Source organism: Pseudoalteromonas ruthenica (genome assembly GCF_008808095.1).
Classification (GTDB): domain Bacteria; phylum Pseudomonadota; class Gammaproteobacteria; order Enterobacterales; family Alteromonadaceae; genus Pseudoalteromonas; species Pseudoalteromonas ruthenica.
Genome location: NZ_CP023396.1, coordinates 3,071,719 through 3,269,379 on the forward strand (window position 1 = coordinate 3,071,719; position 197,661 = coordinate 3,269,379).

The 197,661-nt window shown below is 47.4% G+C and carries 175 protein-coding genes, 6 tRNA genes and 1 pseudogene (1 of these 182 only partly in view); 73 read left to right on the forward strand and 109 right to left on the reverse strand.

Going from position 1 to position 197,661, the window contains the following annotated elements:
- A protein-coding gene (locus PRUTH_RS14480) for a S41 family peptidase (RefSeq protein ID WP_151173571.1) crosses the window boundary here: on the forward strand, positions 1-41 show its end. It extends 1,369 nt beyond the left edge of the window; the window shows 41 of its 1,410 coding nt (coding positions 1,370-1,410); its start codon lies beyond the left edge, outside the window; it ends in the stop codon at positions 39-41.
- A 189-nt stretch (positions 42-230) separates the two neighbouring features.
- Here PRUTH_RS14480 and tesB read toward each other — a convergent pair whose 3' ends face one another.
- Positions 231-1,088, reverse strand: a complete 858-nt coding sequence (gene tesB / locus PRUTH_RS14485; protein ID WP_022944321.1) for an acyl-CoA thioesterase II — start codon at positions 1,086-1,088, stop codon at positions 231-233.
- Between the two features lie 84 nt (positions 1,089-1,172).
- Here tesB and PRUTH_RS14490 point away from each other — a divergent pair, with 84 nt between their 5' ends.
- A complete protein-coding gene (locus tag PRUTH_RS14490; protein WP_151173572.1) occupies positions 1,173-1,634 on the forward strand; it encodes an EVE domain-containing protein in 462 nt (153 codons plus the stop codon).
- A 13-nt stretch (positions 1,635-1,647) separates the two neighbouring features.
- Here PRUTH_RS14490 and PRUTH_RS14495 read toward each other — a convergent pair whose 3' ends face one another.
- From PRUTH_RS14495 to PRUTH_RS14520, 6 genes are all read right to left on the reverse strand, one after another.
- A complete protein-coding gene (locus tag PRUTH_RS14495) occupies positions 1,648-2,436 on the reverse strand; it encodes a TIGR00266 family protein (protein WP_045979791.1) in 789 nt (262 codons plus the stop codon).
- 79 nt (positions 2,437-2,515) lie between these two features.
- Positions 2,516-3,175, reverse strand: a complete 660-nt coding sequence (locus PRUTH_RS14500) for a CoA transferase subunit B (protein ID WP_151173573.1) — start codon at positions 3,173-3,175, stop codon at positions 2,516-2,518.
- 4 nt (positions 3,176-3,179) lie between these two features.
- On the reverse strand, positions 3,180-3,878 hold the full coding sequence (locus PRUTH_RS14505; RefSeq protein WP_151173574.1) for a CoA transferase subunit A: 699 nt from the start codon (positions 3,876-3,878) through the stop codon (positions 3,180-3,182).
- Positions 3,879-3,886: 8 nt separating this feature from the next.
- Positions 3,887-4,645 (reverse strand): 3-hydroxybutyrate dehydrogenase, encoded by a 759-nt coding sequence (locus PRUTH_RS14510; protein WP_045979789.1) that lies wholly within the window; start codon positions 4,643-4,645, stop codon positions 3,887-3,889.
- 2 nt (positions 4,646-4,647) lie between these two features.
- Positions 4,648-5,820 carry an E22 family MetX-like putative esterase gene (locus PRUTH_RS14515; protein ID WP_151173762.1) on the reverse strand — a complete coding sequence of 391 codons (1,173 nt, stop codon included), beginning with the start codon at positions 5,818-5,820 and terminating at the stop codon, positions 4,648-4,650.
- A gap of 18 nt (positions 5,821-5,838) precedes the next feature.
- On the reverse strand, positions 5,839-7,143 hold the full coding sequence (locus PRUTH_RS14520) for a GntP family permease (RefSeq protein ID WP_151173575.1): 1,305 nt from the start codon (positions 7,141-7,143) through the stop codon (positions 5,839-5,841).
- A 285-nt stretch (positions 7,144-7,428) separates the two neighbouring features.
- On the opposite strand from PRUTH_RS14520, the gene PRUTH_RS14525 reads away from it, so the two are divergent.
- Complete coding sequence (locus PRUTH_RS14525; RefSeq protein ID WP_151173576.1) at positions 7,429-9,708, forward strand: TonB-dependent receptor; 2,280 nt, start codon at positions 7,429-7,431, stop codon at positions 9,706-9,708.
- 130 nt (positions 9,709-9,838) lie between these two features.
- Positions 9,839-10,495, forward strand: a complete 657-nt coding sequence (locus PRUTH_RS14530; protein WP_151173577.1) for a response regulator — start codon at positions 9,839-9,841, stop codon at positions 10,493-10,495.
- 193 nt (positions 10,496-10,688) lie between these two features.
- On the opposite strand, the gene PRUTH_RS14535 is transcribed toward PRUTH_RS14530, so the two are convergent.
- Positions 10,689-14,135 (reverse strand): PAS domain-containing hybrid sensor histidine kinase/response regulator, encoded by a 3,447-nt coding sequence (locus PRUTH_RS14535; protein ID WP_151173578.1) that lies wholly within the window; start codon positions 14,133-14,135, stop codon positions 10,689-10,691.
- A 128-nt stretch (positions 14,136-14,263) separates the two neighbouring features.
- Between PRUTH_RS14535 and PRUTH_RS14540 the strand changes: the two genes are divergently transcribed.
- The gene (locus PRUTH_RS14540) at positions 14,264-17,227 is read left to right on the forward strand and encodes a DUF3857 domain-containing transglutaminase family protein (RefSeq protein ID WP_151173579.1); all 2,964 of its coding nucleotides are present in this window, start codon (positions 14,264-14,266) and stop codon (positions 17,225-17,227) included.
- Here PRUTH_RS14540 and PRUTH_RS14545 read toward each other — a convergent pair.
- The 12 genes from PRUTH_RS14545 to murB all read right to left on the reverse strand — a co-directional run bounded on the left by PRUTH_RS14545 (position 17,221) and on the right by murB (position 26,216).
- On the reverse strand, positions 17,221-17,832 hold the full coding sequence (locus PRUTH_RS14545) for a 1-acyl-sn-glycerol-3-phosphate acyltransferase (protein ID WP_138548875.1): 612 nt from the start codon (positions 17,830-17,832) through the stop codon (positions 17,221-17,223). The genes PRUTH_RS14540 and PRUTH_RS14545 overlap by 7 nt on opposite strands.
- A 627-nt stretch (positions 17,833-18,459) precedes the next feature.
- A complete protein-coding gene (locus PRUTH_RS14550; RefSeq protein ID WP_151173580.1) occupies positions 18,460-18,978 on the reverse strand; it encodes a hypothetical protein in 519 nt (172 codons plus the stop codon).
- A 327-nt stretch (positions 18,979-19,305) separates the two neighbouring features.
- The gene (locus PRUTH_RS14555) at positions 19,306-20,391 is read right to left on the reverse strand and encodes a hypothetical protein (protein WP_151173581.1); all 1,086 of its coding nucleotides are present in this window, start codon (positions 20,389-20,391) and stop codon (positions 19,306-19,308) included.
- Complete coding sequence (locus PRUTH_RS14560; RefSeq protein ID WP_151173582.1) at positions 20,388-21,263, reverse strand: hypothetical protein; 876 nt, start codon at positions 21,261-21,263, stop codon at positions 20,388-20,390. Before PRUTH_RS14560 ends, PRUTH_RS14555 begins: the two co-directional genes overlap by 4 nt.
- A 402-nt stretch (positions 21,264-21,665) precedes the next feature.
- On the reverse strand, positions 21,666-22,850 hold the full coding sequence (gene tuf, locus PRUTH_RS14565) for an elongation factor Tu (protein WP_022946954.1): 1,185 nt from the start codon (positions 22,848-22,850) through the stop codon (positions 21,666-21,668).
- A 134-nt stretch (positions 22,851-22,984) separates the two neighbouring features.
- Positions 22,985-23,060 (reverse strand) — tRNA-Thr (locus PRUTH_RS14570).
- 13 nt (positions 23,061-23,073) lie between these two features.
- Positions 23,074-23,148, reverse strand: a tRNA-Gly gene (locus tag PRUTH_RS14575).
- 46 nt (positions 23,149-23,194) lie between these two features.
- Positions 23,195-23,279 (reverse strand) — tRNA-Tyr (locus PRUTH_RS14580).
- 41 nt (positions 23,280-23,320) lie between these two features.
- A tRNA-Thr gene (locus tag PRUTH_RS14585) sits at positions 23,321-23,396 on the reverse strand.
- Between the two features lie 117 nt (positions 23,397-23,513).
- Entirely contained in the window at positions 23,514-24,218 is a 705-nt protein-coding gene (locus tag PRUTH_RS14590) for a type III pantothenate kinase (protein ID WP_045979360.1), read from the reverse strand.
- Complete coding sequence (birA, locus tag PRUTH_RS14595; RefSeq protein WP_151173583.1) at positions 24,215-25,201, reverse strand: bifunctional biotin--[acetyl-CoA-carboxylase] ligase/biotin operon repressor BirA; 987 nt, start codon at positions 25,199-25,201, stop codon at positions 24,215-24,217. The genes PRUTH_RS14590 and birA overlap by 4 nt, the downstream gene beginning before the upstream one ends.
- Entirely contained in the window at positions 25,188-26,216 is a 1,029-nt protein-coding gene (murB, locus tag PRUTH_RS14600; RefSeq protein ID WP_151173584.1) for a UDP-N-acetylmuramate dehydrogenase, read from the reverse strand. The genes birA and murB overlap by 14 nt, the downstream gene beginning before the upstream one ends.
- A gap of 118 nt (positions 26,217-26,334) precedes the next feature.
- Between murB and PRUTH_RS14605 the strand changes: the two genes are divergently transcribed.
- Entirely contained in the window at positions 26,335-28,173 is a 1,839-nt protein-coding gene (locus tag PRUTH_RS14605) for a M1 family metallopeptidase (RefSeq protein ID WP_138510047.1), read from the forward strand.
- Positions 28,174-28,255: 82 nt separating this feature from the next.
- Here the strand turns inward: PRUTH_RS14605 and PRUTH_RS14610 are convergent, their stop codons facing one another.
- Positions 28,256-28,846 (reverse strand): DUF2057 family protein, encoded by a 591-nt coding sequence (locus tag PRUTH_RS14610; protein WP_151173585.1) that lies wholly within the window; start codon positions 28,844-28,846, stop codon positions 28,256-28,258.
- Positions 28,847-28,944: 98 nt separating this feature from the next.
- On the opposite strand from PRUTH_RS14610, the gene PRUTH_RS14615 reads away from it, so the two are divergent.
- Both PRUTH_RS14615 and PRUTH_RS14620 read left to right on the forward strand, forming a co-directional pair.
- Complete coding sequence (locus PRUTH_RS14615; protein ID WP_045979365.1) at positions 28,945-29,310, forward strand: histidine triad nucleotide-binding protein; 366 nt, start codon at positions 28,945-28,947, stop codon at positions 29,308-29,310.
- Between the two features lie 216 nt (positions 29,311-29,526).
- Positions 29,527-30,183: a helix-turn-helix transcriptional regulator gene (locus PRUTH_RS14620; protein ID WP_022946419.1), complete on the forward strand. Its 657-nt coding sequence runs from the start codon at positions 29,527-29,529 to the stop codon at positions 30,181-30,183.
- A 151-nt stretch (positions 30,184-30,334) separates the two neighbouring features.
- Here PRUTH_RS14620 and PRUTH_RS14625 read toward each other — a convergent pair whose 3' ends face one another.
- From PRUTH_RS14625 to PRUTH_RS14650, 6 genes are all read right to left on the reverse strand, one after another.
- Entirely contained in the window at positions 30,335-30,769 is a 435-nt protein-coding gene (locus PRUTH_RS14625; protein ID WP_053911101.1) for a hypothetical protein, read from the reverse strand.
- Positions 30,770-31,013: 244 nt separating this feature from the next.
- Entirely contained in the window at positions 31,014-31,427 is a 414-nt protein-coding gene (locus tag PRUTH_RS14630) for a hypothetical protein (RefSeq protein WP_151173586.1), read from the reverse strand.
- 132 nt (positions 31,428-31,559) lie between these two features.
- Positions 31,560-31,940 (reverse strand): hypothetical protein, encoded by a 381-nt coding sequence (locus PRUTH_RS14635; protein ID WP_151173587.1) that lies wholly within the window; start codon positions 31,938-31,940, stop codon positions 31,560-31,562.
- 133 nt (positions 31,941-32,073) lie between these two features.
- A complete protein-coding gene (locus tag PRUTH_RS14640; protein WP_045979368.1) occupies positions 32,074-32,280 on the reverse strand; it encodes a tautomerase family protein in 207 nt (68 codons plus the stop codon).
- Positions 32,281-32,290: 10 nt separating this feature from the next.
- Entirely contained in the window at positions 32,291-32,659 is a 369-nt protein-coding gene (locus tag PRUTH_RS14645) for a nuclear transport factor 2 family protein (protein WP_151173588.1), read from the reverse strand.
- Positions 32,656-33,285 (reverse strand): glutathione binding-like protein, encoded by a 630-nt coding sequence (locus PRUTH_RS14650; RefSeq protein WP_151173589.1) that lies wholly within the window; start codon positions 33,283-33,285, stop codon positions 32,656-32,658. The genes PRUTH_RS14645 and PRUTH_RS14650 overlap by 4 nt, the downstream gene beginning before the upstream one ends.
- Before the next feature lie 191 nt (positions 33,286-33,476).
- On the opposite strand from PRUTH_RS14650, the gene PRUTH_RS14655 reads away from it, so the two are divergent.
- Both PRUTH_RS14655 and PRUTH_RS14660 read left to right on the forward strand, forming a co-directional pair.
- Complete coding sequence (locus PRUTH_RS14655) at positions 33,477-33,776, forward strand: winged helix-turn-helix transcriptional regulator (RefSeq protein ID WP_197275966.1); 300 nt, start codon at positions 33,477-33,479, stop codon at positions 33,774-33,776.
- 95 nt (positions 33,777-33,871) lie between these two features.
- Complete coding sequence (locus PRUTH_RS14660) at positions 33,872-36,031, forward strand: ATP-binding protein (protein ID WP_151173590.1); 2,160 nt, start codon at positions 33,872-33,874, stop codon at positions 36,029-36,031.
- Here the strand turns inward: PRUTH_RS14660 and PRUTH_RS14665 are convergent.
- From PRUTH_RS14665 to PRUTH_RS14695, 7 genes are all read right to left on the reverse strand, one after another.
- Positions 36,028-37,437 carry a mannose-1-phosphate guanylyltransferase/mannose-6-phosphate isomerase gene (locus PRUTH_RS14665; RefSeq protein WP_151173591.1) on the reverse strand — a complete coding sequence of 470 codons (1,410 nt, stop codon included), beginning with the start codon at positions 37,435-37,437 and terminating at the stop codon, positions 36,028-36,030. The genes PRUTH_RS14660 and PRUTH_RS14665 overlap by 4 nt on opposite strands.
- A gap of 55 nt (positions 37,438-37,492) precedes the next feature.
- Complete coding sequence (locus PRUTH_RS14670; RefSeq protein WP_151173592.1) at positions 37,493-38,149, reverse strand: glutathione S-transferase family protein; 657 nt, start codon at positions 38,147-38,149, stop codon at positions 37,493-37,495.
- A 71-nt stretch (positions 38,150-38,220) separates the two neighbouring features.
- Positions 38,221-38,994, reverse strand: a complete 774-nt coding sequence (locus tag PRUTH_RS14675) for an amidohydrolase (protein ID WP_151173593.1) — start codon at positions 38,992-38,994, stop codon at positions 38,221-38,223.
- Positions 38,995-38,996: 2 nt separating this feature from the next.
- On the reverse strand, positions 38,997-40,727 hold the full coding sequence (locus PRUTH_RS14680) for a DUF4153 domain-containing protein (protein ID WP_151173594.1): 1,731 nt from the start codon (positions 40,725-40,727) through the stop codon (positions 38,997-38,999).
- A gap of 87 nt (positions 40,728-40,814) precedes the next feature.
- The gene (locus PRUTH_RS14685) at positions 40,815-41,054 is read right to left on the reverse strand and encodes a VF530 family protein (protein ID WP_022945019.1); all 240 of its coding nucleotides are present in this window, start codon (positions 41,052-41,054) and stop codon (positions 40,815-40,817) included.
- Positions 41,055-41,201: 147 nt separating this feature from the next.
- On the reverse strand, positions 41,202-42,683 hold the full coding sequence (locus tag PRUTH_RS14690) for an FMN-binding glutamate synthase family protein (protein ID WP_151173595.1): 1,482 nt from the start codon (positions 42,681-42,683) through the stop codon (positions 41,202-41,204).
- A gap of 128 nt (positions 42,684-42,811) precedes the next feature.
- A complete protein-coding gene (locus PRUTH_RS14695) occupies positions 42,812-43,117 on the reverse strand; it encodes a DUF6482 family protein (protein WP_022945016.1) in 306 nt (101 codons plus the stop codon).
- Between the two features lie 100 nt (positions 43,118-43,217).
- Here PRUTH_RS14695 and PRUTH_RS14700 point away from each other — a divergent pair, with 100 nt between their 5' ends.
- From PRUTH_RS14700 to PRUTH_RS14710, 3 genes are all read left to right on the forward strand, one after another.
- A complete protein-coding gene (locus tag PRUTH_RS14700) occupies positions 43,218-43,916 on the forward strand; it encodes a pseudouridine synthase (RefSeq protein WP_151173596.1) in 699 nt (232 codons plus the stop codon).
- 61 nt (positions 43,917-43,977) lie between these two features.
- Positions 43,978-44,355: a BlaI/MecI/CopY family transcriptional regulator gene (locus PRUTH_RS14705; protein WP_022945014.1), complete on the forward strand. Its 378-nt coding sequence runs from the start codon at positions 43,978-43,980 to the stop codon at positions 44,353-44,355.
- Between the two features lies 1 nt (position 44,356).
- Positions 44,357-45,556 carry a TonB family protein gene (locus PRUTH_RS14710; protein ID WP_151173597.1) on the forward strand — a complete coding sequence of 400 codons (1,200 nt, stop codon included), beginning with the start codon at positions 44,357-44,359 and terminating at the stop codon, positions 45,554-45,556.
- Positions 45,557-45,635: 79 nt separating this feature from the next.
- Here PRUTH_RS14710 and PRUTH_RS14715 read toward each other — a convergent pair whose 3' ends face one another.
- The gene (locus tag PRUTH_RS14715; RefSeq protein ID WP_138510013.1) at positions 45,636-46,019 is read right to left on the reverse strand and encodes an MAPEG family protein; all 384 of its coding nucleotides are present in this window, start codon (positions 46,017-46,019) and stop codon (positions 45,636-45,638) included.
- Positions 46,020-46,246: 227 nt separating this feature from the next.
- Between PRUTH_RS14715 and PRUTH_RS14720 the strand changes: the two genes are divergently transcribed.
- The 6 genes from PRUTH_RS14720 (at position 46,247) to PRUTH_RS14745 (ending at position 51,817) form a co-directional block, all read left to right on the forward strand.
- Complete coding sequence (locus PRUTH_RS14720) at positions 46,247-47,101, forward strand: lipase family protein (protein ID WP_022945011.1); 855 nt, start codon at positions 46,247-46,249, stop codon at positions 47,099-47,101.
- A 9-nt stretch (positions 47,102-47,110) separates the two neighbouring features.
- Positions 47,111-48,235: a DUF4785 domain-containing protein gene (locus PRUTH_RS14725; RefSeq protein ID WP_151173598.1), complete on the forward strand. Its 1,125-nt coding sequence runs from the start codon at positions 47,111-47,113 to the stop codon at positions 48,233-48,235.
- Between the two features lie 175 nt (positions 48,236-48,410).
- Entirely contained in the window at positions 48,411-49,283 is an 873-nt protein-coding gene (locus tag PRUTH_RS14730; protein ID WP_151173599.1) for an EamA family transporter, read from the forward strand.
- 206 nt (positions 49,284-49,489) lie between these two features.
- Positions 49,490-50,263, forward strand: a complete 774-nt coding sequence (locus PRUTH_RS14735) for a glycosyltransferase family 2 protein (RefSeq protein ID WP_151173600.1) — start codon at positions 49,490-49,492, stop codon at positions 50,261-50,263.
- The gene (locus tag PRUTH_RS14740; RefSeq protein ID WP_151173601.1) at positions 50,260-51,219 is read left to right on the forward strand and encodes an NAD-dependent epimerase/dehydratase family protein; all 960 of its coding nucleotides are present in this window, start codon (positions 50,260-50,262) and stop codon (positions 51,217-51,219) included. The genes PRUTH_RS14735 and PRUTH_RS14740 overlap by 4 nt, the downstream gene beginning before the upstream one ends.
- 49 nt (positions 51,220-51,268) lie before the next feature.
- Complete coding sequence (locus PRUTH_RS14745; protein WP_045979385.1) at positions 51,269-51,817, forward strand: sugar transferase; 549 nt, start codon at positions 51,269-51,271, stop codon at positions 51,815-51,817.
- Between the two features lie 59 nt (positions 51,818-51,876).
- Here PRUTH_RS14745 and PRUTH_RS14750 read toward each other — a convergent pair whose 3' ends face one another.
- Positions 51,877-52,398: a hypothetical protein gene (locus PRUTH_RS14750; RefSeq protein ID WP_151173602.1), complete on the reverse strand. Its 522-nt coding sequence runs from the start codon at positions 52,396-52,398 to the stop codon at positions 51,877-51,879.
- Between the two features lie 208 nt (positions 52,399-52,606).
- Here PRUTH_RS14750 and PRUTH_RS14755 point away from each other — a divergent pair, with 208 nt between their 5' ends.
- Positions 52,607-53,074 (forward strand): hypothetical protein, encoded by a 468-nt coding sequence (locus PRUTH_RS14755; protein ID WP_151173603.1) that lies wholly within the window; start codon positions 52,607-52,609, stop codon positions 53,072-53,074.
- On the opposite strand, the gene PRUTH_RS14760 is transcribed toward PRUTH_RS14755, so the two are convergent.
- The 3 genes from PRUTH_RS14760 to PRUTH_RS14770 all read right to left on the reverse strand — a co-directional run bounded on the left by PRUTH_RS14760 (position 53,071) and on the right by PRUTH_RS14770 (position 55,900).
- The gene (locus tag PRUTH_RS14760; protein ID WP_138548803.1) at positions 53,071-53,388 is read right to left on the reverse strand and encodes a DMT family transporter; all 318 of its coding nucleotides are present in this window, start codon (positions 53,386-53,388) and stop codon (positions 53,071-53,073) included. The two genes, PRUTH_RS14755 and PRUTH_RS14760, sit on opposite strands and share 4 nt — an antisense overlap.
- Positions 53,388-54,920 (reverse strand): carbon-nitrogen hydrolase family protein, encoded by a 1,533-nt coding sequence (locus PRUTH_RS14765; protein ID WP_022945005.1) that lies wholly within the window; start codon positions 54,918-54,920, stop codon positions 53,388-53,390. The genes PRUTH_RS14760 and PRUTH_RS14765 overlap by 1 nt, the downstream gene beginning before the upstream one ends.
- 71 nt (positions 54,921-54,991) lie before the next feature.
- The gene (locus PRUTH_RS14770; protein ID WP_045979389.1) at positions 54,992-55,900 is read right to left on the reverse strand and encodes a LysR family transcriptional regulator; all 909 of its coding nucleotides are present in this window, start codon (positions 55,898-55,900) and stop codon (positions 54,992-54,994) included.
- A 103-nt stretch (positions 55,901-56,003) separates the two neighbouring features.
- Here PRUTH_RS14770 and PRUTH_RS14775 point away from each other — a divergent pair, with 103 nt between their 5' ends.
- Together PRUTH_RS14775 and PRUTH_RS14780 are read left to right on the forward strand one after the other, a co-directional pair.
- Positions 56,004-56,858 (forward strand): type 1 glutamine amidotransferase domain-containing protein, encoded by an 855-nt coding sequence (locus tag PRUTH_RS14775; RefSeq protein WP_151173604.1) that lies wholly within the window; start codon positions 56,004-56,006, stop codon positions 56,856-56,858.
- Positions 56,859-56,870: 12 nt separating this feature from the next.
- Complete coding sequence (locus tag PRUTH_RS14780; RefSeq protein WP_151173605.1) at positions 56,871-58,025, forward strand: iron-containing alcohol dehydrogenase; 1,155 nt, start codon at positions 56,871-56,873, stop codon at positions 58,023-58,025.
- 40 nt (positions 58,026-58,065) lie between these two features.
- Here PRUTH_RS14780 and PRUTH_RS14785 read toward each other — a convergent pair whose 3' ends face one another.
- The gene (locus PRUTH_RS14785) at positions 58,066-58,752 is read right to left on the reverse strand and encodes an SDR family oxidoreductase (protein ID WP_151173606.1); all 687 of its coding nucleotides are present in this window, start codon (positions 58,750-58,752) and stop codon (positions 58,066-58,068) included.
- A 122-nt stretch (positions 58,753-58,874) separates the two neighbouring features.
- Here PRUTH_RS14785 and PRUTH_RS14790 point away from each other — a divergent pair, with 122 nt between their 5' ends.
- Complete coding sequence (locus PRUTH_RS14790) at positions 58,875-63,047, forward strand: DEAD/DEAH box helicase (RefSeq protein ID WP_151173607.1); 4,173 nt, start codon at positions 58,875-58,877, stop codon at positions 63,045-63,047.
- Positions 63,048-63,114: 67 nt separating this feature from the next.
- Here the strand turns inward: PRUTH_RS14790 and PRUTH_RS14795 are convergent, their stop codons facing one another.
- Complete coding sequence (locus tag PRUTH_RS14795; RefSeq protein WP_151173608.1) at positions 63,115-64,947, reverse strand: fasciclin domain-containing protein; 1,833 nt, start codon at positions 64,945-64,947, stop codon at positions 63,115-63,117.
- A 317-nt stretch (positions 64,948-65,264) separates the two neighbouring features.
- Here PRUTH_RS14795 and PRUTH_RS14800 point away from each other — a divergent pair, with 317 nt between their 5' ends.
- The 6 genes from PRUTH_RS14800 to PRUTH_RS14825 all read left to right on the forward strand — a co-directional run bounded on the left by PRUTH_RS14800 (position 65,265) and on the right by PRUTH_RS14825 (position 73,310).
- The gene (locus PRUTH_RS14800; protein WP_151173609.1) at positions 65,265-67,406 is read left to right on the forward strand and encodes a TonB-dependent siderophore receptor; all 2,142 of its coding nucleotides are present in this window, start codon (positions 65,265-65,267) and stop codon (positions 67,404-67,406) included.
- 9 nt (positions 67,407-67,415) lie between these two features.
- A complete protein-coding gene (locus tag PRUTH_RS14805) occupies positions 67,416-68,630 on the forward strand; it encodes a PepSY-associated TM helix domain-containing protein (RefSeq protein ID WP_045979396.1) in 1,215 nt (404 codons plus the stop codon).
- A gap of 183 nt (positions 68,631-68,813) precedes the next feature.
- The gene (locus PRUTH_RS14810; protein ID WP_151173610.1) at positions 68,814-71,141 is read left to right on the forward strand and encodes a TonB-dependent receptor; all 2,328 of its coding nucleotides are present in this window, start codon (positions 68,814-68,816) and stop codon (positions 71,139-71,141) included.
- A 47-nt stretch (positions 71,142-71,188) separates the two neighbouring features.
- Complete coding sequence (locus tag PRUTH_RS14815) at positions 71,189-71,476, forward strand: hypothetical protein (RefSeq protein WP_022944995.1); 288 nt, start codon at positions 71,189-71,191, stop codon at positions 71,474-71,476.
- On the forward strand, positions 71,473-73,080 hold the full coding sequence (locus tag PRUTH_RS14820; RefSeq protein ID WP_151173611.1) for a PepSY-associated TM helix domain-containing protein: 1,608 nt from the start codon (positions 71,473-71,475) through the stop codon (positions 73,078-73,080). Before PRUTH_RS14815 ends, PRUTH_RS14820 begins: the two co-directional genes overlap by 4 nt.
- A complete protein-coding gene (locus PRUTH_RS14825; RefSeq protein WP_151173612.1) occupies positions 73,077-73,310 on the forward strand; it encodes a hypothetical protein in 234 nt (77 codons plus the stop codon). The genes PRUTH_RS14820 and PRUTH_RS14825 overlap by 4 nt, the downstream gene beginning before the upstream one ends.
- Before the next feature lie 8 nt (positions 73,311-73,318).
- Here PRUTH_RS14825 and PRUTH_RS14830 read toward each other — a convergent pair whose 3' ends face one another.
- From PRUTH_RS14830 to PRUTH_RS14840, 3 genes are all read right to left on the reverse strand, one after another.
- A complete protein-coding gene (locus tag PRUTH_RS14830; protein WP_151173613.1) occupies positions 73,319-74,053 on the reverse strand; it encodes an SDR family oxidoreductase in 735 nt (244 codons plus the stop codon).
- 40 nt (positions 74,054-74,093) lie between these two features.
- Positions 74,094-75,020: a prohibitin family protein gene (locus tag PRUTH_RS14835; protein WP_151173614.1), complete on the reverse strand. Its 927-nt coding sequence runs from the start codon at positions 75,018-75,020 to the stop codon at positions 74,094-74,096.
- Positions 75,021-75,100: 80 nt separating this feature from the next.
- On the reverse strand, positions 75,101-75,973 hold the full coding sequence (locus tag PRUTH_RS14840; RefSeq protein ID WP_151173615.1) for an MBL fold metallo-hydrolase: 873 nt from the start codon (positions 75,971-75,973) through the stop codon (positions 75,101-75,103).
- A 227-nt stretch (positions 75,974-76,200) separates the two neighbouring features.
- Between PRUTH_RS14840 and PRUTH_RS14845 the strand changes: the two genes are divergently transcribed.
- Positions 76,201-77,295: a GGDEF domain-containing protein gene (locus PRUTH_RS14845; RefSeq protein ID WP_257220962.1), complete on the forward strand. Its 1,095-nt coding sequence runs from the start codon at positions 76,201-76,203 to the stop codon at positions 77,293-77,295.
- On the opposite strand, the gene PRUTH_RS14850 is transcribed toward PRUTH_RS14845, so the two are convergent.
- The gene (locus PRUTH_RS14850) at positions 77,292-79,550 is read right to left on the reverse strand and encodes a penicillin acylase family protein (protein ID WP_151173616.1); all 2,259 of its coding nucleotides are present in this window, start codon (positions 79,548-79,550) and stop codon (positions 77,292-77,294) included. The genes PRUTH_RS14845 and PRUTH_RS14850 overlap by 4 nt on opposite strands.
- A gap of 153 nt (positions 79,551-79,703) precedes the next feature.
- Here PRUTH_RS14850 and ycaO point away from each other — a divergent pair, with 153 nt between their 5' ends.
- From ycaO to folX, 6 genes are all read left to right on the forward strand, one after another.
- On the forward strand, positions 79,704-81,464 hold the full coding sequence (gene ycaO, locus PRUTH_RS14855; RefSeq protein WP_151173617.1) for a 30S ribosomal protein S12 methylthiotransferase accessory factor YcaO: 1,761 nt from the start codon (positions 79,704-79,706) through the stop codon (positions 81,462-81,464).
- A 142-nt stretch (positions 81,465-81,606) separates the two neighbouring features.
- Positions 81,607-86,010, forward strand: a complete 4,404-nt coding sequence (locus PRUTH_RS14860) for a PAS domain-containing protein (RefSeq protein ID WP_151173618.1) — start codon at positions 81,607-81,609, stop codon at positions 86,008-86,010.
- A gap of 95 nt (positions 86,011-86,105) precedes the next feature.
- Positions 86,106-86,936, forward strand: a complete 831-nt coding sequence (nadE, locus tag PRUTH_RS14865) for an NAD(+) synthase (protein WP_151173619.1) — start codon at positions 86,106-86,108, stop codon at positions 86,934-86,936.
- 151 nt (positions 86,937-87,087) lie between these two features.
- On the forward strand, positions 87,088-87,795 hold the full coding sequence (gene folM, locus PRUTH_RS14870) for a dihydromonapterin reductase (RefSeq protein WP_151173620.1): 708 nt from the start codon (positions 87,088-87,090) through the stop codon (positions 87,793-87,795).
- Between the two features lie 11 nt (positions 87,796-87,806).
- A complete protein-coding gene (gene folE / locus PRUTH_RS14875) occupies positions 87,807-88,361 on the forward strand; it encodes a GTP cyclohydrolase I FolE (RefSeq protein ID WP_022944983.1) in 555 nt (184 codons plus the stop codon).
- An 8-nt stretch (positions 88,362-88,369) separates the two neighbouring features.
- A complete protein-coding gene (gene folX / locus PRUTH_RS14880; protein WP_022944982.1) occupies positions 88,370-88,726 on the forward strand; it encodes a dihydroneopterin triphosphate 2'-epimerase in 357 nt (118 codons plus the stop codon).
- A gap of 27 nt (positions 88,727-88,753) precedes the next feature.
- Here folX and PRUTH_RS14885 read toward each other — a convergent pair whose 3' ends face one another.
- Together PRUTH_RS14885 and PRUTH_RS14890 are read right to left on the reverse strand one after the other, a co-directional pair.
- On the reverse strand, positions 88,754-89,212 hold the full coding sequence (locus PRUTH_RS14885) for a YqaA family protein (RefSeq protein WP_026111116.1): 459 nt from the start codon (positions 89,210-89,212) through the stop codon (positions 88,754-88,756).
- Positions 89,213-89,250: 38 nt separating this feature from the next.
- Positions 89,251-89,565, reverse strand: coding sequence for a DUF4870 domain-containing protein (locus tag PRUTH_RS14890; protein ID WP_045979475.1), 315 nt, complete (start codon positions 89,563-89,565; stop codon positions 89,251-89,253).
- A 268-nt stretch (positions 89,566-89,833) separates the two neighbouring features.
- Here PRUTH_RS14890 and PRUTH_RS14895 point away from each other — a divergent pair, with 268 nt between their 5' ends.
- Together PRUTH_RS14895 and PRUTH_RS14900 are read left to right on the forward strand one after the other, a co-directional pair.
- Entirely contained in the window at positions 89,834-90,304 is a 471-nt protein-coding gene (locus PRUTH_RS14895; RefSeq protein ID WP_022944979.1) for a DUF2721 domain-containing protein, read from the forward strand.
- A 132-nt stretch (positions 90,305-90,436) separates the two neighbouring features.
- Positions 90,437-90,886 (forward strand): c-type cytochrome, encoded by a 450-nt coding sequence (locus PRUTH_RS14900; RefSeq protein ID WP_045979403.1) that lies wholly within the window; start codon positions 90,437-90,439, stop codon positions 90,884-90,886.
- Between the two features lie 115 nt (positions 90,887-91,001).
- Here PRUTH_RS14900 and PRUTH_RS14905 read toward each other — a convergent pair whose 3' ends face one another.
- Positions 91,002-94,394, reverse strand: coding sequence for a S8 family serine peptidase (locus PRUTH_RS14905; protein WP_151173621.1), 3,393 nt, complete (start codon positions 94,392-94,394; stop codon positions 91,002-91,004).
- A gap of 172 nt (positions 94,395-94,566) precedes the next feature.
- The gene (locus tag PRUTH_RS14910) at positions 94,567-95,202 is read right to left on the reverse strand and encodes a cytochrome b/b6 domain-containing protein (protein WP_151173622.1); all 636 of its coding nucleotides are present in this window, start codon (positions 95,200-95,202) and stop codon (positions 94,567-94,569) included.
- A gap of 82 nt (positions 95,203-95,284) precedes the next feature.
- Between PRUTH_RS14910 and PRUTH_RS14915 the strand changes: the two genes are divergently transcribed.
- Both PRUTH_RS14915 and PRUTH_RS14920 read left to right on the forward strand, forming a co-directional pair.
- The gene (locus PRUTH_RS14915) at positions 95,285-96,001 is read left to right on the forward strand and encodes an AzlC family ABC transporter permease (protein ID WP_045979406.1); all 717 of its coding nucleotides are present in this window, start codon (positions 95,285-95,287) and stop codon (positions 95,999-96,001) included.
- Positions 96,001-96,300, forward strand: coding sequence for an AzlD domain-containing protein (locus PRUTH_RS14920; protein WP_026111113.1), 300 nt, complete (start codon positions 96,001-96,003; stop codon positions 96,298-96,300). The genes PRUTH_RS14915 and PRUTH_RS14920 overlap by 1 nt, the downstream gene beginning before the upstream one ends.
- Before the next feature lie 34 nt (positions 96,301-96,334).
- Here the strand turns inward: PRUTH_RS14920 and PRUTH_RS14925 are convergent, their stop codons facing one another.
- Positions 96,335-96,523 (reverse strand): PA3496 family putative envelope integrity protein, encoded by a 189-nt coding sequence (locus PRUTH_RS14925; RefSeq protein WP_022944972.1) that lies wholly within the window; start codon positions 96,521-96,523, stop codon positions 96,335-96,337.
- 340 nt (positions 96,524-96,863) lie between these two features.
- Between PRUTH_RS14925 and PRUTH_RS14930 the strand changes: the two genes are divergently transcribed.
- Positions 96,864-97,655, forward strand: a complete 792-nt coding sequence (locus PRUTH_RS14930; RefSeq protein ID WP_045979407.1) for a YggN family protein — start codon at positions 96,864-96,866, stop codon at positions 97,653-97,655.
- A gap of 9 nt (positions 97,656-97,664) precedes the next feature.
- Here PRUTH_RS14930 and PRUTH_RS14935 read toward each other — a convergent pair whose 3' ends face one another.
- A complete protein-coding gene (locus PRUTH_RS14935; RefSeq protein ID WP_151173764.1) occupies positions 97,665-99,110 on the reverse strand; it encodes an aminotransferase-like domain-containing protein in 1,446 nt (481 codons plus the stop codon).
- A 92-nt stretch (positions 99,111-99,202) separates the two neighbouring features.
- Between PRUTH_RS14935 and PRUTH_RS14940 the strand changes: the two genes are divergently transcribed.
- Entirely contained in the window at positions 99,203-100,150 is a 948-nt protein-coding gene (locus PRUTH_RS14940; protein ID WP_151173623.1) for a DMT family transporter, read from the forward strand.
- Here the strand turns inward: PRUTH_RS14940 and PRUTH_RS14945 are convergent.
- Positions 100,107-100,970, reverse strand: coding sequence for a diacylglycerol/lipid kinase family protein (locus PRUTH_RS14945; protein ID WP_151173624.1), 864 nt, complete (start codon positions 100,968-100,970; stop codon positions 100,107-100,109). The genes PRUTH_RS14940 and PRUTH_RS14945 overlap by 44 nt on opposite strands.
- A gap of 277 nt (positions 100,971-101,247) precedes the next feature.
- Between PRUTH_RS14945 and PRUTH_RS19160 the strand changes: the two genes are divergently transcribed.
- From PRUTH_RS19160 to PRUTH_RS14960, 4 genes are all read left to right on the forward strand, one after another.
- Entirely contained in the window at positions 101,248-101,388 is a 141-nt protein-coding gene (locus tag PRUTH_RS19160) for a hypothetical protein (protein ID WP_022944967.1), read from the forward strand.
- Positions 101,389-101,560: 172 nt separating this feature from the next.
- Positions 101,561-101,651, forward strand: a tRNA-Ser gene (locus PRUTH_RS14950).
- 23 nt (positions 101,652-101,674) lie between these two features.
- A tRNA-Ser gene (locus tag PRUTH_RS14955) sits at positions 101,675-101,767 on the forward strand.
- Between the two features lie 776 nt (positions 101,768-102,543).
- Positions 102,544-103,158 carry a flavin reductase family protein gene (locus tag PRUTH_RS14960; protein ID WP_151173625.1) on the forward strand — a complete coding sequence of 205 codons (615 nt, stop codon included), beginning with the start codon at positions 102,544-102,546 and terminating at the stop codon, positions 103,156-103,158.
- Here the strand turns inward: PRUTH_RS14960 and PRUTH_RS14965 are convergent.
- The gene (locus PRUTH_RS14965; protein ID WP_151173626.1) at positions 103,136-104,251 is read right to left on the reverse strand and encodes an aminotransferase class V-fold PLP-dependent enzyme; all 1,116 of its coding nucleotides are present in this window, start codon (positions 104,249-104,251) and stop codon (positions 103,136-103,138) included. The genes PRUTH_RS14960 and PRUTH_RS14965 overlap by 23 nt on opposite strands.
- A complete protein-coding gene (locus tag PRUTH_RS14970) occupies positions 104,251-105,426 on the reverse strand; it encodes a PrnB family protein (protein WP_151173627.1) in 1,176 nt (391 codons plus the stop codon). The genes PRUTH_RS14965 and PRUTH_RS14970 overlap by 1 nt, the downstream gene beginning before the upstream one ends.
- A gap of 116 nt (positions 105,427-105,542) precedes the next feature.
- Here PRUTH_RS14970 and PRUTH_RS14975 point away from each other — a divergent pair, with 116 nt between their 5' ends.
- The 3 genes from PRUTH_RS14975 (at position 105,543) to PRUTH_RS14985 (ending at position 108,592) form a co-directional block, all read left to right on the forward strand.
- Positions 105,543-106,028, forward strand: coding sequence for an Lrp/AsnC family transcriptional regulator (locus PRUTH_RS14975; protein WP_045979413.1), 486 nt, complete (start codon positions 105,543-105,545; stop codon positions 106,026-106,028).
- 85 nt (positions 106,029-106,113) lie between these two features.
- Complete coding sequence (locus tag PRUTH_RS14980) at positions 106,114-107,451, forward strand: alpha/beta hydrolase (RefSeq protein ID WP_151173628.1); 1,338 nt, start codon at positions 106,114-106,116, stop codon at positions 107,449-107,451.
- Position 107,452: 1 nt separating this feature from the next.
- The gene (locus tag PRUTH_RS14985) at positions 107,453-108,592 is read left to right on the forward strand and encodes a GNAT family N-acetyltransferase (RefSeq protein WP_151173629.1); all 1,140 of its coding nucleotides are present in this window, start codon (positions 107,453-107,455) and stop codon (positions 108,590-108,592) included.
- Here the strand turns inward: PRUTH_RS14985 and PRUTH_RS14990 are convergent.
- The 6 genes from PRUTH_RS14990 to PRUTH_RS15015 form a co-directional block, all read right to left on the reverse strand.
- Positions 108,563-109,159, reverse strand: a complete 597-nt coding sequence (locus PRUTH_RS14990; RefSeq protein WP_151173765.1) for a DUF938 domain-containing protein — start codon at positions 109,157-109,159, stop codon at positions 108,563-108,565. The genes PRUTH_RS14985 and PRUTH_RS14990 overlap by 30 nt on opposite strands.
- Entirely contained in the window at positions 109,152-111,224 is a 2,073-nt protein-coding gene (locus PRUTH_RS14995; RefSeq protein ID WP_257220963.1) for a S9 family peptidase, read from the reverse strand. Before PRUTH_RS14995 ends, PRUTH_RS14990 begins: the two co-directional genes overlap by 8 nt.
- A 58-nt stretch (positions 111,225-111,282) precedes the next feature.
- Positions 111,283-111,852: a hypothetical protein gene (locus PRUTH_RS15000; protein ID WP_022944957.1), complete on the reverse strand. Its 570-nt coding sequence runs from the start codon at positions 111,850-111,852 to the stop codon at positions 111,283-111,285.
- A 211-nt stretch (positions 111,853-112,063) separates the two neighbouring features.
- Positions 112,064-115,186, reverse strand: a complete 3,123-nt coding sequence (locus tag PRUTH_RS15005; RefSeq protein ID WP_151173631.1) for an efflux RND transporter permease subunit — start codon at positions 115,184-115,186, stop codon at positions 112,064-112,066.
- Positions 115,187-115,195: 9 nt separating this feature from the next.
- Complete coding sequence (locus tag PRUTH_RS15010; protein WP_045979417.1) at positions 115,196-116,365, reverse strand: efflux RND transporter periplasmic adaptor subunit; 1,170 nt, start codon at positions 116,363-116,365, stop codon at positions 115,196-115,198.
- Positions 116,366-116,619: 254 nt separating this feature from the next.
- Positions 116,620-117,234 carry a PQ-loop domain-containing transporter gene (locus PRUTH_RS15015; protein ID WP_040643146.1) on the reverse strand — a complete coding sequence of 205 codons (615 nt, stop codon included), beginning with the start codon at positions 117,232-117,234 and terminating at the stop codon, positions 116,620-116,622.
- 273 nt (positions 117,235-117,507) lie between these two features.
- Here PRUTH_RS15015 and PRUTH_RS15020 point away from each other — a divergent pair, with 273 nt between their 5' ends.
- Complete coding sequence (locus PRUTH_RS15020) at positions 117,508-118,647, forward strand: PepSY-associated TM helix domain-containing protein (RefSeq protein WP_151173632.1); 1,140 nt, start codon at positions 117,508-117,510, stop codon at positions 118,645-118,647.
- Between the two features lie 12 nt (positions 118,648-118,659).
- On the opposite strand, the gene PRUTH_RS15025 is transcribed toward PRUTH_RS15020, so the two are convergent.
- The 4 genes from PRUTH_RS15025 to PRUTH_RS15040 all read right to left on the reverse strand — a co-directional run bounded on the left by PRUTH_RS15025 (position 118,660) and on the right by PRUTH_RS15040 (position 123,638).
- Positions 118,660-120,198 carry a PH domain-containing protein gene (locus tag PRUTH_RS15025; protein WP_151173633.1) on the reverse strand — a complete coding sequence of 513 codons (1,539 nt, stop codon included), beginning with the start codon at positions 120,196-120,198 and terminating at the stop codon, positions 118,660-118,662.
- Entirely contained in the window at positions 120,188-120,703 is a 516-nt protein-coding gene (locus tag PRUTH_RS15030) for a PH domain-containing protein (protein WP_022944951.1), read from the reverse strand. The genes PRUTH_RS15025 and PRUTH_RS15030 overlap by 11 nt, the downstream gene beginning before the upstream one ends.
- 9 nt (positions 120,704-120,712) lie before the next feature.
- Positions 120,713-121,567 carry a D-hexose-6-phosphate mutarotase gene (locus PRUTH_RS15035; RefSeq protein ID WP_053911049.1) on the reverse strand — a complete coding sequence of 285 codons (855 nt, stop codon included), beginning with the start codon at positions 121,565-121,567 and terminating at the stop codon, positions 120,713-120,715.
- A gap of 112 nt (positions 121,568-121,679) precedes the next feature.
- Positions 121,680-123,638 carry a methyl-accepting chemotaxis protein gene (locus tag PRUTH_RS15040; RefSeq protein ID WP_151173634.1) on the reverse strand — a complete coding sequence of 653 codons (1,959 nt, stop codon included), beginning with the start codon at positions 123,636-123,638 and terminating at the stop codon, positions 121,680-121,682.
- A 158-nt stretch (positions 123,639-123,796) separates the two neighbouring features.
- Between PRUTH_RS15040 and PRUTH_RS15045 the strand changes: the two genes are divergently transcribed.
- From PRUTH_RS15045 to PRUTH_RS15055, 3 genes are all read left to right on the forward strand, one after another.
- Positions 123,797-124,291 carry a MarR family winged helix-turn-helix transcriptional regulator gene (locus PRUTH_RS15045; RefSeq protein WP_022944948.1) on the forward strand — a complete coding sequence of 165 codons (495 nt, stop codon included), beginning with the start codon at positions 123,797-123,799 and terminating at the stop codon, positions 124,289-124,291.
- Positions 124,292-124,488: 197 nt separating this feature from the next.
- Positions 124,489-125,811 carry a porin gene (locus tag PRUTH_RS15050; RefSeq protein WP_022944947.1) on the forward strand — a complete coding sequence of 441 codons (1,323 nt, stop codon included), beginning with the start codon at positions 124,489-124,491 and terminating at the stop codon, positions 125,809-125,811.
- A gap of 180 nt (positions 125,812-125,991) precedes the next feature.
- Entirely contained in the window at positions 125,992-126,531 is a 540-nt protein-coding gene (locus PRUTH_RS15055) for a carboxymuconolactone decarboxylase family protein (protein WP_151173635.1), read from the forward strand.
- Positions 126,532-126,570: 39 nt separating this feature from the next.
- Here PRUTH_RS15055 and asnB read toward each other — a convergent pair whose 3' ends face one another.
- From asnB to PRUTH_RS15080, 5 genes are all read right to left on the reverse strand, one after another.
- Positions 126,571-128,610, reverse strand: a complete 2,040-nt coding sequence (gene asnB / locus PRUTH_RS15060) for an asparagine synthase (glutamine-hydrolyzing) (protein ID WP_151173636.1) — start codon at positions 128,608-128,610, stop codon at positions 126,571-126,573.
- Between the two features lie 29 nt (positions 128,611-128,639).
- Positions 128,640-129,626, reverse strand: a complete 987-nt coding sequence (locus tag PRUTH_RS15065) for an aspartate/ornithine carbamoyltransferase family protein (RefSeq protein WP_151173637.1) — start codon at positions 129,624-129,626, stop codon at positions 128,640-128,642.
- A 194-nt stretch (positions 129,627-129,820) separates the two neighbouring features.
- Positions 129,821-131,245 carry a sodium:solute symporter family protein gene (locus PRUTH_RS15070; RefSeq protein WP_151173638.1) on the reverse strand — a complete coding sequence of 475 codons (1,425 nt, stop codon included), beginning with the start codon at positions 131,243-131,245 and terminating at the stop codon, positions 129,821-129,823.
- 8 nt (positions 131,246-131,253) lie between these two features.
- Entirely contained in the window at positions 131,254-131,739 is a 486-nt protein-coding gene (locus PRUTH_RS15075) for a hypothetical protein (RefSeq protein WP_151173639.1), read from the reverse strand.
- A gap of 179 nt (positions 131,740-131,918) precedes the next feature.
- Entirely contained in the window at positions 131,919-133,175 is a 1,257-nt protein-coding gene (locus PRUTH_RS15080) for a Zn-dependent hydrolase (protein WP_151173640.1), read from the reverse strand.
- A 219-nt stretch (positions 133,176-133,394) separates the two neighbouring features.
- Between PRUTH_RS15080 and PRUTH_RS15085 the strand changes: the two genes are divergently transcribed.
- From PRUTH_RS15085 to PRUTH_RS15105, 5 genes and pseudogenes are all read left to right on the forward strand, one after another.
- Entirely contained in the window at positions 133,395-135,710 is a 2,316-nt protein-coding gene (locus PRUTH_RS15085; protein WP_257220964.1) for a TonB-dependent receptor, read from the forward strand.
- An 87-nt stretch (positions 135,711-135,797) separates the two neighbouring features.
- Complete coding sequence (locus PRUTH_RS15090) at positions 135,798-136,391, forward strand: biliverdin-producing heme oxygenase (RefSeq protein ID WP_022944939.1); 594 nt, start codon at positions 135,798-135,800, stop codon at positions 136,389-136,391.
- A 38-nt stretch (positions 136,392-136,429) separates the two neighbouring features.
- Positions 136,430-136,795, forward strand: a pseudogene (locus PRUTH_RS15095) (YbaN family protein); the annotation flags it as partial.
- Between the two features lie 195 nt (positions 136,796-136,990).
- A complete protein-coding gene (locus tag PRUTH_RS15100; RefSeq protein ID WP_151173642.1) occupies positions 136,991-137,434 on the forward strand; it encodes an energy transducer TonB in 444 nt (147 codons plus the stop codon).
- Positions 137,435-137,446: 12 nt separating this feature from the next.
- Positions 137,447-139,306 carry a hypothetical protein gene (locus tag PRUTH_RS15105; protein ID WP_151173643.1) on the forward strand — a complete coding sequence of 620 codons (1,860 nt, stop codon included), beginning with the start codon at positions 137,447-137,449 and terminating at the stop codon, positions 139,304-139,306.
- 18 nt (positions 139,307-139,324) lie between these two features.
- Here PRUTH_RS15105 and PRUTH_RS15110 read toward each other — a convergent pair whose 3' ends face one another.
- Positions 139,325-139,750 (reverse strand): carboxymuconolactone decarboxylase family protein, encoded by a 426-nt coding sequence (locus tag PRUTH_RS15110; protein ID WP_138588009.1) that lies wholly within the window; start codon positions 139,748-139,750, stop codon positions 139,325-139,327.
- Between the two features lie 190 nt (positions 139,751-139,940).
- Here PRUTH_RS15110 and PRUTH_RS15115 point away from each other — a divergent pair, with 190 nt between their 5' ends.
- The 6 genes from PRUTH_RS15115 (at position 139,941) to PRUTH_RS15140 (ending at position 145,572) form a co-directional block, all read left to right on the forward strand.
- Positions 139,941-140,360, forward strand: a complete 420-nt coding sequence (locus tag PRUTH_RS15115; protein WP_151173644.1) for a DoxX family protein — start codon at positions 139,941-139,943, stop codon at positions 140,358-140,360.
- A gap of 43 nt (positions 140,361-140,403) precedes the next feature.
- The gene (locus PRUTH_RS15120; RefSeq protein WP_151173645.1) at positions 140,404-141,255 is read left to right on the forward strand and encodes a pirin family protein; all 852 of its coding nucleotides are present in this window, start codon (positions 140,404-140,406) and stop codon (positions 141,253-141,255) included.
- A gap of 56 nt (positions 141,256-141,311) precedes the next feature.
- On the forward strand, positions 141,312-143,141 hold the full coding sequence (locus PRUTH_RS15125) for a monovalent cation:proton antiporter-2 (CPA2) family protein (protein WP_151173646.1): 1,830 nt from the start codon (positions 141,312-141,314) through the stop codon (positions 143,139-143,141).
- Positions 143,142-144,026 carry a LysR family transcriptional regulator gene (locus tag PRUTH_RS15130; RefSeq protein ID WP_138548759.1) on the forward strand — a complete coding sequence of 295 codons (885 nt, stop codon included), beginning with the start codon at positions 143,142-143,144 and terminating at the stop codon, positions 144,024-144,026.
- Between the two features lie 119 nt (positions 144,027-144,145).
- Positions 144,146-144,832 (forward strand): pirin family protein, encoded by a 687-nt coding sequence (locus PRUTH_RS15135; protein ID WP_022944930.1) that lies wholly within the window; start codon positions 144,146-144,148, stop codon positions 144,830-144,832.
- Positions 144,832-145,572 (forward strand): sulfite exporter TauE/SafE family protein, encoded by a 741-nt coding sequence (locus PRUTH_RS15140; RefSeq protein WP_151173647.1) that lies wholly within the window; start codon positions 144,832-144,834, stop codon positions 145,570-145,572. The genes PRUTH_RS15135 and PRUTH_RS15140 overlap by 1 nt, the downstream gene beginning before the upstream one ends.
- 29 nt (positions 145,573-145,601) lie before the next feature.
- Here PRUTH_RS15140 and PRUTH_RS15145 read toward each other — a convergent pair whose 3' ends face one another.
- The 5 genes from PRUTH_RS15145 to PRUTH_RS15165 form a co-directional block, all read right to left on the reverse strand.
- Positions 145,602-146,747, reverse strand: coding sequence for an acetyltransferase domain-containing protein (locus PRUTH_RS15145; protein WP_151173648.1), 1,146 nt, complete (start codon positions 146,745-146,747; stop codon positions 145,602-145,604).
- Positions 146,737-148,815, reverse strand: a complete 2,079-nt coding sequence (locus PRUTH_RS15150; RefSeq protein WP_151173649.1) for a TonB-dependent siderophore receptor — start codon at positions 148,813-148,815, stop codon at positions 146,737-146,739. Before PRUTH_RS15150 ends, PRUTH_RS15145 begins: the two co-directional genes overlap by 11 nt.
- A 154-nt stretch (positions 148,816-148,969) precedes the next feature.
- Complete coding sequence (locus PRUTH_RS15155; RefSeq protein WP_026111105.1) at positions 148,970-149,428, reverse strand: GNAT family N-acetyltransferase; 459 nt, start codon at positions 149,426-149,428, stop codon at positions 148,970-148,972.
- Positions 149,425-149,802, reverse strand: coding sequence for a DUF3703 domain-containing protein (locus PRUTH_RS15160; RefSeq protein ID WP_151173650.1), 378 nt, complete (start codon positions 149,800-149,802; stop codon positions 149,425-149,427). The genes PRUTH_RS15155 and PRUTH_RS15160 overlap by 4 nt, the downstream gene beginning before the upstream one ends.
- An 81-nt stretch (positions 149,803-149,883) precedes the next feature.
- Positions 149,884-150,366, reverse strand: coding sequence for a 2-thiouracil desulfurase family protein (locus PRUTH_RS15165; RefSeq protein WP_151173767.1), 483 nt, complete (start codon positions 150,364-150,366; stop codon positions 149,884-149,886).
- Positions 150,367-150,507: 141 nt separating this feature from the next.
- Here PRUTH_RS15165 and PRUTH_RS15170 point away from each other — a divergent pair, with 141 nt between their 5' ends.
- Positions 150,508-151,125: an aspartyl/asparaginyl beta-hydroxylase domain-containing protein gene (locus PRUTH_RS15170; protein WP_151173651.1), complete on the forward strand. Its 618-nt coding sequence runs from the start codon at positions 150,508-150,510 to the stop codon at positions 151,123-151,125.
- Here the strand turns inward: PRUTH_RS15170 and PRUTH_RS15175 are convergent.
- Together PRUTH_RS15175 and PRUTH_RS15180 are read right to left on the reverse strand one after the other, a co-directional pair.
- Complete coding sequence (locus PRUTH_RS15175) at positions 151,095-151,607, reverse strand: hypothetical protein (protein ID WP_151173652.1); 513 nt, start codon at positions 151,605-151,607, stop codon at positions 151,095-151,097. The two genes, PRUTH_RS15170 and PRUTH_RS15175, sit on opposite strands and share 31 nt — an antisense overlap.
- Before the next feature lie 70 nt (positions 151,608-151,677).
- The gene (locus tag PRUTH_RS15180; protein WP_151173653.1) at positions 151,678-151,920 is read right to left on the reverse strand and encodes a TIGR02647 family protein; all 243 of its coding nucleotides are present in this window, start codon (positions 151,918-151,920) and stop codon (positions 151,678-151,680) included.
- A gap of 171 nt (positions 151,921-152,091) precedes the next feature.
- Between PRUTH_RS15180 and PRUTH_RS15185 the strand changes: the two genes are divergently transcribed.
- On the forward strand, positions 152,092-153,057 hold the full coding sequence (locus PRUTH_RS15185) for a calcium/sodium antiporter (protein WP_151173654.1): 966 nt from the start codon (positions 152,092-152,094) through the stop codon (positions 153,055-153,057).
- Between the two features lie 58 nt (positions 153,058-153,115).
- On the forward strand, positions 153,116-153,469 hold the full coding sequence (locus PRUTH_RS15190) for a hypothetical protein (protein WP_151173655.1): 354 nt from the start codon (positions 153,116-153,118) through the stop codon (positions 153,467-153,469).
- 175 nt (positions 153,470-153,644) lie between these two features.
- On the opposite strand, the gene PRUTH_RS15195 is transcribed toward PRUTH_RS15190, so the two are convergent.
- Positions 153,645-154,433 (reverse strand): hypothetical protein, encoded by a 789-nt coding sequence (locus PRUTH_RS15195; RefSeq protein ID WP_151173656.1) that lies wholly within the window; start codon positions 154,431-154,433, stop codon positions 153,645-153,647.
- A gap of 1,452 nt (positions 154,434-155,885) precedes the next feature.
- Here PRUTH_RS15195 and PRUTH_RS15200 point away from each other — a divergent pair.
- Complete coding sequence (locus PRUTH_RS15200) at positions 155,886-158,594, forward strand: ATP-dependent DNA helicase (protein ID WP_151173657.1); 2,709 nt, start codon at positions 155,886-155,888, stop codon at positions 158,592-158,594.
- Between the two features lie 312 nt (positions 158,595-158,906).
- Here PRUTH_RS15200 and glmS read toward each other — a convergent pair whose 3' ends face one another.
- The gene (gene glmS / locus PRUTH_RS15205) at positions 158,907-160,727 is read right to left on the reverse strand and encodes a glutamine--fructose-6-phosphate transaminase (isomerizing) (RefSeq protein WP_151173658.1); all 1,821 of its coding nucleotides are present in this window, start codon (positions 160,725-160,727) and stop codon (positions 158,907-158,909) included.
- 63 nt (positions 160,728-160,790) lie between these two features.
- Positions 160,791-161,555 (reverse strand): DeoR/GlpR family DNA-binding transcription regulator, encoded by a 765-nt coding sequence (locus PRUTH_RS15210; RefSeq protein ID WP_151173659.1) that lies wholly within the window; start codon positions 161,553-161,555, stop codon positions 160,791-160,793.
- Between the two features lie 241 nt (positions 161,556-161,796).
- Here PRUTH_RS15210 and PRUTH_RS15215 point away from each other — a divergent pair, with 241 nt between their 5' ends.
- Entirely contained in the window at positions 161,797-163,269 is a 1,473-nt protein-coding gene (locus PRUTH_RS15215; RefSeq protein WP_151173660.1) for a methyl-accepting chemotaxis protein, read from the forward strand.
- 52 nt (positions 163,270-163,321) lie between these two features.
- Positions 163,322-163,774 carry a DUF6436 domain-containing protein gene (locus PRUTH_RS15220; RefSeq protein ID WP_151173661.1) on the forward strand — a complete coding sequence of 151 codons (453 nt, stop codon included), beginning with the start codon at positions 163,322-163,324 and terminating at the stop codon, positions 163,772-163,774.
- Between the two features lie 5 nt (positions 163,775-163,779).
- Here PRUTH_RS15220 and PRUTH_RS15225 read toward each other — a convergent pair whose 3' ends face one another.
- From PRUTH_RS15225 to PRUTH_RS15245, 5 genes are all read right to left on the reverse strand, one after another.
- A complete protein-coding gene (locus PRUTH_RS15225) occupies positions 163,780-164,100 on the reverse strand; it encodes a DUF6482 family protein (protein WP_151173662.1) in 321 nt (106 codons plus the stop codon).
- A gap of 98 nt (positions 164,101-164,198) precedes the next feature.
- Positions 164,199-166,604, reverse strand: coding sequence for an ABC transporter permease (locus PRUTH_RS15230; RefSeq protein ID WP_151173663.1), 2,406 nt, complete (start codon positions 166,602-166,604; stop codon positions 164,199-164,201).
- Positions 166,605-166,774: 170 nt separating this feature from the next.
- Complete coding sequence (locus tag PRUTH_RS15235; protein ID WP_053911020.1) at positions 166,775-169,168, reverse strand: FtsX-like permease family protein; 2,394 nt, start codon at positions 169,166-169,168, stop codon at positions 166,775-166,777.
- A gap of 2 nt (positions 169,169-169,170) precedes the next feature.
- Entirely contained in the window at positions 169,171-169,878 is a 708-nt protein-coding gene (locus tag PRUTH_RS15240) for an ABC transporter ATP-binding protein (RefSeq protein WP_022944901.1), read from the reverse strand.
- A 10-nt stretch (positions 169,879-169,888) separates the two neighbouring features.
- Positions 169,889-171,142, reverse strand: a complete 1,254-nt coding sequence (locus PRUTH_RS15245) for an efflux RND transporter periplasmic adaptor subunit (protein WP_022944900.1) — start codon at positions 171,140-171,142, stop codon at positions 169,889-169,891.
- A 219-nt stretch (positions 171,143-171,361) separates the two neighbouring features.
- On the opposite strand from PRUTH_RS15245, the gene PRUTH_RS15250 reads away from it, so the two are divergent.
- The 3 genes from PRUTH_RS15250 to PRUTH_RS15260 all read left to right on the forward strand — a co-directional run bounded on the left by PRUTH_RS15250 (position 171,362) and on the right by PRUTH_RS15260 (position 175,477).
- A complete protein-coding gene (locus PRUTH_RS15250) occupies positions 171,362-172,759 on the forward strand; it encodes a sigma-54-dependent transcriptional regulator (protein ID WP_022944899.1) in 1,398 nt (465 codons plus the stop codon).
- A gap of 5 nt (positions 172,760-172,764) precedes the next feature.
- A complete protein-coding gene (locus PRUTH_RS15255; protein WP_151173664.1) occupies positions 172,765-174,060 on the forward strand; it encodes a sensor histidine kinase in 1,296 nt (431 codons plus the stop codon).
- A gap of 193 nt (positions 174,061-174,253) precedes the next feature.
- The gene (locus tag PRUTH_RS15260) at positions 174,254-175,477 is read left to right on the forward strand and encodes a LysM peptidoglycan-binding domain-containing protein (RefSeq protein ID WP_239385870.1); all 1,224 of its coding nucleotides are present in this window, start codon (positions 174,254-174,256) and stop codon (positions 175,475-175,477) included.
- On the opposite strand, the gene PRUTH_RS15265 is transcribed toward PRUTH_RS15260, so the two are convergent.
- From PRUTH_RS15265 to rpmH, 24 genes are all read right to left on the reverse strand, one after another.
- Complete coding sequence (locus PRUTH_RS15265) at positions 175,474-176,148, reverse strand: hypothetical protein (protein WP_151173666.1); 675 nt, start codon at positions 176,146-176,148, stop codon at positions 175,474-175,476. The two genes, PRUTH_RS15260 and PRUTH_RS15265, sit on opposite strands and share 4 nt — an antisense overlap.
- A gap of 124 nt (positions 176,149-176,272) precedes the next feature.
- Entirely contained in the window at positions 176,273-176,809 is a 537-nt protein-coding gene (locus PRUTH_RS15270) for a DUF1240 domain-containing protein (protein WP_151173667.1), read from the reverse strand.
- Positions 176,810-176,861: 52 nt separating this feature from the next.
- A complete protein-coding gene (locus PRUTH_RS15275) occupies positions 176,862-177,401 on the reverse strand; it encodes a DUF1240 domain-containing protein (protein WP_151173668.1) in 540 nt (179 codons plus the stop codon).
- 59 nt (positions 177,402-177,460) lie between these two features.
- Positions 177,461-178,000, reverse strand: coding sequence for a DUF1240 domain-containing protein (locus PRUTH_RS15280; RefSeq protein WP_151173669.1), 540 nt, complete (start codon positions 177,998-178,000; stop codon positions 177,461-177,463).
- Positions 178,001-178,528: 528 nt separating this feature from the next.
- Entirely contained in the window at positions 178,529-179,890 is a 1,362-nt protein-coding gene (glmU, locus tag PRUTH_RS15285) for a bifunctional UDP-N-acetylglucosamine diphosphorylase/glucosamine-1-phosphate N-acetyltransferase GlmU (protein ID WP_045979459.1), read from the reverse strand.
- Between the two features lie 227 nt (positions 179,891-180,117).
- The gene (locus PRUTH_RS15290; protein WP_022944891.1) at positions 180,118-180,540 is read right to left on the reverse strand and encodes a F0F1 ATP synthase subunit epsilon; all 423 of its coding nucleotides are present in this window, start codon (positions 180,538-180,540) and stop codon (positions 180,118-180,120) included.
- 13 nt (positions 180,541-180,553) lie between these two features.
- Positions 180,554-181,939 (reverse strand): F0F1 ATP synthase subunit beta, encoded by a 1,386-nt coding sequence (atpD, locus tag PRUTH_RS15295; RefSeq protein WP_022944890.1) that lies wholly within the window; start codon positions 181,937-181,939, stop codon positions 180,554-180,556.
- Between the two features lie 32 nt (positions 181,940-181,971).
- Positions 181,972-182,832, reverse strand: a complete 861-nt coding sequence (gene atpG / locus PRUTH_RS15300) for a F0F1 ATP synthase subunit gamma (RefSeq protein WP_022944889.1) — start codon at positions 182,830-182,832, stop codon at positions 181,972-181,974.
- 53 nt (positions 182,833-182,885) lie between these two features.
- On the reverse strand, positions 182,886-184,427 hold the full coding sequence (gene atpA, locus PRUTH_RS15305; RefSeq protein WP_151173670.1) for a F0F1 ATP synthase subunit alpha: 1,542 nt from the start codon (positions 184,425-184,427) through the stop codon (positions 182,886-182,888).
- A gap of 14 nt (positions 184,428-184,441) precedes the next feature.
- Positions 184,442-184,975 (reverse strand): F0F1 ATP synthase subunit delta, encoded by a 534-nt coding sequence (atpH, locus tag PRUTH_RS15310; RefSeq protein WP_022944887.1) that lies wholly within the window; start codon positions 184,973-184,975, stop codon positions 184,442-184,444.
- A 16-nt stretch (positions 184,976-184,991) separates the two neighbouring features.
- The gene (gene atpF / locus PRUTH_RS15315) at positions 184,992-185,462 is read right to left on the reverse strand and encodes a F0F1 ATP synthase subunit B (protein ID WP_022944886.1); all 471 of its coding nucleotides are present in this window, start codon (positions 185,460-185,462) and stop codon (positions 184,992-184,994) included.
- A gap of 45 nt (positions 185,463-185,507) precedes the next feature.
- Positions 185,508-185,741 (reverse strand): F0F1 ATP synthase subunit C, encoded by a 234-nt coding sequence (atpE, locus tag PRUTH_RS15320; RefSeq protein ID WP_022944885.1) that lies wholly within the window; start codon positions 185,739-185,741, stop codon positions 185,508-185,510.
- Positions 185,742-185,798: 57 nt separating this feature from the next.
- Positions 185,799-186,656 (reverse strand): F0F1 ATP synthase subunit A, encoded by an 858-nt coding sequence (gene atpB, locus PRUTH_RS15325; RefSeq protein ID WP_151173671.1) that lies wholly within the window; start codon positions 186,654-186,656, stop codon positions 185,799-185,801.
- Positions 186,657-186,671: 15 nt separating this feature from the next.
- Positions 186,672-187,052 (reverse strand): ATP synthase subunit I, encoded by a 381-nt coding sequence (locus PRUTH_RS15330; protein WP_045979460.1) that lies wholly within the window; start codon positions 187,050-187,052, stop codon positions 186,672-186,674.
- 145 nt (positions 187,053-187,197) lie between these two features.
- Complete coding sequence (locus PRUTH_RS15335; RefSeq protein WP_045979461.1) at positions 187,198-188,118, reverse strand: ParB/RepB/Spo0J family partition protein; 921 nt, start codon at positions 188,116-188,118, stop codon at positions 187,198-187,200.
- Between the two features lie 20 nt (positions 188,119-188,138).
- On the reverse strand, positions 188,139-188,924 hold the full coding sequence (locus PRUTH_RS15340) for a ParA family protein (protein ID WP_022944881.1): 786 nt from the start codon (positions 188,922-188,924) through the stop codon (positions 188,139-188,141).
- Between the two features lie 16 nt (positions 188,925-188,940).
- Positions 188,941-189,561 carry a 16S rRNA (guanine(527)-N(7))-methyltransferase RsmG gene (rsmG, locus tag PRUTH_RS15345; RefSeq protein ID WP_130146647.1) on the reverse strand — a complete coding sequence of 207 codons (621 nt, stop codon included), beginning with the start codon at positions 189,559-189,561 and terminating at the stop codon, positions 188,941-188,943.
- Positions 189,562-189,576: 15 nt separating this feature from the next.
- Positions 189,577-191,466 carry a tRNA uridine-5-carboxymethylaminomethyl(34) synthesis enzyme MnmG gene (mnmG, locus tag PRUTH_RS15350; RefSeq protein ID WP_151173672.1) on the reverse strand — a complete coding sequence of 630 codons (1,890 nt, stop codon included), beginning with the start codon at positions 191,464-191,466 and terminating at the stop codon, positions 189,577-189,579.
- A gap of 410 nt (positions 191,467-191,876) precedes the next feature.
- Positions 191,877-192,314, reverse strand: a complete 438-nt coding sequence (gene mioC, locus PRUTH_RS15355) for an FMN-binding protein MioC (RefSeq protein WP_151173673.1) — start codon at positions 192,312-192,314, stop codon at positions 191,877-191,879.
- Between the two features lie 906 nt (positions 192,315-193,220).
- Positions 193,221-194,585 (reverse strand): tRNA uridine-5-carboxymethylaminomethyl(34) synthesis GTPase MnmE, encoded by a 1,365-nt coding sequence (mnmE, locus tag PRUTH_RS15360; RefSeq protein WP_022944876.1) that lies wholly within the window; start codon positions 194,583-194,585, stop codon positions 193,221-193,223.
- A gap of 105 nt (positions 194,586-194,690) precedes the next feature.
- On the reverse strand, positions 194,691-196,316 hold the full coding sequence (gene yidC, locus PRUTH_RS15365; RefSeq protein WP_022944875.1) for a membrane protein insertase YidC: 1,626 nt from the start codon (positions 196,314-196,316) through the stop codon (positions 194,691-194,693).
- A gap of 27 nt (positions 196,317-196,343) precedes the next feature.
- A complete protein-coding gene (gene yidD, locus PRUTH_RS15370; protein ID WP_082079318.1) occupies positions 196,344-196,595 on the reverse strand; it encodes a membrane protein insertion efficiency factor YidD in 252 nt (83 codons plus the stop codon).
- Positions 196,596-196,688: 93 nt separating this feature from the next.
- Entirely contained in the window at positions 196,689-197,114 is a 426-nt protein-coding gene (gene rnpA / locus PRUTH_RS15375; RefSeq protein ID WP_151173674.1) for a ribonuclease P protein component, read from the reverse strand.
- Positions 197,115-197,117: 3 nt separating this feature from the next.
- Entirely contained in the window at positions 197,118-197,252 is a 135-nt protein-coding gene (rpmH, locus tag PRUTH_RS15380; RefSeq protein WP_045980711.1) for a 50S ribosomal protein L34, read from the reverse strand.
- Between the last annotated feature and the right edge of the window lie 409 nt (positions 197,253-197,661).

The window sequence follows — 197,661 nt, forward strand, 5'->3', positions numbered from 1 at the left end:
AATGGGTTTCTTACACGCGTGGCATGTTAGAAGAGATGTGATCTTTCCCGTTTTGATTCGCGCCCAGGTAACTGCTCCTGCGTTACCCGAGTACCGCCGTCCTTGGCGCGAAGGCCGACCTATGGGTAACCTGTTCGAATAGATTGTCAGGCTAAAACCTGACTTACAGTCGCGCCGTGGGCTTTGAAGCGATTTATAACGCCGTGCTGATGAGCGCAGCAGTTATATGCCTAGCGCTCGCGCATCACCCCTTCTTGAATGGTCGAGGCTACGAGTTCGCCGGCACGATTAAAGAACTGTCCGCGCACTAAGCCACGACCACCACTAGCACTGGGGCTGTCGACACTATACAGCATCCACTCATCCATACGGAATGGGCGGTGGAACCACATGGCGTGATCGATGGTCGCCACTTGCATGCTGGGGTGCATAAATGATTTACCGTGGGGCTGGAGCGCCGTAGGTAGAAACTCGAAGTCAGAAGCGTAGGCTAGCAGATAATTGTGAATACGCTGGTCATCTGGCATCTCGCCATTGGCTTTAAACCAAATGTGCTTCACTGGCTCAGAAACTTCTGGCTTAAAGGGGTTTTGGAAGTTCACCGGGCGCATCTCAATGGGCTTTTCACTGATAAATTTATTGCGGATTGGCTCGGGGATCTGATGAGCGTGCTCCTGATAAAATTCAAGTGCTGGGCGCAGCCCCTCAGGTGCTGGCACATCCGGCATGGCGCTTTGGTGTTCAAGCCCTTGAGATTCACCAGAGAATGACGCCGTCATGTAGAAAATGGGCTTACCATACTGAATAGCGCTGACGCGCCGTGTACTTAGACTTCGACCATCGCGAATATTTTCGACATCGTAAACAATGGGGCGAGAGGCATCGCCAGGGCGCAGGAAGTACGAGTGCAATGAGTGAACAACGCGCCCTTCTGGCAAAGTTTCCTTCGCAGCCGACAGCGCTTGGCCCATTACTTGACCACCAAATACCGCTTTAAAGCCAAGGTCTTGGCTGGCACCACGATAAAGACCGAGTTCGATTTCTTCTAACTTGAGTAAGGAAAGTAATTTATCTAATGCTTGGCTCATTGCGTCCTCATTACCACATTGCAGCTAATACAATGATAATACTATACAATGAACCTGATTACCTAGTTCAGCACAGGATAGAACATGGCTTACTGGTTATTAAAAACTGAGCCCGACGCGTTTTCGTTGGCAGACTTACAAGCCGCCGAAAACGACACTACAGTATGGGATGGGGTACGCAATTACCAAGCCCGTAATTTTATCCGCGATGGCATGCAAGTGGGTGACAAGGTCTTTATCTATCACTCTAGTTGCAAGGTGCCCGCGATTGTCGGCATCGGTGAAGTAACGCGAGGCCCTTATGCCGATCCCACGCAGTTTGATGCCAGTAGTGATTATTATGACCCTAAGGCCACACCAGAGTCACCGCGCTGGTTTAGTGTCGATGTGCAATACCGACAAAGCTTTAAGCAGCCGATAACCTTAAAAGCAATTAAGGCAGACCCCGCTATCGCCGAGCTGGCTTTAAAAAAGTCAGGGCGTTTATCGGTGATGCCGGTGAGCGAACAAGAATGGCAACACCTATGCGGCATTGCCAAACCGTAATCCAGCTGAGCCCTTAGTCACCGTCAATAAGATCGCCAAGGCCACCTAAGATAGAGCCTTCACCTTGGCGCGAACCGCCCGCTCTCGGGGCATGCTCTAGCACGCGGTCGGCAAGTCGGGAGAATGGTAAGCTTTGCACCCACACCGTGCCATGGCCTCGCAACGTGGCTAAAAATAGCCCCTCGCCGCCGAAGAACATTGACCTAAGTCCTTTCACGCGCTCAATATCAAAGTCGATATCGCCGCTAAAGCCGACTACACAACCGGTGTCTAAGCGCAGGGTTTCGCCATTTAGACGCTTCTCAACTACCGTGCCCCCGGCATGGGCAAAGGCCATACCATCACCTTTTAGGTGCTGTAAGATAAACCCTTCACCACCAAAAAAGCCTGCTCCTAGGCGGCGCTGAAAGGCGATATTCACCTCGGTGCCCATCGCCGCACACAGGAACGAATCCTTTTGCAAGTACACTTGCTCGCCTAGTTCGGCCATATTTAAAGGGATAATCGAGCCAGGGAAAGGCGCCGCAAAAGCCACACGTTTTTTGCCCTCTCCTTGGTTGGTAAAGTGAGTCATAAACAAGGACTCACCACTGATCATGCGCTTACCCGCACTGAACAGCTTACTCATAAAGCCCTGGTTTACCTGCGAGCCATCGCCCATTTTCGCCTCGTAGCTGATCCCTTCTTCGAGGTAGTTCATGGCGCCCGCTTCGGCAATAACGGTTTCACTGGGATCCAGTTCGACCTCCACCATTTGCATCGATTCGCCGATAATTTCGTAATCAATTTCATGACATTGCATTGCACTTTCTCCTTTGCATTAACTGCTTTAGCATGCCGCAAAATACCGCCTTATGCAGCCATGAAAATGTAAGTAAGTTTTACGCCAAGGTCATCTCTGGCACTTCATCGGGACAGACTAACTGACCTTGAGTTTTGGCTTTGATTTCTTCCACACTCACACCCGGTGCGCGCTCTAGCAGATGAAAGGCTCCATCTTTTATTTCTAGTAACGCTAAATCGGTGATCACCTTGTTTATACAACCTACACCGGTCAGGGGAAGCGCGCATTGTTTTAGCAATTTCGATTCACCATGCTTGCTAGCATGAGTCATGGTACAAATAATGTTTTTAGCACCGGCAACTAAGTCCATAGCACCACCCATGCCCTTAACCAACTTCTTGGGGATCATCCAGCTAGCAATATTGCCATTTTGGTCCACTTCAAAGGCTCCGAGCACGGTTAAATCGACATGGCCACCTCGGATCATGGCAAAACTTTCAGCGGAATTAAAAATAGCCGCGCCGGTGCGCGCAGTCACCGTTTCTTTACCCGCGTTTATCATATCGGCATCGACCGTCTCTTCTGTTGGGTACTCACCCATTCCCAGTAAGCCATTTTCCGATTGCAGCATCACATCAATGCCTTGTGGCACATAGTTGGCAACCAAGGTAGGAATACCTATGCCTAAGTTTACATAGTAGCCATCGCGTAATTCCTGAGCCACGCGCTGCGCCATTTGTTCTCGCGTTAATGCCATGCTGTTATCCTCTTACCGTGCGTTTTTCAATGCGCTTTTCAAATTGCCCTTTGATCACCCGCTGTACATAAATACCTGGAGTGTGGATCTCACTGGGCTGCAGCTCACCCGGCTCAACAATTTCTTCCGCTTCAACCACGGTGATTTTACCTGCCGTTGCCGCCATAGGGTTGAAGTTCATCGCCGTATGGCGGTACACACAATTGCCATAGCGGTCTGCCTTCCATGCTTTAACAATGGCAAAATCACCGACAATACTCGGCTCAAGCACATAGTCACGGCCGTTAAATTGCTTAATCTCTTTCCCTTCGGCCACCACAGTGCCCACCCCAGTAGCGGTGAAAAAGGCGGGAATGCCGGCGCCACCGGCGCGCATCTTCTCCGCTAGAGTGCCCTGCGGCGTTAATTCCACTGCCAATTCACCGCTGAGCAATTGCTGCTCGAACAGTGCATTTTCCCCTACATAGGAGGCCACCATTTTTTTAATTTGTTGGTCTTCCAGCAAAATACCCAGACCAAAACCATCGATGCCACAGTTATTGGAAACCACAGTGAGTCCAGTTGTGCCTCTTTCTTTAATTGCTTTTATCAGGCCCTCGGGAATTCCACATAAACCAAAACCACCGGCAATCACGGTCATGTCATTTTCTAACCCTGCCATTGCTTCTTGGTAGCTGCTTACAACTTTATTAAAACCTGCCATGTGCTCTCCTATTGCGCGGTCCAACCGCCATCAAGGGCGATTGCTTGAGCGGTGATATTGCGCGCCGCGTCGGCCATTAAAAAATCAACGGTATGGGCTATTTCATCTAAACCAATAAAGGCCTTTTTCGGCATCGGCGCGAGCATAATGGTATCGATCACCTGCTGCTCGGAAATGCCATGCTGCTTAGCTTGGCTAGCGATTTGCGCCTCTACCAGCGGTGTTTTCACATAAGCAGGACAAATGGTGTTCACGGTAATATCCACATCTCCTGTTTCCAATGCCAGCACTTTGCCGAGGCCAATCAAACCATGCTTGGCAGCGACATACGCCGACTTATACTTGGACGCCACCTGAGCGTGAATAGAGCCAATATTAATGATGCGGCCAAAATTTTGTTCGCGCATTGCCGGCAACACCGCTTTGGTGAGCATCGCTGGGCCATTAAGCAGCACATCTTGCAGGAGCTGCCATTTATCTAAAGGGTAATCCTCTAAGCGCTCCACATGCTGAATGCCCGCATTATTAATTAGCACATCAATTGTTGGCTGACTGGCGATAAAGTGCTCTAACGCTGGCAAGTCTGCAACATTCAAAGCAAGTCCTTGGGCTCGAATGCCCTGCTCTTTGAGTCGATTAGCCTCAGTCTTTGCTCGTTCACCGTCCAAGTCGGTAAGTAATATTTCATGCCCTTGGTTGCCGAGGTGTTCGGCTACGTAGCGACCAATGCCACTGGCCGCGCCGGTAATTAAAATTCGCTTATTCATGGTTACTCCGCTAAAAACTCGGCAATGACAGGCGCTTTTGTTTGAATCGAAAAAATACCGTCAAGGTGCCCCCAAATACCGTCTATTTCTTCTATTTTTACGTTTTTCCCTTGTGCTTTTAGCAGCTGCGCAAACGCCCGTACTGGACCTGGGCGCAGCAGTAAGTCATTGCTCGCCGGCATCAATAAGATATCTGCTTTGATTTTCTGTGCAGCAGCGCTTAAGTCTTCTTGCATACCGGCACTGTAGAGCTGAGAGGCGCGAACTAAGTACAAAATATGGTTTGCATCTTGGGTCTGAGCGCGGGCAGCGGCACGTTGATGTAAGGTTTGGCTAATGGCCGGTAAAGTACGAATATCTTGCTTGGCACCTTCATCCTGCACTGTAAAATTAGGGAAGCTCGCTTGGTAAATTTTTGGATGCATGGCATCTTGGGTGATATTCAACATGGTGGCCGTCACCCCAGCCAGTGGGCGTTCTCCGTCGTAGTAATTGCCGTTGTTCCAATTGGCGTCAAGGCGAATAGGCAATGCCCACTTCTCTAATGCAGGGACCGTCCAAGCGTCCATTTTCGCAGCGCCAATGACATGCACCAAACGCTCGACCATATCGGGGTAGCGCACCGACCACTCTAAGGCTTGAAATGAGCCCATTGATGCACCTATAACGGCGTGTAATTTGTCGATCCCCAAGCTATCCAGCAGGCGCTTTTGTACTTCCACAAAATCGCCAATGGTTACCACCGGGAAGTCTAAACCATAGGGCTTTCCGGTTTTAGGGTTGATAGACGCCGGACCGGTGGTGATCACCTGTTCGTTATGCCAATTGGCGTTTACCAAGGTGTCAGAGCTAATCACATAATATTTGTTGGTATCAATGGCCTTCCCTGGGCCGATAATCGCATCCCAATACCCGGGCTGGGCATCATCAACACTGTATTTACCCGCAGCATGAGACGTCCCGGAGAAAAAGTGGGTGATGAGAATAACGTTGTCTTTAGCCTCGTTAAGGGTGCCGTAGCTTTCCCAGCCGACCTGCACCTGGGGCAGGGTCTCGCCCGATTCAGTGGTGTAGTTTGTAAAGGCAAAGCGCTGCTTTTCCACCAGCATAGGGTCGCTTTGCGCACTCGCCCAATGGCTAGCAATAATTAAAACAACGCCAATGACTTTTAGCATGGACATGAGGTTCACTCCTTAAAATAAGATAAATAAGGCCAGCGCTAGCGCCACGCCAATTAATGGGATCACCGCTGTCAGAGCCGCCATTGACCAGTACGCGCGTTGATGGGTTTCTTTACAAATTGCGCGGATGGTGGTGACCACATAACCATTATGCGGCAAGGTATCGAGCGCCCCTGAACTGATTGCCACCACCCGGTGTAATTGTTCAGGATTGACGCCAGCATCAAGGTAATGAGGAGCGACTAAGGGTAAGGCGATGGCCTGCCCGCCGGAGGCTGACCCGGTCAGCCCTGCAATAACGCTCACTGCCACAGCTGCACCTAATAACTCATTACCGGGCATATTAGTCATGACTTCAACCGCCAATTGGAAGGCTTCGGTGTTTTTCGCCACCGCACCAAAACCAACCACGGCACTGGTATTACCGATAGCCACCAGCGCGCCGGTCGTGCCTAAGTTGATAGCACCGCTGAGGTTGTGAAAGTGTTTAAAGTTGATAATCAGCAGTGCGAGTACACCGCCGAGTAATGCCACTATCAAGGCACTTTGCTGTAGGACATCGTGCAAGCTAAAAGACAGCGCGAGCACCACTAGCAAGGGAATAACACCGGTAATGGGGTGCGGATAGTCACGCTCTGGTATTTCCGGGTCATCATCACGACTTTCAAAGCGCTCGCCATTATTTACCGCTTTGGTGATCATCCGTTTCAGCCACCAGTAGCCAGTGATGGCCATAAACACGGCAATCACTAAACTGACTTCCCATGCGGCGTAGGGTGAGGTGCCAAGGTACTTAATGGGGATCCAGTTTTGGATCTCTGGTGAACCCGCCGAGGTCATGGTAAAGGTCACCGAGCCAAACGCGAGCGTAGCGGGAATAAAGCGTCGTGGTAAGTTGGCATCTTTAAACAAGCTAAGGGCCATTGGATAAACCGAAAAGGCGACGATAAATACACTGACGCCACCATAGGTTAACACAGCACAGGCTATAACCACGGCCAAGACCGCGTGCTTCATACCCAGTTTATTCACTATGGCACGGGCAACGCTGTCGGCTGCACCGCTGTCTTCCATAAACTTCCCGAATAACGAGCCCAGTAAGAACATGAAAAACCAGGCGCTTAAAAACCCTGCGAAGCCACCCATGTAGGTGCTGACAAAATCCAGCTCAACACCACTGCTTGGAAACAACGCCATATTGCCACTTAGAGCAACAAGCAGCGCACACAGAGGCGCGGCGATAAACAAGTTCATGCCACGCAAAGTCAGAATTATAAGTAAAACTAAGCCACCGATTAGGCCAACCATACTGAGCATAAATGCGCTCCTTCGTTATTATTTTTCTATTAACTGCATCCAGCATAGCACCTAGATGTGTTAACAAAGCTAGTCCCAGTCTGGCTAGAGTGTGCCATAAAATACATAGTACTAAGGTTATAGAAAGACGCCAGGCCTTGATCTATAAGGGCTAGAAGCGCATTAGTACTAAGGTACTAACCCCAAGGAGATGTTTTTCCCCTACATTCACAGTTAATTGACATTTTGCCAACAACCCATAGGGTGAGCACAGCCACCCATAACGACAACAACAGGGGACACAGGATGAACACACTAACTTTAAGGCATTCAAGCATCGCCTTAGCCATTAGTACCGCACTCACGAGCACCGCAGCACTGGCTGGCGGTGGTGGCGAAAAAGCTGAGTTGGAACGCATTGAGGTGACTGCGCGTAAATCGGTGGAAAACTTACAAGAGGTGCCGGTGGCGGTTACCTCTATCGGTGAGACCGAGTTATTAGAAAACGGCATTTCGGTAATGACAGAAGTGCAACAATTCTCACCCAATACCACCTTACAAGCGAGTCGCGGCACTAACTCAACGATTACCGCATTTATTCGTGGCGTCGGTCAGCAAGACCCGCTGTGGGGTTATGAACCTGGGGTCGGTATTTATATCGATGATGTATACGTGGCCCGCCCACAAGGCGCCGTTTTAGATCTCCTTGATGTACAACAAATTGAGGTGTTACGCGGCCCCCAAGGCACACTTTACGGTAAAAATACCATTGGCGGTGCGATAAAATACGTTACCAAAGAAATGACTGGCGATATGACCTTTGATGTTGAAGGTACGGTAGGCAGCTATAATCAGCGCGACTTGAAGATCACTGGGCAACTGCCTTTAGTGGATGACACGCTTTATCTAGGCTATGGCTTTGCCACCTTAAACCGCGACGGTTTCGGGGAGTTCTTAACCTCAGCGCAGCCCGACCAAGACCGTGAAAATTACAATAAAGACCTAACCGCAGCTCGGGTGACCTTAGAGTATCGCCCTAGCGACGATTTGTTCTTCCGCCTCGCTTGGGATAAAACCGACGATGAGTCGAACTCCAAAGGGGGCTACCGCTTACTGCCCAGCTTGCTCACCGATGCTCCCGTGCCAGATAGCGTTTATGATTCTTACACCAGCTTACCAACATGGAATAAGGTTGAGTTAGAAGGTTACAGCTTAACCGCGCGCTGGTATCTCAATAACAACACTTCATTAAAGTACATTGGTGCGCAGCGCGATAGCTACTCGCCGACCAATATCGACTTTGATAATACCTCAGTGCGCATTTTTGACGTGCCGGCCATCTATGATGACGAGCAAACTACCCATGAATTGCAGCTCAATCACGAGGGCGACAATTACAAGCTTGTTTCCGGTCTCTATTACTTCGATGGTGAGTCTTGCGGGCAATTCCAGGCCATTTTGGAAGTACTCGGACAAAGCTTAGGAGCACCGGGGCTCACTCGTGAGGTGAGTGGTTGCAACAACTCCACCAGCAAAGCAGCTTATATTCAAGGCAGTGTGGATTTAAGTGAACAGTGGTCAATGACCCTCGGAGCGCGCTACACCCGCGACAGTAAAGAAGCCATTGTTAACAACGGCCTGGTGTTTGACACTGTGTACCCTGAGTCTGGCTGGATCCCAGGCTATGTGCGCCCAGAAGGTCAATTGGTGCCGACAGTGCTCGATGATGACAAAGATTGGTCACGGTTTACTCCCCGGGTAGGTGTAGAGTATCAATATAATAACGATATAATGTTCTTTGCCAGCTATGCACAGGGCTTTAAATCGGGCACCTTTAACCCGCGAGCCAGCACCGCCGAGCCAGCCGCCAACCCGGAGATTGTTGACTCCTTTGAGCTCGGTATGAAAAGCGAATGGAACAATAACCTGCGTGCCAATGTCACCTTATTCACCTTAGACCATGAAGATCGCCAATACATTTCGGTACTCCCAGGAGACACCTCTGCCGATTTAAATCAGCGTTTGGGAAATATTGGTAAATCGTCTGCAAACGGTGTGGAGCTCGAGCTTAACTATGTAGCCACCGATGCACTGAGTTTTGATGCCTCACTGGGCTATATTGATGCTGACTTTGAAGAAGTACTCGACACGGACCCAGAGACTGGTGAAGTGTTTGATAAGTCAGACCGCTTTAGTATTTCTAACACCCCAGACTTAACCTTTAATTTAGGCGCGACTTACCGCCTTTACAGCGAACATGGCGACTGGGTCATAAACGGTAACTATTACCATCGTGGTGATTACGTGCTGTTCGAAGAAGACAGTCTGCTAAGCCAAGACAGCTATGGCTTGCTCAATCTAAGCGTTAACTGGTATAGCCCAGACGGCCAGTGGCGAGTCGGTCTACATGCAAAGAACTTAACTGACGAAGAGTACATGATTGGCGGCTATCAATTTGTTACGCCTGATCCCACTGACCCCAGTGATGTGAGCAAATACACGCCAGGCTTAGGCGGTGATAATACACTGATCGGTTACTATGGTGACCCTCGCACTGTATCGTTAACCGTTGGCTATCGCTTCTAATGTTCAGCTAGTACAGGTGGCCGGCCTTCCCCCGGTCATATGGCCACCTTTTTATTCTTAGTCACTCACCGTATGCTCTTGCTGCGGAAGGAAAAATCCCCTATAACGAGGAACACGGAGTTTATATAGGATGTCCAGTGTGCAAGCAATTATTGCCGATGACCACCCGTTATTTCGCAGCGCCTTAAAGCAAGCCGCAGCGCAAGCCATGGCTGATGAGCCCATTTTAGAGGCCAGCGACCTTGATGCACTGTTTAGCGCTTTAGCAGAGCACCCAGAAATAGAACTGGTGTTTCTGGATTTAACTATTCCCGGAGCCCAAGGCCTGGAGGGTCTTGCCCGGCTGCGTAATCAATACCCAGATATTTTGGTGATTATGGTTTCTGCCAACGAGCAAGCACAGATTATTGAACAAGCCATGGCAATTGGTGCCAGTGCTTATATTCCCAAGTCGTCGTCTTTGGATGTGATCAGTGAAGCTATTGCCCAAGTAATTGAGGGGGAAAACTGGCTACCACCACAAGCCGACATTTGCACCGACAGTAATACCGAACAAGCCCAGTTTGCTCGTAACTTAGAGAAGCTAACCCCGCAACAATATCGAGTATTGAGTATGATTGCCGATGGCATGCTGAATAAACAAATCGCCTATGCAATGTCGATTCAAGAAACCACCATCAAGCAACATGTCTCAGCAATCCTAAAAAAACTTAATGTGTACAACCGCACTCAAGCGGGTATCTTATTTAAGCAAATGGCCACTGTGGCAGATAATATGGAGAACTAATCATAGTGTAATCGTCAGCTTCCATACTCTTTAAGCTGACGCACAGTTTCTTTAGTCATAATCTAAATGCGAGCTAATAAAGCGTAAAAAAATGACGCGAAATTATCCTCTATAGCCATATCAAAACCCATTAGACCCCCTTTTCCAATACAACCTTAACTCCCTTTGAAGGTACGTTATTGTTCAAGCAGAGCTATTTCGGCTTTAAGCGTTTCAGCATCCGTTTAAGCGCGGGCGTTTTCAGTGGTTTGTAAAGCAGTGGATAACCGCAGTCGCTCACTTGCTCACGAATATTCTCATCGTGATTAGCGGTGTTAATCACAATAGCCATAGTCGTTAAATTCAGCGCACTGATCACCTCTAAGCCGGTGACACCATCGTCAAGTTGATAGTCAGCAATTAAAATATCGGCTTCGCTATGAGCTTGCACATCACGCAGCTGCGCTTGATTACGCGCCACTTGTACTTTGCAGCCCCAGTTCTCTAGCACTTGCGAGAGCGCACTGAGTACATTGTCATCATTATCTAATAGCCAAATACGCAGCCCTTCAAGCTGGTTATCGACATGCCGCGTCTCCACCGGGGAGGAGGTCTCTAAGCCAGTCAGCTCAAAACAAGGTAAGGTAAGAGTAAATTGCGTGCCCTTACCAAGTTGCGAGCCGAGTGTGAGGTTAATGGCTAATACCGAGCAAATGCGCTTACTAATAGCAAGGCCCAAGCCTAACCCCTGCGCCTGCTCTTTGCCTTGCAGTTGTTTAAATTCCTCAAAAATAAGTTCTTGATCTTGCTGAGCAATACCGGAGCCAGTATCTTCCACCATAATCGACAGCTGGCCTTGATGACTTTCGCACAGTAACCGTATTTCACCCTGCTCAGTGTAACGAATGGCATTGCTAAGCAAATTACCCAATACCCGTTTAAGCAAGGCTTTATCAGTCTTGAGCATTACTTCAGCGCCTTGCACTTGAAAGGCGAGCCCTTTGTCTCGCGCTAGAGCCCCGTATTCATTGGCCAAAGGTTGCAGCAAGCTCGAAAGAGAGAAATCACTACTATTAACCTTAAAAGAGCCGGACTCGAGCTTGGTTAGCTGCAATATGCTTGATAATAGGTCTTCCGCACTTGCCAATGAGCTGCGTATATTATTGGCCAGCTCGCTCAGCTCTGTATTGCTGGCTTTTTCACTCATCAACGAGCAGAACAAACTTGCGGCATTGAACGGTTGCAGCAAGTCATGGCTGGCGGCAGCAAAGAAACGCGTTTTGCTCTCGGTAGCTTGCTCGGCCTCGCGTTTTGCCTCTGCTAGGGCATGATTAGTCGCCACCAGTTGCTGGGTGCGCGCTGCAATTTTTTCTTCTAGATTTAAGTTGGCTTGCTCAAGCTCACGCTGCTGGTTTATAAAGTCGGTAATATCGGTGTACGTGGTCACAAAGCCGCCACCGGGTAATGGGTTGCCCTGCATTTCAAATACCCGCCCATCATTGTACTGACGGCGATACTTGTAGGCGCTGCCGCGACGCAAGTGGGCTATGCGCTTCTCAACCTCAGTATCAATATCTTGATAGGCGAATAGTCCACGCTCGGCATTAAAACGGATCAACTCGGCAACCGGGCGACCAACGACCAGTGAGTCGTCAGGATACGAAAACATACTTTGATAACCTTGGTTCCATGCAACCAACTTAAGGTCACTATCAACCACACTGATCCCCTGCTCGATGTTTTCGATAGTCGCTTGCAGTAAATCACGGTTAAATCGCAGTACTTGGGAGGCTTCGTCAACGAAATCGGCGACTTGCTCAAAAGGCTGACGTTTCTCATCCTTGGCCACATCGAGTATAAGCCGTGCTGATGCGCCTCCAACTAACGCCGACATTTCGCGTTCAACTCGTTGCTCAATATGTTCTGGGGCTTGTTCTTTCCAGCGACTGGAGCTTGCAGGAAAATAATGACTCACCAGTGCTTTAGCTCGTTCTGGCTCACTAAAGCGCTGCAACAGCAGCGCCAAGTCTTGATAACTTAGGGCAATATGCCCGCTACGCTGTGGGCTTGCTGTGATGATAAATTTATTACTTTGTAAGCGCTCGGCAAGCTGCGCTGAACTCAGTAAAGGCACACTAATGTATACCAGCGTATTCACTCCTAGAGATAACAATACCGCCTGGCTAAGCTCATCGAGCCCCAATGCAAATAAATCTCGCGGCGCCAACCACTCTATGCCCCAGGGCCCAGTTGATAGCCACAATGCCTCGCCAAACAATGCGGCGTACAAATTGGGTAACAGCAAGGTGTAAAACCAAATTGCAAAACCCGCGATAATCCCCCACTGCGCTCCACGACATGACGCTTTAGACCACCACAAGCCGATAATCATCGCTGGCGCAAACTGCGCAACGAGCGTGAATGACATCAGGCCCATATTGGCCAGAGTATTGCCCTCCGCCAATACTCGGTGACTGGCGTAGCTTAGTAACAACACCGCGACGATAACGGCTCGCCGTGCTTGCAGTAGCTTAAACTTCGAGAGACCGCGATGAGATGAACTTAGTTGTGAGCGCCGTAATAAGAATTGGTTAATGAAGTCGTTGGTGATCATAATCGACAAAACAATGGTAGAGACAATCACCATACTGGTCGCAGCAGAAAACCCACCTAGAAAGGCCAACAATGAGAAACTTGGCGACTGCGCAGCAATAGGCAGTGCTAATACAAAGGTGTCATAGCCCACACTCTGGTCTTGAAAATAAACTAAGCCAGCGTAGGCGATGGGCAGAATAAACAGATTAATCAACAATAAATAAATCGGAAATAACCAGCGAGCGGTAACGAGTTGATGTTCGTTGTCGTGCTCAATAAAGGCGGTATGAAACTGACGAGGTAAGCACAGGGTCGCTAAAAACCCCAGGCCTACATGTACCCAATACACGTAGGTAGGGCTTGCTGTCGCCGCAACCTGGGCTGAAATGTTTTGCTGCTGAGCGGCCGAATACAGGGCATGTGGTGAATCGAAAATCTCAAAACAAATAAACAACCCCACTCCTAAAAAAGCCAACAGTTTAACCACCGACTCAAAAGCAATAGAAGCCATCAACCCGGGGTTATGCTCACTGGGACGTACCCGGCGAGCACCGAATAAGATGGCAAAAAGCGCCAACAAGGCGGTAATAAAGAAGGTGCTATCTTGCCAAAAATAACCACCTTGTATCGGCCTATCGGTGAGCATAGCGATACTGGCACTGGTTGCGTTAAGTTGCAGCGCAATATAAGGCACGATGGCTATTACCGAGATCAATGACACTAACCCGGAGAGCTGCGACGACTGACCATAACGGGTGGCAAGAAAATCGGCCAAGGAAGTCAGCTGTTGCTGCCGACAAACATGAGCAATACGGCGATAGATGGCCCAACCAAAGGTGAACAACAAAATGGTGCCGGCGTAGGTCGGAGCTAACCACCAACCATTGTTAGCGGCCTGAGCAGTGGTGCCATAAAAAGCCCAAGAGGTACAATACACCCCCAACGAAAGGCCATAAATCCAACCACTCGAGTGATTCTTTGTGTGCTTATCGGCATACCAAGCAACGGCAAAGAGCACGCCTAGGTACGCCAAAGCAATCAGGCTAATAACACCAATCGAAAACATCAGAGATCATTTTTTATTATTTTCTGATAGCATAAAGATATCTGCTTATAAAAACATCACTGACTTTAGTGCTACCCCCTGCAGGCTACCCACCTAGCATCATGGATGTATGCAACTGAGAAATTATAATGATAAGAATACTGCTTTTATGCTGGCTATTAGCCTGCACCCTTACCCCTAATACGGCCTTAGCCAACTATCAGATAACGCCTGCAGCTGATTGGGTTGCCCCAGCTAAACTGCCCCCTTTGGTTGCAGAAACAATTCCCACAGAGCAACTCTCTGATGGTACTTACTATCGCCTGTTGGAAGATCAGATTCAGGTCCCAGGCGATAACCCCAATGCCGTCAGCCACTACATCCGCTATGTTATGCACGCCACCAACCAAAGCGGTGTCGAGAACATCTCTCAGCTGAACTTGGATTATGATCCCAGCTACCAGCGCATTGAGCTGAACCACCTTCGAGTGATACGCGATGGGCAAGTAATAGATAAAATCCCTACAGCTCAATTAAAAGTGTTGCAGCGAGAAACTGAAGCGGAGCAACTAATTTATGATGGTACGCAAACACTGAATATTATTGTTGATGATGTGCGTCCAGGTGACTCTTTGGATTATGCTTTCACGCGCATTGGTCGTAATCCTATCTACCAAGGCCGCTTTAGCTATTCAGCGCAATTAGACTGGAGTGTGCCGGTCGCCGAGCAATATATCCGTATCGATTGGCAAAAACCACAACCATTACATATTCAACAAAACAATGGCGATGCCCAGATAAACGTAACAGATACGGCGAACGGCAAAGAGTATAATCTGTATATCGCTTCTCCAGACATGCAGCGTTATGACTCGCAAACACCGTTATGGCACGACCCTTATCATATGGTATTTTTTAGCGAGTTTAATCGTTGGCAAGAGGTCGTAGACTGGGCGTTGCCAATGTATCAGCAGGCGCTCTCCACAGGCGATGATATCGCTGCCATTGCTGAACAAATACGCCAACAGCACCCTACTTTGCCAGCGCAGATTGGTGCAGCATTAAAGTATACACAAGATGAAATTCGCTATTTAGGCTTGGAAATGGGCAGCAACTCTCACCTGCCAACCCCCGCCCAAGAAACTCTGCAAAACCGCTATGGCGATTGCAAAGACAAAACCGTACTATTAATAAGTATACTGCGCGCACTGGGAGTGGAGTCTCACCCTGCGCTTGTAAACACGCAATTAGATAAAGGCTTAGCCGAGACATCCCCCTCATCGGCACGCTTCAACCACGTTTTGGTTACGCTGGAGCACGATGATGAGCGCTACTGGCTTGACCCGACCACCAGTTATCAAACTGGCTCACTGTTAGCATTGAGTGAGCCCGACTTTGGTTATGCGTTAATCGTCAAACCCTCGCAAAATACTCTCACCAGCATGCACAAACCGGTAGAGCGTATTCACCGTGACATCACCGAGCGCTATGAGCTTCCTAATGCCAAAGAACCATTGGCACTATTCAGTGTGCAAAGCATATTCAGCGACGCCGATGCCATAAGTAAACGCCAAGAGCTGGCAACCACGGCATTGCAAACACTCCAAGAAAACTATACCAATTACTACCAAGACTACTTTGCTGGCACCCAGCACACCCGGCTACCGCAAGTTCGCGAGCACCCGCAAAAGGGAGCAATAGAAGTCACTGAATTTTATCAAATTGACGACTTTTGGAGTGATGAGGAGAATGGCCAGACAGCTTACTTTTACGCTGATGATATTCAAAATGCAATCTATCAACCCGATACTAAAACCCGTATCAGCCCGCTCTATCTGCAGCACCCTTATAACGTTAATTACACCATAGAGGTAAAGTTAAATGAGCGTGACTGGTACTTTAATAATAGTAAGAGCTCTATTGATAACCCTTATTTTTCATTGGCTTCGCAAGTGCGCTTTAGCTCAAATACACTGACTCTTACATATCAGTTCCGCAGCAAAACAGACCATGTGCCAGTTGCAGAAATGCCGGCCTACCTTGACGCACGAGAGCAACTTCTCGATGCCACCCAATATGGTATCCGCCAAGCTTACAGCCATGTAAATGAAGCCGAGCAGGATAATTTCCTATTACTCGGCTACGCCGTTATAGGCTATTGCATTCTTGCTTTAGTTGTTATCACCGCCTTTGTAACCCTGTGGCGCGTTGAAGCAGGCAAGCGACCGACATTCTCCGAACAACGTTACTACCCTGTTTCGAGTGTGAAATTTTGCCTTTACTCGCTGCTCACTTTTAATATCTTTCCTTTTTACTGGTGTTACAAAAACTGGCAATACATTAAGCAGCAGCATAATGAAGCGATGATGCCAATAGCCCGAGGGTTCTTCGCTTGGCTTTGGTACTACCCTCTGTATTTACGTTTTTATCAAGAGGGTAAAGAGCTGGGGACGCAGCAATATCTCCCACCAAAGTGGCTGGCGGCACTCTTTGCGATATTAGTGGTGGTACTGCATATCGCGACATCGTTAGATTTTTACGGCACGGTGTTCTATTTAGTGTGGCCGCTGCTGTGGTTACCCTTGGTAAATTACACGGCGCACATAAATCAGCGTAACGATTCATTGCCTTACTATAGTCGCTGGCGGGTGCGGCAAGTTTTACTTGCTATGGTACTGCTGCCCATACTCACCTTAGGTCTGGCCCAAGATATTGGTCTCACCGCCAATGTGGCGGTGGTTTCAGGAGATAAAGTATGGCAGCACGATAAGCGCTTTATGCTGCGTCATGGAGTTCTCAATCAAAATGAGCAACTGCTTTATTTTTACTCAGATGCCGCTTGGAATATCCGTGATGATGGTAATGGCATTACCGAGCAAGGCGTATTCAGTTATTACCGTGATCAAGGGCAGCTGCAAGTAGAACGTGCGGACTTTGGTGATATTGTTAATGTGCATACCGAGTTTGCTAACCAAGATGACGGCTACACCACTATTGATATAGAGCGCGCTGATGGCAGTAGCTTTCGGTTAATACTCTCTAGCGAGGAGAAAGGAGACAATAAGTTTGTTCAGGCGCTAAAAACCCGTTGGCGACAACCTTTAGCTCAATAACGCGTCTTTCTGACTGCACCAGACACTTGTTGCGGGTACTTGCCCATAGCCGTTGAAAACTGCTGCTGTACTTGCACAAGTGTTTGTTCAATATCATCACTCACATAGATAGCCGGCATTATAACAAACTGCTTCTTGCTGTAGTCCAAAGCCATTGGCACCACAGGGACTTGCGCAGCGTTAGCGATATGGATAAAACCGGTTTTCCAATTCGGCATGTGCTTGCGTGTGCCCTCAGGGGCGAGCCCTAAAATCAATGCATCGGTCTCATCAAACAACGCCTTCACTTGCCCCACAACACCATTGGCTGCCCGCCTATCAACCGCTATCCCACCCCACTTATGTAGCAGTATGCTTAGCGGCCAAATAAAAATGCTGTGCTTACCCAAGAAGCGAATACGCACTTGCAAGTGCATTTTCACTGCAATCGCTATAATAAAATCCCAATTCGATGTATGCGGTGCAACCGCCGCCACAAACTTACTGTGCTCTGGAAACGCTCCAACAACCTGCCAACCAAACCAATTCAACACCTTGGTGCCGAGCCATTGACCAAAGCGACTGTGGGTACGAGGAATGCATGCGGGGATATTTATTTCATTCATAGCAAGGAATAACAGCCTAGTTATAATCTTAGACTGATGCTCAACGACTGTTTAGTCAACTTTTCTGTTAATGCTCCCTTGTAGGTTAGGCTTTAGCCTAACCATTTTGGGGAATTATTGATCGTGTACTAAGCCCCGGTCTCTGAGATGTGACCGCCTTTGGCGGTTGCAAGGCTAAAGCCTTGCCTACAACATCTGTTTAAGTGGGTTGGGTTTTGGCCTACCACATCAGTCCCTGTAGGTTGGGCTTTAGCCTAATCATGTATGAGAAATAGTTAAGCAGCACGGTTGTCTGCTAAACCCCGGCCTCTGGGATGTGACCGTCTTTGGCGGTTGCAAGGCTGAAGCCTTGCCTACATCATCTGTTTCAGTGGATTGGGTTTTGGTCTACAACATCGACCCCTGTGGGTTGGGTTTTGGTCTACAACATCGACCCCTGTGGGTTGGGCTTTAGCCTAACCACATAAGAGAGACAGGTAAGGAACACGGTTGTGGCTAGGCTCTGGCCTCTGGAATATGACCGCCTTTGGCGGTTGCAGGCTGAAGCCTTGCCTACATCATCAGTCCTGTAGGTAGGGTCTCAACCCACGGTCTCGGTGCCTAGTTATTTTCAACCTCTTATCTGGTTTAATCTAATTCTGTTGTACTGAATCTTGCTTCACTCGTAGGTCTCGATACTTTTATCAATTTAAACCCCTTGCCAAAAGCTTCTTTAGAGTGCCAACTAATTAGAATAAGCGCATCTTCCACTCGATCATCGTCAAAGTCTCCTGTTGCTAACACCGAGTACGACAACCTATTTGTATTTGTTTCAACATCTATAACTCCCTCAAATACTTTTTTTTCCTTAAAGTCAGCGTGGAATTGCTTTAGGGTTTTCCCCTTACGAAGATTCTTATCATACTCGTTAACATATGGATAAGCCGTTGCAGGTAAATGAGCGACTGTGTGCTCTGTTAGTATCTCTTGGAGATGACTTTTATATGCACTTTCAGCGTTTGTGTATAAAGCCAAAGCTTTACAGTTAGCGCGAATCATTCTCAGGAGGTGGTACTCGCTTTCCACTATATCGGTATCATGAGTGGCGTCGACTTTTGAGCAATCAGAGAAATGTATATTATTTCCATTGCGCAATGGTAAGGTCATAGTCCAATTCCACACTGTCATAGTTAGTAATTTTAGATGTTGCTAAACCCGTCACGTTATCGACATATATATCAGGCTTTATTTGTTCAGCAGCTACACTTGCACAGCCACCCAAAAGGAAAGAACTAATTGTTATAATTATATATTTCATGGCAGTACTGTTATATTTTGAGTAGCTGAAAGAAGCTTAGCTTTAACGTATTTGTTTCGTTGAAGAGGTAGCTAGTATCTATAACCTTATTACCTCACTCTTCGAATTAAGCCAGTTCGAAAATAAGACTCAACTTAAAGCAACAACAATAGCTTCACATTTGGAACAATGGGAGATTAAAAGGTATACACCCTTAAGGTATCATCTTTATAATCGTATGTAGCAATCTCGCGCTTTGCTGGATTGAGAGTGAATTGGACTTCTGAATTAGGCAATGTAGTTATTTCAACGGGTTGATCTTTAAGGTCATACAGCTTGAGACTCAGTTCATCGCCCCGACGTTCTTCCAAAAGGGCATACCGCCCACTTTTTGAAAAGTTATGGTGGCCCAGCCTGTTAACTAGTTCATCAGTTGTAGTTTGATACTTCGACTCAACACGCACATGGTTATCTTGCCACTGAATTTCATAGAGTTCTTTATTCGTTGCTAACCAAATTCTCTCAGACCACTTTCCGAAGGAGAATTCTTCCTCAAACCGAAGGGGCTGATCAAGAAATTCATTCTTTTTGTAGTTCCAAAATTGAACCTCATTATCAACGTTGAATATGAGCACCCCATGCTCTTCATTGAGTACTTTATGACTTTTAACTATGCCACTTACTTCAACCTTATTAATGAGTTCAGCATCACTAAGTGACCATACCTGCAGCTCTGACTTATCAAAAAGCCAAGTGGACGTGTCACGCTGCATGGATACCACTTGATAACCCATTGCAAAATCATCTCGCGGGTGAAAACCATATACACCGAGTGGTTCCGGCTCTTGCACTAGCGCATTGATTTTCAGCAGTTGGTAGCCACTTGAAAGCATATAGTGACCAGAGGGACTGATATCTAGACCATAACTGCTCGGCAGCTCCGCTTCAGGGATAATAGTGAGCTCTCCTTGATTGGAGATTTTGTGTAGACTTCGATCCGCAAAGAAGTATAAAGCTTTATCGGTTACATTCACTCTACTTTCGTCTATTGCTTCCTCTATATTTAAGGTTTTCATATCACCACCATTGGACAGCAGATAAACCTTATTGGCCAAGTTAGATGAAACAACGAGGAACTCTCCATTGGGCGTGTAGCTTAAATAGGAAATGCTACCCCCCCCTGAGAAATCAAACTGTTGCTCATATTTTATTTTTAGCTTTGTTTCACTAGCATCTATAAAAAACGAAAAAAATAGCAGTACTATAAGTAAATATCTTATCATTTTTTCGCCACCACAAATCCATAATAATAAGTCATGAAGTCCGACAGAGTCAGGTGGCGTTTGCGATTATAAGAGTGAAGGGGAACCTTACCATTTTCTAAGCCCCAAGTAGCAACATGCAAGTTGATCTTTTTATCTGCAAAAAGCTCATAATCGGAGGCCGGTATATGTAATATATTTTTATTATCTACAGTGATGTTGCTAGTAAGTACAACCCAGTGATTAGGTAAAGCATTTACCTTTTTACCTAATGAAGTGACTTTTGAACTAATCAGCATACATACTGAGCCATTCGCACCATAGGACTGTTGCGCCCGCCGTAAATTTTCAAAGTTAGCTCTTCTCACAATGTTTGTGTGATTTTCTGAAGATGAAAATAGGGTAGCTCTAAACCATTGCACCATATCTCCAGGGTAAGTAATTCCCCCTGTTGCATCATCTATCTCATCAAAATTAAAGAATGAATTCGAGGAGTCACGCAAGCTAGCCAATGCAATCCAATCTACTGGCGCGATAGCTCCATTTAGAGTTGCATCGAGGCAAGCTTGTGAAGGTCTAACATGTAAGTTCCCTAAGAATGCCTCTCCATTGCTCCATAAATCAATCATATACTTGGCATAATGATTGGGGTATTTTTTTGCAACACAGTAGAAGAAAGCATTTGGCCCACATAAATTCACTGCTAACTGGTTAATTTTGTGAGGCTCTTTTATCCTATTTTCAACAGCTCTTTTAAAATCAGCATGCCCACCACCTCTAACAAAAGCATTTTTAAACCTACACGGGGGTTTCTGCGCCATAAACTGAGCAAACTGAACTGAATAGTTCAGAGGAGAGTTAGCTTGGGTTAAAGTTGAGATCACATCTGTCATTTTAATTCCCTTTAAAAATGAACCTAAATTTTAAACAAGATTATTGAATATACAAATTAGTAATGCAATAGAAATATTAAGAGCTTAGTAATTGTAAATTTGGCTAAAAAGAGTTGGTGTATAGCGACGTCTCACAGCCGCAAGGCTAAAGCCTTGCCTACATCATCACCCTGTGGATTAGGCTTTAACCTGACCACATAGACTCCTGTAGGTTGGGCTTTAGCCTAACCATGTAAGAGAGATAGGTAAGGAACACGGTTGTGGCTAGGCTCTGGCCTCTGGAATGTGACCACCTTCGGCGGTTGCAAGGCTAAAGCCTTGCCTACAGCAACACCCGAATTTCGGGCATAAAAAAAGGCCGCCTAAGCGACCTCTTTTTTAGCGTTTTAGCTATATCATTGATTACTCAACGATTGAAGCTACAACACCAGCACCAACTGTACGGCCACCTTCACGGATTGCGAAGCGTAGACCTTCATCCATCGCGATTGGGCAGATTAGCTCTACTACCATCTTGATGTTGTCACCTGGCATTACCATTTCTACGCCTTCTGGTAGCTGGATGTCACCAGTTACGTCAGTTGTACGGAAGTAGAACTGTGGACGGTAGCCTTTGAAGAATGGCGTGTGACGACCACCTTCATCTTTAGACAGTACGTATACTTCTGCTTCGAACTTCGTGTGCGGAGTGATTGTGCCTGGAGCTGCTAGTACTTGACCACGCTCTACTTCGTCACGCTTAGTACCACGTAGTAGGGCACCAATGTTCTCACCTGCACGGCCTTCGTCTAGAAGCTTACGGAACATCTCAACACCTGTACACGTTGTCTTCGTAGTTTCTTTGATACCTACGATTTCAACTTCGTCGTTCACGTTGATGATACCCGCTTCTACACGACCAGTTACTACTGTACCACGACCCTGGATTGAGAATACGTCTTCGATAGGCATGATGAATGGCTTATCGATGTCACGCTCTGGCTCTGGGATGTAAGAATCTAGTGCTTCTGCAAGCTCTACAATCTTGTCTTCCCACTCTTTCTCGCCTTCTAGCGCTTTAAGAGCTGAACCTTGGATTAGTGGTAGGTCGTCACCTGGGAAGTCGTACTCTGAAAGTAGTTCACGTACTTCCATTTCTACTAGCTCTAGTAGCTCTTCGTCATCAACCATGTCACATTTGTTCATGAATACGATGATGTAAGGTACGCCAACCTGACGAGATAGTAGGATGTGCTCACGTGTTTGTGGCATAGGACCGTCAGTAGCCGCAACTACTAGGATCGCGCCGTCCATCTGTGCAGCACCTGTGATCATGTTTTTAACGTAGTCAGCGTGTCCTGGACAGTCAACGTGTGCATAGTGACGTGTCGGAGTGTCGTACTCTACGTGTGAAGTTGCGATTGTGATACCACGCTCACGCTCTTCTGGAGCGTTATCGATTTGTGCGAAATCACGTGCTACACCACCGTATACTTTTGCTAGTACGTTAGTGATCGCTGCAGTTAGAGTTGTTTTACCGTGGTCAACGTGGCCGATTGTACCTACGTTTACGTGCGGTTTCGAACGTTCAAACTTTTCTTTTGCCATGACGGAACCTATAAGTTTTTGTGTATCTAGATTACATATCAAACGATCGACGCAAGCGCCGGTCAATTCAATTCTTCAATTATTGAATATTTTTTAGACAAATCAAAGGGAGTAATTCAGCAAAAGTCAGGGACTGGTGCTGATAGGCAGATTTGAACTGCCGACCTCACCCTTACCAAGGGTGCGCTCTACCAACTGAGCTATATCAGCACACCAGAAAAACTGGAGCGGGCAGCGGGAATCGAACCCGCATCATCAGCTTGGAAGGCTGAGGTAATAGCCATTATACGATGCCCGCTTTTAGGAACCTGTTCTTAACTACCTCTAACCGTCAAGAATAAAAGTGGTGGAGGGAGCTGGATTCGAACCAGCGAAGGCAATGCCGTCAGATTTACAGTCTGATCCCTTTGGCCGCTCGGGAACCCCTCCACGCTAAAATTCTTTCTAAAGCCTTTCCAAGTTGAGGAAAATGGTGCCGACTATCCGAGTCGAACGGATGACCTACTGATTACAAGTCAGTTGCTCTACCAACTGAGCTAAGTCGGCACTGCTTTAGTACGGGGCGAGATTCTAAGGCATGGTTTTGAGTGATGCAACTATAAAATCAAAAAAAGTTACGGTTTCGTGCTCAAACGTTCAATATTCGCGCAGAACTGTGGGTTTTTAAACAGTTTGCGCACCAATTCGCCACTTAAGTAAGCCTTCAAAAACGAAATGCGGCCGATACACACTTGCCCTCAGGTGGTTATGTAACGCTAAACCATCACCGCCGGTTATATATAACTGCGCCTGGTCGCCATGACAATAATGTGAAAGAACATACTCCACTGCTCCCAAAGCACTGAGCAAGGCACCATTTTTTACTGCGCTGGGTGTCGAGCGCCCAGGACTGATATGACGACGCAAGCCATCAACACTGAACACCTTCTGTGCGCGACTAACAATACTGTGCTCGGTAAGATCGAGACCAGGCAAGATATAGCCACCTAAATGTTGGTGTTCACTGTTTACCACATCAATCGTCAGTGCTGTGCCCGCATCCACAATCACGGTCTCGCCTTGCGGGTTTTCACTGTAGCCAGCGATCACCGCCAACCAGCGGTCAATCCCCAAGGTATTGGGGTTTTCATAAGCGCACTGCAACTGCTGCCAATGGCCACTCACGCGAGCATAGTGCACTTGCTTACCTTGCGCTGCCGCCAACGCCAGTACCTGAGTGAGGGCACTGGATTCAGCAACAGCCGATACCAGCACCTCCTCCACGTGTGACCAAGGCACTTCTTGCAGCCCCACAGCACTAAGCTCACTTTGCTCTGTGGCCAACATTAGCTTTACTGCCGAATTACCAGCATCTACTAGTAGTTTCATGTCGTCGCTCGCAAACTGATTTCGCCACCAAAATAGCGCTTACTCTGGCCATCAACACGGATCACCACCGCGCCCTGTTCATCAATGCCCTCACATATTCCGCGCCAATGGTTGTTGCCAGAGCTCAACTCCACACATTGACCGGCAAACGCATGCACATCATTCCATCGCTGATACATATGCGTTAACCCCTGACGCTGATACTGATATAAGCGTTTTTGTAAGAAGCAAGTCAACGCCGCCACTAATTGGTTTTTGTCTAATTCGGTCGTAAATTCGTTAAGGTCACACCAAGGTTGGTCGATATGCTGAGCCGCGTTGTCGGGCATACTGACATTCAAGCCGATGCCAATCACCAAGTGACAGGGCCCCTCGGCGGTGCCGTCAAGCTCAACCAATACTCCGGCTAATTTTCGCCCAGCGACCAACACATCATTCGGCCACTTTAACTGTACTTCTAAACCATAAAGCGCTTTTAAGCAGTCATAAATGGCCAAGCCGACGGCAATAGACAGCCCCATTGCAGCGTGCATGCCATCGTCTAAGCGCCAGTAGTAACTGTAATACAAATTCGCCGCAAAGGGCGATTGCCACACTCTACCGCGACGCCCTTTGCCTTGGCGCTGCATTTCCGCCACTAACACAGTATCAGGCTCAAGGCTATTCGCCTGGATACGGCGCATAAGCTCACTATTGGTGGAATCAATAATCGGTTGTACTTCGAAGCGCCCCGCCTGCCCTTGTAATTGCTCATACACCTCGGTAATTGCTGGTTGAGATAGTAAGCTTAATGGTCGGCTAATACGGTAACCCTTACCATTGACCTTATAAATGTCGATGCCCATTTCTTGCAGCGAGTGAATATGTTTGGCAACCGCTGCGCGGCTAATACCCAGTTCGTCCCCCAGCACTTGACCAGACAAAAAGCGTCCTTGATTGAGACGCTCCAATATAGCCAGTTTATTGCCATCAGGCGCTTTCATTGTCAGCCTCCACATGGATTTCACCTTGCGCGCCCAGCAATCGCACTTCATGCTCCAAAGCAATACCAAATTGCGCCAAGATAGTGCGCTGAATATGCTCAATCATTGCCATAAGTTGCTCTGCGGTGCCCGTGCCACGATTCACCAAAACCAAAGCTTGCTTATCGTGTACAGCAATGTCACCAATGCAGTAACCCTTTAACCCTGCTTGTTCAATTAGCCAACCCGCCGCTACTTTTTGGAACTCGTTGTCCACATCGTAACAGGGCATATGGGGGTCGCGTTGTCGAAGACTAGCCACTTGTTGGCGCGGCAAAATTGGGTTTTTAAAAAAGCTGCCTGAATTAGCTAATTGATATGGGTCAGGGAGTTTACTTTGACGTACAGCGACCACTTGCTCAAAAATTTGTTGCGCTGTGGGTTGATGCAGCTCTTGCAGTGGCCCATAACTGGTGTTTGCCTGCCACGCTTTCGGTAACCGCAAACCCACCCGAGTAATAATAAAGCGCTCTTTTAAGGCATGCTTAAATATCGAATCGCGATAGCCAAACTCACACTCCTCAGCACGCAAAGTGTGAAAGCAACCCTTAGTAATATCGTAACCTTGCACGTAATCTACAAACTGTGCCAATTCAACACCATAGGCTCCAATATTCTGCACAGGTGCTGCGCCCACGGTCCCGGGGATCAGTGCTAAGTTTTCTAACCCTGGCATTGCCAAGGCTAAACTTTGCTGCACCAGCTGATGCCAATTTTCACCTGCTTCACAATGCAGTAGCCACGCGTCGCTATGCTCCTCTATTACCAAGCCTTTGTTGGCAATTAACACCACGCTCCCCTGATACGGGGCCGTAAAAATAGTATTGCTGCCCTCACCCAGCACGCAAAACGGCTGCGTAAAATCAATATCATGCAGCTGCTCAGGATCTTCGACGATCAACAGTTGTTGGCACTGAGCCGCAAGGGCAAAAGTATGAAGGCTTTGTAATGCAGGCAAAAGGCACTCTCTTGTCATTAATTTATTACTTAAGGCAAAGCTAGTGTAACCCAAGGAGCTCGTCTGACATAGCTGTCAGTGCTGGTTGAGATCTGGTATAACGAGTTCTTCTTATTTCGCTCGTTCTGAGGATACTATGAAATTAAAACCACTCGCTTTGGCATTGGCCATGGCAGGCTTAAGCCAGCATGCGTTAGCTGCCCAAGATGAACACACCTATGCCAACTTGGATGAAGTTGTCTCAACTCACCTTTTTTTAGACTTAGATGTTGATTTCGCCGACAAACAACTTGAAGGCTTTGTGGAACATAGCCTAGAGTGGAAAGATAAAAGTGCGCGCACCTTGGTGCTTGATACTCGCGATTTGGAAATTGATCGCGTTATTTACGAAGACAATCAAGGCAAATGGCATAAAGCTGACTTTACCTTAGCCCCGCGCAACGATGTTAAAGGCGCCAAACTGACCATTCGCTTCGCCCAGCAGGCTCCTAAAGTACGAATTTACTACAACAGCTTGCCACAAGCTTCTGGCTTGCAGTGGCTTACGCCAGAGCAAACTGCGAGCAAAACCCAGCCGTTCATGTATAGCCAATCGCAAGCTATCCATGCCCGTAGCTGGATCCCAGTTCAAGATACACCAGCGATGCGCGTAACCTATAGCGCCCGCATTGAAACACCAGAAAACGTGCGTGCGGTAATGAGTGCCGACAACACCGGGGCTTTCATTAAAGACGGCGATTACTTCTTTGATATGCCGCAGGCCATTCCTCCTTACCTGATCGCCATTGGTGCCGGTAACTTGGAATACAAGGAAATGTCGCATCAAACCGCTATTTTTGCTGAGCCTCAAATTCTTGATGCGTCAGTTGCCGAGTTTAATGACACTCAGGCGATGATTGATAAAACCGAAGGTATGTACGGTGAATACGCATGGGGCCGCTACGACTTACTCATGCTGCCGCCAAGCTTTCCGTTTGGTGGTATGGAAAACCCGCGCCTATCCTTTATCACCCCAACCGTTGTCGCCGGTGATAAGAGTTTAGTGAACCTTATCGCTCATGAGCTGGCCCACTCTTGGTCTGGTAACCTGGTAACGAACGCGACTTGGGAAGATTTATGGCTTAACGAAGGTTTCACCTCGTATGTGGAAAACCGCATCATGGAAGAGGTATTTGGCCGCGAGCGCGCAGTGATGGAGCAAGCTCTGGATAGCGCCGGGTTACGCGCTCAACTAAAAACCATTGACGCTCCCGATACGCGCCTAAACTTAAAGCTAAACGGCCGTGACCCAGACGATGCCTTTAGCTCAGTGCCATACACCAAAGGTCAATTGTTCCTTATCTACTTGGAGCAGCAATTTGGTCGTGACACCTTCGATACCTTTGTGAAGCAATACTTCAGCGATCACGCTTTCCAATCTGTGACTACCGACGAGTTTGTGGCCTACTTAGACAAGCATTTATTAAAGGCCCACCCTGGAGTGGTCAGCTTAGAAAAAGCAAAAGAGTGGATTTACCAGCCAGGGTTACCCGCCGATGCGCCTAACCCCACGTCTGACGTGTTTGATAAAGTAGATGCACACACTCAAGCTTGGCTAGCAGGCGATAAGCAGCTCAGCGACTTGCCAACGGCTGACTGGACTGTGCACGAGTGGTTGCACTTTTTGAACAATCTGCCGCGTGATTTAAACAATGATAAAATGGCAGAGCTAGACGCGCAGTTCAACCTCACGGCATCGACAAATAAAGAAGTGGCGTTTGCATGGTTTATGTTAGCGGTAGGCAATGGTTATGAAGCGATTTACCCTGCATTAGACCAACACTTGAGCAGCATTGGCCGCCGTAAACTCATTGTGCCCTTATACAAAGCACTTATCGCAAACGGTAAGCGCGACTGGGCGTATGACGTTTATCAGGGCGCACGCCCAGGCTACCACCCCTTAGCACAAGGTACGATCGACGCCTTATTCAAGTAACTGGGCTTTGCCAGTTTAACCGTTGCAAAAAGGGCGAGAAATCTCGCCCTTTTTTGTACTTGTAACAACGATGCTAGTTTTACTATTGTTGGTTTGCTTTTACTTTCTCCAAGAAAGCTTGGCGCTCTTGCGCACTGGCTTGCTGCCGCCAAAAGTCCAGCATAGCCGCAGCACTGACGTTGTTATTAACCACGACTTGGGCCGCTTCAAGGCTCTCTTTATCAGGGTTATTGGCGCTGACTACCGTCTTCGCCTGTGGTGCCTCAGCTGGCGCAACAGAAGCCATCGGCGCTGCTAATTTTTGCCCCCGCGCCTGTAAACGCACTGTCGGTGCTTCGGCATAAAGCTCGGCCGCTGCGGCATTACTGGCACGCTCAAAGATCACATCGTAATCCTCGCCCGCTTTTACCTCTAAATTTACCCAAAATGGTTCTGACTCCACCACTTGATGATCATCAAACCCACTTTCATACAAATCGCTGTATTGCAGCTTCAAGCGGTATTGCCCTGGAGCTAGCTCCAATTCATCGACCGTTGAGAAAAATGACTGCTCTATCTCTTTATCATCCACCTGTAACGGAATGATTTCCTCAGGGAAGTACACCATCTCGGCCTGCACCTGAGGAGCCAAAGCCAGTGTTATTAGGCTGGTCATTATCGTTTTCTTCCACATAGTCATTTCCTTGTTAGCAAATGGATTAAGCTTCAGTTTGACACTTCTGCTTTTCTTTGTCATTACTGGCTCATCCATGAAAAGATAAGGACCACATCGTGAGTGAAGAAACCATTTTCAGTAAGATTATTAACCGCGAAATTCCAGCAGATATCGTGTATGAAGACGAACATGCTTTAGCATTTAAAGATATTAATCCCCAAGCGCCGTTCCATGTGCTTATTATCCCAAAAACCCCGATAGCCACCATTAACGATATTACCGACGAACATGCCGCCACAGTCGGGCATTTGTATGTTGTTGCTGCAAAACTAGCTAAAGAACAAGGCTTTGCAGATGAAGGTTATCGCGTAGTAATGAATTGCAATGACCATGGCGGACAAACTGTTTACCACATTCATTTGCACATGCTGGCCGGCAAAGAAATGGGTTGGCCTCCTTATCAGGATAAGAAAAAAGTATAACTTTCGCTTATCTTTTATAAGGTTAACAAATATGGGCAGAGGTAAAGAAGGTGTTATCATTGGCTCCGCTGCCCTGTACCTCGCATTCTGCCTGTATATACCCAGAAGTTGAAGATTATTAATCTTTTTTCACTAATAATTCTGAGCCACCTAATACAAAAGAAGTGAGCTCCATGATACGATAGTGGCAATAATGTAAAAGAGCCGCTAACCACAATGAGTAAGACTGTCTTTCTATTACTTGAACAAGACCCCATCAACCAAATAGGCGTCAATGTCCTTGAGCCACTTCTGCGTACACAGGGACTCGAAGTCCATAAAGGCACCGACGTTGCTCAGGTTAAGCCTGGCACCACTTACTTATTTATCGAAACATCATCAGACGATGCGTGGAGTCGTTTAAAAGAGCACTTAGTCAATTTAAAAGTGGAATGTGACATTGTGCTGTTCAATCTAGATGAGAATCCAGAGCTCGCTAATCGGGCGCTACTAAGTGGTATTCGTGGCGTGTTTTACACCACAGATAATGCCGATGTGATGATGAAAGGCATTCGCTTACTTCAAGAGAATCAGTTGTGGTATCGCCGTGATGTTATGTGTAACGTGCTGAACCGCATGCTGCAATTTAATAAAGATTCGCTGCACAAACTCACTGAAGGTGATATTGAGCCGGTGAAGCTGACCAAGCGCGAGAAAGCCATCGTCGCGTTAATGAGTAAAGGCGCTAAGAACAAAGAAATTGCCGAAGACTTAAACATCAGCCCGCATACGGTTAAAACTCACTTATACAGTGCGTTTCGTAAGACCAAGTGTCGTAACCGTGTGGAGCTATTATCTTGGGCTCAAACTAACATGCCCAATGAATTACGCTAATCGCTAATATCAAAAAAGCCGGCTATTGCCGGCTTTTTTGTCGGTAAAATTTATTTACCCAATGGCGGCTTTAGCGGAGATAGACACGCATGGAGAGCTTTTGTGAGAACCTGTAAGGTGTTGTCTCAGCGCTGGGCACTAATGGGTGATATTAGAATCTACTGAACTCTTCCATAAATACTTGTTTAGAGCCATGAAAAGGAACTTGCTCAACTCTATGTTGGGTGGCCTCACCATTTCCTTTAAAGTCTATAAAAACGTACTGTATCTTATTCATTTTAATGACTTGTGGTTTGTCACCAACATAAACAACTTGCTCTTTACCTTCACCCTCCACAAAAGACATTGAATGCATGAACATGACTTGCATAGTCGAACGCTTGTATCTGAAGTCGTAATTAGCACTGACATTAATTAACTTAACCTCAACACCTCTAATTTCAGGCATAGCGTTGTGGATATATTCCTTAGCTTTTAATCGAATAGATTCTTGATCGATCGTTGCTAAATTACCCCACTGAATAGTGTCACTCGCAGTGGCAAATACACTCCAAAACAAAACTATAAAGGCAACTAAACTTTTCACTACAACTCCCTGCGGCCCTAACGCCTTACTTATGATTCAAAGACTCGGCTAATTGCTTACTATGCCAATGAATGATGAAAACAAACCCTGATACCGGAGCGACCATAAGTGAAGCTACGAACATCGCAGCCACAATCAACAATATTCGAGGGGGCGCTGAATCTCCCCGTAAGAAAGCTAACGCTCAAAGAGTGGGCTCATATCAGTTGGTTAAAATAAGCGACGCAGGAGCAAAAGCCAACCGCTATTTGCTCTGATTAATTTTTTTGTTAGGTGCGATTATCGCGTTTTGTGCCTTTTTAAAAAATATTAAAACAACTATAAAGGCACCAGTGAATATATAAGTGTATATTGGAGATAAGCTATAAAAGTAAGCCCCAAAGCCAATTAAATAGCTTAACAAGGCAACAAATAGAACAAAGTGGTGAATTGATATCGCTTTGTCATTGCTTGCATTACTAAAAACTATCATTTCTTTAAGTATAGATAGAGAACCAACAGAAAATGTTAGTGAAACTATAAATGCAATTAGAGAAACTATTTTAGCGTATACGTTTACCTCGTTGAGGCTTGGTATAAAAATCAATAAAGCAAGTGATGTTGCTGCAACCCCAGTACTTAACCAAGTAAAAAATTCTATACGTGGACTCGAAATCAATTGACCACCTAACGCCGTGGTATGCGGCAGACGCCGCGAAGCGGTGGCTGTCCGGCGAAGGGCTGTAAGCCCGTAGCGAACATCACCACCTTGTTATGTTGGGTGAGGATGAGAGCCAGCAATATGGAATTGCTAAGCTAGGAAAACATATATCCAATCACCAAACCCCCACACTAGCGTATTGACCAGCACGAACAATACACCTTGCCATGTGATAGAATTAGATAAATTCTGATACCACATATAGTGTTTATCATTTTTGGATGGTGTGATAGCTAGTTTTTTTGCTTTAGAGTTTAGATACTTAATAACTACAAAATCAATGGCTAGAATAAAAACAGATGAAAGTGCGCCAACCCTCATGAAAACTGTTCCAGCACCAGAATCCTTCCTCCATGTAAGATCCATATTCCAGAAAACGGAATACAAGACAACATGAACTACTAAAGTGATCCAAAAATAGCACAATGATGTTTTGAATGCTTTTGGCTCTATGTATTCACCTTGATTCATTTATCTCTCGTTAATCCACAGTCTATGACACAACATAACAACATATTAGTAAGACCTTACAAGGTAGCATACCTTGCAAGGTTAAGATGCACCATTACTAGCGCAAGGCTACGTATTAATGTGCCGGGCCGGGCTATTCAAGCGCTGTACGTCGGTACTGCTCGACCGGCAGGCCACCAATACCCCAGCTGTCGAGCTCGACTTCGTCAATCACCACCATAGTGGTCGCTGGGGACTTATTTAATACCTCAACCAGTAACTCGGTAACCCCTTTTATTAAGGCTGATTTTTGCGCTTGGGTGACTCCCTCTTGCGTTACTTTAATATTCACATAGGGCATATCCTTCTCCTTACTTATCAATAATATGAAATACTTTTGCAATAATGCGCCACTGCCCAGCACTGCGTACCAGTGACAATAAATCAACATAGTCCTGAGCACCGATAGAGCAACGCACCCTAGCCTGTGCAGTGTTATCGCCAAGCAGCTCTATTGCATCTATGCTGTCTTGACGCTGCTCACCGCGAGAAGCGGGCGATGTACGCTGAGCGAGCACCTCACGATAGGTAGGCATATCGCGATACAGCAAAGGTTGCTTATCTGCGCTCACATAAATAGCTTGGGGATGAAAAACGCTATCGAACTTCTGCAAGTCGCAGTGGTACAAGGTATCGAAGTAGCGTTGCAACAACGCAGTAATTTCTGGCAACTGCTTCATGAGGTGGCCTGCTCAGACACCAACCCTTCGTTGTGCATCGCTTTGCGCACACTGGGGCGAGCATTAACTCGCTGCCAGAAGGCATTAATGGCAGGCCATGGCGTCAGTGAAAAGCCAATAAACTGTGACCAGTTAATAATGACAAAGGCATAGGCATCAGCCACGGTAAAGGTATCGCCTTGCAAATATAAGCTGCCAGTACTTAACTGAGCTTCAATCGGTGCGAGACGTTTGCCAATTTTCGCCTGTGCCGCCTGGCGCTGTGTGGCTGTTAATTCAGCTCCTGAGAAAAAGGGGCTAAAGCTCTTATGCAGCTCAGAGCTTAGGTAAGCAAGCTGCTCACGAAGCTGATAACGCTGCCATGTGCCAATGCTGGGAGCAAGCGCTAGCTGTGGTTTTAGATCGGCTAAATACTCAAGAATGGCAGGATTTTCGGTCAGTATTCTTTGGTTATCAACGGCCAGCGCAGGCACATAGCCCTTGCTATTAATTTCGCTGTAGTTACCCCCTATCTCGGTTTGACCTTTATCGGTATCAACACGCTCAAGTTTAAAGTCGACCTCGAGCTCATTGAGGATAATATGCGAGGCCATAGAGCAGGCGCCAGGTTTGTAATAAAGCTTCATTTCACGGTATTCCTGTTGTTGTCCTTGTGGAGCTTTAGATAATATCTAATGGAAATTAGATTACTAGAAGTAACCATGCATTTGGTGCTAGAATTGGGTTACCGCACAGAAACTTAGTCACTCTTATGTCATTGAAAGTTAGGCTGAATAAAAGCCCTAAACCACCCCAACCCTGTATGCTTACAGAATGTATGGCGGTCATTTCCGGTGCCTGGGCGCCCAATGTGATTTGGTGTTTACGCGCTGGGCCGCGCCGCTTTAATGAGCTGCGAATTGATATCCCGCCGATTTCGGCAAAGGTACTTTCAACTCGCCTAACTGAGCTATTAGAGCGCGGCGTTATTGTTCGCCATGTACGTGATACCTCTCCGCCCTCGGTGGAGTATGAGCTTACCGAGCTTGGCCAAGAACTTATTCCAGCATTAGACGAAATCGTGAAGGTCGGTCACAAACTTAAAACCATGGGCTATCTACAAAAGCAGTACGACTAGCACCATAACCACGGATGAGTTATGACTTTTCGCATGGCCATCGAGTGAATTTTGCGTATAGTAGTGGCTATCTAACGTAAACTTTTAACTTGTTGATGCTCGACGCAAAAGCCCTTTTTTACACCAGTGCCGCTGCCGTATTTGTTATGGCGCTGTTGAACTTTATTACCTGGCGGGCCAACCGTAATTTTGTCGGTATTGGCTTGTACGTGTTTTATCCCGTGTGCTTGTTATTAGCGATTTTACTGTTCGCGTTGAAGAGCACCGTTGATGTGGGCTCACAGGAGTTAGTGGTACTGGCTAACATTAGCTTTATGCTCGGCTCCATTATTCATGTGTTAGCCATCAGCCGTTTTTTAGATTACAAAGGTTTTGTTACCACCTTATTTATTTTCGTTAGTGCTTTTTTACTCCTTGGCTTTACCTACTTTATGTTCTTTGACAGTAACTTACGTACTAGAGTGTTATTGTCTGACTTACAACATATTGCTGAAGCACTGTGTCTAACCTACATTGTTATTCGCTACGGACGACATAAATACCCCAGTGCCAGTTTGGTGTATTTAATTGCCTTAGTGATGTGCTTAGGCATATTCAGCGCCCGCACAATTTGGATTGGCGATATCGACCGTTTCAGCCTGATCCGTAATGATTGGTTTAGTATGACGCTGCTAATTAATGGCGTGCTAGCGCCGATGCTCTACGCTGCTGGTTTGGCGTTATTCTGTAACGAGCGTCGCGAGCTTAACCTTAATCAACTCACAGCCAAGGCGCAGAAAGATTTAGAAATTCGCGGCCTGTTTTTATCTACCGTCAGTCATGAGATTCGCACCCCACTCAATGGCATATTAGGCAGTGCGCAATTGATCATGAACCAATCCAATAACCCCAAAAACAAACCCTATTGTGAAGCCATTATCAACTCAGCCGAGTCGCTAAACTTACTCATTGATAAAGTCCTTGAGTATGCGAGCTTAGACCAAAGTGATGAAGCCCTCTTTGAAGAAGACGTAGAGTTACGCACTTGGATTAATAACCTGTGTTTGTTGCTAAGCCCGCTGGCAGAGCAAAAAGGGGTCAAGTTTGAGTTGAACTTTAACTTGCCGCGACAAGCCTGTTATTACTGCGACCACCAAAAGATACGACAGGTACTGATTAACCTAGTAGGTAATGCCATCAAATTTACCGACCGAGGTGAAGTGATTCTACAGGTAGATTTATTGCGTGAAGGCCAAGAAGAGCACACCCTACGCTTTAGTGTTATTGATTCAGGCCCCGGCATAGAACAAGAAGAAATTCAGTATTTAACCGAACCCTATGTACAAAGTAGCGCCGGTAAACTCAAGGGCGGCTCTGGCCTGGGCTTAGCAATCACCAGCCGGCTGCTGGAACACTTAGGCAGCCAGCTTATTATTGATAGTGAAGTTGGCAAAGGCAGTACCTTTAGCTTTGATATGCGCTTAACTGTGGGCGAGCTTAGCCTCGTTGAGAAACGTCCGCAAACGACCCATTACCTCACCGGCCTTGATGTGTTGTTAGTAGAAGATCTCGACCTTAACCAAAAGATTGCCATAGAGTTTATGGCCGAGGACGAGCATCGAGTGAAGCTCGCTACCGATGGCCATAGCGCCATTGAACTGATGCAGCAGTATCATTTTGATGTGGTGTTATTGGACATGAATTTACCCGACTTAAGCGGCCAAGAGGTGATCCGACGCTTGAAGAATATCGACCATCGCAATCATCGCACGCCGTTTTTAGCCTTTACTGCCAGCCTCAGCCCCGATGAAGTGAAAGAATACCTGGCCTTGGGGATCAAAGACATTGTCGGCAAACCTATAAAACAAGAAAAGCTGCGCCAAGCGTTAAGTGACTCGCAGTCCAGTCAAGCACCTAATTTGAGCGTTGAGCTTAAAGATGTGCTCTACGATGAAACCGCCGCAGAGCAAATGGCCAATACCTTTGAAGAGCAAGAGCTGACCTCTATTTATAATGAGTTCGTGCTTTCAGCCCGTAATAAACTGCTGCGTTGCCAGCAGCTTATGGCCAATGATAAAGAGCAGTGCATCAAAGTGTTACATCGCCAAGCCAGCACAGCTTTGCAACTCGGGTTTAATCGCTACGGCATGGCTTTAAAGAAAATTGAACGGCGATTGCTTGAGGATAAGCCGCTAGATACTCACCTAAGCGATTGCCTTGAGTTATGGCAACAAAGCTTAGAGCTGTACCTTAAATCAATGCGCGCTCAAGTCTAACGGCCATAATCATCATCAAAACGGACGATATCATCTTCTTCAAGATACGCACCGCTTTGCACCTCAATCACCCGCGCGACAGTGTTTGAGGTGTTGCTCAGGCGGTGTTTTTGTCCCGCAGCGATAAAGGTTGATTGTCCGGCGCTGAGCTGGCTTTGCTGGCCATCAATCTCCACCAGCACAGTGCCGCTAACAACCACCCAATGTTCAGCGCGATGTTGATGTAGCTGCAAAGACAGTCGCGTCTTGGCATGAAGCATAATGTGCTTTACTTTAAAACCTGGCCCCTCATTGAGCACCTCGTAGCTGCCCCAAGGTCGAAATACTTGGCGGTGACGCAAACGTCGCTGTGGGTATTGCTCACTGACTTGGCTAAGCAGAGCTGGCATAGTATGCAGCTGCGATTTGGCTGCCACCAAGGTGGTATCACCGCTTTGCACTACTGCTAAATCATGGACTCCTAAGGTCGCCACCACCTGATGCTCGTCGGTCACCACTAAGTTGTTATGGCTATCTTGCAGCACCGCTTCGCCAACCACCGCATTGCCATGATGATCTTGCTCTGTGTGTTGCCATACTTGCGCAAAGCTGCCTAGGTCGGCCCATTGCAGTGGCAGCGGGCAAGTCAGCACCTGTTCGCTATGCTCCAGCAGAGCATAATCAATAGAGTCTCTGGGCACGCGTTGCCAGGCATCGGCATCGACACGAACAAAATCAAGATCGCGGTGAAAGTGCGCCGCTTTGCGCAGCGCAGCCAGCATCTGCGGTTGGTGTTGCTCTAGCTCTCGCACAAAACAGCCACTGGTAAACATAAACATGCCGGAATTCCAGTAGTAGTTCCCGTGTTCGATATACTGCTGCGCTAGCGCGTATGAGGGCTTTTCCTTAAAGTGCTGTACATGAAATAGATTGGTCGCCTGTGCTGCGGCTTTACCTTTTAAAATGTAGCCATATTCTGTGGCGGCGCGCGTGGGTTCAATGGCGAACGTAAGTAGCGCCTGCTCACTGTGCTGCGCTAACGCCGGTAAACGCTCAATTAAACACGCAGGATTGGCAATCGCATGATCCGCTGGGGTCACAAATAAGCTGGCATCGGGATAATGTTGCTGTGCCCACAGCGCGGCAATAGCCACCGCTGCGGCAGTATTTCTGCTCTGTGGCTCGAGAATAATGGCGCAGGGATCAATGCCTACCTCCAGTAGTTGCTGCGCGACCATAAATCGATGTTCGGCGTTACACACCACCAGCGGTGGCAGTAAGCAGTGATGCTGTACTCGCAGTGCTGCTTGCTGTAACAGTGAATGCTCACCATCGAGGCATAAGAATTGTTTTGGACGGTCTTGGCGCGATAACGGCCATAAACGCGTACCGCTACCGCCCGCTAAAAGCACAGGTAAAATCAACATACCAGCTCAGAACTAATAATCGAATAACGATTATACCAGTTCTTCATGGCGTTGATTAAGCCTTGGGTTGATCTGCAGAAGGCTCTCCATACTGAGCTAGTTGCTCTTGCAGTGCCGCCTCAAATGCAGGCCGAGCACAAGCTCGCTGAAGGTACGCATTACAGGCTTTAAACTCAGCCAAGGCGTCAAAGCGCGCCACTAACCGCAGTACATCGGCCATTAAAATATCGGCGATAGAAAAGTCGGCGGCCAACCACTGCCGCTGCGTCAACACTTGCTCCATGTGCGTCAGTCGAGCGCGTAAAAAGGCATCTAACTGCTTTCGGGCTGGGGTGTCATTGCTATCACCACAGAACTGGTAAATAGACCAGGGTAAACTAGCGGCTTCAACCGAGTTTAACGCCGCAAAAACCCATTCAATCACCTTGCTCCGTTCGCTGGCGGCACTGGGCATCAGTGCGGTACTTTTCTCGCCGAGATGTAACAAGATAGCGCCGCTTTCAAACACCGACAGCTCGCCATCTTCGAGCCAGGGAATTTGCCCAAACGGTTGCCGGGCAAAATGCTCAGCGCTTCTATTTTTAAATGCCACAGTGGCAACGCGGTAATCAAGACCGGCTTCTTTTAACGCCCAACGTACGCGCAAATCACGCACATAGCCACGCGGTAGTTCTGGCACCCAGTCGTAGGTGAAAAGAGTAATCTGAGTCACCGCACACCTCCTTGTTATTGCTAATCCTCTTAGCCTAGCAGCTTAAAAGTGATTATACCGTGGCCAGGGGTTTACAAGTTGAGCTCAAAGTCATCCGCATCCTGCCATGCGGGAAAGGATTCCTTATAGTCCTCTAACTGCGCTAAATCCAAGGTAACCGTAATCGTCTGGGCCTTATTATCCTCGCCATAAGCGAGCTGCTTGCCATCGAAGCGATAAGCTGCGGTGCCGCCATTGTGCTCAACACCTTGACCATCTTCACCAACCCGGTTGACCGCTAACACGTAACACTGGTTTTCTATGGCCCGGGCTTTTAATAACGTATCCCAGGCATCGCGCCGAGCAGCTGACCAATTAGCAATATTAACCATCACATCATAATCATTACGGTTACGTTGGAATACGCCAAAACGCAGGTCATAACATACTTGAGGAAGGACTCTGACCCCTTTTACAGTGAACACCTTGCGCGCTGTGCCGGCGTCCATGTGCTCACCCTCTTTGCCTAAGCAAAATAGATGGCGTTTGTCGTAATAATCCAGCTCGCCACTGGGCTGCACCCAATATAGGCGGTTAAACTTGCCTGTCTCGTCGGCACTAATAACACTGGCGCACAAAACCGCTTGGCGGCGCTGGGCCTGGTCTTTAAGCCAAGCAATAATGCGCTCGCTATGACGCTCAACATTTGGTTCGGCGACAGCGAATCCAGTGGCAAAGGTCTCACTCAGCAAGATTAAATCAACCTCTGGTAGCGATTGTAGCTGCGTCGCTAAATGTGCGAGGTTTGCCTCTACGTCCAACCAGTGAATGTCATGCTGTAGCAAAGCGACGGTTAGTTTCGACATCGTTACTCCTGTTGCTCATAGATATTTACTGGCACCGATAAACGCGCCCCACCTATATCGATATGCTGCCATTGCGGCGTTGTTAAAGTAAACTCCCCTGCTGCCAAAGCCTGCTTAATTTGCTCTTCATCGTCAGTGGCGTTGGCCACCTGCAAGTGATAACTCTGCCACTGCTGTTGCTGGTTTTCGGTGAACATCACCCCTTGCAGATAATTGTGTTGCTGGTGCAGCAATAGCCATTCTAACTGCTGATCTTGGTTCACATCGGCAGCAATGAGGTACAAAGAAGCCCCCTGGCCATAATATTTGTAGAAGTTATTGCTATGGATAAACTGTAACAAGCTGGAAGGAGGTTGATTAGCCGCATTGGCAATGCGCACCCCTTGCAGCCATTGTGACTGCCATTTTTCAAAGTCGCTGGGCTCATCACGATTAGCATATAAGCGAACTATACGCGCTTTAAGAGAGTCATTATCAGTATGCTGTTGTATTTGCTGCAGCGCCTCAAAGCCAGCCTTGCCAAGTTCCCTGTAAAAGTAATACACATCAAACTCATCGGCACTGACTTGCCCCGATTGCAATCGGTGCACTTGGCTTTGGGCACTGAGCTGTTGCAAATTAGCAAGCGGTGAATTGACCGCCAACAACGCCATAAATAATGCGGCGCAGCCGATAACGTTGATTTTGTGCACCCAAATGAGCCAATGCTGGCGCTTGATGATGATAGCTCCGCAGTAACTGAAGGCAAAGTACGCCAAGGTGGCGCTGATCAGCACTCCCCACCCCCGGCTCACTGTCAGGCCATACTGTTCAATGCGCAGCCACAGGCCGTAATGTGCCAACATTGCGTATAGCGGTAAAGTCAGCAGCGCCAATAGCATCACCCCACGCCACCAGTGATAGTAAGGCAGAGCATCGGTTCGGCTGTACACGGTATTAAAGAAGAACAACAAACTCGCTTGCATCCACAGCAGCATTAAGGTGCTGTTCTCCAGCCGCCAGAGCGACTCTAATCCGGTAAATGGCAAACTGGCGATAAAGGTAATGGCCAGCACAGCAAGCACGGGCAGTAAAAATTTGGCTAAAATTTTCAGTAGCTTTTCAATATTTTCTACGGCCGAAAGCATGCCTCTAAGAGCAATAGCAGATCCAGCAAACGCACAGGTAAGCACTGGAATACTAACCCAAGGTTCATCGAGCAGATCAGCTAAAATTTCAATGCCGATGGTGCTGAATAGCTCGCCACCAAGAAGCAAAATAAGCCATAAAGCTAAAGCAAAGAAGCAACATAAACTGAACTGAATAAAATGCTGCCAAGATAGCTCGTACAACTGCCGATAGGTGATCGGCTCGCCTCTGCTATACAAAGTGGCTACATTAAGTAGCTTTAACGTGGTGATTAAGGCACATAATACAAAGGTGACAATCAACGCGTCGTTATTATAGAGCTCTTGTTGTGGCTGCTGCGCACCGATATACATCCCCAACACACTCAACAACAGCGAGTAGGGCACGGCTAAAGTTAAAAAGCGCCGCCAACCTGCGCGTTCTAATCGCAGGTAGCATAATCCAGGAAAGACGATAGTCAGGGTAACTAACCCCACCAACCAGGTGGGCGATTGCGCTGGCCAGTTGCCATTATCAACGGCTAAGTACAGCCACACCAGCAAGGCACTTTGCAGCAAAGCCTGAGGCACTAGCCACCGTAAAATAAAGTGCTGTTTCTGGGTCATGAGTATGTTCCTATCCTTAGTCGTTCATACTCACCATACGCTATTTTTAGCGCGTTGCGCAAAATCCTTATCGGGACACGAATAACATTATTGTTGGACGTTGTATGGCCACGTGTGGAAGGTTTTAATATAAAGCTGCTCTACTTCCTCTCTCGCCCAAGGAGTACGACGTAAGAACTTCAGCGATGATTTCACCGAGGGGTCATTCTTAAAGCTGTTAATATTGATATGCTGCGCTAGCACCTGCCAGCCATAATGCTCGACTAGACGAGTCACTATTTGTTCCAGCTTAACGCCATGCAGGGGGTTATTGGGTTGGTTATCCATTGTACTTAGCCTTTTAAACAGGGCGCAATTGGCCTCATAGCGCTAAGAATACCATGCAATGCCTAGGCAGAGAAAACCGCTGCAGGGCATTGTCTAGCACCCTGCTAACAATTGATTGTAACAACAGCCCCTAGCTCGTTAGCGCGGTCATTTGTAATGCGCGTACATCTCATCCAAGGTTTGCGACAAACCGTCTTCTTGCACCACGCGCACATGCTGACGATTCAGGCCACGTATGTTATTCACCCCACAGGAGTGAGCAATCAGACCGATGCCATAGTGAATATATTTGTTGTAGTTCGCAACGCGCTGAGTTTTATCAACCACATCAAGCCCTTTCATCAGTTTCGGGTTATGGGTGGTGATCCCTGTGGGACAAGTATCTTTGCTGCATTGCAGCGCCTGAATACACCCCAAGGAAAACATGTGGCCACGAGCCGAGACCACGAAGTCAGCGCCCAAGGCAATCGCCCAGGCCACTTTGGAAGGCACAATCAACTTGCCAGAAACAACGACACGAATACGACCACGTAATCCATTACGCTCTAGCAAGTCGACCACCCAAGGCAGGCTCTCTTTCAATGGCAAACCAACCGAGTCCAGCAGCGGTTGAGGGGCGGCGCCAGTGCCACCATCGGCGCTATCAATAGTGATAAAATCTGGCGCACTGTGCTCGCCACGTTGTTTAATCAGGGCCACCAGTTGCTCAAGCCACTGAGTTTCCCCTAATACCGCTTTAAATCCCGTTGGCTTCCCGGTCACCTCACGCACGTGGTTTATCATATCCAGCAAATCACTAACGCTTTTAATTTCCGGATGTCCATTCGGGCTAATGGAGTCTTTGCCCTCAGGAATGCCCCGAATTTTGGCGATTTCAGCGTTGACCTTAACCCCAGGTAACATCCCACCTTTACCGGGCTTTGCACCTTGACTCATTTTGATCTCGAACATTTTCACTTGCTCGTGGGCCGCCACTTCCTTGAGTTTATGATCACTGAGCTGGCCATGCTCATCACGCACCCCATATTTGGCGGTGCCAATTTGAAAGACAATATCGGCGCCACCCTCAAGGTGATAGGGGCTCAATCCCCCCTCACCGGTATTCATCCAACACCCCGCTTGGCGGGCTCCGCGCGATAGCGCCAACACGGCGCGTTTAGATAAAGCGCCATAACTCATGCCAGAGATATTAAACACCGCCTTCGCGGTGTAGGGGTGGCGAGATTGCTCACCGAGCACAATGGGCTCAGGGTCGATGGCGTCTTCTTCTAAGGTGGGAAAGGCACAATTCATAAACATAATAGTGCCGGCGGGGTCTAAGCTTTGTGTGGAGCCAAATGCGGAGGTGCGATCAACATTTTTCGCTGCTTTGTATACCCAGCTGCGCTCGGCACGGTTGAACGGCATTTCTTCACGGTCCATGGCGAAGAAATATTGCCGAAAAAACTCGCCTTGGCGCTCGAAAAAATAACGAAACCGACCAATAACTGGATAGTTTCGACGAATTGCATGCTTGTTTTGATTAACATCAACAATATAAAAATAAATCACCACCAGTACGATGATGCCCAACGCCAGTAAAAACAGACTGGTCAAAAAGTCGATGGCGTAAATGAAAAAGTCGCTCATCAGCTAACCCCTTGTTGTCCCTAATGCTATGCAGATTTACATATAGTGAGGCAATTGACCAGACTGTTAATAGGGTTATTTTCTTTCTACCTAGAGTACAGCGATTGAAACAAAAGTACGCAGCACCATTAGTAATAACCGTTTTTGCCGTAGGGCACTTCTAAAGTGTTATCTTGTTGGCGAGTCGGCTGACCGCACATTTCATCGTAAGCACTGCTATGGCGCAGTACCATGGCGTGATAGGCAATATCATCGAACAGCTTTTGAATATGCAATGGGCTATTGGCTTTGAGAATCTCGCCTCGAGGGTCTTTGACATAGTATTCAATATTGTTGATTACTACCGATACTTGATACAACGCCATATCCAATGAGTGGATCACTACTTTTTGAATCGGTTGATGATGCTGCAGGTTAGTAAAGTCGATACCCATGATTTGCTCCAAACATTAAGGTTTAAAGCTATACGTAAGCAAAGGCCATGGCGATTAAAGCATGCTATGATGGCCTTGTCCGTTAGTTACAGTAATAATCATGTCACCGCCTATTCGTGTCGCTAAGTTTTTATCTCATGCTGGCGTTTGCTCACGCCGCCAAGCCTCAAGACTGATTACCGCCGAGCGAGTGAGAGTCAACGGTGCCTTGGCGCAACACATTACCCATGTCAGTCCCTATGACCATATCACTGTGGATGGCGAGGAAGTGCGGGGACTGGCGCCGAAACGTTATTTTGCTTATCACAAACCGGTGGGCATTGATTGCAAGCTGCAACCACACAACCCTCAAAGTCTTATTCATCACCTCCCAGCAGGGCCCCGTGTTTACCCGGTTGGTCGCCTTGATAAAGACTCACGCGGATTACTGATATTGACCAATGACGGTGCGCTGTGCCAACGCCTCTCACACCCCGACTTTGCGCATCAAAAAGAGTATTGGGTTGAAGTTGATAAACCATTAAACCCCGAGTTTTTTGTGCAAATGCGCAGTGGCATTACTCTGGGCGAACACACGACGCGTCCCTGTGTTTGCGAACCTCTTTCAACAACTCGCTTTAAAATCATCCTGACCCAAGGGCTTAATCGGCAAATTCGTAAAATGGCGAAGCACTGCGGCTACCGGGTCACCGACCTTATGCGTGTGCGTATAGGAGACTATGTACTGCAACCCGAGCGGATCAACGAACACCATTTTCAAGCACTGACAGCGGAGCAGGTGTACGGATTACAAAAATAACTTGACGACATTGACTACAAGTGTAATCTTTAGTTTAAGAATTACATTTGTGAGCAATACTATGATCGAGTTGTCGAAAGCCGAATTTGCCGTTATGGAAGCCCTTTGGCAAGGCCATCCAGCGAAAGCCAGCGAGGTGGTTGCACGCCTGAGCGACGACACCCAGTGGCATGAAAAAACCATAAAAACGCTGTTAGGCCGACTAGTAAAAAAACAGGCGGTCAGCTTTGAAAAACAGGGCCGTTTATACAGTTACACACCCACAATTGGCCGCGAAGAATATACCCTCAAGCAAAGTAAAAGCTTAATACAACGATTTTTCAGTGGCCGTATTGCGCCATTAGTCAGCGGTTTTGCGAAAACAGAGCAACTGTCACAGCAAGATATCAACGAACTCAAAGCCGTTATAAAAGAGTGGGAAGACCAACAAGGAAAGTAATATGTTTGCCTGGATCATCGCCCAACAAGCTTGGCTCTCTGCGTTGTTAATAACACTTGTTATTGTCGAGCGCTATGCCCTTAAATCATTGACCGCCCGTTTTATATACGGCCTGTGGCTTGTGGTTCCTGCAGCGCTCGTAGCGCACCATGTTGAGCTCAGCCAGTCAGTGGCATCACCCACAGTGCTAAACAGTTACATCGTGACGCCTCTGCAGCATGCGAGTACGCACGTTAGCATGAATTGGGAAATCGCTTATTGGTTAGTGGTCACAGTGTTATTGCTAGGTGTTTTCTTGCAGCATGCACAGTTTCAACGCCGCATAGGCGCTAAACTGACCAGCACTGCCAACGTAAGTAATGCATCACTGCCTATTTACGAGAGCACAAAAATAAGCTCCCCCATGCTTATCGGCTTTATAAGGCCACGTATTGTGCTACCTAGCTATTTGGTAACACAGCATAACCCCGACACCTTGGCTTTGATGATTGAACATGAGCATGTGCACCTAAGACGCCATGACAACATCATTAATGCCGCTGCGTTAGGTTGTGTGATTTTAATGTGGTTCAACCCACTAACATGGCTAGGATACTTCAGCTTAAGACGCACCCAAGAGCTGGCCTGCGATGAACTAGTACTGGCAAACAAATCGGCCACACAGCGCTTGCTGTATGGCAAATCCATGGTCGAGTGTGCGAGTCGTTCGCAACTGCATAGCTTGGCTTATTCATACTACGGAGATAAAAACATGATGTTACAACGCTTACATAATATGCAATCGGCGAATCGGGGTCATATCGTCGCTAAAGTGCTGAGTATTTTACTCGCATTCGCGAGCCTAACGCTGATTGCCACAACACAAGCAGGTGAAGGGCACAATCAAGACAAAACCGACCAACCGCAAGCAGTGATGCGCATAGAACCAAAGTACCCAATTGAGGCTGCGGAACAAAACATTTCCGGTTCTGTGGTTTTGCGATTCCAAATTGCGCAAGATGGTTCGGTGAACAATGTTACGGTGGTGAAATCACAGCCGGCCCAAGTGTTTGACAAAGAGGCGGTGCGTGCGCTTGAACAATGGCAGTACCAGCCTTATTCGGATCCTGAGCATGAGCACCTAGTGCAACTTGATTTCAAACTCAGCAACGACGTGCAATTGCCTGATTTAACCGAGCGCATTAACGTCACTTCGCACTAATTCGCGACCAACAAAAACACAAAGCAAGCCCCTTAAATTAGGTGCTTGCTTTGTGTTTTTCGTTAACACCAGAAAAGTGCTAAATACTCAGTGCGATCATAGCAATGGGACAGGCATAAGAAACCGCCCAAATTAATGAGCGCAGCAAATGTAAATCAAACCAATAGCAAAGACAGTACAACACCCGCGCAACAATATAGCTGATAGCTAAGGTATCCATAACTGCGGCTTGTTTATTGGCGCCAATCACCACAGCTAATGCCACAGCAAAAATAATCAGGGACTCGAAGCTATTTTGGTGTGCTGCTAATGCTCTTGCGCCAAAGCCGGTAAGCGCGTGTTGTTGCGCCCTAGGGTGGCGATTATCGTACCCCCCTTGCTGGTTCTGCGCCCAAGCGAGCGGCGCTTTGGCAAGTATAGGTAACACACAGGCGATCAACGCACACACAACTAATACACTCATAATCGTTCCTTTTTAAAGGCCACAGGCTTGGTACTACCCTAATCCAATGATAAGCCCGGTGCTAGGTTATTGTTTTTTACGCATCACAGCTCCTATTTTAGCCCCTAAAACAGACACCAAGGTTAAATAATTGTAAATTTCAGCTTGCAATTGTACCTCTTTAGTCTATTTTCTGATCGGAGGTCACACCTCTACCCTGATGGAAATAACAATCAACAGGAACACACATGAAAATAAAACTAATCTCTCTCGCGCTTACGCTCGGAATGAGCCAAGGCGTTTTTGCAACTGAGGGCGTTGCCTTCATTCACGGCACAGGCCAGCAAAGCGATGCCTATAACGACTACTGGACCAGTGGTTTTGTTGATAAGGTTCGCCAAGGCATTGCCAACCCCAATAACTTTACGGTGATTAATTGTGACTTTGAGCAGTTTATGTGGGCCGAAGGCGCCGCAGGTTGCCTAGCCGACTCATTAAACAGCTTTATTGCCAACAAAAATATTACTGACTTAACGCTGATCACTCATTCAAACGGCGGCAATGTCGTGCGTTGGATCCTCTCCAACCCCACGTGGGATAGCCGTTACCCAAGTATCATCAATAAAGTCAATCACACCATCGCCTTGGCCCCTTCCAGTGGCGGCACCCCTTTGGCCGATGCGGTGATTGCCGGTAACACCTTTGAACAAGGGTTAGGTTGGATCCTCGGCTACGGCAATGACGCAGTAAAACAACAGCAAGTATCTTGGATGGCTGCTTATAATGCCGAGTGGTTAAAAGGTACACCGAATCGCCCAACCCTCCCCTCACGTTTTGAAACCGTGATCGGCAGCGACGTTGAATCTGCGGTGTGGGATTCGGATAGTTATTGCGGTGGTTATCAAAATCAAGTTGGCCTAGAGGTCACGCAAAACTGGCTTGATAACTGCTCCGACGGCTTTCTGGAGTGCAGTTCTCAAGCTCTAGCGGGCTCGGTATGGTTTACCGATAAATCACGCACCCGTGGCAGTGAGCCACTAAGCCACCAGCAAAGTCGTCGCGACTGCTTTGGCCTGGGCGATATGCTGAAAAACAGAATATAGGAGCCAGACATGAAATACACACTAACCCTGAGTGCTCTGGCGATGATGACCAGCGCCGCAATGGCCAATGAACAAACCATATATCAGTGGCCTAATGTATATCAAGGCGACAACACCAGCTTGCAACAGTTAACAAAAAGCAGCCATGAATACTGGCAAACGGTCAGTGGTCGAGAGCTTAAACAAGGTGTGGCTGTGCACGTAACCCAAGCCGACCACCTCATCCGCGTTGCGCCAAAAGCGCGTTTTGACAGCGGCACCGTGATTAAACCGCAGCAGTTGCAAATGGATAAACTGCAACTGCGAGATGCAAAAACTAACGCCACACTGGCGCTAAAAAGCATAGCTGCACAGCAACAAATGCACCAAGCGGGCTTTAAAGATGGCAGTGTTGCCATTCAACTCAAAAATGTCAGTGCGCAGGGCAAACCGATGCTGCAAAGTACTCAGCCATTGGGTGACGATGACCAATACTTAGTGCATGTGGTAGAGAAAGGTTCGCCCTATGCACTGAAAGCCCACGCTGATTTCAGGGTCGATGAACAACAGCGTTCTCTTGCTATGGATTTATCTATGGCGCAGCAGGGCAACGCTAGCAAGGCTGCCAACAATGTTTCGCTGCGCGTTCACAGCCCGGTGGATGAACAACTCTCTGCTCGTTACGCCAATGGTAAAGTGATTTTCAGCCAGCCGTTACAGCATGTAGGAGCGGCGCAAGGATTTTATGAAATAGAAGCCGACACCACAGTAAACATTAACGGCCAACAGGTTAAGCGCACCATAAAACTACCTTTTGTGTATAGTAAAGACACTATTACCATGAAAACCGCAAAAGTAAGTGCGCTCGGTAATAACCGTTTCCAAGCCAGCGTACCGGTGAATGTGAGTGATGAAGGCCGTTACGCTATTCGCGCTACGCTGCAAGGAATGGTAGCAGGTAAGGCAACCAAGCTGGCTACTGTCGAGGTCGCGAAAGAGATAAAAGGTGTTGATACCTTTAACCTGCCTTTCGACGTTGCCACAGCGGCAACGGGGCCATTCAAGTTGGTGGATGTTGAGTTAAGTGACCACACTCGGATGCTGAAATTCACCCCCACCCAGAAGTTTGTTAAAGGCCCGGTAGCCGGGTTTTAAGCGCACGATGATATGCACCCAATATCAGGCTTGGCTTGGTATTGGGTTTATCCTACCTACGCCTACAAGTGCCTTGGGGTAGTTATTACCTTGGTTAATAATGAGTATCTAATTTCCTCATTCGCCAACGCTACAACACCATGATAACTTAAAGTTTTTCTTGTTGGTTGAATTCATGGCTTGGGTGTTGTTGACATTGTTAGCGGCCTTTTCGCAAAGCTGGCGCAACGCTCTGCAGAGCCAGCTGAGCTGCCATACCTCCAGCCTTGCGGTCACCCTCGCACGGTTTATCGTTGCCGGCCCACTCGCTGGTGTTTATCTTGTTGTACTTTACCAAGTCCAACCAACCCGACTGATCACACCATCACCGACCTTACTCTACTACGTCGTTGGCGCAGCGCTGATGCAAATACTCGCCACCGCCTTGATGGTACGGTTATTCAAAATGAACAACTACGCTGTGGGCGCAGGGCTGGCAAAGAGCGAAGCCTTGGTCGCGGCTATTTTAGGTATGTTATTTTTTGGCTCAACGCTCTCGATATTGGGCTGGTTTGGGGTTATTCTCGGCGCCATTGCGGTCATGCTGTTGTCGGGCCCAAGCTTACGCGCTCTCAATGGGCCAACGGTGTTGCTGGGGCTTGCCTGTGGCAGTAGTTTCGCCCTCACCTCTTTATGGGTGCGCCAAGCGAGCCTCAGTTCAGGACTGACCTTTCCGCATAGTGCTGCTTGGGTGTTATTGTTTGTAATTACCCTACAAACCCTCATTTTACTGGCCTATCTCGGCTATAAAGATCGGCCCGCATTATTAAGCTTATGGCGATATCGGCGACTAACGGCTTGGATCAGCTTAACCAGCTGCATTGGCTCTATTGGCTGGTTTAGTGCTATGAGTTTAGAGCACGTCGCCTATGTAAAAACCTTGGGCCAAGTGGAGGTATTTTTCACTATGCTAATCTCCTATCTATGGCTCAAACAGCCAGTAAAACGCCGTGATAGCCTAGGCCTGCTGCTGATTGCTATAGCAGCAATTGCAGTGATGTGGGGATAACAGCGGGTTATATGTGTTTAAATATTTACTTTAGTCTTGCTCACGCTTATGCATAGTAGGTGCAATAGAGAAACAAAAACTTAAGGCAGGTAACAAGGGATTACTTAATAAACTTAGAGAAGTCAGGTTATAATAGCCGTTTACAAATCTTGCAGACCTTTGCCGGAATCAGTTTTGCTTTATCTACTAAAGCTTATGAGAGTTAAATGGAATCAGTATCTATCATAATGCCTGCCTACAACGTCGAAGACTATATTGAAGAGTCTATTAGGTCAGTTATAGAACAAACATATAGTAACTGGGAGCTAATCATCATCGATGATCGCTCAACAGACCAGACCATTAGTAAAGTGGAGCCTTTTTTAGCCGACAATAGGATAAAGCTGCTCGTAAATGAATGCAATTTGGGTGGAGCGGGGACTCGTAATCGAGGGATTGATATGGCTTCAGGAAGGTTTATCGCCTTTTTAGACTCAGATGATTTATGGAGTCCAGAAAAGCTAGAACAACAAGTTGATTTCATGCTTTCAAATGGATATCAATTTTGCTTCACTGGATATTCAAATATCAGTGAGACTGGTAAGTACTTAAACGAAGTTGAATGCCCTAAAAAAGTTAGCTTTAGTGATCTTCTTAAGTCTAACTATATAGGGTGTTTAACAGTGATGTATGACACAGCTACGCTAGGCAAACAGAGTATGCCTCTGTATAGGAAGAGGCAAGACTATGCTCTGTGGCTTAAGTTGCTTAAATTAACTGGACATGCATATGGACTGCAATCATCTCTTGCTCAATATAGAATCAGAGGTGGCTCTTTATCAAAGAGCAAAGTTGATGCCATCAAATTTTATTGGCAGATATTGAGAGATGTTGGAAAATGCTCAGTTGCTAAAAGCTCTTACAATCTTTTATGTTATTTAAGTATAGTGTGCGTAAAAAAATTTAGCCCCTCCATTTACAATAACTATTTTCTAAAATGAGCGTTTTTAAAAAGCCCCATATAATAATGACAGGCTGTTCCGGCTTTGTAGGAAACAACCTGCTAATGAAGCTATGCGAGTCAGGCTATAAAGTATCTACCCTTAACAGAAAGAAAAGTTTAGTCTCATTTCAACATAAAAGTGTATCTCATTATTACGCCGATGACTTCGCTACTGCCTTAGAAGATGCGCTAAAAAACTCTTCATGTGATGTTTTTATTCACCTCGCAGGAGCGGCTCATAAACCCGAGCTTACAGAGAGTGATTATTTAAAGGTCAATGTAGAGCTAACAAAATATTTGGCAAGAAAAGCTGCAATGCTTGGGTGTAAACGCTTTATTCAGCTTAGCTCTATAGGTGTTAATGGCTCATCATCTAGCACCCCTTTTACAGCCAGCGATATACCTGCCCCAAAAGAAAGCTACTCAAGATCAAAATATTTAGCCGAGCAAGAGATACAAGCTATTTGTGCTTCATCTGATATGGAATACGTTATAATTCGCCCGCCGTTAATTTATGGGCCTTTTGCTCCAGGAAACTTTCAAAAGCTAGTAAGATTAGTCAAGAAAACTCCTATTATTCCTATGGGAGGAATTGATAACCAGAGAAGCTTTGTATCCATTTATAATCTAATCAGCTTTATCGAAGTTACTATCGAACATCCTAATGCGGCAAATGAAGTATTTTTAGTGAGTGACGAACAGGACATTAGCACATCAGACTTCGTAAATAAGATTATATCGTCCTATAAGCAACGCACTTTACTAATATCTTTGCCGTGGTCTATTTTACGCCCTGCTTTAAAGCTTATTGGAAAAGAAAAGGCTTTAGAAAAAATAACATCAAACGTTACGATAGAAATGAATAAATCCATATCTTTATTAGACTGGAAACCGCCTCTCACTATTGAGGAATCTCTTGAAAAATCTGCTTTCCATGAATCAAATAAAATTTGATTACTAGTATCAAAATCTTAAAAAATATAAACAAATAGAGAGTATAAAATTGATTCGAACTTTAGATTTCTTATTCGCCTTATTTGGGCTTATGTTATTTTCACCTATCCTACTTGTCATATATGTCATTGGTTTATTTGATACCGGCTCGCCACTTTTCTCGCAGGTCAGAGTTGGAAAGGATAAAAAAGAGTTTGTACTAGTAAAGTTCAGAACAATGACAGTCGACACGAAGTCTGTAGCCACCCACCTAGCTAGTTCTAATTCCATAACAAAACTGGGGAAGTTTCTTCGGAAATCAAAGCTCGACGAGCTTCCTCAGCTATGGAATGTTCTGAGAGGGGAAATGAGCATTGTAGGACCAAGACCAGGGTTATTTAGTCAAATTGAATTGACGGAAGAAAGGGAGAAATTAGATATTTACTCCGTTAGACCTGGTATAACTGGGTTAGCCCAAGTTAGTGAGATAGATATGTCAACTCCCAAACTACTAGCTACGACTGACAAGAAAATGATTGAATCCATGAGCTTAAAAAAATACTTCAAGTACATCTTTTTAACTGTGGTGGGTAACGGACAAGGCGATAGGGTGAAATAACACAATATTTATGGCTCAACATGCATGTAGGGAATGCCGAGCTAAAATATTTATATCGACTACTTAATAAACGTACCCGATGTATCGAAGCCAAAAGTAGTCGACGTTCTTGTGACGTCGTCTTCATGATGCTCTGAATTATAGACGGTGATATCGGTATCACTCACTTCTATGCGGCTGATATTACTCGTCAGTGTAAAGTCGTCGATCGCTTCCAGGCTAGAGTGTTTATAAACAAATCCTTTTAAAACTAGCAGTTTGTTCCCCGAGTAATACTTCACAAGCGCATAATCAACACCGTTTTTATTGACGAAAGTGATACTCGGTGTGTGCCCTTGTATCCTGGCAGCCAAAAACGGCATGTTATTCTCATCGTAACTGAGAATATAAGTGTCTTGGGTCGGCAAGCAAATTCCTGATTTATCTTTATGGAGAAGCTTTACCTGAGTAAATTCTACATCGGCTTTGTTATTAACAACTTCAATAGGCTTAGTAACTTTGATAGTGAGGCAATCAGAAGCACTAACGAATTGGCTTAATAAAAGAAAAATAATCGAAGCGAAAAAGCGATAGCTCTTCATTGTTTAAATCTCCTGGTTTAACTTTAAAGGTGAGAGCAAGCATCTTCCCTTACTTGTTGTCGCTGCCCGCCTTTTCTGCGTTCGCTTAGAATTGAAAAAGCCTCTGTTGTATAGGCACCGCTTTTAGGCTCAAAACTGCTTATCTCATTTATTTAATAGCCATTGTATGTAGTAGTATTCTTGGGCACGGAAAGAAAAGGAACACCCCATGCAAGGAACTAAGCAGCTCACTTATATTACCCTTATCGTTATTCTCTTAACAATGTTCACTGCACAGGCTCACTCTGAAGATAAAGAGCTAACTTCCATAACGGATAACCCAGGTTTTAACTACTTTAAATCCACCTTATTACACGTTATCGAGCAAAGAAGACCTGAACTATCGGGGCAGCACCACTTTTATGTTGCTCACTACCGCGAAGGCAGCGAATACACTTATATGTTTTGGCAAGAAGCAAGGCTGTTTTGGGTTTTACACCTAGGTACCCCAGAGGAATATGGTTGGATGTCAATGCTATTACCTAGTAGTGGCGAGTTACTGCATATCGATAAGGATGTCGTCGCCACTCAAGAGGAGGTGGGCACAAGCACTTATATGGTAAGCCAACAATGGATAAATGATAAAATTTTTAAGTGTGTGGTCGACGGTGATTTAATCACCGTCACCTACCCCTAGTTCGCCACCTTTAAGGTAATCACTCCAGCGATAATCAATAACACGCCGAAATAACGCATTAATGATGAGCTATCGCCGTAGAAGAACACCCCAACCAAGAAGGTGCCTGCGGCGCCTATGCCTGTCCAAACCGCATAGGCTGTGCCAATGGGAATGGTCTTTTGCGCCAGCCAAAGTAAAAAGCCACTAACACCCATAAATACAATTGCCATAGCTACCCCTAACCAGCGCGTTTGTGGCTCCTGAGCCAGTTTTAACCCCACTGGCCAACCAATTTCAAATAACCCTGCGCAAATCAAATACAACCACGCCATTAAGAGGCTCCTTTAACTAACTTTACTTGGTACAGATCATCGCGACGATCCTTAAGGTTGCGCACTGTGCCTTCACTGTGGAGGATTTTCAACTTATCCATATCAAGATCAGAGAACAACAACATCTCAGTGTTAGGCGTGGCTTCGTTCAAGCAAGCATCATGAGGAAAAGAAAAATCCGATGGCGTTAATACCGCAGCTTGCGAGTACTGCACATCTAAACTTTCCACTTCCGGTAAATTACCCACACTGCCTGCGATGACTACATAGCATTCATTTTCAATGGCGCGCGCTTGGGCACAGTGGCGCACGCGTAAGTAGCTGTTTTTGGTATCAGTCCAAAAGGGTACAAAGAGAATATCCAATCCCTGCTCGGCTAGAATACGCGCCAGTTCGGGAAACTCTACGTCGTAGCAAATCTGAATTCCTACTCGTCCGGCATCAGTGTCAAATACCGCTATTTTATCACCACCTTGGATCACCCAATCATTGGCCTCATGAGGTGTAATATGGATTTTGCGTTGTTCATCCACTTTACCACTGCGATGGCACAGGTAACTGACATTATAAATAGTGTCATTCTCAGCAACCGGCATTGAGCCGGTGATAATATTGGCGTTGTACTCCACCGCCATACGCGACATCGCCTCAACAAGCGTGCTGGTATACTCAGCTAAAAAGCGAATCGCCTCGGTCTGGCTGCGATGTTCTTGTATGCCCATCAACGGCATATTGAAAAACTCAGGGAAGAGGATGAAATCACTTTGGTAATCGGAAACAGTATCGACAAAATACTCCACTTGCTTAAGCAGCTCATCGACACTTTCAACACTGCGCATCTGCCATTGCACCGCACCCACACGAACAATCGACTTGGTGCTTTCAATAACTGTATCGGTAGGCTCAAAGAGAATATTATTCCACTCCAGTAAGGTGGCATAACCCACCGATTCTTCATCCTCTGGCAGATATTTCTTTAACAGCCGCTTGACCTGAAAGTCGTTGGCAAGCTGAAAGCTGAGGATTGGATCATACACCTCTTTCCTATCCACTTTTTCGATGTATTCCATAGGCGACATCTGGGCGCGATAGTTGTGATAGAGCGGTATACGGCCTCCGGCTAAAATAGCCCTTAAATTATACTGCCGGCATAGCTCTTTACGCGCATCATACAAACGTCTTCCTAAACGCATGCCTCGGTGACTCGCGGCAATCGCCACATCTAAGCCGTACAATGCATCGCCATTAGGGTCGCTAAACACTCGGTCATGACCATCGACGATATCATCATAAGTATGAGGGTTAGAGAAGCGCGCATAGTCAACCTGCACACTGAGGGCGATGCCTACTAACTGCTCATCATCAACAATGCCAATTTGCCCTTCAGGAAACTGGTCAATCAAACGGAAAATCGTGTGGCTAGGCCAGGCACCACCTAAATCGGGGTAAGCTTCGTCCATCAGTGTTTTAATCTGTGGGTATTGCTCTTTGGTCAGATTACAAATGGCTAAGCGGGTTTTTTCTACCGACATCATTCCCTCCCATGGGCACTGTAAAACTCTATTGTGGTGTTAGTACAGGCAAAACAAAAGAGCCAATACACTTATTCGCGATGAAATGCGTAGCGATTAATGTTGGAAAACGCCATCATAATATCTCGCGCATAGTTAACTCTAGGATGTGCCAACGCGCCTTTACGCCAGGCCAAATAAATATTGTTTTCCGGTCCTTCGGGGCCCAACTGCACCAAACGTCCGCTGCGAATATCGTCATGACACAAGTAGTCCGGCAACACCGAATAACCCACGCCGGTGCGCACAATCCCCGCCAGGGCACGAATATCAGGGCAGGTCGCTACGATTGGCGAGCGACAGTGAGCTTTAAAAATCACATCAAAATATTCTCGAATAAGCGGTAGCTGAGCATCGTAGCTCACCACTGGCAAAGTGTTTAAAACGCTGGCATCGATTGGTGCTTGGGCAAGCGCATCGGCAAGCAAGCGGTGTGCAACCAGCATCAGCCTCTCACTATCGAGCACCTGATAGTCATAAACCTTACTATCGGGTAATGAGGCGGTGATCGCTAAATCGGCATTGCCACTGTCCAATGCCGAATAAATTTGCTCGCGGTTACCGGGCAAGATGGTGACCGTCACATTGCCCCCCTGCAATAGATTTGCAAGCTGCGCGGAGGCCACGTAACTAATGTATTCGGCGGGCCCGGCGAGGGTAATGGTTCCTTGCACATCGGTAGAGCGACTGCGCGTTGACGCCATTTTTTGTTCTATGGCATCGAAATGGCTGCCCAACTGGGCCGCCAACTCATGCGCTATGTTGGTCGGCTCAACCCCGCGATGACGGCGCGTAAAGAGCGATTTTCCCACGGCCGACTCCACCGTTTGAATATGCGCTGTCGCCGCCGGCTGCGATAGCCCTAGATTTTTCGCCGCTCGAGAGATATTCAAACAGCGATAGACTTCAACGAAGGTTCGTAATTGCACAAAGTAAGACATAAACTGATATCAGATATTTTATACCTAACCCAAATTAAACTGAATTCTGCTTATTATAGCCCTCCGCTATACTTGTCTCATCCTAAACTTGATTGGAGCAAGTATGCGTATCAAATCAATTTCCACCCTAATCGCCACTGTGGCGACCTTACTAACCACGGCGACCGTTAGCGCCAATAGCAATGCAGAGCAAGTGCTGGTGCTGCTCTCCAGTGAAACGCAAATGACCCTCGCCGATGGCAGTACCTATGAAACAGGGTATTACCTCAATGAATTTGGCGTACCCGCTGATAAGTTACAAAAAGCGGGCTATGAGTTAGTGCTTGCAACACCGAAAGGGAACGCCCCACAAGTAGATGAAAACTCGGTCAAAGCCATGTACTTTGGGGGTAATGAACAAGAAATGGCACGTATTAAAAAGGTCGTAGCGAACTTAGATGGCATTAACGACACCTTGAGCCTCACGCAAGTGATCGACAACGGCCTAGACCAGTACAGCGGCGTATTCATTCCTGGTGGCCACGCACCTTTGATAGATTTGGCCAATAACCCAGAAGTAGGCACCATTTTGGCGCACTTTCATCGTCAGCAGAAACCAACAGCGGCTATTTGCCACGGGCCTATCGCGCTGTTATCAGCACAGCAAAACCCCAGCGCTTACGAGCAAAAGATTGCCTCTGGGCAAAACGCGTCAGCTACAGACTGGCTCTATGATGGTTACCGTATGACTATTTTCTCAAATCCCGAGGAAGCCAGCTTTGAAGCTTCGTTGGCAGGTAAAAAGCTACGTTATTATCCAGCCAAAGCCATGGCCCAAGCCGGTGGCGATATGAGCTTTGCCGACAAATGGCAACCTAATGTAGTGGTTGATAGAGAGCTGATCACCGCGCAAAACCCTTTTTCCGATAACAAACTTGCCGATGCACTTATTTCCGCATTGCGTCAACGTAGCCAGTAGGGTAGTAACACCATGTTAAACTTTGAATTTAAAAACACCACAGAGATCCTCTTTGGCGAAGGCCAAAGCAAGCTTATCGCCGAGCGCCTTAATAGCAATGACAAGATCTTATTGCTATACGGTGGCGGTTCAATTAAGAAAAACGGCGTTTATGACGATGTCGTCGCCGCCCTTGCCGGGTTCGAATTTGTTGAGTTCGCCGGAGTGGAGCCTAACCCCACCTATGAAACTCTCAGTGAGGCTCTGCAAGTGGTCAAAGAACAGGATATCAACTTTATTCTTGCCGTTGGCGGTGGCAGCGTGATCGATGGAGCGAAATATATTGCCGCAGCAGCGCACTATCCTGGCGATGGTTGGGATATTCTCGTTGAAGGGGCTGAGGTAACAAGCGCGCTGCCTATTGGCGCCGTGCTTACGCTGCCGGCCACGGGGTCGGAAAGTAACGGTAATTCGGTGGTTACCAAAAAGGCCACACAGCAAAAGCGCGCATTTGGCTCGCCTTTAGTGCAACCCCAATTTGCTGTGTTAGACCCAACTTACACCTATTCGCTGCCCACTCGGCAAGTGGCTAATGGTGTGGTTGATGCCTTTGTCCATGTGATTGAACAGTACTTAACCTACCCGGTGAACGCGCCGCTGCAGGACCGTTTTGCCGAAGGCATTTTGTCGACTCTTATTGAGCAGGGCCCGCAAGCGCTAAGTACACCGCATGATTACGCTGTACGGGCTAATATCATGTGGTCAGCGACCATGGCACTTAATGGCTTAATTGGTAAAGGCGTGCCGCAAGATTGGGCCACGCACATGATAGGCCATGAGCTGACAGCGCTTTACAACCTCGACCACGCGCAAACTTTGGCCGTTGTGCTACCGGCGCTAATGTTTGTGAAAAAAGAGCAAAAGCGTGAGAAAATCATGCAGCTAGGACGGCGTGTCTTCGCTCTAGAGAATGCCGATGAAGAGGCACTCATCGATGCCACCATCAAAGCGGTGCAAGATTTCTTCGAGCAGATGGGGGTGAAAACCCGCCTCAGTGATTACGGGTTAGATAGCCAAGCGGCTAGCGAAGCAGCTGAGAACCTGCGTCGCAATGATTTGCATGAACTCGGCGAACACGGTGATATTACCCCTCAGGTTGCACAGTCCATTCTCGAACTGGCACGCTAAGGTGACAGGGCCGCCAAGCGGCCCTTACTTATCAATATTGCTAGCTGTCCATCTGTGTCGGCATGACATGCACCTCACGCACATTCGCCCTAGCATCAGCGCTGATAGCATAGTAAACCGCGTCGGCAATATCGTCAGCGGCAAGCTTATCCGGTTTCGGTTCGTCGAAAAATGGCGTGTCCACCATGCCTGGGGTGATAGTGGTGCAACGCCCCTGCCACTGGGCCATCTCTAGTGCCAGGTTTTGCCCAAAGCCATAGGCAAACCACTTACTCGCGCCATAAATAGACCCCTTCAATGGCATGCGCCCAGCAACCGAGCTAGTAAGAATGAATTGCCCTTGGGTTTTCCGCAAATGTGGCAAGCTGGCATGAGCGGTATATAACAAGGCATTGATATTAATGTCTATCATCTTCTGCCATTGCTGTGGGTCGCCCTTTTCTGTGCCCGCTTTGCTCACTCCAGTACCGGCATTAGCAAAAGCCACATCCAAGCGTCCATAATGCATCACCGTACGCTCAACAACATCTTTAAGTGCATCATAATCGGTGGCATCACAGGCAAACGCTACGGCAAAGTCTTCGCCAAGCTCCTGTACCAACTGAGTAAGCTTATCCTCACTGCGCGCGGTCAACGCCACCTTATACCCCTCAGCCACAAGTTTACGTGCCGTGGCTTCACCAATGCCGCTGGAAGCGCCAGTGATCAACACAATTTTCTCGCTCATACACTCTCCTTTTAATTAAACTGACCTTATAGACCTTGGGGGGTTACAGGCAAAAACAACCCACTTGTGCAAAAACCTTGGCTTTGCTAGCGTGTCGCAACCACCATTGCACTGCCATAACCATGCATTTTATCGCCCTAACCGCTGAATTGAACGACACCATTGCTGAGCTATTGCACCGCTTTAATGAGCTTAGCCAAGAGCAACAACACCTTGCCCGAGTGTTAGCCGCCATTTATAAACCGATTGAGTTGCATGCCCTGACACGCATTGTGCAGCATCCGGACATGGCTGCAATCGCGCACTTCAGCGACAAAACCTTGAAACATGCCATTACCGAGTTAAAAGCCTTAGAACTGGTGCAGCAAAGTCGCCACGGCGTGGTCATTAACCGTTTAGTCGCCAATTCACTAGTACGCAGTGCCATAGCTAAAAATCATTACTTGGCAACGTTAACCGCTGCCGAGACCGTGGTTCCGGTGTTGAGTAGTTACCAGTGGCAAGAGCAAACCGCCGATCAGCGTCGCCTTATTCGCGATATGTATTTCCTTGGTGAACACAAGCGGGTGATGGAGCTGTTGGCACTGCCTAAAAATCCACTACAACTTGATTGGCAACAAAGTCCAGCGCTGTGCGGCTTGGTGTTCCACCCCTTTAACCTTGATGAGTTCAAGACCCTGGATGCACGTTTACAGTATCAAGCCTTCGCCACCCTACTGGCAGCACATCGGCAACAAGGCCAAAGCACGGCAGTACTAGTGCAGTACTTACATCAAGCTTGTGTCGCAGTGCCGGACAACACCTGGCTACACAATTTAAAGGCGGAGCAATATCTATGGCGTGGCGATATCACTCAACTCGCGGCCCATATTAATCCGCAAGATACCGAGTTATATAGTTTATTACTGCAAGGCAGTGCTGCTTTTTTACAACAACAATTCGCAGCAGCGAAGCAGTTATTTGAACAGGCACTACAGGCCAAAAGTCGATATCAACGGCGTAAAAAGCAATATCTGGAAGGGATCTACGGCCTTTTTTACCAACTCACCTTGCTCACTCTAGGCAGTGGCCAAGACCGCAGCCCCTTGCAGACCCTAGAGCAGCAACTGGATCACCAACAACAAGACAAGCAACGCAGCGAATTTGCACTGACTATCGAGTTGGTTTTAAGGCGCTTTATGCATCATCTCAAAGGCCGTGATAGTTACCGATTTCGCGCCGATTACTTGGGGTTCTGTCGCAAAGGGGAGTTGAATTATCAGCTTTATGTGGTGTTTGCGCTGGCAGCGTACCGCTGGAGTTCGCAATCACCGGAGCCGTGGTTATTAGCGCTCAAAGACCCTGCTCAACGTTTCTTCGAACATAGCCAATGCCAGCTGTTTGGCGCATTTTTGCAGCAATTTGACGGCTTATCTACCGACGCTCCCATCAATATTGCGCATTTACTCCGAAGCCAAGAAAGCTGGGATATCGCCCTTGAACAGCTGCTTGCACTCGATACTCAAACTGACAACACACGCGATGAAGACACACGGTTAGTATGGCAATTAACCTCTGAGCGTTTTGCAGCAACACTCAAACCAAAACAACAAAAACGCAGTAAACATGGTTGGAGTAAAGGCAAAGCCGTGTCGTTACAGCGCCTGCATAAAGAGCCTCAGAGCTTTAACCTGAGCCACCAAGACCAGGCTATCTGCGCCCAAATCGACGTGCGCACCGGCCATGACTTCTACCGCAGCAAAGAATACCATTTACCCCTTGCCAGCGCCCTACCCTGTGCCGTCGGCGCCGACAATATTGTTGATGAGCAAGGCCATGCTTTGGAGCTGGTGCAGCGCGAGCCTAGCCTCCGCATCGTCACCCATGGCGATGAGCTTAGCCTCAGTATCGCCCAGTTGCCCACCCAGATTTATCAGGCAGAGCCGCCACTTACCTCGGTACGTATGCCTCGCCCTGGGGTGTGTGAGTTCACCATTTTTCAGCAACAGCATCTGCAAGTGGTTAATATCGTTGGCGAAGCGGGGCTCACCATACCCAGTCACGCGAAAGCAAAAGCACTGCAAAGCATCCGCGCCATTGCGCCATTGATAAACATCGAGTCAGACATCGATGGCATCGGCGAAGCACTCATACAAACAGCACCCGCTGCTGAATTAGTGATCAACATTACCCCTTTGGCGTCAGGGTTAAAGTTCGACTGCGTAGTGATGCCTTTTGGCGAGCATGGCCCGACCATGAAGCCGGGGGTGGGCAGCCGCAATGTCAGTGCTCATATTGACGGCAAGCGTATTGCTCTACAGCGCGATCTCGCCTACGAACAACGTTTGCTCGAGCAACTCGATGAGCATTGCAGTGATTTCCAGGCCATGACCGACACCAGCTTGTCACAACCTGATTGGCAACCTGCGCTGGTCACGTTAGAGCAATTACAATTGGCGTTAGCCAACCAGCACCCTGATTTACCGCTCAAGCTGCGCTGGCCGCGAGGAAAAGCTATTACCTTAACGCAGCCACTAAAAAGTGAGCATTTACAACTCAGTATCAGCCAAAAAAATGAGTGGTTTGATATTACCGGCAGCGCCACATTGGACGATGGCAAGGTGCTGGAGTGGCAAGCTTTGATCACCGCTTTTGCTACCAGTGGGGGGCGCTTTATTACCTTGGAAGATAATCGTATTGTGGCGCTCAGCGAGCAGCTCAAACAGCAGCTCGAAGTGCTCAGCGGGGCGGCAGATCAGGGCTTATATCACCCGCTAACCAGCCGCTTAATTCGCGACCATACCACGGGTATGCGCATGCAAACGGTGCCTGGCTGGGAGCAATTAGATCGCCGCATGCGTGAAGCCAATACGTTACAGCCGCCACTCCCCAGCACCTTTCAAGCACATTTGCGCGACTATCAATTGCAAGGTTTTGACTGGGCCATGCGTCTCGCCCACTGGGGGGCGGGAGGATGTTTAGCCGATGATATGGGCTTAGGTAAAACGGTGCAGGCTTTGGCGGTGTTAGTTGCCCGCGCCGGGGATGGCCCAGCGCTGATCATTGCCCCTACCTCGGTGTGCTTTAATTGGCAGCAAGAGGCGCAGCACTTCGCTCCGACCTTAACGCTAACACAATTCTCAGAACTAAAAGATCACCAGACAAGAGCGCAGAAAGTGCAGGCGCTTGGCGCCGGCGATGGTTTAGTGATCAGCTACCAGCAACTACAGCGTCATATTGAGTTACTTGAGCCCATCCGCTGGCATAGCATTATTGCCGACGAAGCTCAGGCGTTAAAAAACCCGCTGGCTAAACGCACTCGCGCCGCGTACGCCCTAAAAGGCGAATTTAAACTGATCACCACAGGCACCCCCATTGAGAACAACCTCACCGAACTGTGGAGTTTGTTTCGCTTTATTAATCCTGGTTTGCTGGGCAACTTAAAACGCTTTAGTCGCCGCTTTACCCACGTCATTGAGAATGCCGAGCAGGAGCCGGCCAAGGCATTAAAGGCACGCCGGGCGCTCAAGGAACTGATCAAACCTTTTATGCTACGCCGCTTAAAGTCGCAAGTTTTGCAGGAGCTGCCGCAAAAGACAGAGATTAACCAGTTAGTCCCATTGAGCGACGAAGAACAGCATTTTTATGAAGCGCTGCGCCAGCAGGCCCTTGAGGAACTGCAACAACTAGAGCAACTCGATAATCCCGGTGAACAACGCATCCAAATGTTGGCGCAGTTGACTAAGTTGCGTCAGGCCAGTTGTCACCCACAATTAGCAATGCCACAAAGCACCTTAACCAGTAGTAAACTCGAAGCCCTTGATGAACTACTACAGGAGCTACTTGAGAATCATCATAAAGCACTTATTTTTAGCCAATTTGTCGGTCATTTGCGGTTATTGGAAGCGCATATTAAGCGCCGTGGCATCGCCTATCAATATCTAGACGGCAGCACCCCAGCCGCTGCGCGCAAAGCACGTATTGAGGCCTTCCAGCAAGGCCAAGGGGAAGTGTTCTTAATTAGCCTTAAAGCCGGTGGCTCAGGCTTGAACCTCACGGCGGCCGACTATGTTATTCATATGGATCCTTGGTGGAACCCAGCGGTGGAGCAACAGGCTTCTGATCGCGTTCACCGTATGGGGCAAACACGACCAGTAACCATCTACCGACTCATTGCCAAAGGCACCATTGAAGAAAGGATTCTCGCCCTGCATCAGCACAAGCGCGAATTAGCCGACACCTTACTCAGTGATTTTGATAGCACTGCACAGCTCAGTGTCAGCGAGATGATGGCTATGCTTAAAGACACCTTTTAACTCTGTACCACAACAAGCACAAAAGCCCGCTTAAATAAGCGGGCCGGCTGTCTACACTGAGTTGTACTTATTGCATGGGCATCAAAACGGTGTCGATGACGTGGATGACGCCATTGTCACTTGCCACATCCGCCGAGCTCACCACCGACTCGTCGATATACAGCGCTCCATCTTGCAGTGACAAAGTGCTCATATCACCATTGGCCATGGTGACCATTGGGTTGTCTGAATTAGCGATATCAATGGCCGCATCAGAGCTCACCGTAGCATCAGCAACTACATGATATAAAAGTACATTTGTAAGCGCTTCAGGATCGGCTAACAGCGCATCTAAGGTCGCTTGGTCAAGCTTATCAAACGCCGCATCGGTGGGAGCAAACACCGTAAACTCGCGCTCTAAGTCTGCCAAGGTTTGCTCAAGCCCAGCCTCTTGCAACGCACTGACTAGGGTTGTGAAATTACCATCGGCTACGGCAACATCCACGATTGACTGCTCACTAGGCGGCATTAGCACGCTATCAATCACATGAATAACACCGTTGTCAGCAGCCACATTGGCGGTGGTTACCTGCGCATTGTCAATGTACAACATGTCATTTTGCAGCGATAACGTCGCTGTATCGCCATTGGCCATGGTGATCATCGGCTGCTCTGAGTTAGCCACAGCAATGGCCGCGTCTGATTGCACTGTGGCATCAGGAAGTACGTGATAAAGCAACAAATCTGATAGCGCTTCAGCGTCGGCAAATAGCGCATCGACAGTAGTTTGGTCAAGTTGTTCAAAGGCCGCATCGGTCGGGGCAAAAACGGTAAATTCACGCTCTAAATCGGCTAAAGTGGTATCCAGCCCTGTGGTTTGCAAAGCCGCCACCAAAGTGCTGAAGTTGCCATTACCGACGGCGACATCGACCACAGATTGTGCTGGTGCCGGGACTTGAACTTCACCAACAACAACGGTATCGAGCACATGGATAATACCGTTAGTAGTTTGGATGTCTGTCATGGTCACTGTGGCATCACCAAATTTTAGCGTGTCGTTTTCACCATCAATGGTTATATCTATCTGATTGCCTGATACCGTCTGTGCTTGTTGGCCATTCAAAGAAAATGCCGTGATTGAGTCTACCGAGCCACTGACAACATGCTGCAACAATATCTCTTTGAGCACTTCTGGGTTGGCCAGTAACGTGTCGATAGTGGCTTGCCCTAATGCCGCAAAAGCCGCATCAGTCGGAGCAAAAACAGTGAACTCCTGCGATTCGTCACTCAAGGTTGCGACCAAATTAGTCGCTTCAAGGGCCGCCGCCAAGGTGGTGAAGTCGTCGCTGGCAACCGCTGTTTCAATAATATTCATCGTTGGCTGCTGCGGTTGCGATTGTGGCGGCGTCAATACCGCATCAATCACATGGATCACGCCGTTGTTGGCGCTAATATCCGTGGTGGTCACGGTTGCCGTGTTGACCAATAACTCGTCACGAGATAAAGACAAGCCCAATGCTGCACCATTGACTGTCGCAACAGTTGAGCCTGCGGCGTCAATTGCGGCACTTGAGCTGACCCGAGAGTCCAAAACATGATAAGTGAGGATCGCCGAGAGGGTATCAGGGTCCTCAAGCAAGGCATCAATGGTTTCTTGCCCAAGCAAGGCAAAAGCGTCATCAGTGGGTGCGAACACTGTAAATTGACTGTCGGTGTCGCTGAGAGTGGCATCTAGCCCGGTGGCCTGAAGTGCAGCGGTCAAGGTTTCAAAATCCTCAGACGCAGCGGCAACATCAACCACTGTAGTAATGGGCGCTTCGGGCGGTTCGACGACAGCAGTATCGTTGTCATCATCATCGCTACAAGCAGTAGTAAGCGCCAACAAACCTGCTATAAGCGTTAATTTCAGATAGTCTTTCACGTTTGCTTTCCTTTTTTTAAGTGAGACAGCAAACTCAACTACGTCGGTAACGATAATAAAAGATCAATAAAGTGTTACTTTATTTATACAAGCTGTGCCTACATCATCAACAAACAACGGTGATTCTCTCTATCACAACCACATAGTAACCATCTAAATAAATTGAGATTTTTATCGCTTTCAGAGCCAAGATAAAGCATCGAGAGTGCTCCTAACTATTGCTCAATTTTATATAAGCCTTATACAACCACATTGTAAGTGATAATTGTTTTCATTATACTTAAGTTCTGTTTTCAGTTTTACTTACTACAATAACTATGCGCTACCGTTCTATTTTCTTAGCTGTAATTAGCTCTTTACCGGCTCTTGCTCTTGCCAATACGGCCACCGAGCAAGATCAAGCGAATAACGACACCATAGAGAAAATTGAGGTAGTTGGTCGCGCGTTTTCTCTTTATCGGCCAACAGAATCAAGTTTCGGTACCCGCACCAATACGCCTTTGGAAAAAATTCCACAGTCGATTCAGGTACTGCCACAAGCATTAATAAACGATCAAGCTGCACGGCAGATCACCGATTTATACAGCAATATCGCCGGCGTTAATGCGTTTAGTTATTCAGGGGTGACCTTTCGCGGCTTTCGCCAAGACGAAATTCTCTATGATGGTGTAAAGGGCGACCCATTTAATGGTTTTGCCGTTCCCCAGCTATTTAATATTGAACAAGTCGCCGTGCTCAAAGGGCCAGCTGGCGCAGTGTATGGCAGTGGTAACCCAGGCGGCATTATCAACTATGTGACTAAAAAGCCGCAGTTTAGTGAGCAAACCACGGTAGAACTAGAGGTAGGTAATGATGATTATCTTAGCGGAGCGTTTGAAAGCACCGGCGCCATCAGTGACTCCGACGCTCATGCCTATCGCGTTGGTCTATACCGTGATAGCGAAGAGCCCTTTCGCGCCAACACCACCACCGACAACACCATTGTCGATCTAGGCTATACCTGGCTGGCCACTCGCGATACCGAGCTGACGCTACAGTATACCTATATAGAACAAGAGCTAGGAGGCGCACGCTTGCGTGGCGTTCCTGTAGACGAACAAGGTAACTTCATCACCGACATTAGTTGGAATCACAACGAAGCGACTGACTTTCAGAACGTTGAGGCCCATGTTTATCAAGCCATTATAAAACATGACCTGAATGATACTTGGCGAATGGATATCACCGCACGTTACTTCGACAACGAGGAACTACAGAATTACCATGAGCCTCGCGGCCTAGTCGATACTGACAACGACGGCATGGCTGACTGGAGCCATCGCGAATTTCGTGATCAAATACGCGAAAATGAAGGTTTTAGTCTAACAGCCAACGCTATTGCTGAGTTGCAACTTGGCGATACGCAGCATCAAATACTGCTTGGTAGTGATTGGTATAAACATGACTTTGCTGGCGATTACCGTACTGCACGGCAACAGAGTAAAGGCGGCCCCGTGCCCGGGCTCGACCTACACAACCCTGAGTATGGTCTGACTTCACGTGCCGACTATAACATGGACGCCATTGCCTCTCGCTTGAGCGCGACTACGCTGACGCGTTGGGGGGTCTATGCACAAGACCAAGTCGACTTAACCGACCAATGGAGTGTGACTGCAGGGCTACGTTACGATCACTTTGAAGACCGTGATGAGCTTAATCACACCGAGTTCTCCGACAGCGATATAACTTATCGTCTCGGCACCAGCTATAACATCAATGACATGTTCTTCCCTTACGCCTTGCACGGTACCGGATTTGTGCCGCAAAGCGCGAGCAATCAAGACCCTGCAGCTGGTGGCCCGTTTGACCCAGAACACAGCCGTATCAATGAGTTAGGACTAAGAACTAAGCTTTTCGATGACAGCCTCGCGGTGAACATTGCCACCTACGATATTGTTCGCGAGAATATTTTACAGCCCAGCTTGCTCGGTGATATTGGCAATGATGGCACCGATGATCTGGTGGCCTTAGGAGAAGTGCAAAGTAAGGGGATTGAGCTGGAAGTGGTGGGAGATATTACCGAGCGCTGGGTGATCACCGCAAGCTATGCATACAACGACACACGAATTACCGAATCCAGTGATAGCATTCGCAACCAAATTCCCGACAGCGACAAGTTTGCTAATGCGCCACAAAACACGCTGGGAGTCTGGACTCGCTATGAGTTGCCACAGCTTAACTCATCAATTTCCGCAGGTTTAGACTATGTCGACGAGCAAATGAGCCTAGGTGGATTGCCGGTGAAGCCTTACACCATTTACAATATGGCATGGCAAACCCAGTATCAAAACTGGCAATGGCAGCTCTCGGTTAAAAACCTCTTCGACAAAGAGTATGCATCCAGCGGCTTTATTACCCGTACAGGGCACTTCCCTGGCGAGCCTCGTCGCATTTATGTGAGCGCCAAGTATCGTTTTTAAGGAATACCAGTGAGCGCTAGGCAGTGGTTTAATGTGCACTCATGGGCAGGGCTGTTTGTTGGCGCCCTGCTTTTTGTGACTTGTTTATCGGGTACTTTGGCAACGCTCAGTCACGAGCTTGAGTACCTGAGTGATAGTCAGTTTCGCGCTATCAGTGACAGTGGCGACACCGATTTTGCCGCCATTGAACGCACCTTGAATACGCATTACCCCGGTGCTCAGGTGATGTATCTAACTCGCCATAAACAAGACTATCTCGCCACTGAAGTTCAGTTAAAAATACAAGGGTCTTTTCGCTTCGTGTATGTGGATGGTGCCACCGGTGCATTACTCGGAGAAGGGCCGTGGGCGCGTATCTCACGATTCTTGCGTAACTGGCATATGACCCTATCCATGGGCTGGACGGGGAAGCTTATCATCACCAGCTTAAGCTTACTGTTAGTGGTGTTGTTGGTGTCCAGCCTTTACGTATATCGTCAGTGGTGGCGTCATTTTTTGAAGCGCCCCGCTGCTCTCACACTTAGCAAGCGCAATAGCTGGTCCGATTGGCATAAACTCCTCGGTTTGTGGAGCTACTGGTTTATCTTGGTGATGGCACTAACGGGGTTATGGTATTTAGTTGAACACGGCCTACAAACGGCGAAGATAGATCATTATGTTGCACCGCCGCCAGCAGTGACCCAATTGGCCAATCAAAATGAAAAGAGCACACGCCCGCCGCTCACTTTGAGTGCCGCTTATCAAGCAGCGAAGCAGGCCTTCCCAAGTTTAGATATTCGCTATATCAGCTACCCACAACACAGTCATCAGGCTATCCAAATTCGCGGTTACAACGACGATATACTGCTGCGTCTACGCGCCAATAAGGTCTATTTGCACCCAGCAACAGGTGCCGTATTAGGTATTCAAAAAGGCGAGCAGCTGCCCTTAGTGCCGCGCCTAAAAGACACCGCCGATCCATTGCACTTTGGTAACTTTGCCGGCCTCGGCACTAAGCTCATTTGGGCGTTCTTTGGCGCGCTGATGACCTTTGTGAGCGGTGCCGGAGTGGTGATGGGCTGGTTACGAGTGCGACGCAAAACCTCTGCTATTCGCTGGCTAGGGGTATCCGGCGTTATCGCTATTGCGTTAGTGCTTGCCTCGGTGGTTGCCACGAGTATGTCATTTAGTGTGCGCAACGTTCCGGCGCAGTTATTTTCGCCAGTGCTCGGCGTTGAGAAGTAAGAGGGTGTTGCAATAGTGCTACCACTCTAAAAATAACAATTAATCCCTTAGCTATTGAGTTGAAAGTAAAAAATTAGCGATTAATCAGCTTTATTAGCAAAAAATGAACAAATGATTATTGTTTGTACTTACATAACAGATCTATAATGCGAACGATTTTCATTTTTTATACAGGGAATTATTATGAAGTCCTCTCCCGCTCTCGCCCCCTTAGCCATTGCTATTACTTTGGCGTTATGTGCAGCAAACAGCTTAACCGTTCACGCCGATGTTCAGGATATCGAAAAGATTATTGTCAGTGGTCAAAAAATTGATCGCGGTCTTCAAGAAACCCCCACCAGCGTTGCCGTAATAACAGAGCAAACGGTAGAGCGTGAGAACCTCAATACCTTCTATGATGTCCTTGCTCGTACCCCCAACGTATCTGGAACTGACGGTGCAGGCTTTAATATTCGTGGCATTGATGCGTTTAATGTTACCGGCGGCGGCTCTGGCGGTTTAGCCAGTGTGTATATCGATGGCGCGCCTGTGCCGTACAGAATGATGCAACAAGGCGGCTTTTCTACTTGGGATATCAGCCAGGTGGAGGTTCTTCGAGGCCCGCAATCGACCCTGCAAGGCCGTAATGCACTGGCAGGCGCGGTGGTCATGAATACCCGCGATGCAGAGCAAGAATACAGTTTGAAAGCTCGCCTGGGCATGGGCGAATACGGTGCTCAAGAGGCCGCCATTGCTCTTGGAGGTGGCCTGGTTGAGGATGAACTGGCATTTCGTCTCAGTGCTGAAAAACGTGATAGTGGTGGTTACAACACCAATGTGGCTACCGGTGAAGAGTCGGACTTTGACGACAATGAATTCTATCGCGCTAAGCTACGCTATACGCCGACAGCCTTACCCCAGTTTGAAGCACAACTGAGCTTTATGCACAGCGAAAACGAAAAAGGCATCGAATGGGTAGCGACACAAAGCGGTAATACGGCTTATCCGATTAACGATATCTTCGATGATCGTTACGTTTATCTCGACTCACCAACCTTTGAGTTTACCGATACCGACATGTATGCGCTCAATATGCAGTACGACCTCACTGATTTCTGGCGTCTCACTGCAATCACTACTTACTCTAACTCAAAGTATGGCTATGAATGGGATGGCGATGCGTCGATGGTTGGACCGCAATCAACACTCACCGATCGCCGCGAAGACAAAACCACTTCTCAAGAACTGCGCTTAACCTATGATGGTGAACGCCTCAGTGGGTTAATCGGGCTTTACTATTCCGATGTTGATGTTAATGACATCAGCAGTGGCGAGCGTGGTGTCACCTTTGAGCAGCTGGGTGTACGCACGTTACTGACAGCCCCCCCTGAGTTTGGCGGGCTGGGACTACCCGCTGTGTTAGCCGAACAAGTTCTGCAATTATACCGTGGCGCTGACCCCTTGTTTATTAGCCAGTCTGCCTATTATGTGCAAGGGATCACCACCACCGCCTTGTTCGCTGATTTTACCTATGAGCTAAACAACCACTGGGACGCATTCGCTGGCCTACGCTATGACCGCGAACAACAGGAAAACGGCAACACCACCGATATCAGTATCAGTGCACGCACCGAACAAGCGCTACCACAACCCAGTGACTATGCGTTTGATCCCATGCTGGCACAACTGATTGGCGGCATTAATCAGCAATTATACGCGATGGCCGCCGACGCCTCAGGCGACGAGCCCGTTGAAGACGCTGACTTTGATGCTTGGCTGCCCAAAGTGGGCGCTACGTATCGCTTCAATGATGACGTATCATCTAGTTTTACAGTGCAACGCGGTTATCGCTCAGGTGGTGTGGGCACTAATATCGCCCAGTCGACGCCCTTTACGTTCGACCCTGAATACACTTGGAACTACGAGTTAGCAATGCGTTCCGTATGGCTTGACGACGCTTTAGTACTCAACGCCAATCTCTTTTATTTGGACTGGGAAGACCAGCAAGTTGATGTCTATCTATCCAGTAACCAATATGATCGTGAGGTTCGCAACGTTGGCGCGTCCCATGTCCAAGGTTTTGAAACCGAATTAAGTTACTCGCTCAACCCAAGCACTCGCTTCTATGGCGGTATTGGTTATTCGCAAACAGAGTTTGACGACTTCGTGCAACTCTTTAATGGCGTTGAGACCAATTACAGCGGACGCGAATTCGCCGGTGCGCCGCAATGGACTGCGCTAATGGGAGTTGATTACTTCTCACATCAAGGTTGGGTCGCCAATGTGAATGCCAGCTACACCGGCAGCTCCCAACGCCTATCCACACCCTTAGAGCAGGGGTTAGACCCACGCAATGACACCCACTGGCTGGTCAATGCCCGTGTCGGCTACCAATGGCAGCATTATGGTGTGTATGCCTTAGTGCAAAATGCGCTTGATGAGCAATATGTTGTGTTAGCCCCAGCGGGACTTGGCAACCAAACCTTAGGCGCTCCGCGCACCTTCAGTGTGCGCTTCGAAGCACAATTTTAGTTAGGCATTCATCGCGCGGCCCAGCGCCGCGCTCAAGGGGCAATAATATGACAAAAAAACGCACCTTCAGTGCCACCAAGCGTCGGCACTTTCTTGCCTGCGTGTTGGCACTGCTCACCTCGGTAGTGATTATTCCGGGCATGACAACCTATTTACCTTTTGCCATGAGCGAGCAAATTCTCATGCCAATTATGCTATTTCCGCTTATTTGGACGGCGCTATTTATGTACGCATATATGGCGGAAAAGGCATGGCATCCGTTGGCAGTAATGGTACTGCTGATAGTTATTCATGGCGTATTGAGCTTTATCGCCCTAACAGGAGCAACAGGATGAAATCATTAACCATCAAGAAGCTCTTTAATATCCATAGTTGGGTGGGAGTTATTACCGCTGTATTGCTATTTATTGTCGCCTTTAGTGGTGCTATTGCGGTATTGAGTCGCCCTGAGCTGAAAATATGGGCGAACCCCGAAATTCAGCAGGCTCCAAAAATACCAGCGCAAGCAATCACTGAGCTTGTGAACCAATACCATGAGCAAGTACCCGCACCATTCGGTGAAAATATTCATGTATACTTGCCTAGCGGCCATAACACTCATTTACTGACCTTGTTATTTGAATCGCATCATGGTGATGACAATTACGATCAGGCTGTGGCGCACGTTTTTCAATTTCATCCCAACACTTTGGCGTTGCAATCGACTTACTATGGTCCGAGCCAAACCTTCTATGCTAAGCGCAAAACAGATGCTGCCAGCTTTATTGGCCACTTTCATGCCGACTTACATCTCGGCCGACCGATTGGGCTAATACTCACGGGGGTGCTAGGTTTGACGCTGTTGGTGTCGACGCTCACCGGGCTGTTTATCCACCGCCAGTTTTTGCGGCAACTGTTTACCTTTCGCCGCCATAAAGGGACCAGTGTTTGGGTGAGTGACGGGCACAAAGTAATGGGGATTTGGGGAAGTCTCTTTCATGGCGTGATTGGTTTTACCGGGGCATTCCTTGGCCTAGCCACGGTTATTTTATTGCCAGCCGCCGCTTTGGTTAACTTTGGCGGCGATCAAGATAAGCTGGTGGAAACATTTACCGCCATTCCTGAGCCAGTCATTAGCCATCAGTATCAACCGACCCAACTGGCCGATATTCTTGCTGATGCCGAGCAGCGCTTCGCCGATGCTCATATTCTTGATGTCACGATTATGGCGCATAACGATGCCAACAGCGAAGTCTATCTGCGTTTGCTTGGCGGGGAGTCGGTGGCCTCGCAGTTACTGCATTATCACGGCGATGGCGAGTACATAAAGTCAATGAGTAGCTTTGGCGATATCCCCGGCGTGTCCATCAAGGTGTTAGAGCTATTGTTTCCCTTGCACTTTGGTAATTTCGGTGGGATTTTTATCAAGCTCGTGTGGACTGCGCTGGGCTTAACCACAGCACTATTGCCACTGTCAGGGATCATGATGTGGTTAAGTAAACGCGCTCGAGGCAACAACCCGAGCTTAAGCCACAAAGCTTATCAGCGCTGGAATCGCTTTATCATTGGCAGCTGTGGCGGCTTAGTACTGGCCTGTATGTTACTGTTTCCGGCGCAAGTGCTCATCAATGCCTATGTTCCACCCACCGCGCACAATGCCGTTATCGGCCCGCTGTTTTTCTATTCATGGTTGCTCTGGTTACTGCTGGGCGCATTACCTTGGCATTATCATCGCTATTTCCAAGCGACATTAGCATGCATAGGCAGCTTAGCGTTGTTGGTGCTACCGCTTAACGTTTTACTCTCTGAAAACCACGTGTTTAATGCTGGCAGCTTATTGGTAAGTAGTGTTGATATCGGCTTTTTTGCTATTGGCTTGGGTTGCTACTACGCCCTTAGGCGCCTCTATAAAGGCACCGCAACTCGGTCGCAGCTTGTTAATCAGGAGCAACAAGTATGAAGCTAATAATACTCGTGTGTGTCTCGATGCTACTGTTGGCCGCCACCGGGTTAGTACGTAAACACCCTAAAACCCCACTCACTGTGCTGAGTTCGGTGCTTGGTTATGGCTTAGCAGCTTGGGGGTTTGTTTATATCTACGGTGTTATCGGCGGCGCTTTCACTTTCATTGCCAGTGCCTTATTAGCAGGGATAGTTATCGCCTTGAGCTTAGGCAAGCCTGACCAGTAATAACGACCTCAAGCGCCACCACTGACGTCAATAAAAGTGCCAGTGGTGAAACTTGCTTGTTCACCGAGTAGCCAGGCAATGGCTTGTGCTACTTCGTGAGCATACCCACAACGGCCCAAGGGTAACTGCGGCCCAAGGCGATGCACACGCTTTGGTTCCCCACCGTCGCCATGAATATCAGTGGCAATCACGCCCGGGCGCACACCATTGACGCGGATACCTCGCGCAGCAACCTCTTTTGCTAAGCCGATAGTGAAGCTATCCATGGCCCCTTTTGATGCTGCGTAATCGAGGTATTCAAAGGGCGCACCCGTGCGCGCTGCAGCTGAAGACACATTAACGATAGCGCCGTTATCAGGCATACGCAGCAATGCTGCTTGAGCACATAAGAAGGCACTGGTTACGTTCACGCTCAAAATGCGATTGATGCGCTGAGCATTGAGCCCTGCCAGCGAGGTTTGCGCTGCCAAGATGCCAACATTATTCACCAAATGAGTAAGGCCGCCGCAATGCTCATCAATGGTCGCAAAGAGATGCTCTACCTCTGACTCTTGGCTGACGTCGCCAGCCACCGCGAGCGCTGTGCCACCACCTTGTTCAATTTCTGCTACGAGTGCATGCGCGGCGCGATGGTTCTTCAGGTAGTTAATAACGACTTGATAACCTTGGTCAGCCAACAGCCGGGCTGTTGCCGCGCCAATGCCACGACTTGCGCCGGTGACCAGTACGGTATGTTTATTCATAACTTAACTGCACAAAAAAAAGCGGCTAACGCCGCTTTTCTTATTTTTCTTTCATATTCCAAAGAATACCTTGGTCTGAGCCCATAACCGTAGTCGGCATCTGACCATTCCATTGCTGTGCACGCATGTACTCAACTAGGGTGGCATTATTCTTAATGGCTTCAGCTTTCTTCTGCATCGCTTCAGCTTCCGCTAAACCTTTTAGTTTAATTGCTTCCGCTTCGGCCTGCGCCTCGATTTTAATCGAATAGGCTTTACCGTCTGCTTTTGCTTTTGCGGCATCACGTTGAGCCATTGCGGTATTTACTTCACGCTGAGCCTCAAGCTTCTGGCGCTCTAGACGGTGCTTTTCAGCCGCCGCAAGGTTCTTTTCTGTTTGCTTGGTCTCGATAGATTGGATGTATTTTTGCGGCAATACCAAGTCTTCGATTTGCGCCGAGTCTAACTTCACTGGATAAGCTTTCATTTCATCAAGTAACAGCTCCTCGATACGGGCGATAACTTGCGAGCGGTTTTGAATCAGCTCTTCTGCTTTGTAACGCGCCAGCGCATCTTTTGTTGCCGAGCGAAGCTTCGGGTCCAAAATGCGATTTTCGAACTGGGTCAACCCGCCATAGCTTTTAAAAAGATCAAAAGCTTCGGTGCGGATCACTGTCCAGTTGATACTCACTTCAGCGGTTAAGGGCATTTGCTCGTGAGTAGCCGCCCGTAGCTTTTCTACGTTTTTGCGTGTGCGGATTTCTAACATCTCAACACTATCAACGAAAGGTATTTTGGTGTGTAGCCCCGGATTCACTTGTTCGGTGGCTTCGCCAAAGCGTTTAATGATGCCAACATGACCTTCATCAACGGTGTACATCGCACTCATTACCAAAAATCCGGCTAATACCATGGCAATGACAGAAATGATAAGTCCTTTTTTCTTGCCTACCGAGGCGGTTAAATCAGGTAGGTTATTATCGTTCATCCTCGTTGTTCCTTAATTACTTCACTGTAGGAACAACGAGTATAAGTTAACCATTCACATTTGTTAACTAAGCATTCATATTAATGCCCGTGATTCTCAATGGTTAAACTACGGTAAAATAAGGTGGTTACTCGCTCTTTGGGTAACCAGTTGGCGTATTCAAGCTCAAGCGCCCCGAGTGGGTCTGCCGCCAATACTGACTCGAGGTCTTGATGCTCATCAATCGCAGCCACCATCAGTGATTTCGCTTTGCTGAGCAACTGATAATATCTCTGTAGCCCTGCTTTATTGCTCATAGGCCCGTGCCCTGGGATCACCTGAGTGGAGTCATCTATTTGTGTCATCACTTGCTCAACCGCAGCTAAGATGCCGTCCACACTGCCTCCGCTATCCACATCAACAAAAGGCAAACTACCTAAATTAAAGTAGATATCGCCCATATGCACGACATTGGCGGTATCGAAAAAAATCACCGCATCGCCATCGGTATGCGCATGGGCAAAGTGTACCGCTCTAGCATGCTCGCCGTTAAAATGTAATGTTAAGTCTTGGCCAAAGCTTAGCTTGGGTAAGTACTGTGAACCCTCACCATGCTTTTGCTGCAAACGCTTATGAACATTGTGGTGGGCAATGACATGGGCACCAGATTGGGCAAACACTTCGTTGCCGCCGGTATGGTCACCATGGTGATGGGTATTGATCACAAACTCAGGCGCATTCGGGTTGAGATTTTTCAGCGCTGTTTTTATTTTTGGGGCTAACTTGGCAAATTGGTCATCAATGATGTAGGTGCCATCTTTACCTACGTGCGCGGCTATGTTACCTCCTTGCCCGAAAAGAACATGAATGTGTTCGCTCAATTGCTGGGTTTCTATTTCGACTTCTTCAGCTTGAAGTGAGACGCTCATGGTGGTCGCCACCGCTGCCGCTGTAAATAACGAGGGTAATTTCATTGTTTTTCCTGTTGATGGTGTTGTTATTACTGTAGAGAACGCAATTGTCTGCAGTTTAGTTCATATTCGCGCTTTTGGCGGCGTCACTTTGTGGCGGTAACAGTGCCCAATGACTTGTTAACAACTATCAATAGCTATATAAATCATATAGTTGACAGCCTAACAAAATTACCCTTATGCACTATACTCAATAGTCATACGATTTTTCATCGGCAGTAGGTCGTCCATTGCAGAAGCTACCCAGCAATACACACTCAGCTGAAGGTATTTTTGAGCAGGTTGAAGAGCTCAAGTTTAAGATTATTGTACGCGTTGCTATCTTCGCTGCCGCGATTCACGCCGCTTTGATCCCCGGCTTTTATGTCATCGGCGCGACTCCTTTAGCGATTTTGAACATATTTAGTACCTTAAGCTGGCTACTCGGGATTTGGTTAATTAAAAATAACCGACAAAGTTGGGGGTTAAGGGTGGTCAGCGTTGAGGTAGTGGTACATTCAATTGCCGCCTGTGCCTTTATGGGCACGGAAACGGGCTTTCAGTTTTATCTATGGAGTGTCTCATGTATTTTAATGGTTGATTACAAAATGCGAATGGGCAGTGCAGTGGGCTTCAGCCTGACCTTGATCGCTATATTTGCTGCCATATACATTTTGTTCTCCGGTGTTGCCTATCCCTATGCGTATGGTGAGTTTTTACGCTATATCGAGGTCGCTAACATTCTTGTCGCCGGAGTGCCGATGATTTATACCCTTGCACTGATCCGCCGTATCACTTTAGAACAACGCTCTACGCTCGCAGATATGGCAGCCAAGGATTTCCTTACCGGATTATATAATCGACGCTTTGCCAAAGAGCTTATGTTGAAGTTACACAATCGCTGCAGCACAGCAGAGCAACCCATGTGTGTCGCTATCGGCGATATCGATTATTTTAAGCAGATTAACGACCAATATGGCCACGAAGTCGGTGACAAAGTGCTGGTAGCACTGTCGCAAACATTACTTGAACACACTCGCGCCAGCGATGTTGTCGCGCGCTGGGGAGGGGAAGAGTTTATTATTGCCTTGCCCAATATTGATATTGATACCGCCTCGGCAAGGATAGAATCTATCCGCAGTGCCATCAAGAGCATGGACGCACGGCAGGTAAGCCCCGAATTGTCATTGACTATGAGCTTTGGTCTTAGTCAGTGGCAACCACAGCAGAGCGTGGAGGACGTTATCAACGTCGCTGATGACGCTCTGTATCGCAGTAAATCCAACGGTCGTGACCAAACGACCTTAGCGGCGTCAGCGCCAGTGACACTGACACAAGTCACCTAATCAGCAGCCCGAAATTCAATGCGATGCAAGGGCTCGCCAGGTAATAAAGACGTCGCTTGATGCTCAGCAAACTGCTGATAACCCGCCCGATAAAACGAAGACAACGGATGTGCCGATTGACCACCAGGAATAGCTAAAATAGCGTGTTCCAAACGCCCCGGTTGCGCAATAAATCGCTGTGAAGCGCCAAATTCTGGGCGCTGCACTGCGGGCATAAAGCTATCACCAAACCCGGGGGTAATTGGCATATCCAGCCATGAGCTCAGCAACGGTATCTGTTTGCTAAACGGATGCTTGAGCGCTAACGCATTCACTTTGCCCCATTGCCATTGCTGCATATCATCGCTAAAGTTGTCACGCAAACGCTGAGTCGCGAGCGCGAAGCTGCGCATCAGTAAGCTCTGTTTATCACCCAACTGCCAGCGCTGAGGCTGTGCCAAAAGCTGCCATGTGGCGGGCTCAAGGTTGCGTTTGATAGGCCCTAGAGACAAAGACTCTTGTGCTAGCGCCGACTCAATATCGGCAAACACGGTGTCCATCACTGCGCTGCGGAAGTAGCGAACTAAGGTATAGCCAATGGAATCAGTGCATGCACAGCGCCGCCAATTGCGAACCGCCTCTAAGTATGGGGAGTTAGGTTCGCTCTGCAAAGTCGTCACCAATAGCGCCTGCCATTTGCCTAAAAAACGCGCTTCGTTATCAAGTTGCAGGTCAAGGAATGCCTGCTCATCAAACTGTTCACGTGCAGCGAGACGGTCGCGGATTTGTTGCTGGCGCGCTCCTAGCGCATAGCCACCATCACCAAAGCGCTGATGCTGCTGTGCTGACATAACACGCGCGTTGGCGGTCCAAATGCGCCCCTGTTTAGGGTTCATCACGCGTGGTCGCTGCGGCTCATTACTAAACCAAGCTTGTTCAAATTGCTGCTCGGTGATGGCGGTATCACTAGGTTGAGTGCGTGCTGCAATAGCGCCCATGGGCTGCCAGCCTAGCTGGCCTTGGGCATCAACAACCACTAGATTTTGCACCGGCATACCGGCTGTATTCGCTAACTGAAAGGCTTCGGTGACCGTTTTGGTGGTGGCGAGTTCAGCTAAATCAAGGTTCAAGGCATAATCGTAATGGCCCACCCAACTAAGCGCATAGCGCTGACCACCGACTTCGCGCACCGGGCCATAATCGCTCATGAGTAAGCGATATTGATGCACACTGCCATCATCAAGGGCGATGCTCTCTTGCACCTCGACTAAATCAGCGTCGTCGCTAAGGCGAACCCAATCAGATGTGTCGACGTAGGCATTGGTGAATCCCCACGCAATGTGGTTATTGCTGCCAACAACAATGGCGGGCGCCCCCGGTAACGATACGCCTGTTACTTGGGTATCGGCAAAATTCAGCTGCGCACGATACCAAATAATGGGCACCGCTAAGCCTAAATGCATGTCATCGGCGACCATAGGTTGGCCGCTTGTGGTTAACTCCCCCGACACAGCCCAATTGTTGCTCCCCACTTCCAAACTAGGAATGATTTCCCGTATCTGAGCATGCTGCGCTGAAGCCGGCAGCAATGGAATCGTCACCTCTGGTGCCAAGAGTTCGCTGTTATCGAGTGCAGATTGATAGGATGAAGGCTGAGTTAAAAACTGCCGCATTGGCGAACCAAACTGCTGCTCAATACGCTCTAGCACCATGTCACGGGCAAAAGTACCTGCTTGCAAATCGAGGTACATGCTGTAAATCACTAATAAGCTGTCGACTGGCTGCCAAGGCTCAATATCGGCGCCCACTAACAAGTATTCAAAGGTTTTTAAACTCTGCGCCTGCTGGGCATCATTCACGCCTTGGCTATAGCGCTGAAGCAATTGCTGTTGTGCCGGTTTAAGCTGAGCATAAATGCGCTTTGAGCGTTGACGCAGTTGATGGAAACGCATTTTCTTATCCAATGGCAAAGCGGCCTCACCAAAAAGCGCACTAAGTTCGCCCGCCGCATTACGCCGCAGTAAATCCATTTGAAAGAAACGGTCTTGCGAATGGGCAAAACCCAGCCCATATGCGGCATCGGCCATTGAGTGAGCATCGACAATGGCCTGCCCTAGCGCATCGCGCTTTATGGTCACCACTTTATCAATGCTCTGACTTTGACCGCGACCATCGAGGCTTGGCAAACTGAGATATAAAATGGCATAAAGGACTGCCGTTACCAGAAGTAGCAAAACAATGACTGCTATAGCTAAGCGCTTAATCCACATCAACATAATCTGTCCATATCGAGTTTATTGTTATTCTGCCCACAGCTAGTGTATGACATTTTTTAAGCTTTGTTCGTGTTAAAGGCAAGTTACCGATATAATAACGGCCATAGTAAGATTTCTTCGCAATCAACTGCGTGTCGCTTTATTGAGAACATTATGACTGAACAGACTTTTATCAAAGGTAAAGACAGAGACTTAGAATCGTCTATCTCTACCATGCAAAACAAACTCGTGGCATTAGATATCAATGTGGAGGAGGCTTTGTGGCTGAACCCAGTGGCTAACTGCTACTCGGTCCACATCCGTGATAAAGACTGTGGGGTGATGTTCACCAATGGTAAAGGGGCTACCGATAAAGCGTGTTTAGCGTCGGCACTAGGGGAGTATTTTGAGCGTTTAAGCTGCAACTACTTCTTCGCCGATTTTTACTTAGGCGAAGAGTTCGCGAACGCCGAATTCACCCACTACCCCAGTGAAAAGTGGTTTGCCGTTGACGGCGAACAAGTGCCAGAAGGTTTGATGAATGAGCAGCTATGGGACTATTTTGACCCTGAGCGCGAACTCACCCCATCTCACCTTTATGACTTTAACTCCGGCAATACCGAGCGCGGTATTTGTGCGCTGCCATACACCCGTGTGCGCGATGAAGAAATTGCCTACATCCCCGTCAATGTCATCGGCAACATCTTTGTATCTAACGGCATGAGTGCCGGTAACACCAAATATGAAGCTCGCGTGCAAGGCCTTTCAGAAGTGTTTGAGCGCGCCATTAAAAACCAAATTATCGCTGAAGGAATTTGCCTACCCGAAATACCTGAAGAGGTGGTGAAGCAATATCCGAAGATTCACCAAGCCTGTGAAGAGCTACGCAGCCATGGGTTTCATTTGCGCATCGCCGATGCGTCGTTGGGCGGTAAATACCCGGTTATGAGTGTGACCCTAATCAACCCAGTTGATGGCTCGGTGTTCGCTTCATTCGGTGCTCACCCGTCATTTGAAGTGGCGTTAGAGCGTACCGTTACTGAGCTTCTTCAAGGCCGTCGCCTTGACCAACTCGACGTATTCCAATGCGCCACCTTCGATAACGACGAAGTAGCGTCAGCAGAAAATATCGAATTACATTTTATCGACTCCAGCGGCCTAATCTCTTATGACTTCTTCCGTGACCAAGCCGATTTTGACTTTGTGCACTGGGATTTCAGCGGCAACACCGAGCAAGAGTACCAATTCTGCACGGATCTGATCCACGACATGGGCTATGACATCTACATCATGGATTACACGCACTTAAACGTGTACGCCTGCCGTATCTTGGTACCCGGTTTATCCGATATTTACCCTGTGGATGAGCTCATCTGGCGCAACAATAATGAGGGCGCTAAATTCCGCCAGGACTTCCTGTCACTGGATCAATACGACGCCGAACAATGGCTGGAAATCTACGACCGCTTAGAAGAAGCAGGACATAGCGATATTATCCGCGCTGCTGAATTTATCGGTGTGGTGACTGATGCCGACACGCCTTGGCATACGCTGCGCATCGGCGAGCTGAAAGCGCATCTATGCCTTGCCGCACAAAGCGAGGAAGCCATTGATTGGGTCGAGTGGATTCTGCATACCGATCAAATTAGCCCAGAGCGGATTCGCTTCTTCCGCTGCTTAAAAGCGGTCTTGGAAATCAAATATGACGAACAACGAGCATACAGCACTTATCAAAGCTCATTGGCGCTGATGTTTGGTGCTGACAATGTTGAACTCGCGATTGAAATAGCAGAAGCGCGGATACAATTCCACGGGCTTAGCTTCCCAGGCTTAGCACTTGAGGGCTTCAAAAAGCACCACGCACTACTCGATGGCTACCGTAAACTACACAGAGCAAAAGCGCAGTTTTGGGATCGCCAAGTAAGCGATAGCTAAACTCTTTTGATGATGCGCCCAAAGCCTGGGCGCATTGTTCCTATGCCCGAAAAATCAGCACCTTAGCTGATATATTAATTAGACAAGCCCCGCTACTGCACTATAGTTTAAGGTGTTGTTCAACCACCGACTATCTGCAGCCATGCCACCAGCTTCGAAAAGCCGCTTTTATGCCATTGCCTTTTACGGCCTAATAGCCCTAACCTTGGCTGTGGCTATATTCCTCGATCACCTCAATTATCAAAAAGCTGAACAACAATATCGCCAAGATGTACGGGAAGTAGCACAAAGTTATCGCAGCCGATTACAGGCACTGATGACCGCCAATATTCAACTTGTACGCGGATTAATACCGGCCATCGCTGCCCAGCCCAACCTCAACCAACAACAATTCAGTGTCATTGCACAAAGCCTGTTTACCAGTTCTAAAGAACTGCGCACCATAGGTGCAGCACCGGATATGGTTATTCGAATGACCTACCCTCTCAAGGGTAATGAGGGAGCCATTGGCCTCGATTATATGGCCACCCCCAGTCAACGTGATGCAGCCTTGGCCGCTAAAGAAGGTGGAGAAATAGTCATTGATGCCCCCGTTAATTTAGTGCAGGGCGGTGTTGGCATTATTGCTCGACTGCCCATTTATCTGCAGCAGCCGAAACAAGAGTTTTGGGGGCTGATATCGGTCGTGCTCGACGCCAACAAGGTCTATAGCAATGGCGGACTCGTGCAATTACAAGAACAATTCAATGTCGCCTTGTATAAGCGTAATCCTGATAAACACATGTTTGGCGATACCGCTATTCGCTATAGCGACCCCATTGAACTATCGATTAGTCTACCTAATGATACTTGGTATTTGGCAGTCCAACCGCAAACGGGCTGGCAACCTCCGTGGGAGAGCTTTGGCTATGCGCGCATCGCGATTATTTTAACCACCTTGTTAGTGGTACTGTTTTTAGCTTGGCTTCGAGCCTTATTCTTAAAACTCATGGTCAATGAGCAGCGTCTTCAAGCGTTATTCGACCTTTTTCCGCTAGGTATCGCGTTATGTGATGCCAAAACGGGCCGCTATATCAATGCTAATAAAGCCTTACTAAACTCGCTCGATACCCACTTACAACAGCTAAAACAACAACACTTCGCCAACACTCTGCGCTTCAACGAGCGCACAGTACCGGCCTTAGATCAATTGCGTCATGGTCAACATATTGTTGCGGGAGAAGCTCTGTGGCAAAACAACAGTACCTTCCCGGTGAATGTCAATGGAGTGCAATTTACCAATGCTCAGGGTGAACCTTTTGTGTGGTTACTCATTGAAGATTTGCGCGAAAAGAAGGCGACACAAGCAGAAATACTTGAAAAGAGTCAGCGCCTAGCATTGATCGTTGAGAATATCGGTGTTGGAACTTGGGATTGGCAAGTACAAAGCGGCGAAGTGACGTTTAACGAGCGTTGGGCGCAAATCATTGGTTATGAGCTCGAAGAGCTCACCCCCATTAATATTGATACTTGGCTCAATCACACCCACCCTGATGACTTAAAAGAATCAGGACTGCGTTTGGAGCAACACTGGCAGGGACAAAGTGAACAGTATGTATGTGAAGCCCGAATGCGTCATAAATTAGGCCATTGGGTGTGGGTTCTGGATACCGGCCGAGTCATTGAATGGTGCGACGATGGTCGACCAAAACGTATGATTGGCACGCACTTAGATATTAGCTCACAAAAGTCGACTGAGGCGGCACTGCGCCATGCTAAGCAAGAGATCGAGCGCTTCTTTGAGCTCAGCGCTAACTTTATGGCTATTCTCAACGTACATGGCTTTTTCGAACGCGCCAACTCACGCATATACCGGGGCTTAGGCTTTACAGCCAGTGAAATACTTGCCAAGCCGCTGCTCGACTTTGTCGCCTGTGATGATAAAGAGCGCGTACAACAACAATTTGATAAGTTGAGCCAGCAGGACAATGAAACTCAATTTGATTGCTACTTGCGTACCCACTCACACAAACAGCTGCTGTGCCGTATTAACTTGGCTCTGGATCAAGAGAATAGCAAGATTTATATGGTTGCTAGCGACATCACTGAGCAGCAACGAATCAGCAAGCAGCTGTTGACGCATAAACAAATGCTCGAAGCAATGAGTACCCAGGCGCGCATTGGCGCATGGGAGCTGAATAACGATACTAACCACGCGTTCTGGTCCAAAGTGAACCGCGAGATTCATGGCGTCGATGACAGCTACCTGATCACCGCAGATAATCTTTTTCACTTTTTCACACCCAGTTCCCAATCCCAGCTAAATACGCTTATTACTCGCACTATTAATGACCGTCAGCCGTTTTGTACTGAGCTACAGATAGTCACAGCTCAAGGTGCTAAAAAGTGGGTACGCGTGCGCGGTGAAGCGGAGTTTGACCAGCAACGCTGTATTCGCATCTTTGGCTCTACCCAAGATATAGATGGCGAAAAGCGCGGCCAGCTCGCGCAACAGCAATTAGCACAACGTAATAGCGCTTTAGCAGGGCTCACGGTCGATGACGCGATTCTCAATGGTGATTTAGACGCGGCTAAACACATTATCACCCGCATGGTCAGCCGCACCTTAAACACCCATAGGGTCAGTATCTGGTTGTTTGACGATGCCCATCAAGAAATGCATTTACTGTCACTGTACGAACAAGAGAAAAACAGCCATAGCGAGAGCGGTGTATTAGTCGGTGAGCAATACCCAACTTACTTTAGCGCGATACAAAAGCGAGCGGTATTAAGCATCAGTGATGCCCACAACGATCCGCTGACCAGGGAGTTTTTACAGGACTATCTGCAGCCGCTCAATATTCATGCGCTTCTCGACTGTGCCATTCCGGGGCGCCATGGCATGGTCGGTGTGGTGTGCGCAGAACAGCTTCATGAACCGCGTGTATGGAGTGAAAATGATGAAAACTTTCTTATTGCTATCGCTAATATCATCGGTGGTGTCTATGCCAACCACGAAAGACAACTAACGGAAATTGCCCTTCGCAACGCGAAAAATAAAGCTGAGCATGCGGCGCTCGTAAAAAGTGAGTTTCTTGCCAGTATGAGTCATGAAATACGTACGCCGATGAATGGCGTATTGGGCATGTTAGAGCTACTGGATCACAGCACATTAAATGACTCGCAGCATCATCACCTGCAACTAGCCCGCTCTTCTGCCAACACCTTGTTAAGTATTATCAACGACATATTGGATTTTTCTAAAATTGAAGCGGGCAAGGTAGAAATTGAACATATAAGTTTTGATATTCACCAAGTGTTGTCACAGGTTGTTGAGTCGCTAGCCTTGAAAGCACAGCAACAAAACAACCGTTTATATCTGGATGCGCATCAGCTACCACAGCAAATAGTTGAGGGTGATCCCAACCGCTTGCGACAAGTGCTGGCCAACTTGTTATCGAATGCGATTAAATTTACCGAAGACGGTGAGATAACGATTACCGCAACACTCGATGAGCATGGGGTATTTACCTGCAGTGTCCAAGACACCGGTATTGGTATCTCTAAGCAAGCTCAAGCGCAATTATTTGATGCCTTTACCCAGGCTGACAGCTCCACCACCCGGCGCTTTGGCGGCACCGGTTTAGGTCTTGCCATTGTCCGTCAGTTATGTCAGCTCATGCATGGCGATGTCAGTGTGAAAAGCACTGTGGATCAAGGCAGTACATTTACGTTCTTCATTCAACTGGAAGCCGATGAGCAATCTACCATCACTCAACACCTGGTGGGTGAGCACGTGGCTATTTTCTGTCATGACCGCCAAGAGAGTACCCTCGCTCGGCAACACTGTGAGTTGATGGGAGCAAAGGTCACCTGCTTTACGGATGGCAATGACTTGCTTGAGCATTTGGCTAACCAAAGCGTCGAGCGCCTCATTATCGATGCCGAACCGCTATTAAAAAATACCCACGAGTTACAGCATCGACTGAAAAGCACGCTTAGCGAACAATGTCAGCTGTTGGTCTTAGCGAATATGGAGCAAACTAATGAAGTCAGCGAGCAATTGGAATTTGAACACTTCCGATTGGCGTTTCATCCATTAACTAGCTTTGATATTTTCAGCGGTTATACGCGCTCAGAAGAGACTGGTGCGCAGCAGCTCTCAGGGACTATTAACTGTTTGCTTGTAGAAGATAATCAGGTCAATCAAATTGTTACCTCATCCTTATTGGACAAGCACGGTTGCAACTACGAAATTGCCAATGATGGACAACAAGCGATAACACGCTTGCAACAGTGTCCTTCGGGGTATTTTGATGTGGTGCTGATGGATTGCCAAATGCCCATTCTTGATGGCTACCAAGCAGCCACTCAAATCCGCCAAGGCAAGGCCGGAGAGCAACATCAAAACATTGCGATTATTGCCCTGACCGCCAATGCAATGGAGGGCGACAAGGAAAAATGTTTGCAATCGGGTATGAACGATTATTTGAGTAAGCCCCTTAAGCCAGACGCACTCTACGAGAAGCTGACCATCTGGGCACATATGGCACCGCCGTATGAATAGCGCGAAGCAAAATAGCACCCCCGAGGTCGGCGCTTTAATTTTTTTGTAAATGCTTACATAATAGCTGCTTACCATCTTGCTCAAGCGGGGGAATTATGCGAGCCGAAATCGTTGCCGAAATGAAAGTGCAACCTAGCATTGATGTCCAACAAGAAGTTACTCGTCGGGTGTCATTTTTAAAACACAAGCTTCAACAAGCCCACTGTCGCACCTTGGTGCTTGGCATCAGTGGCGGTGTTGATTCCTCTACTTGCGGCCGTCTTTGCCAGCTTGCCATTGAAGAGCTCAACGCCGATCACGATACTGAACAATATCAGTTCATTGCCGTGCGCTTACCTTATGGTGTGCAAGCCGACGAGGATGAGGCGCAGCTGGCGCTCGACTTTATTCAACCCAGTCAGCGTGTTACCGTGAACATCAAACCCGCTACCGACCATATGCATGAACAGGTGCTAAGCAGCCTCGCTGGCAGTGATTTAAGTTTACCCGCACAAAGCCATATTGATTTCGTTAAGGGCAATGTCAAAGCGCGCCAACGCATGATTGCCCAGTATGAGCTAGCGGGTCTACATCAAGGTTTAGTCGTTGGCACCGATCATAGCGCGGAGAACATTACCGGGTTTTATACTAAGTTTGGGGATGGTGCGTGCGATCTAGCGCCGCTGTTTGGCTTATCTAAACGCCAAGTACGCGCGCTTGCTCAACACCTCGGAGCGCCTGACGCCTTAGTTACCAAGGCACCGACCGCCGACTTAGAGTGCGATCGCCCCGGCCTCACAGACGAAGAAGCGCTGGGCTTGAGTTATGACCAAATCGACGACTTCCTTGAGGCGAAACCCTTAAGTGCAGAAATAGAGCAACGCATAATCGCCATATATCAGCGCACTCAGCATAAGCGCCAACCGATTCCGACCATTTACGATTAGTGCACATAGCCCATGTCAGTACATGGGCTATGACTACAACAAAACTAACCTCAGGCGTAAATGATCGACCGCTCTCGCCCATGCGTAAACACTGCAATCCTTTTGTCATTTGTTTATAGTAAGAGCAGTTCACGCTTAAACTGAAGAAGTTATGTCCTTTCCAATTTTAATAACCGGGGCCGGACAACGTATAGGTCTTGCCCTTGCCCAGCATTTTGTAGCTGAGCAGCACGATGTCATTATTACCTACCGTACTCGGCACAATGCAGTAGATGAGTTAGCGGCGCAAGGTGTTACTTGTATTCAAGCAGATTTTAGTGACGATGAAAGCATTATTCACTTTATCAATGAGTTACGAGTCCATACGCCAAAGTTACGCGCTATTATTCATAACGCATCAAGTTGGGATAGTGAGAGTAAAAACGACGACTACGCAGCCTTGTTTGATAATATGATGCGTATTCATGCCAAGGTACCTTACCTTATCAACCAACATTGCCAAGACATGCTCGAGCACAGCGATGGCTATAGCGACATTATTCATTTAACCGACTTTGTGGTCGAGACAGGCAGTGCCAAACACCTTGCCCACGCAGCCAGCAAAGCGGCATTGGATAATTTAACTAAGTCATTTGCGGCCAAGTACGCACCACATATCAAAGTGAACGCTGTTGCCCCTTCGCTGATTATTTTTAACGAGGGCGACAGTGAACAGTATAAACGCAAGACATTACAAAAATCCCTCATGGGCATTGAACCTGGGTGTCGAGAAATTATTAATGCTGTCGAGCTTCTGCTAACCAGCGACTATATAACCGGACGCAGCTTAGCCGTTGATGGCGGCCGTCATCTAAAGTAATTGAGAACATTATGCACGACGAATTAAAACAAAGTTACCAACAATTAATCTCCGCCGTTGGCGAAGACCCTCAACGCGAAGGCCTACTAGATACCCCCAAGCGTGCAGCCAAAGCCATGGAGTACCTAACTCAAGGCTACCGTCAGACATTAGCAGAAATCACCAATAATGCGGTGTTTACCTCTGATGCTGATGACATGGTTCTGATCCAAGATATAGAGCTTTACTCAATGTGCGAGCATCACCTGTTACCCTTTGTCGGCAAAGCACATATTGCTTACATTCCCGACGGGAAAGTCTTAGGGCTTTCGAAGTTTGCCCGTATCGTTGATATGTTTGCCCGTCGCTTCCAGATCCAAGAGCAATTGACTCATCAAATCGCTCAAGCAGTTGAAGAAGTCACTGGCGCCAAAGGCGTTGGCGTGATCGTTGAAGCTAAGCACATGTGTATGATGATGCGTGGGGTCGAAAAGCAAAACTCTAAAATGCGTACGTCAGTTATGCTTGGTAATTTCCGCACTGATCCGAAAACGCGCAATGAATTCCTGCAGCTAGTGAAGAATTAGGACACACCATGACCAACGCCATTATCAATGTTACTAATCTCCGGCTAAGAACCTATATTGGGTTCAACCCCGAAGAACGGGAAAAAAAGCAAGATGTTGTGATTAATATCGAGATCCACTATCCGGCAGATAAGGCGTGTACCAGTGATGAGGTGCAAGAAGCACTCAACTATAAGACTGTCACCAAGGAAGTGATCGCACTGGTAGAGCAAGGACAGTTTTTACTTTTAGAAAAGCTAGTCGCGGATATCTTAGCGCTCTGCCACCAGCACCCTAGTGTGCATTACGCTAAAGTACGGGTGGACAAGCCACATGCGTTGCGATTTGCAGACTCTGTATCGTTGACCTTGGATTGGCACGCTTAGCTGTCTAGCTATGATTAAGCACTCGCATTAATTGGCGAGTGCTTCCCCCCCGCCATACAATGACTGTATGCCAAGAGCCATCAATATAACCACCCAATACCGCACGCCTTTACCGATACTGACAATAGCAACAAACAGCCAAAACCGGACCCGAAAGATACCACCTATCACGGTGAGTGGATCGCCAATCACCGGCAGCCATGCGAAAAATAGGCTATACACACCGTAACGATGAAAACGCCGTGTCGCTTTTTCCATCGCTGCGGCTGAGACCGGAAACCACTTTTTGTGCTGAAAGCGTGTAACTTGGGTCCCCAAGGCATAATTGACACAGCTACCAAGAACATTCCCAAGTGTTGCAAACAACCATAACAACACTAGGTGATAGCCCCCTTGCGTCACCATCGCAGTAAGTACCAATTCCGATGAGCTAGGTAGGAGCGTTGCCGACACAAAGGCGGTTAAAAATAAACTAAAATAGGCCAGCAAAACGCTCCTGTATTGCTATTTTGTATGTCTAATGCTTATAAAAACTTAATACACAGCGGATACTTAAATTCTTTGCCTTCGTAGGCTTTGATGCTAGCAATAATCACCATTACGAACGAGAAAATGGCGACTAAAGGCAGTAGCACAACCCCAATAGCAACAAAAATAAGTAAGAAGCAGACGATGAAAGCAATAAGCATAGTTAGCTGAAAGTTCAATGACGCGCGGCCATGACGGTCAACCACTTCCATCTCATCTTTTTTCACCAACCAGACAATCAACGGGCCAATGATAGATCCAAATGGCACTATAAAACCCGCGAGTGCGGCTAAGTGACACAGCATCGCCATGGTTTTCTCATCATTGCTTTGCTTGTTGTTATTGTTTGCCGGTGGCGGGGTGTCATTCTTCTCTGGTAATACGGGTTCCATATTCTCTCCTGCTTTATGGGTTTGGTATTCAGATTCGCAGGTTTTCTTGCTTGTGTCTAGATACCCGCTCGGTATTAATAACAAACCAGATGCGTATAGGTTGGCTCTGTGAGGACAGCCTAAGCATTGGTATTACGGCGTATTAGCGCTAGACTAGGGCTCTTGTAATATCATCGTCGGAGTTAACGTGGGTACTGAAGTTGTTAATATTTTAACCATGGCAAAGGTCATTCAAACAGCCGTCGCTCCGGTATTTCTAATCACAGGGATTGCGGCCACCCTTGGGGTACTATCAAACCGCTTGGCGCGGATCACCGACCGTGCTCGTGCCTTGGAGAGAAAACTAAAAATCAGCAGCGATGAAGAGTTTAATCGCTCACTAGCAACTGAGCTGCGCGCCCTGTTAAAGCGTGCGCGTTGTATTCATATCGCTTTTAGTTTCAGTGTGCTCAGCGCCACCTTAGTGAGCGCTGTCGTTATGCTGTTGTTTATGGCAAATATCCAAGCCATTAACCTTGGTACTGCTATTGCTGGGTGCTTTATGGTCGCGATGCTGCTGCTTATATTGGCATTTATCGCGTTATTAGGAGAAGTCTTTTTAGCGACTAGAAGTATGCGCAGAGGCATGATATTCGCAGACATTGATCTCGGAGAATAACCACAATTGCACATACCTTCAGCGTTTAGTAGGACTTATTAGTCATTGCAGCGATTATTAGCACACTTGCTCTTGTGTTCACTGCCCTGCTTAGGTAAAAAGAAGGTTGTTTTACGAAAAGGGGCAAATGGAATGAAACTAAAAACATTATTGGCGGCGACTCTGATCGCCACATCGGGTTCAGCACTAGCAAACTCCGTGTTCGAGAAGCCGGAAGATGCGATTGAGTATCGGCAGTCGGTCTTTTCATTGATCCGGGTGCAAATTGGTGACATGGGCGACATGCTTAAGGGTAAGGTTCCTTTTGACGCGGCACGCTTTCAACAACGCGCAGATAACGCTGCAGCGCTATCACAAATGCCTTGGGAAGCGTTCACTGCGGGCTCAGATCAGGGTAATACCGATGCCTTAGCAGCCATCTGGGAAGACAAGGCCACCTTTGATAAAAAAGCCAACTCCTTTGCGCAATATGCCCAAGAACTTGCTGTTGCTGCTAAAAGTGGTGATAAGAAGCAAATCGCTCCTGCTTTTAAAAACTGGGCGAAAGGCTGTAAAGATTGCCACAAGTCATTTAAAGACTAAACAAACCCGCTCATGGCGGTATCAACCAGTATGAAGCTCAAGCTGATTACCATGCTGGAACACCTATAAAAAACGGCGCCTTCAGGCGCCGTTTTTATGTCCATAGCTCAACGAATTAGCTGCGACGACGACGCAACCACATGAGTGGTGCCATCAGTAGCGCTAGCCACCCTAATGAGCCCGAGCTAGTGCTCTTCTTCACAGGAACTTGAGGCTGTGGTTCTGGTTGCTCAGATGCTTCATCAGCTAGGTTAGTGACATTGACCATCACCGTTGCCGTGTTAGAAATATTGCCGCTGGTATCTGTGGCAACAACTTCAAACATTACCTGTTCAAGACCACTGTCGTAATCAAGCTGTTCGGCATTGGCCACAACGACCTCACCATCGCTGTTGATATCAACGGCGGTCGAGCTTGAGCTCACAACAATAAACTCTGAAATAGCGCCAGCAAAGGTCGCATTTCGCTCAGCGGTAAGTGTACCAATAACCGTACCTTGTTCGGTGTTTTCATCTACCGAGAACTGCGCATCAGCCAAACTAGGCGCCACTTGCATATCATTGCGCGGTGAGGTGACAACGGCTTTGGCGCCATTGGTAGATAGAATAGTGAAGTTAGCATCAGCAAATAAGAACTGTGCACTTTCCCCAGGAGCAATACTCTGTACTTCATCACCCTGAGCATCTACTGCCATTGCCACAATTTGTGCAGGTGCGAAGTTATAGTTACCTTGAGCAGTATCAACGGCGTTACTGCCACCTGTTGGGAAGTTATCAGGTGCGGTTCTGAAACGTACCGTAGCATTGACATTGCCCAAGTCCGCCGCAGTCAGACCATAATCACCAATACAATTTTGCAGTGTTACGTAGTTAGTCGCACTGTCGAAGTACAAGTTGCTCAGATTACCGCTTAATTGACCATAAGGCGTTGTAAAGGTAATAGGTGTAGGTGTCGCGCCGCCAAACAGTGAGTAGTTTAGCGAGTGGGCTGTGACATCCCAGCGGCCATCACCATCCATATCAAAATCTGCGGCGAAGCCACCCATATCAGCGTGGGCTACAGGCTGGTCAACAACCAAAGTTGTAAATACGCCATATCCTGATTCACAGAACGAGGCTGGTACAGCCAATGTCTCGACACTGCCAGCTACAATATCTAAACGACCACCATCACCCACTGTGTCTGTTACTGTATTTTCAACAATCACCGGTGTGAGCTCCGCAGCACCTTGGTTGTGCAGTGTATAAACAACACCTTGCTCACCTTTTTCGGCGCTGATCACAGGTTTTGCCGCTGCACGTGGAAGTACATGATAAACCAAATGCAAGGCCTGTTCTCCACCTTCACTAAAGACCAACGCACCATCTAGCTCTGAGTCTGTCAGCAACTCAGTCGCTGCTAAGGTGTCAATATTGCTGCCACTTAGCTGCCACTCTGGTAATGTTGTAGGGTCAATAGTCATTGCCACTTCAAACTCGACGGATTGGCCCGCCGGAATAGTCACTGAAGTGGGATACTCAGCCATTAAGCTACCGCGTTCAACATCGTCTGCAAAACGCTGCTCTAAACTGAGCTCATATGTCTTAGCACTGCTTGAGAAGTTTTTAACTACCACGGTTTTAGTCATCGTGGTTGTTTCACTTAAGCTTTGCAGCCCGAATGACAGCGCAGCTTGATGCGTGTCTTTTGCCCACGCAGCTACCGGTAGGTTCGCAGCCTTTTCTACGTCAACCAAACCAGAGCCAATGGCGCTAATCGGTGCCATTGCTGCGTTTTCATCAAGCGCACGTGGGGTGACGGTAACATCAAGGTTTGCTGCATTCATCAAGGTTGCTTTAAGTTCCATCGCGTTGCGCTCTGGTAAAGCCTCTTTAAGCATACTGATAGCACCAGCAGTAATTGGGCCTGAGAATGACGTGCCTGTTGCTCCTGAAAGCCCTGTGCCTGTGCCAGGCTCGGCGGTCATGATATTAACACCGGGGGCAGTGATCTCAGGTTTTAATAGGCCGCTGACCGAAGGTCCACGAGAGGTGAAATCGGCCATCGCACCAGGAGTTGCCACTAACTCAGAGGAAATATTGAAGCTAGCGCCGCCTTTTAATTGCGTCCCAGTGGCAAAAGTAACCCCTACTGATGGAATACTCACTGCTTCATCAAACCCGCCCATAGGCGCAGGCGTGCCATCATCAACGTTATTGGCGATAATAACAAAAGCAGCACCCTTAGTTTGGGCAGCCAGTACTTTATCAGTGAAGTTACAGCCACCACGGTCCACCACTACAGCCTTGCCTGTAAAATCAACACCTTCAGCAAAAGGCTCACAAGCGGTTTGGTTGGCATCTGGATAAACCAGCTCAATGTCATCGCTGCTAAAGCTGAACGCACCTGGGCCAAAATTGGCGCCCTGAATGACAGCTTCTTCGCCTGCCACTGTGCCTTCAGCCACACGAGTCTCATCCGTTGGGTGAGTCATGGCTCCCACAGAAAGTGCATTTTCAGTGGTGCTTGGGCCACCAACGATAAATGGATATGCGCCATCGTTGCCGGCAGAGATAACCACACTTGTACCTAACTTGGCAGCGCGATTAATAAATAGGCCTACCGCATCTTCCGCAAGGTCACCGTAGTCGCCACCTAAAGACATGTTAACCACATCAACGCGGTCTTCAATATCCATGTCGCCATTGGGGTCCATCGCTGATTCTAGCGCCAGTAATTGTGCAAGTCCTGGACAACCACCGCCACACACCGAATACACAAACAATTCTACATTAGGTGCAATCCCCGTTACCGAGTGTGAAACATGTGTACCGTGGCTCGTGCCGAAGTCAATCGGATCGGCATCATCATTAAAGTAGTCATAGCCACCTTTAACAATACCTTGCGGCCAAGTTACCGTCGTGGGATCAGCAGTGGCTGCGTCATAAGCCGCTTGCGTACCCTCACCACCAAATACTGCGTGGGTATAATCAATGCCGGTATCAAGCACTGCCACTCGAACTCCTTCACCAGTCGCGATTTGGCTCTCAACTAAGGGCGTTGCTTTGATGTAATCAGCACTATCAGCAACATTAAGCTCATAGTCGTAAACCGGGTAGATTTCTTTCACATCCTCGTGCGCCAGCACTTTTCTCACTTCAGACTCATCGCCGTTAACAACAAGCGCATTAACCAGCTTAGTGGTGCGTGTGATCACATTGAGGTTTAAATCGGCGCTTTGAATATTACTTAATACGCGCTCTTGCGCTTGCGAGATATGCGCACTTTGCGTGGCTTGCTGATCTTTGCTTACTGAAAACATCGGCTCACTGTTAAGCTCAATAAGCCAAGATACAGCACGTTTGTTCTGTTTTTTAATGTCGCCAAGTTGGCGCTCAATTTTGCTTTGATGCTGCGGTGTAAAAATTTTATTCTGTGGTTCTAGCTCTGAAGCTGCGACTTGAGTGCTAAGCAAGGCAGACGACACGCCCAGTGCTAATGCACTCAATTTGAGTTTATTTGAAGCCATAATTTTCCTCTGAAAGACATCATTATTGTTGTTGTTCAATTGCAACTATAATGAAAACAAAAAGAGGGGCAAGATTAAATTAATGTAAAATTATTATAAGTGAGTTGGAAAGCGGGCTATGCCCGCTCAATGGACTTTCAATGGACCTCATGAATATGTAACAAAGTATGTTTTAAATAAGACTTACGAGCGGCTCGTAACCCCAAGTACATAACAGCGCAGCCAGTATAGCTGCAAAAACCACGAACGCAGGCCAAGCAGGCTTGACTACCGCTGTTTCTTGCAATGCATTATTGCGACCGGTGATCATCGCTGGTACCAGTCTTTTACCTTTCAATGCATAAATCACAATAGCAGCAATATGCAAAGCAATGGCGGCTAGGATAAAGTCAAAGTTTTGATGGTGCACGGACGAGGCCCACTCAACCCAATCGTAAGATACATATTGGACTAAAGGACCATCGGTAAGAATGTCGTCTGTGGTCATCAATCCGCTGAGCAGTTGCACCAATAACAGTGCAAAAAATAGCAACACCATATAGCTGCCCGCCGCATTATGCCCGGCCACTTGTTCGCTTTGTCTTAGCGCCCTAAACACGGCTTTAGGTGAGTGTAATAACTTGTGCAAACGGGCACTTTCGCTACCAAAAAGCCCCCACAATAAACGAGTCGCAAGCAATGCTAAGGTAATGTAGGCGAGCACAAAGTGCAACTCCATCGCGCCCTCCTCCGCAGAGAAATAGAGGCCAGCAATACACAGCACTAAACTCCAATGAAAAAAGCGTATAAACCCATCCCAAACTTTCATTTTTGACTCCTTAACTTGGCAATATTGCGATTATGCCAAACTCTGTGTCATGCTGCGTGCTTGATCGTAAAAAACTTTGCTTATGTCTGCTGTTACAAACGCTAAAAACCGAACCCGCTTACATCGACTGGCCTTTATCAAAGGTCAGCTCGATATGTTACCGTTAAACTTAGCGGTTTTACCTTGGGGGCTATTGTGTGGCTCGTTAGCGATGCAAAACGGCTTCAGCGCCTGGGAAACACAATTGATGTCGTTGTTGGTCTTTGCCGGCTCGGCGCAACTGGTGGCCATCGAGCTTATCGCTGATCATACGCCACTGCTGACACTGCTGTTTACGACCTTCATTATTAGCTCTCGCCACTTTCTCTATGGTCTGGCAGTACGCCAAAAGGTGATTAGCCAACCGCTGCGCTGGCGCTTGCCCGTCAGCTTCGTGTTAACCGACGAGTTATTCGCCTTTTCCCACCACCGCAAGGCATATCAAACGAAAACACGCCTTATTTATGCGCTCAGCGCTGGCTTTAGCTTTTATGTGGCCTGGAATATATGGACTCTATTGGGCATCTTGGCAGGCCAACTATTACCCGATTTAACCAATTTAGGCTTAGACTTTGCCATCGCCACTACTTTTATTGCCTTGGTTGTGCCCACCATAAAAAACAAAGCAACCTTAGCCTGCGTGGTGATCACCGGGATTTGCGCCGCCACTTTCAAAGCTTGGGGGCTGGAACTCTGGTTGGTACTTAGCGCCCTAAGTGGTATGACGGTGGGCTACATGGTCAGTAAGGATAGCCAATGATACTGACGACCATAGTGCTTATGGCATGTATCACCTTTGCCAGCCGTTACCTGTTTTTACATCGCGCCTTACCCTTTCGGGTCGGGCCCAAATTGCAGCGCTTTTTAAGCTTCAGTGCGCCGGCGGTACTGACCGCTATTTGGGTGCCCATTGTCCTCCTTCCTGAGGGGCAGTGGCATATTAGTTATCGCAATCCTTATTTACTGGCCGCCGTACTGGCCATTATTGTTGCTTATCGCAGTAAAAGTATCTATCTCACTACCTTAGTAGGGATGGCTGCTTATTTTCTGCTGCGCTGAAAAACAAAAAAGGGGCTTTCGCCCCTTCCTAACTTTACTCGTTGAGGTAATCGTCAAAATCATCGTAGCCGAGATTTTTCCGCAGCTTACGCTGCTCTAGATAATCATCGAGCTTCTTTTTGACCTTGCGCTTACGACGGTCATGTTGGTTACGCCCCATCGCTTCGTATTCATCTTCAACAAATTCGTCATCTAACGCATCATAGGAATATGTTTTACCCACAATACACTCCAGTTAATTACAATCATTGTGCGCGGCTCAAGCTTAGCTCCACCACGACCAAGAGCCTACGCCCTTAAAATGAATAAATAGCTGCAAATGGCAAAACTGGAAAGTGAGATTTTTTTATCGTTTCAACAAATATCTTTTATTGACGATGATCATCAATGTGCGACTTTCACCAACATCTTGTTAAAAACGACTAAAAGTTAGCTTTTTTTTAAACCTCTAGCAAAAATCTGCTCGTCATTAATACATAACCTATTGTTTATTATAGAGTAATAATTTTGGCACCGAATTTGTAATGTATCTCTCGTAACAACAATCAACGGGAATAAAGACAATGAAAACGACAGCAGCCCTTCTTTTTGCATCCATGACGGTAACCACAAGCGCACTGGCACACGAGCAAAAGCCAGATAACCTCTCATTTGGTTCACAACAGTGCGATATTGAGTTTAAAAGTGATATTCGTATCAACCCTGAACGCATACAAATCACCAATGTCGATAATCAACACATGGTGTACGATGGTCAGCAGCTGCTCGTTGATGGTGAAGTTATGCCTCTGACTGCAGCTCAGCAGCAAGCACTGGATAATTACTCTCAGCAACTACGTAGTTACGTCCCTGAAGTTGCTCAGATTGCCCTTGATGGCGTGAAAATAGCCGGTGTGGCCATTGAAGAAGTGAGTGCAGCGTTTGGCATTGAGCATAATGACGCGTTGCAGCAGGTCGTGGATAATATTGGCAATAATATCGAGCATAGCTTTTATCAAAATGGCGAGTTTGTGATGGGCAAACAAAGCTTTGATGAGCTAGGTGAAGATATTGAGCAACAATTCGATGAAAACTTTGAACAAGCCGTTGAACAGGCAATGGTGCAATCAATAGGCAGCGTGCTGATGGCCTTGGGTTCGCAAATGGTCAGCTCAGGTGGCGACATGGACGAGTTCGAGCAGCGCATGGAAAGAATGGGTGAGCAAATTGAACAGCGTGTTGAGCTTCAAGCTGCCAATATCGAGCAGCGCGCAGATGCCCTGTGCCATTCATTTTCAGAGTTGGCAGAGCAAGAGGCCCAACTGGTGAGCATGGTCCCAGAACTAAGTGACTTCCAGCTTTTAATTACTAAATAGTCGGAATAATCACCCCTTTCGCACTTGCTGGCAGAGCGCTCCCAACCGCGCTACTGCCACTTCCACTTTATCGCTCCAAGGAATACCATAACTCAGGCGCACACATTGACGGTATTTATCGGTAGCGCTAAATATTGAGCCCGGTGTAATGCTGATCCCCGCGTCCAACGCCAAATGAAAAAGTTCAATCACATCGTATTGGCTAGGTAACTGCAGCCACAATACACAGCCGCCCTTGGGATTAGTCATCCGCGTTTTTTCCGGAAAATGCTGTAACACCAGCGCCCGCATGCGCTCCTTGTTCAAAGCTAGGCGCTGGCGTAGTGTACGTAAGTTTTTGTCGTAATCGCCACTACTCATAAACTCATACAGGGTCCACTGATTCATCAACGATGATGAACAGCTAATCGCCCGCTTTAAGCGCCGCGCTTGCGCTGCATACTTACCGGCAATCATCCACCCGACGCGATAACTCGGCGCCGCTGTTTTGGAAAGCGATGAGCAGGTGATCACTTGCCCTTTGCGAGAAAAGTATTGCGCCGGTTTAGCATGACTATGTTCATACGCCAATTCACCATACACATCATCCTCAATAAGCACCGCCCCTCGCTCCTCAATCATGCGCACCAGTTGCTGGCGGCGCTCATCGGACATGTGCGAGCCCAAGGGGTTGCTAATTGTAGTAGAGAAAATACAGGCTTTGATGTCGTGCTCTGCGAAGGCACGCGCCAAATCATCTGCACAGACACCTTCTTCCGGGCACATTGGGATCTCTATGGCTTTCAGTCCCAAACTTTCAATCATCTCAATGATGCCGAAGTAACAGGGCGATTCGATAGCGACTATATCACCCATTTGCGTAACGCATTGCAGCGCAATGTTTAATGCTTCTTGCGCGCCATTGGTAATAACGAGCTCGTCACTATTCACACCGATGGCAAAATCTAAATATCGACCGATGATCTCTTTTTTTAGCGGTGCAAAGCCGTCCAGTGGGCCATAGTTAATCGCTTGGTCGCCGGCTGCGTTCATTACCTTGCGCATAGTTCGGCTCAGTACTTTATCGGTGGCACTCACCGCCACCGGGTTGGCGATCCCCAGCGGGATCACACCGGGCTGATGTAAACCATCGAAAACCTGTTCAATTAATGCCTGCTTGTTAACTGCCACGGGCGAGCGCGCCAGTCGTGAACGTTTAGGCTGGCTGCACGGGAGCACCGCCGCATTTAAGTAAAACCCAGACTTTTCCCGGGCGCTAACCACCCCTTGACGTTCTAACTCCTGATACGCTTGCTGTACCGTGGGAATGCTAACCGAGAGTTTCTGCGCCATGGCCCGCAGCGAGGGAAGTTTTTCCCCTGCATTTAAGGTGCCGTGTTGCTGCATATCTTTAATCAAGTCGACAACTTGCTGATAAAGATAAACAGCGCGCTGCTTGTTAATCGTCCGCGACATAATCTGTATAGGTATCAAAATCACTTTTCTGTGTATGTACAGTATACAGAATCACTTTAAAATACCACCTTTTACGATCACGAGAATTCATCATGAACAACATCCTGCTTTATGTGGTCACTGTACTCATTTGGGGCTCAACTTGGCTGGCGATTGAGTTTCAACTAGGTAGCGTGCCCGTGGAGGTATCACTGTTGCTGCGCTTTGCCATAGCAGCGCTATTGATGTGGGGGTATGTGCTCATCAAACGCCTCCCTATGCGTTTTAATCGCCGCGATCATGTCTTTTTTGCCCTATTAGCATTGTGTAATTTTGGCGCGAATTACCTCATTCTCTATTGGGCGCAAGCCTATTTAACCTCAGCACTGGCCTCGATTGCGTTCAGTATGCTGTTGTTGATGAATATCATTAATACCAAGCTGTTTTTCTCTCGTCCCATCGCCAAACGCATTTATTTTGGCGCCCTACTGGGCGTGGTAGGGATTGCCGTACTGTTTTGGCCGGCAATTTCGTCGTTGGATTTAAACAATGGCGTATTAATTGGCTTGCTGCTGGCGTTGTCGGGCACCTTAGTGGCATCGTTAGGGAATATGGTCAGTGTGCGTAACTCACAAGCCGAGGTCGGAATTTTACAAGGCAATGCTTGGGGCATGTTGTATGCAACCCTAGGTTTAAGCTTATATGTTGTATTCACTGGCGCCAGTGTCGACTTCGCAACAACCACAATGAGTTACTGGCTATCGCTGCTTTACTTAAGCACCTTTGGTACGGTCATCGCCTTTGCCTGCTACTTCGTGCTATTAAAAAATATTGGCCCTGAGAAAGCCAGCTATGTGATCGTCTTATTCCCGCTCGTAGCGGTGGTACTGAGCACCCTATTTGAAGGCTTTGTATGGCAAGCGAACACCGTATATGGCTTTGCCTGTGTACTGCTTGGCAATGCCATTGTGCTCACGCCAGTGCACAAAATAACGGCTCGCTTTCGTAAGCCCCGTGTTACCGAGGTACCACAAAAAGCAGTGCGTCCGCTTGGCAGCTAATCACGGCGGGCGTGGTGCCAAGGTATTCGCCATCGGCTTCAATACCCAACCCTACAGTTGTCACCTCACAGCGCTTTATAACCGCTGTGGTGATCTGTGCAAGTCGGGTATGCGCGCCAAAGTAACTAAATAATAGCGCCACGGCTTGGCGCAGTGGCGCGCCTTGAGCAACGCTGAGGTAATTTAGAGCGCCGCTTGTCACATTAGCATCCGGCGCGACCTTCATGCCACCACCAAAAAACTGACCATTGGCAAAGCTGCACATCAGCTGGCGCTGGTTAGTCACCTTGCCATCAATTTCTACCCTGACCTGTGGGTTAGAGTAGGTATACAAGTGCCTAAGCCCCTCCCAGCTATATCGCCAACGGGCTAATCGGCCTTTTTTGTTCTGCGTTGCGCGCACCACCTCAGCGTCATAACCAACTCCAGCCACATTAACAAAGTAACGATCGTTAATTCGCCCCAAGTCGATACGCTGCGCCGGCGCCCGCAACGCTGTAGCTAACCAATGCGCTTGGCTAACACGCCACTGCCGAGCAAAGTCGTTGCCACTGCCACAGGGGATCAATGCCACCTCAACAGCGGTGTAGGCAAACGCATTGACAACCAAGTGTAAGGTGCCATCGCCACCGAGCACCACAACCCTTGTTAAACCATTGCTACACGCTTTCAAACGTTTTAAGTCACGCGCAAAATCTCCGGACGTAGCCAAGCAGGAGTAACCAATAGACGCTTGCTGCAAACATTTTTCGAGTTGGTCGAGCAACTTTTTTTGGTAACTGGGGTGATAGACCACCAACCAAGATGAACAAGTCGGCAAATGGACACCTTAAAACAAATATGTTTTATCTGAATAAATATGCAGCCTATTTTAATACAGAAAGCTTATCAAGCTTTAAACCCCTAATTTAATAAGGATCAAGGTAAAAACACATGAATATAATCATGCATAAAACACGCTAAAGCGAAACTTAACAAAAGCAAAATGCATAAATATAACTTATGCGAAAGGGCCAAAATTTATCGTTTTATTTTTAACCACTTCGGCCTCACAATAGCCATGTTTTCAGACACAGACATAGCGCGGAGCAACCAAGATGAACCCAGTAAACACATTAAACCAAACGGCAGCAAGCCAAGTCGCAGTTAAGCCCAGTAAGCGTAAAGCAAAAATGCTGGCAAAGTTAAACCGCTTCGGTAAGGAACTCGCTCTTAGTGGCGTCGTTCGTTACAAGTAATAAGTTAGATTAATGTTACTTTGGGTGTAAGGCACCAACCAGCTTTACACCCTCAACCTTCCCCCATCGCAGTCTAAAATACCCTCTATTTCACTGAATTAGCACAAAAATCAAGCAAACGACCGTTTTTCTATTTACACCTGCGTTTTGCCTCAGTATTATCCTAGCCCATGGAGAGATGGCAGAGCGGTTGAATGCACCGGTCTTGAAAACCGGCATGGGTTAATAGCCCATCTAGGGTTCGAATCCCTATCTCTCCGCCACATTTTACAAACTGATTCGCGCCGGAGAGGTGGCCGAGTGGCTGAAGGCGCTCCCCTGCTAAGGGAGTATAGGGTTTGTAGCCCTATCGAGGGTTCGAATCCCTCCTTCTCCGCCATTAGTTATAAGAGAACCGCCTTTACGGCGGTTTTTTTATAACTAAATTTCGAGTAGGCGGACTTGGTGAGCCCCCTCCGTTCGACAAAATGTCCGGAACATTTTGAGCCGCGAAGGCGCCCGTAGGGGCGAGTGTATGGATACACGAGTGCTCATCCCGAGTCGAAGCCATTAGTTAAGTTAAAAAACCGCACATTGTTGCGGTTTTTTGCTTTTCGGCGTCCAGTCGCAAGCGTCCAGCCTTCGGCGTCTCAGAACTGCGAAGCAATACTTCGATTTCTTCGACCCTTCTCCGCCATTAGTTATAAAAGAACCCGCACTAGCTGCGGGTTTTTTATAACTAAATTTCGAGAAGGCGGACTTGGTGAGCCCCCTCCGTTCGACAAAATGTCCGGAACATTTTGAGCCGCGAAGGCGCCCGTAGGGGCGAGTACAGGACGTGCGAGCGCTTACCCCGACAACCGCTATCAAAACCCGACCACCTTACTCGCGACTTTTTATAATTAAATTTCCAGTAGGCGGACTTGGTGAGCCCCCGTAGGGACGAGTACAGGGCGTGCGAGCGCTTATCCCAACAACCGCTATCAAAACCCGGTCATCTTACGCGCGGGTTCGCTATCACTAAATTTCCAGTAGGCGAACTTGGTGAGCCCCCTTAGGGACGAGTACAGGATGTAAGCGCGCTTATCCCAACCACCGTTATCAGAACCTGGCCTTTACTTTTTCACCACGTTTGCCACCATAGCGCCCCATTATCAACAGCGATGAATATTCACTATGCTATTACATACCCAAGACGCAGAGTCTAGCCAACAACTTTATCAGCACCTTGTCGGTGCCATCACCCCTCGTCCTATTGCTTGGGTTAGCACCCGCAGCGCCACTGGAGTCGATAATATCGCTCCTTACTCATTTTTTAGCGTGGCCAGCTGCCAACCACCGGTGTTATCAGTTACTCATGTGACACCTCGCACAGGAGAGCCGAAAGACACATTGAAAAACTTGCTGGCAACCAAAGAATGTGTCGTTAATATCGTCACCGAAGACTTGCTCACGGCGATGAATCAAAGCTGCGCCAACTACCCGAGTGACATCAGTGAATTCACGGCCGTGGGCATTGATAAACACACTAGCCACAGTGTATCCGTGCCAGGCGTTGCCGCTGCGCCAGTACGTTACGAGTGCACGCTGCGAGAGGTGATTGAACTTGGCTCAGAGCCGGGAAGCGGGCAAGTGATGTTGCTCGACGTTAAAACCATCGACATTGATGATGCTCTATTGGTCGATGGTCGCATCGCACCGGAACGTTTGCCCACTATAGGTAAGCTAGGTGGCGATGCCTACGCGCATACCACCCGTCAAAGCGTGCTTAGTCGCCCAGTACTCGATTAGCAACGCTGAGTAACGCCGCAATATCTTGCTCATCATTATAGATATGCGGTGAAATACGAATACCCAAGCGGCGTTCATCGACGCTGATACAGGCTTTGTTTAGTTCCGCTAGCAGGGCCCGTTGGTGACGTCCGCCATGGACAATCAGGGTACCACTGCGCTTCTCGGGCTCCTTCGGCGAGACAATCCACTGCTGCAGGTGCGACCACAGCAATTGTTGCATGGCCAGGTTATGGTTACGCACCTTATCGATGCCGTACTCATTGAACCAGCTAATACTGTGCGCGGCCAAAACATAAGGTGCAATATTGGGGGTGCCGCCCCAAAAACGTAAGGCACTGGGGTGGTAGTCAAAATGATGAATATCAAATTCAAAAGGATTGCTGTGGGAAAACCAGCCCACGTCTTTGGGCTGACAGTGCGCTAATTGCTGCTCACTAACCCATAAATAAGCGGCTCCTGGTCCACCACAGAGCCATTTTACGCTCGAGCCGATCATAAAGTCGGGTGCCACTGCGGTTAAATCCAAAGGGATCACCCCCGCTCCCTGAGCTACATCGATTAGCGACAACACTCCCCGCTTTTTCGCGTACTCACAGATATGAGCAACTGGGGCTTGCTGCCCGGAGTTGGAATACACCTGACTAACAAACACCAAATCAACCTCAGTGTCTAAGTAATGCTGCCATACCTGAGCATCACTGACATCTTCGTGAGCCGGTATAAATCGCAGCTGACAATCCTCAGGTAAGGCTTTTTGCAACACAAAGCCCATGCTCGGGAAGTCTTGCTCACTGAGCAGCACTTTGCATCCACCTCCCGTTAGCCGTGGGTGGGCCATCAGCAGCTTGGTCAATGCACTGGATAAATTAACCTGCGGGCAAAATTGCCCAGCAGAGCTATTAAACAACCTCGCGAGTGCTTGAGTAAACTGCTCAATAGCCTGCAACCATTGTGACCAGGGCTCTTGTTGGCCCTGTTGCCAAGGCGCAAAGAACGCCTCATTGAAGGCGTGCTGTGCGGTTGTTAAAGGCCGACCCACCGAGTGACTGAGTAAGTAGGGCCCTTGAGGCAAGGCAAAGGTATCTTTCATTAGTTGTCCACCAACGCCGTTAATGTGGCGATATCGTGATAACGGGTGTGAATATCATCGCGCTCACGCGCGGCACGCTTATCGCGCAGATTAGCGAGTTCGGCTAACAGCACAGGTAAGGGCGGTCCACTGGCCGTTACCTTAGTTTGATGCTGGCTACCAAGATTTTCATTAGGAATACGAATATACTTATCAACCAGTTGGTTATGATGCTGAATTGCCGTTTGCCCGTGCAGTTTACACACCCTCAAAAATGCTCTGAGGTTTTGCTGAAACCAGGAACTGCTATGCTGCTGCGGTGCCACCGCTAAAAACTCATCCATAATCGACGGCAAACGCATGCAATTGCGCAATACGCGCTGATCTTCTGGCATCATGTATAAAAACTTCTCTACCAGCATTTGTGAATAAGCCGGTTCATTGGCGCAGCATAACCCCAACAACATATCGATCACGTTAATACCAGCAAAATCACCGGCATTGGCGCCCCGATAGACCTCTTTGCCAACCCGATAAGGCTTGTAATAGGGGCGCACGGCATAAAAGAACTGCTGTGCATCAAGGTGCTGAAATAAATAGCGGTTACTCTCCAGTACATCTTTTAGCGCTTGTTCGGCCACTAACAATAAATCAGGAACCACAGGGTGAGAAATGCCCAAAGGCTGGATACGCAACAACGCATCGGCGGCCCGCTTGAAGGCCACTATGCCCTTAGTGTTATAGTCAACAAACAAGCGTTCATCGGGCAGATCAGTAAAACGTTTATATTGGCCATTGATAGCGCGATTATGGGTGGTTAAATGCGCCGTTGCAAAACGAGGGGTAACGCCTATGGACGCGCCAATGTGCATAGCCAGCGTCGACGCTTGTTGCAGCGGAGAATGCGTTTCTCGTGACGGCTCGGTGATTTCATGACGCCGACACGCCGCCATATATAAGCCAACATTGCCGAGCAAATCAAAGGCACTATCGAAGCCCTCATCGGTATTGCCCTCATCAACTAAATTAGCTATTAACGCGTCTCCTTCGTCTGTGAGTTGCTGCTTCAGTGCATCGCCGACACCATGGACATTGGCACGATCGGCCTGTACTTGGTAGCGCTGTTCTAATTGATTATTAATTTCGACAAAGCGACTGCGGATCCAGTCATCAAATTGCTGTGCGTGCGGTGTCATAGGAGCTACTAAAATAATGCCTTACATAAGGTAAAAATAGCATAAAGCCGGTGGTGCTTTTTATTAACCTCCACTAATATAAACGTATAAAAACAATAAAAATCACCATTTAATAAATGATAAATAGCGATAACCACTCAAAAATCAAAATAGATGCCAAGGACCTGCAGTTGCTTGCGCTGCTGCAAGACAATGGCCGGATGAGTGTCAGCGAGTTAGCTCAGCGCGTTAATCTTTCAGATACTCCTTGTATTCGCCGCATCACTAAGCTGCAGCAAGCCGGCTATATTCGTGGTTACCATGCCCGTTTAAATGCCCAACAACTGGGGTTTCATGTTACCGTCTATGCGCTTATTAAATTGCAGCAAAACTCCGCTCAGGCTGCCGATAACTTCGAAAGCCAAGTGGATGGCTTTTTAGCGGTACAGGAATGTGCGGTGATCACCGGTGAGTATGATTATTTGCTAAAAATTATTGCCAAAGATCTCGGTGACTACGAACACTTCGTCAAACATACTCTCGGAGGCCTTGCGGAGATTGCCGCCATTGACTCCACCGTGGTTTTAAAACAACGCTTTTCTCGCTGGCAGCTGCCGCTGTAGTTGTATATACAAGGTTGCTCGCTATCCGCTAGCTGTCAGTGCAGTGCTTTGGTATGCTGCTAACTTGGATTGATGGAGTGCTCCCATGCGTATCGTTATTTTTATGCTGATGTTGATCAGTGGTGTAGGCCACAGCAGCGAAACTTGCCTCGATATGGTCAGCGATGTCGACACCATAATGGCGGCGAAAGAACAAGGCCGCTACCGCTACGCCATTGGTGATGGCCAAGCTGCGGTTGATATCAGCGACAACCCCAGCTTTGCTACCTATTTACGCCGTGCCAACCAGTGGCTAAAGACACACAACCCCCGCGCCCACACTCCTTGCCCCGTAAACACAACCACAGTGCAACTACTGCAGCAACAACAGCTTCCTGCCAATACTCAGGTGCATCATTTACTCAGTCCGTTTGAGCTGCGTCAGCATAATAATGACAAAGTCGCGTTGCTGTTTCACGGCCTCACCGACTCCCCTTTTAGCTATCATAGCCTCGCGGCCTATTTCTATCGCCAAGGTTTCACCGTGCGGACGGTGCTGTTACCGGGCCATGGTAGTGCCGCTGCTCAGCTTCAGGACGTCGAGTTTTCGCAGTGGCAGCAACTTGCTCGCTATGCCATAAACCGTGCCGCTAACGAGTTCGATCAGGTGGTGATTGGCGGCTACTCAACCGGTGCGGCGTTAGCCATGGCCGAGCTTATAGCCGACCCTCACAGAGCCAATATCCGCGCCCTTATGCTTTGGTCTCCCGCCAGTGAACCACATAATAAAAATGGCTGGCTAGCAAAGTGGATTGATCGGGTTCCATTCGTAAACTGGATCGATAAAGACGCCGACATAGATTTCGCCAAATATGAAAGCTTTCCTTTCGCTGCCGCAGCCCTAGCCCATCAAGCCATGTCGCGTATTAGTCAAGATGCGCTGACTGAAGCCGAGCTGCCCAATATTCCGTTATTTGTTGTTCAAAGCGAGGTCGATACCACCATTGATGCACGCGCGACCTTAAATATGCTCAAGGTATGGCATGACCCACAAAAACGTCCGCAAACTCGTCACGATATGTTGGTGTTTTATGGTCAACAACAAGCTGCCAAAGCATTGTTAGGGGCCGCGTTCGATATTCGCAGTTATTCATGTCAGCGTGGACAGCCTCCTTGTGAGGACGTTATTGATATCTCTCATATTGGTGTGGTCAACGCGCCACAGCACCCGTACTATGGTCGGCAAGGGCTATATCGTAACTGCGGCAGCTATTTAGAGGATGATGCCCGCTACCGCCAATGCAAGGTGGGTGAGGTGATCGTCGGTGAGCGCAGCGCCGCTAACCTCTCGCAGCAGCGGCCGCTCAAGCGCCTGACCTATAACCCGTTTTATGCGCAGCTAAAGCAAGATATGAGCGCGTTTTTAGCTCGGGTCATGCAGTAACATGGCGGCACTGACGCATCGCTTCTTTACGTCGGTCACCGAGGTTGGACAACCCACTTGGCAACGGTTTTTCAGCGCTCACCCTTTTAGCCAATATTCGTTTATTTACGCCCTGGAGCAATCCGGGAGCGCCTGCGCACAATCCGGCTGGCAGCCCTACCATCTAGGTTTATACCGAGGTGAGCAGCTGGTCGCCCTATGTATAGGCTATATAAAGTCTCACTCTTATGGCGAGTATGTATTTGATTGGAGTATTGCCGAGGCCTATCAGCAATACGGCTTTGACTATTATCCTAAATGGCTTAGCGCCATCCCCTTTACGCCCATCACCGGCCCGCGTATCGCTTACCGTGATATTGACCCACAGCAAGCGGCTATCGCTCTCGCCAACGCCCTAGATCACGAAGCCGAGCAACAGCAATGGTCGGGATGGCATATCAACTTTTACAATGACGACGTCAGCCAACACTTGGCACATCCCCCTTTACTAAAGCGTCAAACGGTACAGTTTCAGTGGCGCAATCATGGCTATAACAACTTTGAGCACTTCTGTAGCGCACTGAAGTCTCGTAAGCGCAAGCAAGTGTTAAAAGAACGAGCACAGATTGCGGCGCAGCAGTTGCAGGTACAAGTGCATCAAGGCCGGGAAATTAGCCCCGAGTTAATGCATGCAATGATCCGCTTTTACCAGCAAACCTACCTCAAGCGCTCAGGCCACCTGGGCTATTTAAGCGCAAACTTTTTCACCCAGCTACTCACGCTGATGGCTGACCACTTGGTCATTATCAGCGCTTGGCACCAAGGTACCATTGTCGCCGCAAGCCTTTATCTGCGCGACCAGCAAACCTTGTACGGTCGATATTGGGGTTGCGATGAGCAATTCCAGCACTTGCACTTCGAACTATGCTATTACCAAGGTATTGAATTGTGTATAAACGAGGGGCTAACAACCTTTAATAGCGGCGCTCAAGGGGAGCATAAAATCGCCCGTGGCTTTGCGCCGATTTTCACCCACTCCTGCCATCGCTTTTGTGACAGCCCATTCACTGCCGCATTAACGGACTTTGTGGCTCGCGAAAGTGCGCAGCTGGACTTGTATAGACAACAATGCTTAGCGCTTAGTCCGTTCAAAGTGCAGTAACTGATTATTCGCAGGCATCGCTACATCATCAATCAAGGTCAGTCCCGCTTGCTTGGCTAAGGCGACCAGCCATTGTTGCTCCCTAATACCACTGCGTGGATCGCGTTGCTTGAGCATGGCATCAAACTGTGCATTGCTGGCACTGGTGAACTGACCCTGATACTTAAAAGGCCCGTAAATACATAACTGACCATGCACTGGCAAATGCTCACTAACCCCTGCAAAGAACGCCTCAACCAGCGCTTCGCTGACAATATGGAGGGTATTGGCAGTGAACATACCATCTGGTTGCGATACCGGCCAAGGCTCGCCAATATCGAGAGACAATGGCGGTAACAGGGTGTCACACTGTGCCTCTTGCAGCCATAGCTCGATGCCATCATGGTTAGCCGGTAAATCGCTGGTTTGCCACAATAAATGCGGCAATCGAGGAGCGAAAAAAGCAGCGTGCTGACCGGTGCCCGAGCCAATCTCAAGCACCTGCTCAGTATTTTTAAAAATACGCTGTAATTGCGCCAATATTGGCGCTTTATTGTTTTCACACGCCTGTGAAAAAGGTTTATTGATGCTCATCTTCAGCCAAAGTATGTAGGAAGAAGTTAAACTCAAGGGCTTTCTCTTGCAGGCTTTTGAATCGCCCAGAAGCCCCACCATGACCCGACTCCATGTCGGTTTTAAATAACAATAGATGATTATCGGTTTTGTACTCGCGCATTTTCGCAACCCATTTCATCGGTTCCCAGTACTGCACTTGTGAGTCATGCAGCCCAGTGGTTACCAAAATATGGGGGTAATCTTGCGCCTTGATATTATCGTACGGAGAATAAGCCGCGATGGTTTGATAATCGCCCTCATCGTTGGGGTTACCCCATTCATCATACTCGTTGGTGGTCAGTGGAATGCTCTCATCCAGCATAGTGGTCAGCACATCAAGGAAGGGCACATGACAGCCAATCGCACGATATAAATGCGGAGCTTGGTTAATGACCGCCCCCATCAGTAGGCCACCGGCACTGCCGCCGCTGGCGAACACTTTATCCTCGGCACCATAACCCTTGGCAACCAGCGCCTCGGTAACATCAATAAAGTCATTGAAGCTATTTTGCTTATGTTTGAGCTTGCCTGCTTCATACCATTGCCGGCCCAGCATCTCTGAGCCACGAATATGCGCAATAGCATAGACGAAGCCACGATCGAGTAAACTCAGGATGGTGCTAGAAAAGCTTGGATCGATGGTAATGCCATAGGCACCATAACCATACTGTAACAACGGGTTGCTGCCATCGCCTTTAAATAAATCACGACGGTATACCAGAGAAACAGGCACTTGCTCACCGTCACGCGCAGTGATAAACAAGCGTTCGCTGGCGTAGTCATCGGCATTAAACTCACCCACCACCTGCTGCTGCTTCAACAAGGTTTTCTCACCCGTGGCTAAATCAAACTCAAACAAGCTACCCGGCGTTGTTAAGCTCGAATAAAACACCCGCGCCTTGCTCACATTCGGTTCGGGATTCATGGCCACACCGGCAAAGTAACAGGGGTCGGCAAATTGCAGTGGCATCGGCGTCCCCGTCGCCATGCCTTGGCGGTGCTGGTACACCACAAAGCCTATCTGCCCTTGCTGGCGCTCGGTGAGCAACCAGTAGTGCTCAAACAGCTCGACACTCTCTAACAAAACATCATCGCGGTGGGCAACAAGCTCTTGCCATTGCTGTAAGTCGGCTAATTGCGCAGCAGTAGCTTGCATAAAGCGGAAGTTCTTCGCCTGCCAATTGCTGACGATATAAAAGTGCTCACCTAGCTTATCGATATCATACAGGTGCCCTTGGGTGCGCGGCAGCAGCTCCGTTACTGGAGCACACGGATTATCGGCATCAATAGCGAAGGTATGGCTGGTTTCTGTGGCTTCTAAATCGATAAAGATCAGGCTCTCGTCACGGCTTTTGCCCAGCCCCATGTAAAAGCTGCGGTCACTCTCTTCGTATACCAGTACGTCTTGCTCTTGCGCCGTACCTAAGCGATGACGAAACACCTGATAACCCAGCAGTGTTTGTTCATCTTTACGCACATAAAAAACTGTTTGGTTATCGTTGGCCCAGACTACTTGGCCCTCGGTATTAGTGAGGGTGTCGCTAAGCAGCTCACCGGTGGCGAGATCCTTAAACACCACGGTGTAGATACGTCTTCCCGAGGTATCTTCGGCATAGGCAAGAAGCTGCTCATTAGGGCTCACTGCCACCTCACCTAAATCATAGAAGTCATGGCCTTGTGCAAGCTGATTAACATCCAACAGCAGGGTTTTATTATCACCACTAAAACTGGTTGCACGAAAATGTCGGCCGTACTCTTCATCACCACTGACTTCGCTGTGATACCAATAAGCGCCATCTTTGACCGGCACGGTATTGTCGTCTTTCTTTATGCGCCCTTTGAGCTCGGCGAACAGCTGTTGCTGGCGCTGCGCAGTAGACGAAAGCATTTGCTGACAATACCGATTTTCCGCCTCTAAGTGTGCTAGAACTTCGGGGTTTTCACGCTTATCGTCACGCATCCAATAGTAATCATCTTGGCGCTGCTGACCATGGTGGGAAAGTAAGTGGGGAACCTTTTTGGCGATGGGTGCTTGCACAAATGACCTCAATACACTGAAACTGAGCCGTCAGTGTATCATTTGCTCAACAGGGCGACTATTCCTCTACTTCTTGCCAAGCTGTTTGCCAATTTAAGCCAACGCCTGGTTCGTATTGATCGTGGTTTTTACCACCCAAACGACACAGTTCGGTATACGGCCAAGGCTTGCAACGGTACACCTTTCCAGTCGCTAAATGCAGTACTCGGTCACCAGCGCGATAGGACTCGTGGTTAACAGGAAAAATGTGATCATAGCCGGAAGCCATTTCTCCTACCTGATCTTGGCTTTTAGCTACACAGTTATAATTAATGACTACTTCAGTAATGCCACAGCGACTACTGGCATAAATTTCATTACCACGATAGCCAACAATCAATCCTTGCTCGGTCATGCGCCCAGCCTGCATTAAAGGAATATGAGTGTTAATGTATTGCGCCACTTCACGGGACCAATTCTGAGGTTCCCCTTGCTGGTCCGATTCAATATTGATGACAAAACTGAGATCTTTGACTAGCCCTTGGGTGTCGTATACTTCTACTTCAACCACGTCGCCACGAAACAACTGGGTATGACTACTGAGCGTGCCCACGCTGATCCATTCACTTTCGGGTAAAGACTTCACCATTGCAAACCTCACAATTTGGCTTTCCTAAACAAACCAGGTAGCAACCCAATAAAGCTTAATTAAAACTTAAAGGTAACTTAATTTTTAACCAGCTGAAAGATTAATATTCTACTTTCACCCTTTGCCATAGCGCAATAAAGTATTGGTTTATTGAAGCAATATAATACTTTGATACTAAAAAAGGGAAGTCTCCTTCCCTTCTATTAGTTGCTTACGCCTTTGCCGCTTTTGGCCTGCGACTGAATAACTGCCAGAACTTAACAAATGCTCGGCGCACATCAGCGAGTATCATATATAAGCAAGGTACCAAAATGAGTGTCAGTAACGTTGCGTACATTACCGCAAAGCCTAATGCTACGGCCATAGGGATGACGAATTTAGCTTGTAGGCTGGTTTCGAACATAATGGGTAGGACACCGGCAAAGGTAGTAATCGACGTCAGGGTAATAGCACGAAAACGGGCGCAGCCGCCCTCAACCACTGCCCTGGCCGTGCTGTGTCCTTCACGGCGCGCTTGGTTGACAAAGTCAGTCATTACCAATGAGTCATTGATAACCACCCCGGCGGCGGCGATTAGGCCGAAGAAAGACATGGTACTGAGGTCAAGGCCGAACCAAAAATGTCCCCACAATGCTCCTGTTAAGCTGAACGGGATCACCGACATCACAATGAGTGGCTGGCTATAACTCTTCAGCGGCACAGCTAAAAGAATATAAACAATGATCATTCCCGCAATGAAAAACAGCATTTGCTCATTTGCCTGCGCTTGCTGCTCTTCAATGGAGCCGCCAAGCTCAGTTTTAACCGAAGGAAAGTCCTCTTTTAGCTGTGGCAGTAGGTCTTCTTTAATGCGTTTAACAACGGCTGTTGGCTCCACCATTTCTTCATCGATGCTGCCATACACATAGACGGTGCGGTAACCCCCCTCGCGGCGGATATAGCTCACACCCGGGCGCTCTTGAAGTTCAACCACATCACCTAACATCACTTCTTGACCGCTAGGAGTCATCACTACGGTGTGTTTTAACGATGAGAACGCCTCGCGCGTCAGTTTAGGGTAACGCACCATCACCCGTACTTCTTCACCATTGCGGATCACCCGTTGCGCTTCACCACCATAGAAACTTGCCCCAACTTGATTAGCAATATCTTGCAAATCTAGACCCAAGTCATAGGCCACTGGCTTGAGACTAAGCTGCACTTCCTTGCTTGCTGGGTCGATGGTTGAACTAATATCAAACAACCCCTTTTGCTGTTGCAGCATGGAGATAAACTGACGCCCAGCGGCATTAAGCGTATCAATATCGGAACCAAATAGTAGGTAACCGAATTCGCCGTCCCCTCCCGGGTTACCGTTGACATCATCTTGGATAGTCAGTGATTTAATGCCGGCTATTTCTGGCATAGCTTCGCGCCAACGGCGCGACAGTTCAAAAGCGTTATAAGGGCGAATTTCCTCTTCAACGAGTGGCGCCAATACTGTGGCTTCCGTGCGGCCTTGGTTAAACACCAACAAATCACGCACCATTTTTTGCCCAGCTTGTTGTTCGGTTTCGCGATCAACTTCACGCACCATGGCTTCAATTTTTTGCACCGCTCGGATAGTTTGCATGTCCGAGGCATTGTCGTTCATCTCGATATTAATTTGCGGGAAGTCATGCGGCACTTTTGGTGTGGGAACCATGCGCACATGGTTGCTGGCTATAAGTGTAAAACTGAGCACTAACATACCGATGAAACCCAATAGCACCACCCAACGCCACTCGATGCACTTTTCTACCGTGCGTCGGTAAGGGCCATTAACGAAAGCAAAGAATCGAGTGTTAAAGCGCGTTCTGAACCCATCTTTTTTAATAGGTGGGAACTTAGTATGAGCGATGTGCGCAGGTAAAATCAGTTTTGATTCAATCAAGCTAAACGCCAAACACGCCATCACTACCACGGCGATACCGAAGAAAAAGGCTCGTTCAGGACCACTTGATAATGTAAATGGCGCGAATACCGCCATCGTAGTAAGCACCCCGAAAGTCGCCGGTGTGGCGACACGTTTAGCGCCGCGCACCACATTTTCAACGCCACCGCCTTTTCTCTCAATTTCTGTATAGGCACTTTCGCCTATGACAATGGCATCATCCACCACGATTCCAAGTACCATGATAAAGGCGAATAACGATACGATATTAATACTAATGCCAAATAACGGCATGGTCATCAGGGCACCCAAGAAACAGACAGGTAAGCCCACCATCACCCACAGAGCCAATTTAAAACGTAAAAACAAGCTCAACATAATGGCCACCAAAATGGCCCCTTGGAACAAGTTTTTCAGCATCATGTCCAAGCGCGCATTGAGGTAGTAAGTCATATCCATCAAGGGGACAAGACGCACTCCAGAGGGGAGCGACTCATTCTTACTGTCGATATAGGCTTTAACCGATTCGGCCACAGGAATCATATTTTGTTCTTTGGTTGCTTTCACGCTGAGGTAAATGGCGTTTTTACCGTTGAACTTGAAATAACGCTCACCCTCGGTGAAACCGTCTTTTATTACCGCCACATCTTGCAGTAGGACCTTCGCGCCATTAGTACCGACTTTCACTGGAATAGAGCGGAACTCCTCACCAGAGTATGACTGCGCCTCTACACGCACAGAGATAATGCCGGCATCGGTACGTAATTGACCAGCGGAGAAGTTAGCCGAATAACGTCTTACCGCACTAGCCACATCATTAAGTGTGAGGCTATAACGGCGCAAAGTATCAGGCTTGATTTCAATAGCAATCTCATCGAGTGGCACATCGTTTTGCACCAACGACACATTGCTTAGCTGTAGTAACTCATCCTCAATGTTATTGGCTATAGGCTTGAGTTCTGTCAGAGGTAAATCAGCCACCAAAGACATGCCTATGACATCTTGGCGGAACTCTACTTGGCTAATGGTGACAGGCTCCATTCCCGCAGGAAAGGTCGCGATGCCATCAACACGCAGCTTAACTTTATCTAAAACATCGGTGAGCTCAACATCTGGGTCTATCTCTAACTGCGCGCTTCCTGAGTTGCGAAAGGCACGATACACCCCTTTTTCGATTTCAGTTACATCCTTAAGTGACTCTTCAATTTTGATCAGGATGCTTTCTTCAATCTCTTGTGGTGAGGCTCCCGGGTAATTAGCCTGAACGGTGATATAGTTGACTTCAACATTGGGAAACATCTGCCGCTGGATGGTCATGTAACTCACAATACCCATGATGATGATGAATAACATCATCAAGTTGGCAGCCACAGGGTTATTGGCAAAGTAAGCGATAATGCCGGTTTGTTTTTGCTGTTGCATTATCGGCTCCTACAGTTGATCCGTTGTCTTGGGGCTATTTTCAGAGCTATTTACAGCTCCGGCAATACGCACTTCCATGCCTTCTTGCGGGTACTCAGGCAAAGTGATAACCACACGGTCGTCAGCATCAAGGCCACCACTGATCAGAAAAAACTCATCTTCTTCACGTACCACTTTGACTTGTCGAGGTTGCAGCAGGTTGTCTTTATTCACCACCCACACCGTCTGGTTATTCACCAGTTCTTGCGGCAGGCGGAAAATCTCTTTCAAAGTTTGTCCGGCGAACTGCACTTGCACATAGCTGCCAAACTTCAGCTTAGGCAATTGCCCGTGCATAGCGTAGGGATCGTTAACACGCACCACCAAGTTACTCATACGCGTAGCGCTGTCGACCACGCCTAAATCGCGATCGATCACGGCACTGCGAGTGAAACCGTTTAAACCCTCCCGGATAATGGTGGCCGGCGTGCCAGCAACACGCTGTGGTAAAAAGGCACTGTCAAAACCAGCCACGGGGACAATCACTTCCGCCGTCTCGATATTGTTAAGTTCAGCTACTTGGCTACCCACAGAAACGAACTGTCCTTGGCCTACGTTTCGGCTGATCACTAAGGCATCGTAGGGGGCGCGGACTTCGCAGTTGTCTAAATCACGCTGAGCACGCTTTAACGCTGCTTCTGCTGATTTCACAGCAGCTTTGGCGCTGAGCACCTGAGGTTCACGCAGGAATAATGCTGAACGCTTTACACCCGGTGTACGGGCAGCTTCGTCTTTGGCGACGTCTTGTTGTGCTTGCTCTTCAATTAATGCCGCTTGGGCCCGAGCAAGCTCTGCTTCGGCTTGTAATACCGCAGCTTCATAGTTATCTTTTTCAATAGTGAACAGCAGCTCGCCACGCTCAACAATACCGCCTGCAACAAAGCGTTCGTTCCAGCTTACCACCTCGCCGGTAACCTGCGCGGCAAGCTGAGTGCTTTCAAGAGGCTGTACCTCACCATATGTGGATAGCAACACTTGATGATCGTTGGCCGCAAGCTGCTCTACCTCAACGACTGGGCGTGTATCAACTTGCTTGGTCTCATCTGGCTTCTTTGCCGACACCATAACAGCGGCTCCAGCAAGCCCCGTTACTAACACGACTCCCAGCGCCACCAACAACTTTTTCAGTACCTTGTGCATACCCACTTACCTTGATAAATCTATACTCACGTTATATTAACAAGTTGCCGTGTATAAGTAAGGTGACATTTGTAAGGAAGTATTACTAGTTTGCAGTTTCTTTACACCACGGCATCACCTGTAGCCATGACCGATAATACGTATCAACGAGATGGAGAGATTAGGTGACTTGAAAGGGCGACAAGAGAGGGCATAAAGTGGGGTATTTAAACGATGAAAAAGGCTGCATACGGGCAGCCTTTTTTACTTCGAACTTATGCCATAGCAGGACGATGACGGTAATATTGAATACAGGCTAATTGCGCCGCATTGGTCAATAAGATCATCACAAAGTTAAGAATATGCGACACGCTGGGCGCCGCCATATAAAGTTCAGCCGTCAGACCAAAGCACCCTGCCAAAAGCTGCAACATAAAATAGCGCGCACTCAAGTTACTAACATCACCACTGCGCAAAGTTTTATAGGTTTGTGGCATAACGCGAATTGAGCTCATAACCAGACCAACATACGTCAGAGCGATAAGCAGACTATCGGCATCAACGTAAGGGCTAGCCAATAAAGAGAACGGCGCCACGCTGAATAGTAGCATGTACAATAATTGCTTACGCTGCTTGGCTGCGGCATCGTAACGAAGAAAATAGTACAAAATAAGGCTACTGAGCATACCGGTCACCACAAAAGGTAAAACCATGTAGTAACGCTCAAAAAATAGGTTGAAGGCAATAAAGTAAATACTTTGCGCTACGCCAAAACTCATCATAAGCAAAGAAAGCCCAGAAACACTGCGGTTTTTGCGAACTTTATTTAGCATCGGCATAAAGCTAAAAGCTAAGATAAAAGACGAAATAATGGGCAAATACTCAGTCAAAGCAACCTCTTTTGTTAAACTAATCGTTAAAATAGAAAACAGGCCGTTAATAAACAAACAATTAATGTAAACACATGATTATTAACAACTTTTTAAGGCGCGCATTGTATAGATGCTAGCCTACTAAGCAATAGCAATACGGCACTCAACGCATCATGCAAACGTAAAGATATAATTACATTTTCAGCTTATGTTTACGCTTAACGAGTATGGTTGTATTATTTTTGATAATCGTTATTATTTGCATAACCGTCAGAAAGCTCGCTTAGTCCCATGCGTAAAACCCTATTTAAAATTCATAGCTGGTTAGCTCTTGCTGCCATGCTGCCATTACTGTTGATCAGTATCACTGGTGCTATTTTGGTGTTTAAAAGCGAAATAGATGGCTGGCTAATGCCGCAAAAACACTTTGCCGTCGCCAATACTGAACAGCGGTTGTCGCTTGATACGCTCACCGAGCGCATCGAACAACGTTATCCAGAACACGTTATTGCTGCGTGGGAAGTGTTTGATAATGACACTGCAGATAGAGTGTACACAATCAAAAAAGGCACCGAGGATTGGTACAAGTTCCACGTCAATCAATACACTGGCGAGACACTTTCTGAACCTGTTAGCACCACACATTACATTACCGATTTCTTGGTAGAGCTGCATTACACCTTTATGCTCAATGACTTGGACTCCTTACCAGGACAAACAGGAACAGTACTGGGGTTTTTCTTCGCACTGTTCTTATTGGTGTTAGGGGTTACGGGACTTATCATTTATCGCAAATTTTGGCGTCGTTTGTTCACTTTACGCTGGCGAGCAACGCTGCAAATTGTGCTCAGTGACATTCATAAAATGACGGGGGTTTTTGGCTCTCCCATTCTCATTATATTGGCGATCACCGGGGGCTACTTTAACTACGCTGTGTGGTATCACGAAGTAATTGAACATGCCGATGAAGAGCATCCTGTGGTGATGAATAAACAACATTCGGCAAACTTATCACTGCAGTCATTAATGGACGACAGTCGCACACAAATTGCCAGCTTTAAGCCAACTTTTATCACGTTACCTCATGAGGGAGATGACCATATTACCTTTTGGGGAGAAGTCGACAGCAGCAATCCGCTTTTCAGTGAATACGGTAATATGGTGACTTATAACCGTGACACAGGTGCCCATATGAGCAACTGGGATATCCGTGAGGTAGCATTTGGTTGGCAATTAATCGATAGCTTTCGCAAGTTACACTTTGGCTATTTTGCCGGTCTTGTTAGCAAAATCATCTGGGCGGTGATCGGTTTAAGCCCAGTTTGGCTGGCGGGCACAGGGTTTTACTTGTGGTATGTGCGAAGCCGCCGTAAGAAGGCTTCTAAGCGTAACCGTCGTACACAAACACAACACAAGCGGGCTTATAGCTAGGCTAAAAAGCCATTAAAACCAAGCGCGCTGGTCGGTTTCTATGTGAAATAACAGTCGATCGGCCAGCATCCGTGCTTGCTGCTCAGGCATAAATGGCAAGGTGAGACGCTTTGAAGCAAACTGAATACTAATGGTTGCGACCTGAGCTTTGGCCATTAATGTTGTTTGCACCACGCTGACCTGCTGCGCTTTAAAGAGCTCACATACCGTGAGCACACTGCCAATTAGGCCACTGCGATGGATTAAAAACTCCTGCCCTTGATGACTGACTAACTGCCAGCCAAGACGCTTGTATATACAATAATGGTAAAGCGCTAAAGGCAGTATTAACAGCGTCAACGCAATGAACGCCCAATGCATAAAAGCCGCCAATGAACAACTCACTGTAGCTAATGGCAATGCGGCCAATAAACCGACGCGATGCCAAAAGTAACGCCGAGATACCGGCTGCAAATCACTGTCATAATTAGCAAACCAAGGAAACATCGTTGCCATCATCTGGGTCATCTGCGCATGCGTTAACACCGGCAATAACAGCGATTGCTTATCCTGCTGATGTTTCGGGCCGAAGGTAGCCACTTGCGCAAAACTCAGGGTATAACGGCGCAATAATACCGCGACCCAGTTTTGCTTAATGGTCGCGCTTTGCACCTTGGTAAAATGCATACTGAGTTGCTGGCGCTCTAACAACCCAGCAACTCGACGAAAACGGGCCTGCTCGATAAAAAGTTCAAAATTATAAAACCGTAATATCGCCATGATCACTGAACCACCGACCGTAAGTATCACTGCGGCGATTAGCAAAGTGATCAAGGTTAACTCTTCAGCGTATGCAGCCAAAAGGTCGTGAGCATTGAAAAAGGCATCTAAATTAGCGATCACCAGTTGCTCAAATAGTCCATCGACCATATTCACAATAGGCATGAGAGCCGCTAGCGCCAGCAATGCCATATTCGACATTAACCCATATTTGGCCACTTCATGGTTCGGCAAGGCTAAATCAGACGAGGTTGCTACTTGAGCCTCTTGCTCTGTATCAGCCTCCTCTTCATCACTGCGCTGCTTCGACGCTAAAATAAAGCGACGTAGTTGCTGCGCATGGGCATTACTCAAAGCGGGTAAGACTATCTCTTTGTCACTGCTACCAGCGGCGTCAAACTGGCAGTTTGTTCTTCCCAGAGGAGCAAAGTAAAAAGGCGTGGCAAGGTTAATATTTTGCACCCGTGCAAAACGTAACGCCAGACGCTCTTTAGTAAACACACCTTTATGAAGCAACACTTGAGCATCGCCTTGCACCCGAAAACGAAATGTTGCGTAATAAGCACAGCCATACGCAACTAATGCCAGCAGCGCGATTCCCCCACCCCATGTTGCCCAAAATATCTTACGTTCAACATTTACAACAAAGAGCACCAAGACCGGCAACATATTTAAGAAGCCATCAGCGATAAGTCGGTAACCGGTATTCACAATGAAATAAAGAATCGCCCATGGGCTCAAGCGCTGCCAATGCTGCGCTGGTTCAGCCGTATTACTGCTATTATTGCTCATCGTTGTGGTACTGCTGTATAACGTCGCGCAGGGCTTGGTTTTGTTGATGATGCAGCCCACTCATGGTTAGGTCGGCAGCAAAACCACCGGCACTAAATAACTGCAAGGTACTTACAGACCAGAGTCGCTCAAGTGGCCCATGATGAATTTCACTGTGCTGAATACGAGCAAAAGGAAGTAGGGTGGTTGTTCGCCAAATAACCCCCCGTTGATACATCACATCATGCTCGCGAATCGCATAACCGCTATGGCGATAAGTAAGGTACTGCCAGAGTATGTGTAGACATGCATAAGCTGGGAGAACGTAGGGCAACCAGGGGCGCAAAGCGGCAAAATCAAGCGGTCGCAAATAGGCAACAGCGGCTGTAGCAACGAGCAACCCCACTAACCACAACAAGGCCCGTGTTAGGCGATAACCTAACGCCGCTCCCGGCAAAGGTTGTAATTGCACGGTTTGGTGCTGTGGCAGGTGCTCAATCTGCTCATTACTAAATGACGAGCCCATAGACCGTTACTAGCCCCAGCGAATAATGGTTGCTAGTGTATGGCTTTGCTGCGCCGCAAGTTCAACTTTATCGTCAAGCACATTTGCGGCCTCTAAACACAGCATTTTGTGGTATTCGTCGTCCGCAAAGTTCGATAACCGCTGAGACTTATCTACCCAGGGGTTCCATAAAACACACGAACGCGAGTTTTCCCGGGCAACCTCAATGGTGCCGTCAGGGGTGCGAATACGCTGCAATGGCTGTGCATCACTGTAAACCATATCGGTTTCACGGCCAAAGTGAACCACTTCTTGTTGCTCAAAGGGCCCTTCACCAAACTCGATGTACTGTGCCCCCTGCAAGCCGTCTACGGATGTTTGCGTAATATCTGGGGTCGGTAAGTAGCTATGCAGTGCTTGTGTTAGTTGCACTGGGCTGTCACCTAAGTTGGTGTTAGTCAACCGTACCTCAAGCTGTTTATCGCTCAGTACATATTCAACCTCTAACTTGGTGTTGTGAGGCCAGTAGGTTTTATCCACCTGCGCCATCGGCAAAGACAAGCTGATGCGAATGGCGTCTTGTTCTTCTTTTACTTCTTCTGCACGCCATAACGATACTCGAGCCACACCATGAATGGGCCATTCGGGATTTTGATGCACTCCAAACCAAGGCCAACAGATGGGGATCCCGCCACGAATACTTTTGCCCTCTTGGTAATCCTCCTCGCTCGATACCCAAATAAGTGGTTTTTGGTTAGCTGGAGTGTATTCGGTCAGTTGTGCGCCTTGAAGAAAAATACGGGCTTGGCACAAGGGTGAATTAACCTGTAAGTATTCTAAACCCGACTCACATCGAGCGATAGTAACACTAGGTGAAAGCTGCATACTTCGTTCCTTCTTAAAAAAGCCAATGCAGCTTCACCATACCCAAATAATCATAATTAAGTAAATATATCGCGAAAATAATTCATCTCGCGGTCATGTTTTTACTTTGCATTTAGGTTTTAAAGCGCCCAACTAGAGCGGCCAATTGTTTCGCAAGCGCATCTAAACGCTGGCCACTGCTGTCTGTTTTAGTCGCCACCTCACTGACTTCATCAGCGGCGGTTTTAATCTCTACGACATTACGATTAATATCTTCCGCCACGTGCTGCTGTTCCTCTGCAGCCGTCGCTATCTGCGTATTGAGATCACTAATATCCATCACTGAGCGATTAATTTCCACAAACTGCTGTTGCGCCGCATTGGTTTGTTCAACAGTTTGGGTGCTGCGAGCCAAGCTTTGATTCATCTCCCCCGCAACCCTTTCGCTCATCGCTCTGAGCTTATCCAGTTGCGTGGCGATTTCTTCTGTCGATTGTGAGGTTCGTTGTGACAGCGCTCGCACCTCATCAGCAACTACCGAAAAGCCACGTCCATGCTCACCGGCACGGGCCGCCTCAATTGCGGCATTGAGTGCTAATAAGTTAGTTTGCTCAGCAATGGCACGAATAACATCCAAAATGGAGGTAATACTTTCGCTCTCTTGTGCGAGCTGGGTAATGTCACTCGCCGCCGAGGTAATCGCCTGCGACAACTCAGTGACACTGGCCACAGCTTCGGTAATGACTTCTTGCCCTTGCTCGGAGGCATCGCGTGTTTGCTGAGCTAAATCGGCAGCATTGGCACAACTTTGCGCCACTTCATTTGCGGTTGCCGCCATTTCGTTAATGGCCGTGGCAGCCATTGCAAGTGCCTGCTGCTGCTGATCAGTATAACCGTTTAAGCTACTCGAAAGTGACAATGAATGTGTTGCAGCCTCATTAACTTCTTTCGCGGTGTCATTTATTTGTGCCACCAACTTGGCAATAGAAGTTAAGAACACATTGAAGTTCGCTGCCAAAGCACCCGTCTCATCTTTCGAGCTTACTTGCAGCCGCTGGGTAAGATCGCCATCCCCTTCGGAGATATCCTCTAAGCCTTTGCTAACAGTAATAATTGGGCCGCTGATAAGCCCCGCTATGGTATTACCTAACAACGCAAATATCCCAGCAAGTACCAAGCAAACGATTATAATCGTCCACGTCATGGCGTTAGCCGCCGCCATCACCTCGCTTTGCGGTACTAAACCAATGAACTTCCAACCTAGCTGTGGCGAGGTATAGAGGTGGGCATAGTAGTCCTCACCGGCCAACGTCACCTCAAAGTCGCCATTACGGCTTTGCGCCAATTCGCTAAAAGCGCCGTTGCTGACTTGGGAGAATTGTTTAAAATTATGCTCTGGATCCTTAGGGTTAACTAATACCGTACCGCTATTTTCTACCAGCATGAGGTAACCCGACTCACCCAAAGTGATTTTTTTAACCATATCGGTGAGTGCCTTTAACGACACATCCATCCCCTGCACACCCACGACTTGCCCGCCTTCTTTCACCGCTTTTACGGTGGACACGATCACCGTATCATCAGCAGCCCAATAATAAGCATTGGTGCGCACCGTCTCGCCATTTGCATCTGCACCATGTTCATACCACGGACGTTGGGTCGGGTCGTAGCGAGGGCCAACTGCTGATTGTGGCCACTGAATATAGCCGCCCTCTTGGTTGCCCATATACACATAGGCAAGGCCTGGATGGGTTTCGCCAAAATGGCTAAACAACGTAAACGCCTGCCGCTCAATTTGAGAGCCAGCTAGCGCATCGAGTTCGCTGCTGGTGTCACTGTTTTTATACAGAGTGACATCCGTGGTTGCTGCCAACACTTTGGGATGTGAGGCGAGAAAGTCCACATCTTTCACAACCTCGGCAAAAAACGAACTGAGGCCTCTATCAATCTGGATGACTTCGCGATTAGTTAAGTCTTGAAAGTTACTCAGCGCTTGGTCACGCGCTTGATTAATAACAATAACAGCAATGATACCCAGAGGTAGAATAATTGCACTGACAAAGGCCAGTAATAACTTGCTTCTAATACTCATAGTTGTATTGCGCTAGGTAATAATGATTAACTTTAGTTTCAATAGCCTAAACTCGCCACGTTTTTATAAACCTTAAACGTAACGGTTTTTATCAAGGGGGTGTAGTCCGCTTGGTATTTAAAGGTATAATGGCTGCTTTAGTCAGTTGGAGGTTGGAAATGCAAAAGTATGACGAGTTATTAATTGCCCTGCGTAAGGTCATCCGCGCCATTGATCTGCACTCCAAACAACTGAACAAAACGTCCGGCCTCACTGGCCCACAGCTGCTAATTATGCATGAAGTGGCACAAACCGACGGCATCACGGCCAGCCGCATTGCCCAAAATGTGAATCTTAGCCCGGCAACAGTCACCAATATTTTAGATAGGCTAGAGAGTCGAGCGCTGGTAAGCCGCGTGCGCAGCCAACTTGATAAACGCCGAGTGAGCTTATATTTAACCGAGCAAGGCAAAGCGCTGCTTGATCAGGCACCACAACCACTTCAAGATCACTTTATCGAGAAGTTCAGCAGTCTCTCTGAATGGGAACAAACTCTGCTACTTTCGTCGATGCAGCGCATCGCCGCAATGATGGACGCAGATAACATAGATGCCTCTCCGCTACTGGAAGTGGGTGCAATTACCCGTCAGGTTGACCCTGGAAAATCAGAATAACTCTAATATTAGTAAACACTTACACATTTCCCCAAAACGGTTCCTCTTGCTACACTAAAGCACGGTTTGGTATAGAGGGGTCGTATCTAGGATGATCCCTTAACGCCACTGGCCAGTATTTAATCTGGTTAATCAACTTCGAAAAATTCAAATACTTAGTCTAGGCTAAGTGATTATGGCAACAACATAGGGCAATTATGACTACGTTCAAGAAGACCGCATTGGCTCTTGCCATTACCTGTGTTTCTGGCACCGCAATGGCGAACCCAGAAATGGAGGCAATGAAGGAGCAACTGGCACAGTTGCAAAAGCAAATGCAGCAGTTGCAGAAAAAGCTTGATGCCGCTGAGCAAAGTGCAGAGCAACAAGCACAGCAGCAAGAAGAGATTAATACCCGTATTGCTCAACAAGAACAGCAACTTGAGCAAACAGTGGCGATGGAAAAGAGCGCCGAGAAAGAAGATGGCATTCATGTAGGTGGTGCAGTACGTACCAACTTCAGCCATACCTCTTACGATGATGATAATAAAAATCGTGGCGGCGACTTTGACTTCGATATCTTCCGGTTAAATTTCTCTGGCGATATTGGTGATGTCGAGCTCAACGCTGAGATTCGCTTCTTCGACTACATGACGGCCGTGAAATATGCCTATGTTGGCTACGATTTCGCAGAAGACTGGCAAGTGCAGGCCGGTATTACCAAAGTGCCTTTTGGTAATTGGCCGTACAACTCACACAACTGGTTCTTCGGCACCACTTACTACATTGGTTTAGAAGATGACCATGACATGGGTGTGCTATTTAAGCGTAAAGTAGCCGATAACTGGCAGCTCGATCTTGGCTTTTTCAAAAATGATGAGCTAGGTGGCGTTGATGGTTACGTCGATAATCGCAGTGATCGTTACTCTTATGATGTTGTTGGCTTTAGAAATGTGGGTGATGGTATCTACGCAGAGCCAACCAACCCGATTGGTGAATACAATACCTTTTCAGGTCGTTACGCTTACCACTTAGAGCATGAAGGTGGCAAAACTGAGATTGGTGTTTCTGGCTTAGCCGGTGGCCTGCATGATGGTAATGACCGTGCCGGAGATTACCAAGCGTGGGCTGTACACGTAAATAGCAACATCGGCCCTTGGAACTTCCAGTTGCAACATGGTGACTACAACTACGATATCGACAACGTCGATCGCATGGCGGTAGGTGCTTACTCCTTCTATGACAGTATTGCCGCAGAAGCCACAATGACCAACGCCAACATTGCCTACAGCCTCCCTGTTGAGTGGGGTCCGGTAACCAATCTGCAGTTTTACAATGACTACGGCATCATCTACGACAAGTCTGACAACAGCGAAGACACGTGGATGAACGTAACCGGCGTTTCTGTTGCCGCAGGCGGGTTATTCACCTACTTTGACTTAGTACATGCTAAGAATCAGCCATTTGTAGGGGGTTCTATTGCTGGTGACAGCGATGAAACAGAACGCCGCTTCAATATCAATATTGGTTATTACTTTTAAGTAGTGAGTTATTTGAAAAAGGGCCTAGTGGCCCTTTTTTATTGCCCTGTGCGACCCGATTTACCGTTATTTTATTTCACCGCACCTTAGATGGGTGTGAAGTCAGATATAACTAAAGCTTATTTGAATAAACGTTCAAATAAGCCTAGTCTACTTCCTACACACCAAAAGGAGATAGCGATGAAAGAATTTACTTTACATACCCCAGAGACCGCGCCACAAAGTAGCAAACCCTTACTAGAGAAGTCACAACAAGCTTTTGGTAGTATTCCTAATTTGCACGCAGTCATGGCCGAATCGCCACAGCTTTTACACGGATACCAAGTATTGCATGAAGCCTTTTTAAACAGCTCATTCAATAATGCCGAAAAAACAGTGGTATGGCAGAGTATTAACGTTGAACACGAATGCCATTACTGTGTCCCTGCGCACTCAGCGATTGCCAAATCAATGAAGGTAGATGACGACCTTAATCAGGCTTTGCGTGACCAGGCGCCATTAGGTGACGACAAGCTAGAAGTACTGCGTGATACCACGCTCGAAATTGTGCGTCAGCGTGGTCACTTGAGCGATGAACAAAGTAAGACCTTTTTCGCTGCCGGCTATAGTCAGCAGAATTTATTGGATATTATTCTTGCTCTCAGCCAAAAAGTGATGAGTAACTACGTAAATCACCTCGCCGACACACCACTGGACGATGCCTTTAAACCTTTTGCCTAACACCATAAAAAGGGCTGCGCTTGCAGCCCTATTCGGTTTCTATATTTGTGCACCTTGGTGCGCGTCGTCAGCACGCCAACCATAATGTTGCGCCAATTGTGCAGCCTGTTGAGGCACATCGGTTGCTACAAACTGCTGATGCAATACCTGAACGCCAATCATGTGATTAATCACCGCATCCAACTGCACCTTCAATGCATCATCAGTGTCAGGGGCATCGTGAAGGGCAAATAAATCCGCCACAGCTTGCGGGTCTAACAGGCCTGATTGTGCTAATGCCTCGTCGCTTAGGTACTTGTCAGCTAACTGCTTCATCGCTTGCCACTTTTTCTCATCGGTGTGAGCGGGCGGCGCCATAAAAGCAAACTTTTCCCGTTTGTATAAGGTCTCCGGCAGTAACCCTTTCATTGCCTCACGTAACACGTATTTTTCTTTGTTGTCTTTAATACGCAGATGAGGAGGGATGTTAAAAGCAAACTCAGCAAGGTGATGATCTAAGAACGCTGGCCGCGCTTCCATCGAGTTAGCCATATCGACTCTGTCACCACCCCAAGTGAGAATCTGCCCTTCGAGCATGGTTTTAATCCATACATACTGCGCCTTATCGAGAGGGTGACGCCCTGCTAACATATCGTTGTCAAAGGTGTCCGCAATGGCTTTGCCAGCATCATAATCAGCTAAGGCTATTTTATATTGCTCAGCCACCAACCCATCGGCAAACTCACCACAAGCCAGCCAAGGTTGTAAACAACTGGGGGTAAAACCAACTAGGCTTTCCAAGGCCTCATTACGACACTCATTGCGCGAGAGCATCGCGCCCTTAAAGAGCTTATTGGTTTTTTGTAACATGCTCTGCCACTTTGCGCGCTCATCGGCATCCACTTCATCCATACCATAAAGGAACAAGTCGTTACGGAACGAAGGGTAGCCAGCAAAGAGCTCATCGGACCCTTCTCCAGTCATCACCACTTTATAGTTTACGTCGTTCACCTGCTGGCTCATGAGGTATTTTGCCACACCTAAGGTGTTGTAAATGGTGCGCTCGGTATGCCATAAGGTGCGCTCAAAATGACTGTAAAGCTCATCACCGCTTAGTGACATGATATGATGATCGGCCTGCGTGGCTTCGGCCATTTCTTTTGCTATGGGGGTTTCATCATAATCGTCGCTATCAAAGCCGATGGTGAATGCCTTGATAGGTTGCTGACTCGCCGCCGAAGAGAGCCCGAGAATCGCGCAAGAATCAATGCCACCCGACAGGTAACAGCCAACTGGCACATCTGCTGTTAAACGCAGCTGCACCGCTTCTAGTAACTTTTCGCGGACTCCTTGTATATACAACTGTTCATCGGCGTCATTTTGGTGCTCCTCAGCGCGGGGAAAGTTAACGTCCCAATAGCGGTTATCCGTTATTTGCCACTGCCCATTTTGCCGTTTAAAACTGACAACATGGCCCGGCTTGACTTGGTGTACGTCAGCGAATGCCGTGCTCCCCGGCACCATCACTTGAATAAGCTGATGATAGAGCCCAGCACTGGAAAACTGTCGCTTAACCTTGGGGTGCGCAAACAGCACTTTTAGCTCTGAGCCAAACACCACTTCGTCTTGTGTTTGCGTGTAATACAGGGGCTTTATCCCGAAGCGGTCACGCACCAAATGCAGTGTGTCTTCTTTGTTGTCATACAGTGCAAAAGCAAACTCCCCACGCAGTTGCTCCAGCATCGCTTGCATCCCTTGGCGCTGATAAAGATGGAGCACAATTTCTGAGTCACTTTTCGATTGGAAACGAGCGCCTTGAGCCACTAAGTCGGCACGAATTCGGGCATAATCATAGAACTCGCCGTTGTGTGTAAGCATCAGTTGCTCATCACTGTTCATAAAAGGCTGTCGTGCTCGTTGCTCATTCAGGTCAATAATAGAAAGGCGGGCATGACTAAAGCCGATGCCTTTACCCTCAATACGACGGTAGCCGAAACCATCGGGGCCGCGATGGTGTTGGATAGCCGCCATATTGACAAGCAGCTGTGGATCAATGGATTGAGTTGGATCGAGATTAAATACTCCCGCTATACCGCACATGTAAAATCCTTACTAAATTAAACCGCTAGCTAAATGACATCCATCACTGTATCGGCTCGCTGCACCATACAAGTGAGAAGTGCCATGCGTAAAAATACTGCGCCTCGCGCTTGGGAGAAATACCAATTATGAGGCGTATCATCTAAACAGGTGGAGAGCTCTTCACCTCGAGCTAAAGGGTGCAAGATGATGGCGTCTTTTTTCAGCTGAGATTTGCAATTGAGGCCATATTTTTTGCCATAGGTTTCAAAACTATCGCCTACCCAAGCAATGGCATTGATGTACACCACATCTAGCTGCGGCAGAACCTCATCCATCTCCTTGCTGGTACGAATATGGATGCCGGCATCGATGAGTTGCTGTTTTTGGCCAGAGTCGAATATGGTGTCTTCATCTTGGTCGTTGAGTAATACTATTTCATCGACAATCTCGGGGAAATGCACAAACATTTTAAGCAGACTACGCACCGTGCGCATTTGATTCGGAACGCCAACAATGCCGATTTTTAGCTGGCGAAAATCCTCATGCTCTGGATTAAGTAGCGCTGGGCACCATTTGAAAATAGTGTATAGGTCGGACATTGCTTGTGTTGGGTGTTCATCAATACCGTTACCCGCATTAATAATAGGAATACGCAGCGGCCCAACCATCTCCGCTATAGACTCATTGGCATTGTCTCGCAGTACCACACAGTCGCCGTAGTTATTAAACATCTCTGCGACATCGGCAAGAGACTCTCCTTTGGCAATCCCTGTAGAGGAGCGATCGGTAATTGACATGATATCGCCACCTAGGCGATGCCAGGCACTTTCGAATGATAGCCGCGTACGCGTACTTGGTTCATAAAAAGCACTGATGAGAATCTTCCCTTGCAGCGGCGAGCGATAGCGTGCAGGGTTACTTTCATACTTCGCAGCCAGACGAAATAGCTGCACCAAAATATCGCGGTTCAACTGATCAGCACTGATGATATGCTGATTTTCGACTTGATGGAGTAAGTCTCCATCCTCTTCAATTGCTCGTAATAACGCCTTCGGATGAGCATCACCGTAAACATCAGGGCGAGCTCTATCAAAAGCGGCTTTTCAATGGCGAGGGCACTTACCATAATTTTCCCTTAATATGATCGCGAACAAATAAGGTCACGAGTAAAATAGGACACAACAACGCCAGCACCAGAGCGGCGTATATCAACAGAGAAAACAAACTGCTAGAGATCATGATTGTCCTCCGTTGGTGTCTTTAGTTGCTGCCAATTAAAGGGCGTGTTATTCAGCTTGCATGCAATGATGCAAACCACCAAGGACACGGCACAGGAAATTAATGCCGCGACGTAAAAACCAATTGCAAAGTAACCAATCAACCCACTTATTGTGCCCAAGAGCATGGCCAAACCAGCACTTTTACCAATTAAGCGGCGGTAATATAAGCCAAGTACGATGGGCCAAATGGTGCTTGCAACGAACGCACCGGCAAAATTAAGTAAGGCACCCAGAGTCGCTAGTTTGGGCAGGCACAATACCCATGTAGCGACCCCCAGAATGACAATAACTCGCTTGCCGATACGCATTAACGTTTCAGAGTCAGCATCAGGATTAATATGCTTGTTATAAATATCCTGAGTAATAAGGTCAGAGGTGGCTGCTAAAAGTGAATCAAGACTCGAGGCAAGCGCGGAGAAAACAATGATAAACAGTAAAATAGCGCCCCCATAACCAAGCACATTTGCCGCCACCATGGGGCCGACCATATCCGCACTGGGAGGGAAAATACCTAAGGTTGGCGCGGCAAGGGCAATAAACCCTGTCACTATGGGTATCGGTAACCATAATAATCCGGCGGTGAAGTACGCTTTTTTAGCGGTATCAACACGAAAGGCGAAAGCCCGTGACCACCATACGTTAGAGTGAAAGATCTCTCCTAAGCCAAAAAAGATGTTGTTAAACAAAAACAGTAATGCCGCAGGAAACAATAAATCCAACAGCATGGGATGCTCTGCGGCGAGGTTCTGATGCACCGTTTCCAAGCTGTAGTTATCGATCACCACACCAGCCACAATGATCACGCCAATCACGATAATCAGCGCTTGAATAAAATCGGTAGCGATCACCGCGCGCATCCCACCGAATAAGGTGTATAGCACGCACATGGTGAGGATTACAGTCATCCCCAAGTGATAATCTAGGCCACTGAGTGATTCCAGCAAAATCCCCCCTGCCATGCCTAAACTGACTAGCCAGCTAAAGGCGTAAACCAAGGAAATAATGAGAAATATGCGCCAACTAAAGCGACCAAAGCGTAAGCGAATAAAGTCGCCACTGGTAAACCCTGTGGGCAACAGCCGCTTAATGCGTTGACTAAGCGGAGCAAATAACAGCAGCCCTAACGCGGCAAAGGAGTAACCTACCATCCCCCAAATACCAAATTGGTACGTCAATTGTGGTGCCACCAAGGTGGTATTACTGGTGACCCAGGTTGCCATCGCGGTGGCGGTTGCAAAGGCAAAGCCAACATTACGTCCTGCCAAAGCAAAGTCTTCATGGGATTTAATATGACGTCCAAGCCACCAGCCGAAAACAACCCAAACGATAGCAAAAATAGCGGTGATAATGAGCGCAGTTTGCGTATCTAACATGCTACTTCCTAAGAATCCGGCGCTCGGTTATCGGCTACATAGCCCCGCATTAGCACCACGAACAAAGCGATGAAAAGCACCAAGCCAAGCGTAAATAGCGGCCAAACCAAAGCCATACTGTGGTGCTGCACAACAACAGTGGCGCTGTCACTGAGTGCTTGACCCTCTGCAACTAAATTAACGGTGTAATGACCCTCTGCCAAACCACTAATAGTGACAGCTTGCTGGCCGTTGACTGCAGCTTCTATGGGAAACAGGTGGGAATCAGATTCAATATGCAAGTGCGCATTGGCTAATATAGAGGTGAGTTCTTGCTCACTAAGGGCCAAGGACGGTGCAGCACGCAACTTTACATCAAAATAGCCGGCGCTGACGTTCTGCTCTGCGGGTTCAATAACAATAGGACGCTGACTCTGCGCACCAGCCACACCCCATCCCATTGCAAGCGCAAAGATGGTGAAGCTTACCAATACACACTGACTTAGTAATTTCATACTGCCGCAGGCGTCCCTAATGCGTAAAAATTAACCCTAACACTCAAATTTTTTGAATTCAAACTAAGCATTTAATTAAAAAAGTTTAGTGAAATAAGCCTAGTACACCTTTATGCAATTGCTGTTAACCCACTTTTTTATTTGAGTTATTAGCAATCTTTGTGACTTTTTTATCGCCTTTACGCGTCGCTTTGACTAACCCAGAAACTGGTTGCTTGGGTGGCAACGCAGGCCAGCAACAAGTTGGCTCCGGCCTCTACGTCATGCCAATGCGACCACTCATCAGGGGCATGGCTTATGCCATTGACCGAAGGGATAAATATCAGCCCAGTTTCTGTGAGACTGGTAAAAAACTGACAATCATGGCCTGCACCACTGGGCATACGTTGATAGTTCAGCCCCAGCTGCTGCGCTTGCTCGGCAATAAAGTCTGTTAACACAGGGCTGCAATGCTGCGGTGCTAACCAACTTACCTGCTCGTATTCAAACATTAATTGATGGCGTCGAGCGATAGCAGAAAGGGCTTTACGGCAGGCTTGGCTCAACGCCTCCATGATATGTTGGTCCATATCACGAACCACTAAGGTGAAATCCACCTCACCGGCAATAGTGTGGGCAAACCCGGGCTTTAACTCAGCTTTGCCTACGGTAATACGGCTGTACTCAGTGCCATCTTCATCAATAATACGGTTTATTTCATGGGCAAAATCTGCCAGCCCCATAAACGCATCAGAACGCATTTCCATCGGCGCGGTGCCCGCATGGTCGGCCTTACCCACCAGCTTCACAATCCACTTAAATACACCAGAAATGCCATCAACAACGCCAATTTGTATACCGGTTTGGTCAAGTACAGGGCCTTGTTCGATATGCAGTTCAATAAAGCATTTTAAATCCTCTGGGCTAAACGCTGCGCTCAGCGCTTGCATAGGATCAAGGCCGCAACTTTTCATAGCGTCACTAAGTAGGTAGCCGTCTGCATCATGCATAGTGAGAATATCGTGCGGGGTTAATTTGCCCGTCAGTGCTTGCGCACCAAACATCCCGCCAAAGCGCCCTTCTTCTTCTGCAGTGGCGACTACCCGCACAGGGTGCTTCAAGGCAACGTCATGGTGTTTCAATACCCGCAAACATTCGAGCCCAGCAATCACCCCCAAAGTACCATCAAACATGCCCCCCGCAGGCACGGAGTCAAGGTGTGAGCCGACTACAACCGCACTGGTATTTTCCGGTCCATACTCAATGTGTACATTGCCTGCACCATCCATGTGGGTGCGAAAGCCTTCGCTTTGGGCCAAATCCATAAGCCAATTGCGCGCCTCAAAATCGGCAGCGCTAAAGCCAGGACGATAAATTCCCTTATCTTCCTCGTTATACCCGATCCGCGACAAAGTAAATAAAGTCTCTTTTAAGCGTTCGATATTAACGTTGTACATACTCCCTCCAAAAGCAGAACAGCTGTCCCCACAGTGTAGAAGAAAGCGCCTGTTTGTCAGGTGAACACGTCATATTGCCTGTTATTTCCGACACATGGGCTTATTAGTAAGGAAAGACACAACAGCAAACTGGTCTGAGTTGTACTCAAAACACAAACATTATGTGGAAAAGTTAATACGAACCATTATCATACGCACCTTCTTAAATAGGAGCACATTGTGAAAAGCAGTACAATTTACTCATTATTACTATGCAGTTTTTCTGTTTCCGCCAACCCCTCTTCTCTTCAAGAGCCCATTCAAGAAATAGAAGTGATCACCGTTGAGGGTCAGCAGCTGTATTTAAAGAAGCGTGAAATCGAGCATGCCAAAGGGTTTAGCAACGCCGATATTTTCTCCACCTTTGCCAGCATTGATGCCAACAATTTGCGTAATGAAGCGGGGGCACTCGATATTGGTATTCGCGGCGTGCAAGGCGAAGGGCGAGTACCGATTTTTATTGATGGAAGTTTACAATCGACCCACACTAACCGTGGGTATATGGGTACTTCTGAGCGCACCTACATTGATTCAGATCTCCTCAGTACAGTGCACATCAGCAAAGGAACCAATGTCAGTGCAGCGCCTTTCTCAGCCGGTGCGATTGGTGGTTCCGTGACTATGACCACGCTAACACCCGCTGATATTGTTAGTGGAGGTAAGCAGTATGGTGGGCTAATTAAGCTTAAAACCTACAACAACAATAAAATGCCCAACGTCAGCGATGATGCAAGGCAACAAAGTTATTATCAGATTAGCAATGACAGCGATGTCACCGATTTTAATCACGGCTCTGTGCTTGTAGCCTCTGCGTTCGCCGGTCCACAACTCAGCGCCGTACTTGCGTACAGCGATAAGAAAACAGGGAATTACTTTGCCGGCTCTCATGGCTACCACGAATTTGTCGAACACAACGATTGGGGCGACGTTTTACCGCCAGTAAACCGTGGCGGTGAAGTGGTTAATACTAGCTTTGAGAGTCAATCGGCTCTGGCCAAACTGAGCTACCAGCCCAGCGATGAGCACCTATTTGAACTCAATACCCGCCACCATCAGCAAAAAGCCGGGGAGATGCTCGCGTCTTATTGGTATAAACAGCGGGCTGACGATATTTGGCAACTTCCAGATGGCTCTTGGGAAGTCATGCCCGAAGGCGTCGAAACCATGCCACAGTGGCAGCCCGGCACGGCACAGGTTAATACAGTGAGTGCTAGCTACCGTTTTCTACCGACAAATAATGCGCTTTTCGATGTTCGCGTGAACGCTTGGAGCACACATGCCAAGTTAGAACAATACAATGCGCTAGGCAGTAACTTTGGCCCCAATGCCCTGCAATACTTCCACAAATACACGAATAAACGTCATGGTATTGGCGCATACAATACCGCCTCTTTGATGCTCGCCAACACGTTACCGACTACGCTCACTTATGGCTTGTCTTGGCAATCTGAACGTTTGCAGCCAGAAAAGGACGCTGCTAATTACTTTTATGGCGACCAGCCCACTTCTCGCAATGGTAAACAAGTTAAGCGCAGTGCATTTATAGATGCTGAATTTGATCTTGCGCCGTTCGAGTTAGCCCTTAACTTTAGCCATCACGATTCCGAAACTGAAGATTACCAAGATCATTACAGACTCGAGTTCAACGGCAAAACTGACGCAATCGCGCAGCTAACCTATCGCTTTTCCAATAACGCCTATGTATTGGCTAAATATAGCAGCGCCTATCGCATGCCGAATGTCTATGAAACAACCGTCTCCAACGAGGTGTTTTCATATTCACCGTACTACCCACTCTCACCGGAGCAAACGAAATCATTTGAACTAACTCTGGGTCAGCAACTCTCCGACTTACTAACGCCAAAGGACACCCTTGCCTGGTCAGCCACCTATTTCCACACCCGTATTGATGACATGCTAGGAACCGCGCAGTTAGCCAATCCAGACCCTCAGGCGCAGGGATGGCAAAAATCAGCATTCACCTTTACCAATTACGATAGCTTTACCCTTCCAGGTATTGAATTAACAGTTAATTATCGCGGTGCCCAATTCTATGGCTCTATCGCTTATACCCAATATACGGGGGCACAGATCTGCGCCACTGATGCGGCTGCGTTTAACGACGCTCAGCGCTGCAGTGCGCAAGGTTTCTCTGGCAGCCTAACGCCACTGCGTATTCCACCGAAACGAAAGTTGGTTGCCACTCTAGGTAAAACCTTCTTTGCTGATACGCTTGATGCTGGCGTGATTTACAAGGGGCATTCGCAAAAATATCATCCGGGCGGATTTTTAGTAGGCACCGGAGTTGATGCATTACAAAGGATTCCTGCCAGTTACCAGCTAGATATGTACCTTGATTACAAGATAAATGACGCACTATCAAGCTCCCTTGCTATCACTAACGTAACCGATCGATACGTGGTTTCCTCGGGATCAATTGTTGCCATGCCAGAGCCGGGACGAACTGTCACGGTCGCTTTGGAAGTGAAACTTTGATGGTCACTCACCAGTGCCGCCATGCGCTGGTGACTTACATTCACACCTTATACCTATAAACCGTTTAAAGACTACCCGGAGTAATACATGACCCATAGCGATACCCTACTCTCTCGCAGTGAACGCCTTAAGCAAAGCACTCACGACTTGCATGAGAAAATTGATACCACCATTATGGCCAAGCACCCCTTCGAAAGTACCGAAAACTATTTACGCTTCCTGTCTTTGCAGTTTTATTTTCTGCGCGATGTGGAGGTTCTTTACACTCATCCCGCATTGCTTGAATGCATTGATGATCTGCCCATGCGCTCACGCATCAGGTTATTGGAGCAAGATTTTTTCGACCTCGGCTATCCTTTACCCAGTGGTCGTTTAGAGCCAGTGTTAAGTGATACCACAGAATTAGCTCACGCTTTAGGTTGGCTGTACGTGGTAGAGGGCTCTAAAGTGGGCGCGGCAATGCTGGGTCAGCAAGTACAAAAGAAGTTATCTTTAAATGGTGAATACGGCGCACGCTTTCTTGCTGGACCGGGCGCAGGACGTGGCAGTGCCTGGCGACATCTAGTACACTTAATTGACAACATTGAGCTCGATGCGTACCAAGAAGAAGCCATTGTGTTTGGCGCGCGTCAAGCATTTACGCGCTTTCAGCTTTATCAAGCACAAGTGTATTCAGGGTAACGGAAGTACAAGTGAGCAAAACCACTGCTGCGGGTCTGATGACCCGCTATAAAAACTACTGCTTACAAGGCCTAGGGCTTGGTTTTGTTGGCCTCGGTGTCATTGGTATTGCGCTGCCAGTGATGCCCACCACCATTTTCTTTATTCTCGCCTTGGCATGTTTCACTCATTCCTCACAACGCCTGGAAGAATGGCTACTCAATCACGCGCGCTTCGGGCCAATTTTACACAACTGGCAGAGCCATAAAGTAGTGCCACATAAAGCCAAGTGGCTCGCCGCGATAGGAATGAGCATAGGCCTATATTTTATGATGCATTCCTCTGCCCCGACGTGGGCTGTTGCGATAGTTGCGGCAATTGAAGCCTTGGTATTGGCCTATTTAGCTTATTGCCCAAGCTATCCTCAACAACCTGCGCACCGCGCTCGCGCCATCATTGCCGTTGTAAGCGCAATGCTATTTCTAGGTGGGTGTTGCCTTATGGCCTGGCTAATGAATAAATTTTAGTCACCCTCTTCACATGTTCTCGCTTAAACTTTAAGCTAGCTAAGGAAGGTGTTTCGCACCGCCATTTTTTATTACTGTAAACAAGGATGTATTATGCTTAAAACCATACCAGTGATACTGGCGCTGGCAGCCAGTGCTTCAATTGAAGCCAAAGAGGTGATTCACGCCGATGTGAAAGTGCACTACCTAGTAAGCCAAGACGGGGAGCAGCTTTGGCAGCCACTTGATACCATAAATACCCCCCGCTACCCTATTGAACTAGCACGGGATGGAATTGCTGGCTGTGCAGTTGTAGGCTTTGATATTAGCCCTGAAGGCAAGCCTAAAAATATCGAGGTCATTGCTCGCCAGCCACAGCGTCATGCTCGGGAGCTTCGTAAAGCAACACGCGAGTACATTCGCAATTGGCAATTGCCATCCAGAGAAAGTAGCGAGGATCTGCCTATGGCTTTACGCTTCGATTATTGCATTGGCGGTAAAAATGACGAACAAGCCCAGGCTTTATGCGCTAAGGCGATTACCAAACCCTGCGCTTAGCCACGATCAATTATGCGCCACAAGCCCATCGTTATTGTGCTTATTACTGTTACGGCGATGTGGCTTGCTTGGCAGAAATTATTACCAATCGAGCAACAAACGCACGAAACCAGCACACCAAGGGTTACAAGCTCAACGAGCTTTACGGTTGATAAAGAGCCAGTGCTATCACTCAGTGATGCGTCCACTTCACTAGCAAAGCCCAGCATCCATCAATGCACCAACGAATTGGCCCAGTATGAAAATCAACGACTCAGGTATTTCACCACTTTGAACTACCAAGCCCTATTACGCCAAGGGTACTCCTTAGATCAAGTCACTCTCGCTATCGCGCACTTTCTCGGGCCAAGCCATGCAACAACATGGCGCTATCAACAATTAAAAGCCAATACGCAAATGGCGCAGCGAATCGCGACTGCAAGCCAACAATTCAGTGAAAATACCGCAACGGAGCTACTCGTTCAGCCCCACTCTCCACAACCTTGGCTACTGGAAAAGTTAGCTCATCCTTCATTCTCCCTCGCGCCAGGGCAACAGTTATATGTCGACGATATAGCCTGGCTAATTAGTAATATTGACATTTTAGATGCGCAGATTGTCACCGTTATTAAGCACTTTGATGATATTAACCTCGTCGTATCACAAGATTATGCTGATGCCTTGCGGTTAATTGATTTAGCCGCCAGAGCAGGACGAATAGAGGTGGTTAAAGCCCTATTAAACAAAGGGGCCACGCTGAGTGACGACAATTATCTGCCTTCCACATTAGAGTGGGCAATATGGGGGTTGAGTAACGCTCCACAGTCTCGTTGGCCGGATTATGTCGAGGTGATTGAGTTATTGACCAGCCAGGGGGCTAGAGCAGCATTTATCTACAACGAAAAGGGCGACATTATTGAAGCGCAGGGGCGTCGCTTTAAGTTGACCGCTGAGCGTATACAGCAAATATATACCCACCACCAACTCGATTTTGACAGCCTATGGCAAAGAGATGCTTTGCACTTGGACCTTGCTCAGCCGCTGATTCAACAACTGCAGCAGCGCGCCGACCAGCAACTGGTTATAAGCCAACAATTGAAGAGCCGTTTAAGCCAATGCCCTAGTTTACTGAGAGAGTTTCGTACTGACTGGCAACCGCTCGGGTTAGCGCATGCTCTGGCACAGGTGAGTTACGAAGACGACGTTGATTTGGCCGCGTTGAATGCTCGCTCCGTGCAACTTTACGAGTGTTACACCCGCAACCAAGCGCGCAACGCCGAGCGTACCGTTCATCACAGTCAAGCTGCAAAAGCTTATTTAAAGGTGCTGCGCAGAGAGGGGTTAGAGGCCGCCTTAGCATCGTTATATCAGCAACCACTCACCGAGGCGTTACGCCGAGATCTATTTTACGCCTCACTGAGCCGCGTCGGGGCACAGTCATTCACACGACTGCAGAGCTCACAACTGGGTCAATCCCAGCTGGACTACGTGCGCTTGCCCGCAGGTTTGACGCTCCCGCAACTACGGGAGTATTTGCCGCGATTCGATAGTCACGGACATTCGCTACTGTATTATGCGATTAGCCACTACGATACCGAGCTACTAACGCAATTAGTGGCCGCTGGCGTCCCCTACCATCAAGGCATAACCGCGATGGATCCGCTTGCCCTGAGCCTACAGGGCATTGAGCTATTCGCGGGCCAAGCACCGAGCTTGCAGGTACTCGATGAGGTGATGACCTATCAACCTCCGCTTACACCCTGGCACCGTAGTATGTTGGCACTCATCGCCCGCAAAAACCCAACACTATACCAGCAGTTGCACACTCGTCACCCACAGCTACGCCATCAAGACGCGCCACTGCCTGAGTATGACTGTAGCAGCCAGTTTTAGCTAAGCTGCTTGCCCTCACTAAAAGTCAAAGCCGATGGCCACTCGATTCCAGCCGTTAATTTGAATAATAACCGCGCATAAAGCCACTATTTGCTCAGTATTGTAGTGCGCCTGCAGTCTTTCCATACTCTCTCCAAGCTGCTCATGTTTGCCAAGCACAGTTAATGCCTCAGCCCATTGCAGCGCCGCCCATTGAGTCGCTGTAAAAGTTGATGCCGCTGGCGAGTTTAGCAATGCAGCTATCGTCGCCTCAGTAATATTGCTTTGCTGGGCTTCACGAGTATGCATGGCAATACAAAAGCGGCAGCCATTAATAGCCGATACACGCAAACGCACCATATGTATTAACTCTGGCTCAAGTTGATGCTCTGCGGATTCGGTCATCGCCATCAATGCTTCAGGGAGTTGTGGTAATAGTTGATAAAGCTGCTGCTGAGATAGCATGGTTAGTTCCTCCTATGAATAATCACTATCAGCTTACAGCGCGCCACAGTGGAGCACTTGAACGTTTACGTCATTTCATTCTTTTAAAACGAACGAAATAGCGCAATTTAACTAATTTTCATTCTCTCAGGTTAAACCTATAGTGATTACATCGCCACTGCGGTGGCACACTTTTATCGAGGAGAGAACCATGAATATCATTAACATCATCCACACCGAAGCCTTTAACAACATTACCAAGCTACTTGCTCGTTTTGCTTTAGCAGCGCTGTTTATACTTACAGGACTCAGTAAGGTTGAGTTTTACGATGCTACCGCCCAGTACATGGCAACAATGGGTGTACCCGGCGTCTTACTGCCTTTAGTTATTGCTCTTGAGGTGATTGGCGGCGCAATGGTGGTACTAGGTCTACTTACCCGCTTAACCGCACTGGCCTTCGCCATTTTTAGTATCGTCAGCGCCTTACTATTCCACTTTGACTTGGGTGAGCAAACACAGTTTTTGATGTTTTATAAAAATATCGCCATTGCCGGTGGCTTTTTAGCTCTCGCAGCTAGTGGCGCAGGAAAATACAGCCTAGATCAGCTATTACTTAAAGACCGCAGTTAAGAGCACAGAGCCAGTGCTAAGGCGCTGGCTCACCCCATATACTATGGCAAAAATACTAGAAGCAACACAGCACAACATTGGTGGCCTCACGGTCAAGCGGATACTGCCGCACCTAGAAAAGAAAATGGTTGGCCCCTTTATCTTCTTTGACCATATGGGCCCCACCACCTTTGCACCTGGACAAGGTGTGAATGTTCGCCCGCACCCACACATAGGTCTCTCTACCCTCACTTACTTATTTACTGGCAGCTTGTTACATCGCGACTCGCTAGGAAATCACGTTGAGGTAAGCCCTGGCGATGTTAATTGGATGACCGCAGGGCGCGGTATCGTCCATTCTGAGCGCGAGTCGATAGAAGTCCGGGCCAGTCACCACGATATAAATGGCTTACAATGCTGGGTCGCGCTACCGCCAACTTTATGTGAAATTGCACCTAGTTTTACACATATCAATAAGGCCGCCTTGCCACAGCGTATTGTTGATGGGGTCACCATGCGCCTTATTGCTGGCGATGCCTTTGCTATGAGTTCCCCGGTAAAAACCTACTCACCGCTGTTTTACCTCGATATTATCGCCACGGCTCATAGCCGTATTGCGCACCCTAACCCGCTGCAAGAAGCGGCCATCTACGTTATTTTTGGCGCTGTCGAAGTAGGCGAGATCACTGCAACAGCTCATCAGTTTGTGCTTCTGCAAGAGGCGGACACCGAGCTCAAATGCCAAAGTGACTGTCGCTTTATTCTGCTCGGTGGCAATGCCTTTAATAAAGCGCCTTATTTGCACTGGAATTTTGTTGCTTACAGCCGCGAGCGCATCGAGCAAGCTAAATCGGATTGGCAACAACGCCTCTTTGCCGATATTCCCGGAGACGATAACGAGTTTATACCGTTGTAATTAGTTTGTAGTTCCGCCACTCTAAGTGGCCTAACCGTGATTGAGTAGGATAACCTATGTTATTGATGGCCCTTATTTATTTGGGAGCAGCGATTATTGCCGTGCCCCTTGCAAAACGCCTTGGTTTGGGCTCGGTATTAGGTTATCTGCTCGCCGGTATCCTGATTGGCCCCTATGCCTTGGGCTTGGTCGGCGACCAAACCGAGGTGATGCACTTTGCCGAATTTGGCGTGGTGATGATGCTCTTTCTCGTCGGCCTAGAACTGCATCCGGCACGGCTTTGGCGCATGCGTCATGCCATTCTCGGCCTGGGTGGCTTGCAAGTCACCTTAACGGCGGCAGTGCTATTTGCCCTATGTTACTGGCTGTTGCCATTACCTTGGCAAAGCGCATTAGCCATTGGCTTGATGCTGGCGCTGTCATCCACCGCCATCGTCTTACAATCGCTCGAAGAAAAAGGCTGGTTGCGTATTGAGGCGGGACAAAACGCATTTTCGGTACTGTTATTTCAGGATATCGCCGTTATACCCATGCTCGCCCTGCTGCCACTGTTGGCGTTTGCACCCACGTCCGAGGCAACGGCCCACAGTAACCTTATTCAAGACTTGCCAGTACTGGCGCAAGTAGGTATTTCCACCACTCTTATTGCCGCAATTATTCTCGCTGGCAAGTATGTATCCGCACCGCTGTTTAGGTTTATAGCAGAAACCCGTATGCGCGAAATCTTCACTGTGTTTGCGCTGTTCTTAGTGGTGGCGATCGCTTTGCTTATGCAGCTGGTGGGGCTGTCCCCGGCGTTAGGCACCTTTCTCGCGGGTGTGGTACTGGCAGAGAGTGACTTTCGTCATGAGTTAGAAGCCGATATCGAACCCTTTAAAGGGTTACTATTGGGGCTATTTTTTGTTGCCGTTGGCGCCAATATCGACTTTGCCTTGTTGGCCGACAACTTCGCTGACGTGTTGCTAATGGTGTTGATACTAATCACCGTTAAGGCAGTGATTCTATTTGCCCTTGCCCATATATTTAAGCTCGCAAGTGGTCACAAGCTGCTATTTACCCTGGCGCTCGCTCAAGGGGGCGAATTTGCTTTTGTGTTGCTGACCACCTCTTCATCACTGCAAATCTTAACCACCGAGCAAGTCAATCTAGTGACCTTGGTGGTGGCCATTTCGATGTTGATGGCCCCCCTTTTACTGATCCTTTATGAACGCTTACAACGTCGCAGCAATAGCAGTAATACACCGGCCTATGATAAACCCGAGCACATCGCGGCCAGCAAAAATGTGATCATCGCTGGCTATGGTCGCTTTGGCCAAGTCATAGGGCGCTTACTCAGCGCTCAGGGCTACGATATCACCGTGCTAGACCATAGCCCTAGCCAAATCGAGTTGTTGCGACGCTTTGGTACGCAAGTTTTCTACGGCGATGCGGGCCGCAAAGAATTACTCGATGCTGCGGGTGCTGAACATGCGCAAATGCTCGTTATTGCCATTGATGATGCCGATAAAACCTTGACCATTATCGAGCTGGCGAAAAAACATTATCCGCACCTGAAATTGGTCGCTCGCGCACGTGATAGACGCCATGCTTACCAATTGATTGGTGCCGATATTGATGCCTTTAATCGTGAAACAGTCGACTCCGCCATTAACCTTGCCGTTGAGTCATTGCAACTACTAGGAAATAGCGAGCCCGATGCACAACGCGCCGGTGAGCTGTTTCGCAACCATGATCGGGAATCGCTATTGCAATTGGCTGAGTTGTGGGGCGATGATCACAGTTATGGTGTCGCGGTACGCCAGCGTATGGACGATTTAAAACATGTGTTAGCGCAAGATAAGCAAGCACAACAGAAACTCAATACCTGTGATAATGGTGATTGTTAAGTGTTAAGAATAACGTTAGAACAGTGGCGCATGTTTCGCGCCGTGGTGGAATATGGCGGCTTCAACCAAGCGGCCGCAGGCGTGCATAAAAGCCAGTCCAGTATCCATAATGCCGTGGCAAAAATAGAGGCCGCTTTAGGCGTGAAGCTATTTACCGTGCATGGCCGTAAAACCACTCTGACCGAGGCCGGTAATATGATGCTGCGCCGCGCTCAGTACCTGCTTGATGAGGCCGCCAAGGTCGAAGCCATGGGCCATACTCTAGGTGAAGGCATTGAATCACAATTGCGTATTGCCGTTGACGAGTTACTCCCCAAAGAGCTGCTCTTCAGTGTGCTTGAAGCCACCAGCAGCCAGTTCCCGCTGCTGCGCATTGAACTGTTTGAATCGGTACTAGCCGGTGCCAACGAACTACTGCAAGACAATAAAGTGGATATCGCCATCTCGCCATTGGCCAATGATGATTTTTGTGAGGAGCTTGGCCATTTTGAATTTATCGCGGTTGCGCATCCGCAGCACGCATTGCAGCAAATCCCCCGCGCCCTCACCTTTGAAGACCTCAAAGCACATCGGCAAATCGTGGTGCGCGATTCAGCGCTAAATGCACAACAAAGCTCCGGCTGGCTCGGCGCTGAGCAGCGCTGGACGGTCAGCCATTTACACACCTCTATCAATATGATCAGCAAGGGGTTGGGCTTTGCCTGGCTGCCCCGCATCGCTATTACCGAGCAGCTTGAGCAGGGCACCCTTAAGGCGCTTAATATTGCCGGCGCAGACACCCGTACGGCGTTGTTATATCTGCTCTTTAAAGATGGCGATAATCTCGGCCCCGCCGCGCGTACATTTATTGGTGAGCTGCGCTACCGACTGATGGCAGACGAATAAGCCCGAGGCCTCAAGCAAATACATTCGTTAAAAACGAACGATAAGTACTTTTTTAACTCATTTTATTCACTTTTGTATGCTCTTAAACTGGCTCTATCAACATACTTTTGGAGTCTACTATGAACTATATTCGTCGCGCTGAGCAGCGAGGTCAGGTTAATCTAGGTTGGTTGCAAAGCCAGCATAGCTTTTCATTCGGTCATTACTATGACCCTCAGCATATGGGCCTGTCCACCTTACGCGTTATTAACGAGGATAAGGTGGAACCGGGCCAAGGCTTTGCCACCCATGGCCACCGCGATATGGAAATCATTTCCTATGTCATTGAGGGCGCTTTAACCCATCAAGATAGCCAGGGCAACACTTTTACCCTCACTGCCGGCGAAGTACAACGAATGAGTGCCGGCAGCGGCATTATGCACAGCGAATATAACGCCTCGCAAAGCGAACATGCGCATTTCCTACAAATTTGGATTCTGCCAAAGTTTAAAGGGATCACCCCCAGTTATGAGCAACGGCGCATACCACAGCAGGGGGCGATGACCCCGCTAGTGACGCCGCAAGGTGAAGGCAACACCCTAAGCATTAACCAGCAAACGCGCTTATCGCGGCTGATGCTCACCGCGCAGCAAAAGTTTCGCTTACAAAGCGGTACCAACCTTGGCTATGTGCATATTGTCAAAGGTGCATTAACAGCCGATGGCGCGCATTTTTCCAGCGGCGATGGATTTGCCTTGGAGCGCGAGCAAAGTATAGAGCTACAGGCTGAAAGCGCGCTAGAAGCATTGTATTTCGAGCTGCCTTAATGACCTTACTGACTCTTGCTGTTATCGCTTTGGTCATGGTGCTGACCGGCATTTCCAAATCCGGATTTGCTGGCGCCCTCGGGGTGTTTGCTGTGCCTCTGTTACTGTTGGTAATGCCAGCGGTGGATGCTATCGCCCTGATGCTGCCAATTTTAATTGTTGCTGATGTATTGAGCTTAAAAAGCTACTGGCGTCAGTGGCGGGGGGATTTAATTACCCAGCTATTACCTGCGGTGATAGTGGGTGTAATTGTCGCGCAGTGGCTCATTACTGCGATCGATGGGCGCTGGTTAAGCGCGGCTATCGCCACTTTTAGTGCAGGTTTTGCCACTCGCAGCCTATTTTTTGCGAATACTCGTTATGCGTTGTTGGCCAGTCATTGGGGAGCGAAAGCGATGGGCCTGCTCTGTGGTTTAGCCAGCACCTTGGTTCATGCCGGCGGCCCACCACTGATTATGTACTTTAATGCTAAAGCACTGCCGCCCCACCACTATGTTGCCACCGCCGCTGCCCTGTTTGCACTGATGAATGGCGTAAAACTGATTGCCTTTAGCAGCCAAGGGTTGTTAACCCTCGATATCCTGCTGCTCGCCCTGGCTTTCTCCCCTTTGGCGCTAGTAGGTAATTGGCTGGGGGTCAAAATTCAGCAAAGGTTCGACGCCCAGCGTTTTGTGCGGGTGATGAATGGGTTACTGCTGTTACTGGCCGCCGTGTTATTTATCAAGCTCATGCTCAGTTAACAAAGCCACAGCAATGCTGTGGCCTAATGTTATAGATACTTTAGCCACCACTGATGATGAGTGCGCTTGTAATCGCTAAACCACTTCACAGGCAAGTAAAGAGCCACGGCAAGCACCACAGCGATAAGCCATATCCAAGCGATGTGATTAACCCCCACATACTCGCCCTGGTTATTTCCCACCAGCCAATAAGCAGCTTGGTACAATGCCAGTAACGCATACAAATGGACGACGTAAAAGAACATGGGTACCGAACCAAAAGTACGCAACATGTTGGTGACGCTTCCCAGCGGCTTTTCAAAGACATAGAGGCCGACAAACATACCCGCCAGAGTAATGAGTAAAAAGCTCAAAGATGGGGGATACTTAGTGATATTAAAAATAGACATGGTCGTTTGCATCGCCGAGTCGAAAGAATGCCAAGGCAATGTTTCACCATAAATATTGCCACCGCGTAACAAAGCAAAGAGCAACACACAGATTAACGCAAGCCCTAATAGCCAAGCCTGACGTCGTGGCATCGCGATACCTTTGCCATACAGCGGTCCGGCACAATAACCAAGCAAGATTACGCCAATCCATGGTAACACTGGATAACTGACCTTCACATTGAGCCAACTTGTTTCCAAGATGTAGCCGCGATCGTGCAAAATACGCCACAGCGTATACCCCCACTCATTTTCATTAAACTCGATGGGGGTGAGCATGTTATGAGTAAATACAATGGTTAAACCTAAGGTCAGCAACACCGGCATAGGTAGCTTGTGCAATATCGCCAGCACCAGCATACACAGGCCAATCGCCCACATAACCTGTAGCCATAGGGTGTGGTAACTGCCCATCCACGAGTAGCTAATCAGGGTTACTTCAAGGGCTATAATAAAAAGCCCACGTTTGAGCAAAAAACCGGTGGCACTGCGTGGTTGGCCTTGCCTAGCGTGCTGATATAACCACGCCGACATGCCAGTTAAAAAGATAAATGCAGGCGCGCAAAAATGAGCGGCGAAACGACTCCAAAATAACCCCGGCGAAGTCGTTTCTATGACCATAGGGTCGCTCACTTGCATGTGTAAAAAGAAACGCTCACGCACGTGATCCACCAGCATCAGCAGAATCACCACACCGCGCATAATATCAATGCTATGAATACGCTTCTTTAGCTGCTCAGAAGTCATAACCGACACTCAGCTTAAACTGTGTTGGCGCACCCGGATACGCCCACATAGCATTGTAACTACTGGCAATATAGTGCTCATTAAAAATGTTATCGACATTCAGCGCCACCGATAGCTGCTGTGATGCAAACCATTTTGCGTATAGACCAACAAGTTGGTAGCTGGGAATACGAAAACTGAGATCGGCGGGGTCGCCCAGGCGGTCAGAGCTATACTTGTAATGAGCCCCTACTTTTATGTCTTGCTGCCACAGTGTCAGGGCATGGTTTATAGCCACAGCAGCATTATGCTTGGGTACGTTTACCAGCGGGCTGCCTTTGGGTATCGGTACTAACCAGTCAGCGTTAATTACGTCGTTGGCCGTTTTCGCATCAACATAGGCATAAGACAAGGTGTAATCGCTGTTACTACCGAGCGAGCCGGATAAATCAAGCTCAACGCCTCGGCTATTCGCCTCGCCTACCGGCGCTGAGTAACCGACATTGATTGGATCAGACACCAGCATGTTACTCTTGGTCGCATCAAACCACGCCAGCGTACCGCTAAGGTGTTCGGTACTAAATTTTATTCCGACCTCAAACGAGTCACTTTCCTCAAAGCCAAACGGCTTGCCGTTGGCATCGGTGCCACTGAGCGGTAAAAAGCCTTCTGAATAGCTGGCATATAAATTAATAGCGCTATTAACGTCGTAAACCACACCAAAGCGCGGGCTTATACGGTTTTTAGTGCTTTTTGAAGCCACCCCAGACTTGGTTTCGAAAATATCTTGGGCTATTTCATCAAATCTGAGCCCGAGCATCACTTTTAGCGAATCACCTAGGTCGAGCTGATCTTGTACATAGATACCATAGGCATCTTGCTGTTCATTGTTCTCATATTGCATGCTCACATCAGGGCCCGGCATAGAGTTATAATCAGGCTCGAATATATCTAGGGTATAGGTGCCGTAGCCACCCCGATAGCGATATAGGCCCGTGCGCAACTCATAGTCATAACCATCCACACCGATCAGCACATGGTTAATAATGCCGGCAACATCAAAGTGGCCGCTTAGCTCGATACGTGCCGATAGGTCATCAGACTTATAGTCGCGATAACGATGCTGACGCGTGAGAGTACGACCATCATCGTATACAGACTGTCTTGACGGCGACAATTCCGCATCAGAAGAATAACCCGTTAACGTGCCCGTTCGATAACTGGCACCGACAAGCAGTGACCAATCGCTATTTAAATCATTATGATATTGCAGCTGGTGGCCGCGCGAATGTACCTTGGTAGGCGTATCGTTGGGGTTTCCTAAAAATCGCGACTCAGGCAGGGTTTCAATATCACCATTTAAAACCACAATACCGCGATCGTACATTTGCTGCTGATCAACATACTCAAACTCATAGGTCAGTGAAGAGTCATCCCCCACTTGGTAGTACAGGGACGGCGTAATTGCGAACTTATCATGGTGCACATAATCCCGGTAACTATCACTGTCTTGCCAAGCCCCGTTGATGCGAAAAGCAACATCGTCGTTAACTGCATTCGTGTAATCTCCTTGCACACGCGTGTGATTGTCACTGCCTATCTCAGCTTGTAACTGTCCTTGCTGATAAAACTGTGGCTTTTTAGTAATAATATTAACTGTACCGCCCGGCTCTGAGCGCCCATATAATGCCGAGCCTGGCCCTTTAAGTACCTCAATATATTCAATATTGGATACGTCTCGCGGCCCAGCAAAGCCACGGCCACCGCTGAAACCATTGATAAGGTACCCCGAGGGCATATTTTCGTTGCCCGACAGGCCACGAATCGAATAGCTATCCCACAGCGCGCCACCATTATTTTTGCGCGAGATACTGGCAGAGAAATCAAGAGCATCACGAAAGCGTGTAATGCCGTTATCGGAAATTAAGTCTTTGCCCAGTGTGGTAATTGATTGTGGCAACTCTTGTGCGGGAATATCACCGCGAAAAGCTTGCTTGTGCTCAACGGTAATCGTTTCTATGTCATTGTTTTGCTGTGCAAATGCCCAACTCGGCAAAGCCAGCACTAAAAGCGAAAGTGGATACTTCATAACATCACCCAAGTAGAATTTGTTATATCATAGCAAATGATATAAAGTAACAAAATACTTGTATGATAAATATGACTTATCGCGACCAACCGATGCAGTGATGGGCTAATTCTTATGGGCAGATTAAAGCGGCTCTGCGCTACCCATCAGATAGCTAGTGCCAGGGAGTTTGGTTTTCTATATACAACAGGGCCAACATGTCTTCCTCATCGTCGTCCATGCCCTGTTCAATGAACCCAAACTGGCTGTAAAACTGCTTCGCAACAGGGTTGGAGGGGTTATAGCAAATTTCAATTTCTGTGATCTGTGGCTGTTCTTTAATTTCGGCAATGGCCAACGTTAAGGCATAACGGCCATACCCTTGGCGCTGATAGCGCTCGTCAATCATAAACCGCCAGATTGAGACTTTGTGCGCACTTTCCTGTACCCACATAAAGAACCCGATAGGCTGCTCACCCAAGTAAATTGCCCGGGTGCTATAGCCGCTATTAAATTGCGCTTCAACTAAGGACCACATATTACAGGCCACATAATCTTGTTGCTGCTCACTTACATCAAGATCACATACGGCCTCATAGTTGCCTTTAGTAATCGCGCGCAACGACAAACTTATTGCTCCCATGTTGCGACCCTCTTTTTAGCGTTAGCAATGGTTTGAGCGTAATATGCAGGGATGGGCATCACTTTAAACGGGCTGACATTAGCACCACCGGTGTTGCCCCTAGGTACCCAGCCCAATGCGGTTTTGCTGGCGGCTCCGAGAATCCGCATAAGTTGCCCCGTAAACTCTGGTAAAACGCGGTTACACCACGCCCAACGGAGCATCAACATATGCACATAGGTATGCCAATAGGTGGACTCTTGACCCAATACATGGGCATTTTGTAAGTGAAAAAATTGCTTATTGGGGTCGTTGGCATACTCTGCTTGGCGTGCATACACCAACTCACGTAACACACTAAACCGAATGGCTTGACTAAAGGTCATGGACGCTCTTAAAAGTGAACAAACTTTCACCTAGCATACTACTTAGAGTTAGCTCCAAGGCAAGCATTAAATGGTGACTTCTTAATCGCTGAGCTGTACTCGCAATTGTTTTAAGGTATGTTGACTAAACACACTCACGTGATTTGCTCGTAGCAGTGCACTCACGACCCCTTGCCCCGGCACCTTGCGAGCACCAAACTCGCCATTGTAAATGGTATTGCTACCACAGGAAGGGCTCGATTCTGTTAACACCGCATAGCGAATGTCGTGCTGTTTGCACAATGCTAGTGCCTGGCGAGCGCCTTGCAAAAACACCGCTGTGACATCTTCACCATCTGCGGTCACTATTTTAGCCCGCCCTGCGAGCACATCATCGCCATCACCCCCTACAATTTCTGCTGCCGCTCTGGGAATCGGCAAGCCCGCAGCAACCTCTGGGCACAATGGCATGATATGACAATGGCTACGCAGCCATTGCATATGTTCGCACTCTGCACTTACGCAGGTGGCGTTATAACGCACTTTACTGCCCAACAGGCAGGCACTCACTAAAACTGGGGTCATCACGATAATAAATGGCTGATATCAGCCAGTAACTTACCGAAAATATCAGCGCTCGGCTAGTAAGGCGCTGTAATGACCCGTAATGGTTAATAATTTTGAGGGTGTTGTACTAATTGGCATGCTTTTTCGGCTTTTTTTACTATGTGTCAGAATCATCAACTCAGCGGCCAAGTAGCCGCATTTGCGCAGCTCTCGCTCTGTTTTTCGCCGTTGGATATTCTCAATTCATTGCCTAAGTTAACAACTCTGCCTTGGGTTCCTCATGTAAATACCCAACATTATCAGGGCCAGTGGGACGTTGTTCCGTTACGTTGCCAAGCCCACCATAAAAGCGCCCATGAGATCTTACAAAGCTTTAGTATTGACCAAGGCGAACATTGGACCAACTTAGCGTTATTACAAAACAGTCATGCGCTTGTTGAGGTGTTGGCGAGTCTGCCTTGTCCGGTAAAAGCTGTGCGACTCATGCGCTTACGAGCCGGCGCGGAAATAAAACCCCATCAAGACCCTGGGCTCGCACTGGAATTCGGCGAGGCCAGATTACACTTACCATTGCGTAGCGACGAGCACCTTATATTCAACGTAGCTGATCATCGTGTGCCGATGCAGTGCGGAGAGCTTTGGTATCTCAATGCCAACATGACACATAGCGTGCACAACCGCAGTACTGAAGACCGCATCAATGTGGTGATCGACTGCCAAAGTAACACCTGGCTTACTCACCAAGTTTATAACAGTGCTAATTGCCTGTGGGTATAAGCGTCATCACGAAACCACTGTTGCATAACGGGAAACCCCTGTGGTTGCTCGGGTGCAAGACACATAAACCAACTATAAAGTAGCGGCACACCCGGGCCTAGGTTAGTGCTAAAGGCAGTAATTAAGTTAGCGGCAGCGCCGCGATAGCCGTGTTCGTGAAACACGACACTAGGCGGCAGACCTATCGCTTGAAGTGCTGCCCACGACCACGCCATTGCCGCCATTTCTTCGCCGCCTTGGTGACCCCATTGTTTAACATCACCGCTGAGTGTGGCGCGGTGATGTCGGTCTGTAACCGCTAAGTGCCCAGCCTCATGGAGTAAATCCCCTTCATGGGCTAAGCGCTTTTTATCAATCACTAATATCCCTTGATGAATATTGATACCCGGAAGAAAGCTCTCTTCAGCCACTGGAGCAAAGCGATAAGGCAGCTCGATATCATCGAAGAACTGCAAAATAGCAAGCAAGTGAGTGTGCACCATGATCACCTCGTCAGCTGTTGTGATACTTGCAGCTTACAGCGGCGACACTCACGCTTGCTATTACAGGCCATTACCCGGCTTTTGAGCTTAATGCCGCGTAGAGAGTGTCTAAATGTTTCACTAAGTCGAGACCTAAATCGGTTAAATAACCCCCATCGGGACTATCGGTAATGCCTTTATCGAACAACCGCTGCGCGGCATCACGCAACGCTGCATCAGCATCACTGTGTACCTTTATGCCCTGCATATGGCTAGCACGTGGAAACTTTGCCAACAGCTCCATTTCATCAATCATGGTTTTATTTATGCGCACGGTGATTCCTTATAATTGTTGTTGCTATCACTTTAATGCTAGTTGAAGATCAAATTTATGCCGCTTTTTTAAAGTACTTTATTTCTTGCTAAGTAGATGAAAGTAAATGCTTTACAAGGGCAACTAATGCGCCCATATTAAGGCCATAAAAGCCAAGATGGCGGAGGAACAATGTTGCTTGCAATAACAGCGATTTTAGCTGGTTTTATACTACTGGTTTACAGTGCCGGACGCTTTGTAGACGGCGCTGCGGCCACAGCGGCACACGCAGGGTTACCCACTATTTTGATCGGTATGCTTATAGTCGGGTTTGGCACATCCGCACCGGAAATGGTTGTCTCGGCGATGGCTGCGAGTGATGGCAATCCGGCGCTAGCACTAGGCAACGCTCTTGGCTCAAATATTGTCAATATTGGCCTAATTTTAGGGGTCACTGCACTGATTGCTCCCATCACAGTGCACTCGAATATTGTTCGCAAAGAGCTACCTCTGCTTTTGGCTGTGGTGTTGCTGTGTGGCTATTTGCTCTACGATGGTCAATTGACCACATTCGACGCCACCTTGCTGCTTGGTGGCTTTGTTAGCGTGGTGGCATGGTCAATATATTCAGGCCTGCGCCACCACAACGACCCACTGGCAAGCGACACCGAGCAGGGTGTCACCAGCCAAACCATGGGGCTAAAGAGCGCACTGTTTTGGTTAGTTTGTGGCTTAGTGGTTCTAGTGCTAAGTTCACGCATATTAGTGTGGGGTGCGGTGCAAGTCGCCTCGGCATTGGGAGTCAGTGATTTAGTCATTGGCCTGACTATTGTCGCTTTGGGCACTTCACTACCAGAGTTAGCTGCGTCTATTATTGCGGCAAAAAAAGGCGAGCATGATATCGCCATTGGCAACGTGGTAGGCTCGAACATGTTTAATATTCTTGCCGTTATTGGTATTGCTGGAGCGATTGAGCCCTTCGGCCTTGGCGCAGATATTTTTTATCGTGATTGGGGAGTGATGCTGGTGTTAACGCTTGCTTTGCTGGTCATGGCCTATGGCATCGGCCGTCAAGGCCGTATCAACCGGGCAGAAGGTGGGCTATTGCTCAGCGGTTATCTCGCCTACAACGGCTACTTGCTGTGGACCTTAGTGTAAACGCGAGTGCGAGCAAACCCACTCTCTAATCATTGAACACCTTAGTTAAGGACAACCTATGCAATATAAGAAAACATATTATGCAATTAAGGCACTCGCTGTTTTATCTTTTGCTGCCATTGCTTTTACATATTGGGGAGCCGGTCTAGCTCTGTTATTGCTGCTATCGCCCTATGCTATCTTGTATTTTTTGGCCAACAGTCACAGCTATCGCAATACAAAATTAGCCGTGATGCGAGCCACGCCGGCGATATTCAGCTTTTTCATCATGCTGGGATTAGTGTTTGGGATTCAATCAGACCCACAGTCAGGTATCGGCGTTATGCTAGGCTTAACGGCGCAATTGGCTGCCATTAGCCTCGCCGAGTTAATCATCCTGTTTTTCTTGCGAACGCCAGAATACGCACCTTAATCTGTACGATAAACGCATAACTGTTACCCTTTGATATGGTGTGCGCTGTAATCAAGTACTGCCCGGGTGATGCAGATGCAAAACGCCAACGCTTCTGCCCGCTACACCACAGCCATTGTTACCAGCAGGTATTCTCTGGCTTTAACGTCGCCCTAGGTAACTAGGGCAATGATTGTTAACTCTGTGGGCACGCAGGGTGTTCTAAAAGCACTTGCGTGACAATTTGCCCAAACAGCGCTTGCTGCTGCTGGTCTAGCTGAAGCGCCGGGTTATAGGGAATGGCGTCCGCCAATTCGCCAGTAATGATTTCATAAAAGGTCATTGCCGTGAGCACCTTCCCTGCATAAGATGCATGATTACCATCTGCGTGATGTAGCTCAACCGTTGGCATAACGTCTAATACACGGTTCCAAACCAAGCCTACGGGCGCGACACAGCTAAGCTCTTGTTGACTAATGGATTGATGTAAATTGTACACCCGCTCTGCCTCAGATGGGTCACCACGTTGTGGGTGCTCTGGAAATAATATCGGTGTGATGTTGTTTGATTTAGCCTTTGCAATTAAACGCTCAGTTGCGTGCGTTGGATAGTCGGTTGCGCCGGACTGAGAGTACTTTTGCCCTTGAAATATGGCGTGGCTCCAAGTGCTTTTTTCTAATTGCTCTACGTTTGCAGTAACCGCAGCAATTTCATCTAAAAACCGCCCACTAATTGTTACCGTTTCAATCGTCTTATTTGGAAGTTGGTCACTGATCAGTGTTTCAATGATTGAACCTAATTGTGAGCTATGACTGTTACCATAAATAACCAACCGATAGTCAGCAACAGCACTATTATCAACGATGTTACCTGTCGGTGTTGGTGTCAGTTGCTTCGGCTCATCATTTTTTGTGCCAGAGCCACAGGCCGTTAGGTTTAGCCCTATAAAGGCTATGAAGGATATCGCTAAAGGTTTTATCGACATGATCACCTCCCTGTTACATTGCGCAAAAGCGCATAGACGATAGATATATGATTCTTTTCGAAAATACACACATTAGTAGGCAACTGCAACAGTAAAAAAGCACAAATAATGTGCAGCGCCAGATAAAAAAATCAAAGGTTTACTATGATAATTAAGCGCGATAAAAACCCATAATGGCAATAACTTACATTATTTGATATTAATAAATCAGCGACCAAAGTAAACTTATCATCATTTTAGTCAGTGGAGGTTTTGTGCGCAGTTTTGAAAGTCACGGAGGTCATATGTCTCAACGGGAAAAGGTTACAACATGGTTAATGTTAGTGATCTCATTCGCTGTATTTATTGCTGCAACATATATAATTGGTTCGCTTATTGGCAGTCTATTTATCACCGCAACGGTTGAGCTATCAATTCTGCAAATCGGCATTATTTGTGGGGGGATCACAGCAATATCAGTATTTATACGTTGCGTGAAAAAAGTTAAAAAATCATGCTGAATTAGCTCGCATTTCTAGGTCATAACAGAGGTAGCTTAGAGCGAGCGACAGACGGTCATCCACCGAAATCACAGTGATACATCCATAATCATTGAGTTTCTCACACAGTCAGGTAAACGACCCAGAGGGTCGTTTTTGTAGTGCCCACGCTTAGAGCAATGTCGCGTAACTTCAGCGCTGGTAAGTATTTCCTAAATTTGCTATCAATGGTCTAAAGACTAAAACGAGACAGGTTGCGGCAGAAAAACGACCCAATCGCTCGATATTAAATTGTTAGCTGTACACCAATCTGAAACAGTAGAGAAATAAATGGAATCAATACTCGGAAGTGTTATCTGGCGTTTTTTCAAATGGTTGCCACCATTCATTCTGAGAAGAATATTCTCGGCCGAATGGATGATGAAAAACATCTATATTGATATTCGCCCGAGGCATACTTCTGTAGAAATTTGTCAGCCTGATAACCCGAGGGTAAGCATCTATTTAGACATTAGAAATAATACCCACTTCAATGTAGAGATTGATCGGATATTGCTCAGCTTTACATATGGTACAGAGCTGGCTAATCCACAGCATTTTAAACGAGAATACTTAAAGCCCGGCGAGTCCCGAACAATATATTTCACTGGCAATATAGATCACAGTAGGTTTCAAGGGCTGGCGTTCCAGTACCAAAATAATTTTCGGCACTGCAATTTGGGTATTCTAGCTGAGTGCAATACACGACTGCATAAATTGTGCATAGAAAGAACTCTCGAGGGTATCAAGCCTGAAATATTAAATGCCCACCTTCTAGAAGCAGCTAACAAGTCAAGCAAAATGGACGCGCAAACAGCGCGCGCCTCTTCTTGAGGCGTTATACGGTTGGTTTAGTAAGTCCGATTTTGACCCAAAGCGGAAGTCGAAATCATAGTTACTCTGACCTCTTAATTTATAAGGAGTTAAACCATTGATGGCTACCGTATTTAATCAAGTTCAAAACGCAAGCAGTGCTATTTCTCATAATATCGCCAATCTTAGCGATAACAGAGAGCTTCTGTCTCAGAATGTACTCGCTCAAGTTAGAAATTTGGTTGAGGGGGTAGCCGTATTGTTTTATCGGGACTCATTAGATGCCGAATTTTCCTATCCCGAAATTAATCCAGCACTGCAGCATATTAGTGGTAATGGAAGATTAAATTTTGTTTGTCGGTTCCATAAGCTACTTCAAAAGGTAGCTTCTCACTACACTTTTGATGGGGATGCATCAGAAAGATTAATGCTCAAATACTATGAATATTTGTATAGAATTAGAGCCGCTGTTTATAAAAACTACTCTCTCCAGTTAATACCCAACCTTGAATCATTTCCTGTCGATTTGGATCCTTCTTTACGCGAATATCATGAAAAAATAACTGCTAGAATTGAATGTTCACGCAGCACTAATTATGTTGGAGATAGAAAAGACCGTTACTATGTTCAAAAAAATCGTCCATTTATATTCAATGGCCGGATCTACTATGAGGTAACGTTTTGTCGTGCGGTAAATAAGGTAAGCAAGTTTGATCGAGTAATTGCTTTTACTGATCTTGAGATATCGGATAAGTACGCGGTTAATCTAACGCTCAGGCGCGATCAAATTGAAGTACTAGGCCAGATTATGCCTATTACTTTAATCCTTGCATGGGAAGTTTCTATTCGTTCCTGTGAGCTAAAAAACTTCGCCCGTTTACTCGGTCACTCGGTAACAGGGAGTACGTCTTCACAGGAATATCGATATTTAATGAGCTTTTTGACACAAGGTTATCGAAATTTGAATGACCTGATGTGTATGAGTGATCAAGATTACCAACAGGTGAAACTAGGGGCGCTAGTTACAAATCACTCCTCTCAAATATTTGTTTTTTTGGATAGAGCGCGACAGATCATTAAAGCATCTCTCCCAGGCGGTAACATTCTTCGCTATCTTCTTTTGAGGATGAACAACCAATTACTGAAGTCTCAATATAATCGTGACGGATGTGAGCTACTATCTAATCTAAAATTTTCCTTTAGTAGTATTCCATTTGATAAGATGCCTTTTTGTACATCTCTCCCTAAGCATAATCCGAGGTTTTGGGATCTCTCTGATTGTATCGATATGGTGGGGCGCCAACATGAACTTCTGGCTAGACGTGTTAGAAATAACGTTGAAAGACATGGGGTTTTGTATACCCCAATCGGAGATTTAAGCGAATTTGGAGATGTTGAGGCATTAATAAACGACTTTAATAATCGAATTTACAAAACACACAAAGAAATTCGAAGTTTAGTTTCTGATAAAGGACACGTGTTTATAAATGGCTACGAAGAAGATACTTTCAGTATTATTGAAAGGTTAAAAACATTTTCATCTTCTGGGATATCAGGATATACCCAAGCAGTAACACGCTGGATAGATGAGTCAGCTCACAGTATCGATGATACCGTGAAGCATCAGGCTTTAACTCAATTATTTAGCGATTCAAAGGTTGCTATTATATACGGCGCGGCAGGAACAGGTAAATCCACAATGGTTGACCATATTGCTCACTACTTTAGCGACAAGAGAAAGCTATTTTTGGCTCATACGAACCCTGCTAAAGATAACTTAATGCGTAAGGTGACGGCGCAGAATTCTGAGTTTCGAACCGTAAGTAGTGAAATTCATAGTGGTTGTAACCCTTTCTTGCCTGACTATGACCTTCTTGTGATTGATGAGTGCAGTACCGTTAGTAATTCTGATTTTTTGAAGGTATTAGAGAAGAACACCGCAAAATTGATAGTTCTTGTTGGTGATGTGTATCAAATTGAGTCAATACAGTTTGGTAATTGGTTCGAAGTGATTCGTTCTTTTATTCCTAGTTCCTCAGTCTTTGAATTAACAACGCCATTTAGAACACAGAATCATTCGCTATTAGATTTCTGGAATAAAGTTCGAAATATCGATGATGACTTAACTGAAGTTATGGTTCGGCATGGTTATTCGTCGATATTGGACTCGAGTATCTTCCAGTCTCAAGGTAATGACGAAATTATACTGTGTTTAAATTACGATGGTTTGTACGGGATTAATAACATTAATAGATTTCTTCAAAGTAGTAACCCTAATCCGGCGATAAACTGGAGTGATTCGACTTACAAAGTAGGAGATCCTGTTCTCTTTTATGAATCTGAACGATTTAAACCTGTTATATACAATAACCTAAAAGGCCGAATAATTAGAATCGAACAGTTTGTCGGCTATATTCAATTTGATATTGAGCTAGATCGTCCGTTGACTGAACTTGACGTTGCAGGGAATGAATTAGAGTGGGTAGAAGGTTCGACTGTTAGGTTCCAAGTTTTTGAAGTAAAGAATAGTGATGACGACGATGACTCATTAAATATTGCGATTCCGTTTCAAGTTGCCTACGCGGTATCTATTCATAAAGCGCAAGGGCTTGAATACGATTCCGTCAAAGTGGTCATAACAGATGCTAACGAAGATGACATTTCTCATAGTATTTTTTATACCGCAATTACAAGGGCTAGGGAAAATTTAAAGATTTTTTGGACACCGGAGACTCAGCAAAAAGTTATTCAGCGTCTGCAACGAATACCTAGAAATAAGGATGTTGCTTTGATATCACGTCGGCGAGGTCTTACATCTGTTCTGATTTAATATGATTATTAGAACCGTGGATCAGAGCAACTTGATCTAAACGTCCGCTTATAGAATAGCGAAGTTGATGCAGGTAACGTATAACAAGCGCAAGCAGTCGGAAAAAGTGCTCGCTTACGCTCTCAATTCTCCGCTGTTGCGGGCGTTAGACCAGCATCTGCTTTCTCATAACATAAAGCTTGGGTGACTAATGGTTGAATGGCGGTTAATGGCTTTGCGCTGACCGTCGGGCCAGCTACTAATAAACGTTCGGTCTAACACTTTATGCTATTGCAACAAAAAAGGCGCTTTCGCGCCTTTTTCAATTCCTTCTTATTCCACCGTTACCGATTTGGCTAGGTTTCGGGGTTGGTCAACGTCGGTGCCTTTAATAACCGCAACATAGTACGAAAGCAATTGCAGTGGGATGGTATAAACCACTGGGGCAATGATGTTTTCCACATGGTTTACATTGATTACGCGCATGGTCTCGTCCGATGCAAAGTGTGAGTCCTTATCGGCAAACACGTAAATAATACCGCCACGGGCACGCACTTCCTCTACATTCGATTTCAGCTTTTCGAGCAACTCGTTATTCGGTGCCACGACGATGATCGGCATATCGGCGTCAATCAAGGCTAATGGGCCATGTTTGAGCTCACCCGCAGCATAGGCTTCGGCGTGAATGTAAGAGATCTCTTTGAGTTTCAATGCCCCTTCCATAGCAATAGGGTACTGCGAGCCACGGCCTAGGAATAACGAGTGGTGTTTATCGGCGAACTCTTCCGCTAACTCCTCAATGCCCTCGGCCAGGGTCAAGGCTTCTTCAAGCTTGTTTGGCAGGGTCTTAATCGCACTTACAATAGCACGTTGATTAAGGCCTTTTTCTTGGGCGATGGACGCCGTTAGCATCAATAAGCCAACCAGTTGTGTGGTAAAAGCTTTTGTTGAAGCCACGCCAATTTCAGCCCCTGCTTTGGTCATAAAGGCTAAATCAGACTCGCGTACCAGCGATGAGCCCGGTACGTTACAAATGGTCATCGACGCCATGTACCCCTGCTCTTTAGCCAAACGCAAGGCAGCCAAGGTATCAGCCGTTTCACCCGATTGGGAAATCGTTACTAATAGGCTATTTTCGTGCACGAACGATTCGCGATAGCGGAATTCTGAGGCAATTTCGACATTACAGCTGACGCCGGCAAACTGCTCTAGCCAGTAACGCGCGACCATTCCCGAATGATACGAGGTACCACAGGCGATAATTTGCACGTGTTTTACGTCTTTAAAAATTTGCGTTGCGCCCTCACCAAAGGCATCTACACTGACGCGCTCATCGTGTAAACGACTATCCAAGGTATTACGCACTGCCAATGGCTGCTCGTAAATTTCCTTCAGCATATAATGGCGGTAGTCGCCCTTGCCAGAGGCGTCTTGGGTAATGTTAGATTCCACCACTTCACGCTCAACACTGTGGCCGTTGCTATCGAATATTTCCACGCTATCGCGGGTAATACGAGCCACATCGCCCTCTTCTAGGAAGATAAAGCTGCGAGTCACAGGCAATAGTGCAAGCTGATCAGAGGCAATAAAGTTCTCGCCGAGTCCTAAGCCGATAACCAGCGGGCTTCCTGAGCGCGCAACAATCACTTCATTATCGTTGGCTTTATCAAATACCACCGTGCCGTAGGCACCTTCTAGTTGTTTCACCGCCGCTTGTACGGCACTGAGCAAGGAGTTGTGCTGTTGGCGCAATTGATGGATAAGGTGCACCATAACTTCGGTATCTGTTTGCGATACAAACTCGTAGCCATCGCCTTGCAACGCTTCGCGCAAACTGGCATGGTTTTCGATAATGCCGTTATGAACCAATGCTAATTCACTGTTAGAGACATGCGGGTGGGCATTGGCTTCGGTAACGCCACCATGAGTAGCCCAGCGAGTGTGGGCAATGCCCGTTGTGCCAGAAACATTGGCTTCATTGAGCGCACTTTCCAACGCCGCCACCTTACCTACAGCTTTAACGCAATTTAAGGTGCTTTGTTGCGATAGCGCTACGCCTGCTGAGTCGTAGCCACGGTATTCAAGGCGCTTAAGGCCTTCAATTAAAATTCGGTTCACAGGGCGTTCGGCAACAGCCCCTACTATTCCACACATAGATTCTCCATTTGCACAGTATGTGTTGTTAAAAAGCCCGATGTTGTCGGTCGGGTTATGTGTTTATACCTTGGCACAAATTAAATGTACGCCATGCGCGCTGATCTCTTGGCGCAAGTCTGCAGCCAAGGTGTTGTCGGTGATCAGAGTGCTGACCTTGTGCCAAGGCAGTTCTAAATTTGGGATACGGCGGCCTATCTTGTCAGACTCCACCATCACCACCACTTCACGGGCCGCTTCAGCCATCACTTGGCTTAGGCCGATAAGTTCGTTGAAAGTAGTGGTTCCACGGGAAACATCGATACCATCAGCACCGATAAATAAGGTATCGAAATCATATGAGCGCAATACCTGCTCTGCTACTTGCCCTTGAAAAGACTCTGAATGTGGGTCCCAGGTACCACCGGTCATCAATAAGGTCGGCTCGTTCTCTAACGCCAGCAAGCGATTAGCAACATTAATGGCATTGGTCATCACCACTAGGCCTCGTTTGCTCGCCAGTTCAGGGATCAAGGCGGCGGTGGTGCGCCCGCTATCGATGATAATGCGGTGATGATCTTTAATAAGCTGAGCGGCTGCCTTGGCAATGGCGCGTTTACGGGCTGAGTCTTGCGGCTCTTCACTGGCAACGATTTCATTGGGTAAGGCAATCGCGCCACCGTATCGGCGTAGCAAGAGGCCGTTTTTTTCAAGTGTTGCTAAGTCCTTTCGAATCGTAACTTCTGATGTTTGCAGCTGCTCCGCTAACGCCTCTACTGAGACTTCACCCATTTCATTAACCTGGCTAAGAATACTATGGCGGCGTTGCTGGGTATTGCGCTTGGTCATTCAGTTACACTTAAGTTTCGATTCGAAAGATAGACCATTATAGTCGAAACTTTATGTCAAGCTCAATGCACAAATGGTATGCGCATAAAAATAGTCGCAAAACGCTTAATTACGGCTTAAGCACAATCAGTGAGTGATCAACACTGATACGAGCAACGTAATAATTTCATTACTTAATTTGCGCTTGCTCTTGCCAGCGCCTAGCCTAAAACAACGGAGTGTTTAATAAAGGAAGTTCAACTTGGTTAAATCCTCATCATTGTTCATATCGCTGTTTATTATTCTCACCATTGAGTCACTGGCGCTGGGTTTGTATTACGACAATATCGGGCAAGGCTTAGTCATCAGCTTTATTATCGCTTCTTTACCCATATACCTGCTTAAAAGCGCCCCGCAAAGTCGGCTGACACACCATGTGAGTGCTGCCGCATTGATGATGTTCTCATTTTTGCATATTCATCAAGCCTACGGCCTGATTGAAGTGCATTTTGAGATTTTTATCTTTATGGCTATTTTGGTCATTTTTAAAAACTGGCGCATTTTTATCACCGCACTTTTATTAGTCGCTGCGCATCACATCAGTTTTTACTTTATGCAAACGGGCGATGTGGGCGTTTACGTATTCGATCCACAAAGACTCGCCTTTAGTACCGTGCTTATCCACGCTGTATACGCCACAGCAGAAGCACTCATTGCTGCTTATATCGCACACATGTTGTATCAGGAATATCAAGGTGGAAAAGCGCTGGAGTCTGCCATAGAGAAGATAGCCCGCGACCCAATGAAGCTAGACCTTTCTGTGCGTGTTGATGCGAAAGATAGCAATGCACTGGCACAATTCAATACCCTACTCGATCAACTCAGTAGCGTTGTTGATTCGGTCCATAAAGAGCAGCAAGCGCTTATTCAAGGCGCAACCAAGGTGGCTGAGCTACAACAATTACTCACCCAAAACGCCGAACATAAGCAAACGCAAAATAACCTGATTTCTCAAGCAGGAGAGCAAGTGAGTGATGGCTTTAGCCAAGTTCAAAGCCAAAGCGAGCACGTGGCCGACCAATACGCGATGATTTCAACGCAACTGCAAGGTGCCATGAAAGAAGTCCATGAGACCGATGCACAAAGCCATGCTTTAGCGCAAATGCTCGACACCACGCAGCAGCAGTTAAAGGATTTGGAGTCTAGCTGTGCGCTTATCTCTAACCTGCTCAATGACATAAATGCCATTGCCGAGCAAACCAATCTATTAGCATTGAATGCCGCTATAGAGGCAGCCCGGGCGGGCGAACAAGGCCGGGGCTTCGCGGTAGTCGCCGATGAAGTAAGATCGCTTGCCAATACCTCAAAGCAAGCCACCGACAAAATAGCGCATACGCTTAAAGAGCTGGTCGCAAACAGTGATAAATCGACCACCTCCATGGGGCACTGCATTGATAAAGTGAATATTGTCGAGCAACTGAGTTCCTCGGTCCTGGAGGCTATCTCAGCGGTGGAACAAACCATGATAGTGATTAAGGATGATTCTGATAATGTTAAAGAAATTGTTTTGCAGCAAGCCAGCAATACTCAGCAAATAGCCCAGCAAAGCGTTCATGTACGCGAACTATCAGAAAAAGACAGCATCAACATCCATCAGCTTGATGAGCAGGTGGCCAATATGCTCAATGCTTTAGATGGTTTGAAGGCTCAAGTATCTCGTTTTGTCCAGCGCTAACAAACAAATATTGAAGTTGGTTATCAGCGGCCTATGGCTGCTGTGCAGTGCAGTGGCTTTATGGTTTGTGGCCGACAAACGGGGCACTGTATTTGATCCAAACAACATGTTGCAGCAGCCACAGTGGCAACGCTCGTTACTGCCGGTATTAGCGGATATTGATAGTGAAAAGCACGGCACCACCTTGCTGTTGGTGGGCAATGAGCAATGTCATTGCCAACGGGTCGCTGCGCCTCACCAAAATAAGGTCATAGCTGATGCTCGCCGAGCAGGAATAAAGGTTCGCCAGGTCGATGCATCGTCACTGCCCACAGGCCTGATACCCGCTGTGCCCGCAGCCATTATGTTAGCGCAGGGCAGCGTGCTTTACGCTGGCCCCCTCTCTGTGGGGCTCGGGTGCGCCATCGAAGATGGCATTATTGATACCGTTATAAGCAACTACGAAAATGGCTTTCACAGCTCGATGCTAGTAAGCAAGGTCTCTGGCTGCTACTGCCGTGTGTAGCAGCGCTACACCGTTGAGCCGGCTCGCTTGAGCTGACGAATTTCCATATTGCTGATGCCATCACCACAAAAATCACTGGGTCCTATTTCTTCATAAGCAGACTGCATTTTCAATAACGCTTGAGTCGCGCCGAGTTCAACCAGCGCACACTCGGCTTCACGCAAAGAATTAAAGGGTTTCAATGTGTCGTTGTTATCGCTCAGAATATGATAATTACCTTCGGTATCAAGGGCTCCGGCTAAATAATGATTAGCATCGGCATAACTAAGGATGATGGCGCGATATTGGCTATCGGCTAACGCGGCTTTAAGTTGATTTGCTTGCATAGGTTGCACTCCTCACTCTATTAACTGTTAAACGCAGCAACAGCGGGAATGGATTAAAAAAAGCGCACTTTCGTGCGCTTTGAGTAGGGTTGGGTTAATTATTCATAGCGCAGCGTTAACGAAGGCCGGGTGCTAGCCGCTCTAAAGGCGAGGCTAGCCACAGTTAACCAGGTGATCATGGCTACCAAAGCGGCGGCGACAACGTAAAACCACATAGCCTGATCAATACGCTCGTTAAAGTTGGCCAGCCAGTCACCCACTAGCCAGTAGGTTAACGGAAAGGCAATAGCAGTACTTATGGCCACCAGCAGTAGGAACTCTTTGGCGAGCAAGTTAACGATACTTAACCTAGATGCACCGAGCACTTTGCGCACAGCCACTTCTTTTTGACGGCGTAAGACAGAGAATGCAGCTAATCCAAAGGTACCTAGGCAGGTTAATAAGATTGCCAAAATACAGAAGATGGCAACTAAGGTAGAAACACGTTCATCGTTTTTATATAACGCGCGGTAGTTATCTGCTACCAGCTCAATATCAGCATTGTGCAAATTTAACTGGTCACTGACGATCTGCTGCACCTGCGTTTTTACTGCGTTAAGCTGGCTCGGCTCAAAGTTGATAATCAACTTGCCCTCGTTGGCCCAGCTAAAGCCGCACACCAAGATTAAAGGCGATGCTGAAGCCTCACGTGCTGAACCAATGGTGACATCATTGATCACGCCCACAATTTTGAGCACTTCCTGGTTGTCTCCGGAGCTGCTGTAAAGCTCTTTGCCAATGGCTTGCTCAGCACTGTCATAACCGGCCACTTTAACGAATGATTGCGATACCAGCACCCCAGCCCGGCCGTTGCCATCGTCGCCTAAGCTATGCCAATCACTGCCGTAGTCGGCGCTCAGGTCGCGCCCAGCGATAACCTCTAGCCCAGCGGTTTCAGCAATATTAAAGCCCACGCCAATAAAAGGGATCACAGCATCATTTAACTCACCGTTATCCGAAGTCACAGTAAAGCTGGTGTTGAATGACGAGGTAAAAGAGGCATCGGTAATGCTGCTAGAGATCACGCCAGGTACAGCATTGATGCGCTGATTCAAGACATTGTTGTGCTTGAAGTACAATTGCCTAGCCGGGATATCATCCACCTCTAAACGGTATTGTTTTTCATAGCCAACCGCGAGCGATTGCAAGTGACTAAGTTGCTGATGCAAGGAGAATGCACCGATGATCAGGGCAATAGATAAAGAGGCTTGCAAAGTCAGCAACAACTTGCGCACCAAAATAGCAGTACGACCGCGCTGAATATCACCGCTGAGCACGCGTTTCGCGCTAAACGCTGACATAAAAAATGCGGGGTACGCGCCAGCTAACACGCCCACCGATACTACGACCGCGACTAAAATAATGCCAAACTCTGAAAAATAGTTGATCACCAAAGTACGTCCTACCAATTGGTTAAACGCTGGTAATGCTAATTCCAGTAACGCGCACGCAAGCACTGCAGCCACACTGGTTACCAATAAGGATTCCACTAGGAATTGATTAATAATTTGCGCCTTGCTCGCCCCCAGCGCCTTACGTACACCCACTTCTTTGGCTCGTTTAGCCGACTGCGCGATGCTCATATTAATGAAATTAAAAGCCGCCAACACGATTAATAGAATACTCAGCGAAAAGCTGATCAACACCACGGTGTACGAGCCATTTTCTTTAAGCTCATAACGGCTATCGGAATGCAGGTGAATGCCAGGTAGGTGCTCAAAGGATAAGGTCACGAAACCGAGCGGCTGATCTGGGTAAACAAGTTCAGGGTAAGCCTCGGCAAAACGTGCTTGCTCGGCTTTGATATCAGCGTCGGCAGCAAAGCGTACATACACATAAAAGTTATTGAGCTGGTAATTGGGGGTTTCGTCCTGCATTGCCACTAACCCGGAAAAAGCAAAGTGGGTATTATCTTGCAAATCGGCGAATACGGCGGTAACTGTGTAGGTCGTTTGCCCTTTGCTTAAAGTCTCACCAATGGCATTAGCCTGGCCAAAAATACGTATGGCTTCATGTTCGCTCAACGCGATTCTGTTCGGTGCGCTCAGCGTGCGCTGCAAATCACCAAACAGCACATCGAGCGCAACAAAGTCGGTGATATTGGTGCCTGTAGCAAATAAATCTTTCATTTTGTAATAGTTGCCATGGGCACTAAAATCCCCAGATAGCCGAGGGTGCATTTTCAAGGCAAAGATATCCTCTACCGCACCATTTTTTGCCACCTCTTGCGCTGCGTAGTAATTAGTAATCGGCGCATTCACTCCCATTTCACGAAAGTGTTGCGATAACCGATAAGTGTGCTCAAAGTGGGGCTGATGCGCGTCGACACTGGCCTCAAAACGGGCAAACAGTGCCATTAAAATAGCCGCAGCCAAGCCCACCGCCAAGCCAAATACGTTTAATAGAAAATGTTGTTTATGGGTTACGAATGCGCGTAGCGCAGCCGATAAGTAACTAGTGAGCATAGGTGCACTCCTGCTGATGTATATACAAGCTGAGTAATGCCAATATCTGTCTGCTTCGCGCGCTATTGTTCGCCACTTCGAAGTCGTTATTGTTGTTCGTCGGCATATTGCATATGTTTTTTATCATTGTGATTTTTTTGCGGCGACGCCCTAATGGCGCCGCCTACACCCTATTCGTATCTCAGTGTTAATGAAGGGCGCGTACTGGCCGCTTTAAAGGCTAGCCCCGCAACCGTCAGCCAGGTAATACCGGCAACAGCGAGAGCGGCGATGCCATACACCCAGATAGCCTGCTCAATACGGTCGTTGAAGTTTGCTAACCAGTCACCCACCAGCCAGTAGGTCACTGGATAGGCTATGGCAATGCTCAGCGCCACTAGCAGTAAGAATTCTTTAGCTAAAATGTTGATAATACTGGTTCGAGAGGCGCCAAGAACTTTGCGTACAGCAATTTCCTTTTGTCGGCGAATGGTCGCGAATGACGCTAAACCAAAGGTGCCTAAGCAGGTTAAGAACACGGCCAACGCAGTGAATATAAACACCACTTGCGACACGCGCTCATCGCCACGCAGTAAGTTTTTATAGTCCTCTGAGAGTAAACTGATTTTAGGCTCATAAATCTTGGCATGATTGGCTAATACCGTTGTTACTTGCTGCTGAATGTATGGCAAGTTTTGCTGATCGATATTCATTATCACCTCAGCCACAGGGCCATAACTCAGCCCACATAGGAACATGATGTTCGAGTTGGCATCTTGGGCATTGCCCACTTTTACATCGGCTACCACGCCGACCACTCGCATTGCCATCCCTTGCCCTTGAGTGGTGATGGTTTTACCCACCATCTCACTCGGCTGTGAATACCCCGCTTGCTTAGCAATAGATTCGGTTACCAAGGTGCCAACCTGAGTGGTACCGTTAATTCGCTGCGCCCAATCACCAGCATACTCGGCGCTAAAGCCACGACCGGCAACGAGCTTAAGACCTAAGGTTTCCACAACATTAAAATCGGTGCCTATAATTGGCGTTAAGCCTTCGGTGCTCTCACCATTAGGCCACACCGGTGCCACGGTATTGTTGATTGAGACAGTAAGCTGAGTATCCACCACACTGACATTGTTTACGCCTTCAATTGCAGCGAGATTTTTAACTAAGGCGCTGGGCTCTTTGGTCAGCACCATTTTGCGCGGCAACTCAGAGATAACTAAGCGCTGTTGCGTTTCATACCCCAAAGGTAAGCTTTGTAAGTAGGCTAATTGCTGCTGCAAAGTCACAGTGGCGATAATTAAAGCTATAGATAACGAGGCCTGCAAGGTAAGTAAGCTCTTACGAACAAATATTGCTGTATTACCTCGCTGTAAATCGCCACTTAACACCCGTTTCGCGCTAAATGACGAAATAAAGAAGGCAGGATACAGCCCTGCAAGTAAGCCCACCGCTACGGCCACCGCAAGCACCACAACGCTAAACATAGAGGCGTAGTTAACCACCAGTTCTCTATCTACCAAGGCATTAAAACTAGGGAGAATAAGCTCAACGGCAATGCATGCGAGCACCATAGACAGCAATGATACCAATACCGACTCTGATAAGAACTGCGTCACAAGCTGAGCTTTACTTGCACCTAGGGCCTTGCGCACACCCACTTCTTTGGCGCGTTTAGCCGATTGCGCCACGGTCATGTTAATGAAGTTAAAGCCAGCGATAAGAATCAGCAATACACTCAGCCCGGCACAAATCACTACCACCTGTTTGGCACCCCCCGTTTTCATTTCAAACGGTGATTTGGCAGTTAAATGCAGATCACGCAGTGGATGTAACTCAATGCTCACCTGATAGCTTTCATCGTTAGCGAAGTACTGCTCTGTGAGCGTTTGGGCCAGAGCCTGGGTGTCGGTGTTAGGAGCCAGCTTTAAATACACATAGCTGTGGTTGGCACGCAGGTTTTCCGGGTTATGTTCAAAATAGGCCAGGGACTTGAAAGCAAAATGGGTGTTGTCGGCCAAATCGGCGAACACGGCTCGCACGGTGTACTGGCCATGCTCGTGCACCAAGGTTTCACCCACTGCATTCACCTTCCCGAAGATACGCAGTGCCTCGGATTCGCTCAATGCCAAGCCATTTGGCGTACTCAACGCCTGACTTAATGAACCATCTAAGGTGCGTAAGGCAATAAAACGCTCAATATTAGCGGTGGCGCCAAACAAGCCATCCAACTTATAACCTTGAGAGCGATAGGTCACATTGGCAGGGGTGGCCTGAGTTTGTTCTGACAAAGTTAGGGCAAACACATCCTCGATTTGACTGTAACTTTGCGCATTTTTTGCCTGCGTGTAGTTAGAGATAGGGATCACCGCCAAGCCAAGTTTGCTAAAGTCTTGGCCCACGCGATAAACCCGCTCAGCGTCAGGCTGCTGCGCGTCATAGGAAAGCTCATTGACGGCAAAAAGCGCTACCAAAATAGCTGCGGCTAAGCCCACGCTCAAACCAAACACGTTGAGCGCGAAGTGCTGCTTTTGTAGCTTAAAAGCACGCAGCGCTGTAATTATGTAACTTAAGATCATGGCTATGCCACCTCTGTATTAACCGCAGGGTTAGCGGCATTGGCTTTATCCACCATGATTTGGCCATCAAGCAGGCGAACTAGACGGTCGGCATAGTTCCCTTCTTTCTCTGAGTGCGTCACCATGATCACTGTGGTGCCCTCGCGATTAAGTTCACGCAGCATGGTCATGACTTCATCCCCGTTTTTAGAGTCCAAATTACCGGTGGGCTCATCGGCGAGGATCAGCTTAGGATTAATTACCAGTGCTCGCGCGACGGCGACGCGCTGCTGCTGACCACCGGAAAGCTGTTGCGGTAAGTGGTCGCCACGGTGATCGATGCCAACGCGCTTTAAAATAGCTTCAACACGTTGCTTGCGCTCAGCTTTATCTATTTTTTGATATTGCAGCGGCAGCTCAACGTTTTCATACACGGTGAGCTCATCGATAAGGTTAAAGCTTTGGAACACAAAGCCAATGCTGGCTTTTCTCAGCTGCGCTAATTGCTTTTCGTTGTAGCCAGCAATGTCCTCACCCAGAAACTCAAACTGTCCGCTAGTTGGCGAATCAAGCATGCCAAGGATAGATAACAAGGTAGATTTACCACACCCTGAAGGGCCCATAATGGCCAAGAAATCACCCTCTTTAACACTGAGGTTAATATCGTTAAGTGCAGTTGTTTCAACGTCTTGAGTACGAAATACGCGCGATAAGTTAGTTAGCTTGATCATCATTGTTCCTTTAAAATTGTAATTGTTGTGCTTTATCGAAGTTGGCGTAGCTTGAGGTGATCACTTTGTCACCGGGCTCAAGACCGCTGAGCACTTCGTAATAATCTTGGTTTTTTCGACCTAGGCGGATGTCGCGGCGAACGGCGCCACTGTTATCATCATTCATGACATACACCCAGTTACCGCCTGAGCTGCTAAAGAATGCGCCTCGCGACAACAACAGCGCATTATCTTGACTACCGCCAAGCATCAGCTCGACATCCAAGCTCTGTCCCCGCTTGATGTTGCTCGCTTGCTCTGGCAGTTCGACTTCAATTTGAAATTGTGATTGCTGCACGCGACTGTCTATTTTGGTGACTGTGGCGCTGACATCCCCTTGTTCAAGTTCAATAATGACCTCCATACCAGAGCGTACTTGGCTGAGATAAAACTCATCTAAGCGGATCACTAGCTTGTACTCGTTGGGTATATCAATCTGACCTAAACGCGCGCCACGGCTCTTTGATGCGCCAATTTCAACATCCAACTCACTCAAATACCCGTCCACTGGGGCAGTGATCAGCAAGTTATCGAGGTTGCGGCGCGCAAACTGAAGGTTTTTCTCGAGCATTTCAGCACTATCTTGTAGCTGTGCCAACTGCACTTCGCGAATACTTTTCTCTTGCTGTTGACGCTCAATGGTGAGCTCTTTACGCGCTTGATAATAAGCTAAGTCTTCTTTTAGCTCAGAGAGCTGCTCTTGAGAAAGCATGCCTTTTTCTACCAAGGGCGCAGTTTGCTTAAGGCGGCGAGTTAGATGAGTGATTTTCAGTTCAATTTCTAATAAATCTCGACGTAAGTTTAAGCGGCTGGTCTCCATATTCATCTGGGTGTTACGCAGAAAGTTAAGTTGCTCAGTAACTTGTGCTTCCCGGCTCATTACATCAAGTTGCAAATTGGTGTTACTTAAACGCACCAGAGGCTGACCTTTTTTGACAAACTCACCCTGCTCTACAAGACGCTCTTCCACCTGACCACCGGCAATAGTGTCGAGGTAGATGGTGGTTTTTGGTACTACTTGTCCACGTAAACTTAGTGCATCGACAAATTCGCCTTGGTTTACGGTGCTTACCGTTAAATTACTGGCATTAACCGTTTGGCTCCGACCTTGTGAAGAGCTTTGACTAAACCCGTAAGCAGCGGCCGCAACACTGAGAGCAATAACCGACATTGCGACTTTCTTCGCGTGCTTTTTTAAGCCTGATGATTCTATTTTTCTATCCATCTCAGTCACCCAATATATGTGTTCGCTATATAAGGGGTAACTATCAAGCTCCGTGCCAAAATTTAAATTCCATAAATTTCAGTTACTTAGCTTAAAATCGAGATTGTTCTGAGCTATGAGGTGTCCGCTTATAGAACACCTCAATTCTTTACAGTGCCCATTTGTGGACAGGGAATGAATAACTGGGGTAGGCTAAAAAGAAAAAGCCAAGGCAGGGATATGAAACAGGCAGGCTCTATATTAGTGGTTGATGACAACCCCGATATTCTTATCGCCGCGCGTTTATTACTTAAACAGCATTATCAAAGCGTTAAAACCACAGACAACCCTTTTGATATAGAGGGTATCGTTAACGAGCAACAGCAGGCTGACCAGCCCATTGATGTGATTTTATTGGATATGAACTTTACCCAAGACTCCATCAGTGGCCAAGAGGGATTCTACTGGCTAAAAAAAATCGCCGCGCAAGACCCCACGATTGTGGTGCTGCTTATGACCGCGTACAGCGATATTCAACTGGCTGTAGATGCAATAAAGGCTGGAGCCGCAGATTTTATCGCCAAGCCATGGCAAAACGACCAGCTGTTAGCCAGTGTCGCTGCTGCTTTTAGCCACGCCAAAGACAAGCGCCAAGTGGGTCAGCTCAAGCGCCAAACCCAAGGCTTAAACGATGCATTAAATAGCAATAAGTTTGCCTTTTTAGGGCAAAGCGATGCGATGTTAAAAGTATTCGATACCATCGAACGAGCAGCCCAAACCGACGCCAATATTCTTATCACCGGTGAAAGTGGTACCGGTAAAGAGCTCACTGCCCATGCTATCCACCAGCAAAGCCTACGTCATAGCGGCCCCTTTATTAGCGTTGATATGGGAGCCATGAGCGCATCACTGATGGAGAGCGAATTATTTGGCCATAAAAAAGGCGCTTTCACCGATGCCAAAGAAGACCGCGTTGGCCGCTTCGAACTTGCTGGCGGTGGCAGTTTATTCTTGGATGAACTGGGTAATTTGCCGCTGGAGCAACAAGTGAAGCTGTTGGCAGCATTGCAAAATCGGCAAATCACGCCCATTGGCGGCAGCAAAACCATCGATGTCGACATTCGTTTAATCAGCGCCACCAATGATAATTTACATGAGGCAGTCGGCGAAGGCCGTTTTCGTCAAGATTTACTGTATCGAATCAATACCGTAGAAATCGCCCTGCCGCCGCTGCGCGAGCGTCATCAGGACATTCCTTTACTCGTTGACTACTACCTCAACCATTTTGGCCAAAAATACAAACGCGAACTTAGCGTTAGCAACTCCAGCATGCAGGCGTTAAGTAGCTATCAATGGCCAGGCAATGTACGCGAATTAGCGCATGCAATAGAACGAGCGGTGATCCTCTCTACCGGCACTGAGCTAGATATTGGCTCAGTTATTAGCGCACCGGCGACCACCGGTAGCGCAGCACCACAGCAAGGTGAGCAGTACGATACCTTCAACCTAGAAGAGCTGGAACATCGCGCAATTCGCGCTGCGCTCACTCACTTCCAAGGTAATGTGAGCCACGCCGCTAAAGCATTAGGGCTGACTCGTGGTGCCATGTATCGACGCTTAGAAAAATATGGGCTTTAACACTGATGTCTGCAAATACAAAACTGTCGTTATTGTTAGCTGGCGTTATACTCACGGCATTAGGCGCCCAATATAGTTGGTACAGCTTACAATTACCGGCGCTAACCACAGGCATGGTATTGGTCGCACTGGCCTGCATTTGCAGTATTTTAGTGCTGTTTAAACGCCAAAGCCGCCAAGCGCAATTAGCACTTAAAGCCCTAGCTAACGGGGATAGTAGCCTAGGGTTGCCTCGCAACCATCCTATGCGGGTACAGTATAACGAAGTTAAAGAGCAAATCTTGCAAGCCCGGTTGGCTGCGGAGCAACAAGCCCAGTTTATGCAAACCCTGCTAATCCATATCGATATGGCGGTGTTAGTGTTCGATGCGCAGGGCAATATTATTGAGCAAAACCCGGCTGTCGCAAGGCTGCTCGGGGCTCCCGTGAAAGATCTGCAATCGTTAGCTCAGCTCGGTGAGTTTATTAGTGAAGCACAAAGTCAGTGTCAATCAACCGCTCTATGGCAGCGAGGAGAACAGCAGGACACCTTGTCTATACAAATAAGCTTGGCCACCATCCAAGGGCAAGAGCTAAAAATTGTCACTTTGCAGTCGATTCATGAGCAATTACTACTGAAAGAACAACAAGCCTATAAGCGCTTAACGCGCGTTCTCACGCACGAAATTGCCAACTCGATTACCCCGCTGTCATCATTGGCACACACCTGCACCGGTCTGTTGCCACAAGGCCTGAGTTTTACCGATAGCGAAGATAAAGAAGACTTAGCACTCGCCTTACAAACCCTGCATAGCCGCACTGAAGGGTTAAGCGCCTTTATCGCACGTTTTCGATCCATCAGTAATCTGCCCAAGCCAGATCTCAAGGCGCAATCTCTTGCAGATGTGGTAACACGTTGTTGTGCCCTATTCAAAACAGACTTGGAGCAACAGCATATTGCTCTAAAGCTACAAACCCACAGCGACACTTTAGTGATGTGTGATGCCCAGCAAATTGAGCAGGTATTAATTAACCTGATCAAAAATGCCATAGAAGCGATGAGTGTGAACTGTGCAGACAAAACCTTGTCTATGGTTGTTGATAAAAATAACCAAGGGCAGTTATACATTGCCGTGTGTGATACCGGTGGTGGCATCAGTAAACAAGCTCAAGAAATGATGTTTGTGCCTTTTTTCACCACTAAACAGCAAGGTTCAGGGATAGGTTTAGCGCTAAGCAAACAAATTATGGTTAGCCATGGTGGCGACCTAACCTACCATGAACAACCCCAAGGGGCATGTTTACGCTGCGTCTTTGGCTAACGCCAATGGGCTCTGAGGGCGCAGTTAGCAAGCCTTCGCTTCAGCGGCCGCTCAGATTTAGCTCACCTTATGTTAAGGTGTCAACGCTAAGCTGATTCGCCGAAATGACCGAATTCAGTTTATAATTTAAGTAGCATTTATGTATCGAATTTCAGCGCTATTAGTTTTTTTGTTCCTCGCGGGTTGCCAGAGCATGAGCTCGAAGCCCCCTGTAAACAATGACATCGTAAAAACCGAGGCTCAGTCTCCAAGTGTAAGTGAAAAGGCGGTACCGCCGTCAGTGCAACCGAAACAGCCGCAACAAACGCCGCAACAAGTGGACGATGTATGGCAGCGTATCCGTATGCAATTGAGCTTTGCAGACTCGACTCACCCGGATGTGATGAAGCGCGTTGACTGGTATTTATCACATCCTAATTATATGGATGAAATAAGCCGTCGTGCCGAGCCTTACTTGTATCATATAGTGACAGAGGTAGAAGCGCGAAACCTGCCAATAGAATTAGCGCTAATGCCGCTGATTGAGAGTGACTTTGATGCCAGCGCCTACTCTCACAAGCATGCTAGCGGCCTATGGCAGTTAACGCCTTCGCTTGCTCAATACTTTGGCGTTAAAATCACGCCTTGGTACGACGGCCGTCAAGATGTATTCGACAGCACAGCGGCGGCGCTGGACTTTATTGAGTACCTGTATAAGCGTTTTGATGGCAACTGGTATCATACTATTGCTGCATACAATGTTGGCGAAGGTCGAGTGCGCAATGCTATTGCAGCCAATAAAAAAGCTGGGAAAAGCACGGACTTTTTCGCGCTCAAACTGCCCAAACAAACACGCAAATATGTGCCCAAACTGCTTGCTGCAGTGCATTTGCTAAAACATGAAAAAATGGACTTCCCAGCAATTGATAACAGCCCAGCCATTTCGCCTCTCCCCATCAAAGGCGCAGTTATTTTAGCCGATAAGTCGCAATGGCAAGATGTGCAAGACCTCAATCACGGCGTAATCCGCTTTCCTGCGATCATCGACGCTCCGCATTTAGTCGTACCCAAGGCTAAACAGCAACACTGGCAGCAAGCCATTGCCAAACAACAAAGTAGTGATTACAGCCAATGGCAGCATTACACCATTGCCAAGGGGGATAGTTTAAGTGTTATTGCCGAGCGTTATGCTCTTAGTGTTAAGCAGCTAAAGACGTTTAATAACCTTAGCTCCGATCGCATTCGCATTGGTGATAAGCTGATTTTACCGGTATTAGCCGATGAGCAAATCGAACATAAGGTCAGCTCGGGGGAGAGCTTATGGAAAATTGCCCGCCATTACCAAGTGAGCATTGCCAAATTAAAACAGTGGAACAACCTTTCAAGCAATATATTACAGGTTGGCGACACTCTCACCGTGTTTCTATCACGCAGTTAATCCTGCAACCATTTACTCATGGCCGCATCAAAGGCGGCCTGCTTTCTTTGTTTGAGATGCGGGCAAATGACTTCACCTGCGGGCATATCCGCTTGTGCCATCGGTGAAGAAGCATCCATGACAAAGCAGCGGCCATCTTGGCGTAATAGATAGTTACCCGTCACCTTGTCACCGGCGAGCACCTGCATCGCGCCTGTTGATTGCTGCACTGATGTGATATCTGGACCGGAGTAACGAGGAAGCTCATCAAGCTGTACCTTGCCCACCCCAGCTGATGACTGAGTTTTTGCAAACGCACGAGTGACGCGTTGCTCAAAGTGCGCATAAGGGTTTATTCTCACCGGGGGCTTGTCTGCTTTTTCAGCAGCAGCCGCTCGGCTTTTTAGAGCTTCACTGTGCTGATTAGCTTTTCCTTCACCTTCCTCTTTTTGAACGGGCGTGGCTGAGTGAGAGTCATTATTTACTGAGCGCTGCGGCTTAATCGGCTCTGGCTCATGCACGGGCTGCTCTATCTTATTTTCTGGCGGAGGCAAGCTAATCATCACCACCTGCATTGTTGCCGGTGGCTCTTCCTGATGCGCTCGCATTACCGCCGGAGTGGCAGTGCTCAACACAAACCCAAGAATTAGCATATGGCAAGTAATTGAAATGAGTAAGGCGCGTAAAAACATATCCCTATGCTACAAAAATAACATCACCTTATAAGGACTGCAGATACGACGATTTAGTTCATGGGGCTACGTAAAAATAGAACGAGCCGCATAGCGCGGCTTGCTTAACTGCTTTAAAACCTAACTACTTCAGGTTTTCAATAAGCTTATTGGCACGCAGTACAGTCTCACGCAAGCTGTTTTCCAATACGGCATCAACCTTGTCATTATGACAGATTTCAATATCTGTCACCCATGCGGTGACGAGGGGCTCTCCCCAAAATAGAGTAAAACTTGGGCAGGGCTGATAGCCATTGTGCGACGCCCATAGTGGCCAGATAAAATAATACGCCACAACCATAAAAATGGTTAACAGAAGTAGTATTGCTAAAGTCCATATCAGCCAATTTAAAGCTAAATTGACATGGTCATTTTCTAGCCATAATGCTTTTACAGAGTTTAATGCACCATATACAAAAAGAACGACACTAAACATCCAGCCTAAAACTAAACAAGATACAGCAGGTTCAAACATAATCAGGGCTAGACCGCTGGTTGGGTACGTAAAGTGTGTTGTCGTTATGTCAAACCCAGCAGCAAACATAAACCACGTTAGTCCAACAACGACTAATGACATACCTGCCAGGCAGTACAAATAGAAAGAATCAACTTCATGACGCATTTAGCTTTCCTATAAAAATTCAAAAAGTGGGCAAGTAACCTTTAATAAAGTGCTATTGATGCTGGCTTTCAATAAGCTCATTGGCACGCAGTACAGTCTCATGCAAGCTGTTTTCTAATACGGCATCAACCTTGTTATTATGACAGATTTCAATATCTGTCACCCATGCGGTGGCAAATGATTCATTATGCAACAGGGTGAAATCCGGACATGACTGATAACCACTATGCGATGCTCTGATAGGCCAGGCTACATAATTGGCACTCACAACAACGAGAATTAAGACAAAGAAAACCACTGAGGCCTGTCCTAATCTTTTTAATGCTAATTTAAGATGTTTATTGTCTTGCCATATTTCATTCATAGAGCCAAAAATACCTACTACAAAAGCGAATATGGTAATAGCCCAACTTATAGGTATGAGGGGGAATAGAGGTTCAAATACTACGAGTGACAAACCACTTGCTGGGTAATTAAATTGTACAGCTGATAGCTCAAACCCAAGCGCTAACATAAACCATGTCAGCGCAATAACGACGAATAAAAGAAATACCGTAGCGTACAAGTAAAAAGTATCCACATCCCTGCTCATTGTACTTTTCCTTCAAAAACACATTCAAAAAAGTGACTCAGCACACTTCTTATACAGCGCTACTGTTTTATATTTTCAATAAGCTTATTGGCGCGCAGGACGGTCTCATGCAAGTTGTTTTTTAATACAGCATCAACCTTGTCATTGTGACAGATTTCAATATCTGTCACCCACGCAGTAGTAACAGGCTCTGTAAAAAATAAGGTAAAACTAGGGCAGGGCTGATAACCATTGTGTGACGCCCATAATGGCCACAGTAAGTAATCAATAACTAGCACAGAAATAGTCAATATTAGTAATATTGGGAGTGTATTCCCAAGCCACTTTATAGCTATGTTGATATGTTTGTTGTCTAACCAAAGCTCCCGTATGGCCTTCAATAGACCAAATATAAAAACTATTACACTGATCACCCAGCCCAAAGCTAAACAAGACACAATGGGTTCAAACAAGATAAGGGCCAGACCGCTGGTTGGGTACGTAAAGTGTGTTGCCGTTATGTCAAACCCAGCAGCAAACATAAACCACGTTAGTCCAACAACGACTAGTGACATTCCTGCTAAACAGTACAAATAAAAAGAATCAACTTCCTTGCCCATCTTGCCTCTCCTGCAATACAACCAAACCCATAAATATTGAGTATGCTCTAGGTACTCAGCTAGTGTAACAGTGGGTATTAGGGGCTCGATTTATAACGAGTGACATTTCATTCACAGTGCCAGACAATTCGCCGCCATTGCTAAAAATTCAGATGATACGCAAGAATGTTTTATTCTTTTGCTCTACTTCATTACCCACTGAGTTACACGTTGAGCACTATTTATCTCTAAATGAGCCGTTAACTAATATTTAATTGGCCAACGAATGATATTCGAGTATTGGTAGGTTTTTGATGTAAGAATGGATCTAACATTTCGCGCTCCTTGCTAATGATTAATACTTAGATCTCTATCATAGGATCCCTTTGAGTAAGTTATCAGTTTTGAGGCATAAATAAAACGTATGTCGAAGTACTATAGAAGTACTATAGATATAGCAAGCTACACAAACCTAATAAGGATGGCTTTACACAGAACAAGCCGCATGGCGCGGCTTGTTTTATTATCACTTGGCAAGTGCTTAACAGCTTAGCTCTTTTTTGTAGGTCGTTGCCAGCCATCTAAATTACGTTGCTTGCCCCGCGCTACCGCCAGCTGCTTATCGCCCACATTAGTGGTCACGACTGAGCCGGCACCCACTGTGGCAGTGGCGCCAATTTCTACCGGAGCCACCAGCGAGGAGTTAGAGCCAATAAAGGCATGATCGCCGATAATAGTTTGCGACTTATTAACGCCATCGTAATTACAGGTGATTGTGCCGGCGCCTATATTCACCTTTTCGCCTATCTGTGCATCGCCCAAGTAGGTCAGGTGGTTTGCTTTTGAGCCCTTTCCTAGACGGGACTTTTTCATTTCCACAAAATTGCCGATATGAGAGTCTTCTTCCATAACTGCCCCGGGGCGTAGGCGCGCATATGGGCCTAAGGTGCACTTCGCAGCGACACTGGCATCTTCAATCAAGGTATTAGCCTTGATCACCACACCATCACCAATTTTGCAGTCTTTTAATACGCAGTTCGGGCCGATAACAACATCGTCGCCGAGTTCTACCTGACCTTCAAAGATGACATTAACATCAATGTGTACATCCTGACCTGTGGTCACTGTGCCACGTACATCGATGCGGGCCGGGTCGGCTAGACTCGCACCGTTGATCATCAACTGTTCGGCTTGCCAACCTTGATAGGCACGCTCTAACTGAGCGAGCTGTACGCGATTGTTAGCGCCTTCTACTTCCATAGGGTGCGATGGTTGGCTTGAACTGATTTCAACGCCTTCTGAATGGGCCATAGCGACAATATCAGTAAGGTAGTATTCGCCTTGAGCATTACTGTTCGATAGATTGCCCAACCACTTTTTCAACAACCCGCCATGACAGGCCATGATACCGGTATTAATTTCGGTAATTTTCAGTTGCTCTTCATTGGCATCTTTTTGCTCGACAATGCCCACCAGTTTGCCATTATCGCGCAGCATACGCCCATAGCCATTAGGGTCGGCCAAATCCACGGTAAGCACCGCTAGGCCACGCTCAGGAGTAGCTTTTAATAACCCTTCTAAGGTTTCTTGCTTGGTCAGTGGTACGTCGCCATATAAGATTAGTACTCTATCGTCATCACCAATATGTTCTTTGGCTACAGCCACAGCATGGCCCGTGCCTAGCTGCTGCTCTTGTAGCACCCAATTGACCTCATTATGACCGAGTTGTTGTTTAAGCAACTCGCCACCATGGCCATAAACTAGGTTGGTGCTGGTGGCCCCTAAGGCCTTAGCATTATCAATGACGTGTTGAACCATCGGCTTGCCAGCAACCGGATGCAGCACCTTAGGCAACTTAGAACGCATGCGTGTACCTTTACCCGCAGCTAAAATTACAGTCGTTAAATTCATTCTAATATCCTTTTTTCGCGACGTGACAGCGCACACTCAGCTCACGCTTTAAGTTGGCACATCCTGTGTCCGAACACAGCTGGCTAAAAAGCCGCCAGCGATGTTCTGGTATGGCTATCGACAATACCAACCATTGTATCTGCAACAGTGTGAACATAGAAAGAACAGACATAAAAAAACCCGCGCTTAAAGCGCGGGTTTTTGCAAACCTATGAGGTTGGAAGCGTTTAGCTGTTACGCAATTGACGAATAACACGAAGCTGCGCAAGCGCCTCTTCGAGTTGGATCGCAGCTTTATGGTAATCAAGCTCGCCACTGCCAGCTTTATCCATTTGCTCTTGCGCTTCACGCTTAGCCTGCTCTGCCGCTTGTTCGTCAAGCTCTTCAGCTCGTACAGCGGTATCTGCAAGGACAGTTACATTATGAGGTTGTACCTCTAATGTACCGCCAGCAACATAGATGATTTCTTCACCACCTAGTTGCTTTACTAAACGGACCATTCCAGGTTTGAGGGCAGTTAGTAGCGGTGCGTGGCCAGGCATAATACCAAGCTCACCTTCACTACCTGTCACTTGAAGTGATTCTACGCGGCCAGAGAAAATCATCTCTTCAGCGCTTACAACATCAAGATGTACGGTCATAGCTGCCATACTCCCCTCCTAGTTACATGCTTTTCGCTTTTTCAACAGCTTCTTCGATTGAACCTACCATGTAGAACGCTTGCTCTGGTAGCTCATCGTATTCGCCGTCAAGAATGCCTTTAAAGCCTGCGATAGTGTCTTTCAATGAAACGTATTTACCTGGCGCACCTGTAAATACCTCAGCAACGAAGAACGGCTGAGATAGGAAACGCTGGATCTTACGTGCACGTGATACTACTTGCTTATCTTCGTCAGACAGCTCGTCCATACCTAGGATGGCGATGATGTCTTTCAGCTCTTTATAACGCTGTAGTACGGTTTGAACGCCACGCGCGATGTCGTAGTGCTCTTGACCGATAACAAGCGGGTCTAGCTGACGTGAAGATGAGTCAAGTGGGTCAACCGCTGGGTAGATACCTAGTGACGCGATGTCACGAGATAGTACAACTGTTGCATCCAAGTGCGCGAACGTCGTTGCTGGTGACGGGTCAGTCAAGTCATCCGCTGGTACGTATACCGCTTGGATTGAAGTGATTGAACCGGTTTTAGTTGACGCGATACGCTCCTGTAGTACACCCATCTCTTCAGCAAGTGTAGGCTGATAACCTACCGCTGATGGCATACGACCTAGTAGTGCTGATACTTCAGTACCGGCTAGGGTATAACGATAGATGTTATCTACGAAGAATAGTACGTCACGACCTTCGTCACGGAACTTCTCAGCCATAGTTAGACCAGTCAATGCAACACGTAGACGGTTACCTGGTGGCTCGTTCATCTGACCATATACTAGCGATACTTTATCGAGTACGTTTGAGTCGTTCATTTCGTGATAGAAGTCATTACCCTCACGCGTACGCTCACCAACACCAGCGAATACTGAGAAGCCGCTGTGCTCGATTGCGATGTTACGGATAAGCTCCATCATGTTTACGGTTTTACCTACACCGGCACCACCGAATAGACCAACTTTACCACCTTTAGCGAATGGACATACAAGGTCGATTACCTTGATACCAGTCTCTAAAAGTTCAACTGAGTTGCTCTGCTCTTCGTATGAAGGTGCAGCTCGGTGGATAGACATACGGTCTTCTTCACCGATTGGGCCAGCTTCATCAATTGGGTTACCCAATACGTCCATGATACGACCTAGGGTCTTAGTACCAACTGGAACCATGATTGGCTCGCCAGTATTCTCTACTGCTGTACTACGACGTAGACCGTCAGTAGTACCTAGTGCGATAGCACGTACCACACCGCCACCTAGCTGCTGTTGCACTTCTAGTGTCAAACCTGCTAGGTCGCCTTCTGTAATTTTTAGTGCGTCATATACGGCTGGCACGTTGTCTTGTGGAAACTCGATGTCCACAACGGCGCCGATAATTTGGACGACCTTACCTAAACTCATGTCAATTCCTCTCGTTAAACTTTGCCGAAGCGTTAAACCGCTGCCGAACCGCTCACAATCTCACTGATCTCTTGTGTGATTGCTGCTTGACGCGCTTTGTTGTACTGCAATTGCAACTGATCCATCAGGTCGCCGGCATTATCAGTTGCAGCTTTCATTGCAACCATACGGGCGGCCTGCTCAGAGGCAGCATTCTCAACCACACCTTGATAAACTTGTGACTCAATGAAACGCACCAACAGAGTTTCCAAAATGGCCTCTGGTGTTGGCTCGTATAAGTAGTCCCAAGCGTGGGCTGATACTTCTTCTTCAGCTTTTGGCAAAGGTAATAACTGATCGATTACTGGCTCTTGCTTCATGGTATTAACGAAATGGTTATATACCACGAACAAACGGTCAATTTTGCCTTCAGCGAACTCATCGAGCATCACTTTCACAGGACCAATTACGTCCTGAACTGAAGGGGCATCTCCAAGGCCTGCCTTTTTCGCGGCAAGCTGACCACCAAAGCTTTGGAAGAACCCAGCAGCTTTGCTGCCTAGGGTTGCGTAAGTAGCGTCAACGCCCTTTTCTTTCCAAGCCTTTACGTCTTGTGAGACTTTCTTGAACTCATTAGTGTTCAAGCCGCCACACAGACCACGGTCTGTAGAGATAACAATATAACCAACTCGCTTTACATCACGCTCTTCTAAATAAGCGTGACTAAAGTCAAGATTCGCTTGAGCAATACGACCGATCACTTTGCGTAAGTTCTCAGCGTATGGACGGCTAGAAGCAACACGCTCCTGTGCGCGCTTCATTTTTGAAGCGGCAACCATTTCCATTGCGCTGGTGATCTTCTGAGTATTTTTAATACTCCCGATCTTGCTTTTAATCTCTTTTCCGCTGGCCATGACTCTCTCTCCGAATCTCGGTGAGCGCAATGCACTCACCTTAGATAACTAAATTACCAAGTTTGCGTTGACTTGAACTTCTCAAGAAGTTCTTTCAACTGTGCTTCAATCTCGGCGTTGTAGTTACCAGTTTCATTGATTTGCGCCATTAGCTCTGCGTACTCGCTTTTAGCGAAGCCGATTAGGCTTGCTTCGAAGTCCATGATTTTGCTTACTTCGATGTCAGCAAGGAAGCCTTTTTCAGCAGCGAAAAGTGATAGAGACATTTCCGCAACAGACATTGGCGTGTACTGTTTCTGCTTCATTAGCTCGGTTACGCGCTCACCATGCTCAAGTTGAGCACGTGTTGCTTCGTCAAGGTCAGAAGCGAACTGCGAGAACGCCGCAAGTTCACGATACTGAGCAAGCGCTAGACGGATACCACCACCTAGTTTCTTAACGATCTTAGTTTGCGCAGCACCACCTACACGCGATACAGAAATACCGGCGTTAACAGCAGGACGAATACCTGAGTTAAACAAGTCAGTTTCCAAGAAGATCTGACCATCGGTGATTGAAATCACGTTGGTTGGTACGAAGGCAGAAACGTCACCACCTTGAGTTTCAATGATTGGCAATGCCGTCAATGAACCTGTTTGACCTTTCACTTCACCATTGGTGAACTTCTCAACGTAGTCAGCATTTACACGTGCTGCACGCTCTAGAAGACGTGAGTGAAGGTAGAAAACGTCACCTGGGTATGCTTCACGGCCCGGTGGACGCTTAAGTAGAAGTGAAATCTGACGATACGCTACCGCTTGCTTAGACAGGTCATCGTATACGATAAGCGCGTCTTCACCACGGTCACGGAAGAATTCACCCATAGTACAACCAGCAAACGGTGCTAGGTACTGTAGGGCTACAGATTCAGAAGCCGATGCAACAACAACAATCGTGTTTTCTAGGGCACCGTGCTCTTCTAATTTACGTACTACGTTAGCAATAGTCGATGCTTTTTGACCAACCGCTACATACACACACTTAATGCCTGTGTCTTTTTGGTTGATGATAGCGTCGATTGCTAATGCAGTTTTACCAGTTTGACGGTCACCGATAACCAATTCACGTTGGCCGCGACCAACTGGAATCATGGCATCGATAGACTTATAACCAGTTTGAACTGGCTCATCTACTGATTGACGGTCGATTACACCTGGGGCGATTTTTTCGATTGGCTCGAAACCTTCGCTGTCCAGTGCACCTTTACCATCGATAGGCTGACCTAGGGTGTTTACTACACGACCTAGAAGACCATTACCGACTGGTACTTCAAGAATACGACCTGTTGATTTAACTTTTACGCCTTCTTTAAGGTCAGCGTAAGGACCCATTACTACTGCACCTACTGAGTCACGCTCAAGGTTCAATGCGATAGCATAACGGTTGCCAGGAAGCTCGATCATCTCACCTTGCATACAGTCAGCTAGACCGTGGATGCGGATGATACCGTCAGTAACAGATACGATAGTACCTTCGTTACGTGCTTCACTTACAACTTCAAACTGCTCAATGCGTTGCTTGATCAGCGCAGAAATTTCTGTGGAATTAAGTTGCATGCTCTTTTTCCCAATTACGATTGTAGTGTGGCCGCTAAGCGGTCAACTTGGCCGCGTATAGACCCGTCGATTACGGTGTCACCGGCACGAATTACCAACCCGCCAACGACGGAGGCATCAACACTACAATTCAGCTTAACTTTGCGTGCGAAACGTTGTTCAAGTGCCGCGCCTAGTTTCTCTTGCTGCGCTGCAGCAAGCTCCGTTGCAGAAATCACTGTGACTTCGATTTCTTTGTCGAACTCAGCCTTAAACTCGGCAAATAGTTCGGCAACGTCAGGCAGGGCGGCTAAACGTTCATTTTCGGCCATTAGCTTGATAAGATTTTGACCCTGTTCGTTGAGTTGGTCAGCACAAACCTTGATGATTACATCGGCTTGGTCAGACACAGACGGCAGGCTGCCAATGACTGCATTAACCTGCTCATCGCTGGCCACTTGGCCAGCGAAGTGCAGCATTTCATGCCATTGGGCAACCGCGTTTTTCTCAACGGCAAGCTCAAAAGCCGCTTTAGCGTATGGGCGAGCGATGGTAGTCAATTCAGACATGCTCATACCCTCCTAGTTACAGCTCTGCGACAAGTTTTTCAACGATGTCGCTGTGTGCGGCTTGGTCGATCTCGCGCTCAAGAATACGCTCAGCACCGACTACTGCTAGAGTAGCAACTTGCTTACGTAAATCTTCTTTCACGCGGTTACGCTCTGCTTCAATCTCAGAGTGACCTTGAGCTATGATGTTTTCACGCTCTTGCTGACCACGAGTTGTCTCTTCGTCAACAATAAGCGAGGCACGCTTTTTAGCTTGCTCGATGATTTCAGCAGCTTGAGCTTTCGCTTCTTTTAACTGTTCCGTGGCTTTTTGACGAGCCAGTTCCAAGTCTTTCTCAGCTTTATCAGAAGCAGCTAAACCATCTTCAATTTTCTTTTGGCGAGCTTCAATCGCACTATTTAGCGGTGGCCATACGTACTTCATACAGAACAGCACGAACACCGTAAATGCGATTAATTCACCGATAAGAGTGGCGTTAATATTCACGACCGCTCCTCCTTATTGACAGTTGTTCTAAGAGCTACTAGTGAATTAAAGTGCGAACAACATGTACATAGAGATACCAACACCGATCATAGCTACGGCATCGATAAGACCAGCAAGGATGAACATTTTAACCTGTAGTGAAGGTGCAAGCTCAGGCTGACGCGCACACGCTTCTAGGAATTTACCACCCATGTTACCGAAACCAACTGCAGTACCGATTGCACCGAAGCCGATAAGTAGAGCAACAGCGATATACTTAAGACCTAATACTAGTTCCATTTTTTTCTCCAAAGTTTTTAAAGTAAATTAAAAAATAAAAGTTAATAAATCAGTTTATTAGTGGTTGTCTGAGCTAGCCATGCTTAGATAAACAATGGTCAGCATCATAAATACGAATGCCTGTAGTACGATAACCAAGATGTGGAATACCGCCCATACAAAGTGCAGTGGTAACTGCATTAAACCCACAGCGCCGATAAGGATGAAGATCATCTCACCTGCATACAGGTTACCGAATAAACGCAGTGCCAATGAAAACGGCTTAGCAATCAATGAAATTAGCTCTAACAGCAAGTTACATGGAATTAAGAACACCATTGCTAGTTTGTTCTTAGTGCTAAACGGGTGCAGCGTTAACTCAGCAAGGAAACCACCGATGCCTTTAATGCGAATTGAGTAACCAATCATTAGCAAGAATACGCCAATGGCAAGACCTGCAGTCATGTTCAAGTCTGTGGTTGGTACGATTTTCATGTATACGTCATGAGAGTCCATACCAAATGCTGTTTCGCCCACCCAGCCTGCAAATGCAGGAAGGAAATCAACCGGGATCAAATCCATAAGGTTCATTAGGAATACCCAAACGAAAATCGTTAAGGCAAGGGGGGCAATTAACTTACTTTTACCGTGGTAAGTGTCGCGTACGTTGTCACCAACAAACTCAACAATCATCTCAATGAAACATTGAAACTTACCAGGTACACCTGTGTGTGCTTTTTTAGCGGCGCCACGGAAGATCCATAAGAATATAAGACCTAATCCGATTGACCATGCGAGGGTATCTACATGCCATGTCCAGAAGCCACTGTCCACACATGCTTTGTTGAACTCAATACCGGCATCGGTTGAGCACATCTTTGCATTGGTCAAGTGGTGCTGAATATGGCTCGATAGAGTCACTTCTTCTGCAGCCATGTTTTATCCCAAAAGTTAATGATTAAAAAAAATCGGTGCTATCCACTGTGTGGCAAATATCAGCACATAAGCGCTAAAAAAGGGTACTGGAAGCAATAAAAAATGTTTAAAAGCCAGTACGAACATACACACAGTGAGCAAAAACTTTAACGCCTTTCCTCGTTTCAACGAGCTTAGGACTTGTTCTGATTTGCTTGCGCCCATATATCTAAATGCATAAGCGGCAAATACAAAATTAGGGAGTACAACAGTCAAGCCTCCAAGCCATGCTGAGAGACCGGCTTCTACTCCCCAACCTACTAAAACTATTACTGCAGCGATTGTTGCTACGACACCCTGAAAAAGAACGCCCTTAAATGCGGCGCGGCGATACGGGCCTGCTAACCTTTGCGTCACTTTTTATTAACCTTAATAACGTTAAATTTTATTAGGGTGTGAAAACTGGCGAAATTATACTTGTTTTTGGCTGATTTGCAACTTGAGTCAGTGCGATTTGGGGGAATTTCACCCCCGCGAAACGGGGGTGAGAGCGCCTTAGCGACTAATCTTTAAACTGTGGGTCAATACGGTGAAGAATTCCGTCTAACTCTTCGAGATTTGTATAAGAAATCACCAACTTACCTTTACCTTTTTGGTTGTAGTTAATTTCTACCTTAGCGCCGAGATTATCTTCGAGCTTTTGCTCTAACTGTATGACATCTGGATCTTTTTCTTTCTTCTGCGGCTTTTCTACGGGCTCCAGAATAGAACGCACGAGTTTTTCGGTTTCACGCACGGTTAGCGCTTTAGCTACGGCAGTGCGTGCCGCTTCAGACTGCAACTCACCACTTAACGCTAATAAACACCGAGCATGACCCATTTCAATATCGCCATGCTCTAACATGATTTTAACATCATCGTTAAGGTTATTGAGTCGTAATAAGTTAGTGACAGTGGTGCGCGATTTGCCAACGGCATCAGCCACTTGCTGGTGCGTTAACTCAAATTCATCAATCAGTCGACCTAAAGCGATGGCTTCTTCCATAGCATTTAAATCTTCACGTTGAATGTTTTCAATCAACGCAATAGCAACTGCTGCTTCATCCGGAACTGCCTTGATAAGGCAAGGCACCACATCAAGTTTAGCTAACTGAGCGGCGCGCCAACGGCGTTCACCGGCGATGATTTCATAGCTGTCAGGTGCAACTTGGCGCACGACGATGGGCTGAATAATACCTTGTGCACGAATGGAGGAAGCAAGTTCTTCTAACGCTTCCTCCGACATATCTTTTCGCGGCTGATACTTTCCAGGACGTAAAAATTCGATCGCTAACTTTTGCAACTCACCACTTTGCGCATTCGCTTGCGCTTGTGAGTGTTCTTCAACAGGTGCATCTGCGCTTGGCGCTGGGCCAGGAGCTGGCTTAGATGACGTCAGTAGGGCGTCTAGACCCCGTCCTAATCCACGTTTTTTAGCAGACATTGGTTGGCTTACCTCTACGTTTAGGCGACTGCAGGTGTTTGTTTTTCTTTTCTGCGCAGTATTTCACCGGCCAAGGCAAGGTAGGCTTTGGCGCCTGCAGAGGCTCGGTCATAATACATGGCCGGCGCACCAAAGCTAGGGGCTTCTGCGAGACGAACATTGCGCGGAATAACGGTTCGGTAGACCTTATCGCCAAAGTGCTGTTTCAATTGCTCAGAAACATCATTGGCAAGGCGGTTGCGCGGATCGTACATGGTTCGCAAGATGCCTTCAATCTGTAATTTAGGGTTCACTAACTGCGCCAATTGCTCGATGGTTCCCATCAGCGCTGTAATTCCCTCAAGGGCATAGTACTCACACTGCATAGGCACGAGTACCGAATCAGCGGCGGCCATGGCATTAACGGTCAGCATATTCAGTGAAGGTGGGCAATCGATGAAGATATAATCATATTGCTCCAGAATTTTCTCCAACGCGTTGCGCAGGCGCACTTCGCGTGCGAATAATTCCATAAGCTTAACTTCAGCGGCAGTCACATCGCCATTGGCAGCAATTAAATGATACTCACCCGAGGTTTGCTGGATGACAACGTCATCAAAAGGTTGCTCTTCAATGAGTAAGTCATAAATAGTGGCGACATCATCGTACTTATCAACGCCGCTACCCATGGTCGCATTGCCTTGAGGATCGAGATCGATAAGTAAAACTTTACGCTTGGTCGCAGCCATAGAGGCCGCCAAATTCACGGCTGTGGTGGTTTTACCCACGCCTCCTTTTTGGTTTGCAATTGCAATGACTTTAGCCACGGTGATCCTCTGCCAATTAAGCTTTTTTTAGAATTATAAGATGACGTTCGCCCTGAAGCTCTGGAACTGATAACTCAATGTCCTGGGTAAACGAAAATCCAGCAGGGAGGTTGGCAAGTTCCTGCTCAGGATATTGGCCTTTCAAAGCTATAAAACGTCCATCTTGATCAATTAAATGCGCGCACCAATGCAACATATCATCAATAGAGGCAAAGGCACGAGAAAGCACTCCATCTAATTTAACACTTGGCTGATAATCTTCAACTCGACTCTGTACGGCGGTTACATTTTTTAGGCCAAGCTCATGTTTTACTTGCTTAAGAAAAGTCACACGCTTGCCAAGGCTATCCAGTAGTACAAATTCGGTGTCGGGTAGGGCAATGGCTAACACCATACCCGGTAAACCTGGGCCGGTGCCAACATCAATGTAATGTTTACCCTCTAAATGTTCAGCTACCACCAAACTATCCATAATATGCTTTACCAGCATCTCATTAGGGTCGCGAACAGACGTTAAATTGTATGCTTTGTTCCACTTGTTTAATAAAGCAACATAGGCGAGCAACTGATTAATTTGTTGCTCGCTTAGAGAGATATTGGCTGCGGCCAATAACTGCGTAAATTTTTTTTCTAACATGGATGTGTTATGTGGTTACGCTGATTTGCGTAACATGCCCTGCTTTTTCAGATACACCAATAATAGCGAAATCGCCGCTGGAGTAATACCAGAAATACGCGATGCTTGGCCAATGGTGTCCGGGCGAGCTTCGCTCAGCTTGGCAACAACCTCATTTGATAAGCCAGATACTTGGCTGTAATCAAACTCCGTTGGCAAAATAGTTTGCTCATGGCGCAACTGCTTTGCGATCTCGTCTTGTTGGCGAGCAATGTAACCAGCATACTTTGTTTGAATCGCTACCTGTTCAAGTGCTTGCTGGTTGTCTGACTCACTCGCTAAACCTTCGATAGCGGTAAGATCGCGATAATTGATCTCAGGGCGACGGATCAACTCTTCTAAACTGGCTTCACGGGTCATCGGTGATTTTAATAACGCGTTCACTGCGTCCTGTGCTGGGTGATCTTTATGGATCCAAGTGGAACGAATACGTTGTGTTTCTTGTTCCATCACTTCTAATTTTTCATTAAATGCAGCCCAACGCTGGTCATCGACCAAACCCAGTTCTCGGCCTTTCTCGGTAAGGCGCAAGTCAGCATTATCTTCGCGAAGTAGTAATCGGTATTCGGCACGTGAAGTAAACATGCGATAGGGCTCTTTGGTACCTAGCGTGGCTAAGTCATCAATTAATACCCCTGTGTATGCTTCATCACGGCGTGGAGTCCAAGCTTCTTTGCCTTGTACTTGCAACGCGGCATTCATACCTGCAATAAGCCCTTGTGCTCCGGCTTCTTCATAGCCTGTGGTGCCGTTTATTTGCCCAGCAAAGAAAAGCCCTTGAATAAACTTCGTTTCTAATGACGGCTTAAGATCCCGAGGGTCGAAAAAGTCATACTCAATGGCATAACCAGGGCGACAGATGTGGGCTTGCTCAAATCCAGCGATGCTGTTGACTATTTGCATCTGCACGTCAAATGGCAAACTCGTGGAGATACCATTTGGGTATAGCTCATAAGAGGTTAACCCTTCTGGTTCAACAAAGATCTGGTGCTTATCTTTATCGGCAAAACGAACTATTTTATCTTCAATCGATGGGCAGTAACGCGGACCGATCCCCTCAATCACGCCTGAATACATAGGCGATCGGTGCAGATTGTCATTGATAATCTCGTGCGTTTTGTCGTTTGTGTAGGTGATATAACAAGGGATCTGCTGCGGATGATCTTCCACCTTACCCATAAACGAAAACACAGGTGTGGGCGTATCGCCAGGTTGTGTTTGCATTTTGCTGAAGTCGACGGTGCGAGCATCAATTCGTGGAGGCGTACCTGTTTTTAGACGATCAACGCGAAAAGGTAATTCACGCAAGCGCTGTGCTAACGCAATTGAAGGCGGATCCCCAGCGCGGCCACCTTTAAAGTTTTCTAAGCCAATATGGATTTGGCCACCTAAAAAGGTTCCTACGGTAAGTACCACGGATGGCGCACTGAACTTCAATCCCATCTGGGTAACAACACCTGTAACTTTGTCACCCTCTACAATCAGATCATCACAGGATTGCTGGAAGATCTTTAAGTTTTCTTGGCGCTGCAGAATCGCTTGTATTTCCGCTTTGTACAACGCTCTATCAGCTTGGGCACGAGTTGCACGTACAGCAGGGCCCTTCGATGAGTTTAATGTTCGAAATTGGATCCCGCCTTTGTCGATCGCTTTTGCCATGGCACCGCCAAGAGCATCGATCTCTTTCACCAAATGGCCTTTGCCGATCCCACCGATTGCAGGGTTGCATGACATTTGCCCTAAGGTGTCCATATTATGCGTTAGCAATAGCGTATTCATGCCCATTCGTGCAGAGGCCAAAGCGGCTTCTGTACCAGCGTGACCGCCGCCAACGACAATGACATCAAAGTGCTCATGAAAAATCATTTAATGCTTCCTACAACCAGTGAAATATTAAGAGGAGGCGTATTCTACCTAGAAATTAGCTTAAGGGAAATGGTTAAATAATGTTCACCCAAGGTAAAGAGATCTTATATATAAAAGGATCTTTTAAAGAGATCTTTTATTGATCTTACTATTAGGATCCTACTTTTCTGTTGATAACCCTATAAAACGTATGATTAACAACAAATTAAGCGATCTAAGTTATTGTGAGTATGATCGGATCTAGTAGGGGAGAACATCTGATCAAAAAGCCCTTTTATACACAGGCAAGATTCGCTTCGATCTTATCAAGTGTATAGTCATGGTTAAGATCGCAAGATACCAAGCTTTTATCCACATACCGATCGAAAAAACAATAAATATGTGCATAACTTTTTAGTAAGATCGTTTTCTTACAAGTGTTTTAATAGTTCTGGTAACCACCGTTCAGCCGTATCTTCAGGTAGATCTTCGCTAAGAACATCTATCTCCAAGCGAGGTAAGAGTGGCTGAGCTTGTTTTGATAGCAACAACTGCTCGATGTTTTTGGCTGCATAGTTATAGGTATCGTAACTAGAATCTCCTATGCCAATGATCGCAAAGCGAATATTGTCGAGATTAGTGAGGCCATTGAGATCTTCAACAAAAGGCTGCAAATTATCAGGATAGTCGCCAGCGCCATGGGTTGATGTGCAAATCAACCACGCAGCCTCCATTTTCATATCCTTAAGATCAGGTTGCTCATGTAAAGTACAGCTTATGCCTTGATCTTCCATTAAGTCACTTAACTGTTCGGCCACATATTCAGTGCCGCCCATTTGACTACCAATAATAATTTCGAGCTGGCTCATTGTTACTACGCCTAAATGTTGTTGCGCTCATGATACCTGATCTGTGGTTAGGCTCAATTGATCTTAATCCCTGTGTGTAATTCTGAACACCAATAGCTGTTTGAAATGAATATATAGTGATGATAAATATAGAGTTTTTTATTTTTAAAACTGTTGATAAAAAGTCGATAAGCTTAGGTTAAAAAGCCATACCCGTTCATCATAACTGGGTAATTTCACGCTATTTTCTACTGATAAAGAAAAATTGCATGGGTGTGTATGCTTTGCTTGTGGATAATGATCAATGGAGATAATCTCGGCGTATTTTTGGATCTATAAAACCCATTTAATAGATCCAATACTTCTATAAATTTTCTATTTATTGGCTTCATGTCTTTTGTGAGTGCCCGTATTTTTGGATCTGATGCCCTTAATGTGCCAAGTCTCCAGCCTCAAATGCTTTGTTAATGTTAAAACGCATGAATGACTGCTACCCAAACTAGCTATGTCTGACTGATCTTTTCACTGTTAATCACGTTTTTTGGTGCAGATAGGCATGTCAGTTTTTAATTGATCGCTATAAAAATTGCTTAGTAACGAGTCGCTGGTAGCTAATATTCACACAAAATAGCGCCGATATTTGTCGCAAATATGCATCATCACTATTGTTGTTGCTGTGGGCACCTAGCATCGGTGAGATCTTATTTAACGCTAGTTTAGCGTTGTTTTATGCCAATAAATTAGGGAGTGACGAGCTCACTTATGTGTTCGTTTTGCCCTGATAGCTGTCATTTTTGGATTGAGTTGTTGACTATTAGGTGAGCCGAGCTTTGTTTTGCTGATGATGAGCGTGTTTTGGAGTGTTGAGTTACAGAGAGGGAGCTGAAAAAAGCCCACACAAAGATGGGCTCGCTAGACTTTATTAATCTATTTACCGATACAAAAGGAGCTGAAGATCTTGCCGAGCAGATCGTCAGAGGTGAATTCGCCGGTGATCTCGCTTAAATACTGCTGGGTTAAACGCAGCTCTTCTGCCAAGATCTCCCCGGCAACATGGGCTTCAAGTTGCTCTTGACCGGTATACAAGTGCTGCTGCGCTCGCTCTAATGCATCTAAATGACGGCGGCGAGCCATAAAGCTGCCTTCTTGGGTGCCCTCAAAGCCAATGCATGATTTAAGGTGCTCTCGCACATGGTCAATGCCTTGTGCTTGTTTGGCGCTGAGGCGAATGACCGGATGAGTAGGGTGGTCGTCAAACCCCGGTTGCTCGCCACTGAGATCGACCTTATTCCTGATCACGGTAATGCCCATATTGGCGGGCAGCTTAGCGGTAAACTCTGGCCAAATTTGCTCTGGAGTGGTGGCATCCGTCTCCGTGGCATCAACCATAAACAGCACACGATCGGCTTGGTTGATTTCTTCCCAAGCGCGTTCTATTCCTATTTGCTCGACCTTATCTGGGCTTTCACGTAGTCCTGCGGTATCAATAATATGCAAAGGCATCCCATCGATATGGATATGCTCTTTTAATACATCACGAGTGGTGCCTGCGATATCGGTGACAATGGCGGCATCACGCCCAGCAAGGGCGTTAAGCAAGCTTGATTTACCGGCATTAGGGCGACCAGCAATGACCACGCGCATACCATCACGAATAATGCTGCCTTGCTTCGCTTGTTTGCTAACTGCCGCGACCTTATCGAGAATGGCTTGCAAGTCGTTGCCAACCTTACCATCACTAAGAAAATCGATTTCTTCATCAGGGAAGTCAATGGCCGCTTCCACATACATGCGCAAGTGAATAACTTGCTCCACCAGCTCTTCAATATGTTTTGAAAACTCGCCTTGTAGTGAGTGCAGGGCACTTTTAGCCGCTTGTTCTGAGGTTGCATTAATTAAATCGGCAATTGCTTCGGCTTGGGTTAAATCAAGCTTATCATTGAGAAAAGCACGCTCCGAGAATTCACCGGGCTTGGCCAAGCGTACGCCCTCAAGTTGGCTAATCTCTTTTAACAACATGTCGAGAATCACAGGGCCGCCATGGCCTTGTAGTTCTAGCACGTCTTCGCCGGTGAAAGAATGTGGGCCTTGAAAGAACAGCGCTATGCCCTGGTCTAATTGTTGTTGCTGCAGGTCATTAAAAGGCAGGTATTCGGCGTAGCGGGTACGTGGGCAGCGTCCTAAAATGCGCTCTGCGACCAGCTTTGCATGGCTGCCAGAAACACGAATAATACCCACACCACCACGACCTGGCGCGGTGGCTTGAGCAACGATTGTATCTTGTGAAAGCATAGAATTACTCGATAAAGCCTGAATGGATGTATTGTAACCTAATGTTGTTATAAACAATAAAAAAGCGGCTCTTAGGCCGCTTTTTTTAGCTTCAATAGCGGGTTATTAACCGCGTACTTTCATGCCTTTTTTCTCCATACCGCGATAAATAATCAGCATTTGCGCAATGGAGATAAGGTTAGACACGAGCCAGTATAGAACCAGACCTGATGGGAACCATAAGAAGAAAACCGAGAAGATTACTGGCATCCAGGTCATCATCTTTTGTTGCATCGGGTCGGTAACCGTCATTGGCTGTAGTTTCTGCATCAAGAACATACTCGCACCGAACAAGATAGGCAGTACGTAGTAAGGGTCTTTTGATGACAGGTCAGTTAGCCATAGGCCGAACTCAGCATGACGTAGTTCTGGCGATTCTAGGAATACATAGAACAGCGCCAAGAAGATAGGCATTTGCAGTAACAGCGGGAAACAGCCACCCATCGGGTTTACTTTTTCCTTCTTGTACATTTCCATCATGGCCTGACCGAACTTCTGGCGGTCATCACCGTAGCGCTCTTTCAGTGCTTGCATTTTCGGTTGCAGGGCACGCATCTTCGCCATAGAGGTGTACTGCGCTTTCGTTAATGGGAAGAGTAATGACTTCACGACAATAGTGATGGCGATAATAGCCAGACCCCAGTTACCTAAGAAGCTGTAAAGGAACTTAAGTAGGGTGAGCAATGGTTGTGAAATAAACCACAGCCAGCCATAGTCAACAGCCAAATCAAGGTTAGGGTGAATGGCTTCAAGGGCATCAGTGTCTTTAGGGCCCATATAGTAAGTGGCGCTGATGTCTGCGGTGCTATTGGCTGCCACTGTAATTGGCTCTGATTTTACACCAATTTGCGCAACTGAAGGCGTGATAAGGCGCATATAGACGGTGTTTTGTTGCTCTTGGTTTGGTACCCAGGCACTGACAAAGTAGTGCTGAAGAAAAGCGATATAGCCGCCTTGGGTGGTTTTATTTAATTGTTTGTCTTCAATATCAGAGAACGAGTATTTTTCATAATTTATCTCGTCTGTACCGTAAGCACCACCAAGGTAGCTTTGATCAATTAAACTGCCTTTTTCTTGCACTGTACGCTTAACTTGTGCAAACAACTGCACTTGCAGTGGCGCTGCGGTGGTATTTTCTACGTTGTAGTCCATCGCTACATCGTACTGACCCTGTTTAAAGGTGTAAGTTTTAGTAAAGCGAACGCCTTGTTCATCAACGAAAGTCAGTGGCACCGTTAAGGTATCGCCATTGAGAGTATATTGTAGCTTCTCAGAGTCATACACTGGACGTTCGGCCTGCGCATCAGGACCATTTAAACCAATTAAGCCACTTTGTGAGAAGTACTGATTGCCATCAAACTCCCCCAATAATAGGTAAGGAGTATCGCTGCCATGGGTTTCAGCGTGCTTAAGCAACTTAGTTTCGATGATGTCACCGCCCAAGGTATCAATTTTTACGGCAAATACATCGGTAGTCACTTCGATAATTTTACGGTCCACAGCAGTGGCAGTAAGGGAATTATCAACGTCTGATTGCGGTACATCTGACTGACCGGCCTGCTGGCTTTGCGTCTTTTGTTGCGTTTGGGCACTAGGCTGCTGCGGTTGGTTGTAGTCATTATTCCACTCTTGGAATAATAAAAACGACACCAACAACAGGCCGATTATTAAAAACGTGCGTTGCGATTCCATAACAGCTCTTATTTCTCGTCGTTTAGATTAATGATGGTTACGTTTGCTGGGTACGGGGTCATCCCCACCAGCATGTAAAGGATGGCATTTTACTATTCGTTTCGTTGCCAACCAACTGCCTTTTATTGCTCCGTGCATTTTTATAGCTTGCAGAGCATACGAAGAGCAGCTCGGATTAAAGCGACAACTGGGCCCAAGTAGGGGACTTATCCACTTTTGATAACCTCTAATTACAATAATGAGGCTGTGTTTTGGTATAGCCAAAATATGGGCGATCATAGGTAAGCCTCAGTACTGAGCAGAGTGATTGTGAATACTCAGTGAGTGTCGATTAAAAGGTGAGCTAAAGATACCTGAAAAAGACGCTAAATTCTATGATTGCTGGCGCTTTTGCTGCCCATTAGGACGCTTTTTGCCATGATGTCTGGGTGGTGGCTTGTATCCTGGTTTACAGCGCTCATTGATTTTTCGCCATAACTTATCAAGTTCAGCACGAATCTCGGCATTAGAACGCTCGTCAATACCGCGCTTAACCATAAGCACAATATCAATGTTATCTAACTGATGTTGATTGAGACGAAAACTCTCACGGGCGATACGCTTAATGCGGTTACGTTGGTTGGCTTGCTTCACATTTTTTTTAGCTACGGTTAAACCAATGCGAGGATTATCTAAGTCGTTTGGTTTAGCTAGTAATGTGAATAGGGCGGTTGCTGCCCGAGCGGGCTCGTTAAAAATGCGGGAATAATGCGAGGGAGTTAACAGTCGTAACTCCCTGCCAAAGCGAAAGTCTTCCACTAATTAAGCAGAAAGTACTTTGCGGCCTTTAGCACGACGACGTGCTAGCACTTTACGGCCATTTGCTGACGCCATGCGAGCACGGAAACCGTGAGTACGCTTGCGCTTAAGTACGCTAGGTTGAAAAGTTCTTTTCATAACAATTCCATCCGATCGGTTAAGGTTTAAATTAACTGTGTGGGTCGCGATCCTCACACAGACGCAGACACTGCACAAAGCCAAGTGATTTACACCGGACAATAAGCGGTGCCTTAGCGAGCGCGGAATTCTATAGATAGTCTTGGTCAAAGTCAATGAAAATAACAGTGCTATAGGAGTAGGGGAGCGAAAAAATTGTGCTCAGATCGGCAAGCGATCCTAAAAAGATCGGTGATTAATTGAAGTTTTCCACAGGCTCTGTTTAAAAAGTGCATAAATCCACTTAATAACCTTAATTGATCTTAAAAATTGAATACGATCAAACCCTAATTAATGGTCTGCCTAACTTCTATTTTTAAAATTTATATTAAATAAAAACAATATCTTATGTAAATTTTGCGCAGGGAGC

What these genes read in the sequence shown, in the direction of transcription:
- PRUTH_RS14815 (WP_022944995.1), top strand. Translation starts at nt 71,189, where the DNA reads ATGACAAAAAAACGCACCTTCAGTGCCACCAAGCGTCGGCACTTTCTT.
- PRUTH_RS14675 (WP_151173593.1), bottom strand. Translation starts at nt 38,994, where the DNA reads ATGTCGAAACTAACCGTCGCTTTGCTACAGCATGACATTCACTGGTTG.
- PRUTH_RS14905 (WP_151173621.1), bottom strand. Translation starts at nt 94,394, where the DNA reads ATGGCTTCAAATAAACTCAAATTGAGTGCATTAGCACTGGGCGTGTCG.
- PRUTH_RS14705 (WP_022945014.1), top strand. Translation starts at nt 43,978, where the DNA reads ATGATCGAGTTGTCGAAAGCCGAATTTGCCGTTATGGAAGCCCTTTGG.
- PRUTH_RS14720 (WP_022945011.1), top strand. Translation starts at nt 46,247, where the DNA reads ATGAAAATAAAACTAATCTCTCTCGCGCTTACGCTCGGAATGAGCCAA.
- PRUTH_RS15200 (WP_151173657.1), top strand. Translation starts at nt 155,886, where the DNA reads ATGGCTACCGTATTTAATCAAGTTCAAAACGCAAGCAGTGCTATTTCT.
- PRUTH_RS15075 (WP_151173639.1), bottom strand. Translation starts at nt 131,739, where the DNA reads ATGAAATTACTAAGTCAGTGTGTATTGGTAAGCTTCACCATCTTTGCG.
- PRUTH_RS14605 (WP_138510047.1), top strand. Translation starts at nt 26,335, where the DNA reads ATGAAATTAAAACCACTCGCTTTGGCATTGGCCATGGCAGGCTTAAGC.
- PRUTH_RS15250 (WP_022944899.1), top strand. Translation starts at nt 171,362, where the DNA reads ATGAAACAGGCAGGCTCTATATTAGTGGTTGATGACAACCCCGATATT.
- PRUTH_RS15140 (WP_151173647.1), top strand. Translation starts at nt 144,832, where the DNA reads ATGACCTTACTGACTCTTGCTGTTATCGCTTTGGTCATGGTGCTGACC.
- PRUTH_RS14930 (WP_045979407.1), top strand. Translation starts at nt 96,864, where the DNA reads ATGAAAACGACAGCAGCCCTTCTTTTTGCATCCATGACGGTAACCACA.
- PRUTH_RS14650 (WP_151173589.1), bottom strand. Translation starts at nt 33,285, where the DNA reads ATGAAGCTTTATTACAAACCTGGCGCCTGCTCTATGGCCTCGCATATT.
- PRUTH_RS14900 (WP_045979403.1), top strand. Translation starts at nt 90,437, where the DNA reads ATGAAACTAAAAACATTATTGGCGGCGACTCTGATCGCCACATCGGGT.
- PRUTH_RS15100 (WP_151173642.1), top strand. Translation starts at nt 136,991, where the DNA reads ATGCTTAAAACCATACCAGTGATACTGGCGCTGGCAGCCAGTGCTTCA.
- PRUTH_RS14715 (WP_138510013.1), bottom strand. Translation starts at nt 46,019, where the DNA reads ATGAGTGTATTAGTTGTGTGTGCGTTGATCGCCTGTGTGTTACCTATA.
- mnmE (WP_022944876.1), bottom strand. Translation starts at nt 194,585, where the DNA reads ATGCTTTCACAAGATACAATCGTTGCTCAAGCCACCGCGCCAGGTCGT.
- PRUTH_RS15045 (WP_022944948.1), top strand. Translation starts at nt 123,797, where the DNA reads ATGCAAAAGTATGACGAGTTATTAATTGCCCTGCGTAAGGTCATCCGC.
- PRUTH_RS14980 (WP_151173628.1), top strand. Translation starts at nt 106,114, where the DNA reads ATGCGTATCGTTATTTTTATGCTGATGTTGATCAGTGGTGTAGGCCAC.
- ycaO (WP_151173617.1), top strand. Translation starts at nt 79,704, where the DNA reads ATGACTGAACAGACTTTTATCAAAGGTAAAGACAGAGACTTAGAATCG.
- PRUTH_RS14510 (WP_045979789.1), bottom strand. Translation starts at nt 4,645, where the DNA reads ATGAATAAGCGAATTTTAATTACCGGCGCGGCCAGTGGCATTGGTCGC.
- tuf (WP_022946954.1), bottom strand. Translation starts at nt 22,850, where the DNA reads ATGGCAAAAGAAAAGTTTGAACGTTCGAAACCGCACGTAAACGTAGGT.
- PRUTH_RS14635 (WP_151173587.1), bottom strand. Translation starts at nt 31,940, where the DNA reads ATGAATCAAGGTGAATACATAGAGCCAAAAGCATTCAAAACATCATTG.
- PRUTH_RS15255 (WP_151173664.1), top strand. Translation starts at nt 172,765, where the DNA reads ATGTCTGCAAATACAAAACTGTCGTTATTGTTAGCTGGCGTTATACTC.
- asnB (WP_151173636.1), bottom strand. Translation starts at nt 128,610, where the DNA reads ATGTGCGGTATAGCGGGAGTATTTAATCTCGATCCAACTCAATCCATT.
- PRUTH_RS14835 (WP_151173614.1), bottom strand. Translation starts at nt 75,020, where the DNA reads ATGAACGATAATAACCTACCTGATTTAACCGCCTCGGTAGGCAAGAAA.
- PRUTH_RS15055 (WP_151173635.1), top strand. Translation starts at nt 125,992, where the DNA reads ATGAAAGAATTTACTTTACATACCCCAGAGACCGCGCCACAAAGTAGC.
- PRUTH_RS14710 (WP_151173597.1), top strand. Translation starts at nt 44,357, where the DNA reads ATGTTTGCCTGGATCATCGCCCAACAAGCTTGGCTCTCTGCGTTGTTA.
- tesB (WP_022944321.1), bottom strand. Translation starts at nt 1,088, where the DNA reads ATGAGCCAAGCATTAGATAAATTACTTTCCTTACTCAAGTTAGAAGAA.
- PRUTH_RS14860 (WP_151173618.1), top strand. Translation starts at nt 81,607, where the DNA reads ATGCCACCAGCTTCGAAAAGCCGCTTTTATGCCATTGCCTTTTACGGC.
- PRUTH_RS15035 (WP_053911049.1), bottom strand. Translation starts at nt 121,567, where the DNA reads ATGCAGCTTTCACCTAGTGTTACTATCGCTCGATGTGAGTCGGGTTTA.
- PRUTH_RS15010 (WP_045979417.1), bottom strand. Translation starts at nt 116,365, where the DNA reads ATGCACAAGGTACTGAAAAAGTTGTTGGTGGCGCTGGGAGTCGTGTTA.
- PRUTH_RS14915 (WP_045979406.1), top strand. Translation starts at nt 95,285, where the DNA reads ATGTCTGCTGTTACAAACGCTAAAAACCGAACCCGCTTACATCGACTG.
- PRUTH_RS14740 (WP_151173601.1), top strand. Translation starts at nt 50,260, where the DNA reads ATGAGCGTTTTTAAAAAGCCCCATATAATAATGACAGGCTGTTCCGGC.
- PRUTH_RS14830 (WP_151173613.1), bottom strand. Translation starts at nt 74,053, where the DNA reads ATGAATAAACATACCGTACTGGTCACCGGCGCAAGTCGTGGCATTGGC.
- nadE (WP_151173619.1), top strand. Translation starts at nt 86,106, where the DNA reads ATGCGAGCCGAAATCGTTGCCGAAATGAAAGTGCAACCTAGCATTGAT.
- PRUTH_RS14590 (WP_045979360.1), bottom strand. Translation starts at nt 24,218, where the DNA reads ATGAAACTACTAGTAGATGCTGGTAATTCGGCAGTAAAGCTAATGTTG.
- PRUTH_RS15110 (WP_138588009.1), bottom strand. Translation starts at nt 139,750, where the DNA reads ATGCTATCTCAGCAGCAGCTTTATCAACTATTACCACAACTCCCTGAA.
- PRUTH_RS15160 (WP_151173650.1), bottom strand. Translation starts at nt 149,802, where the DNA reads ATGACCTTTAGTCAAGCCATTCGGTTTAGTGTGTTACGTGAGTTGGTG.
- PRUTH_RS14545 (WP_138548875.1), bottom strand. Translation starts at nt 17,832, where the DNA reads ATGAATGAAATAAATATCCCCGCATGCATTCCTCGTACCCACAGTCGC.
- PRUTH_RS14610 (WP_151173585.1), bottom strand. Translation starts at nt 28,846, where the DNA reads ATGTGGAAGAAAACGATAATGACCAGCCTAATAACACTGGCTTTGGCT.
- PRUTH_RS14555 (WP_151173581.1), bottom strand. Translation starts at nt 20,391, where the DNA reads ATGATAAGATATTTACTTATAGTACTGCTATTTTTTTCGTTTTTTATA.
- atpD (WP_022944890.1), bottom strand. Translation starts at nt 181,939, where the DNA reads ATGAGTTTAGGTAAGGTCGTCCAAATTATCGGCGCCGTTGTGGACATC.
- PRUTH_RS15240 (WP_022944901.1), bottom strand. Translation starts at nt 169,878, where the DNA reads ATGATCAAGCTAACTAACTTATCGCGCGTATTTCGTACTCAAGACGTT.
- mnmG (WP_151173672.1), bottom strand. Translation starts at nt 191,466, where the DNA reads ATGATTTTTCATGAGCACTTTGATGTCATTGTCGTTGGCGGCGGTCAC.
- atpE (WP_022944885.1), bottom strand. Translation starts at nt 185,741, where the DNA reads ATGGAACTAGTATTAGGTCTTAAGTATATCGCTGTTGCTCTACTTATC.
- PRUTH_RS14700 (WP_151173596.1), top strand. Translation starts at nt 43,218, where the DNA reads ATGTCACCGCCTATTCGTGTCGCTAAGTTTTTATCTCATGCTGGCGTT.
- PRUTH_RS14520 (WP_151173575.1), bottom strand. Translation starts at nt 7,143, where the DNA reads ATGCTCAGTATGGTTGGCCTAATCGGTGGCTTAGTTTTACTTATAATT.
- PRUTH_RS15135 (WP_022944930.1), top strand. Translation starts at nt 144,146, where the DNA reads ATGAACTATATTCGTCGCGCTGAGCAGCGAGGTCAGGTTAATCTAGGT.
- PRUTH_RS15005 (WP_151173631.1), bottom strand. Translation starts at nt 115,186, where the DNA reads ATGCAACAGCAAAAACAAACCGGCATTATCGCTTACTTTGCCAATAAC.
- PRUTH_RS15050 (WP_022944947.1), top strand. Translation starts at nt 124,489, where the DNA reads ATGACTACGTTCAAGAAGACCGCATTGGCTCTTGCCATTACCTGTGTT.
- PRUTH_RS14560 (WP_151173582.1), bottom strand. Translation starts at nt 21,263, where the DNA reads ATGACAGATGTGATCTCAACTTTAACCCAAGCTAACTCTCCTCTGAAC.
- PRUTH_RS14540 (WP_151173579.1), top strand. Translation starts at nt 14,264, where the DNA reads ATGATAAGAATACTGCTTTTATGCTGGCTATTAGCCTGCACCCTTACC.
- PRUTH_RS15125 (WP_151173646.1), top strand. Translation starts at nt 141,312, where the DNA reads ATGTTATTGATGGCCCTTATTTATTTGGGAGCAGCGATTATTGCCGTG.
- PRUTH_RS14985 (WP_151173629.1), top strand. Translation starts at nt 107,453, where the DNA reads ATGGCGGCACTGACGCATCGCTTCTTTACGTCGGTCACCGAGGTTGGA.
- PRUTH_RS15030 (WP_022944951.1), bottom strand. Translation starts at nt 120,703, where the DNA reads ATGGGCTCGTCATTTAGTAATGAGCAGATTGAGCACCTGCCACAGCAC.
- PRUTH_RS15145 (WP_151173648.1), bottom strand. Translation starts at nt 146,747, where the DNA reads ATGACTTCTGAGCAGCTAAAGAAGCGTATTCATAGCATTGATATTATG.
- PRUTH_RS14500 (WP_151173573.1), bottom strand. Translation starts at nt 3,175, where the DNA reads ATGGCATTAACGCGAGAACAAATGGCGCAGCGCGTGGCTCAGGAATTA.
- PRUTH_RS15335 (WP_045979461.1), bottom strand. Translation starts at nt 188,118, where the DNA reads ATGTCTGCTAAAAAACGTGGATTAGGACGGGGTCTAGACGCCCTACTG.
- PRUTH_RS14775 (WP_151173604.1), top strand. Translation starts at nt 56,004, where the DNA reads ATGCGTATCAAATCAATTTCCACCCTAATCGCCACTGTGGCGACCTTA.
- PRUTH_RS14965 (WP_151173626.1), bottom strand. Translation starts at nt 104,251, where the DNA reads ATGAAAGATACCTTTGCCTTGCCTCAAGGGCCCTACTTACTCAGTCAC.
- PRUTH_RS14820 (WP_151173611.1), top strand. Translation starts at nt 71,473, where the DNA reads ATGAAATCATTAACCATCAAGAAGCTCTTTAATATCCATAGTTGGGTG.
- PRUTH_RS15190 (WP_151173655.1), top strand. Translation starts at nt 153,116, where the DNA reads ATGCAATATAAGAAAACATATTATGCAATTAAGGCACTCGCTGTTTTA.
- PRUTH_RS14780 (WP_151173605.1), top strand. Translation starts at nt 56,871, where the DNA reads ATGTTAAACTTTGAATTTAAAAACACCACAGAGATCCTCTTTGGCGAA.
- atpA (WP_151173670.1), bottom strand. Translation starts at nt 184,427, where the DNA reads ATGCAACTTAATTCCACAGAAATTTCTGCGCTGATCAAGCAACGCATT.
- PRUTH_RS14765 (WP_022945005.1), bottom strand. Translation starts at nt 54,920, where the DNA reads ATGTCGGTAGAAAAAACCCGCTTAGCCATTTGTAATCTGACCAAAGAG.
- PRUTH_RS14490 (WP_151173572.1), top strand. Translation starts at nt 1,173, where the DNA reads ATGGCTTACTGGTTATTAAAAACTGAGCCCGACGCGTTTTCGTTGGCA.
- PRUTH_RS15025 (WP_151173633.1), bottom strand. Translation starts at nt 120,198, where the DNA reads ATGAGCAATAATAGCAGTAATACGGCTGAACCAGCGCAGCATTGGCAG.
- rpmH (WP_045980711.1), bottom strand. Translation starts at nt 197,252, where the DNA reads ATGAAAAGAACTTTTCAACCTAGCGTACTTAAGCGCAAGCGTACTCAC.
- folE (WP_022944983.1), top strand. Translation starts at nt 87,807, where the DNA reads ATGCACGACGAATTAAAACAAAGTTACCAACAATTAATCTCCGCCGTT.
- atpH (WP_022944887.1), bottom strand. Translation starts at nt 184,975, where the DNA reads ATGTCTGAATTGACTACCATCGCTCGCCCATACGCTAAAGCGGCTTTT.
- mioC (WP_151173673.1), bottom strand. Translation starts at nt 192,314, where the DNA reads ATGAGCCAGCTCGAAATTATTATTGGTAGTCAAATGGGCGGCACTGAA.
- PRUTH_RS14790 (WP_151173607.1), top strand. Translation starts at nt 58,875, where the DNA reads ATGCATTTTATCGCCCTAACCGCTGAATTGAACGACACCATTGCTGAG.
- PRUTH_RS14755 (WP_151173603.1), top strand. Translation starts at nt 52,607, where the DNA reads ATGCAAGGAACTAAGCAGCTCACTTATATTACCCTTATCGTTATTCTC.
- PRUTH_RS15270 (WP_151173667.1), bottom strand. Translation starts at nt 176,809, where the DNA reads ATGCGTCATGAAGTTGATTCTTTCTATTTGTACTGCCTGGCAGGTATG.
- PRUTH_RS15235 (WP_053911020.1), bottom strand. Translation starts at nt 169,168, where the DNA reads ATGATCTTAAGTTACATAATTACAGCGCTGCGTGCTTTTAAGCTACAA.
- PRUTH_RS14690 (WP_151173595.1), bottom strand. Translation starts at nt 42,683, where the DNA reads ATGAGCGACTTTTTCATTTACGCCATCGACTTTTTGACCAGTCTGTTT.
- PRUTH_RS15275 (WP_151173668.1), bottom strand. Translation starts at nt 177,401, where the DNA reads ATGAGCAGGGATGTGGATACTTTTTACTTGTACGCTACGGTATTTCTT.
- PRUTH_RS15090 (WP_022944939.1), top strand. Translation starts at nt 135,798, where the DNA reads ATGACCCATAGCGATACCCTACTCTCTCGCAGTGAACGCCTTAAGCAA.
- PRUTH_RS15175 (WP_151173652.1), bottom strand. Translation starts at nt 151,607, where the DNA reads ATGGTGCACACTCACTTGCTTGCTATTTTGCAGTTCTTCGATGATATC.
- PRUTH_RS14910 (WP_151173622.1), bottom strand. Translation starts at nt 95,202, where the DNA reads ATGAAAGTTTGGGATGGGTTTATACGCTTTTTTCATTGGAGTTTAGTG.
- PRUTH_RS14695 (WP_022945016.1), bottom strand. Translation starts at nt 43,117, where the DNA reads ATGGGTATCGACTTTACTAACCTGCAGCATCATCAACCGATTCAAAAA.
- PRUTH_RS15070 (WP_151173638.1), bottom strand. Translation starts at nt 131,245, where the DNA reads ATGTTAGATACGCAAACTGCGCTCATTATCACCGCTATTTTTGCTATC.
- PRUTH_RS14525 (WP_151173576.1), top strand. Translation starts at nt 7,429, where the DNA reads ATGAACACACTAACTTTAAGGCATTCAAGCATCGCCTTAGCCATTAGT.
- PRUTH_RS15080 (WP_151173640.1), bottom strand. Translation starts at nt 133,175, where the DNA reads ATGTACAACGTTAATATCGAACGCTTAAAAGAGACTTTATTTACTTTG.
- PRUTH_RS15280 (WP_151173669.1), bottom strand. Translation starts at nt 178,000, where the DNA reads ATGGGCAAGGAAGTTGATTCTTTTTATTTGTACTGTTTAGCAGGAATG.
- PRUTH_RS15040 (WP_151173634.1), bottom strand. Translation starts at nt 123,638, where the DNA reads ATGAGTATTAGAAGCAAGTTATTACTGGCCTTTGTCAGTGCAATTATT.
- PRUTH_RS14685 (WP_022945019.1), bottom strand. Translation starts at nt 41,054, where the DNA reads ATGGATAACCAACCCAATAACCCCCTGCATGGCGTTAAGCTGGAACAA.
- PRUTH_RS15260 (WP_239385870.1), top strand. Translation starts at nt 174,254, where the DNA reads ATGAGCTCGAAGCCCCCTGTAAACAATGACATCGTAAAAACCGAGGCT.
- PRUTH_RS14825 (WP_151173612.1), top strand. Translation starts at nt 73,077, where the DNA reads ATGAAGCTAATAATACTCGTGTGTGTCTCGATGCTACTGTTGGCCGCC.
- PRUTH_RS14785 (WP_151173606.1), bottom strand. Translation starts at nt 58,752, where the DNA reads ATGAGCGAGAAAATTGTGTTGATCACTGGCGCTTCCAGCGGCATTGGT.
- PRUTH_RS14550 (WP_151173580.1), bottom strand. Translation starts at nt 18,978, where the DNA reads ATGACCTTACCATTGCGCAATGGAAATAATATACATTTCTCTGATTGC.
- folX (WP_022944982.1), top strand. Translation starts at nt 88,370, where the DNA reads ATGACCAACGCCATTATCAATGTTACTAATCTCCGGCTAAGAACCTAT.
- PRUTH_RS14495 (WP_045979791.1), bottom strand. Translation starts at nt 2,436, where the DNA reads ATGCAATGTCATGAAATTGATTACGAAATTATCGGCGAATCGATGCAA.
- PRUTH_RS15195 (WP_151173656.1), bottom strand. Translation starts at nt 154,433, where the DNA reads ATGTCGATAAAACCTTTAGCGATATCCTTCATAGCCTTTATAGGGCTA.
- PRUTH_RS14640 (WP_045979368.1), bottom strand. Translation starts at nt 32,280, where the DNA reads ATGCCCTATGTGAATATTAAAGTAACGCAAGAGGGAGTCACCCAAGCG.
- PRUTH_RS15210 (WP_151173659.1), bottom strand. Translation starts at nt 161,555, where the DNA reads ATGACCAAGCGCAATACCCAGCAACGCCGCCATAGTATTCTTAGCCAG.
- PRUTH_RS15245 (WP_022944900.1), bottom strand. Translation starts at nt 171,142, where the DNA reads ATGGATAGAAAAATAGAATCATCAGGCTTAAAAAAGCACGCGAAGAAA.
- PRUTH_RS14935 (WP_151173764.1), bottom strand. Translation starts at nt 99,110, where the DNA reads ATGTCGCGGACGATTAACAAGCAGCGCGCTGTTTATCTTTATCAGCAA.
- PRUTH_RS15000 (WP_022944957.1), bottom strand. Translation starts at nt 111,852, where the DNA reads ATGGTGAAGTCTTTACCCGAAAGTGAATGGATCAGCGTGGGCACGCTC.
- PRUTH_RS14770 (WP_045979389.1), bottom strand. Translation starts at nt 55,900, where the DNA reads ATGTCTTACTTTGTGCAATTACGAACCTTCGTTGAAGTCTATCGCTGT.
- glmS (WP_151173658.1), bottom strand. Translation starts at nt 160,727, where the DNA reads ATGTGTGGAATAGTAGGGGCTGTTGCCGAACGCCCTGTGAACCGAATT.
- PRUTH_RS14735 (WP_151173600.1), top strand. Translation starts at nt 49,490, where the DNA reads ATGGAATCAGTATCTATCATAATGCCTGCCTACAACGTCGAAGACTAT.
- PRUTH_RS14530 (WP_151173577.1), top strand. Translation starts at nt 9,839, where the DNA reads ATGTCCAGTGTGCAAGCAATTATTGCCGATGACCACCCGTTATTTCGC.
- PRUTH_RS14800 (WP_151173609.1), top strand. Translation starts at nt 65,265, where the DNA reads ATGCGCTACCGTTCTATTTTCTTAGCTGTAATTAGCTCTTTACCGGCT.
- PRUTH_RS15150 (WP_151173649.1), bottom strand. Translation starts at nt 148,815, where the DNA reads ATGAAGTATCCACTTTCGCTTTTAGTGCTGGCTTTGCCGAGTTGGGCA.
- PRUTH_RS14840 (WP_151173615.1), bottom strand. Translation starts at nt 75,973, where the DNA reads ATGAAATTACCCTCGTTATTTACAGCGGCAGCGGTGGCGACCACCATG.
- PRUTH_RS15170 (WP_151173651.1), top strand. Translation starts at nt 150,508, where the DNA reads ATGTGTCAGAATCATCAACTCAGCGGCCAAGTAGCCGCATTTGCGCAG.
- PRUTH_RS14665 (WP_151173591.1), bottom strand. Translation starts at nt 37,437, where the DNA reads ATGTTGATTTTACCTGTGCTTTTAGCGGGCGGTAGCGGTACGCGTTTA.
- PRUTH_RS15265 (WP_151173666.1), bottom strand. Translation starts at nt 176,148, where the DNA reads ATGTTTTTACGCGCCTTACTCATTTCAATTACTTGCCATATGCTAATT.
- yidC (WP_022944875.1), bottom strand. Translation starts at nt 196,316, where the DNA reads ATGGAATCGCAACGCACGTTTTTAATAATCGGCCTGTTGTTGGTGTCG.
- PRUTH_RS15115 (WP_151173644.1), top strand. Translation starts at nt 139,941, where the DNA reads ATGAATATCATTAACATCATCCACACCGAAGCCTTTAACAACATTACC.
- PRUTH_RS14760 (WP_138548803.1), bottom strand. Translation starts at nt 53,388, where the DNA reads ATGGCGTGGTTGTATTTGATTTGCGCAGGGTTATTTGAAATTGGTTGG.
- PRUTH_RS14960 (WP_151173625.1), top strand. Translation starts at nt 102,544, where the DNA reads ATGCTATTACATACCCAAGACGCAGAGTCTAGCCAACAACTTTATCAG.
- PRUTH_RS14975 (WP_045979413.1), top strand. Translation starts at nt 105,543, where the DNA reads ATGATAAATAGCGATAACCACTCAAAAATCAAAATAGATGCCAAGGAC.
- PRUTH_RS15105 (WP_151173643.1), top strand. Translation starts at nt 137,447, where the DNA reads ATGCGCCACAAGCCCATCGTTATTGTGCTTATTACTGTTACGGCGATG.
- PRUTH_RS14970 (WP_151173627.1), bottom strand. Translation starts at nt 105,426, where the DNA reads ATGACACCGCACGCACAGCAATTTGATGACTGGATCCGCAGTCGCTTT.
- PRUTH_RS14655 (WP_197275966.1), top strand. Translation starts at nt 33,477, where the DNA reads ATGGCGGTCATTTCCGGTGCCTGGGCGCCCAATGTGATTTGGTGTTTA.
- PRUTH_RS15290 (WP_022944891.1), bottom strand. Translation starts at nt 180,540, where the DNA reads ATGGCAGCTATGACCGTACATCTTGATGTTGTAAGCGCTGAAGAGATG.
- PRUTH_RS15185 (WP_151173654.1), top strand. Translation starts at nt 152,092, where the DNA reads ATGTTGCTTGCAATAACAGCGATTTTAGCTGGTTTTATACTACTGGTT.
- PRUTH_RS14730 (WP_151173599.1), top strand. Translation starts at nt 48,411, where the DNA reads ATGGCTTGGGTGTTGTTGACATTGTTAGCGGCCTTTTCGCAAAGCTGG.
- glmU (WP_045979459.1), bottom strand. Translation starts at nt 179,890, where the DNA reads ATGAATTTAACGACTGTAATTTTAGCTGCGGGTAAAGGTACACGCATG.
- PRUTH_RS15225 (WP_151173662.1), bottom strand. Translation starts at nt 164,100, where the DNA reads ATGCAAGCAAATCAACTTAAAGCCGCGTTAGCCGATAGCCAATATCGC.
- folM (WP_151173620.1), top strand. Translation starts at nt 87,088, where the DNA reads ATGTCCTTTCCAATTTTAATAACCGGGGCCGGACAACGTATAGGTCTT.
- PRUTH_RS15165 (WP_151173767.1), bottom strand. Translation starts at nt 150,366, where the DNA reads ATGACCCCAGTTTTAGTGAGTGCCTGCCTGTTGGGCAGTAAAGTGCGT.
- PRUTH_RS14810 (WP_151173610.1), top strand. Translation starts at nt 68,814, where the DNA reads ATGAAGTCCTCTCCCGCTCTCGCCCCCTTAGCCATTGCTATTACTTTG.
- PRUTH_RS14535 (WP_151173578.1), bottom strand. Translation starts at nt 14,135, where the DNA reads ATGTTTTCGATTGGTGTTATTAGCCTGATTGCTTTGGCGTACCTAGGC.
- PRUTH_RS14850 (WP_151173616.1), bottom strand. Translation starts at nt 79,550, where the DNA reads ATGTTGATGTGGATTAAGCGCTTAGCTATAGCAGTCATTGTTTTGCTA.
- PRUTH_RS14505 (WP_151173574.1), bottom strand. Translation starts at nt 3,878, where the DNA reads ATGGCAGGTTTTAATAAAGTTGTAAGCAGCTACCAAGAAGCAATGGCA.
- atpB (WP_151173671.1), bottom strand. Translation starts at nt 186,656, where the DNA reads ATGGCTGCAGAAGAAGTGACTCTATCGAGCCATATTCAGCACCACTTG.
- PRUTH_RS14750 (WP_151173602.1), bottom strand. Translation starts at nt 52,398, where the DNA reads ATGAAGAGCTATCGCTTTTTCGCTTCGATTATTTTTCTTTTATTAAGC.
- PRUTH_RS14940 (WP_151173623.1), top strand. Translation starts at nt 99,203, where the DNA reads ATGAACAACATCCTGCTTTATGTGGTCACTGTACTCATTTGGGGCTCA.
- PRUTH_RS19160 (WP_022944967.1), top strand. Translation starts at nt 101,248, where the DNA reads ATGAACCCAGTAAACACATTAAACCAAACGGCAGCAAGCCAAGTCGCA.
- PRUTH_RS15120 (WP_151173645.1), top strand. Translation starts at nt 140,404, where the DNA reads ATGGCAAAAATACTAGAAGCAACACAGCACAACATTGGTGGCCTCACG.
- atpG (WP_022944889.1), bottom strand. Translation starts at nt 182,832, where the DNA reads ATGGCCAGCGGAAAAGAGATTAAAAGCAAGATCGGGAGTATTAAAAAT.
- yidD (WP_082079318.1), bottom strand. Translation starts at nt 196,595, where the DNA reads ATGATCGCCCATATTTTGGCTATACCAAAACACAGCCTCATTATTGTA.
- murB (WP_151173584.1), bottom strand. Translation starts at nt 26,216, where the DNA reads ATGACAAGAGAGTGCCTTTTGCCTGCATTACAAAGCCTTCATACTTTT.
- PRUTH_RS15020 (WP_151173632.1), top strand. Translation starts at nt 117,508, where the DNA reads ATGCGTAAAACCCTATTTAAAATTCATAGCTGGTTAGCTCTTGCTGCC.
- PRUTH_RS14645 (WP_151173588.1), bottom strand. Translation starts at nt 32,659, where the DNA reads ATGAAGCAGTTGCCAGAAATTACTGCGTTGTTGCAACGCTACTTCGAT.
- PRUTH_RS14620 (WP_022946419.1), top strand. Translation starts at nt 29,527, where the DNA reads ATGAGTAAGACTGTCTTTCTATTACTTGAACAAGACCCCATCAACCAA.
- PRUTH_RS14515 (WP_151173762.1), bottom strand. Translation starts at nt 5,820, where the DNA reads ATGCTAAAAGTCATTGGCGTTGTTTTAATTATTGCTAGCCATTGGGCG.
- PRUTH_RS14890 (WP_045979475.1), bottom strand. Translation starts at nt 89,565, where the DNA reads ATGGCGATGCTGTGTCACTTAGCCGCACTCGCGGGTTTTATAGTGCCA.
- birA (WP_151173583.1), bottom strand. Translation starts at nt 25,201, where the DNA reads ATGAAAGCGCCTGATGGCAATAAACTGGCTATATTGGAGCGTCTCAAT.
- PRUTH_RS15230 (WP_151173663.1), bottom strand. Translation starts at nt 166,604, where the DNA reads ATGCTCACTAGTTACTTATCGGCTGCGCTACGCGCATTCGTAACCCAT.
- PRUTH_RS14680 (WP_151173594.1), bottom strand. Translation starts at nt 40,727, where the DNA reads ATGACCCAGAAACAGCACTTTATTTTACGGTGGCTAGTGCCTCAGGCT.
- rsmG (WP_130146647.1), bottom strand. Translation starts at nt 189,561, where the DNA reads ATGTTAGAAAAAAAATTTACGCAGTTATTGGCCGCAGCCAATATCTCT.
- PRUTH_RS14725 (WP_151173598.1), top strand. Translation starts at nt 47,111, where the DNA reads ATGAAATACACACTAACCCTGAGTGCTCTGGCGATGATGACCAGCGCC.
- PRUTH_RS14660 (WP_151173590.1), top strand. Translation starts at nt 33,872, where the DNA reads ATGCTCGACGCAAAAGCCCTTTTTTACACCAGTGCCGCTGCCGTATTT.